Genomic DNA, 230686 nt, shown 5'->3' on the forward strand with positions numbered 1-230686 from the left:
CAAGTACGCCAAGATGAGCGGACATGCCGGTTTGCTGACAGAGCGTGCGCAAGACAGGGTGGCATACCTGGACGATGTCGCGCCCTTGGATGGCCTGTGCCCCCAGACTGACCAAACCGGCCCCGAGGCGATAACCTCCGCCTTCGCCTATCTCCTCAATCATGCGGTGCTCGAGCAATGTGTGGATCAGGCGAATGAGGGTTGTGCGGTTTATGCCCAGATCCCGCGATACGATGCTGAGATTACGGGCATGGTTTCCGTCGCCGATATAACGCATCAGCTTCAGCGCCCGCTCCACCGGCGGGACTGAGTAGGTGTTCTTGCTTGCCGAGACGTTCACGTGGACTCTTCCCATCTTTGTGCCCGCTTGCGCAAAACGGGTTCGGTGTAGCTGCATGTTTCCCGCAGTACGCGCATGCAACCACACAAACACACCTAACATGGCGGGTTACGGGCTGAAAACGGTTGACCGGTACGCATCGCGTGGTTACACTTTGAACAAATAGTTCAATATAGAACGCACTGCAACGAAAAAAGAGGTCACGTTGGGACTTTCCATAGGAATATGCGGTGGTGGCATCGGAGGTTTGTGTGCCGCAATTGCCTTGCGCAAGGCCGGTCATGACGTGTCTGTTTTTGAGAAGGCGGAAGCGTTCAACAGGGTCGGCGCCGATATCAATCTGACACCCAATGCGGTCTTTGCGCTCGACCAGCTCGGTGTCGGTACATATCTGCGTGAAAGCGCCGCCCGGCCGACATTTCGTATCAGCCGCGATGGTGAAACCGGCGAGGAGACGTCGCGTTTGCCCATGAGCTCCGCGGCGGAAGAAAAATACGGCGCACCGCAATTGACGATCCATCGCGCCGATCTTCTCGATGCGTTGCGTGAACGGCTTCCGGCGCAGCTGATTCATTTTGGCATGGCAGCCACTGGCGTGACGTCTGACGGCAGCGGGGCCACACTGGTGTTTGCGAATGGTCAGTCCAGGCGCTTCGACATTGTTGTCGGCGCGGACGGCATACATTCGGCGGTGCGTGAGGCGCTTTGGGGACCGGATCAGCCCAAATATACCGGGATCGTTTCTTATCGCGGTGTTTTCCCGAAGGAAAAGGCATCCGATCTGCCGGACGCCGACGCTTTCACCAAGTGGTGGGGCGAAATTCCGCAAAAGCAGATCGTGACATTCCCGTTGACGCAGGGCCGCGAGATTTTTGTTTTTGCGACATTGCCTAAGGATGACTGGTCTGAGGAAGGCTGGACGCTGCCCGGCAATGTCAATGATTTGCGCCAGGCCTATGAAAACTTCCATCCGGATGCCCGGGCGCTGCTTAATGCCGTCGAAGAAGTGACGCAATCTGCACTGCATGTGCGTGATCCGATGACACAATGGGCGAGGGGGCGTGCCACCTTGCTCGGCGATGCGGCGCATCCGATGGTGCCGTTTATGGCGCAGGGAGCGTGTATGGCGATTGAAGATGCCGTTGTGCTTGCCCGAGCGCTGGATGGTGCGGACAGTGACGGCGTTGCCGAGGCGCTGGAACTCTATGAGCGCGAGCGCAAGCCACGGACTGCTCGTGTTCAGGAAAGCTCGCTTGCCAATGACTGGCTCAAGAAGGGCAGCAATGCCGACTGGGTCTATGGCTATGATGCCTGGACCACGGAACTAACCCAACAACCATAAGAGGGAGAGACCATGAAACACCTTCTCGCTAGCGCGCTTGTGGCCGCTACTTTCTTCGCGGTTCCGGCCATGGCCGAAGCCGTCAAGATCAATGCTGTCACGCTTGCCCCACGGCAGGCTTACATCACCAACCCGTTCAAGATGTTTGTTGAAGAGGTCAACGACAAGTTCGCCGGTGAGGTCGAAATCACATGGCGCGGCGGCCCGGAGGTCATGCCGCCGTTCAAACAGGCCGAGGGCGTCCGCAACGGCGCGATGGACATGACCTATACCAGCCCCAGCTACTATCAGGGTCTGGTGCCAACGTCCGGAACGATGAACCTGTCATTCAAGAACTACGACGAAATCGCCGCCACGGACTATCATGAGCGCATGACCGAGCTCCATGCCGAAAAGGATTTGATCCTTCTTGGCGAGATTCCGGCATCGCAACTGAACTTCCTGATCTACATGGGAGGCGAGGTCAGTGGTCTCGATGATCTCAAAGGCAAACGTATCCGGGTCTTCCCGACCCTTTTGCCGCTGGTCAAGGCGCTGGGAGCAGAGCCCATCGTGTTGCCTATGGGCGAAATCTTCACGGCTATGGAGCGTGGCGCCATTGACGGCTTCATGCAGGGTCCGGTGGGCCAGGCACAGCAATTCGAAGGGCTGGTCAAAACCGTGATCTATCCCGGTGTCTACCGGGCGGGTTTTCCGGTTCTGGTCAACAAGGATACCTGGAATGAAATGTCGCCTGATCTGCAGCAACGGCTGACGACATTTCTGCGGGAAGACTTTGCGCCGCGCATGGATAACATCTGGGCCGAAACCATCGCTGAGAACCAGAAGGCCATGGACGACGCGGGTTTCAACCGCATGTCGCTGTCTGATGAAGAGGCCGCCCGTTATGAGCAGATCGCGATGGATGCGGCCTGGGCTGTGACTGCCGAGAACGCAGGTGCGGAAGCAGCGGCGGAGCTGCGCTCCATGCTGGACAAGTGACGCACCGATAGTTGAGGATTGGGCGGAGCCGGGGGTCAACCCGGCTCCGCCTTGTCATGAATTGGGGCGTATCAAGTGAGTGGAACCCTCGACATAATCAGACAGATTTTCAGCCGAATAAATCTCTTCTGTGCGGTCCTCGGCGCGGCGCTTCTGTTCTTCATTGCAGCAATCATATGCTTTGAGGTGGTCGGGCGTGCGCTCGGTGGCTCATCAAGACTTTGGGTCATAGAAACAAGCGAATACGCACTTTTGTTCATCACCTTTCTCGGAGCGCCGTATCTGTTGGAAAAGAACATGCATGTCGTGCTCGACCTGCTTTACAACAGCTTTACCGGCCGGCGGAAAATCTTTGTCCAGCTGTTCAACGCCGCGATCGGGTTCGTTGCCTGTGCCGTGCTGACCATTGTCGGCTTTCAGGTGGTTGTTGAACAGTTCGACGTGGGTGTACGCGAAGTCACGGTCATGCGGCCCTACAGCTGGTGGATTACCTCGGCACTGCCTATCGGAGCAGCGCTGATGACCGTACAGTTTCTCGATCAGATCATCCGCAGCTTTCAGGGCGAGGATCTCTGATCGTGGAATGGTACTATGTCATTGCGCTGATCCTTGGGCCGCTCTTTCTGCTGATGGCCGCGGGCTTGCCCGTGGCGTTCGCTTTCCTGGTCGTCAATCTTGTCGGGTCCTACATCCTGATGGGCGGCTTGGCCGGTATTGAGCAACTGGTCCTCAACACCGTCGACTCCGTATCGAGTTTCACCCTGATCCCGATCGCGCTGTTCATGATCATGGGCGAGGCGATGTTTCAGTCGCGCATCGCCATCGATCTGATGGATACGCTCGACAAATGGTTTGGCAAGATCAGGGGACGTCTGGCCCTGATGGCTGTCGGCGGCGGTGTCCTGTTTTCAACGCTGACAGGAAACTCCATGGGTGCGATTGCCCTTCTGGGCTCCTCCCTCACGCCGGAAATGGAAAAGCGCGGCTACAAAAAACCGATGTCGCTCGGACCGATCCTCGGCTCATCGGGTCTGGCCATCATGATACCGCCGTCTTCGCTGGCCGTTGTGCTGGGTGTCATCGCGGAATTGTCCATCGGCAAGGTGCTGATCGGCATTATCGTTCCGGGGTTGCTGATGGCGCTGCTTTATACTGTTTACATTCTTGGGCGGTGCCGGTTGCAGCCTGAACTGGCGCCCGCCTTCGATGTGCCGCCTGTGCCTTTTGCCGATAAAATCTCGTCCACCATTATCAACATTGTTCCTTTGGTCATCGTGGTCTTTTCGGTCGTTGGCGTGATCTTTCTCGGCATTGCAACGCCAAGCGAGGCGGCGGCGACCGGTGCATTCGCAACCCTGGCGCTGGCGGCAGTCAAGCGCCGCCTGACGCCGAAGGTGTTCGGCAAAACCATATTCTCGAGCGCAAACATCTCGGTGATGGTGCTTCTGATTGTTTCCGGGGCGGTGACCTTCTCGCAGCTTCTGGCCTTCACCGGCGCCACCTACGGCATGGTCGAGGCGGTTCTGGCGATCGACATGTCAAGCTCGGCGATCGTCTTTTTGATGATCATGCTCGTGGTGCTCATGGGCATGTTCATGGGGCCATTGCCGATCATGCTGATTACGCTGCCGATCTTCATTCCGGTGGTCATCCAGTTCGGCTTTGATCCTATCTGGTTCGGAGCGATGTATCTGGTCGCTATCGAGACCGGCGCGACCTCACCGCCATTCGGCGCGGCGCTGTTCGTCATGAAGGCCGTCGCGCCGCAGGGAACGACCATGGCGCATATATATCGTGCAGCCGTGCCCTTCATCATCTGCGATCTCCTGACTATTCTTATCCTCTTTTTCTTCCCGCAACTGGTGACCGTGCCGGTCGACCTCATGTTCAGATAGTGATGAACCAACGTCCCAATTTCATTGTCTTCATGACGGATCAGCAAAGGGCTGATCATCTCGCGTGCTACGGCAATCCCATCGTGCAAACGCCGAACATCGACAGCTTTGCGCAGCGCGGCACACGGTTTGAGAATTTCTACGTCGCCAATCCGATCTGTCAGCCAAACCGCGCAGCCCTTGCCACAGGGCAGCTGACCTCGGTGAATGGTTGCCGGCAGAACGGGATCCCGCTTTCGCTCGACAGCACAACCTATGCCGATGTGCTGCGCTCGGCCGGATACCGCACCGGTCTTGTCGGCAAGGCGCATTTCCAGAATGTGTCACCTGTTGCGGCAAAGCCGCCGGTGCTGCGAGGCGATGGGTCGGCTCCACCGGAACCGTTTCATCTTTCCCGAAGGAGGCAGCGCCGCGGGCCTGAATATGAGTGGGAAATACGCTCACTATGGGCAGAAACACCAGACCGGGAGGTGCCGCTTCCCTATTACGGATTTGACCATCTGCGCATGTGTATCGGCCATGGCGATCAGGTCGAGGGACACTATACGAAATGGCTGAAGGACCGGCTGGGCGAGGCGACCGATCCGCGCGGCCGCGCTAACGCCATTGATGACGGGTTGAAAGATGCGCCGCAAATCTGGCGCACATCCGTACCGGAGGAGCTTTATCCGACAAGCTATGTCGGTGAGGAAGCATGCGCTTTCCTAGAAGCTGAGGACGACCGGCCGTTCCTCCTCGTTGTATCTTTTCCGGACCCGCACCATCCTTTCACTCCGCCGGGGCGCTATTTCGATCTTTACGATCCCGCCGATATTGAGCTGCCCGAAAGCTTTGATCATCCGACCTGGGCGCGCAACGATCTGCCCGAGCACATCAAGCGGGTCTATGAAATCGGCGCGGAAAAGCCCGACGCCTATTGGCCCTTCCATTCGGATGCGGACAGCATCCGGCGCATGACCGCGCTGAACTATGGCGCGATCACCATGATTGACGACTGGATCGGCAAGATCACGGATGCTCTGGGAGCGACCGGCCGCTCGCAAGAGACCATTATCGTCTTCATGTCGGACCATGGCGACTACATGGGCGATCATGGAACAGTGCTCAAACATGGTTTGCACACAAACGGGCTGATCCGGGTGCCGCTGGTCTGGTATGACCCCACGAACCCGACAGCAGGCGTTTCCGCGGTACAGGGGAACGCCATCGACTTTGCCCCCACACTGCTGCAGCGGGCCGGTCTGCAATGCCCTGCGGGCATGCAGGGGCGTGACCTTCTGGCCGCAGATGCCGAAGACCTGCCGGTTCTGATCGAGGACTCCGGCCTTGCCTTTGCCAGCGCCGACGGGCGCACAGCCACCAGGACCCTGATCCACGATGGTTGGCGCATGAGCGTCTTTGAAGGATCGGACCTTGGCGAACTTTATGATCTGCAGGTGGACCCGCACGAAGTCAGGAACCTCTGGTCTGACCCGACGGCCGCGGAACACAAGGCGGCGATGCTGCATCTGATGATCGATCGCCAGATCGGGCTTCGCGACACATCCCTCATTCCAACGCACCAGGCCTAAGGCGAGCATTTATGAGTGAACGATCCCTCAATATTCTTATCGTTGGCGGCGGCATCGCCGGTTGCTCTGCTGCGATCGCATTGTCGCAGCGTGGTCATGCGGTCCGCATTGTGGAAAAACAGGATGCCTGGCGTTTTCAAAGTTCCGGTATTTTTGTCTACGCCAATGGATTGGTCAGTCTTGATGAGCTGGGTCTGCTCGACGAGATTTTGCAGGCAGGGTTTCCGGTGCCGGCTGGCCGCAACGCCTATTTCGACCATAAGGGCGTGCCGATCACAGACACATTTTACCCGTCCGCCGATAACGGCAGAATTCCCGCGATACTGGGGATCAAGAGGGCCGAGATGCATCGCGTCATGGCGCAAAGGGTCGACGCACTGGGTGTCACCGTAACGCTTGGAACCACGGTCGATGCCATCAGGGACGAGGGTGACAGTGTCAGGGCAGTGCTATCAGACGGCACTGAGGAGACAGCCGATCTTGTTATCGGTGCGGATGGCGTGCGTTCGGCCATGCGGGCGCTGATCGGGATCGGTCTTGAGCCGCGCTATACCGGTTTCGGCGTCTGGCGCTCCGTCCATCGCCGCCCGCAGGCACTCACCGACAAGATCATGATGATGGGGCCGGGGATCCGTTTTGGCATCATGCCGATCAGCGACGATATGCTCTATACATTCGGCACGCTGGCAGAGCCGAAGAGCCGGTTTTACGATCCTGCCGGCTGGCCCGAGCATATGCGCACCAAATTTGCTGATTTTTCCGGGCCTGCCAGCTTGTTTCTGGAAGAGCTGGGCCCGGATTCGCAGGTGCTCTACACCGCCGTCGAAGAGGTGGGCCTGGAATTACCATGGCATCGTGGCCGGGTGGTGCTGATTGGCGATGCGGCCCATGCCTCTACGCCGTTCATGGGACAGGGCGGGGCGATGGCGATGCAGGATGCGGTTGTGCTTGCCGAGGCGCTTGCACTTCACGAGACTCTGGATGGCGCCCTTGATGCATTCGGAAAAGCCCGGCTTCCCGTCTGTCAATTTGTGCAGGGCGTATCGCATGCCGTCGGTGAAGCCGGAGCCAAGGAGCTTGACGGTGATCTTGAGGCACGCAATGCAGACCTTCGCAAGACTGCGCAGGAGAAAGTCGACCAATTCTATGGCAGACTTGCAGAGCTCAACGCCGAGGCCGAGACCGCATTGCGGAAAGGTGCAGCCTCAGGCTGATGCGGTTTGCCGGTCCGTCAGTCTGACCCGCCCCGAAATCTCCGTCCCATGAAGTTCGAGCGGTCCGAGTTTGCCGCCAGCGGCCCAAAACCCGCCCAGCAGCTCTGCACCCGTCATATCTGAGATGCCGGCAATATGTGCGTCCTCCAGGGTCATGTGGGCCATGATCAAAGCGTTTCGCACGGAAAGGGAGTCAAGGTTCGACCCAGCGAGGGACAGCACCCCCTGAACAACACAATCATCCAGTACGGTTTTGTCGGCGGTCAGGCCATCGGCGCGAAAATCGGTTCGAAAATGTGCGCCGGTCAGATCGCATTGCCCCTGCACCTCGGCGTTACAGAGCCAGGCGAGGCCTCGAAACCGCGTTCTGCGTGCGCTGAGCCCGCCCTTGAGTTTTGCTCCGGAAAGATCAATGCCGCGGACTGTCAGACCGTCAAGGACAAGCGGCTCCTCGATGACCAATCCGGTTGCGTCGACATGTTCACCGTGTCTCCACGGGCGTTGGAAGTCCGCAAGAAGCCCCGCCACGCTGGTCATGTAAAGACAAAGCCCCGATTGACCGGCAGAACCTGACCGGTCAGGGTCAATGCGTCTTCGCTCAACAGGAATGCGACGGTGCCCGCTACGTCCTCGGGCGATTGTTCTCCGGGAACGGCCCGGCCCTGTCCATACAGCGCGTGCCGTTCCTTCGGAACATATTCGGTGCTTTCGGTGGTCAATATACCGGGTGCGATGGCCGTTACACCAATCCCGTCGGGGCCGAGCTCGCGCGCCAGCGCTCGAGTCATCGACATTACAGCGCCCTTGGAGGCAACATAGCTCATCAGGTTCGGAGCGCCCCAAAGCGCCGTGTCTGAAGCGACATTGACGATCCGGCCCGATCCGCACTGGCGAAGGGAAGGGGTGACGGCACGGGTCATCAGCCAGGTGCCGCGCACATTGACTTCCATGACGCGATCCCAGGTGTCGATGTCGACCTCGTCGAATGGAATGCCGCCAATGCCGGTGGCGATGGCGGCATTGTTGAACAGACCATGCAATGGTTCATCAATCGACGCCGCCAATGACCGGATGCTGTCCGGGTCGCGCAGATCGACCGGATGGAAGCCGGCCGCAATACTGTCGGCCACTGCCCGGCCTTCCTCTTCTAGGATATCGGCCAGCGTCAGACGGGCACCGGCATCGGCGAGGTGACGGGCGACAACTTCACCAAGGCCGCGTGCCGCGCCGGTGACAAGAATATGTCGTCCTGCCAGCGTCATTCCGCAGCCACGGTCCCCGATGCCGCATCCTCTGCTTCTATCTGCGCCCGGGCCGCCCGGTTCAACGCGCGTCGCAGATGGGCGACGCCGATATCGTGCTGATAGAGCCGTTCGCGGGTGCGGGCATCGTCCGGCATGCCTTCAAGCATGACACGATCCTGCTCAAGGACGTTCCAGTGGCGCTCTTCCAGGCGCGCGCGGTAGAGGAAGCGCCAGCTTTCGCGGGCAAAGCCTTCCACCTTGCGCATGCGCCAGAAAAACACCTTGCAGCGCCGCGGGCCCATTGGCGTGACATATCCAAGGATGCGCATATGGCCGCCAGCGCCTGCGGCCGGCGGGTAGGGTATGTCGAGATAGCAGAACATGCCGCCTTCTTTGACATCGAATTCGACCCAGTCGAAGTTCTCGCCGACCTGACCCACGCGGCTGACCTTGAAGCCGTCGTCGCGATTGTCGAGTTCCAGAATATCCTGCTTGGACCCGAATGCGAGCGTGAAGCTTTCGGCATGCAGGTAGCAGCCGTGCATCGGGTCGGCGAGATTGTCCAGGGCGTACCGGTAGTTCACATTCCAGATGGCGGTGCACAGAAAACCGGTCCATTCCGGATCGGACAGCTCCTTCGGCAAAGGCAATTCAGGAGGTTCGACATCCTCACTGGAGGACATGAACACAAAAACCGCATCTTCCGCTTCTTTGACGTGAAAGGATCGAAGCACCTTTTTGCCCTCAATCGGACAATCGGGCATGGCGGGCACACGCTGAACGGTGCCCGTGCCGTCGACAATGACGCCGTGATAGCGGCAGCCGACATAGCCGTCATGGATTTCGCCGTAACTCAGCGGGGCTCCGCGGTGGGGGCAGAAATCCTCGATACAGCGGATGGTTCCATCCTCGCCGCGCCAAAGGACCAGTTTCTCGCCCAGCACGACGACCCCGAAGGGCCGGTCAGAGCGCACTTCCACGGATTTGGCGATCGGGTACCACTGATCCCGTATTCCCTCATTGACCCTTTCCTCAATCCGGGCCTTCATTTCTGTCGATAAGGGCATTGATAATCCTCCCTAACTCCCGTTTGGGCTTGCAGCGCCAAAACTGTTTTCCCGATAAGATTCATCCAGATCGTTGTTCAGGGTCTGAAGCTCTGTTTCGAGATTTTCGGCGGTCCAGCTGCGGAAACCTGAATTCGGCGCGACGACACCACGCTGGGTCAGCGCTGCGGCGACGGTTGCCTGGTCGGTTTCGCCCTGTGCGTAAATGTCCATCAAGGCGTCAGCCAACACCTGTTCGGCTTCGCTCAAGGGCCGTCCAAGACTTTGATGCGCCAGTTCGGCCCGGCCGGGTTCGGCGCGGGCCGCCGCCATGATTTCCTTAAACGCGTCGTCGGAACCCGGTTGTTTCATCTCAGCCATGACCTGACCTCACGCTTTCTTATAGACCGCACCGTCTTCACCGCTGGTGCCGATTACCGTCCAGACGGTGGCTGCGCCCGCACCCGGGTTGCGCAGGTAGTGTTTGCGGCCCGCCGGGGTCTTGACCAGATCGCGCGGTCCCAACTCGACCGATACTTGCGATCCGTCTTCATCGATCCACACCACTTCAACACTGCCTTCCAGACACAGATAGGCATCTTCCACCGTCCGCGTGAACGGAGCAAGGCAGGTGCCGACCGGCAGTCCCCACATTTCCTTTCTGCAGCTGTCATGACGGATGGCGCCGGGCGCGTCACCGACATAAACCTTGCGGGTGAAACCGGCGTCCTCCCAGATTGTGGGAAGCTCGGAGTAGCGCACGACATATTCGCTCATGAGCTTCTGGATCGGATGTGTGCCATCGGCATCGAACGGCAAAGTGCGCCCGGGCTCGGCTCCAAAGGTCCGGGCCAGTTCCGGCGGATGATCCTTGGGGTGGTAGTGGTAGACCGGCGGAAGCGGTTTGCCCACATCGACCGAGATCGACATCATGACCGGTTCAACCCCGTCCACCCGGAAACCGTGCCCGATCTCACGGGCGTTCAGGATCATATCCTTCGGGCCGAGATTGACCTCCACGACGTCACCGTCGCGCTCCCAGCCGACGATAAGCGCGCCGGAAATGATCAGGAAGCTTTCTTCGATCTCGTGGCTGTGGCAGGCGGCATATCGGCCTGGCTCCTTGTAGATCAGGCTCAGTGTGAAATTGTCCGCCTTCAGCGTTGACGGATCGCCGACCTTGGGCGATCCGCCGGCTCCGATATAGCGCATCTGCGCACGGGCCAGCTCATCGAAGCCGGCATTTGACGGGAATGCGTTCCAGTCGAATGCTTTGTCTGTGAACCTGCCGACATGGGCATGCAGTTCGTCAGCGAGTTTCATGTCGGGATTTGAGACAATGTTCATCGCGTTTTCCTCCAAAATAAACTTGACCTAAAACTAGAAAAAAGTGTTTTGCGAGGAAGAGTGTGTTTTACTGGCAAAACGCTATGAGTGAAAAAGACCCCTATACCGTTCCCGGTCTTGTTCGTGGTCTTGCGCTTTTGCAGGCGTTTACCCCGCAAAAGCCCGAGCAGACCCTGTCGCAACTGGCCAGGGAACTTGGCGTGACCCGCTCGGCTGCGTTCCGCACGGTTCACACGCTGGTGCGCGAGGGGTTTTTGCTGGCCGTGCGTGACGGCCATCACTATCGGTTGGGTCCTGCCGTTTTGCGCTTGAGTTTCGGCTATCTGGCGAGCCGCGAACTGCTCGAGGTTGCGCAATCGCCGCTTGAAACGCTTAGAGACAAGCTCGACTGGTCCACCCATCTCGGGGTCCTTGACGGGCGGCATATCCTCTATCTGATCCGGTTTCCCGCCTCGGATGCCTTATCGGCACTGGTGCATGTGGGCAGCCGCCTGCCGGCGACAAGAACAGCGATGGGCCGGGTCCTGCTGACACAAAAATCCGAGATAGAGATGCGCAAGCTGCTTGCCGACCAGCCGGCGGCGGCGGTCAATGCCGCATTGAAAGCCTGGCAAGGTGATCTGGAAGAGCTTACCGTCGTGCATCGGGGGAGTTTCGAGAGCGGATTATGCAGCGTCGCCGCGCCGGTGTTTGACATGTCGGGGGCTGTCGTCGCAGCCATCAGCGCAACAAAGGTGACCGAGACCGTGCCCGAGACGATCGAACGCCGGGTCCTGCAAACTGCAGCGACAATCAGCATGGGTCTGGGATGGAAAAACCCGAATCCGGAGGCTTAATGACCGTCCGCGTGATCGTGTCTGCTTAGCGCACCCTGCTTCAAAGGTTCAGGGCGCTGCGCAGGCTCTCGCCTCTGATGAACCTGCCGGCTTCTTCCGCGGCAAGCCGCTGCAGATTATCCAGCGACCGGTCGGAGTAGAAGGCGGCGTGCGGGCTGCGCAGCAAGTTGGGCACATCGTTCAGCGGCGAGTTTTTTACAGGGGGTTCCTGCTCGAAAACGTCGAGTGCCGCGCCTGACAGCTTGCCTTCATGCAAGGCATTTGCCAGGGCGACTTCATCCACCAAACCGCCACGTGACGTGTTCACAATGATGGCTCCGTCCGGCATTGCCGAGATGGTGCGCTGATTGACGATGTGGTTGGTGGCTTCAACGAGCGGCGCATGGATCGACAACACATTCGAGCGTTCAAAAAGGGTGGTGATGTCGACGATCTCCACCCCCAGCCTGCCTGCCGCCTGTCGGTCGGCAAAAGGGTCGCTGGAAATCAGGGTTGAGCCGAAAGCCGAAAGCCGCTTTGCCGCCTCTTGTGCAATGCGGCCGAAGCCCAGGAGGCCGACCGTCAGGTCCTGCAGGTCCGGCAGGCGCGGCACAATCGATTTGGCGCCCCATCTGCCATCCTGCATGGCCCGATCGAACGTGGCCAGGCGTCTAGCGAGCGCCAGAATGAAGGCTGTGGCATGATCGGCCACAGCCGTTGCGCCATAGTCCGGCACATTACACACGGTGATATTACGCTGTGTTGCCGCTTCGATGTCGACATTGTCCACGCCGACGCCGTAGCGGATGATCAGGGTATCGCACGGCAAGGCTTCCAAGACCTCTTTGTTCATGGGCGCGAAATTGTTGAACACGATATAGGCATCCCTGATGGCTTCGCGGGTATCGACAATGTCCGTGCATTGGAAGTCCTGAAATTCGCAGGCGTGCTGTTCGGCCACCGCCCTTTCGTATTTCAATGCTCCGAAGGTGTGATCCGTGACGACGATCTTCATGCCCGGCCTCACGGACTGCTGTCTTTTGAGAGAAGACCGCGTCCGGCAAGGTTCTGCATAAGCGCCCCCGTGCCAAAGGTCCACGGCTCGCATTGCGTTGAAAGCCGCACCGTGTTGATGAGTTCTCCGAGCTCATTATTGGCGATGGAGACGCGATCTCCCAGTTCATGGGTGAATCCTTCGCCTGGTGTGTGCCTGTCCTGGGTGGGTGCGAACAAAGTGCCCATGAAAAGCATGAAGCCGTCCGGATACTGGTGGTGTGCTCCAAAGGTTTGCGATACCAGATCTTCAGGGTCGCGGCTGATCTTCGACATGGTGCTGGCGCCTTTGAGCACAAACCCGTCAGGCCCCTCGACGACCAGGTTCAGCTCGGCATTGCGCACATTGTCCATGTCATAGGTCTCGTCGAACAGGCGTATGAACGGGCCAAGTGCGCAGGATGCATTGTTGTCCTTTGCCTTGCCGAGCAGGAGGGCTGACCGGCCCTCAACGTCCCGCAGGTTCACGTCGTTTCCGAGCGTTGCCCCGCGTGCCTGACCGCGGCTGTTGACGGCGAGCACGATCTCGGGCTCCGGATTGTTCCATTTGGAAACAGGATGAAGGCCGATTTCGGCGCCCCAGCCAACGGCTGACATTGGCTGGCTCTTTGTAAAGACTTCCGCATCAGGGCCGATGCCGACCTCAAGATATTGCGACCACAGGCCCTCGGCGATGAGGGTTTCCTTGACTGCATCGGCCTTGGGTGAGCCGGCCTTCAGGTCCTCAAGGCTGGATCCGATGACGGCCTCGCATCTTTTGCGGATCGCGGCCGCTTTTGCAGGATCGCCGGCGGCACGCTCTTCGATCACACGCTCGATCATTGACTGTGCAAAGGTCACGCCGCAGGCTTTTATGGCCTGCAAGTCGTTTGGTGCGAGAAGTCTGAATTTGTCGCTGCTGGTTGAGGCGGAGCTGTCGAGGAGATCGTCCAGGCCACACAGCATGCGGGCATTTGCCAGTTTATCGCGAACAAAGCCGACAAGTTCGTCAATGTCCAGCAAGGCGCTCATCGTCGGAGTGGTGCTGCTGGTGATGTCAAACAGCGCATTGTCGTGGATTGCGACGAGGCAGGGCCCGTTTACGCTTTCATCCCAAATACGGCCGACAAATGTGCCATTCATGTCCATAACACCCACCAAAAATAACGAAAATAGTGAAACTACATATTTCTGACGAGAAATGGATGTCAACCCAAGACTCTGCGCATTTTTCTGCTTTCAACTTTAGATGGAAATTCTTGATTAGATAATAAAATCAAATATAACAATATCTTAGTTTCAAAATTTGGCGCAAAGGAAAGCCCTTGACAAAAAATAGCATTACTAGATTATGAAAACACAAGCTATTAGGGAGGAGAAAATGATTTGTAACGGAACACTCCGTGCATGCCTGGCCGCGACGACAATTGCCTTGTTCGGCACGGCAGGCGCCATGGCGGATGACGGCTTCTCATTGGCCGATATCCCCGAGATCAAGAATAAGGAACCGATTCACGTCGCGCTTGAAGCTGGAGGGGCGGCCGACCTCATCATTCCTTACCTGCAGAAATTTGCCGAGGCCACAGGGGTTCCGGTCACGTCCGAGTCCATGGTCTTTGCGACGATCTATTCAAAGGAGGTCGTGGAGCTTCAGGGCCGGACCGGCGCTTACGATGTTGTTGTGACCGAGACCTCGTGGACCAATGAATGGCGGGATTATCTCTTCCCGATTTATGAACTGGCAGAAAGCTATGATCCTGACGGCCGCGACGGCATCCGGAAGGTTCTGGACGGGATCGACCCCGGCCTTCTGCGCATGGCGTCGACACGCGACGGCACGTTGATGGGCATGCCTTATTACACCTATACGATGGTTTCGATCTATCGTGACGACCTGTTCAACGATCCGGGTGAAAAGGCCGCCTTCAAGGACAAATACGGCTATGATCTGGCGCCTGCCGAAACCTGGGAGCAGTTGCGCGACCAGGGAGAATTCTTCACCCGCGCCAAGGGCGAGATGCTGCGTGGCGAGCCGTTGGAAGATAATTTCTACGGGCTGTCTCTCATGGCCGGCCGCTTCCCGCATGTGCAGGACGAGTTGGCGGCAATGATCTGGAGTAAGGGCGCGAACTGGGCCTCGCCAGTACGTGACGACGATGGCAAGCTGATCGGTTTTACCATCGATGATGGCGACCGTGAGGCTTTGAAATGGGCTTTCGAGACCTATCAGGATTACATGCAATTCGCGCCTCCGGGGAGCGAAAACGCATTCTGGGATTTCGCCACCGCACAGTTCGTGGGCGGAAATACGGCCATCATTCCCTTGATGTATAACGGTTTGTGGAACTGGGCCTCGACGGTCAAGGACGAGGTGCCTGGCGCCATGGCAGCGGCTGCGCCCGTTGTCGGCAATCGTCCCTATACCGGTGCATTCCACTTTGCGCCAAGCAAGGACAGCGGCAATCCCGAGGCTGCCTATTGGCTGCTGAAGTATATCGGCTCCCATGCGACGCAAAAGGAAATGATCGAAGGCGGCTGGGCAGGAACCCATGCGAAGGTTCTTGGTGAACCGGACAAGACGGTCGAGACGAACTACTCAGCCTATGGCTGGATTCCTCCGACCCTTGCGCAGTGGGAAAAACAACTGCCCGACGTCAACGATTATCTGCACTTCAACAGTTCTGCCTTCGGCAAGATCTATGAGCAGATGACGATCATCGGTCATGAAAATGCGACCAAGGTGACGACGCCTGAAGAAAGTCTGAAGGCCTGGGAAGAATCTTTCGACAGGCTCCAGAAGAAATTCGGCGAACTTCCTGTACAATAAAACCTCCCAAGGTGCCGGGCGCTCTTTTGGGCGCCCGGTTGTTTTCTGCGGTATTTCCTAGGACTGAGTAATGGCTGAACAGGTCAAGACCCGGCTGTTTGACGACGACCGATATATGAGATGGATCCTGATCGGGCCGCTGCTGCTCTTCCTGGTCTGCTTCATGCTCTACCCGACCCTCTACAGCCTTTACATGTCGTTCACCGACTATGTGATGCGCGGCGCGCCCAACTTTATCGGCCTGGATAATTACCGCGCCGTGCTCGCCGACGATGTGTTCTGGGCGGCGCTCGGGCGCACCCTTTATGTGCTGGTGTTATCCATATCGGTCGAGCTGACGCTCGGCATGGCGCTTGCCCTGGTCCTGAACAGGGATTTCAAGGGGCAGGGGATCGTGCGCGGTCTGTGTTTCATCCCGCTGCTTGTCTCGCCGCTGTCCATGTCCTTGATGTGGAACTACATCCTGCACATCCAGTTCGGCGTCGTGAACACCGTGATCGGCTGGGCGGGCTTTGAACCGGTCGGTTTTCTGTCCACGCCGGGTCTGGCGCTTAATACGGTTGCGTTCATAACCATATGGCAGTGGCTTCCGTTTTCGACATTTGTCCTGCTGGCGGGCCTCAAGGGTCTGCCCAGGGACCAGTATGAAGCGGCTCAAATCGACGGCGCATCACCCTGGCGCATATTCTTCCGCCTGACGCTTCCGATGCTCAAGCCGCTGATCATCATCATTATCCTGCTGCGAACGATGTGGCTGATGCGGCTGTTCGATCCGCTCTACGGAACGACACGCGGCGGCCTTGAGACCGAGTTGCTGGATTGGATGATCTACCGCGTTTCGTTCGTCTTCTTCGATATCGGGCAGGGCGCTGCCTATGCGCTCTTTGCGCTTTACATCACGCTCATTGTCGGCGCGCTCATGTTCAAGCAGTTGATCAAAGCGATGGATGGGAAATGATGATGGGCCGCTTCTTATTCTGGCTCGCCGTCGGGCTCATGGTTTTCGTTTTCGTATTCCCGGTGCTGTGGATTTACGTCACGGCGCTTAAAGGGCCTGATGACATTTTTGCAGACAATCCCTTTGTCTTTGCGCCGACGCTGGAAAACTTCGATTATCTGATCAATGTGCGCCCATCCTACTGGGAGCTGATAAACTCAATGATCATGAGTGTCGCGAGCACGTTTTTTGTCATGGCCGTGTCGCTCCCGGCAGCCTACAGCTTTGCACGGTTCAATACCGGCAATGGCCACATTCTGTTCATCACGATTTCGACACGCATGTTTCCAGGTGTCGTCGCCGCAATCCCGTTCTTTCTCTTGTTTCGCGATCTCGGCCTGCTGGACACCCATCTGGGTCTGAGCCTGCTTTACGTATATTTCAATATGAGTTTTGCGACCTTCCTGCTTTACGGTTTCTTCCGCGAGATACCTGAGAGCCTGGAAAAAGCGGCCATGCTGGATGGTTACGATCGCCTTTCCATTCTGCGTTGGATCGTGTTCCCGCTGATCAAGCCCGGTATTGCCGTGACAACGATGTTCTGCCTCATCTGGTCTTGGAACGAGTTTCTGTTTGCGTTCCTGTTTACCCGGCGCATTGCCCGCACCATCTCTGTTGGTCAGTCGACCTTCTGGGGTTCTGTCGAGATTCAATGGGGTCCGATGGCAGCACTGATGTGCATTGCCGTTTTGCCGACGCTGCTGGCCGCGTGGATTATGCAGAAACACGTGATCCGGGGTCTGACATTCGGCGCGGTGAAGGGGTAATTGCGATGGATTTGATGGATCGCATATTTTGGGGAATGGTCGGCTTTATCGGCATTCATTTCGCCCTTCTCGCCGGGCTTGAGGATTATGTGAACTTCTATGCCGGGTCGGCATTCGCATTTGCCTTTCTTATCTGGTTCGTCTGGCGTGGCTACAGGCTCATTGCAGGCGGGGATGCGAAGTCATGAATGTGCTGACGGTTGAAAACCTCTCCAAGACCTATGGGATGACCCAGGCGCTCAACGATGTTTCATTTGAATGCAAGGAGGGCGAGTTCTTTACGCTTTTCGGACCCTCAGGTGCGGGAAAGACAACAATCCTCGAACTCATCGCCGGCATGAAAAGTGACTATCAGGGACGCATTTCGATCCGCGGCCGCCCCTTGGAAGGCATGGCCATGCAGAACCGCAATATCGCCATGGCGTTTGAGGACTACGCGCTCTATCCGCACATGACGGTTGAGGAGAACATCTCCTTTCCGCTTCGCTCGCCCCGGGCGCCGAAACGCTCTGTGGCCGAGATCAGGAAGAAGGTCCAGTGGACGGCGGACGAACTGGATATCGGGCACTTGCTTGAACGCAATCCGGTGCAGCTCTCCGGCGGACAAAAACAGCGTGTTGCGCTGGCCCGGGCGCTGGTGCGTGAAGCCGATGTTTATCTCCTGGACGAACCGATTGCGCATCTCGACGCCAAGCTGCGGACCGTGGCGCGCGCCAATCTGAAGGCGATGGCAAACAATCTCGGTGCGACCATCATCTATGTCACCCATGATTTTCGCGAGGCGCTCGGACTGTCGGACCGGCTGCTGATCCTCAACCAGGGCAAGGTTTTGCAGATCGATGAGCCGCGCAAGGTTTATGCGAAACCGGCGACGGATTTTGTCGGCAGGCTTCTGGGCGATCCAGTCATGAACATGGTGGACGGATTGCTTCGCAAATCGGAAAACGGGATGACGTTGCTTGCCGGAGGTGTAACGCTGAAGCTTAACGCCCATCTCAGCCAGGAGGCCGAGGACCGCCTTAAGGCGGGGTCGGATAAGGCACGGCTCGGCATTCGTCCAAGCGGTGTTCAGGTTCATCTCGAAGACCCGGGCAATGCGACAGCACTGCCCGTCTATACGATTGAACACAGCGCTGATCATCTGCTGGTCTATTTCGAGATCGCCGGCGTCTACTTTGGCGGGATCTGTCCTGCACACACGGATCTGTCGATGGGACAGCAGGTCTGGATCCGACTGGACGAGAACCGCGGCCATCTCTTTGACGCCACCTTCGATCTCGACACATCATCGGTTGCAGAGGATGCAGCATGAGTTCGCTTTCCCTCACTGATGTCTGGAAGATTTATGACGGCGATGTCGTTGCCGTGCGTGAGGCTTCGTTCGAGGCCCGCGATGGCGAGTTCCTGGCGCTGCTTGGGCCATCCGGTTGCGGCAAGAGTTCCACCATGCGCATGATTGCGGGGCTTGAGACGATATCGAAGGGTGAAATCCGCTTTGGCGACAAGGTGGTGAACAATCTCAAACCGGCGGAAAGAAATGTCGCCCTGGCATTCGAATCCTATGCGCTCTACTCTCCAATGACGGTTCGGGAGAACCTCGAATTCCCGCTGCGATCTCGCGGGTTTGCGGGCAGCGAAATCAACTCGCGCGTTGAAAAGGTTGTCCAGACCTTCCAGATCAGTGATCTTCTCGACCGCAAACCCTCCGGATTGTCGGGTGGGCAGGCACAACGCGTTTCCATTGCCCGTGCCTTGATCCGCGATCCGAATGTGATGCTGCTGGATGAGCCGCTGTCTCACCTCGATTATCGTCTGCGCACGGAACTTCGTGTCAAAATCCGTCGCATCCACGATGAGCTTGGTGCGACAACGGTCTATGTCACGCATGATCAGGAGGAGGCCGTTGCGCTGTCCGACCGGATCATTGTTATGAACCATGCGATCATTCAGCAGATCGGTGACGTGGAAGCACTCTGGACCACACCCGTCAACAGGTTCGTGGCCGGGTTTCTGGGCGACCCGGCCATGAACTTCATTGATGCACAATATACGGACGGCAAGATGGAGACGGCCGCCGGAAAGATCAGCGCGGTTGCGCCCGCAGATGCCGTTACCCGGACTGAATTCGTCTTCGGCTTCAGGCCGGAGGATACCGAGGTTCAGTCCGCCGGCGAGCATGAAGACGGGCTGCACGGCGAGGTCATGGTCAACGAATTCCATGGCGAGCGGTGTGTGCTCACGATCAAGACGACGAGTGGCCAGTTGAAGGCGATAGACGGGCGCGCCAGTCCCTGGCGACCGGGAGATCTTGTGCGGCTGGTTCCTGAAACCGGGAAGTCGCACCTGTTTTGTTCAAAAACCGGTGCCGCCCTGCAACACGGCAAAGAGGCAGCGGCATGACCCGGACAAAAATGCTGATCGATGGTGTTTGGGTTGTTGGCGAGGGCGACGCCATTGAGGTTCGTAACCCGGCACGCGGAAGCGTTGTGGGGACGGTGTCGCATGCCACGCCGGCTGAAGTTGATCTTGCGCTCAGGGCTGCACGGCTGGCGTTCGGCGATTGGTCCAAGAGGCCCCCGGTCGAACGGGCGCGCCTTCTTAAACGCGCCGCCCACATCATCCGGGAACGCAAATCCGATCTCGGGCGGCTGATGACCAGCGAGCAGGGCAAGCCGGTCAACGAGGCCGTGGGCGAGATCAGCAAGCTGGCCGATACGTTTGATTTTTATGCCGAGGAAGCAACCCGCGTTTTCGGCGAGATCATTCCCAATGACAGCAATGCTTATCAGAGCCTTGTCGTCCGCGAACCGATCGGTGTCGTAGCTGCGATTTCGCCATGGAACTATCCGGCGGAACTGATCGGGTGGAAGGTTGCCGCAGGCCTTACCGCCGGATGTACGCTGGTCGTCAAACCCCCTGAGCTGACGCCGCTCAGTCCGCTTGCGATCATGGAGTGCATGGTTGATGCCGGTCTGCCGGCCGGTACAATCAATATGGTCACCGGCAAAGGGTCGACCGTCGGTCAGCAGATGGTCGAGAGCGACATTCCCGACAAGATTGCCTTTACCGGCTCCAGCGCGGTAGGGCTGCATATCCAGCAGTCTCTCAAAAACATCAAGCGCCTGTCGCTGGAACTTGGCGGCAATTGTCCGATGATCGTGACGGCGCAGGCAAATCTCGATCAGGCCGTCAAAGGGGCCGCGCGGCGCTCGTTCCGCAATTGCGGACAGATCTGCATTGCCATCAACCGCATCTATGTGGAGCGGGCGGCGTATGAACCTTTCCTTGAAAAGCTCGCCGCCGCGGCGGATTCACTTGTTGTCGATGATGGGTTGGAAAATCCCGACGCCGATCTGGGGGCTTTGTGTTCGCAGGAGCCGCTGGACAAGACGAAGCAACATCTTGCGGATGCATTGGAGCGCGGTGCGCGGCTTGTTGCCGGCGGGAGAGCTCCGGATGCGCCGGGCCTTGAAAACGGCCTGTTCTTCCGGCCGACCGTGGTCGCGGACTGTTCTCACGACATGAAGGTCATGACCGAAGAGACCTTCGGCCCGCTCGTTGGCGTGACAGCCTTTGACAAACATGCGGAGGCGGTGCGGATGGCAAACGACACGCCCTATGGCCTGGCAAGCTATCTCTACACAAAGAACATGGACGAGATGCGCTATTACTCGCGCCATCTCGACTATGGAAATGTCGCCGTTAACAATGTTGACGCGGGTATTATCAGCGCGCCCTACGGAGGATGGAAACAGAGCGGTATCGGCGTCGAACACGCGCGAGAGGGTCTGCTGGAATACTTGAATTACAAGCATGTCCGGCTCTGCTTTGATGAGGACGCATTGCAATGACGGCGGCTTTCCTCGGGATCGATATAGGCACATCCAGTTGCAAGGCGCTCCTGCTTTCAGCGGACGGCACAGTGATAGGAACGCAGACATCACCCTATGGATTTGATCAGCCGCGCGAAGGCTGGGCCGAACAGGACCCGCACCTTTGGAGGGACGGGGCTGCCCGTGCCGTCAAGGCGCTGTTGTCCGAACACGATGTCGAATTGGCCTGCGTCGGTCTTTCCGGTCAGATGCATGGCATGACGGCGCTTGATGCCGGCGACGAGGTCATCCGCCCGGCGATCTTGTGGAATGATCAGCGCAATGCTGTCGAATGTGCGGAGATAACCGATCTGGCTGGCGGGTTGGATGGACTCATTTCCATGACTGGCAACCAGATGCTCCCCGGTTTCACCGGTGGCAAGATCAGATGGTTCTTGAAACATGAGCCGCAGGCTTTCGAGCGCACCCGGATCATCCTCAATCCGAAGGACTATATCCGGCTGCTGATGACCGGTGAACGGATGACCGAGGTCACGGATGCGTCAGGAACCGGCCTGTTTGATGTAGCCAACCGGCGATGGTCCGATGAGTTGTTCGATTGCATCGGGCTTGATCGTCAATTGCTTCCACCGGCATTGGAGTCGGCGGAGATTGCCGGGAAGGTGACATCTCAAGGTGCTCAGATTTTCGGAATTCCGGTCGGCACGCCGGTGATCGGCGGCGGCGGGGATGCCGTTATCCAGACACTGGGATCAGGTGTGGCCGCGCCCGGTCGCCTGCAAACCACTATCGGCACGGCCGGAATAGTTGCAGCCGCCTTGAATGCACCATTGGCAAATACGGGAGGCCGCGTTCAGATTTCCTGCAATGTTCTGCCTGACAAATGGCACTGCATGGGCGTTTCGCTCAATGCCGGAAGCGCGCTTGAATGGTGGCGTGGCCTGCACGGGTCGGACGATCGGTCGCCGCCCCATTTCGATGAGCTTTCAGAAGCCGCGCAGCAAGTCGATCTGGGTTCGGGCGGCATGCTCTTTTTGCCGTATCTCATGGGCGAGCGGTGTCCCTGGCCTGATCCGGATGCCCGCGGGGCGTTTGTCGGCGTGCGTTCCCATCATTCCCTTGCGCATATGCATCGGGCGGTTTTTGAAGGCATTGTCTTCTCGCTTCGGGATATGGCCGGGCTGATCGATCCGGAACGCGCTCCGGAAGGGTTGCTTATTCATACGTCAGGCGGCGGATCGTTGTCGCCGTTCTGGAACCAGATGCAGGCCGACATATTCGGGGCACCTGTGGTGACGACATCAAACTCGTCGCATGGCGGCGCTTTCGGCGCTGCCATTCTTGCCGGAATCGGAAAGGGCCACTGGCAGGGTGTCGATGATATCGAGACGATCTGCAAAGAGGTTAACCGCTGGTCTCCCATGGCGTCGGCCCATGTCCGCTACAATGAATACTTCGCTCACTACCAGACACTCCATGAAGCATTGCTGGCAGTGAGCTATGGCTTATCGGAATTGCAGGGTGTGGAGGCGATGTAATGGCCGAGGGCTCAAGCGCGAAGCGCAAGGCAATTGTGTTTGATCTGGATGGTACGTTGATCGACAGCGCACCGGATATTACAGCCGCCGTCAACCGCGTGATGGCGGATTTGAAGCAACCGCACCTGTCGGTCGATTATGTGGAGCGTTTTATCGGCGATGGCTCGCGCTCGATGCTTTCGAGGATCTTCAAGGATCACGGCATGCACCTGGCAGATGTGGAGCTGGGAAAGCGGCTTTCCGACTATATGGAGTATTATGCGCAGGCTCCGGCCGCCTGCACACGGTTCTTCGACCATGTGCACGAGGATATCCGGGCACTTCACTCAAAGGGAATCAAGCTGGGCGTGTGCACCAACAAGCCCCATCGGCTGACCGGTCTGGTTCTGGAACATCTCGGTATTTCCAGCTTCTTTACCAGTGCTTTGGGCGCTGATGCGGAAAGCGTGACAAAGCGAAAACCCGATCCGGCCCATTTGCTGGCGGTGATCGAAGGAATGAATGAAACGGCAGACAACACAGTCTATGTCGGGGATACCGAGGTGGACAGGGCAACTGCGCAGAATGCGGGTGTCCCGTTTTATCTCGTCAAATGGGGGGGCGGGCGGTTCCTCGATTCAAACGGGGATACAAAGATTGACCGCCTGGCAGATCTTCTACCCTTCACATCGCGTGATGACAGCAGGGTCGACGTGGCATGAGTTCAACCAGTCTTCTTCACCTCATCAGTTCCGAGATGAATGATATGGGCGGCGCGGAACGCCGGGTTGCTGAATTCGTTCGCAGCAAGCCGTCGGACGTCATCAATATGAACATGGCGGCGATTGCGGAGGCGAGCAAGGTCAGCGACCCGACAATCGTCCGGTTCTTCCGCCGGTTCGGGTTTGACGGATTTTATGAGTTCAAGATGCGGCTGGCTCAGGACCTGGTGCCGTCTGCGCCCTTCGCCTATGAGGCAATCCAGTCCGACGACACGGCGGCAGAGGTCGTTCGCAAAACCTGCCACAATTCCATCAATGCCGTTCAGCGTGCCTTGCAGGACTTCAATATCGAAGAGATAGAAAAAGCCACGCAGGCTCTTGCCGATGCGCGATGGATAGGCGTTGTGGCGACCGGCATGTCCGAAATTGCGGCGCTGGACGCTGAGCACAAATTCGGCCGCCTTGGCTTAAGGTGCGCTGCGGTTATCCGTACATCACGGCAACTGGCGCTTGCCCGCGATGCACGTAAGGGCGATACGTTGCTTATTTTCTCGCAATCGGGCGCCACACGGCGGCTTGTCGATGTTTCGCGCGAAGCTCATTCCAAAGGGGCTGTGACCATTGCGGTTACCGCGCCGGACAGTCCGCTGGCGACCGTTTCGACCCAGTGTATCGGCATCAAGCCCTATGAACGCATGGAAGCCATGACGCCGCTTGCCTCACGTCTCAATCATCAATTGCTCGTTAATATGCTGGTATCGACCATCTCGATCGCCAAGGGTTCGGAATTCCCCGATCAGCTGCCGGCGCTCGATTCATGGGTCACCGAAAAGCTCTGATAGGACACGCCACAAATGAGCCCGCAGGACAAAGCCAAAATCGCCGCCGGGAAGGCCGCAATCGACGAATTCGTCTTCGACGGCATGAAGATCGGTCTTGGATCGGGTACGACCTCGCATTTCTTCGTGCGCTCTCTGGGGGAGCGCGTTCGCGATGGCTTGTCGATTACTGCAACCACCACGTCGCGCAGCACCACCGCTGTTGCGGAAGAGGTGGGCATTGTGATCACCGATGTGAACGATATCGGTGAACTGGACCTGACCATTGACGGGCCTGACGAAATCGACCGCGATTTCAACATGATCAAGGGCGGTGGGGCCTGTCTGCTGTGGGAAAAGATTGTCGCGCATGCCTCAAGGAAAATGATCACCATCTGCGACGAGACAAAGATCGTCGATGTGCTCGGCGCATTTCCGCTGCCGGTCGAAGTCGTGCGGTTCGGATACCGGCAGACGATGCGCCTCATTGAAAAGGCGCTGGAAAACAACGGGATCGCCGGAGCGGATATCTATCGGCGCGAGACGAATGGCGATCCGGTCATTACCGACAGCGGTCATTACATAATCGATTGTAAATGTGGTCAGATCCATGACCCTGCGGCCGTTGAAACAGCATTGAACATGATTCCGGGTGTTGTCGAAAACGGCCTGTTTACCGGTGAATCGTCCGGGATGGTCGTGGGGCATTTCGACGGTAGCACGAAAATCATCCTGAAATAGGCTGACAGGCTCACCTCCGTCTTGGTCCCTGAATAATCCAAGCCCGACCGTGTTCGGGTAACGGGACTGTGAATACCGGTTCTCAAAAGCTTCTTGGCAACAAGCCTACCATGTAGTAGGTAGATTGTGTTTTATAGAGTCGAAGGGAGTTCGTTTCATGAAAATCTATGACGTAGAGGCCTTTCCGAATCCCGTACGTGTTCGCATTGCCCTGGCCGAGAAGGGGGCGACCGACAAGGTGGACTTTGTTCCTGTTGATCTCATGGGAGGCGAGCACCGCTCAGAGACCTCCCGCGCCAAAAACCCGGATGCGGCCGTTCCCTACATGGAGCTGGAAGACGGGACCTGCATCTCACAATGTACTGCGATTACCGAGTATATAGACGGCGCTTTTGACGGCCCGTCGCTTTGCGGGGAAAATCCAAAGGAACGCGCTGTCGTTCACATGATGAACCGCCGCGCGGAGGCCGGTCTGCTTGATGCCGTTGGCGCCTATTTTCATCACGCAACGCCGGGCCTTGGTCCCGATCTGGAAACCTACCAGAACAGGGAATGGGGTGAAAAGCAGCGTGAAAACGCGACAGCGATGATGGGTTACCTTGATAACGTCCTTGCAGACAATGACTATCTGGCCGGTACGCAGTTTTCCATGGCTGATATCACTGCCTTTGCCGGATTGGCGTTTGCGGATTTTGCCAAGGTTGAAATTCCCTCGGATCTGACAAATCTGATTGCATGGCGTGAAAGAGTTTCCGCCCGTCCAAGCATTGCCGCCTAACGCGTCTTAAAAGGACCAGATCATGGAACTGAACACAGATTTTGCAAAACGCGTCCTTGTCCATTCGGACGAGGAGCCGTGGCGTGCCTCACCGATGCCCGGTGTCGACCGCCGAATGCTGGACCGGATCGGCGGCGAGGTTGCCCGTGCGACGACAATCGTCCGTTATGCGCCCGAGAGCAACTTCTCTGCCCATACCCATACGGGCGGCGAGGAGTTCATCGTGCTGGATGGTGTCTTTCAGGACGAGCATGGCGACTTTCCTGCCGGCACCTATGTGCGCAATCCGCCGACAACACGTCATGCACCCGGTTCCGACAAGGGCTGCACGATCTTTGTGAAGCTCTGGCAGTTCGACATGGATGACCGCAACCAGTTCCGCAAGGATATGGCGGAGGAGCTCGGGCCTGACGAAAACGGACTGAGGATTGCGACGCTCCACCGGGACGATCGTGAGACCGTGACCTACATGGAGGCGCAGGCCGGTGCATCCATCGAGGTGTCGGACACCGGTGGCATCGAGGTGCTCATGATTGACGGCAGCATGACGGAAGCTGGAGACATGCTTCGCAAGGGATCGTGGCTGCGGCTGCCGGAAGGCCAGAGCCTTTCGGCGGTTGCCGGCCCTGAAGGCGCAAAGGTCTGGATGAAAACCGGGCATCTGCCCTATGCAAAGCCGCCGCAGGTGTAGGTCATGGGTGATCGCTCATTGGCACTTGTCGCAGGCGCCGGTCCGGGACTGGGGTCGGCACTTATGCGTCGTTTCGAGGTCGTCGGGTATCATTCCGTCGGTCTTGTGCGCTCGCCATCCGCTGAAGCGGGTATCCTGTCCTGTGACCTCAGTGACGGCGAGGCCGTGAAGGCGGTATTGCAGCCGGCTATCGAGCAATATGGCGCCCCGAAACTGGTGGTTCACAATCCCGCCCACCTCGTCATCAGTGCGCTGGCCGATACATCACAGGCCGATTTCGAGACCTGCTGGCGCGCCATGGCGCTCAGCGCCTTCAATCTGGCGCAGGCGGTGATGGAGCCGATGGCGCAGGCCGGTGAGGGAACCTTCATCGTTTCCGGCGCCACCGCGAGCCTTCGCGGCGGGTCCCGGTTCAGTGCGTTTGCTTCGGCCAAATTCGCGCTGCGTGGGCTGACCCAATCGCTGGCGCGGGAGTTCCAGCCAGCAGGCATCCATGTGGTTCACGTCATCCTTGATGGCATTATCGACACGCCGGCCAGCCGCGCGCTTCATTCGCTCGATCCTGCCAAAATGATGAAGACCGACGATATCGCTCAGGCCTATCTTGATCTGGCGAACCAGCCGCGATCGACCTGGAGCCACGAACTCGACCTGCGGCCGCAATCCGAAAGCTTCTGATGGATACGGACGTTGCCATAATCGGTGCGGGCCTTTCCGGCCTGGCTCTTGCGCGTCGGATGGAACAGGCCGGCACGGACTATGTTGTCATCGAGGCGCGTGAGCGGATCGGCGGGCGTATCAAAACGCTTGAGTACAAGGGTGCGAGGTTTGATCTTGGTCCTTCGTGGTTCTGGCCCGGCCAACCGCGCATGGCTGAGCTTGTCAGATCGCTCGGACTTGCTGTCTTCGACCAGTATGCTGAAGGCGATCTAACCTATGAGGATGAAGCCGGCCGCGTTCAACGCGGCGTGGGTTACGCCTCGATGGAGGGGTCCTACAGGCTCGAGGGCGGCATGAGCGCGCTGATCGCAGGGCTTGCGGCAGGCCTGGCCGATGAGCGCATCCTTACCGGCAATGCCGCCATGTCTTTGTCGCTGGCAAAGGGTGTGATGCTGGCGTCCGGCGGGACAATTCGGGCGGAGCGCTATGTTCTGGCGCTTCCACCACGTGTCGCTGCGGGCCTTGTCTTTGAGCCTCAACTGTCGGATGCGCAGATGAGCACCCTGCGCTCTGTTCCCACCTGGATGGCAGGGCAGGCGAAGTTCGTGGCTGTTTACGAGCGCCCCTTCTGGCGGCAGGACGGTTTATCGGGCGATGCCATGAGCCGTCAGGGGCCGCTTGTGGAAACCCACGATGCGTCATCGCCGCAGGCTGGGCCGGGCGCTCTTTTTGGCTTTGTCGGCGTGCCAGTGCAGATAAGACAATCCAGACAGGCCGATCTGAAAGCTGCCGCACTGCAGCAGCTTGTGCGCCTGTTTGGCAATGAGGCCGGCAATCCTCTGCAAACAGCCTTGCAGGACTGGGCGTTTGAAACGGAGACTGCGGCGGAGCTCGATCATCAGGCACTGTCTAGCCATCCCCAGTATGGGTTGTCACCGGAACTTGCCGGGCTTTGGGGCGGCCGATTGATGCTTTGCGTATCGGAAACCGCTGCTGAGTTCGGAGGATATCTTGAGGGCGCTCTTGCAGCAGCTGAAACAACTGCCATGCTGCTGGAAAAGGAAATACAATGACCAAAGCCGACACACGCACGGCGTTGATGGATGCCGCCGAGCAAGCCGTCAGGGCACGCGGCCATGATGGCTTCAGCTATGCCGATCTCAGTGAAGCCATCGGCATTCGAAAGGCCAGTATCCATTATCACTTTCCGGCGAAATCCGATCTGCTGACGGCAATCATGGAGCGCTATCGGGACCGTATGAGCGCGCATCTGGCGGACATCGACCGTGCCCATGACAGCGCGTCGGAACGACTTGCGGCCTATCTGGATGTTTACCGCGTGGCTCTGCAAAACTGCACCACGACTTGCCTGTGTGTTGCCTTCTGCGTTGGACAGGACGGTCTGTCGGATGAAACCAGAACCGAGATCGGCCGTTTCCGCGCGATGGTGACCGACTGGCTAGAGGCAACATTTCGCCTCGGTGCGGAAGACAAGAGTGTCCATAGCCCTTCCGTGCCGGATGAGGAGGCTGCAGCTCTCTATTCACTCGCCGAAGGTGCGCAGATCGCCGCTCGTTTCGAAGGCAAGATGGCGCGTTTTGATGCGGCGATCGCGCAATTCATGCGTCGCCTCGAAAAGGCTGGCTAGCTGTTTGTCGTTGGTTTCAACGCGACCAGAGGGCAACGGTTGTCAGGACGATTAAGGCCGGTAGCCCGCAAGCTAGAGCCCTGGCTCCCCACCTGGCTTGAGTAGACCGATACCGGATCACAAACGCCGACATAATTGAGACAACCACTGTCAGTGTGGCCAGAACGTAAAGTCCTTTGCCAAACGATGGATAAATGTAAAAAGAACCCCGATCATCGAAATACCCTATCTGATCGATGGTGTAAGCCAACAGTGAGAAATTCACCACGGCGACAAGTGTCGCTATCGTCGTTTGGGGGCCTGGGTCCTTGCGAAAACCTTTCCAGCCGAAAAGCGACGTTCGCCGGCCGGAAAACCGTTGGTCCGGATGTTCATCCATCGTAATATCCAGTGCTAAACAGTGCGTTCCGTTATCAGCTAGCACAACGACACCCCGGAGCCGAGGCCCAGATGCCGCTTTATCCGCAGACTGAGCCACTTCAATCCGGCCGGTTATCTCAGCAAGACGGTCATTCCGTCTATTGGGAAACCCTTGGCGATCCGTCGCGCCCTGCCATGCTGTTGCTTCATGGTGGCCCCGGCGGTGGCATTGCAGCGCGCATGCCACGCCTGTTCGACCCGTCGAAATGGCATATCGTGGCCATGGACCAGCGCGGCGGCGGGCGCTCCGAGCCTCATGCCGGCGATACGCTTGATGCGCTCAGGGACAACACCACAGATCATCTGATCAGCGATATTGAACGGCTGAGGATCGAGCTGGGGATTGCGGGCTGGTACGTTTACGGCTCATCCTGGGGTGCAACGCTGGCACAGGCCTATGCCCATGCGCAGCCGGAACGGACAATGGGCATGATCCTGGCGGCGGTCACGTCCACCAGCCGTTTCGAAATCGATTTCCTCTATGGCGGCGCTGGTGATTTTCTGCCCGAGGCCTTTGAGGATTTTCTCGCGGGAGCTCCGGAAGGGGTGCCGGGGATGGGCATGGCCGCCGCCTATGGGGATCGGCTGATGTCCGGTGAACGGCGCATCGAAGAGGAGGCGGCGCGGAACTGGTGCCAATGGGAAGAGGCCGTCCTGCAAGTCGATCCGCGCGCCGAACCCACCGGGCGCTTTGAGGAGCTGAGGTTCAGCCTTGGATTTGCCCGGGTCGTTACCCTTTACTTTCGAAACCTTGCCTGGCTTGAGCCGCCATTGTTGGAGCAGGCATCGGCTCTTGCCGACATTCCTGCAATCCTGATCAACAGCCGGGTCGATCTTTCAACCCCTCTGTCAACGGCCTGGCGTTTGCACAAGGCCATGCCGCGATCGAAACTGGTGGTTATTCCCGGTGCATTGCACGGAACACTCTATGGTCCGTTGTCCGAAGCGGTGATCGAGGCGGGAAACAGTTTTGCGGATGATATTTAGGAAAATGGTCTAACGGTATGGGAAAAAACCAATATCTTTCTTTCTCAATCAGCCTTTGAGATGCTGAGAGGAGAGCGCGGTCATGATGCCGCGCAGTTCGGCCAATCCGCGCATGCGGCCGACCAGAGGGTAACCTGGCATGGAATCCCGTTTCAGATCATCAAGCAGTTCCTGCCCGTGATCCGGGCGCATCGGTATCACCGCGTCGGCCTGTCCTTTGGCCCGCCGCCTTTCTTCCTCTGAAAGCAGTGCAGCGATCACGGCGACCATGTCCGTATCGCCATCGAGATGGGCGTCTTCGAAGAAACTATGTTTGTTGTCGAAGCTGACGCCGCTGCGGGTCGTGTTGCGCAGGTGAACGAAACGGACGCGGTGGCCCCATTTGCGAATAAAAGATACGAAATCGACATTCTCGGCAACGCCCATCGATCCGGTGCACAGTGTAATGCCGTTGGCCGGGGAATCCACGGCTTCCATGATGTGGGCATAGTCTTCGACCGTCGACATGATGCGGGGTAGGCCGAGGATAGGAAAGGGCGGATCATCCGGGTGACAGCACAAGCGAAGGCCGAGACGCTCCGCCGTCGGCACGACGGCTTCCAGAAACGCCACGAGGTTTTGCCTCAGAACATTGTGATCAATGTCCGCATAGACACCCAGAAGCGACCTGATTTCCTCAAGTGACCATTCGTCGTTGGCGCCGGGAAGCCCGGCCACGATATTGCGCTCAATGGTTGTCTTTTCCTGTGCGCTCATTTCCGAATGGCGCTTTTCGGCAAGATCGCGCACTTGGCTCGGGTAGTCGTCCGCCGCGCCTTGCCGGCCAAGCAGATAGATGTCGAAGGCCGCGAATTCGGCAAGGTCGAACCGCATGGCAGTGCCGCCATTGGCAAGCGGCCAGCGAAGATGTGTTCTGGTCCAGTCGAGAACCGGCATGAAGTTGTAGCAGATGGTCTTCAGCCCCGCGGCCGCAAGGTTTTCAAGGCTGACCCGGTAGTTGTCGATATGGTTTTCCCAGCCCGGGCCAGCTGTCTTGATCGTCTCTGAAACCGGCAGGCTTTCGACGACCTCCCACTCAAGGCCCGTCGGTCGCCCGTCAGCGGTCGTTGCAATTTCGCGCTGCCTTTTGGCTATTTCGTCCGAGGGCCAGACTGCTCCGGTTTCAACGTGATGAAGGGCTGACACCACGCCTTCGACGCCGATCTGCGCAAGCTGGTCAATCGAAATTGTGTCGGCGGGGCCGAACCAGCGCCATGTCTGCCGCATTACGCAAGTCCTGCCGCGAGACTGTCGCCCGTATCCGTGGAAAACAGATGCAGATGCTCCCGATTGATGGAAATGCCGATCCGCGTGTCGGGTTCGATGGGCGTCTGGCCGCTCAGGTGGATCGTCACCGGGTTTCCGTCGTCGCTGTTGCCGTAGACAAAGGATTCCCCGCCCAGCTGCTCGGTATCGCGCACGGAAACCACGAGGTCGGCCTTGTCTTCATCGACAACGGTGAGGTGGTTCGGCCGATAGCCCAAAGTGACCTTGTCATCGCCGTTCAAGTTAAACCTGTTGGCTTCGACGGAAAAGCTTGTGTCGGCGCCGTTGTGGAACTCCGCCTTTCCATCTCCGGACGCGGAAATCGTCCCTTCCATGAAGTTCATCTTGGGCGAGCCGATAAAGCCGGCGACAAAGATATTCGCCGGATGATTGTAGATATCGAGCGGCGCGCCGAACTGTTCCACCTCACCAAGGCGCAGGACGGCAATCTTGTCGGCCATGGTCATGGCCTCGACCTGATCATGGGTGACGTAGATCATCGTGTTGCCTAGGCGGCGATGCAGGGAAGCGATTTCCCCGCGCATATCGACACGCAGTTCGGCATCAAGGTTGGAGAGCGGCTCGTCGAAGAGAAAGATTGACGGCTCGCGCACCACGGCCCGACCGATCGCAACGCGCTGGCGTTGTCCGCCGGACAAATCCTTTGGCTTGCGATCGAGAAGCATGTCGATCTGCAGCATCTTGGCGACTTCCATGACCTTCTCGTCGATCTGTGCCCTTGGTGTGTTGACGTTCTCAAGACCGAAGGAAAGGTTCTGGCGTACCGACATATGCGGATAGAGCGCATAGGACTGGAACACCATGGCCAGGCCCCGGTCGGCTGCGGGGATATCGTTTACCACCTGGCCATCTATCGCGATCGTTCCGTCGGTTATCGCCTCGAGGCCCGAGACCATTCTCAGCAGCGTCGATTTTCCGCAGCCCGACGGGCCGACAAAAACACAGAAATCTCCCCGTTCGATGTTGAGATCGACACCTTTGATGACATCCACGGTTCCGTAGGATTTGCGGACGTTGTTCAATACGAGTTGACCCATCATTTGCCTCCCGTCGATGCAATTCCGGTTGCGATGTATTTCTGCAGGAAGACGAACACCAGAGCGATGGGCAGCAGCACCAATATCGTCATGGCGAGCAGGTTGCTCCATTCGGTCTTCAGTTCGCCCTGGAACGCGTTGAGCGCCAGTTGCAGGGTGAAGTTGTCGCTGCTGGACAGAACGATGAGCGGCCACAGGAAGTCGTTCCAGCGCCACATGATGGCAAGGATTGCAAGAACCGCGATTGCCGGCGCACTCAAGGGTACGATGATCCGCCAGTAGATTTTCCATTCGCTCGCCTTGTCCATGCGGGCGGCATCAAGGATTTCATCGGGGATCGTCAGCATGTACTGACGTAACAGGAAGACTCCCGTTGGCGTCGCGGCGCCGGGTATGATGACCCCCCACAAGCTGTCGCTCATGGCAAGTTCCTTGGTGATAAGGAAGAGCGGCACGAGCACAACAGTCTGTGGGACCATCAAAGTTCCAATGACAAGGGCAAGCACCACCATTCGCCCCCGGAACTGATATTTCGACAGCGCAAAGGCGGCCATGGAATTGACCAGCAGCATGATTGCCGTTGAGATAACCGTTATGAAGACGCTGTTGCTGAAGAAGCGCAGGAAATTGAACCGATCAAACAGCTCGCCGTAATTGTCCCAGGCCAGGGAGAACCGCTCGATCGCCTGCCGGTCATTGATGTCGACCTTGAGGCGTTCCTTGGGCGCATCCGGCCTGACCATCTGGGCGACCAGACCGACGCGGCGGATTTGTGCAAGGGTTTCCCCCGCATATTCGCCGCCGGTAATCCGGTAAAGGGGCAGAGGATCGTCATAACCGTCCACGGCGATCGTCTCCTGCGCCATCGGCAGGATCCGCGGCGGAAAGCGGGACAGTTCCTCCTCGGTCTTGAAGGAAGACAGTCCCAGCCAGATAACCGGAAGGAACATCAAGAGCACGCCAAGGAACAGGTAGCCGTAGGACAGCCAATCAGTCCAGTCGAGCTTGCCGACGCCCCGGGTGCGGGTAAGAAATGCAATTGCCCTAGCCATCGACGTTCTTCCTGTTAACCCAGAGTTGCACGAAGGTCAGCGCGACGAGGATGCCGGCAAGCATGATCGATGCCGCGGCCGCCGGTCCGAACAGTCTTGGCGCGCCGGCAAAGCCGGTCTCATAGATATACTGAATGATGAGGGTGGTTGCCGAACCTGGTCCGCCATTGGTGAAGGCATAGACTTCATCGAATGTCTGCACGCCCTTGATGAGGGCCAGAACGAGCACGACCAGCATGGTCGGCATCAAAAGCGGCAGGGTGATCTTTCGGAAGGTCCGCCAAGGGGTGGCCCGGTCCATTTTTGCTGCTTCATAGACATCGCGGGGAATGGCCTGCAGTCCGGCAAGAAGGATAAGTGTGTAAAAGCCCATATGCGCCCAGATGGATAGAAACACGCTCCAACCGAAAGCCCAGGAGGCATCAAGCAGCCAGTTGAAGCTGCTGAAACCCATGCCCTCCAGCCAGGCGTTGAGAACGCCCTCGCGCTGCAGTACCCATTTCCAGATCAGGGCAACGACAACCGGAGACAGAAGCACCGGGAAAAAGAACACGCTGCGGAAAAATCCCCGCGCCCTGATGTCACGGTTGAGAATGAGCGCCGTGATCAGAGAAAAGGCGACCATGAGGCCGACCTGCAGGACGACAAAGAGGACGGTGTTGTGAACGGCGCGCCAGAAAAGGTCGTCTTTGCAACTGACCGGATCGAGATAATTCGCGCAACTCAGCAGTTCATCGAAGTTGCTTGTTCCGACGAATGGACGGTCACGCAGCAGGATCGCATCGGAGCCTGTCATGGAATAAACGAGGTTCAGGATAACCGGCAGAAAGGCAAAGATGCCGAACAGCAGCAGGTTTGGCGCCAGGAACAGCCATGCGGGATTTTTCAAGCCCAGCTTAAGCTGCAGGAACCTCATGGGAATTTCGATGGGGCGCATCAAAGCGCCGACAACGTTCAACATCACACACCTCCGCGGCGGGCAACCGTTCTGACCGGTGGGCTGAAAGCCGCGCAGTCCCGGTCCGAACCTGTTGCATTGCATGCTGCCCGCCGGGCCAAGGCCCGGCGGGGGATGATCGAACTAGTTCGATTCGGCCAGGGCCTTGGCAAGGTCGTCCTTGGCCCGGGTCATGGCGTCGTCAACGGACAATTCGCCGACGATGGCCTGGGTTACGCGCTGCACGGTGATGTTGAACATGGCGCGGTTGTTCTTGTAACCCTGATAGGCGAAGGCGATAGGCGACACTTTGCCGACCTGGGCGCCCCAGGCGTTAAGTGCGGCTGCGGCCGGAGCCGATGCGCCCTCATAGTCGACGCCGGCGGCTGCAACACCCAGATGTGCCGGGATATTGCGGGTCTTGGCCGTCATTTCAGCGTAGTTGCCTTCCTGTGCCAGATAGTCGATGGCCTTGGCGACAAGTTCCGGATGCTCGGTCTGCGAGAAGCCGACAATACCGGCACCGCCCGGCATGCCGGAGCAACCGCCGTCACCGCAGGGCGAACCCACGACGACCCAGTCGAATCCATCGCCGATCTGGTCGTCCATCTTTGCAACCTGCCAGCTTCCCGAATAGTAGTAGACGAGCTGGCCGTTGATGAATTCCTTGGAGGCGTCCTGATAGCTGGAGCCGCCGGAACCGGCCCAAACGTCGCGGGCCATGGTGCCGTCATTGTTCCAGTCAACGAATTTCTGGACATAGGCGGTGAAAGCGTCATCCACGAGGAACGGCACACCATCGGGACCAAACAGTTTGGCACCATAGGAGATTGCCGGTCCGGCGATGCGGTGGCCGGAGCGGTCCATGGCCATGGGGAATTTGGTTTCCGTCTTCTTGGCAACCTCAAGTGATGCCTTGGCCCAATCATCCCAGCTTGCCTCAGGACTCGGGACATCTACGCCAGCCTGATCGAAGAGCGTCTTGTTGATGAATGCGCCGGTGATGGTGAGCTGCGAATGCAGGCCGTAAATCCCGTCATCGTCCGGACCCTTGCGGTACCAGTCCAGCGTGCCACCGAAGCTGTCTTCCCAATATTTCTTGTCGACGTAGGGTGTGAGATCCAGGTAAAACTCGCTCAGGCCGCCGAGGTCGGTGACCTTGGCCATGTCCGGCCCGGTTCCGGCTGAAAGCTGTACCGGCAGGCTTTCAAGGATTGCCTTGTAGGGCACTTCGTCGATCTTGACGGTGACGCCCGGGTTTTCCTTTTCGAAACGGTCGAAGATTTCCCGCGCCGTTTCGCATTCATTGCCGTCACTCGAGCACATATAGGTAATTTCCTGTGCCATTGCCGAGCCGGCTGACAGTGTCAGACCGAGTCCAGCGACCGCAAATGCGGTCCCGACGGTTTTTTTCAGTTGAGACATTTGGCTCCTCCCTTTCAATTTAAAGCCTTTCTGTTCCCGGCATCCAGCCGTCGTAAAGCGGATGCGCATTATCAAGCGGCAGATTGACGAACTCCCCCGTTCTGCCCGAATGGTAGATGGCCGTTACCAACTCCATTGATCTCCTTCCGTCCTCCAGCATAACCGCATCGTTGCCCCTCTTGTCCAGAAAATCCGCAACGGCCTCGAAGAAGCCGGCAAATCCGGGACGGGCGACCGGCTGTTTTGAAATGAACCGGTCGAGGGTATCCTGATCCGCATTTCCACGCGCTTTGAAGGTCCAGGCGCCTTCAGCCGGTGCATAGGGCTCCGTGCCGCTTTCGGCGGTAAGATGCTCGAAACAGAAGCGCAGCCGTGTCGTATCGTCTGCGGCGCCGAGAGTAATGGAACTCGTTGCCAGTGCGCCGTTTTCCATCTCCAGCGAGATAGCGGCGCAATCTTCCACCTCGATGTCGTTGACGCGGGTGGCCGTCATTGCAGCGAGCCGTTTGATCGGTCCAAGAACCCTGCAGAGCAGGTCATGATTGTGAATGGCGTGACCGAGAACCGCGCCGCCCTGTTCGCCCTTCCAGGTGCCGCGCCATGGGTTTGCATAGTAGTTGGCGTCGCGGTGCCAATGGGTCTCGATGCTTGCGGTGAGGGGCTTGCCGGCGAAACCGTCCTGCATCAGCGCTTTGAGGATCGCGGTTCCCTGTCCGTAACGGTACTGGAAAACCGGAAAGACAGTTTTGCCGGTTTCGTTTGATTTTTGCGCCAGCAGATCGGCCTCTTGCAAGGATCCCACCAGCGGCTTTTCGCACACCACCTCCTTGCCGGCTTCGAGTGCCGCAACACAGGTGCTGAAATGGAGATGCGGCGGCAGGCAGACATCAACAAGATCGATAGAAGGGTCGGCCAGTACGGCGCCCAGCTCCGTTTCGATTGTAATGTCCTGACGCCCTGCCAGAACGGATGCGGCGCGCTCCTTATCCAGATCGCAGAGCGTTGCCACCGAGAAGCGGTCCGGCAACTGGAGATAGCCCGCCAGGTGCTCCTTGCCTATGCCGGCGCCAATGATGGCCACGCGCCTTGTCATGGCGAGGTCTCCGCAATCTGCCGGTCGGCCAAAGCCTGGGCCTTGAGACCAAGCTCCATCACCTTGAAGCAATGGGCCTGCGGCATCGCCGTCTCTGTGCGTTCCTCAATGTCGCGGGCAAGATTGGCGAAATAGGGATATCCGGCATCCGACGCATCGATGTGTTCGCACCTGTCTCCGTTGACGAGAATGAGGTGATCCGTCGTCTCGCTGCGGGCGACATCGACGTATTTGCGCAGCTCGATATAGCCTTCGGTGCCGAGGATTGTCAGCCGTCCGTCGCCCCAGGTCGGAAGCCCGTCCGGCGTATACCAGTCGACGCGGATATAGCCGTGTGCCTTGCCGCTGCGCAGTGCGAGTTCACCGAAATCCTGCAGGCCCGGATCACCGGGATTAGCATAATTGCCGGCGCTTGCCATGGTGATTTGCGCATCGCTCGAGCCGGTAAAGAACAGGAACTGATCGATCTGGTGGGAGGCGATATCACAGATAATGCCGCCATAATGCTGTTTTTCGAAAAACCATGACGGGCGGGTGTGGCGGTTGAGACGGTGTGGTCCGAGACCGACCGTCTGGATGACGTCGCCGATCGCCCCGGCCTGCACGAGTTCTGCCGCTTTTGTCACGCAGGCAACTTCGAAGCGTTCGGAAAAATCGACCGACCAGATGCGTCCGGTCCGTTCCGTACAGGCTTTGATGTCCTCCAGCTGCTCCAGTGTGGTGCAGCCGGGCTTGTCGACCATGACGTCCTTGCCGTGCTCCATCGCCTCGATCGCAAGCGCCGCCCGATCGGACGGTATTGAGGCAATCAGGATAAGGTCGATGTCCGGATCTTCCAGAATTGTGCGGCGATCCGAAACGCGCGGCACACCGGGGAAGCGCTTGTCAAAGCCGTCCAGGGTGCCGGGATCGCCCTGCGTCCACCAGGCGACAAAATCCGCACCCACGGCCTGCATATGCGCCGACTGACCGTAGATATGACGGTGATCAAGGCCGATTGCTGCGAATTTCAGTTGTTTTGACATTTACTGCAAGAATTCCGGGTAGGGCACTGTTACAGCGCATTTTTTTGTCGATGATTCTATCAATGCATCAATCAGTGCATGGACGTTTAGAGCTGTCCGGCCGCTCACCAACGGCGCTTCTGTCCTGGCGAATGCGTCGGCGAAATTCCCGATGATGTCGCGGTGCCATTCATGGGTGAATGCCATCGGGTCGGCGCCGCCCCCGGTGGTCGCGGTAGCGCCAAATTCTTCTTCCCGGCCGTCGTGCCAGCGAAGGTTCAGTATGCCCGACTGCAGATGCGCAACGCCCTTTGAACCGTGAAGCGTGATGCTTTCCGCATCACCGGGAAAGCTCGCCGTTGACGCGATCAGTGAGCCGGATGCGCCGTTTTCCATGCGCATGGCCGCCGTCACATAGTCTTCGGCTTCCATCTTGTGGAGCAGGGTTGTATGAGCCATCGCCTGCACCTCGGCAACACGCCCGGCAAGGCTTAGCATCAAATCCAGCGAGTGGATCGCCTGTGAGATCAGGACACCGCCTCCATCGCGGTCATAGGTGCCGCGTCCGGGCTCGTCATAATAGGATTGTTCGCGCCACCAGGGCACGTTGACTTCCACGATGGCCAGTTCGCCAAGCTGATCGCCCGCAATCAGTTCGGCCAGACGGCGCGAGGCGGCCCGAACCCGGTGTTGGAAGACCACCCCAAGGCTGACACCTGCCTTTTCGCAGGTCTCGACGATCGTGCGGGCCGTGTCCAGGTTTCGCTCAACCGGCTTTTCCATGAGGATCGATTTTCCAGCCGCCGCCAGTTTCCGGACAATTTCAGTCCGTGCGTTGGGCGGGGTAAGCACAATCACCCAGTCGACATCCGCATCGCCCGCGAGAGCGTCGATATCGCTGTAGGTCTCTACACCGTATCCGCACAGGGCCGACGCATTGTGGGCAAATACCGCAGCCCTTTCTGCTTGCCGCGACAAAACACCCTTGAGACGGATTTTGTCTGACAGGTCGGCAACGGATTGCAGGTGCGCTTTTGCGACCATTCCGGTTCCGACAATTGCAACGGTCTGGGTTGAATTTACTGCCAAGCTCTCTTAACCTCGACCCATGTATACCTGTATACAGGTTAGACTAAACAGGATGAGGATGATCGTGCAAGGAAAAATTCGCCCCTGTGGAAGCGGGATGGCCGATGGCGCGAAGTGAAAGAGTTGCCGGACGTTTTTTTGATCAGCCGGATCAGCAACCGCTCGATCATGACCGGGCGGTTGGTGCGCAGATATTCGACCGCCTGAAACTGGCGATCCTGACCATGGACATCGCGCCGGGCTCGCTTATCTCCGAAGTTGAGATCGGCCGCAGATTTTCAGCGAGCCGCACGCCGGTACGCGAAGCGCTTATGCGCCTGCGTGAGGCGGGCCTTGTGGTGACCAGCGCGGGCAGGGGGAATTTCGCCACCAAGCTTTCAGAAGCGCGGCTGCGCGAAGCACAGTTTATCCGTCAGATCCTTGAGATCGGGATTGTCGAGGCTCTGTGCAGGACCGGGCTGTCTGAAGCGAGCAGAGCGGCCATCGAAAACAATCTCGAAGATCAGCGACGCAACCTGTCAACGGAAAACAAACACGAGTTTCAGCGCCTGGATGATGAATTTCACCAGGCGCTTGCTCGTGCAACCGGTGTGCCGCGCATAGCTGCGATTTTGGAACGCGAGAAGATGGTCCTGGACCGGCTTCGGGTTCTGTCGCTTGAGGACGAAAGCCATATCGAGATGCTTTACGGGCAGCATGCCGGCATCTTTGAAGCCATTGCCAGCCAGGACCGAAAACGGGCGGTTGCGGTCATGACCGATCATCTGACCTCCGTCCTGCAGACGCTTTCGACGCTCGCCATGCGGCACAGGGAATATTTCGAGTGAATAATCAGGACCGGGCCATTTGCGGTGATGCCGAAGCGATTTATGCCGAGATCAAGGATGCGCCGATTGTGTCGCCACACGGGCATTGCGATCCTGCCTGGTTCTGTAACGATGCGCCCTTTGACGATCCTTCGAGCCTGCTGATCAAGCCTGATCATTATGTTTTCCGCATGCTCTACAGTCAGGGCGTTGATCTTGCCGATCTCGGATTGGGAGATGCGGGTGCCGGTCGTGACCCGCGCGCCATTTTCAGGCTGTTTGCCTCCAACTGGCATTTGTTCCTCGGAACGGCCAGCAGGCGTTGGCTCGACTACTCTTTCAAGACGGTTTTCGGGATCGAAGAGGAGTTGTCGGCACAGACGGCCGATCGCTTCTATGACCGTCTGGAGGCTTGCCTTCAGTCCGAGGCGTTCCGGCCACGAGCCTTGTTTGAGAAATTCAACATCGAGGTGCTGGCGACAACCGATGGAGCCCTCGACAATCTTGAGCACCACGCGGCCATCCGCGCCAGCGATTGGAGCGGGCGCATCGTTCCGACATTCCGGCCAGACAGTGTTATCAATCCGGCGCATGTGCGTTTTTGCGAGGACGTGCGCGTGCTGGGGGAACTGACCGGCGAGGATACGGGCAGCTTTGACGGGTATCTGAGGGCGCTTCGGGCAAGGCGTGTTTTCTTCAAGGCCGCAGGCGCAACGGCCACGGATCACGACGTTTCAGACCTTTATAGCGAGTGGCTGGGTGAGGCGGAGCGTGACGCTCTTTTCAAACAGGCTGCCGCCGGTTCGCTCGGCGAGGCCGATGCCGTGCGCCTGCACGGGCACATGCTGATCGAGATGGCGCAGATGTCGGTTGAGGACGGTCTGGTCATGCAATTGCATGCCGGTTCCGTGCGCTCGACCAATCGGAAACTTCTTGAGGCCTACGGCCCCGACATGGGCGCCGATATTCCCAAATCCGTCGACTGGGTTCATGGTCTTGGCGCGCTTTTGAACCGTGTCGGCAACAGTCCTGACCTGACACTTATCCTCTTCACACTCGATGAAAGCACCTATTCACGCGAGTTGGCGCCCATGGTGGGGCATTGGCCGGCTCTAAGGCTTGGGCCGCCCTGGTGGTTTCACGACAGCGAAGCCGGAATCGCGCGGTATTTCGACCGCGTGGTTGAAAGCGCAGGATATTGGAACCTTGCCGGTTTCAATGACGATACGCGGGCTTTCACATCCATTCCCGCCCGGCATGATCTGTGGCGACGCGGTGTTGCCGTTCACCTCGGCGAGCAGATATCCCGCGGACGGATGACGCGGGCCGATGCCGGTTCGATTGCCCGGTTGCTCGCCTGCGATCTGGCGCGCGACACCTATCGTCTCGGGGCCGGATGAGATGCCGAAGATCCTGCATTTCGGCGTTGGCAACTTCCACAGGGCCCATCAGGCCTGGTACACCGCACAGGCAAATGCAATATCTGATGAGCAATGGTCGATCACCGGTGTTTCGTTGCGCAGCGCCGGAATTCGCGATCGCCTCGCATCGCAGAATTTTGAATATACGCTGGTCATCAAGGATGCGCAGAGTGTCGATTGCCGGACCATCGATGTCATCGATGACATTCTCGTCGCGGCCGAGAACGCGCAAGCGGTTGTTGAGGCCATTGCCGACCCGCAGACGGCTGTCGTTACCCTGACCGTGACTGAGAAAGGTTATCACCTCGATCCGTCAGATGGCGGGCTCAATCTTTCAGATCCGGCCATATCGGAGGACCTTGGCTCGGGTTCTCCAAAAACCATCTATGGCTTTCTTGCGGAGGGCCTGCGGCGCAGGCGGGAGAGGGGTGGCGCCGCGCTCAACATTGTGAGTTGCGATAACCTGCCTGATAACGGGTCGAAACTTCGCCGCGCCTTGTCCTCCTATTGCACAGCCGCGGAGATTGACCTCGCAGATTATCCGGAGCGCGGCCTGGCCTTCGCAAACACGATGGTCGACCGGATTGTGCCGGCGACAGATGACGCCTTGCGTGATGAGGTCTTTGCACGCACGGGCAGGCGCGATGCGCATCCCGTTTCCACGGAGGTCTTCACCGAATGGTACATTGAGGATGTTTTGCATGCGCCCTATCCGGACTGGGCGTCTGTCGGTGCGCGGCTGGTGAAGGATGTCGAGCCGTTCGAGCTCAGAAAACTTCGCCTATTGAATGGCTCCCACTCGCTTCTGGCCTATGCAGGGCTGCTTGCCGGGTATGTTTATGTACATGAGGCGGTCGGCGATCCGACAATCCGTAAACGGGTCGAACAACTCATGGCGGAAGCCACGCAAACGCTTCCCGGTGAAAGCCGCACAGATGCAACGGGTTATTGCAGGGCGCTGTTTGAACGGTTTGAGAACCCCAACCTTAACCACCGGCTTGAGCAGATCGCCATGGATGGTTCGCTCAAGCTCCCCATCCGTATTGTCCCGGTCATTCGCGAACTGGAGCAGCTTGGATGTTCGGCAGAGGCTGCGCATGGCGCGATGGTCACCTGGGCCGATTATGTTATTCGGACCGTCCGCCTGTCAGGGGAGCTGAATGATCCGAAGTCGTCCGAAATGACCGCGATCATCCGACAATCGAACGATGATGTGCTTTTGCACAACCGGTTGCTTCAACTTCTGTTATAGGCCCGATCAGCCGGATTGGGACCGTTTGAGTTCTGATGCCTGCCCGGTCACCGTTTCGGTCAGTTGCCAGCGACAGTAAAAGGTGGCGGCAACCGCGCCGACCAGTTGCGCGGCGACAAAGAGCGGCACGCCGCCGGGCTGTATTCCGGCAAATGTGTCGGATAGTCCGCGGGCGATGGTTACGGCAGGGTTTGCAAAGGATGTCGACGCGGTAAACCAGTAGGCGGCCGTGATGTAGAGCCCCACCGCCATTGGCACGGCACCGTCTTTGAACCGCAAGGTCATGAGGATGACGAAGACAAGGCCGAAGGTTGCGACAAACTCGGCAAACCATTGGTCAGGGCCCGTGCGCACAGTCTCGGAGAGCTGAAACAGGCTTTCGGCAAACATGAGGTGGGCCGCCCATACGCCAAGGATCCCACCGATGATCTGGCACGCAACGTAGGACAGCGCGTGTGCAGCGTCGATCTCGCGCCGGATCAGGAAGGCGAGGGTGACGGCGGGATTGAAATGGGCGCCCGAGACGGGGCCAAGCATGGTGATCAGCACAACCAGAATCGCGCCGGTGGGTATGGTGTTTCCAAGCAGCGCGATGGCGACATTTCCGTCGGCCAGCCGCTCGGCCATGATGCCGGAGCCGACAACCGTTGCCAAAAGAAAGCCGGTGCCGATCAGCTCGGCGCCGAGGCGTTGAGATATTGCGAAGTTCACGATGTTCCCCTGCCGATTTCGTCAAGCCTCTTCTGCAGCGTCAGCTTGTCGAGGCTGGTCAGCGGCAGGGAGGCGAAAATGGAAATTCTGTTGTTGAGCATCCGGTAGGCATTGGCGAATGCAAGGTGGATTTCTGCTTCCGATCCGGTTGCGGCGGCCGGATCTGGAACGCCCCAATGGGCTGAAAGGGGCTGACCCGGCCATACCGGGCACGCCTCGTTCGCCGCGTTGTCGCAAACGGTGAAAACGAAATCCAGCCGGGGTGCTTCGGGCGCCGTAAACTCCTCCCAGTTCTTGGACCGGGCAAAGGAGGTGTCGTAATTCATCTGCTTCAGAAGGTCGATCGTGTAAGGGTGGACTTCGCCCTTGGGCTGGGAGCCAGCGGAATAGGCCTTGAACCGCCCCCGGCCTTCGCGATTGGCGATCGCTTCGGCGATGATCGACCGGGCGGAGTTTCCGGTGCACAGAAACAGGACATTGAATGGCGTGTCACTCATGGCATTCTCCTCAACTTGCACAGGCGATTTCCTCGATCAGCGGTTGGCAGACTTCGGGGCGCCCGCCGCAGCAATCTTCCATCAGGAAGGCAAGCAGCCCGCGTACCGCGTCAAAGTCGGCGAAATATCGGATCGTTCGTCCGCTGCGTTCATTGCGAACCAACCCGGCGTTTAAAAGCACCGTGAGATTGGCCGACATCGTGTTGGGGCGCACGTCCAGCCGCTTGCTCATTTCCCCTGACAGCATTCCCTCGGCGCCCGCGACAATGAGCAACCGGAATACCTCCAGTCGCGTTTCCTGTGACAGGGCGGAAAAGGCGGAAAGTGTCTTTAATCTATCCATATTTCATGAATAATTGAAATGTTGAATAAAGGCAATATCCCGTTATCCGGCTTTTGCACGTCTGTCGCCTGTTGCCTTGTCTTCCTATTGTTAGGTATGAACTTGTAGTGACAAATATCGTTGGCGTTCCCCCGGCCTGCTCGGATGGACTGAACAGTCCGCATCTATCCAGGTGTTCCCGAGCGCCATGATCGCGAACAGCAAGAGAAAGAACCGGAAACTTCATGGCCAACAAGCTGAAAATCGGATTAATCCGCGCGTCCCTGCCAAGCTATTTTCCTGAAAAGCACAATGTGTGGGCAAGGGCGGAGAAGATGCTCGGTGACCTTTGCAACACCCATGAGGTCGAGTTTTTTGCTCCTAAGGACGTTCCGATCAACGGTCAGGATACGGTTCGCGTCCTGGAGCAATGCGCGGTCGAAGGCGTGGATTTTGTGCTGTTGCTGCATGGCGGGTTCACCATGGGCGATGTGGCGCGCACTGTCGCGGCTTCTGCGTTTCGCGCCGGATTCTGGTCGGTTCCCGAGCCGGTGCGCACGGGCGATGTGCAGCTAAACAATTTTGTGTCCCTGAACATGTCGCTCTCGATTGCCCGGCAGGTGCGCGATCTGAAGACCCGTCCGGTCACCTGGTACCATGGCGCCCCGGAAAGCCAGGCTCTGAAGGACCGGCTTTCAACGACGCTGCGCGCCCTCAAGGCGGCGAAAGCGCTTGTTGGCGCGCGTATCGGAATGGTGGGCGGATTGGCCATGACCTTTTACAATATGGAGGTCTCCACCAACGTTCTCAGGCAGAGGCTTGGCGTCGAGGTGGCCAATCATGACATGCATGAACTGACCGGCCGTATGAATGCGATCGATGACAGCCGGGTACTGGCTGAACTTGCAGCCCTGCGGGCGGCGGCAACTGTGGACGGTATCAGCGATTCGCAGATGGAGATTACGGCCCGGTGTACTCTGGCGCTTCGCGATATTGCCGCCGATGGCGGGTATGAGGCGCTGACGCTCAGCGATTGGCCGGCACTGCAGGAAGATCCCGGAATGCATCCGGGTGCGGCGTTTTCAATGCTGGAGGAAGTGGACGACATACCCGTCGTCTCGGAGGGCGATGTGCTCGGGGCGGTTACGCAACTTGTTGCGAAAGCGCTGTCGGGACGTGTCGGCTACCTTCTCGATATGACTGAGCCGGACCTCGATTCCGGACAGCTTCTGATGTGGCATGGCGGGGGCGGGCCGCTTTACCTGGCAGATGAGGCAGGAGCGCGATGGATCAACCATCCGATGATCGGTCGGGGGACGGAGCAAGGCCCGATCTATGGCGCAATCAGTGACCTGGTTTTTAAGGATGGGCCGGTCAGCGTTTTTCGTGTGGCGCGAGACGCTGGCGCGCTCTTTTCGATGAATGCGACGGTTTCGGGCCGCGACCCGTCAGGATTCACCGGATGTCGCGGTTGGCTTGAGGATTTCACCATCGACGGAACGGATGCATCTCTCGAGGATGTTGTGGCAACCGTGATGGCGCACGGGCTGGAGCACCACTTTGTACTGGTGCCGGGCGACATTCGGGCGCCATTGGCTGAATTCGGTGCCTGGCTCAGTATGGATACGCTGTCCTATCGCCCGATGCGCGACCATCTGGACATCAGAGACTTCAGCTGATTGCCGCCGCTCTACTTCCCGGCGGCCTTTTCCAGCTTGCGAAAAAGGTCGAGGAATATCTCGTCGCGCTGCACATCATGCGCCTCGCGCATCATATGGCGCGACGGATCGTGCCGCCAATGCAGGCTCTCATCCAGAATGGGTGAGGTGGTCAGATGGGTCGGAACCCATTGGGGATCGACCAGCCAGGCAATGTTGATGATATCCCAGATCACCCATGTGCGTTGTTCGGTATTGGTCAGTGCAAACATGCGGTGAAGCGGGTTATGGGTATAAAGGTGCCATAGATAATCGCCGATTGCTCCGCGTCCCTTGACGAACTTTTCCATTTCCGGATGAGAAATCTTGAGCTGGGCGCCGACGTGGTAGCCCGGCAGATAGATATGCGGGACACCGCAATCGAACAACAGCCGGGATGCGTGAAGGTCCTGAAAAAGGTTCAGCGACGGCCGGTTGCTGTGAGGTGCCGTGGAGGGGTAGGACGATGTCCAGATGACGATGACGCGCTCCATGATTTCCGGCGCGCGCAGCAACGCCGAGGCGATATTGGTCACGCAGCCCATGGCTGCGATATAAAGCGGATCGTCGCCTGATTTTGCCAGGTCGATGATGGTGTCCACCGCCTCTGACGGCACCGGTTCGTCGGCAGCGCTCATGTAGCGGTCCGCACCTCGAAACACTTTTCCAGCCGACGGTATCGCCAGCTTTTCGTAGACGGTCAGGATCTCCTGATAGCTCAGTTCCATGCCTTCGGCGGGACCGACGAACTCGACGTCTTCGGCGCGTCGACCCTGTGCGTGCAGCCGGTGTATCCAGCCCTGAAAACCCCCGACGAGATGTTCGCTTTTCTGGGTTCCTTCCTCGATCGCGCGTTCGGCGGCGATGAGTTCGGGCCTGTGATGCGCAAAAGAAAACGGCTCGGCAGTCACGGCTTCAACCGTCATTTTTTCCGGTGAGAGCAGGGCCCAGGCGATGGCGTACTGATCGTCTATTTCATTGGCGGCATCGGTATCGATCAACAACCGAACCGGTCGGTCGCCGCCCGGCAGGGCAAGCCGCTCGCGCATCAGATCTTCGGGCAGTTTTGAAAAGCGTGACATGATACGATCCTCAGACGTGCCGCGGCATGCGTGTTTGCGATGAAAGATTGAAGCTCACGGAGCCATTGCGGATGACTTCCTCGTGGAAGACCGTCCGGTCTGCATCGTCAAAAGCCGAACAGGCCTGTTTCAGAAGAGGGGTGCCTTCCGCGACGCCCAGGCTGGAGGCGATATCCGAGGTGGCGGCAATCGGGCTGATGTCCTCGCAGGCCGTCGACCATTCAAGATTGAAGCGGCCGCTCAGGATGCGCAGGATCGACTGTCCCGGTCCGGTTTCGGGAAAGTCTGCCGGCGTTGCATCCTTCATCAGATCGTAGGGGGCGTAGGTCAGAACCAGCATGCGCGGCTGGGCGTCAACAAGGCGCAGGCGGCTGATGCGCATCAGCGGTCTTGACACAAGATCCTGGGGCAGTTCGGCCGCGGCGGGATCGTCCTGCTGCAGCAACTCCATGCCAAGGAAACGGGATGTCGGCTCACGTCCGGCACGCAGCATGGCATCGGTGAAGGATGTCAGGCAGGTGTCCGACGCCGGCGAAAGCGTGACCACGCGATATCCGGAGCCCTGTCGGCTTTCGATATAGCCGTCATGAACGAGCATATCGAGGGCGCGCCTTATCGTGACCCGGCTGACCTCAAAATGCTCGGCCAGTTCACCTTCGGTCGGCATGCGGCCGCCGACCGGGTACAGTCCGGCCTTCAGCCTTTGCAGCATGACCCTGTAGGCCCGTTCGTATTTCGGTGCGGCTTCGGTGGTGGCTGTTGTGTCAATCATAGTGGGCTCCACAGCATGTGTCGTTGCGAAGTATCGTGTGTCGAATTCTTGTCTGTCATGGCGTGTTCTCCTGCGTTAAAGGACGCAGCACAAGTGCGGGCAAACCGTCTTTTGCGGCGGCGATCGTGCCGCGGTTCATTTCTTCCGGAAAACTTTCAAGCCTGACGACGGTGGAGGTGTCAGCGCCGTCGAAGGTGACCAGCGCAAAGCTGCCATCAGCCCCTTCGGTGCGCCTTTCCAGTGTTGCGGTGCCGGGAAGGGGGGTCCATGTTCCCTCGGCGCAACCGCAGGTGCAGGTTCTCAACGGGACAAAACTCACCTTGCCGCATGCAGCGCAGGTTCTTGCCAGTGCGGAGCCGGCTTCAAGCGCCTCGACCCATGGCTGGAGCCAGCCGGGGGCCAGATTGTAGTCGAGCTGAAGACGGTGTGGAATCATTTTGCATCCCCTTGCGCCAGAAGGGTGACAGCCGCCGTCGTGCAAATGCCGCCATGGGTATCGGCCAACGCATAGGCCGGAGGTGTTTCCGGTTGCAGCCCGCTTTCATTGCGACCTTCAAGAAAGAGGGCGCAATTGGCTGTCTGGCCAACGCCGATCGCGCCGACCGGAGCGCCGAGTCCCATCATGCCGCCGGAAAGATTGACGGGCAGGCTGCCGTCCGGGGCGAAACGACCATCCCGCAACTCTCGGCCAACGTCGTCGCTGATGCCCAGACCGTCAAGGGCCTGAAGCTGCGCACCGGCATAGGAATCATAGACCTCGGCAAGGCCGATATCCTGCGGCCTGATGCCGGACTGTTTGCAAGCGCGTTTCATTGAGACAGTCTTTGCTTCAAACCGTCCCTTTTGCGGCCGCGCACCGAGGTGAACGGCGTCGGTTGCCGCCCCGGTTCCGCAGATGCGCGGCGCGGTCCGGCGGCTCATCGGCGCCGCACCAGGACCGCACAGGATCAAAGCAGCGGCACCGTCGCTGAGCGGTGAACAATGAAGCCGGCGATAAGGAGAAGCAATCGCCGGGGACTGTTCGATTTCCTCTGTCGTGTGCGCGCGGCCAAGATGGGCCTTGTCGTTTTTCATGGCGTTTGCGCGGTTCTGGATTGTCACCGCGGCAAGATGCGTTGCGTCGAGCCCATTGTCGTCAGCAAAGATCTGCCAAGAAAGGGCATAGAGCGCGGTTGCGGTTACGCCCGTCATGCCATCGCTCCAGGCGTCGAAGGAATAGCCGTAGAGGTTGCGGATCGCATCGCCGGACAAGTGAGAGGCCGATGGATCGACGCCGACAATTGCAACGCGGGCAGCCTGGCCGGAAAGGATCGCGTGTACACCGGCGTGAACCGCCAGCTGACCTGACGCGCCGCCGCCTTCCACCCGCATCGTTGCCGCATGATCAAGACCGAAATCGGTCCCCAACACCGAGGCGGGATTGAGTTGAAGCGTGAAAAAATCGCTTTCCGAGGCAACAACCAGGAGATCGATGTCTGCGGTATCCATGCCGCTCATGTCAAGTGCGGCATCAAAGGCTTCGGCCGCCCAATCGCGAAAGGATGAGTTATCCTTGCGGCGGTTAAACGGGGTTTGCGCAGCTCCGGCGACAATCACCATACCGGCAATTCCAATCCCTTTATGTCCAATTTGTACATACACATTAGTTTCACTGTGGAAAGCCTGTCAACCGGCGAGCTCCGCAACGGGTTCCGGAGCCCATAGGGCTGATGAAAAAAACAAAGGCCTATTGCCGCTATTGCCGATTCGCTCTCGCCTGACGAATGGGATTTCAAGATTCAGAGCGATGTCCGGTATGTGCCGGAAACCGGGCGTTCTGAGTGGAGCAGATTGTAAAATACGCGCTTTCGGAGCTTATCTGTGCGCCTGTGTATCCTGCTGATCCCGGATGTTGTACCACCAAAAGGTTTCTCCGTACCTCCGCCGGCAGAAACCTTGGCACGGGCTTGACAAGCAAAGTGATGTTAATCAAGTTGTACATACGAATTTTTTTTGGAACTCCTGTAACGGTTCGGAAACGATCACCCCTATGGCCATACTGGATTACTCGTCGGACATATGGCGTGAAGCGCTTGGCATAGGCGAGGGTGAAGAGCCCGCGGCGCTGATCCTCGAAGGTACGTGGTGGCGTGAGACGGCGACTGAAAACCGCCTTGGCAAACTGACCGATGTTAAGGAGCTGGCGTTTCCGGAGATGTATTCGGGCCTCTATGGCGATGTGCCGGTTGTCTATTGCTGCGCCTATGGCGCGGCGCGGGCGGTCGAGCCGGCCCATGTGTTTGCCCAGATGGGCACGCCTCTTTTGATCCAGCTTGGAACCTGTGGAACGCTCGATGTCGATGCGTCGACGGGGCAGGTGATCCTGCCCGAAGTCTGCGCGGCGAGAGACGGTGTATCCCAGTATTATGGGGCCGCAGATACGGTTCGTACCGATCCAGCCTGGGTTGAGCGCGCCGAGCAGGTGCTGCACTCTTTCGACCGGCAAACCCAGCGCGCCTATCATCTGACATGGCCGAGCCTGTTCGCCCAATCGGACGAAATGTGCGATGGTTGGGCAGCGGAGGGCTTGCTTTCCATTGACATGGAAACCTCCGCGGTCGTTGCGGTTGCGGACCGTTTCGGTTCAGCGGCGGTTTCGATGCTCTCTGTCTGGGATGCATTGCCGCACGGGCGGACGTTTCTGGACCCGCTGGAGCCCGAAGACTTGAAAAGACTGAAAGATTCCAACGAGTTGATTTTCGATGCGGCGTTGTTACTTGCACAGGAGGTCCAGCAAAACCGATCCATCTAGGACATCAGGTCCCGGACTATCAACCAACTAACCTATTCAGTCAGTATGGGAGGAAACATGAGACATCTGGCAAAATGTGCATTGTTCGCATCCGCCGTCGCGTTCGCACCGCTTGCGCATGCGGATACAGCAGACGGTGAGTCGCTGATCGGCAAGCCGTGGGAGGAAGTCGTGGAGATGGCCCGCGGCGGAACCGTAAACTGGTTCCTGTGGGGCGGCTCCGACAATATCAACCGATACGTTTCGGAATATATCGGCGGTATTCTCAAGGATGAATATGACATCACGCTGAACCGGGTCGGTCTGTCCGATACGGTTGAAGCCGTGAATATCGTCCTCGGCGAAGTCGAATCCGGCGTCACGGACAAGGGCTCCGTCGACATGATCTGGATTAACGGCGAGAACTTCCGCACCATGAAACAGGGCGATCTTGCCTATTGCGGATATCCGGACACGCTGCCGAACAACAAGCTTGTCGACTGGAACAATCCTTCGATCGCCAACGACTTCGGCGTGCCGGTGGATGGCTGCGAGATTCCGTGGTCGAAAGCCCAGTTTGCATTCGCCTATGACACCGCGCGCACGGAAAATCCGCCGCGTTCGATCCCTGAACTGCTTGAGTGGATCAAGGCCAACCCGGGATCTTTCACCTATCCTGCGCCGCCCGATTTCAATGGATCGGTGTTTGTGCGGCACGTATTCTACCACGCGGCGGGCGGTGTCGATAATCTGCTCGGCGCGTTCGACCAGGCCAAATATGACGCGGCGGCTGCCGAAACATGGCGCATCCTCAACGAGATCGAGCCCTATCTGTGGCGCGAGGGAAAAACCTACCCCACGTCGATCAACGCTCTGGAGCAGCTTTTTGCGAACTCCGAAGTCGATCTCTACTTCAACTATGAGCCGGCAGGTGTCGGGATCAATATCGACAACGGTACATTCCCGCCCACGGCCAAGGGTTACGGCCTGACGGACGGAACGATCGGTAACACCAACTACACGATCATCCCGATCAATTCGCCCAACAAGGCAGCCGCGCTGGTGTTGCAGAACGTGCTGCTTTCCGGTGAAGCCCAGTATGAAAAGGCCAAGCCGGACGTGTGGGGAACTAGCCCCGCCATCGAGGTGTCGCGCACGAGTGACGAGGTGCAGAAACAGTTCGCCTCACTCAAGAAGCACCCGGCGGTTGTCCCGGCTTCGGAATTGTCCAAGGCCGCTTTGCCTGAGCTTCAGGCGGACTGGATCACTGCCATCGAAAAAGGCTGGATCGAGAACGTCGGCCAATAGGCCGTCCTCCCAGCGTCCGCGGCGTTTCATAGCGCCGCGGACGACCCATCTCAATTCTTTCCCGGAGGCTGCGGACCGGTATGTCGGATCGCGTGAAAATAGTGCTGCTCCTGGCACCGGCCATGATCATTATCGGCGTTCTGTTTTTCGGCGGTCTGGTGATTGGGCTGATGCGCAGCTTCAGCTATATGCCGATCATCGGTCTGACAGAGCCGAATTTCGACGCCTATATTTCCATCTTTACCAGCCGGGAGTTCTATCTCTCCTTTCTGCTGACCTTCTATATTGCCTTTGTCTCGACGTTCATCTCGTCGGTACTGGCAATCGGGGCCGCTCTGCTTTTGCGGCGACAGTTCATCGGTCGCGCCATCGTCAATTTCCTGTTTCAGTTGAACCTGACGGTGCCGCATCTGGTGGGTGCAATCGGCATTCTTTATCTCTTTTCGCAGTCGGGAAGTTTTGCCCGGCTTGCCGCTGAATGGGGTATGATCGCAAGACCCAGCGAGTTCCCGGCTCTCGTGTTCGATCCCTATGCGATCGGCATCATCCTGCAATATGTCTGGAAAGAGATCCCGTTCATCGGCGTCATCGTTCTGGCCAATATGCAGGCGCTTGGAGAAGACTATGAAAGCGTGGCGCGCTCCCTTGGCGCAAACCGCTGGCAGGCCTTCATCCATGTGCTTTTGCCGCTGATCTTCCCGGGCGTGCTTTCCGCCTCGGTGATCGTCTTTGCCTTTATCTTCGGCGCCTATGAGATTCCGGCGCTGCTCGGCGCCAATTATCCCGCCGCGTTGCCGGTGCTTGCCTATCGCAAATACACGGATGTGGACCTTGCAGCGCGGCCCGAGGCGATGGCGATGGCCATCGTTATCGCACTGCTCAGCGCGGTCATGATCTTTCTTTACGTCCGCTACGCGCGGCGCCGGGTCAGGAGCTGACAATGGTCGGACGCGAAAGCATTTCGATGAAAGGGTTCCGGTTTCTGACCGGAGCAGTGCTCATCACCTGGCTTATTCTGCCGCTCATCCCGCTGGCGATCTGGTCGTTTGCAAGAGGCTGGTTCTTTCCGAGCCTTTTGCCGAAACAGTGGTCGTTGCAGGCCTGGGAATACGCCTTTTCAGATACGGCGGGGGTTCTTGACAGCCTGTGGATCACCATTGGTATCGCGCTTGCGGCCACGGTGCTGTCGATCATCGTTGGCGTGCCGGCCGGACGTGCACTTGGTCTCTACCGGTTTCGCGGCAAAGAGATAGTCGAGTTGATTATTCTGGCGCCGACAATCGTTCCGGGGATCGCTGTAGCGCTCGGCCTTCACAGCGTTTTCATCGGGCTTGGGCTGAACAACACGGTGTCGGGCGTTATTCTCGTCCATCTCATTCCGACACTGCCCTACATGGTGTTGGTAATGGCGGGCATTTTCTCCAACTATGACCCGTCTTTCGAGGCGCAGGCGCGCAGTCTCGGGGCATCGGCCTTCAAGACCTTCTGGTATGTCACATTTCCGGCAATCCTGCCGGGCATCATCGTCGGCGGCCTGTTTGCGTTCCTCGTATCGTGGAGCCAGTACATCCTGACTCTGCTCATCGGTGGCGGACGGGTGGTGACGCTGCCCTTGCTTCTCTTCAATTTCGCAACCTCGGGGCGCAACGACATCACCGGGGCCATCGGCATGATCTACATCCTGCCCGGTATCATTATTTTGCTTTTGACCGCTCGGCATCTCTCCGGTCGCAGTGGCGCTGTCGGGGGATTTGGACGGATATGACGCATGTTTCCATCAAGGATCTGACCAAGGTCTATCCGGGAGCAACGGAGCCATCGCTGGACCAGCTGTCGCTGGAAATCGCCAGCGGCGAATTGACGGCACTGCTGGGGCCCTCGGGTTGCGGCAAGACGACGACGATGAAGATGATCGCGGGCCTGTTGGCGCCGACTTCGGGTGATGTCGCTTTTGATGGCCGGTCGATCCTCAATGACAAGCCGGAACATCGCGGCGTGGTCATGGTATTCCAGAACTATCTGCTGTTTCCCTATATGAGCGTTGCGGACAATGTCGGTTTCGGTCTCAAAATGCGCAAGGTCGACAAGGCGGAAATCAGCCGGCGCGTGGCCGAGATGCTCGACCTTGTCAAACTTCCCGATCTCGGCAGCCGCCGCCCGAGCGAACTGTCGGGCGGGCAGCAGCAGCGCGTTGCGCTTGCCCGGGCGCTGATCGTGCAGCCCAATGTCTTGCTGCTTGACGAGCCGCTTTCCAATCTTGATGCGCATCTGCGCTTCGAAATGCGCGACCTGATCCGCTCGCTGCAGCAGGAGATGGGTATCACAACGATCTTTGTCACCCATGATCAGGAAGAGGCGGTGGTGCTCGCCGACAAGGTGGCGCTGATCCTGAATGGCAGGCTGAAACAATATGACGATGCGGACGTGTTCTACAAACGCCCCATCGACGAGGCGACGGCACGGTTTTTTGGCGGGCAGAACTTCATCGAGGGCGATTCGGACGGTTCGACGTTCACCAGTTCGTTCGGTTCCGTGGCGCTGCCGGAAGGCGTTCACAAGGGCAAGGGAAAACTGACCTTCAGACCTGAAAATGTGCGTATCGGGACGGAGCTTGGGAGTGAAAACGTGTTTCACGGCACGCTGGAAGACAAGCTCTACATGGGCACGCAGACCCGCCTGAAAATGCGCATCGGCGACGAGCGGATCGACATCATCTCGAACCCGAACGAGGCCGAGGGCATGGAACCAGGACAGGACATTGCGGTGAGCCTGCCGCCGGCGAGCCTGTGGGTCCTGTCGTCATGAGGAGACAGTCATGAAATATAGCGTGCATGCGGGCCTCTGGATGGCGCAATGGACGGACGAGATCACCCCGATCCTGCGCATTGTCGCGGATCTGGGATATGACGGTGTTGAGGTGTCGCTTCTCGGCATGAGCGATGAGAAGGCCGAAGCCCTTGGTTCCGCCGTGCGCGATCACGGGCTGGAGATTACGTGCTCCGACGGTCTCGGGCCGGAAACGGATATAACGTCCGACGATGAAGCTGTTCGTGCGGCGGGCCTGAAGCATCTCGAATGGGCGATTACAACGACAGCAAAGGTTGGCGCGCGGGGATTGGCCGGTGTCGTCTATGCGCCCTGGGGCGTGTTCGATCCGGCAAACAAAGCCAAACGCGCAGCCCGTTCCGCCGAGGCATTCGCCGCGGTTCATCCGGTGCTGGAAGCACATGATGTGACGCTTGGTATCGAGGCGATCAACCGGTTCGAGACCGATCTGGTCAACACCGCTTCGGAAGCCGTGGAGATGGCAACGGCGTCCGGTTCGTCGCGCGTTGGCGTGCTGCTTGATACATTCCACCTCAATATCGAGGAAAAGGATGTCAGAGGTGCGATTGCCGATGCCCGCGACAAGCTTGTCCATTTCCACGTCTCGGACAATGACAGGGGCGTGCCCGGATCCGGCCATGTGCCGTGGAGCGACGTCAAAGCCGGCCTGAACGACGCCGGCTACGATGGCTGGATTGTTGCCGAAATGTTCGTCATCGCCGGAAACCCGGCAAGCGCCGATCTCAATATCTGGCGCAATATCGAACCGGAAGCGACCGATGCGGCTCGGCGCGCGCTGGCATTTATGAAAGAGACATTTTCATGAACGGCGATTTCCTCAAACGGGCCCAGAGCCGTTTCGAGAGCCTCGAGGGCTCATTGAACAGTCTGGACGCGGCAATCGGGGATGGAGATCACGGGTCGACGATCCTGAAGGGATTAAGGGCTGCGGCTGCTTCCCCCGAAGATGCGGCCAAGGCGTTTCGGGTGGCCGCGGGCGGCGCGTCCGGGGCGCTATTCGGGCAGATTATCGCAGCGCTGGATGCGTTCGACAAGGGCGACATGGAACTTGGTCCGGCGCTGGCCAGGGCAGCGGGTCGTGTCACCCAGCTGGGTCAGGCAAAGGCTGGCGACAAGACGATGCTGGATGCATTGATGCCGGCATCGCTGGCGGGCAATGAACCGGCAGCGGCGGCCCATGCAGCGCGGGCCGGAGCAGAGGCCACGCGCGACATGCCGGCAAAGCGTGGCAGGGCGAAATATGTCGAGGGCGCCGGTGTCGGTCATCTGGATCCGGGCGCCGTCTCCGTTGCCGAACTTCTGGAAGAATTTGCAAAGCCGAGCGGAGCGTGACGATGAAGAAGCTGTTCAATAGCAAGGAAAGCATGGTCGACGACATGATCGACGGCTTTGTCGCGGCCTTTCCGGGCGTCGTGGCGCGGGGCGATCACCCACGTGTGGTGCGAAAGGCGGGTCCGAAAACGGGCGACAAAAAGGTCTCGCTCCTGATCGGCAATGGCAGCGGCCATGAACCGATTGCCATGGGGTTTGTCGGTCCCGGTCTTCTTGATGCCAATGTGGTTGGCGATGTCTTCGCCGCGCCATCGGCCGACCTCATTCTTGAAGGCATCCGGGACGTCACCGGCGAAGCGGGGTCGGTGCTGTTGATCTCGCGCCATGAGGGTGATGTCATCAACGGCAATGCCGCTGTGATGATGGCCGAGGATGAGGGGCTGAACGTGCGGCCCTTGCTCATGTATGACGATATTTCGTCGGCGCCCAAGGGCGAAGAGGATGAACGGCGCGGCGCGCCGGGCACCATGTTTATCTACAAGATACTGGGCGCAGCCGCCGAGACGGGCATGAGCCTCGATGATCTTGTTGCGTTGGGTGAGGATGTGCGGTCGCGAACGCGGACGCTGGGTGCAGCGGTTCGCTCGGGTATCTCGCCGCTTACGGGCGACGTTATGTTTTCGCTGCCGGAGGACGAAATCTATATCGGCATTGGGGTCCACGGCGAGCCGGGCGTGGCGCGGCGCAAGACCGGCCCCGTCAAAGATCTTGTGGCCTTTATGATGGAGAAAATCCTTGAGGACCGGCCATTGGAAGCGGGGACCGAGACCGTTGTGATGATCAACGGTTCCGGCGGAACGACCCAGATGGAACTCCTGACCATCTATAGCGAGGTCGAGAAATATCTCTCGAAAGTCGGCATCCAACCGGTTTCTCCCATGATCGGCTCCTTTGTCACCACCCAGGAAACAGCCGGCTTCTCAATATCTGTCTTCACACCGACATCGGAGATGCTCTCGCTCTGGCGCGCGCCTCAGCACTCGCCTTATTTTCCGGTTATCGGGCTTGGGGAAGGGGGCTGATCATGCCGCAGCTTCCGGCAGCCATACACGGGGTGGCGGTTGACGCCGGCAGCGGGCTTGCGACCGCCATTCGCACCGCGCGCGAAGACCGGGCGCAACCGGACGACCTTTTGACTTTCAAGCGCAATGTGCTGAAAGCCCTTGGGCCAGATGCAACAACAGTGCTTGTTGACGCTCAGTGCGGGTCTGATCTGTTGCAGGATTACCCGGATGGCTGCGCACCCATGATCGCCTTCGAGGCCGATGTCTATCATATTTCGGACGATGACCGTATTACGGTCCTGCCGGACCATCTGTCTGTATCCGATTTTCCAGGAATGGGCGTCAAGCAACTGAAATTCTTTATGTATTATGCCCCTGACGATGCGGACGAACTGAATGCAAGGAAGCTGGACATTGTGGCAGGCATTGGTGATGCCTGCGCATCAAACGGCGTCCGCTACCTGGTTGAGCCGCTGGTATACCATCCGGCCATAGAGGCGGGATCGGTTGAATTTGCACGGCTAAAGCCAGACCTTGTAAGGCGGGCGACCAAGGCCTTTGCTGATCCCCGCCTGAAAGCCGATGTCCTGAAGGTTGAGGTGCCGGTGGACCTGCGATTTGTCGAGGGCTTTGGCGAACCGGCAATGTCGCGCGCCGAGGCGCTTGACGCTTTTCGCATGGCTGCGGAACCGGCCGGTGGGCGGGATCTTGTTTATCTCAGCGCCGGGGTCGCGTTTGAATTTTTCGAGGCCTCACTGCGGCTGGCCCGCGAAGCCGGTGTCGATTTTTCGGGGTTCATGTGCGGCCGGGCCATATGGTCGGACGCGGTCGGGGTCTTTGGCGCGCATGGCGAGGATGCGCTCAAGACCTGGTTGGAGGAAACGGGACGCGAAAGGCTGTTGCGCCTGATCGCGGCCCTCAACTAGAGGCATAAAACGATGCTGGACAACAAGGTTGCCATTATCACCGGCGGTTCAAGCGGCAATGGCCGCGCGATTGCCAAGAAGTTTGTCGAAAACGGTGCCCGGGTCATCGTCGCCGATCTCAGTGAAGAGGTGCGTGAAGGCGGCGAACCGACCGTTGCCATGATTGACCGTTTCAAGCCCGGCGCCGCGAAGTTCATGACATGCGACGTCAGCAAGACGGATGATCTGGAAGCCGTGGTTCAAGCCGCTGAGGATTGGGGCGGGCTGGACATTATGGTCAACAATGCCGGTATCCTCATCAAGCAGCCCATACTGGAGGCGACCGAGGACATCTTTGACAAGATGGTCGATGTGAACATCAAAGGCGTGTATTTCGGTTCGCAAGCTGCCGCGCGGGCCATGGCCAAACGCAAGTCCGGTGTCATCATCAATATGTGTTCGGTTGCCGGTATGCGCGGAACGGGCGGCTTCAGCCATTACAATATGACAAAGGGCGCCGTTCGGCTCCTGACCTATTCGCTGGCGGATGAGCTCGGCCCAATGGGAATTCGCGTCAACAATGTCAATCCGGGCATTATGCGCACGCAGATGAATGTCGAGGACGATCCGGTGATCGGCACCGATACCGGAGAAGGCTATCTGGATATTATTCCGGCGCGCCGGTGGGGTGAACCGGAGGAGGTGGCCGACACCTGCCTTTATCTGGCGTCCGATCTTTCGACCTATGTAACCGGCACGTCACTGATCGTTGATGGCGGGTTGTTGAGGATTTGATTGGCACCTGCTGGTGTCCCCTGCTTCAAGCGACCCAGACGCTTTTGGTCTGTGAATAAAGCGCGATTGCCTCGCGGCCCATCTCGCGCCCGTAACCCGATTGCTTCATGCCGCCGAAGGGTGATGCCGCGTCCGTTTCACCCCAGCAATTGACCCAGATCGTGCCGGCCTGAAGGCGTCCTGCCATCCGCCGCACACGGGTCACATCCTGCGACCATAGACCCGCTGCAAGGCCGTAATCCGTGTCGTTTGCGCGCTTCAGCACATCTTCTTCATCGTCGAATTTCAGCACCGAGATGACCGGCCCGAAAATCTCGTCCCGGGCAAGCTTCATATCGTCTGTGACATCGGCGACAATCGTCGGACGGATGAACCAGCCCTCGGACGTGTCGCGCTTGCCCCCTGTCAGTACGGCTGCCCCGTCCGAACGGCCGCCATCGACATAGCCGAGGATCATGTTCATCTGCCGTTCGCTGATGACGGGTCCAAGGTCATTGGGCGGGTCGTCAAACCCCGGACCAACCTGGAGACCGTCAGCAATCTCCGTCAGGCCCGAGACCACCTGATCATGTATGGAAGAATGGACATAAAGCCGGCAACCGGCCGTGCAGCTTTGACCATTGTTGCCGAAATTTGCCCAGAAAGCGCCGGGGATCGCCTTCTCAAGGTCGGCGTCTGCAAAGATGATGTTGGCCGCCTTGCCGCCCAGTTCCAGCGAAACCTTCTTCAGATTTCCCTTTGAGGCCACGACGATCTGCCTGCCGGTGCGGGTGCTGCCGGTAAAGCCGATCTTGGCGATACGCGTATGGGCGGCAAGCGCTGCACCGGCCTCTGCGCCCAACCCCGGCACGACATTGAGCACACCCTCGGGCAGTCCGGCTTCAAGAGCGAGGTCGGCGAGGTAAAGCGCTGAGAGCGGTGTTTCTTCCGACGGTTTCAGGATCACGGTGTTTCCCGCCGCGAGTGCCGGCGCAAGCTTCCATGCAGCCATGAGCAAGGGGTAGTTCCAGGGCGTGATCAGCCCGCACACGCCGACCGGTTCAATCAGGGTGTAGTTCAGCCGGTCCGGAATATTCACAGGAATCGTTGCGCCCTCGATCTTGTCGGGCCAGCCGGCAAAATAGCGTATATGCCGTGCCGACCACATCGCATCGACATCGCGCGCGACATTCACAGGCTTGCCATTGTCGAGCGCGTCGAGTTGCCCGAATATGTCGGCCCGTTCCTCGATCAGTTCGGCAAACCGCCACAGGACCTTGCTGCGGGCATCCGGTCCCATCGTTCGCCAGGGGCCGGTCTCGAATGCCCGTGACGCTGCCTCAACAGCCAGATCCACCTCAGTCTTGCCAGCCCGGGCGACTTCGGTGAGGACTTTGCCGTTCGAGGGGTTGATAACCTCGATGCTGCCATCCGTCTCCACCTGCCGCGACCCGATCCGCAACCCCTGCTTCGAGGTAATGAAAGAGGCAACATCCTTGTTTAGTGAAATGGTGCCCATGGTCCTACACTCCGGCCTTTTTCTGTTCCGCTTCGCGCAGAATACGGCGGTTGATCTTGCCTGATGAGGTCATCTCGAATTCGTTCACGAACTCGATTTCACGCGGCGCCTTGTAGGCAGCAAGACGGTCGCGCACGTGGTCTGTCAGCGCATCCTTCAATGCTTCCGTTTCCGCCTCTCCGGCCCGCAGCTTGATGAATGCCTTGACGATCGACCCCCGGTCGGCGTCCGGCTTGCCGACGACGGCTGTCTCGGCCACGCACGGGTGGGCGAGGAGGCAGTCTTCGATTTCCGCCGGCCCGATGCGGAAGCCGGAGGACTTGATCAGGTCATCGGACCGGCCCTTATACCAATAGTAGCCATCCGCATCCCTGACAGCGAGGTCATGGGTTCTCAAGAATTCACCGTGCCGCATCTCGGCTTCCTTGTCAGGATTGTTGAGATAACCGAGGAAGCGGGTCGGTGCATCGGCGGTTGTCACGATTTCACCGGGTTCGCCATCACCGACCTCGAGGCCGTCGCCATCAACGAGCCGTACGTCATGACCGGGATAGGCCCGGCCCATGGAGCCCGGCTTTCGCGGGAAGAGGGCGGCGCAGTTGCCTATCAGGTGATTGACTTCCGTCATGCCGTAAAATTCATTGCAGACGACACCCAGCCTTTGTTCCGCCCATTCAAGGGTTTCGGCCGCCAGCGCCTCGCCGCCCGTGCAGATGACGCGCAAGGAGAGATCATAATCCTCGCGCGGATTTTGCGTCTGGGCGAGCCGTTTGATGGCCGTTGGCGCCAGAAAGGTGTGTGTGACCTTGTGCTTTTCCATGAACCGGTAGGCCCAATCCGCCTTGAAACGGTCCAGGGACGTCGCGATCGTCCGTCCGGCCATCCAGGCGGGGAACAACATGTCCAGAAGGCCGCCCACCCAGGCCCAGTCGGATGGCGACCAGTAGACGGCGTCGTCATCTTCCATCGACAGATCGAAGAACAGATTGATGGATGGTGTGTAGGACGCCAGCACCCGATGACCGTGAAGGATACCCTTCGGCTTGCCGGTCGATCCGGATGTGTACATTAGAAGGGCGGGATCGTCGGCGCCCCGGTAGGTCGCCGTAAAGCCGTCAGACGATGTCCGAAATGCTTTGGCCAGATCGAGTTCGCCGGCTTGCGGTGTACGCAGGAGGACATGTTTGAGGTGCGGAAAGGTGGCGGGAGCGTCGCCACGCAGGCTGCTCCATGCCGCCTCGTCGGTCAGGATCACCGGGGCGCGGCAATCGTTCAGCGCGTGGCTCAGCGTGTCGGGTCCGTAGAGCTGGGACAGTGTGACGGCAACGGCTCCGAGTTTGCAGATCGCCATGTGGGCGACGGCCGTATCGGGATGCTGCCCGGTGTGCAGGGCAATCAGGTCACCGGCACCGTAGCCGAGGCCCGCGAGATACGCGGCGAGGCTGGATGCCGCCTGCTCGACTTCGGCAAAACTCATCGTTTCAATCACACCATCCGGGGTTTCAAAAACGACGGCTGTCCTGCCACGGCTACCAGGACCCAGATGCCTGCCGAGCGTCATATGATAGATATTCGCCGATTGCGGCCACGTGATCCGCAGGTCGCCGGATGACCGGTCAAGGTTCAGCCGCCGGAGCTCTTCTTCGGAAAGCTTGTCGGTGTAGTCCAAATGCTCCTCCCATGGCCTGGCCGGTCAATTTACGTGTTGTCGGTGTGGTGGAACCGGGGTCTGACGGCACGGCAAGCGTTCTTAACATATTTGTCTTTACAAGTTAACATTCAATCTGGTGCCAGGGGGCTTGTTTTAGCATCATACAGAGGCTTTATGCTTGTCCTGCACGCCGCATTCGGGTGCAGTGGATCCGAAGTGAAAAGCATGAGGGCTGAAGATATGATTTGCACACAGGGACCCATGGTGTGGGCCGGCGGTTCTGATGCGCATGCTGATCGGGAAGGGCAGGCCGGGTGAGTGCAAAAGGCCTGTCACGCGACGCCTTGAGCGTGCCGATTGCCTGCCTGCAGTGTTTTTGTGCCGGCTCTCTTTATGCCTGGAGCGCCATGATAACGGCCTTGCGCGAGTCATTTGGCGTAAGCGTCGAGCATGCGGGCTTTGTCTTTTCCATCGCGATTATTTCTTTCACCCTTGCCTTGCTGTTGTCCGCGCGGCTTCCCATTGACCTTTCCGGTCCAAGAGCGCGCTCGGTCTTTTGCCTTGTCGGCGCAGTGGCTCTCCTCGCATCGTCAATGGCAGGCAGCTTTCCCCTTTTTGCGATCTGCTTCGGTGTCGGTTTCGGGGCTGCCAGCGGCGCTATCTATCTTGCCTGTCTTGATGTTGCGGCACGATCGGATGCGCGCAGGGCCGACATGAACACTGCGTTGGTGGTTGCCGCGTTCGGTCTTGGCGGTGCGGTATTCGGTCCGGCCCTGAGGCTGCTGGTTGCGCAAGGATGGGGATTGCAGGCCCTCCTGCTTCCGGCGCTCTGTCTGGTTTTCGCTGCCTGTTTCGCCGTATTGGGAAAATCCGATAACAGGCGGATTACAAGAGAAAAAATCGATGCGGAGAAGGCAAGTCATCACAATGATCTGAATGTCGGTCTGTGGCTTCCGCTCCTTTGGTTCGGTTTTGCGTTTGCTTCGGCCGCCGGCTTGATGACCCTTGGCCTGGCCGGTGCGATCATAGAGGAGGGCGGAGGCTCCGTCTGGTTGTCCGGAGCAGGCATCGCAGCGATTGCGATTGCCAATACCACGGGACGATTATGCTCCGGTCTGTTTACCCGGATTGTCAGGCTGGATCGGCTGATTGTGCTGCCGCCGCTTTTGTCGTCGTTTGGGCTTTTCGTCTGCATCTGGGTTGCCGAACCGGCCGCCATTGTCGTCGGTCTTGTTGTTGTCGCCTTGGCATACGGCCTCGTTGCGTCGCTCTACCCGATCGTGACCCGGCAACTTCTCGGCAGTGACGGGTTTGCCCGCTATTTCTCGATTATTTTCACCGCCTGGGGTCTGGCGGGGCTTGCAAGTCCCTGGCTCGCTGGTGCCGTATTGGCGCGCAGCGGTGACTTTCGTGCCGCGCTTGGCGTCGGTGTGGCGGCTGCGGTGGTGTCTATGGCTTTGTCGATTGCGACCGCCGTCTTCTTGCGCCGGGCCGTGGTGCGCGGTGTTCGCTAACTGCAATCGAAGACCTGGCCGACATGCTTTTCCAGCGCACCGGCCGTGCAGGTCATCATACGATGAAACCAGCGATTTGTATTATCATATTGCTTGTTATGAATTCGGAATTTCCGGTTTCGCCGTCGCCTCTTGTGATGAAATTGTCAGGCTGAGTATTGCGGCGGCGGCGATGGTGGCCGCCGACAGAAGGAACACCGGTGGGCCGGCGATTGTGTAGAGCAGTCCGCCGGCAATCAGGCCTGCAATGCTGGCTGCCGCGCCGAGACTGCTTGCAAGGCCCTGGACGGCACCTTGCATGCTTTCACCGGATCGGCTGGACAGGACAGCCATGAATGTCGGCCACATAAGCCCGTTGCCGAGTGCGATGAGGATGGCCGCGGCGTAGATCGCGGTCCAGCTATTTGCGAGCAGAAATGCGAACCCGCAGGCCAGGAACAGGCTTCCGGCCACAATAAGTGTTTTTTCCGACAGCCTGGGCGAAAGCCAGGCCAGCACCGGGCCCTGGACGATGACCATGCACAGGCTGAGGACAGCAAAATAGGTTCCGGTATCGGTGACAGACCAGTTGAGACCGATGGCTGCATGGGTCGGAAAGGCAACATAGAAAGAGCTGAAGCCAAGCATGACAAGAAAATTGACCGTGAGCAGCGCCGGCATTTGTGGAATGCGCATAATGCTGGCGGTGGGTGTTTCATCGCAGCCTTCGAGCCGATACCCCTCCTTGGTTTCCTGACCGAACACCTTGCACGCGTTCGGCATGCCCGGTTTTTCGGCAAGGAGAGCCGGACGGCTTTCCTTCAGCCCGAAGGCAATCAGGAAAAGAGCGATGGTGGAAATGATCAGTGCGGCGATCACCGGCAGTATCTCGCCATAGATCGTTGCACCCAAAAGCCCCGCGAGCGCCGGTCCGAGGATAAATCCGGCATTTGTCGACATCGCCATACGGCCGAAATTTTCCGCCCGGTGACGATCGTCGGTCATGTCTGCGAGATATGCATTTGCAACCGATACGTTGCCGCCGGTCAGCCCGTCGGTTGCGCGAGCGAGGAACAGGAGAACAAGCGGCAGGGTGATCGTAAATTGGCCGAAGAGAACCGAATCGACCTCGATCAGCGCGCCTTCCGGCAGGAAAAAGGCGGTGAGAAAGACGAGCCAGGAGATGAGTGTGCCGAGTTGGCTGACCAGCAGAACCCGCCGGCGCCCGATCCGGTCGGACCACCGGCCCAGAACCGGCGCGCCGATCAGCTGGAAAGCCGAATAGGTGGATGCCAGGGCTCCGAAGACGAGAGCGTTGCCGCCCCAATCTGTCACAAGGAAAACAAGAAAGGGCAGGACGATGCTGAAGCCCAGCGTGCCGACGAAATTCACCGACAGGATCGGCAGAAGCGGCACGAGGCCGGGCCCCGGCCTTATGATGTCGGCGTTGGTCAAGATGAAGTCCCCCGGTTGGCTCATGATAATATCATCAGGCCAGCCGGTTCAAATCGCCCCTGTGCGGGAAACGGAACGGTCGGGAAAGATGGTGCGTTTATCTAGTGCTGTGCCGATCCGCCGGTGCGCTGACGCTGCTCATGGGCAGCCGACCCGATCGTCTCGGAGGCATTGCCCTTGAGTGCTGGGGCATCGATGCCGTCACCGCCGGCATCGGCGGCGCGCTGAACACGGTTCGCCGCGATCCGCAGAATGCTCATACCGTCGCGGATTTCCTGGTCGGCATAGGCGACGCCTATGCTGACATTGCCCCAGGGCGCTTCGGCCTGTTCGCCCCGCGACCTGACTGCTTGCAAGATACGCTCACAGGTGCGGATGGCCGTCTTTGGTTCCGTGTTGGGAAAGACAATTGCAAATGTGTCTTCGCCGGTCCTGCCGACGCTGTCATAGGCGCGGGTCTGATCGACCAGGAGTTTCGATAGTTCCTTTAAGAGCGCATCGCCGGCGGCATGCCCCTCCGCATCGTTGATACCCTCGAAACCGTCAAGACGGACCGATGCAACCGAAAGCGGTGACTGGAACCGACGATAGCGGTTGAACTCGCCATCGAGAATATTGAGCAGGTTGGCGGTGTTGTGCAGGCCGGTCAGGCTGTCGCGCAAAGCCTGCTCTTTGAGCCGGCGATGGGCGAACTCAAAATCCCTGATGCTGAGGATGTCATGAAGTCCTTCATCATCGACCACAGGTATATGCCGGATACCATTCTTGATCATTGTCTCGTAGATGTCATCCATCGGATCGTCCGAACGGCAGGTGACGACCGAACTGGTCATGACGTCGGAGACAGTCTTTTCAAAGAAAGCCTGTTCGAATTCGACCATGGAACGGACGAGGTCGCGCTCGGACATGATGCCGACGAGCCTGAACTCATTGTCGACCACCGGAAGCGCGCCGATATTGTTGGTCTGCAGCAGATGCGCGGCTTCCAGCAGGCTTTTGTTCGGACCAATGAGCTTGATCTCGTTCTGACCCTTGTGCATCAGCAATTGGCGGATTCGCATTTCTGTACCCCTGAGCGGATTCCGTTTCGCGCATAGATTGTCTGTTGCTATCATTAAGAAAGCGTTCAGCCGCGGACTGCGCCTTTCCGCAATGGTCAATAAAGAATTGCGGTTGTTGCCTGACTTGCTCCAACCCAGGGCCGCCAGTCGGGCTTCGCGACTGCTGTCTTAAGCGTGTGAGCCCAATTCCCCGGCGTTTTTCTGCCTGACGAATGCACGTTTCGAGACCAGCGAAGCGGTGATGACACCGATTGTCACCAGGGCAATGAGGATCGTCGACAGTGCGTTGATTTCCGGACTGACGCCGAGCCTGACAGCGCTGAAAATACGGATCGGCAATGTAGTGGAGGCGGGGCCGGATGTGAACGATGCAATGACCAGATCATCAAGCGACAAGGTAAAGGCAAGCAGCCAGCCGGAAATCACGGCCGGCGCGATGATGGGGAGTGTCACGCTGCGAAAGGCGTCGAACGGGGTGCAACCGAGATCGAGCGCGGCCTCTTCGATGGAGCGGTCAAAGCTGACAAGGCGTGACGAGACAACGACCGACACGTAACACATGGCGAATGTGGTATGCGCCAGCACAATGGTGAAGACGCCCCGGTCGAGGCCGATCGCGATGAAAAGGAGCAGCAGCGACAGGCCGGTGATCACTTCAGGCATGACCAGCGGTGCGTAGGTCATGCCTGAGAACAGGGTTCGGCCAAAGAACCTGCCGCCGCGCACCATCACATAAGCCGCCATCGTGCCGAGCACCGTTGCGGCGGTGGATGAAAACAGGGCGACCTTCAGCGTTACCCATGCAGCGTCGAGAAAAGACTGGTTCTGCAGAAGCTCAAAATACCATTTTGTCGAGAAGCCCGCCCAGACCGTGACCAGCCGTGAGGCGTTGAAACTGTAGACGATCAAGATGATCATCGGGATGTAAAGGAAGGCAAATCCGAGTGTCAGCGCAGTGACGTTAAACCAGCTCAGGCGTCTCATCGGCCGGCCTCATTCTGGCGTTGCTGGTTGCGCTGGAACAGGGCGATCGGAACGATCAGTACCACCAGCAGGACAACGGCGACCGCGGAGGCGACCGGCCAGTCGCGATTGGTAAAAAATTCTTCCCACAGCACCTTGCCCATCATCAGCGTGCCGGAGCCGCCGAGCAATGAGGGGATGACGAACTCGCCGAGGACCGGGATGAACACCAGGAAACAGCCGGCGACAACACCGGGCCGCGAAAGCGGCGCGGTGACCAGCCAGAATGCCTGGGTGCGCGAGCAGCCCAGATCTTCGGCTGCCTCAATGAGGGAATCGTCCAGCTTGTCGAGCGTTGCGAATATCGGCAGTACCATGAACGGCAGATAGGTGTAGACGATGCCGATATAGACGGCGACGGAGGTGTTCAGCAAAGTGAGCGGTTCATTGATGATGCCCAACGCCAGCAGCACCTGATTGAGGAGGCCTTCCTGGCTCAAAATACCCATCCAGGCATAGACGCGGATAAGGAAACTGGTCCAGAAGGGGAGGATGACGAGGACCATGAGAATGACCCGCCACGATTGGGGCGCCTTCGCCATCCCGTAGGCGATCGGAAACCCGACAGCCAGGGTCAGGAAGGTCGATACGAGCGCGATGGTCAGGCTCGACAGAAATGCCTTCCAGTAGAGATTGTCCTCGGTCAGAAAGATAAAGTTCTCAAAATCGAGCTGGCTGAGAAACTCCACAAAGCCGCTCCAGCCCGCCGACAGGTCCAGCGTCGGAACATAGGGCGGGATGGCGATCGCAAAGTCGGACAGCGATATCTTCAGAACGATCAGGAACGGGACAAGAAACAGCACCAGCAGCCACAGATACGGAATGGCGATGAGTATGATGCGGCGCAGGTTCACAGCCCTTCTCCTATCGCGTCAGCACAAGGCCGGCGGTCGGTGACCAGGACAGCCAGACGCTGTCCTCCCAGGTCAGGCCCTGTCCGGCGCGCCGTTCGCGGTTGGCCGTCTGAGCCTTGATGATGTGACCGCTGTCGAGGCGCACGTGATAGGTGGAGATATTGCCCAGATAGGCGATGTCGTGGATCTTTCCGGAAACCGCATTCGCGGTGTTTTCCGGCTGCTTTTTCGAGATAGCGGTCTTTTCCGGGCGGATTGCGAAGGTGCAGGACGTGCCGATCTCAAGAGCGCCGGCATGGTCGCATTCGATGTCCGGCTGCCCTTCGGCCCAGGCGATCTTTGTCCGCCCATCGCCACAGCTTGCGACCTTGCCCTCAATGAGGTTGATGTCTCCGATGAAGCCGGCGACGTAGACCGAGTTGGGCGTTTCGTAAATCCGGTCGGGTGTGTCGACTTGCGCAAGCCGGCCATTGTCCATGACCGCGACCCGCGTCGCCACGGTCATCGCCTCTTCCTGATCATGGGTGACGATCACAAAGGTCGTGCCGGTTTTTTCCTGAATGTCGACAAGTTCGAATTGCGTTTCCTGGCGCAGTTTCTTGTCGAGCGCACCGAGGGGCTCATCGAGCAGGAGGAGTTTTGGCGCCTTGGCGAGCGCCCGGGCAAGCGCCACGCGCTGCCTTTGTCCGCCCGATATCTGGTCTGGCTTGCGGCCTGCAAAACCCTTGAGCTGCACCAGGTTGAGCATGTCCTCCACCCGACCGGCTATTTCCGATTTCGGCATGGCGGACCGTTTGAGGCCGAAGGCAATATTGTCGGCGACCGTCAGATGCGGAAAGAGCGCATAGGACTGAAACATCATATTGACCGCCCGCCGGTTCGGCGGCACCGGCCCGATGTCCTGGCCATCCAGCATGATCCTGCCTTGCGTCGGCACCTCGAACCCGGCCAGCATGCGCAGCAGCGTTGTCTTGCCGCAGCCGGAAGGGCCGAGCAGCGCGAAGAACTCGCCTTGGAAAATGTCGAGGTCAAGGTTGTCGACAGCCGTGAAGTCGCCAAACCGTTTGGTGACGCCTTCGAAACGGATCAGCGGGCTTTTTTCGGCATCATCCCACGGTTTTGTTTCAGGCACGGCGTCCATTGCTTCCCCCGGAGGCGCTAGTGCTGCGGCGCTCAGGTGCCGGATTTTATCCTGGTCCACATGCGTGTGACGAAACGCTGGGTGCGCGGGTTCCAGGCAATTGTCGGATAGAGCGCCTTCATGGTCTCCGCATCGGGATAGATCGCCGTATCGTTGATGACATCTTCCTCCAGGAACTCCTGCGAGGCGAGATTGCCATTGGCGTAATAGACATAGTTGGACGCCGCCGCCATGTTTTGCGGATCCATCATAAAATTGAGGAAGGTGTGTGCGGCTTCCGGGTTGGGCGCATCGGTCGGGATCGCCATCTGATCGAACCACATGACCGCGCCTTCCTTCGGCGCGTTATAGGCGATGTTCACGCCGTTCTCCGCTTCCGCCGCGCGGTCGCGGGCCTGGAGGATGTCTCCCGAATAACCGAACGCCACGCAGATCTCGCCATTGGCCAGGGCGTTGATGTACTCGGAGCTGTGGAACTTCTGCACGTAGGGCCGAACCGCGCTGAGCACCGGTTCGGTCTTGGCGATGATGTCGGTGTCCTGAGTGTTGGGGTCTTCTCCCAGATAAGTCAGCGTGGCCGGTATGATTTCCGCCGACGCATCGAGGAACTGGACGCCGCAGACAGCCAGTTTTTCCATATATTTCGGGTTGAACACGAGTTCGAGCGAATCCACCGGCGCATCATCACCCAGCACCTCGGCGACCTTGTCGACATTTATGCCAATTCCTGTGGTGCCCCACATATAATTGACCGAATAGGCATTGTCCGGATCATAAGGTTCCGTGCGTTCCTTTATGGCATCCCAAAGGTGCTGTGCATTCGGCAATTTCGACTGGTCCAGCGGCTGGAACACGCCAGCCTTGATTTGCCGCTCGAGGAAACTTGCAGAAGGCACCACGACATCGTAGCCCGAGCTGCCGGCCAGCAATTTGGTTTCAAGCACATCGTTGGAATCGAAAACATCGTAAATCAGGTTGATGCCGGTTTCCTTCTCGAACTTTTCAAGAAGCGCCTCGTCGATGTAGTCCGACCAGTTGTACACACGGACCTCATCGGCCAGCGCCGCGGTCGCAGCGAGTGTCAAAGACAGTGCGATCAGGTATTTTGCTGGTTTCATTATCATTTCCTGCTTGCGTCTATCCTGGCATTGAAAATTTGTGACCGCCTCGCACGCCCCGTACGGCCGATCCCGGTTTGTCGGAAACAAGAATGCACATCCGGCCCGCTGGCGTCGAGAAAAAATGCATGATTTCCGGCTTTTGCGGCGAAAGAAAAAAAGCGTTTCAGGACTGGCGGGCTGGCGTTAAGATGCCGCTCATGGTCATGCATCCAAACAAGGACGACCGTATGGAAAACGGATCCGGCGCTGCCGGGCGGTTCGCCGACAAAATTGTACTCATTACCGGCGCAAACGACCGTGGCTTCGGTGGCGCCATTGCAGAAAAGCTCGGTGAGGAAGGCGCAACCCTGGTGCTGACGGACAGGGTTGAACCGAAACGACTGCTGGGCCGCCTTGAGCGCCGCAACGCTGCCGTCCGCTGGCATGCGGGCGATATTACCGAGCCGTCATTTGTTCAGCGTATGATCGATGAGACCGTGGCTGAATTCGAGCGGCTGGATGTTGTCGTCAACAGCGCCGGTGTCAGCGGGTTTGGTCTCTTTGAAGACCTGACCGACGAGCAGTGGGACATGACAATGAATGTCAATGTCATGGGCACTGTCCGCATCACCCGTGCGGCACTGCCGCATCTGGCATCACCCGGCGGGGTTATTGTCAATATTGCCTCCGTGCTGGCGGCCAATGCCTGTGCCGGCAATGCGGCTTATGGCGCCAGCAAGGCAGCGGTCGTTGCACTGACCAACTCGCTCGCACTTGAAGTCGCACCGCGTAAAATCAGAGCTGTCTGCATCGCGCCGGCACTGGCGCATACGCCAATGCTTCACGAATTTGCCAAGGATTTTACCAAAGAGGCCTGGGATCAGGTCAATGCCTGTCATCCGCTTGGCACCGGCTCGCGCCATGATATTGCCAATGCGGTCGCCTTCCTTGCATCCAGCGATGCGGGCTGGATTACCGGAAGCACGCTGCCGCTCGGTTGGACGCAGACGATCCCGTTGCCCATGGTCCCAACGGAGACGCCGAAACAATGAGCCTTGCCGAAGTGTCACCCGATGCGAGTGAAGAACAGTATCATCTGTGGCATCCGTTCACCCAGATGCAGAAAGTTCTCAATGCGCAGAACATTGTGGTCGAACGCGGCGAGGGGCCTTACCTGTTTGACCAGAATGACAAACGCTATCTCAATCTGACCTCCTGCCTGTGGAATGCGCCTTTGGGCCTTGGACGGTCGGAGATCATCGATGCGATCACCGAGCAGCTCAACGAGTTGAGCTTCGCCGCCCTGTTCCGCACGGCGCATCGGCCGGCGATCAAGCTTGCACAAAGACTCTCCGAGATCGCGCCCGGCAGGCTCAACCGCGTCTTCCTGACGTCTAACGGCTCGGAATCGGTTGAATCGGCCATCAAGATGGTTCGGCAGTATTTCCATCACACCGGGTCGAAGAAATACAAGGTGATCTCGCTGCTGAACGCCTATCACGGTGTATCTTACGGCGCTCTTGCCGCCTCGGGCTTTGCCGAGGATCAGCAGGGATTCGGGCCGATGCCGGAAGGCTTCCTGAAAATTCCCGCGCCCTTCAACCGCGACCGTCAGAGTGAGGAGGAGCGGGCGGCCTTTGAGGTCGCTTGTGCGAAGGAACTCGAACGGACCATCCTTGCCGAAGGCGCTGACAGCGTTGCCATGTTCCTTATCGAGCCTGTGCAGGGCATGGGTGGAGCGATCGCGCCCGGTCAGGCCTATTTCGATGTCATCAGCGAAACGTGCCGCCGCTATGATGTGAAGCTGGTGGTCGATGAGGTGACGACCGGTTTCGGCCGTACCGGGACCTTGTTCGCATCCGAACGCTTCAATCTGGATCCTGACGTCATGTGTCTTGGCAAGGCGATCAGCGGCGGGTATTTCCCGCTTGGCGCGGCTGTGGCCACGGATGAGATCTGGGATGTGTTCCTGTCTGATTCAGACGGGACGCGGTTTAATCACGGCTCCACCAATGCCGGCCATCCGGGCGCCTGTGCGGCCGGTCTTGCGGCCATCGACATTCTCACGCGTGACAATCTGATTGAGGCGGCGGCAGAGCGTGGCGCCACGTTTTTGTCCGATTTGCGGCAGCTGAAAGAGCTGCAGGTCGTGGATGATGTACGTGGCATCGGAATGTTGTTCGCCATCGATCTGGTGCGTGATGAAGCCGGGCGCGAACCGCTTGATGCGGCCGCAATGGATATGGTCGCCAAGGCCTGCTATGCGCGCGGACTTTGGATTCATTTCTCCGGTAACCGGATCTTGCTGTTACCGCCGTTCATCCTTGGGGATGAGCATTTTGCAGAGGCGTTCGCCGGGCTCAAACGCATTCTTTCCAGAGTGCCGGCCTGGATCTAGCGCTGTCCAGGATTAGCTCTGCGTTCCCTTGTACTGGGGCGCTGCGGCGTCGAATTCCTTGCGAAGATTGACGACCACGCGGCGGTTCTGCGACTTGCAGGCAAGCTCCGGGCAGTTGCGCACGAGACGTTCCTTGCCATAACCCTTTGCCCACATGCGCTGCGTGCTGACGCCTTTTGAGGCCAGGTAATCCATTACGGCCTTGGCGCGCTTGTCTGAAAGCTGGACATTGGCGCCGGAGGAACCGGGGTCGTCGGAAAAACCCTGAAGCTTGACCAGCCAGCCCTTGTGCTGGTTGAGCCAGGCTGCCTGCAGGTCAAGCGTTTCCTTGGCGACATCATCAAGGCTTGCTGAACCGCGGGCAAAATAGACCCGCCTTCCGGCGCTCATGATGAAGTTTTCCTCACTGCCGGTTCTGATATCGGCAAAGCCAACGGCAGCGTCGTCCGTTGCGCCGGCATTCGGATCGCCAAGCGCGGCGTTTGTGCCCGTGCAGCCTGATGCTGCGATACCGGCGAATAGCAGCGCTGCGGCTGCTGTGATCCGGAGAATACTCGTCATACTCTTTCCCCCATCTGGCGCTGTCCCCTGGCGCCAGTCCGTTATCCTGCCCTATCGGAGATATGTTCGAGAACCAGCACCGCCGTGCCGACCGGCGCGCGGCGGTATAGGTCGATGACGTCCTCGTTGAACATGCGGATACACCCGGATGAGACGTCAGAGCCGATTGACCACGGCTCTGCGGTGCCATGAAGCCTGTAGCCCGTGTCGCCGCCGCCTTTTCCGTGAAGGTAAAGCGCCCTCGCGCCCAGTGGATTGTTCGGGCCGCCTTCCATGGAGTCAGGCAGTTCTGGCTGCCGTTTTTTCATTTCCTCGGGTGGAACCCAGCGCGGCCAGCGAGCCTTGCGGGCGACGTTTGCGCGTCCGAACCACTGGAAGCCTTCGCGCCCGACACCGACGCCGTAGCGCATGGCGGTGTTGTTTTCCCAGATCCAGTAGAGGTAGTGATTGCGGGTATCGACGACGACCGTTCCTTCCGGCTCGTCGGAGAAATACTTCACCATCTGCCGATGCCAGCGCGGATCGATCGATGTGAAATTCGTGTTCGGATAGCGATGATCGCCGTCAGTGGTCGCGCCCTTGAAAAACTTCGATGACTGCGCCGCCGATCCGCTTGTCAGGATCGATGGCATGCTCAGACCCGCTGCTGCAACAGCGGCTCCTTTCAGCAGGCTACGCCTTTTCATTGTGTCCTCCCTGTGCCGGCTGGCCGGCTCCACGCATGACCGCGCCTTCATGCGCGCAAATGTCACATGAGCCCATTAAATGCGAAAAGGGCGGGGAGGGTCAACCTTCAAGCGCCGAAGCGGCTGTGAAGTCGCTTCGTCAAGTCACCAGGTGCGGCGTGGCCCGGTATCGATATGATAATGGCCGGAGCGGGCGTAGTAGCTGTAACCGCCGACTTCGCGTTGCGAGCGCAAAAAGGCCAGAACCGATGCGGAATCGCCGCGCACGGAAAAGTCCACAGCCTTGCAGTTCAGGTGATAGGAGTTCTTTGCGCCGCCCTTGCGCCAGTTCTCGAACCACCAGCGTTTGGTCGAGTGTACCGTCACGGTTCCATAGCGGCGCGAGACGCGATTGAGAACACGCTTGAGCTTGCGTGGAACACACCATTTGGTGTCGTTGTAGTTCACTGTTGCCGATTGCGAGCCCAGCCCGAAGAAGCTGGCACAGCCCGACAACGGCATTCCCGTCGCGGCGACAATGAGAACAGAGAAAACAAGCTTACGCATAACGCTATACCAACCCGTGCTGACGACATGCGTTATTATTGCGCCCGAACGATTAAAATTGTCATGAAAGATATGGTTAAGGTTTAACGTCCAAGGCCCTCGGCCGGTTAAGGAATTCGGCGAGAATGGGGCTGGTTCGGCTGGCGTTCTGGAGGCTTTCTTTTTCTTGCCGTCAAAAGCGCTCCGGGTTGCTGATCGGCATCATGTGATTGTCCCATCGGACGCCAGGGTTATCGACGTTGTTCGTACTTCCGGTCAAAAGCACACCGTCACCCGACGAGGCGAGATAGTCCTGGCCAAGCGGGCTGATGCCACAGATATCGGGCAGGTTACGACGGGAAAGTACGGCCCCGGTCTCAGCATTGAGCACAAACATGCAGTTGCCCCGCGGTGAGGTGATCGCCAAAGTCCCGGCGGCGGGGTTGGCGGCAATCGATCCGATATAGTTTCTGAGCGCGGAGATATGGTGGGGCTCCATCTCGAAGAGCCGGATCCCGTCGCCCGGCCTGCAATGGCCAGACAGTTGCGGTTGCTTGCGCGGCGAGCCTTCGAACTGGCAGGCGAAATAGATGCCACCCCTCCCGTCGTCTGCCAGATGGCGTATTGAAAGCTGATGCATGGTCGGCGGCAATTCGTGCCGTTCGCGAACCGTGCCGTCGCGCCGGTCGATGAAACAGAGCGACGGCTGCATGGTCGCCAAATTGAGTTTCGCGCGGCCAAAATCCGGATGGGTTTCGACGCCGCCATTGGCCACAGCAAGGGTTACGCCGTCGTCCAAAGCCAGTATGTCGTGCGGACCGATGCCACCGGACGGGAACTCACCGATCCGCCTGTAACCCGATGTCGCGTCGTAAACGCCAACCATGCCGACTGCATTATCGAAATCGTTCTCGCTGGCGTAGAGCAACCGCCCGTCCGCGGAGAAGGCTCCATGACCATAGAAGTGGCGGCCGGGGCGGCTTGTAATCATTTGCGGCTGCGTCGTCTTGTCGGCGGTAAAGGCAACCGCGAACGTGCCGGGCCGGCGGGCAAAGACGACAAATTGTCCGGTTGACCGGTTGCGGGTAATGTCGTGGCCACGACCGGGCAGGGGAATACGCGCAATCAGACTGCCTTCTTCGGTTAGGACGGCGGCGCCAAATCCTCCCATGTCGTCACGGTATGCGGACGCAAAAACTGCCGGTGCAGAAGCCAGTTTTTCGGCCGAGGCCGGCGTGAGAGTGGACGCAAAAATTGCGCCCGCTGCGGTTACAAAAGACCGCCGGTCGAGCAGTCCTTCCTTCACGGTCAGTCCCCGTCCAGGCTCGAGAAATTAGCGGTCAGACCAAGTGCTGCGGTCATGTCGTCCCCGAAATTCCCCATCATCGCGCGGACGGTCGTGCGTACGAAAACCAGTTTCGAGCGCTGTTCCGGATCAGACAGGAGATCGGCGGGGGGTCCGCTAAGACTGTCCAGGGCGGCAATTGGATGCCGGAAACCGAACCTCACGGAATCGTCGATCCATTTTGAGCTTTCAGGCAGGAGCTCGGCGAGCCCGGACACGTCGTAGAGCGCCCGGAAATCTTCCAGTCCTGTCTGTAGCATCGCAAGCGTGCCGTCAGAGCGGCGAAAGAGCGCGCGTTTTGGCCGATCCTTTTTCGCTGTGGAGCCGAGAAAGGAACCGAGCTCCATTGTGTCGTAGAATTCAAGACCATTGGAAAACAGGCTTACAAGGGCGCCAAGTGCCTCCTTTTCGTCCCGAAAGAAGGGGTTGTCCGCACCGGGACGCATCCATATTTCGGCGAACCCTTCCGGTCCCTGCCATTCCGTAACCAGCTCACCAGCGATCGCGCTGATGTTCGTGCCGGCGGCGTGAGCGAAACGGCAGCGAAATGTGTCGGCTTCGGATGCGAGTTCATCGGAACCATTGCCGTAAAGTGCAAACTCAAGCGCTGCCAGCCCCTGTACAGCAACACTCTTTTGCGCAAGGCCGGATGGCGTTGCGCTCTCCGGTTCCCGGTTTTGCAACAGCGCCTGAACCTGGCGCAGGCCGACCCCGCGCCGATCTGGCCAGAACAAAATACGCTCAAGCCTGTTGTCCTCAAGGATTGGTCCGATGCGCAGAATGTTGACGGCGGCCCAATCCGTTGTCGCATGGGTGAAGTTCTGCTGCGCTTCAGAAAGGCCGTCCGGAGAGGGCGCGGCACACAGCGCGCTTATGCTGTCTCTCAACGCGGCGGTTGATCCGGCGAAGGCCTCTAGCGCGGGGATGGCAAAATTCTCGACCGATGCCTTGATGGCGCTCACGTCGCGGGCACTTGCGTGCGAGGGTACCCAAATGACCGCAAGAATCAGCAATGCGGCGAGCACGGACATAGGGTTCAGCACGCCGCGCGGACTCGCTGCCTGCCTGATACCGCGCATCATGCCATCCGGTCCCAGTCTCCGTGGCGCATGTTGAGGCTGTAATCCCTGCCGTCCACGCCTTCAGGCGTCACCAGTTCGAAATGCGGCGAGCGGTCCATGAACTCATGCATATGGGTGACGACCTGATCCTTGTCGGCAAGAACAACCGCATAAACAGGCGGTTCAAAATTGCCGGGAACGCTGGTTTCGGGCGCCTTGAGATCGAGCGCCAATTGGTGATTGAGGCCGCGGATGCTGGAGAAGGCGATGCCGCGCCAATTGCCGAAAATCGGTCTATGTACATGGCCGAAGAAGATGTGGCGGATTTTCGTCACGTGGGGTTCGAGCACGTCAAAGAATGCTTCTGCATCCAGAAGATTGATAATATCCATGCCCTTGAGCCCGAGTTTCAGAGGGGGGTGGTGCATAAGGATAAGCACAGGCCCGTCTGCCGTCTCCAGCTGTTGTTTGAGCCAGCCGAGCCGTTTCGGGCAATATTCGCCGGCATCGGTCGGCGCCTCCTTCTTGGTGTCGAGAAACAGGCAACGTCCTGCCTCGGTTTCCATGACCGATTGAACAAATCCGTTTTCATCGGTTTCGACACCGGGAACCATCCTGATCATGGTCTCGCGGTGGTCGTGATTGCCCATCAGGACTTTCACCGGCATGTTGAGGCGTGCAATCGCATCCGTCAGCACACGATAGGTCGCCTCGTTGCCCCAATGCGCCTGATCGCCGGTGAAGACGACAAAATCCGCGTCATCATGCTCCCGGTTGATGCTGTCTATCGCCGCGTGCAGGCGGCTTTCCGGCGACACGCCATACAGGCGGCGGCCTCCGTCAATGAGATGGATATCCGTCAGTTGGATGAATTTCAGCACGTCGAACGATCCCTTGCGGCAGGTTCTCAGATGAGGTCTTTCCTAACTGTGTAGACGGTTTTTCGCGTCTTTTCGATGTCGAAGCTTCACAATCGGAATATATGGCGGATGTTTTAGCGTATTGCGCTCGCCGGCACGACTTCGCGGCCGGGTTCTTCCGGCTCATGATCGGCCATTTGTGCTGGAAAGCCCGGTGCGCGGACGCTTTGACCGGTGGCCTCCTCGAGGCGCCTGATGATGTTCGGTGACAACTCCCGCGGGCCGTACCGCTCTTCTCCATCCCTGAAAATGTCGATCAGCACCGGGTTGAGTTCCAGCGGCACACCGCAGCGCTCTGCGACCTGTTGAAAGAGCCCAATATCCTTTGAGACGAGATCCATGGTGAAATTGATGTCCCGAGAACCGTTGAGAATGACCTGACTTTCCGTCTCGTGTACAAAGGAATTGCCCGACGAGATGCGGATCGCTTCATAGGTCGTGTTGAGGTCCATACCGGCAGCTTTCGCCGTGACCAGCGCCTCGCACAGTGACAACAGGTTGGCGGTGGCGAGGTAATTGGTCACCACCTTCAGAACCGAGGCGGAGCCCAGCGGTCCGGTGTGAAGGATCCGCCGGCCCGTGGCCCTGAGTACCGGAAGCATCTGCTCGAAGGTCGAGCGATCGCAGCCGGCAAAAATCGAGATATTGCCTGTCGCGGCGCGGTGGCACCCGCCGGACACCGGACAATCGACCGGCAGGCCGCCGGCTGCCGAAACCAGGGCGCCGAGGCGGCGGACTTCCGCCTCATCAGTGGTTGACATTTCCGCCCAGACTTTCCCCGGCGCCATAGCATGAAGGATACCGTCATCGGTTTCCATAACGGCCGCCGATGCGGCGGGGCTCGGCAGGCAGGTGATGATGATGTCGCAGGTGCTGGTGATTTCGGCAGGGGAGTCGGCCCACTGGGCACCACCGTTCAAAAAGGGTTCGGCAAGATTGCGATCAAGGTCCCGAACCGTCAGATCGAAACCGTTTCGCAGGAGGCTTCCGGCCAGTTTGCCGCCGACATTGCCAAGACCGATGAAGCCGATTTTCATAGATGCCTCCCATAATTTGCCTTCTATCTGAGCGGTTCGGTTTCCATGGTGAGATGGAGTTCCGTTCCTTCGTAGGGATTCGCCCGTGCGACGTCCTCGTTCAGTTTGACACCCAGGCCGGGTGCATCGGGCACGAGAACGCAGCCATCCTCCCAGCGGATCGGATTGACAAGGAGATCGGCGTGAAAACCGTCCCACTTCTGGATGCTTTCAAGGATCAGGAAATTCGGAATGCAGGCCGAGAGCTGGATATTGGCCGCGCCGACGACCGGGCCGCAATAAAGATGCGGGGCAATCTGGGCGTAACGGGTTTCCGCCATGGCGGCGATTTTCTTGGCTTCCAGCAGGCCGCCGACGCGGCCGAGATTCATTTGCAGGATCGAAGCGGCGCCGGTATCGAGCACGCGTGCGAACTCGTATTTGGTGCAGAGACGTTCGCCGGTCGAAATCGGGATCGATGTCGAACGTGCAACCTCCGCCATGCGTTCGGGCATTTCGGGGGTGACCGGCTCCTCGAACCAGAGCGGATCGTAGGGCTCCAGCCGGCGCGCCATACGTTTGGCGCCCGACACGGTGAACTGACCGTGCGTTCCGAAGAGCAGGTCGGCCCGGTTGCCGACTGCTTCCCGGATGCGTTTGCAGAAGAGTTCGGAACGCTCCAGATCCTCAAGGCTCGGCTGATGGCCGCCATAGATGGTATAGGGGCCGGCCGGGTCGAATTTGACGGCGGTAAATCCCTCATTGGCGCAGGCGAGGGCCGCTTCTGCGGCCAGATCGGGATCGTTGTAAACGTTCGGTGTATTCGGGTCCGGATAGACGTGTTCGTCGCCGGGCGGGTAGAGATAGGTATATGTGCGGAGCCGCTCGTGAACACGCCCGCCCAACAGCTGATGCGCCGGCTGATCTGCCGCTTTACCGATAATGTCCCAGCAGGCCATTTCCAATCCGCTCAATACGCCCATCACGGTCACATCGGGTCGCAAGGTGAAGCCGCCGCCATAGGCCATGCGCCACAACCGCTCGATGTGGTGTGGATCGGCGCTGTCGAAAACGTGGGCGAACAGGTTTTCGGCCATTTGCGCGACGAGATGCGGGCTGAAGGTGGCGTTGTAAATTTCGCCAAGGCCGACAATGCCACATGCGGTCTTGAGCTGGACGAAGATGAAATAGCGGCCACCGCGCGAGGGGGGTGGATTGGCGACAACAAAGGTCTCGATCGATTGCAGTTTCATATTGCATCAAACCTCAAGGGCTGCCGGCTTCGCTTGCCATATAATCGGCTTTGTCGAGCCAGGCCGGATTGATCTCGGCACCCCAGCCGGGCGTGTCGGTGACCAGGACATGGCCATTTTCAACGGTGAACGGCTCGTTGACAAAGAGATTCTGCTGCCAGGGATAATAGTCTGATCCTTCAATGGAAAATTCCAGATAGGGCCCGGCGTTGGGGATCGACCTCAGAAGGTGCATGGTGAAGAGCGTGACCATGGAGAGATTGGCCGAATGGGGCGTGCAGACGAGGCCCGCTGCCTTGGCCATTTCGGCAACGCGCAAAGCGCGTGCGAGCCCGCCGATATAGCAGATATCCGGCTGGACGACGTCGACGGCGCGCATGGCGATCATACGGCGCCAGACAGCAAGATCGCAATCCTGCTCGCCGCCTGTGACGTCAAGATCGAGCGCGTCGGTGACCTTCTTCGTTTCATCGAGGTCCCAATAGGGGCATGGCTCTTCGAAATGACAGATGCCGTTATCCTCAAGCATGCGACCGATCTCGATGGCGTTTTTCGCCGAATATCCGCTGTTTGCGTCAACGAGGAGAGTTGCCGTGTCGCCAAGGCTTTTGCGCACGGCAGGTACGATGGCCTCAGTGCGTCCGGGCCACTCGTCTAGATCGTGCCCGCATTCGCTGGCCACCCGGAACTTGAAGGCGTCGAAACCATGCTGATCGCGAAGCCGGGTCAGGCGCGTGGCTTCTTCCTCGGGTCCAATGTCACGCCGCATGCTGGAGGCATAGGTGCGTAGCGGGCCCGGACTGCCGCCAATCAGCTCGCAGACGGGTTTTTCCGCGAGCCTTCCGCGCAGGTCCCAAAGCGCGGTGTCGAGACCGGCGAGGGCCCGGCGCAGATAGGAGCCGGGAAATTTGTGCTCCTTTTCAACAATCAGATCAGCGAGCGCATCGATATCGTCTATCCCGGCTCCGAGCGCCCAGGGGGCGATCTGGCGATGAAAGACCAGTGCGGTGATATCGGCATTGTAGGTGGAGACCTGGCCCCAGCCGAATGATCCGTCCTCGGCGGTGACACGAACGAAACCCACAAAGCTGTTGGAGAAGGTTTCAAGCTTGACGATCTTCATGGTGTCAGCCCGCCGCCTTCAAATCTTCCAGGATCATGTCGGCGCCTTTCTGGGCGAGCATGATGGTCGGTGCATTCGTATTCCCGGATGTCAGGTTCGGAAAGGCCGATGCGTCAACGACGCGAAGGCCCTCGACCTCATGCACCCGAAGACGGGCATCCAGCACGGAGTTGCTCTTATTTGTGCCCATCCGGCAGGTGCTGGTCGGGTGATAGACCGTTGCCGCCCGTTGTTTGAAATCGTTGAGCGCCTCTTCGTCGCTGAGATTTCTAAGGTCCGGCTGGCGTGGTGATTTGATCAGCTTTACCATGGTTGGCGTCTCGATCAGCCGCTGCAACAGCCGTGCGCCGCGCATAATGGCGGCGCAATCCTCATTGGTCGTCAGCGAATTGGGTCTGATGCGCGGCGCGTCATCGGGATCGGACGAAGCGATGTCGATGCGGCCACGACTGGTTGGGCGGCAGGGCTGGTAGGACAACAAAAAACCCGGTTCCGGATCGATCTGCGGTGCTGCGCCCGACCCTGTCGAATAGGTGGCCGGATTGCAGTAGATCTGCATATCGGGTTGCGGTGCATCCGGGGTCGAGCGGATGAAGCCGCCGCACTGGTTGATACCGAGGCTGAGAAGACCACGGCGGGTAAGGGCATATTGCAGGGCTGCCAATATTCTGCTGCGCCAGGGCTGCAACTGATTGTTCAGCGTCGGGACGGTTGCCTCGTAGTAATAGTTGACGGCGAGATGGTCCTGCAGCCCGCCGCCGACCTCAGGAAGGTGCCTGCGAACTGCTATGCCATAGCTTTGCAACACGTCCGCCGGCCCGATGCCGGAAAGTTGCAGGAGCTTGGGCGAGTTGACCGCACCGGCGCTGACAAGGACCTCGCGTCTCGCAAGAGCCTGTCGCTTTTTGCCGCACAGGCGATAGGCAACACCGCTTACGCGCTGCCCATCAAAAATAAGATGGTCGACATGGGCGTTGGACACCAGCTTGATGTTTCCACGCCTCAGAGCCGGCCGTAGAAAGGCGTCAGCGGCAGAACAGCGCCAACCGGCGCGTGTTGTGTTGTGAAAGATGGTCAGGCCTTCCGGGGCTGTGCCATTGAGATCGTCCGTCGTCGGCCAGCCGGCTTCCTTTGCCGCCGTCAGAAACCGCCCGGTGACCGGGTGCGCCTGATCGGTTTCGTCCGTGACCCAGAGCGGTCCGTTACCGTGCGTGTCAAAACCATTGCCGCGTCGCCGCGCCTTCGTCTCGCTGCGTTCGAACACCGGTCTGACACTTTGCCAGTCCCAATCGTCTGCGCCGGCTTCGGCCCAGTCGTCAAAATCATGCGGCAGTCCGCGGCAGTAGACCATGGCATTGATCGAACTGGAGCCGCCGATCACCTTGCCTCTCGGCCAATAGCCGGAACGGCCGCCAAGCTCCGGGTCGGGCTCGCCGGAGTAACACCAATTCACCTTCGGGTCCTTGAAAGTGAAGCCATAGCCGATCGGGACGCGAATGCGCAGCTTCCGATCCGACCCGCCTGCCTCGATCACCAGGACTTTGAATCGGCTATCGCGGCTGAGGCGTTCGGCCAGGACACAGCCCGCGGAGCCGGCACCTACTATGATAAAATCGAATTCGTTGCCGCTCATATTACTCTTGCCTTGATTTTCCGGCAGTGTTGATGGTGATATGACCTTAATCAAACGAAGCATTATCGGCCAAAGGCCCAAGATTTTTTGTTGATTGTGGAAGGTGTCCCATGGGCTATCAGCTTCCCCCCGTCGCCTGGCTCCGGGCTTTTGAAGCCGCTGCACGGCATTCGAGCTTTGCCGCCGCCGCCAATGAACTCAATCTGACCTCTGCAGCGATCAGTCATCAGATCCGCTCGCTGGAAAAACGCCTGGGATTCGGCTTGTTCGAACGCTTGCCGCGCGGGGTGCGCCTGACCGATATGGGTGCGGCCTATGTGCCGGCTGTGCGCAGGGCTTTTGAGGATTTGTCGCTGGCGACGATGGGCATATTCGGTTCGCTTGGCGAGAAGACGCTGCGGATACGGGTGCCCATCTCCTATGCAACACTGGTCCTCGTGCCAAGGCTGCATGAGTTCCGGGCCGCCTATCCCGGCATTGAACTGCAGCTTTGCACCACCATTTGGGGCGATGGCCTCAACAGCGAATCGGTTGATATCGATATCCGCTATGGCGACGGCAATTGGGGGGATCAGCGCATCAATGCCGGCCGGTTCGAGAAAATCAGCGATGAGCGGTCGATCGTCGTGTGCAGTCCCGATCATGCAACGCAGCTTGGAGCCGGTGCGACCTTGTCGGATGTGTGCGAGGGCGCGATCATCAAGATCATGGGCTGCGAAGGCATGTGGAGCGATCTGAAGAAACAGCACGGTGTCGAGGTTGACGAGCCGTCCACGGCGGTGAAATCCGATACATCGCTGGTGGCGCTGGAATATGCGGCAACCGGACTTGGGGCCGTTCTGGTGCTTGATGCGTTTGCCCGGCCCTACTTTGCGTCCGGACGCCTTGTTCAGCCGGTTGAGGCATCGCTCGGCGGCAATCAGGCCCATTATGTCCTGTGCCCGCCTGACAGCGAGCACGCGCCGGAAGTGCTTCTTTTTACCGAATGGCTGCTCGACAGCCTGCGCTGAAAGCGGACGTGGACAATATTCGCTTGCCTCTTGTTTTCCTTTGCCACTCTTGCGGGTCGCCGGTAGAATGGTCAAGGATGAACAATGTCGCCGGGCCATTGGCGCGGCTGAATTCCCGACATTGCGGAGGAAGCTATGCCGAATATTCTGCGGCGCGAAGACGTGGCGTTCTGGCTTTATGATTTTCTGGATCTCGAGGCGCTTAGCCAGCTGCCGCATTTCGCCGATGCCGACCGCAGCGTCTATGATGCCATTCTCGACAGCGTCGAGAAGATTGCCGAAGAACGCTATCAGCCGCATGCGCAAAAGCTCGATGCCAACGAGCCGGAGTTCCGTGACGGTTCGGTGCACATTATCCCCGAGGTTAAAGAAGCGCTGGATGCCTTCTGCGAGGCCGGGCTGATGGGGGCGAGTTTCGATGCGGATGATGGCGGCCTGCAACTGCCCTATCTGCTGCAGACGGCGATTTCGGCCTGGTTCTCGGCGGCAAATTGGGGCACCAGCGGCTATACAGGTCTGACGGTCGCGGCCGGAAATCTGCTTGCTGAACATGGGAGCGAAGAGCAGAAGAACCGTTTCCTGCGCCCCATGATCGAGGGCCGCTATTTCGGCACCATGGCGCTCTCCGAACCACATGCCGGATCGTCCGTCGGCGATATCCGTACCCGCGCCGAGCCGCAGGAGGACGGGACTTACCGTCTGTTTGGCAACAAGATGTGGATTTCCGGCGCCGACCACGAGATGTCGGACAATATCGTCAATCTTGTGCTGGCGAAAATCCCTGGCGGGCCGGCCGGCGTCAAGGGCATTTCGCTCTTTATCGTGCCACGCTATCTCATAAATGATGACGGCTCGCGCGGCGCGCGCAACGATGTGCGCCTTGCCGGTCTCAACCACAAGATGGGCTGCCGCGGTACGGTCAACTGCGTTCTCAATTTCGGCGATAAGGACGGGGCTGTCGGTTATCTCGTCGGCGAGCGGCATCACGGTCTTCAATATATGTTCTCGATGATGAACGAGATGCGGATCGGCGTGGGCCTGAGCGCCGCGGCGCTGGCTGAAACCGGCTATCTGCATGCGCTTGACTATGCCCGCGACCGGACCCAGGGGCGCAAACTGACCGACCGGGACCCGTCGACGCCCATGGTGCCGATCATCGAACATGCGGACGTAAAACGCATGCTCCTCCAGCAGAAGGCCTATGCGGAGGGGGCGTTGGGGCTTTGCTTTTATGCCGCGCGGCTCGCTGATGAGCTGCGGGCAGGGGATCAGGCCATGCAGGAGAAGGCCGGCCTGCTCCTGGATATCCTGACGCCCATCGTCAAATCCTGGCCCTCCGAGTTCGGGCTGCGGGCCAACGAGATTGCCATCCAGGTGTTCGGCGGCGCCGGCTATACGCGCGACTATCCGGTCGAGCGCTTCTATCGGGATAACCGGCTCAACCACATCCATGAGGGAACGCGCGGCATTCAGGGTCTCGATCTTCTCGGACGCAAGGTGCCGATGCGGGGCGGCGCGTCTTTCAAGACGCTTGTTGGGGAGATCAAGGGGACGGTGAAGGAAGCCTCCGGTATGGCGGATTTTGCCGATCTCGCCGAGGCATTGGAGCGTGCCGTCGATCTTGCCGCTGCGACGACCGCGACCATGGCCGGCAAGGCCGAACAGCTCGGGCAGGAAGCCTATCTGGCCAATGCCACCATTTATCTTGACATGCTCGGCCACGTGGTCGTCGCCTGGGTCTGGCTACGCCAGGCGCTGGCCGCCGATGGCGCCCGGGCGGACGGGGCGGATGCGCTTTGCGACGGCAAGATTGCGGCCTGCCGCTATTTCTTCCGCTACGAGCTGCCCACCATGGAGAGCCAATGCGCCCTGTTGGCGCGCCTCGACAAAACCTGCCTGGAAACACCGGCGGAGGTTTTCTGATCCGCTTGCATTTTGCCGGACTTGCTCTAAGCCTTCGGAGAGTCGCCAGCACGAGGCCGCGGGAGAAGAAAGCTTTTGGAGAGGACCGGCAGGCTCAGTCGTTTTTACTGGGACATCGTCTATCGCGACGATGCCAGCGCGTCGTTTTGCTGGGCGTGCGGCCTGTTCGCCGTCTTTCTGCTCTTTCCGGGTGGAGGCAGCGGAGGCTCGATCGTCGGCATCGGCATATGGCTCTTTGCACTTTTGAACTGGGCATTTGACCGGCGCGGCAGACACTTCGATGAGATTGAGCGACCGATCATTGCGGCCTTCTCGGCCTATTGTCTGGTCATGGTGGTGTTCGCGGTTAGCCATCATGTCGTCCATGGCAGCAAGGGTGGCTTCGGCGCGGTTTACGGCAATCTCCTCTTCATTTTTTTCGCGCCGGTGATGCCGGTTTTGCGCCAAGCGGTGAGGCCCTACTGGCTTGAGACGTTTTTTGCCGCCAATGCCTGTGGGGCAATCCTCGCGGTCCTGATCATGGTCATTGGCGGGCCGTTTTCGCAGGAGCTGTTGCGTGGTGCGCTAAGCGGAAACCCGCTGATCCTGGCGCTTGGCGCCGTGGTGTCGGGGCTTTTATGCGTGCATGGCCTGCTCTTCTTCAAAGGCAGGATGCGTTTGCTGCTTGCCATCGGTGCTCTGGCCGCGCTCTACGCGCTCGTGAGTTCGGGAAGCAGGGGGCCGCTTCTTGCCTACTGCATCACGCTCGCAGCCTACGCGCTTGTCATGGGGTATCGCTATTTTGGCCTTCGCTTCATGGCGGTGCGGGCGGGTATTGCCGCCCTGATCGTTGCGCTTCTGGCCGTCGGCGTCATCAAAGCGGATCCGGAACTGACGAACCGGATCGAGCTGGCAATCGAGCGGATTTCAAACCCTGATGGGGAAGCCGTTGGCGAACAGTCCATATCTGTGCGCCTTGCGCTTTACCGCGCCGGGCTCTCGGCCTTTGGCGAGCGGCCCCTGACCGGCTACGGAAGGCAGAACGTCATGCAAACAGCGGCTTTGCACGATCCGCAGCAGGGCGCCCGTTTTTCCTTTTCCCATCTGCACAATGGTTATCTGACAGACCTTGTCGCCTCGGGCATTCTCGGGCTCGTCACGCTGCTCGCCGTCTTTCTCGTGCCGCTCTACGTTCTGCGCAAGGCGCCGCCGGTTGTCTTCGGGGCGCTTTTTTGCACCGTGCTTTCCTACATGCTCTACGGTATGAGCAATCTCTTGTTCTATCACGATGTCTCGACGCTTTATTATCTCTCGCTGATCACCGCTTTTTGTGTTCTGGCGCGACTGCCGGAGCGGGGCGGGGAGGTCTATTGAGGGCGGGGTGATACCTTTGTTTTTTTTCGCTCACGGCCGTTCCGCCGCTACGCGGCTGGCCTGCGCGGGCACGCCGCATAAGCGGCGACGGCCGGTCGGCCTTGCGAAGCGCTCAGCGCTTCGAACTCCTTTCTCTTGCAAGGTAATTCCAGGGGAACAGAAGACGGTTCGCAGCACCGCAAGCGCGACTGTGCGCCGGGCCTTATGGCCCGCCCCGTCCGGAGCCAGCGCCGAAGACGCGTGCGGCGTGAGGACAAAACCAATCAAAGACGCAGCGGCGATGCGGCCGTGAGCGCTGAAAAATTTTCACTATCGCCCGAAAACAGCCGCAACCGTCTTCATGCAAATCCTCAAATCCAGCGCCATCGACTGACTGTCGATATATTCCCGGTCCACAGCGGCCAGTTCCTGCGGCCGGGACATGTCGATACCGCGGATCTGCGCGAGGCCCGTGACGCCGGGCCGCACGCTGAAGACATCAAGACGCCGCCGCGCCGCGATCAGCTCATCCTGGCTGGGCAGGCAGGGGCGGGGGCCGACAAGGCTCATATGCCCGGCGAGAATATTGAAGGCCTGCGGCAGTTCATCCAGCTTCGTGCGCCGCAAAAACCCGCCAAACCGCGTATAGGCATCTACCGTGATCTCATGTGTCCCGCGATGCGGCGTGCCCTTGCGCATCGTCCGCAGCTTCCAGATTGTGAAGGGTTTTTCGTTACGCCCGAGCCGCCGCTGCCCGAAAAGCGGGTTGCCGGGGGTTTCGAGACGGATAAGAGCGGCAAGGAGCAGGATGAGTGGCCACAGGAGGACGATGATGGCCAGGGAGACGACGATGTCAGCGGGGCGTTTCATTGAGGACTTGCCGGTAGAGTTCGAAATAACGCCGGCCCATTGTTTCTGCGCGGAGGTGTTCCTCATATCGCTTTCTCGCAGCTGCGCCAAACGACGCCTGCAGATCGCCGTCTGATGCCAATACATTCATCTTTTCGGCAAGTGCGTCCGGGTCATCTGGGGGGATAACAAAGCCGGTTTCACCGTCACTGTTCACGTAGCTTGTACCTGTTCCAATATCACAACTGATCATCGGTTTTCCGAACATTGCCGCCTCGACCAGCGAGAGCCCGAAAGCTTCGGAACGCTTGTTTGACGGAAAAGCGAAACCGCTGCAAAGCCTTAGAAGAGCAACCTTGTCTTCTTCCTTGATGGAGCCGACCAGGTGAACATGATCGAGGCCTTGCTGTTTCATTTGGGCCTTAAGCTTGGTTTTCTCAGGCCCGGAACCTGCAATTACAATGCGTGAGTGTGTTTTGGCGGCGGCGCGCAGGAGCGTTTCGAGACCTTTGTAATGGCGTAATACGCCGGTGAACAGGAAGAAATCACTTCCGAAACGCGTCTTCCAATGCTGTAGTCTCTCGGCCGAAACATCGGGGTAGGCGGCTTCATCAAGCCCGAGCGGGATAATGGTTGTCTTGTCCTGACAAGCTCTTAATACCTTGCTTGATACAAGGTAATTCGGTGACGTTGCGACGATTGCATCGACGCGCGAAAGCAGACGATCGCGCAAGGGCCTGTAAGCGGTCTCCAAAACGGGATTTGCGAGCGCATCCGAATGGTAAGTCAGCACAATTGGTTTTCGAACCCGAGAGGCCAACACAATTGCATCCATGAACGGCCACGGGAAATGCAGGTGGACGATGTCAGCCTCCGCCGCCAGACGCCGGAACGGCCCGAGGCAGCTGAACGAAAAATCCGTGGAGGCAAAAGAACCAGTTCGTCGGACCTTATGCAGTGTTTGCGTGCCGCGCAGTGCCGGGCCCTCGGGATTCCCGGGGGTCAGTGACAAGACGTGGTGTTCTGCTCCAAGGTGAACCGAGTGCTCTGCAATCGCATCAATACTGCGCTCCACGCCGCCGAACGTATCGGGCCAATAGGTTTTGAAGAAGTGGAGGATGCGCATAATACTCTCAAAGCTTGTATTGTCGTATCCTTACTTGAGGCAACGGCCAACACGCAATGAGCATCTGGCAGTGTTGTGGACTTGTTCGATTAGCTTGAGTTTGCTTGACGATGGCGGTCGATCACGTCCTGAAACAAGGACAACATTTCATCGGCGGTTTTAGACCAGGAAAAGCGTGCTGCGTTTTCACGGGCGTGGCTACTCAATTCGGCATGAAGCGCATCATCATTCCAAAGACGCTGCCAGCCGCGTGCTATGTCGTGAGGATCGTGTGGATCAACCAGCAGGCCGGCCTTTCCAGCCACCTCGGGCATGGAGGACACATTGCTGGTTAGTGCCGGGACGCCATAAGAGCCGGCCTCAATTATTGGCAGTCCAAAGCCCTCATATAGGGAAGGCATAGCGAGAAAGCGCGCGTCTTTGTAAAGCCGTGCAAGTTCAGCGTCGCTGACATAGCCGAGAGCCTGGACACAATCGGCGAGGTTGTACCGGTCTATGAGGTCACCGAGCTCTGCATGCCTCCACCCTTTGCCGCCCGCGATGAGAAGTCTTCCCGCAAGGTGACCGGCGGCTCTTGATATGGCGATCGCCTTGAGCAGGCTCTGAAGGTTCTTTCTTGGTTCGATCGTGCCGACGAATAGGGCATAGTCGCCATCACGTTGATACTCACCGCCTTTGTTTGTCTTGATATCAGTCGTGACCGACACACCCGGGTAGATGACGTGCACTTTTTCCGTGAATTGCGGGTATCGCTCAAGAATGTCGTCACGGGTTGACTTTGAGACGGCAACAATGACGTCGGCTCGTCTCATAGCGTGCGGAGCAAGAATGCGGTCCGCAAGCCAACCTAAGCGGCGCATCGTTTGCGGATGCTTGGCCCAGACCAGATCGTGGATTGTGACGACACAGGGGATTGATCGATTGAGACCAATCGGCACTCGGTGGGCTGGGCCCCAAAAAATGTCGGGGCCGGTTTTGTTAACACTGCGGGGCAGACTCGTACCAGACCATAAAACGCGGTTAATTCCACCACCTTTGTCCCAGTATCTGTTCTCCGCTTCATGGATTTCTTTCGGAATAATTTTTGGCTTTTGAGGCCAATAGAGCGTAATCTTTGTATCTCTTTGAGCGGCCGTATGACAAGTTTCTAAGATGGTGCGTCCTATTCCGTTTCGGTAGGAAAGCAGGTTGCGGGCATCTACTGATAGGCGTGTCAAAGTCGACATTTTATTGAGGTGACTTCTTATAAATAGCCCAAGGACTCGTTTTAAAAATACCGTGTTGGAAGATCACCATTTTGCATTCCAGCATGGACGAGTGTTGTCACGATAATGCGATCTAGATGCAGATGTAATTCAGCTTGGTAGCTCCAAACCTGCTGCGTCAACACAATTGTATTCGTATGTGGAAAACCGATCAGTTTGCGCAAGTTTTGAGAGTTGTGGCATCCTGTCACGATTGCTATTTTGGTTTTCCGCGAGGTCGACAATTTGTAGCGCTGAATATTGGATTTCAATTTTCGATGTTTAATCTCGATAGTGTTTCGAAATCAGAACTGGCTATGACCGAACTAATAGCCGATGTAGAGGGTTGGTGCACCCCTCACAAGGCTTGCTTGCTCAATCAAATCGCAATCCAGCCAGATATACACAAAAGTATAGAAATTGGCATCTATGCGGGAAAGTCCTTTTTTCCGGTTTGTGCGGCGTATAAAGAAAAGGGCTATGGTAAGCACTATGGGATCGAGGCTTGGAGCAATGAAGTAGCAATAGAAACAGTCACAACCGCTGTAAATGATGAATGGTGGAGCAAAGTAGACATAGTCTTGATGAAGGAAAAATTTCTCAAGAAGTTGTTGGAAGAGAATTTATTTAATTATGCGGCTATTGTTGAAAGTGACTCTAATTCTGCTTACGGGCTATTCGCGTCGGCTCGATACGAAAAGACAATAGATTTACTTCATATTGACGGTGCGCATTCTGTTCAGCAAAGCCTAAATGATGTCGTGAAATGGAGTAGTCTAGTCAAGCCAGGTGGGTATATATTTCTTGACGATATTGACTGGCCATCAGTGAAACTGGCGCGCACTTTTCTGCAGCAAATAGGAGAAGAGGTTTATAGTATATCGGACCCAGCTAGATCGGATCATTTTTCAGTCTTCAAGCTTGACATTTGACAATCAAAGCCCTGCTTTTCTTGCGCCAATTTGATATTGGTTACCTTTTGCGTGCTTCATCAACGCAGATGTTTGCCAGTTGGTTTCCATTAAATTTTAATAAAACCCCTCTGTTTACTGGCGGCGGGTGACAAAATCTTCGGGTTTTATTCGATCTTCTCCTTCAATCTCAATATGCTAATGCGTTCTAGTATTTCTTATTACTATCATAAGTCAATTTTTCCGATGAATTGTTTTCGATAATACTGTTGTGTTTGCCTCAGTGATCAGTTGACGAGACACATTCGGCGATTTTTCCTAATTCTAGAGAAATTCTCTTATCCGTTATTCTATTTAGCAATTCTGTATTATGCGATGCACATACGAAGGCTTCGTTCCTTTCCACAAAACTCTGAAGTCTGGCCTCCGCCTTTTCATAAAACCCCTCATCCGCGACACCAATCCACTCATCGAGCAGTAGGATGTCTGACGGCTCGACCGTGTTAATCGCAAATTGAAGGCGACTAAGCATTCCTGGTGAATAAGTTGCGACGGGCATGTCAAAAAAATCTCCTAGCTCTGAGAAATGGTGCACATTAGATATAAATTCGTTCTGAGAAAGGGTCTTTATACCGAGCAGTCCGAATTGCATTTCGGCGTTGCGACGGCCCGAAAGTGCGCTTGAAAGACCTGCGCCGACATCTAATAGCACCCGTGTGTCGCAAAACAGATCAAGGGTGCCTGATGCTAGCGGAATCAAACCGCTAAGTAGGCGCAACAAAGTTGTTTTGCCGCTACCGTTTGAACCAACAATGCCAATCCTGTCGCCTCGTCGAATTTCCAATGACACTTCCTTGAGTGCACGCAGCTTCAAAGTTCCCATAGGTGTCACAAAAATGCGCGGATCTTCAAGTTTTTGTCCTCGACTCCGATAACCACGCAGTGGGATCTCGACAGTAGCTTTTTTAAGGCGAACGATCACCTCGCCGTAGTTTTGTTTACCGCCCTTCATTTTGAGCACTCTGTTGGTTCCGTATATCTGCCCAGTGCATTGTACTAGGATACCCACCCATAAACCATGGATATTCTCTGGCGGCGATGGACTACTTTCAAGGAGAGAAAACCACATGCCACCAGTCCAATAGCGACCAATAGCGATAACACGGGAAGCTCTCCGTTGATCACTGGTACCCTAACAATTTGTAGTAGGTGGTATATTGGATTAAATTCCGCGATCCATCTATGATCTGAAAGTCTGTCTGCGGTGTAGAATATTGGTGTAATAAGAAAAATTAGAAGCAGAATCTGTGGTAAGAAACCCCTCAGAATCCTCAATTTGTCGAAGATGAATGCGGCGGTTGGTGCCCATATCAACACTATAACAAAATTAAATAAAACGCCAATTAACATCGCTGTGAAGTTAGCCGTTAAAAGAATAGCATAGTTTACTGCCAGAATAGCCACTAGTGCAGCAGCTAGTCGAGATACCAAGCCAACTGCATAATCGAAAGTGTCAACTAGGTAGATAAGCAAGCTGGACAGAGCCGGGAAGCCTATGTAACGAGTTGCCCGTTCACTCGCATTTGCCATTCTTGAAATGCTCGCCGCCAACGTTTGCCAAATGGCAAATGAGATACTGAAATAAGGGATGAATGTTGGAATGGGTTCGTTGAACACGGTTGCCATCACCAAGCCAAGCACTGCTATGTGCAGAAGTGTAGAAATAAACGGTCCGCTGATACCTAGCCCTGTTCCTCGACGCATTTCTGCGATCTCAGCCTGATGAAGCATTGCGGCTAGTTTTCTTTGGCGAAATGCTAGAGCTATATCGACGTAGAGGCTGCGTTCAATCCAAGGAACTTGACGTAAATGAGTGTCCACGCCGATAGTTTCATGTCGTTGGCGCGATGCCATTTAAGCTTGCTCCTTTTATTTCATGAAGTTCAGCGGCTAACCCTCAAAGCTTCTGCAGTAAACAGTGCAGTTTGCTTCTACGTTGAAGTTGTTTTGGGTCTCTGGTTTGGGCTTGTCCGCTATATGATGAACACACTGAGCAAGCTCCAAAAGAAAGCCGACGTTAGAAACTGAAAGATTGGGCAAATATCCTCCGCTTGGGCTGCTTGGATGTTAAGGTCTGAAATGCCCATTTCAGTTCTCAACCAACCCTTTGCATATCTCTGCATAAAGTCTTGATCGCGATTCAATATTGTATTTCCGGGCATAATTACTTCGTGCCTTTACGCGATGTTCCTGCGCACCATCTTCTCTCAGCAGGATTTGAGATAGTTCAAAATGGTTTCCGATTTCAAAATAGCTGATCCCTCCTTGTGCGTATTTTCCCAACTCACGAAAAGCATGGTTTCGGGAACAGTAGATTGGTTTTTCAAGGTCGAGGGCAACGGCGGCTGGTCCCGATGAAGTTTGGCCGACCTCAGCATAAGGAAGAATTATTGAGTCACAGGCTTGCATCAGACAGTTAAACTCCTCATTCGCAGGAGTTCCACAGAAACTTACCCGGTTGGCAATTTGCTCGATTCTTTTGCTGGTTTCCCGGGTGTTGTGAGATTCGATGTTTGTCGTAATGAGGTTTAGCAACTTACTGATGTATGGCTGGTCGGTACTATTTTCAACAATGCCTTCTGGGTGCAATCCCCCAACAATTAAAAGATGAAAATCCTCCGGCAACAGGTCGAGAGCTCTAATTGCTGTTTCTACTCCTTTGTATGGCGAGAGAAACCCGAAAGATCCGATGACCCTCTTTCCCTTAATTCCGTATTGCTTCTCTATAGTGCGGCGAATTGTCGAATTTCTGTACCGCCTTTTCATATTATCACTTAAAAAAGAAAGTGGCATATGGTGAATTGACCTACTTGGTATTCCAAAAAGCTCAAACTTCTTGGCTTCACGTTGCGTTTGTACGATGTGTGCAAACCTGTTTGGGTTTGATAAAATCATTTTAAACAACTTTGAAAAAAAGTAGTTTCTGTATCGTGACTTGATTAAATCCTTAAGCGCTCTTGGGCTCGTGAAAAACAGCTTAGCGTTTTTCTCCGCCGGCGGCACCGTGTGATACGTTATAATTACTTTCTTTGCGTGATTGAGGATGGCGGATATGTTTCGCCATATTTTGATTTGATCTGATCCGTATAGGCCTGGTTCAAGTTGCAGATTTACAACATCCGCTTCTTTGACTTTCTCTACGATTTCGAAAACTGCTCGCTTCGAGAGCTTTTTTGCGTAGTGCCCGGCAGATTTAAGGACGTCGACTGGAACTGGCGAGATATCAACTTCGCATAGGCCAAGTGTCTTTAATGGCTCCTCTAGATGTTCTACGTATTGTGCAATTCCACAAGGACGCTGATAACTTGAAACAATCAACAGTCTGGGTTTCGAGTTGGATTGCGCGGTTCCGATGGTGCCAGGTTTCTTGGTTTCGGTTTCAATTGCGCTGTTACTGTTCAACATTGCATAGTTCCACTGGGCTCTATTGTTGCATTTTTCGAGCAAAAAAGTTGATCCAAAGGGATAAGATGCCAATTTCGGAGCTTTGGTGACGGTGACGTTTTTAGCCCGACATTACAGCTTTGCAAAGCCTCAAACTCGTGTTTGTAGCTTCAGTTCCTTACCCAATTCATTGGTCTGATTTTTGACACCTTTCCCTCGCCTCCACCCGGAAATTTGGCGTTTCCGAAATCTGATAGGAGCCGTCTACATCGACGAGTTCTTCTTCCCTATTATGTCATGAGCCATTTTATGCTTTGAGCGAAGCCGAGAGATGAAGGCATTTATTACGATAAGATAACGTCAATCACGAGTTTAGCGTTTCTGGTGATGGTGCGGATGTTTTCGATGCGGTTGACCTAATTGGAACCGAGTTTTTGGTTGAAGCCAAGCCGTACGCTGTCTTTTTCGCGGATGAGGGAGCGGAGGCGCTGAATGTGTAACTTTTTTTCGAGTGTGTCGCATCGATTTATCGCGGCGTCGTTGGATGTTTGAAATCGTCGAAAGGTCTGCTTTGTCGATTATCGTGCCTTTGAAATGATGGCGCAGATTGCTAGGAACGGCAGTGCCATCGGAATCGGCGCGAGATAACTTCAGGATACAGCCATTGAGCAAAGTCGCACTTATCACAGGCATCACCGGGCAGGATGGGGCCTATCTGGCGGAGTTCCTTTTGAACAAGGGTTACACCGTTCACGGCATCAAGCGGCGGTCGTCGCTTTTTAATACGGACCGGATCGATCATCTTTATCAGGACCCGCATGTCGAGAACCAGCGGCTGATCCTGCATTATGGGGATCTGACGGATTCGTCGAGCCTGGTGCAGACGGTTCAGACCGTTCAGCCGGACGAAATTTACAATCTGGCGGCGCAGTCGCATGTGGCCGTGTCGTTTCAGGAGCCGGAATATACGGCGAATTCCGATGCGCTGGGCGCGCTGCGGCTTTTGGAAGCGATCCGAATTCTGGGGCTTGAGAAGAAGACGCGGTTTTATCAGGCCTCGACATCAGAGCTTTACGGACTTGTGCAGGAAATGCCGCAGTCGGAGACGACGCCGTTTTATCCGCGTTCGCCCTATGCGGTGGCGAAGCTTTATGCCTACTGGATTACGGTGAACTACCGTGAGGCCTATGGAATTTATGCCTGCAACGGCATCCTGTTCAATCATGAAAGCCCGCTGCGCGGCGAGACCTTTGTCACGCGCAAGATTACGCGGGCGATCGCGCGCATCAAGCTCGGCCTGCAGGATTGTCTTTACCTTGGGAACCTCGATGCCAAGCGGGACTGGGGGCATGCGCGCGACTATGTCGAAATGCAGTGGCTGATGCTGCAGCAGGAGGCGCCGGAAGATTTTGTCATTGCAACCGGCGTTCAGTACAGCGTGCGCGATTTTGTTAACGCTGCGGCGGCTGAGGCGGGTCTGACGATCCGCTGGGAGGGGACCGGTGTCGACGAGAAGGGCTATGACGACCAGGGCAGGTGCATCGTTTCCGTCGACCCGCGTTACTTCCGGCCAGCCGAGGTGGAAACACTGCTTGGAGACGCGACGAAGGCTAAGGAAAAGCTTGGCTGGTCACCGGCTACCTCATTTGAGGCGCTGGTCGCGGAAATGGTGCGCGAAGACATACAGGCGGCCGAGCGGGACGAGCTTGTCAAACGGCACGGCTTTTCCGTTTACGATCATCACGAGTAGGTCTGATGGATAAAGATGCCAGGATATTTGTGGCCGGCCATCGGGGCATGGTCGGATCCGCGATTGTCCGCCGACTGGAAGCGGGCGGTTACTGCGATTTGCTGCTGCGCACGCGCAGCGAGCTCGATCTGACGGATCAGAGCCAGGTGTTCGATTTCCTCCAATCGGAGAAGCCGGACTTCATTTTCCTGGCAGCCGCGAAGGTCGGCGGCATTCACGCCAACAACACGGCGCGCGGAGAATTCATTTACGAAAACCTAGCCATCGAGGCGAATGTCATCGAGGGCGCGAAACGCGCCGAGGTGGACAGGCTGCTGTTTCTGGGGTCGAGTTGCATCTACCCACGGGACTGTCCGCAACCGATCAAGGAGGATTATCTCCTGACCGGCCCGCTGGAGGCGACCAACGAACCCTATGCCATTGCCAAAATCGCCGGGATCAAGCTGTGTGAGAACTACAATGCGCAATTCGGAACGCATTATGCCAGCGTGATGCCGACCAACCTTTACGGCCCCAACGACAATTACAACCTGGAAACCAGCCATGTTCTGCCGGCCTTGATCCGCAAGGCGCATGAGGCGAAGGCGAGGGGTGATGGGGAACTGGTCGTCTGGGGCTCGGGCCGGCCGATGCGGGAGTTCCTTTATGTTGACGACATGGCCGATGCCTGCGTGTTCGCGATGGAGGCTGGGATCACACAAGGTCTCTATAATGTCGGCACCGGAAAGGATGTGACGATCCGGGAGCTTGCTGAGACCGTCATGGAGGTCGTCGGCTTTGAAGGCGACATTGTCTTCGATGCATCAAAGCCGGACGGCACGCCGCGCAAGCTGCTTGATGTCAGCCGCCTGCAGTCGCTTGGCTGGTCCGCATCGACGCCTCTCAAGGACGGTATTGCCCGCTCCTATGCCGATTTCAAACAAAGCATCTCGGTTTAGGCTCCCGGTCAGTTGCGCCCGTAGATATCCTCGTAGCGAACGATGTCATCCTCACCGAGATAGGAGCCCGTTTGAACCTCGATCAGCGTCATTGGTTCAGTCCCGCGGTTTTCCATGCGGTGGATGGCTCCGCATTCGATATAGGTGGATTCATTTGGATTGAGCACGATGTTCTCATCGCCATTGACCACATGGGCAACACCTTGCACCACCGTCCAATGTTCGGAGCGGTGCTTGTGTGACTGGAGGCTAAGGCAGCCGCCCGGCTTGACCTCGATCCGCTTGACCTTGTAGCCGGCGCCTTCGTCCAGAATAGTGTAGGATCCCCAAGGACGATAACCGGTCGGAAAGCCGGCATGGGCCGGGTGGTCCTCACCCCTCAACTCTTCATAGAGCTTTTTGACGTCTTCCGAGCGATCCTTGGAGACGACAAGAGTCGCATCGCGCGTGTCAATGACTGCCAGATCGCGAACGCCGACTAGGCCGATCAACCGGCCCTCGCTGCTGACAAAGCAGTTTTCCGATTCCAGAATCCTGCCATCGCCAATCACCGTGTTGTTTTGATCATTGGACGGGAACTGCTCGGACAGTGAGGCCCATGTACCCACATCGCTCCATCCGATGTCGGCGGCAACGACCGACAGGTTGGGCGTCTTTTCCATAATCGCATAGTCGATGGATGTTTTGGGCGCTTCAGCAAACGCATCCGCATCCAGGATCGTCTCGAGAAAACCTGCAGTGGTTTCGTCTTTCCGCCCCTTGTCCACCGCAGTGGCGCTCGCCTTCAAGATATCGGGGCAGTGGGTGGTCATGGCGTCCAGCATTGTGTCCGCCCTGAAGCAGAACATGCCGGAGTTCCAGAGATAGCGGCCATCCTTGAGGTATTCGACTGCAGTCCCGCGGTCGGGCTTTTCTACAAAACGGACGACCCGTTCGCCGTCGGCTTCGATATATCCATAGCCCGTCTCCGGCGCATTTGGCTTGATTCCGAATGTGACAATTCGGCCCTTTTGGGCGATCCCGGCGGCCCGGCCAACGGCTTTGCTGAAGGATACTTCGTCCGCGATCGTATGATCCGCCGCCAGGAAGAGGAGAATGACATCGGGTCCGAATTGCTTTGCGGCATAGTGCGTTGCTGCCGCCGCAGCCGCTGCCGTATCCCGGCCGAAGGGTTCAAGAACCAGGTGTTTCTGTATGCCACCCTGACCTTGCGCGTCGAATTCAGCGACTGTTTTAAACGAGGAGTCCAACGCTGTTATGGTGACGATATCTTTTACGCCATCCAGCGCCGCAGCCCGGGCAAACGTGTTTTGAAGCAAGGACCTGCCGTTCTCCACGGGGAGAAAGGGTTTTGGATGTGATTGGCGTGAAGCTGGCCACAGGCGGGACCCGACGCCGCCGCTCATAATCACTGGTACGATCATCATGTCTCTAAAACTCGTCGCTTAACACTTCGAAGCCGGCTTTATGTCACCAGACTTAAAGTGGTGCGGTGCCTAAAGGCTCTTTTGACGGAAAGCTCTTCGTTCTTCAAGGCTGAGAACATCCGCCGAAGTCTGAAGTGCGGCAGCCGGTTCAAGAATTTCCGGATCGTAACCCTCGACGGCCTGCTTTAACGTCATACGAAGCCGGTCCGGGCTGTCGCCCGCCAGATCCTCTTGCAAAGCCTCCAGCAATTGCCCGATACCAATTTCGGAAGGATCGCGTTTTTCGTCTGCGCGCATGATTTTTGGATGATGGGTGCCGACGACACTGTCGGTTATCAAGAGTTCTTCAAAGAGTTTTTCTCCCGGCCTCAGACCGATAATGTCAATGGCAATGTCGCCATCCGGGTCTTCGGCATCCTGAACCGTGCGGCCGCTGAGCTGGACCATCAGTCTGGCGAGATCCTTGATGCGGACCGGCTCGCCCCATATCCAGAACAAAAACCTCGCCCCCCACGGCCATCGTTCCGGCCTGTACCACAAGCTGAGCGGCTTCCTGAATGGTCATGAAATATCGTGTAACGTTCTCATGTGTGACGGTGACCGGGCCGCCGGAGGCTATCTGCTCCCTGAACAGATTGATGACTGAGCCGGATGAACCGAGGACATTGCCGAAACGAACAATTGAGAACACCGTCGTGTCGGCGGTTGTCTGCAGGTTCTGAACAACCTGTTCGGCGAGACGTTTGGAGGCGCCCATGACGTTGGAAGGTCTGACCGCCTTGTCGGTGGATACGAGAATAAACCGTTCGACGCCGGCTGCAACAGCCTCCTGTGCAACGGTGAGCGTACCGAAGATGTTGTTGGAAATGCCTTGCGAGGGATTGGCTTCGACGATCGGCACATGTTTGTAAGCTGCCGCATGGTACACAATATCTATATGGTGGCGCGTCAACAGCGTGCGTACGCGCTGGCGGTCCCGTACGTCGCCAAGTGTATAGATGATTTCCAGATCGGTGTTGGCGGGCGTGTGCCGTCGAAGCCGCTTTTCGACATTATAAAGCGACAATTCACTGATCTCCAGAAGCACCAACTTCTTCGGATTTGCCTTGAGGATCTGACGACAAAGTTCTGAGCCGATTGAGCCGCCCGCTCCGGTCACAAGGATACTCTTGCCTTTGATTGCCTCGTCGAACAATTGCGGCATCGGACTGATGGCGGTACGGCCGAGAAGATCCTCGATACGGATCTTTTTAAGCTCGTCCAGTTCGGCGCGCCCGCGCAGTATGTCACTCAGGGAAGGTATTGTCTGAAGCTCAAGTTTGTAGGGTGCCAGGCGTGCCACAACTGCGCGGCGCTGAGATGGTGAAGCGTTCGCGATGGCGAAGAGGACGCGCTTGACGTTGTAGCGCTCTTGCAATTGCCCGATCTTCTCCACGCCGTGGACACGGCAGCCGCGAATAACGGTCCCCTTCAATGTCGGATCGTCATCGATAAAGGCCACCACGCGTTGATGATTGCCGCTTTGCATGGCGGCTGCAAGCTGGGTTCCGGCAGAACCGGCGCCATAGATCAGCACGTTCTCCCGCACATTGAGACTGCTGTTAACGCGCTGATAATAGGCCCTCGCAAGAACCCGGATCACGCCAATGGATATGAAGACAAGGATGCCGAAGATCGGTGGCACGGATCGGGGTATGTTGATGCCGCTGTCCATATATGACGCCGCGGCGACAAAAAATGTCATGGCGGTGGCGCCGGCGGCAACGATCCCGATCGTGCGGCTTTCCATCGCCCGGATGAGGATATCGTAAAGTCCAAGAAAATAGTTTATGGCAATGCCGACGACGGGCAGGGCGAAAAGCAGCCATGTCAGATTGCTGTAGCCGGGTATATCCAGCCGGCCATACAGAAACAGCATGGCTGCAAACAGGCTGGAAACGATCGCAGTGGCGTCAACAAGCATGAACAGGGCACGCTTTTGATGCCGCCCCATTTCCAGAACCGACTGATTGAACGACTGCAACAGCCGCTTCATTCGAGTTTTCGCCGGCGTGTGATGTTGCCGATCGCTGTCACTCATGTCCCGCCTAAACGGCCGAGGCCGTCCCCAAAAAACGCAGCGGCAGATAATTGCCTGACACTTTTCGCCCAAACCGGCTCAGTACGCAGGCCGGCCATTCCCCTCATGGAAAACAAATTAATCAGCAATTTGTCTTCGCGCTTGAAAGTTGTACACGTTTAATATCAACGCGCAAAACTTACGGCGAATCATTCGGCCTGACAATCCTCCGAAAAACCCTTGAAGCCATCTTGCCGGAGGGATTGAGTGGGGCAACTGCACTGGTCAATTCAGGAATAGTTTCGTGAAAACATCGTTTTAATAGAGGCGGACCATGGCCCTGAAATCACACCCGGCCGTTTTCGACTGAAATTCGTGCGTCGATGATCTGAATTATCCGGCAGGTTGTTGCAAAAAGATCATAGTTTCGCGCGGTTGTTCTCCTGTGCCGGGCGGATCAGGATTCGGGCGCCCAGCGTGCTGCCGATGAAACCGAACACAAGCCATCCCCAGCCATGCAGGCTGCCGGAAATGACACCGCCCAGATAGGCTCCGATATTGCAGCCGTAGGCAAGGCGGGCGCCATATCCCATCATCAGGCCACCTGTTATGGCGATCAGCAGGTCTTTCAGAGGAATGCGGAGTGTTGGCGCGAAATTGCCCGCCAGACAGGCTGCGGCGAAGGCGCCGATCATGATGCCGAAGTTCATCAGGGATGTGCTGTCGGCGAAAACAGACTGATTGAGCCATGCCATGCGCGGTGACCAATAGGACCAGTCCGCGAAATCCGCACCGCCGGCCTGTGCCAGCTTGGCGCCCCAAAGGGTAAAGGCTGAGGTGATGCCCCAGGGCCTTGAGAGCACAAGCAGTGTGGCGATGCCAACAAAAGCAAGCGCGATACAGCCCCATGATTTGGGCCATGGTCCGTGCAGCAAATTGATGTGTCGTGGTCCTCTTTCAAGACTGCCGTAATGCTTCAGTTCCCGTTGCCGGCTGTAAAGATAGAGGCTGCCAAGCAAGGCAGCGGTGACAAAGAATGCGCCCAACGGGCCATAGGTCTGAACGACGGATATGGCGGGGAACGAGGGCAGGGACCACCAGTATGGCAGGTGCGCGGTCGCAATCACCGATCCGGCTATAAATCCGGCCAGTGTTGCAACCATTCGTGTATTGCCGCCGCCGGCTGTAAACAGCGTTCCGGATGCGCAACCGCCGCCAAACTGCATGCCCACTCCGAACATGAATGCGCCGAGGGCCGCAGCAACGCCAAACGGCGCCACCGATCCGGAAATCGGTTGTCGGAACATCCCCTCGGATCCGATCAGGGGGAACGCAACGGCCGATGTCAGCAGGACCAGCAATATCTGTGCGCGCAAACCTGCTCCGCGCTTTTCGAAGACGAACTGCCGCCACGCACCCGTAAAACCAAAAGAGGCGTGGTAGAGCGCAACGCCGGCGAACAAGCCGATTGCCGCGGCAAGAAGCAGACGGGTAGAGCCGGCATAATAGGCAAGCAGCAGGAGCGAGACGGCAGCGGCCGCGGACAGGACGATGCCGGTCGGCTGGTAGGGAGACTGTTGTGCCGCGACGGGGCTGCTCATATCGATCAAAGGCGCCAAAGAGGGTGAAGAACTGGATGGCAGCGCTACCATTTTCCGTGCGTTCGATCCAAATCAATCGGGAACACATCTTCGGTATCTCTTTTTTGGTGTATATGAGCAGCTTGCAGGCGGGAGACCGACGTTTTCGTTTTGACTTTCGAATGATTTCGTATATTTTCGGAATATATCCTTCATTCCAGACTGTCAGGGTTCGTCATGGACGAAAATGACTTCTACGACATTGTCGTCATCGGCGGTGGCATTAACGGTTGCGGCATCGCGCGTGACGCTGTCGGCCGAGGTTTTTCTGTCTTGCTGGCGGAAAAGGAAGACCTTGCAAGCGGCACATCCTCCGCTTCCACCAAACTGGTCCATGGCGGCTTGCGCTATCTTGAACACTATGAGTTCAGGCTGGTGCGCGAGGCCCTGATGGAGCGGGAAGTGCTGTGGAAAATGGCGCCGCACATTATTTGGCCCATGCGCTTTGTTCTTCCTCACCATGAGGGTCTGCGGCCCGCCTGGCTCCTGCGGCTTGGACTTTTTCTCTACGATCATCTTGGCGGTCGTAAACTGCTTCCGGCAACCAAGGTGCTCGACATGAAAACCGACCCGGCGGCAAAACCGCTGAAGCCGATGTTTTCCAAGGCCTTTGAGTATTCCGATTGCTGGGTCAATGATGCGCGCCTCGTCGCGCTCAATGCGCGCGATGCGGCCGACCGGGGAGCAGAGATAAAGACCCGTACGGAGGTGACGAGTGCCCGCCGTATCGGTGATGCGTGGACGATTGTTCTTCGTGACGGATTGTCGGGTAACACACACGAGGTGAGGGCAGGCCTGTTAATCAATGCGGCCGGTCCCTGGGTCGACAAAACCCTGCAGCAGACGGTCGGCGAAAACAATGCAAGGAACGTCCGGCTGGTGCAGGGCAGCCATATCGTTATCCGCCGCAAATTCGAGGACCCGAGGGCGTTTTTCTTTCAGAACAAGGACGAGCGGATCATCTTTGCTATTCCCTACGAGGATGAGTTCACGCTGATCGGAACAACCGACCATGATTTTGAAGGTGATCCTGGTAAAGCCGCGATCACCGAGGCGGAGATCACTTATCTCTGTGAAGCCGCATCGGAATATTTTACTGAGCCCGTCCGCAGGGATGACGTGGTGTGGACCTATAGCGGTGTGCGTCCACTCTATGATGACGGTGCGAGCGCAGCGCAGGAGGCGACTCGGGACTATGTTCTGGTTGAGGACGGTGGTGAAAACGAGCCGCGTCTCATCAATATCTTCGGTGGGAAAATCACCACATACCGGCGTTTGTCCGAGGCTGTTCTGGAGAAAATCGAACGCATACTCGGCAGGCGCGGCCAGTCCTGGACAGCCGATGCGCCGCTGCCTGGCGGTGATTTTGACGTGGCGGGTTTTGACGGTCAGGTTCAAGCGCTGAAGGACAGTCACCCATTTCTCGAGATTGGGCATGTGCGCCGGCTGGTGCGTCGTTACGGCACGATTGCAGGACAGATTGTTGGCAATGCGCGTTCATATAATGATCTCGGCAAGCATTTTGGTGCTGACCTTTATGCCGCGGAAGTCGATTATCTGGTTGCGAACGAATGGGCGGTGAGTGGTGAGGATGTCGCCTGGCGCAGGACAAAAAGCGGCTTGAAAATGACAGAGGAACAGTTGAGCGAACTCAGTGCCTATCTGGACGCTTCCAAACCGCACCATTTGAAGGCAGGTTAGGGGCCTCGGGCAAGCTGGGGATAACCCAGCCCCTTCAGGAGGAAACAAATGGCAGACAATATCCTGGCGATCGATCAGGGAACGACTTCAAGCCGCGCGATCGTGTTCAGCGCGGATCTCGCTATCGCAGGCGTGGCGCAGAGGGAGTTTACGCAACATTTTCCCAAGTCCGGCTGGGTTGAGCATGATCCGGAGGAGATCTGGCAAAGTGTTGAATGGTCTGTCGAACAGGCGCTTGCCGATGCAGGTGCGACGGTTCAGGACATAGCCGCCATAGGTATCTCCAATCAGCGTGAGACCGTGGTTGTCTGGGACCGGGAGAGCGGCAAGCCGGTCTTCAATGCCATTGTGTGGCAGGACCGGCGCACCGCGGATATGTGCGAACGCCTGAAGGGCGACGGGCTGGAGCCTGTTTTCTCTGAAAAGACGGGTTTGCTGCTGGACCCATATTTTTCAGGTACCAAGTTGAGCTGGCTGCTGGACAATGTCGAGGGCGTTCGAGAGCGGGCAGAGCGTGGCGAGCTTTGTTTCGGCACTGTTGACAGTTTTCTTATCTGGCGCCTGACAGGCGGCGCCCGTCACGTGACCGATGCGACCAATGCTTCGCGAACGCTGATGTACAATATTGCCGAAAACCGTTGGGATGAGGAACTGCTCGCGCATCTTCGTATCCCGGCCTCGATGCTTCCGGATGTGTGCGATAGCGCTGATGAATTCGGCACCGTTGCGGTCGGTCCGCTTGCCGGCCTGCCGATCCTCGGTGTTGCCGGGGATCAGCAGGCAGCAACGATCGGCAACGCCTGTTTTGAGCCCGGCATGATGAAGGTTACCTATGGAACCGGGTGCTTTTCGCTGCTCAATACCGGCAACGAGCTTGTAAAATCCAAAAATCGGCTGCTCTCCACCATCGCCTATCGGCTGGACGGGGAGACGACCTATGCCGTCGAGGGCTCCATCTTTGTCGCGGGCGCGGGGGTTCAGTGGCTCCGGGACGGTCTTGGTATCATTGAAACCGCTCCGGACAGCGGTGAACTTGCCGCTAAGGCTGACCCTGAGCAGGCCGTCTATCTTGTGCCAGCTTTTGTGGGCCTCGGTGCACCCTATTGGGATGCGGAAGCCCGTGGCGCAATGTTCGGCCTGACACGCAGCACGGGGCCGGCGGAGATTGCCAAGGCGACGCTCGATTCGGTCTGTTTCCAGACACATGATCTTTTGACTGCCAAACGCGGCGACTGGCAGGGCGGTGGTGAAGAAACGGGGCTTCGTGTCGATGGCGGGATGGTCGCATCTGACTGGACCATGCAGCGCCTTGCCGACATTCTGAACGCTCGCGTCGACCGTCCCGTTATCCTGGAGACCACGGCGCTCGGTGCTGCATGGCTTGCCGGCCATCGCGCCGGTGTGTGGCCGGACAGGGAGGAGTTTTCCAGGCGCTGGGCGCTGGATCGCCAGTTCACGCCGGCCATCGACGACGCTCAACGTGATGTCGAGCTTGACGGCTGGAAGGATGCCATAAGGCGAACGCTCACGTCCCCTTCTTGATCAACGGGACTTTCCGCCGGACCCTTTTGGTCATGTAAAGCGGCTTTCCTGCCCGATGCCCCGTGCTCAAATTTTGATTCAGTTTTAAGCTCTAATCCATTGATTGGGTGCAACTATCGTGTGTATCGACCGCTTGGTGCGATTGCTATTTTTAGTCAGACTAAAAATTTCTTGACTCGATGCTCTGCGCGAGTCATCGTTTTAGTAATACTAAAAAGGAGGCAGGATTGAGCGGTCGGGAGGCAGCCAAATCTACGGATAAAAGTGAGCATGGAGCTCTTGCGGCCCGGCTTCGTGAACGTCGCCGCGAACTCGGCATGACACTCAAGGCCGTCGCCGATGCGGCAGGTCTTTCCGTTGGTTTCATATCCCAGATCGAACGCGGAATTGCAGTTCCGTCGCTGTCGTCGCTTGTTTCCGTGTCGCGCGTCCTCGGTGTCGAGGTCGCGGACTTTCTGACCGGGCAGCCAAAGCCGCAGGAATATGAAGCGCCCACGCGTCAGGCCGACAGGTTGGCCTTTGCCGTCAGTGAGAGCGCCGTCACCTATGAGCGCATCTCTTCGTCCTTCCCCGGTCATGTCCTGCGTAGTGTGATCATCCATGAGCCACCGGGCCATCGCGGTGAACCTATCGCTCATGAAGGCGAGGAGCTCATGTTTGTGCTGGCCGGAGCCGTGACGATTGAAGTCGATGGGGAACGCACAATACTGGGAACGGGCGATTCCATGCATTTTCCGTCAACACGGGTTCACTCGACCTGGAACCATTCCGACACACCGGCGACGATCCTTTGGGCGGGGACGATGGATGTGTTCGGCGAAGACCCCGTTACACCCTTCCACAAGGACAAGAAACAGAAGGCGGATTGACCGCCCGCATCAACTACAATCCAACCGCGCAGGGAGAACACAAATGAACTATCTTGCAAAATCAGCAGCAGCGGCGCTCTTGAGCGTCAGCACGCTTGCTCTGGTACCCTCAGTGCCGGCGCTGGCGGAAACAGTGCTGCGTCTCGACGAGGTCGCCGTCGGCGAACTCGATCCGGCAAAGGCGTCCGACTACGCCGACTCAATCCTCATGTTCAACGTCTACGACACGCTGGTGCTTCCGGCGCAGGGCGCGCCCGGTCTGGTGCCGCATCTGGCTGAAAGCTGGTCGGCCGACGGCAACAATCACACATTCAAGCTGCGAAAGGATGTCAAATTCCAGAGCGGCAATCCACTGACGGCGGATGATGTGGTCTTTTCGCTTGAGCGGATGCAGGCGCTTGGTGCTGGCCTTTCCTATCTGTTTGCCAATGTGGAGAAGGCGGAGGTAGTCGACGACAATACGGTGACCTTCGTTCTGAAGGAGCCCTATGCGCCCTTCGTTGCATCCATGCTGCGTCTTCCGATTGTCGACAAGAAGCTTGTCATGGAAAATCTCGGGGACGGCGAAGGCGAGATGAAGGACTGGGGTCAGGCTTTCCTTTCGGCGAATGGCGCAGGAACCGGCGCCTATAAGGTTACCGCCCATAATCCGCAGCAGGAAACGGTCATGGCGAAAAATGCCGACTATTTCCTCGGCGTCCCGGGTGTTGCGCCCGACACGGTGCGGGTTCGTTACGGGCTTGAACCTGCGACCGTCCGTACGTTGATTGCGCAAGGCGAGCACGACATCTCATCGCAATGGCTGCCGCCGGAAGTTCTGAAGGCTTTGGCACAGGACGGCGCGCAATTGCTGACCGAGTCCGGTACCGGTGGGTTCTACGTCAAAATGAACACCACCAAGGCACCGTTTGACGATCCGGAATGCCGCTTGGCGGTTGCCAATGCCTTCGACTATGGCGCGGCCATCAAGATGATCGCCGTGACGGATGACGTGTCGCAGGGCAGCCCGGCAACCGGCGCGATCCCGGTCGGGATGCTGGGTTCCAATCCGCCTTCCGACGCGCTTGCGAAGGACATGGACGCAGCAAAACGCCACTGGGATTCCTGCCGTTATGCGCCAGGCGATCATACGATCGAGATTTCCTGGATTGCCGAGGTGCCGCTTGAGGAGCGTTTCGCACTGTTGATGCAGGCGAATTTCGCCGAGCTCGGCGTCAAATCTGAAATCAAGAAACTGCCCTGGGCGCTGTTTGCCGAGCAAGTTTCAAAGCCTGAAAACACGCCGCATATCTCGCAGCTCTTCGTCAATGCCGTTACCGGCGATCCTGATACGCTGCTTTACGGTATGTATGATTCCAAGGCAGCCGGCACCTGGCAGTCACCGGAGTATCTCAACGATACCGAGGTGGATGAGTTGCTTGAGAAGGGCAGGACCAACTCCGATCCGGCAGCCCGGGCCGAGGCCTATCATGAGCTCAACAAGAGGCTAATGGCGATCGCACCGACGATCTACGGCTACGACCGGCAATCGGTCTTTGCAGCAAGCGACCGGGTCAAAGTGCCCGCGCTGTCCGATCCGTCAAAGGCCTTCGGGCTTGACGGCATGGGCTTCAGCTTCCGGCTGATGGAAATGCAAGACAAGAACTAGCCCTGCGCCTCGGGCCGGTTGCTTCGGCGCCGGCCCGTTTTTTAACGCGAGCCTCCGGCTCGAAGAAGGCTGCATCATCGCATGTCACCCCTGGTTCGCCTCCTTTTGAAGCGGCTGTCGATCTCGGTCATCGTTCTGATCGGTGTATCGATGCTGATCTTCACCATCGCCCGCGTGATTCCGGGCGATCCGGCCCGTATTGCGCTCGGGCCGAACGCGACGACCGAACAGGTGGAGCAGCTTCGCGACAAATTGCATCTGAACGAGCCGATCTACGTTCAATACGGCTATTTCGTTCGTGATTTTGCACGCGGCGACCTCGGTGTTTCGCTTTACACGAACCGCCCGGTCATGACCGATATTGCTCAGTTCCTGCCGGCGACGCTCGAACTCGTGATCGTCGCCGGCATTTTCATGATCGGCCTCGGTATTCCGCTCGGCATTGCCTCGGCGCGTTATCGCGGCAAGACGGCCGACAATATTATCCGTGTCATATCGTTGCTCGGCGTTTCGGCCCCCAGCTTTGTGTGGGCCGTTATTCTAATGCTGCTCTTTGCATTCTTCCTGCCGCTCTTTCCCATCGCCGGGCAGATTTCCGACACGCTTACCGTACCGCCGAGGATCACCGGCTTTCTCCTGGTGGACAGCCTGATCACTGGTCACTTTGCAGCCTTCTTCAGCGCGCTCCATCACATCATCCTGCCGGCCTTTGCGCTTGCACTTTCCGGGATCGGTCAGGCCGCCAGGCTGACGCGCTCCAATATGGTCGAGACCTATGACAAGCCTTATATCGAAATGGCACGGTCCTATGGGTTTCCAGCGCGGCGGATTGCCAACCGTTACGCCTTCCGGCCCTCGCTGATCCCGTCTTTGACAATCATTGGTCTCGATTTTGCCGCCATGTTGGGCAACGCCTTTCTGGTGGAGGCGGTCTATGGCTGGCCGGGCCTGTCGCGCTATGGCGTTCAGGTGATCCTGCGCAAGGATCTCAATGCCATTGTCGGAACCGTGCTGGTCATCTCCGCGACCTTCCTGATCGTCAATATCATTGTGGATCTGCTGATCGCCTATATCAATCCGCGCATCCGGCTGGCGGAAAGGAGCGGCTCATGAGGCGTACGCTCTATATTCTCTTATCCAATCCGCTCTCCGCGATCGGCCTGTTTCTTGTCACCACGGTTGTCTTTGCCGCCGTCTTTGCCGATTTTATCGCGCCGTTCCCCTCCCATCGCGGCGCCGTGGTGGATTTTTCAAACTTCAACCAGCCGCCGCACTGGCCGAATATTTTCGGCACCGATCTCGTAGGCCGCGATGTTTTCTCGCGCATTCTTTATGCCTACCGCATTTCACTGATGCTGGGCGTGGTGGTTCTGGCGATTGCTGTGCCGATCGGTGTCACGGTCGGGCTTGCCGCCGGCTATCTCGGCGGCTGGGCGGAGTTTGTCCTTATGCGGCTGACGGATGTTTTCCTGTCGATCCCGCCCCTGGTGCTCGCCATGTCAGTGATGGGGCTTCTGGAGCCGACACTGACAAACGGCATGCTAGCGGTCACAACCATGTGGTGGCCCTGGTATGCGCGGCTTGTCTACAACGTCACCCGCTCCGAGGCACAGGAAGGCTACGTGCTTGCCGCGGAGATCATCGGCGCGTCCCGCTTGCACATCATGTTCCGGGAAATCCTGCCCAATTGCGTGCCGTCCATCGTCACCAAAATGACGCTGGATCTCGGTTTCGTCATTCTTATCGCATCCTCGCTGTCGTTTCTTGGTCTTGGCGTGCAAGCCCCGACGCCTGATCTCGGATCCATGGTCGCCGAGGGCGGTAATTATCTGCCGGATTCCTGGTGGCTGACAGTGTTTCCATCGCTCGCCATTCTCATTGCCGTTTTCGGCTTCAATCTCTTGGGCGATGCGTTGCGGCAAGTTCTGGGGAGCGATCAATGAGTGATGCACTGCTCGACATTCGTGATCTTCGGCTTGCGTTCAAGGGATATTCGGGTCTGACCGAAGTGCTGCATGGCATTTCACTCAAGGTGGGCGCGGGTGAAAAGGTTGCCCTGGTCGGCGAATCCGGCTCAGGCAAGTCCGTGACCGCGCGGATCATACTGGGCCTGCTGCAGGAACTGCGCTCGGCCAAGGTTTCTGGGTCTGTCTTTTTTGACGGGCAGGACCTGGAGAAACAGCCACTGAAGGTGCGCCAGGGTTTGCGCGGTACCAGCATGTCGATGATCTTTCAGGATCCGACCTCTTCTCTTAATCCGGTTTATCCGATCGACGTTCAGTTCATCGAGGTGCTGAGGCGCGGATCAACGGGCATCGCGGAAGCCGACGCGCGTTTGCGGGCCGTGTCGCTGCTGACAGATGTTTCCATACCGGAGCCCGAACGGGTGCTTGCATCCTATCCGTTCCAGCTTTCCGGCGGCATGAACCAGCGGGTGATGATCGCCATGGCGCTTGCCAATGAGCCGTCGCTTCTGATTGCCGATGAGCCGGGGACGGCGCTGGATGTCACCGTGCAGGCCCAGACCCTTCATCTGATGCGCGATCTTGTCGAGCGGCGCGGAACGTCGGTGCTTTTCATCTCGCACAATCTGGGTGTGGTGCGCGAGTTCGCGGACCGGGTCTATGTGATCTACAAGGGCCGGCTCGTCGAACATGGTGAGACCTACGAGCTGTTTCATAATCCCCGTCACCCCTACACAAAGGCACTGATGGCCGCCGTTCCGCGCATCACAGGTGGCGGTATTCCGGAAATCGACGAAGCTATGGACGGGTTTCATGATGCGATGATCGATCATGAGGCGGGGGTTTCGCGATGAGCTTGACCACGTCCACTCACGACACCGTGCTGGAGGCGAAGGGTGTCTCCAAGGTCTTCATGACCTCAACGCATGAGGTAAAGGCACTTGATTCGGTGTCTTTGACTGTGATGCGTGGTGAGTGCCTGGCGATCGTCGGTGAGAGCGGTTCGGGCAAGACCACATTCGCCAACATGCTGCTTGGCATCTATCCGCCAAGTGCCGGGGAGCTGCTGTTGGACGGCGCACCCCTGCCGACACGGCGTACCTTGCCGCTGCGGCGCGCCATTCAGCTTGTCCAGCAAAACCCGCTGTCATCGCTCAATCCGCGCCGCACCGTCGGTGCCTCGCTGCGGCTGGCGCTCGACGTTCACGATATCGGTGACCGGCCGGGCCGGGCGGGGCGGGTTGGTGCCCTTCTTGAAGAGGTGGGGCTGCCTTCCGAATTCGCGCAGCGATATCCCTCGGCGCTTTCCGGCGGCCAGCGCCAGCGTGTGGCCATTGCACGTGCGCTGGCATGCGGGCCGGAAATCCTGGTTCTGGACGAGCCGACTTCGGCGCTTGATGTGCTGGTTCAGGCGCGCGTCCTCAAGCTACTTGATGAACTGCGGCGTCAGCGAACCCTGACCTACGTTTTCATCACGCACGACCTTGGCGTGGTGCGCAATATTGCTGACCGGGTCGCCGTGTTCGAGCGCGGCAAACTGGTAGAGCAGGCCGAGACCGAAGAAATCTTCGAGCGGCCCCAAAACGCCTATACACGAAGCCTGATCGGGGCGATCCCGGTTATCACCGACGAAGAATTGGATCTTCGCCGGAAAGTCATGGAGGAAAACGGTGTCGGCTGAAGACATGATTATCGAGTTTACGGAGGCGGCTGGCAACGCGACAGATGTTTCGGAGGTCCAAAAGGCACTTGAGGAGCTGACGCAGGCGCGCATCGGCGTGAAGCTGTTCACGCTGATGACGTTCGACCGCGAATCCCGCCTTGCGCGGCGCAGCTACACCAATATGCCCGATGCCTATCCCAGTTCCGGAACCAAGCCGGTGGGCAGCGATCACTGGACTTCGCATGTCCTGGATGGGCGTAACTCATTCGTCGCAAACGATATTGAAAGCATTGCGGCGGTTTTCGACGATCATGAACTGATCCAATCGCTTGGATGCGAGTCGGTTCTCAACGTGCCGATCGTGGTCGGTGGGGAAGTCCTCGGAACGATCAATTGCCTGCATGAGGCAGGCTTTTATACGCCGGACAAGGTCGCTGCGGCAGAGATTCTAAAACTGCCGGGAAGCGTTTGTTTTCTCATGGAAAAATTGAGCAAGGGAGGCCAGTGATGGCGAACTCCACAATTCGTGTCGCAACCGATGTCGGGGGTACGTTCACCGATCTGGTCTGTTTTGAAACCGATGAGAACGGCGCCTCCAGCATCCGTACTGCAAAGTCGGATACGACGCCGCCGGATTTTGAGAAGGGCGTCCTGAACGTTCTTGAAAAGGGCGGTGTCGATCCCGGAACGGTCGACTTTCTGGCGCATGGCACCACCGTTGTCATCAACGCTTTGACGGAGCGCAAGGGCGTCAAGGTCGGGCTCATCACCACAACAGGTTTTCGCGACATTCTTGAGATTGCCCGCGGTAACCGTCCCGACTTCTTCAATCTGCATTATAAAAAACCGCCACCCTTTGTGCCCCGTTATCTGCGTCGGGAGCTTCCGGGACGCATGAGCTACCGGGGCGAGGAGCTGCAACCGCTTGAGATGTCGGGCCTGCCTGCAATCCTCGACGGGTTCCGGGAAGAGGGTGTCGAGGCGGTCGCCATCTGTTTCCTTCATTCTTATGCCAACCCCAAGCACGAACAGGCCGTTCTCGCTGAAGTGGGCAGGCTCTGGCCGGACGTCTCGGTTGTTTCATCGCACCAGATTACCCGCGAATGGCGCGAATATGAGCGCACGAATACAGCGGTCCTGTCTGCCTATGTCCAGCCCATTGCGGAGCGTTATCTTTCAAGGCTGAGCGAAGGGCTGGCGAGCCGCGATTTCAAGGGCAGTCCCTATATCATGCAGTCCAATTGCGGTGTGGATTCCCTGGAGTCGGTGTCACGCATCCCCATCACAATGGTTGAATCGGGACCGGCATCCGGCTTCTGGGGCGCAGCGGAACTCGGCAAGCTCATCGATGAGCCCAACATCCTTGCGCTCGATATTGGCGGCACGACGGCCAAATGCTCGCTGATCGAGAATGGCCAGGTCCGCATCATGACGGATTACTGGATCGAGAAGGACCGCACCTCGGCGGGATACCCGATCATGGTGCCCGTGGTTGACCTCGTGGAGATCGGCAATGGCGGCGGCTCCATCGCCTGGGTCGACGATTTCAAGAAGCTGCATGTGGGCCCCCAATCGGCCGGCGCTCTGCCGGGGCCTGCCGCCTATGGCAAGGGCGGCACCGACGCGACCACCACGGACGCCAATCTTTATCTCGGGCGCATCAACAAGGACTATTTCTGCGGCGGCGAGATCGATGCGGACATGAATGCTGCCAATTCCGCGATTGAAACGGTCGCCGGCAAGCTTGGTGTGAACGCAAAAGAGGCGGCGCGTGGCATTGTGCGGATCGCCAACAACAACATGGTCAACGCGCTCAAGCTGGTGTCGCTGAACCGGGGTTTCGACCCGCGCGATTTCACACTTGTGGCCTTTGGCGGTGGCGGCGCCATGCATGCCGTGGCGCTGGCCGCCGAACTTGGCGTGAAGAAAGTGGTCGTCCCGGCAGGTGCGTCGGTGTTCTCGGCCTGGGGCATGATGATGTCTGATCTCAGGCGGGACTATTTTGTCACGCGTCTGGTCGATCTTTCCGAAGGCGGAGCAAGGGAGATCGAAGCGCTCTTTGCCGAGACGGAGGAGCAGGCGCGGGCGCAGTTCGCGCAGGAGGGCATTGACGGTGCGCGTGTATCATTCCTGCGTTTCGGCAAGTTCCGCTATCAGAATCAGGAGCACACGACCGAGGTGCTTGTGCCGGAAGGCGAGATTACCGGTGAGCGCCTTGCCGAGATCGAGGCGCTTTTCCACGAGACCTATGAGCGCGAATACACCTACCGTCTGGACGCTCCGGTCGAGATGGTCGGCATCCATCTGGTTGCCTCGGCCGAAGTCGGCAAGCTGACGATGAAAGAGCAGCCAATGGGCGATGCGGATGCGAGCCCTGCGATCAAGGGCAGGCGGAGCGTGGACTACGCGCTCGACGGTGAGCATGAGAGCATGATCTTTGACGGGCTGGCTCTCAAGCCCGGCATGGCATTCGACGGACCGGCTATTGTTGAGGACCCCGGGACCACGGTGGTCATCCACCCCGGCAGCAGCGCCCGGATCGATGCCTATGGCAATATTCATATCGAACTCGGCGCATAGGGAGGCGGTTATGAGCAGCAACGATCCGATCACGCTGGAAATCATCCAGAACTCGCTCCAGGCGACCGCCGATGAGATGTTCGCCGCCATGCGCAAGACGGCGATGAGTTCGATCATCTATGAGGTGCTCGATATGGGTACCGGCATTATGGACGCCAAGGGACAACTGGCGTCATCGGGCGCGGGCATTCCAGCCTTTATCGGTGTGCTCGACAAGGCGGTGCAGGTGATCATCGAGAAATTCGACAAGCCGGGCGATATTCAGCCCGGGGACGTCTTTACGACGAACGATCCCTATTATGGCGGCGTTACCCATCTGAACGATATCGTCGTCGCAATGCCGGTCTTTGCCGACGGGCGCATCATCGCCTGGACCGCCAATATCGCGCACAACTCCGATGTCGGCGGCATGGCGCCGGGGTCGCTTTCGGGCGAGGCGACGGAAATTTTCCAGGAAGGTCTCCGGCTGCCGGCGGTCAAGATCATCTCAAAGGGCGAGCCGATCCGACCGGTGATGGACATCATCAAGGTCAATTCCCGCATGCCCGACGTTCTGGAGGGCGATGTCTGGGCGGCTATTGCTTCGGTGAGAGTCGGGGACAAGCGGCTTGTAGAGCTGGCGGAAAAATACGGAACCGAGACCTTTGAACGGGCGATGTCGTCTTTCATGGACTTTGGCGAGGAGGTCTCGCGCAAGGCGCTTGCCGATCTGCCGCAAGGCACGTTTGAACTCTCCGAAGAGCAGGATGACGGGCGGATTTTCAATGTGAAGATCACCATCGGAGCGAACGAGTTCACCGTTGACCTGACGGATAATCCGGACCAGTCTGACAATCCGGTCAACACCAGCCGCGACGGAGTCATGGTCTGTGCGCAGATGATCTTCAAATCGCTGACCGATCCCTATTCACCGGCCAATGGCGGCTCGTTCCGCCCGATCAATCTACTGACCCGCGAAGGCTCGGTCTTTCACGCAAAGGAGCCGGCGCCGATCGGTTTCTATTACGAAATCGAGCTTCGGGTTTACGATCTGATGTGGCGCTGCCTTGCGCCGCATATGCCGGAACGTCTGGCCGCAGGCCATTTTGCCTCCGTCTGCGGTACATTTATCGGCGGTATCCATCCCGATACCGGGCGGCAGTATACGATCATCGAACCGCAGCTCGGCGGCTGGGGCGCGAGCCGTGATGGCGATGGAAACAGCGCTGTTTTCTGCGGTTTTCATGGCGAGACCTACAATTGTCCGGCGGAGATTAACGAGGCGCGCAACGGGCTTTATGTCGACCGTCTGGAGCTCAACATGGAACCCGGCGGAGAGGGTCGCTTCACAGGTGGGCGTGGCATTGTCATGGACTACCGCGTGCGGGCCGACAACGGCTTTCTGACAGCCGGTTATACGCGCTCGAAGTTCCCTGCCTGGTCCATCGATGGCGGGCGGGAAGGGTCTCCCAACTATGTGGAATTCCGGCCCAAGGAGGGAGAAACCGAGCGCTATGCATTTGTTTCCGGTCTTGCCACCAAAAAGGACGATGTCATTCGCGTGGTGACCGGAAACGGCGCCGGGCTGGGCGATCCGAAGGAACGCGATCCCGATGCGGTGCGCCGCGATGTGAAAAACGAACTCATCAGCCCTGAGCGGGCCGAAGAGATTTATGGCGTGAAAAGCTGACATGACCGGGAGGCAGCCGCACCACATTCATATGCGGCTGTGGTGATGGCGGACCTGAATTTTAAAGAGGATATGATGACCAATACGATTGCAGACAAGATCAATGCGTTGCGCAGCCGCATGGCGGAGGAGAGTGTCGATCTGATTGCCATTGGCCCGGGCGCGCACATGAAATGGCTGCTCGGATTTTACCCGCATCCGGATGAGCGTCCGTGCCTGTTGTTCGTTAGCCGAACGGCTGAGACCTTTTTGATGCCGGCGATGAATGCCGAGGGGACCCGGCAGGAGACCGATATCGGCTTTCATACCTGGGACGATGCGGACGGCCCCGACGCGGCCTTGAAAGCCGCGCTCAGCGAGATTGGGGCAGAGGGTGCGCGCAACGTTGTTGTCGATGAGGCCATGCGTGCCGATTTTGCCTTGCTTGTGCTGGATGCCTTACCCGGAGCCGTCCACAGTTTCACCGGCGCAACTTTGGGCGCGCTCAGAATGCGCAAGGGTGACGATGAATATCGCGAACTGAAAAAGAACGCGCTTTTGGCCGACGAAGCCATGAAAGCGGCCTTTGCTGCCGCGCGTCCCGGCATGAGTGAAATTGAACTCGCGGATGTTATTTCGCAGAGCTTTATCGCCAATGGCGCGCGCCCCTTATTCCGCATTGTCGGGACAGGCGGGAATGGTGCGTTTCCGCATCACCACACCGGAGAAACGGTCATTCAGGCCGGCGATGTGATTGTCATCGATATCGGGGCGCAGGCCGGCAACTATCCGTCCGACATCACCCGTTCCGTTGTCGTGGGCGATGCGCCGGACGACTATGACAAAGTGCACGCGATCGTCGACAGTGCGGTCAAAGCGGCCATGGGTGCGGCGAAACCCGGTGTCAAAGCCCGGGATGTCGATGCGGCGGCGCGCAAGGTCATTGCCGATGCAGGCTACGGGGAATATTTCGTACACCGCACTGGTCACGGCATGGGCATTGAAGTGCATGAGCCGCCTTACATCACATCGACATCGGATACTGTCCTTGAAGAGGGCATGGTGTTTTCCATCGAGCCAGGCATCTATCTACCGGGTCGGTTCGGCATCCGGCTGGAGGACATCGTGATCCTTCGTGCCGATGGCCCCGAAATCCTCTCAGAATTGCCGCGCGATGCGCACAAAGTGAGCGTATAGGCGATGGCTCCGGCACCGGGGGAAGACCCGTTCACCACGGCCGTTATCCAGGCGAGCCTCGTTGCAGCGGCCGATGAGATGTTCGCCGTGCTGCGCAAGACGGCGATGAGCCCGATCATTTACGAGGTTTTGGATGTCGGCACGGGCATAACGGATGGCGAAGGCAATCTTGTCAGTTCCGGAGCAGGAATTCCGACCTTTGTCGGCGTGCTGGACAAGGCCGTGCGGCGCATTCTGGAACTGCACGGCATGGAGGCGATACGGCCGGGTGATCTGTTCATCACCAACGATCCCTACTATGGCGGCGTGACGCACCTTAACGACGTTGTGCTGGCGCTGCCGGTCTTTGCCGAGGGCAGACTCATCGCCTGGTGCGCCACGATTGCCCATTGGAACGATATTGGCGGACGGGTGGCCGGGTCAATGTCGACCGAGGCAACGGAGATATTCCAGGAAGGTTTGAGGTTGCCAGCGGTCCGGCTTTTCGAGGCCGGCGAAAAAGTCGGGTCGGTCTTCGATATCATTGCTGCCAATTCTCGGTTGCCGGATTTTGCGAATGGCGATTTGTGGGCGCAGGTCGCCGCTTGCCGCATCGCCGAGCGGCGCATTGCCCAACTGACGCAAGCGCATGGCATCGAGGCCTTTGACGCCGCGCTCGTTTCGCTGTTCGAAGGGGGGGAAAAGAGAGGTCTTGCCGGGCTTCGAGACCTGCCGCAGGGGACCTACGAGATCCAAGAGGAGCAGGATGACGGTGCGCTGTGGCGCGCCGCGATCACCATCGCAAGCGACCGGTTCACCGTTGATTTGCGCGGCAATCCGTCGATGCGTGATGCGCCCTATAACACCAGCCGGGACGGGGCTGTGATCTCGGCGCAGATGATCTTCAAGGCGCTGACCGATCCGTCGCTCTTTGCCAATGCCGGTTCCTTCCGGCCTCTGCAAGTCATAACGGAGCCGGGCACTGTCTTCCATGCAACCGGAAACACGCCACACGGCTATTATTTTGAAACCCGCATTCGTCTTTACGACATGCTGTGGCAATGTCTGGCGCGTGCCATGCCGGAGCGCTTGCCGGCGGGGCACTTTGCTTCCATCTGCGGCACGGTTTTGGCCGGCGAACATCCCGATACCGGTCGCAGATACACAATGGTCGAGCCGCAAATGGGCGGTTGGGGCGCGACCTCCAGCCGCGACGGGCTCGACGCGATGTATTCATGCAGTCATGGTGAGACTTACAATTGTCCGGTCGAAGTCGCCGAGGCGCGCTACGGTCTGGGTGTCGACTACAAGAGGCTCAGCGACGGCGATGAAGGGCAGGGCCGCTTCATTGGCGGAAAAGGGCTCTCTGTCTGTTACAGCCTGCGCGGCGAGGCGCTGCTTTCGGCCGGCTACAGCAGAAACAGAATTCCAGTCTGGGGGCTGGCGGGCGGCCAAACGGGTGGAACCAACGGCTTTGCCATAATGCGTGGTGACAGAACGCGCGAGCCGCGGGCGTTTGCCAGCGGCGTTGAGCTGAAATCGGGCGACAGGATTGAGATCGACACCGCCAATGGCGGAGGTTGGGGTGAGCGCTGAAAACCGATCCACAGCGCTTCAGGGAATTGAAATATGCGCGTCACACTGTGCGGATAAACCTGAGTGTCAATTCAAGTTTAATCCACACAGGTGCTTACCCATGAAAAGACTGATCCTTACATCCATTGCCGCTATGGCGCTGGCTGGCCAGGCCCTGGCTGCCGATGTCTCCGGCAAGCTGGTGCTCTACACATCGCAGCCGAACAAGGATGCGCAGGCAACCGTCGATGCCTTCAAGGCAAAATATCCCGATGTCGAGGTCGAGTGGATCCGGGACGGGACAACCAAGGTGATGGCCAAGCTGCGTGCGGAGTTCGAGGCCGGCGCGCCGCAGCCCGACGTGTTGCTGATTGCTGACATGGTGACGATGGAGGGCCTGAAAGCCGAAGGTCGGTTGATGGCCTATGAGGGCGCCGATATCACCGCCTACGATCCGGCGATCATGGACAAGGATAAAACCTATTTCTCAACCAAGCTGATCACCTCCGGCATTATGTACAACACCAATGCCCCGATGAAACCGACATCTTACAGCGATCTTCTGAAACCGGATGCAAAGGACAAACTGGCCATGCCGTCGCCGCTGACCTCGGGTGCGGCAACGATCCACATGGCAGCGCTGACAGGCAATCCGGAGCTGGGCTGGGATTATTATGAAGGTCTCGCTGAACAGGGCGCCAACCCCAAGGGGGGCAATGGCGGAACCTACAAGGCCATTGCCGGCGGTGAGAAGCTCTATGGCTTCGTCGTCGATTTCCTGCCGATCCGAAACAAGCTTGAGGGCGCGCCGGTCGAGTTTGTCTTTCCGGCCGAAGGCGTTTCCGCCGTGACCGAGCCCGTCGCCATCCTATCGACGGCGAAGAACCCCGATGCTGCCAAGGCTTTTGTCGATTTCCTGATTTCGGAAGACGGTCAGAAGCTCGCCGCCGGCCAGGGTTATCTTGCCGCACACCCCGCGATCGATCCTCCCAAGGGATTTCCGCCGCGCGATCAGATCAAGCTCATGCCTTTCGATCCTGCCGCGGCGCTTGCGGACGACAAGGAAAACAAGATGAAGTTTACGGAAATTTTTGGCGGCTGATATTTGCGCAAAGTCCTGACTGTGAGCGGCGAGGGGGCAACCCTCGCCGTTCTTTTGCTGATTTCCCTGTTTCTTTTCGGGTTGCCCTTGCTCCTGCTGCTTGAGACGGGTCTTTCCGACGGGCAGGGCTGGTCGATCGCTCCTCTCTTGGGTGCGATGGAGAGTCGATCCGTCCTGCGGGCGCTTTGGCATTCATTGGAAAGCAGTTTTCTCTCCGCGCTCTTTGCACTTGGTCTCGGTACCGTTATGGCGGTGATTATCGGTCTTACCGATGTACGGGCGAAGGCGGTCCTGGTCTTTCTAGTTCTTTTGCCGATGATGATACCGCCGCATGTGACGGCGATCGCGTGGATACAGGCGCTTGGTCCTTCCAGTCCCATATTGCAGTGGCTGTCCATCGCGCCGCCGCTGGGCAGCACCCACCCGCTCTATTCGCGCGGGGGTGTCGTCTTCCTTCTGGGCATCCAGCATGCCCCGCTGGTGTTTCTTCTCGTCAGGGCCGGCCTGCGCGGATTGCCCAAGGACCTTTTCGATTCCGCGCGGGTAAGCGGGGCGAGGCCGCAGCTGGTCATCCGACGCATTCTGGTACCGCTCCTCGTGCCGTCTCTGATCGCCGGATTTGCACTGGCATTTGTTTCGGCGCTCGGGAATTTCGGCATTACGGCGCTGCTGGGAATTCCTGCGCGTTATACCACCCTGCCGGTGCTGATCTGGCGCAGGCTTGCGAGTTTCGGACCGGATGTTCTCACCGATGTTGCGGTTCTCGCCGTTATCATCGCCTTTGTTGCGATTGTGGTGGTTATGGCCCAGATCGCCTGGCAGAACCGGGCGAAAATCGGCCTTATCAGCCAGTCGCAGCAGCCCCTGCGCATCGTGCTGGGCCGCTGGCGACCCGTTGCCGAGGCTCTGATTCTTCTGATCATCGCCGCAACCCTTGTCCTGCCGATTGCCTCGCTGCTTGCAACCTCCCTGGTTCGCACATACGGGCTGCCTCTTGCCGCCGAGACGTTCACTCTGGCAAATTATCTGGAAGTTCTGGTCCGCCAGTCGGTGACGCTCAGGGCCTTTGCCAATTCCACGCTGATTGCAGGTTCGGCGGCGATCATGCTCGGCTTTTTTGCGGCCTTTGTGGGATATTACCTGAACCAGAGGGGCGCACGCCGTATTATGGCGGGCGGCATTGCGGGCATGGGAGACATCGCCTATGCCATCCCGGGCCTGGTGATATCGGTCGGTTTTATCCTGGCCTTTATCAAACCTCTGCCGCTTGTGAATGTCTCCCTTTACGGGACCTGGGGGATCATTTTTCTTGCCTATCTTTGCGCCTTCTTCTCGATTGCGCTAAAGCCAGTCGGCGCGGCCTACGGGCAGCTCGACCGGTCGCTTGATGATGCGGCGCGTGTTGCCGGAGCCCGTTTCTTCCTGAGGATCAAGCGTATCTTTCTGCCTTTGGTGATGCCGTCCGCTGCCTCCGGCGCCATTCTGGTATTTCTGACGGCCTACAATGAGGTCACCGTATCGGCGCTCCTCTGGTCGACGGGCAATGAGACCATCGGAACGACCATTTTCAACTATGAGGATGGCGGCTACACGACGCTCGCGGCCGCCATGTCGAGCATAACCGTCCTTGCAACCGTCCTTTTGATGCTGGCGCTTAACCTTTTCTCGGGCCGGATGCCGGCCGGTGTCATTCCCTGGCGCGATGAATGACCGGGTGCGCCGCGTGAGGCTTCAGAGGTTGTCGGGAAGGAGCCAGGCTGAATTGACCGTCACCGGAAGCGTCTCGCCAATCTCCAACCTCTTTTGCACCGTGACGGGCAGGGTATCTTCCAGGCCTTCAATGGCGACCCGCGCATCCCAGCTTCCGCCGCGATAGGCGACCGTCGTCACCCTTGCATCCCGGCCGTCGTCGCCGATCGCGATATCGGATGGGCGGATGACAGCCCTGTGCATGTTTCGGCTGCCTCGCGCCGAAGCGCCGGTATCGACCGGCTTGCCGCCGATCATCACATGACCATCCGGATCGGTGGTCGCAGCAACAATGCCGCTTCGTCCGACAAAACGCGCCACTTTCTCGGTGGCGGGACGGTTGTAGATCTCCTCCGGTGTGCCGACCTGCAGGAACCGGCCATCGTCCATAACGGCAATATGGCTCGCAAGCGCCATGCCTTCGCGCTGATCGTGGGTGATAAAAAGCGTCGTTGCTCCGGCCATACGATGAAATGTTGCCAGTTCCTCCTCCATCGCATTCCTGAGATGGGGATCAAGATTGGCCAGGGGTTCATCCATCAGGATGATGCGGGACTGCCCGGCAAGGCATCGTGCGAGTGCGACACGCTGGCGCTGTCCACCCGAAAGTTCCGATGGTTTGCGGCCCTCAAGGCCTTCAAGTGAAACGGCTTTAATCTGCGCATCGGCAATGCTGGCGGCGGTCTTGGCATTGCCGCCCGAGGCGGTGACCGGGAAAGACACGTTTTGCCGGACATTCATATGCGGCCACAGTGCATAGGACTGAAAGACCATACCGATCTTCCTGTCTTCCGGCGAGATATGCGTCTGCGGTCCCGATACAGTTTTGCCGTCGATAAGGATTTCCCCGTCGTCGAGCGTCTCAAGACCCGCAATAAGGCGCAAAAGCGTGCTCTTGCCGCATCCGGATGGTCCGAGGATGACAAAGAACTCACCGTCCGGAATCTCTGCTGAGACTTTGTTTACCGCGGCATGATCCGCGAAGGTCTTCAGGGCCGATCTTATGACGACGGACAATTGTTTTCCGCTCCCATGTTCTATCCTGCAAAAGGTTGCTACCGGACAATTCCATCCGAATACAACAATCGATCTTCATGATTGTGACAGTATGTTCTGGTCGCAGGTCAATCACATGGCAAGACCGTCATTTGGCTGCTATAAGCGAGCTGACGGGCTTTTCAGGAGGTGTACGGTGGAAATCAGGCAGATCAACGATGAGTATTCGGTTGCAGGTCAGATAACAGTCGAAGACCTTGAGACAATTGCGGCCATGGGTTTCAAGTCGATCGTTTGTCACCGGCCCGACAACGAAACGGAAGGTCAGCCTTCCTATGGGGAACTGGCCGCCGCCGCGGCGGCGCGCGGCATTGAAATGCGCCACATTCCAGTCGGACGCGAAGGGATCAGTTTTGAACTGGTTCAGGCCTTTGTCGATGCGCTCGATGAAATGGATCGCCCGATGCTGGGCTATTGCCGCTCGGGCGCGCGTTCGACGGCGATTTATCAACAGACCCTGCACATCAGGGCTTAACGCCCTTCAAGCTTCCTCAGTTCTGCGCGGACTTCGTCATTGTGTTCGCCGAGACGCGGGGAGGGGCGTGCATTGCCGGGCGGCGTTTCAGACATCTTGATCGGAGAGGCAACGCCGGGGATTTTTGTACCACGTCCGTCATCAAGCTCGACACGCATGTTGCGGGCCTTGATTTGCGGGTCGTCAAACATCTCGCCAATGGAATTGATCGGGCCGGCGGGCACGGCATTGTCCTTACACTGGTCCAGCAGGCTCGAACGTTCGAATTTCTGTGTCGCTCCGCAGAGGCGTTCGCGTAGATGCGATCGGTTCGCCACCCTGTCCCGGTTGGTGGCAAATCTTGGATCGGCCGCGATGTCGTCGGCACCGAGGATCTTGCACAGGCGCTGAAACTGGCCGTCATTGCCGATCGCAAGGATCAGATAGCCATCGCTTGTCGGGACGACCTCATAGGGCGAGATATTGGGGTGGAAGTTGCCGAGCCGCGTCGGGCTTTGTCCGGTCGCCAGAAAATTCATGTTCTGATTGGACAGGATCGCCGCCTGGCTATCAAGCAGCGCCATGTCGATATGCTGGCCCTTGCCGGTTCTCATGGCGTGGATGAGGGCGGCCTGGATCGCCGATACGGCGTAAAGGCCGGTCACGATGTCGGCAATCGCCACGCCGGCTTTCATTGGCTGGCCGTCGGGTTCGCCGGTGATGGACATGAAGCCGGACATGCCCTGAATAATGAAGTCGTAACCGGCATGGGAAGCATAGGGTCCGCTGTGTCCGAAGCCGGTGATGGAGCAATAGACGAGCTTTGGATTGATGGCGCACGCGCTCTCATAGTCCAGGCCGTATTTCTCAAGACCCCCGGTCTTGAAGTTCTCGATCAGAATGTCGGCTTGGGCAACGAGCTGGCGTACGAATTCCTGATCTTCCGGGTCGCGCAGATCTGCCGTGACCGACCGCTTGCCGCGGTTCGTCGAGTGGAAATAGGCTGCGCCAAGGTTTTCTCCGTCCGCTCCGGTCAGGAAGGGCGGCCCCCAGTGTCTTGTGTCGTCGCCGCCCTTCGGGTTTTCCACCTTGACCACATCCGCACCCAGATCGGCGAGAATCTGCCCCGCCCAGGGCCCGGCCAGAACCCTGGCCAGTTCAACAACTCGGATGCCCTCAAGCGACGCATTAGACATTATGGGCTCTTGCCTCCCGGCGTTTTGCGGCTGCTTCCAGAAGAATCCGTTTCTGATAGCGGCTCTGTACGATTTCCACGGCGACCAGGGTCACCAGGACGAAGTAGAAGGTGGATTTTGCCATTGGCTCAATGGCATGACCGAAGAAGGCCAGATGACCTATATGGCCTCCATCCGACATCAGCATGACGCCAACCAGCAACAGGACAAAAAGTCCCAGTACCTCATACATCCGGTTTTTCTGCAGAAAGCTCGCAACTTTATCCGCCATCAGCACCATCAGGGCGCCGGAGACGACAATGGCGGCGGTCATGACGATGAAGTTTTCTGTCAATGCAACCGCTGAAAGCACTGTATCGAATGAGAAAACCAGGTTCATCGCGACGATCCATATCAGTGCGGTTCTCACCGATCGCCTTGGCGCGGCATCTTTTTGATGTTCGAGGTCGTCCACCCCGATCATGTGGTAGATTTCCTTCATGGCCGTGTAGATGAGGAAGATGCCGCCAGCCAGCACAATCAGTGAATGGCCGCTCACTGCTCCCGAAAACCACGGATGATTGACCGTGAAGAGCGGAGCTTGAAGCATCGCGATGAGTTGCAGGACAGCGAACAAGAGGACGATGCGCAACACGATGGCGAGGGTGATGCCCACACGCCGCACCCATGATTGTTGCGCCGGGTCGACCTGTTTCGCCTCGATCGAAATGTAGAGAAGATTGTCAAATCCAAGCACGGTTTCGAGTGCGGTCAGCACCAGAAATGTGGTCAGATTGTCGAGTGTGAAGAGAGTTTCCAGCATGGGCCATCCCCGTTTTGCCTTTATGCTTTGGCCCGTGGTAGCAAACCGTCATCGCCAACGCTATGACAATTTGCCGCAGCGCAAGCTATGTCCGGGAAAAGGCTCTTTTCAGCTTGTCGCCTTGGCGCTGCGTTGCAATGCCGACAGCGCCCAGGCGGCGAAATCCTCCATGGCTCCGCGGGCGCCGGGCGGGGCCGATTCGTTCAGCGTCTCGTGTCGCAGGCCTTCATAGATGCGTCCCGTCACGTCCTTCTTCCCATGGCTGCACAGTTTCCTGGCGAACCACGTTACCGCTCCCCCCTTTGCAGTGGCCGGGTCCTGGCCGCCTCCCACCAGATGGACCGGCATTGTGTTCGGCAGGGCGGCCAGAGCACGCGGATTGCTGCCGCGAAACGCCATGGCAAAAATGTCCTGCCAAAGGCTGACCGTCGCATCCCATCCGCAAAGCGGGTCTTCGATATAGGCCGAGACAGCTGCCGGATCGTGCGAGAGCCAGTCGAATGGCGTTTCAGCTTTCCTGATCGCCTTGCCCCAGGCCTGGAATGTCAGCCTGGGCAGCATGCCGCTTGGAACGTCGGATCCTTTCAGCATCCTTTCGGCAGCAAGAAGGGCCTGGGCAATGCGGCCTTCAAAGCCCATCTTGAAGTTGGAATTCCAGACAGCGAGCGCTGCCTGCCTGTCAGGATGGGAGAGCGCGAAGTTCATGGCGATGAGGCCGCCCATGGAGTGTCCGAAGGTGATCAGCGGCGCATCCGCATACTGTTTTTGCGCGTGCAGATTAACGGCAAGCGTATCGGCGACGGTTTTCTCCCAACCGCGTCCCGCCGCTGCTGTGGCAAAGCGGCCCAGCGGCGCATCGTCTGCCCTTGTGTGTCCGTGTCCGCGGTGATCGTGTGCAAAAACGGCAAAGCCGATCTGTGACAGGTACTGCGCAAAGGGCAGGTAGCGTGCCGCATGCTCGGCCAGGCCGTGGTTGATCTGCACGACGGCGCGCAGTCTGTCCTTCGGGTGCATGTGAAAGAGGTTTAGGTTTGCCCCGGTCGGTGATGCAAGGGTGGTCTGTTCGTCAAAACCGCTCATGACGCGAGCTTGCACGCGCCGGAGAAAAAGCGCAATGCCACGTCAGGCGTCGAGAGCTTCCTCTATCGCGGCAATCTGACCGCCGAGATCAAAAGGGAAAGAGGACAGGACTTCGATATCCTCGTCTTCGGAGAACCCTTCCGGGTCCTTTTCGCGAAGCCGGGCAATTTCGATGTCGCGCTCGCGCAGGCTCCATTCGATCTGGGGCCGGAAAAGTTTCAGCGCCGCGACCAGCCATCTGCTGGTCAGCGCATATTCCTCATTGTCGAGATCGAAGAAATCCAGAAGCCTGATGACTTCTTCGGCCGGATATTGCCATTCCATCGCAACCCAGCGGTTGACGGTGAAAATGCGCATCGGCGTACCGGACTGGTCGAAGGAGATGGCCACCAGATGGCAGAGCCCGCCAAGCTCGAAATCGGGCTCGGGCGGCAAGGCGATGGGCTCTATACCGTCCTGTACATGTTCGGTGTAGACAAACAGGTGGAAGTGGCCGTGCTCGGCCCAAGGGCGTGCCTCCGGATCCTCCGAATGGGCGTGATAAAACCACAGGGCGCCCTTTTCCCGGTCATGCACATCGCCGGGTGGATAGTGCTGCCACTGGGTGAATGCATCCGGCGCCGTTGAGCTCAGCACGTCGATCAGGATATGTTTTTCCTCTTGCGCCGCCTGCTCGAGCACGCCGATCATGTCATCCGCCGCCTTCTGCATGGCCTCAAGGTCGGACCGGGGCAGGCTTTTGAAGTCAATTTTCGGATCGTCGCGTACCGGGCTGTTCATTACGTCGGCCAAGGGAAATCATCTTTCGAAAAGTCTTATCAGGAAATATGCCAGGGGAACACAAGGTTCCGGCAGACGTTTGCCGGGAACCTGACGGCTCCCGGCAAACGGGAAACGCGTCAGTTGGTCTTTTTTGCTCCGCAGGCGCCACATGCGCCGCAGGCACCACATGCGCCGCAAGCCTTTTTCTTGGCGCCACAGGCACCACAGGCACCGCAAGCAGCACAGGCGCTGACCTTGGTCGATCCGCAAGCACCGCAGCCTGCAACGGCCGGCGTAGTCGCAGCAACCGCAGCAGCCAGGCCGCCACTGACGACCATCATTGCGAGAGCTTTTTTGGATTTGCTGTTCATAGAATTCTCCTCTGGAATTTCGCCGAAACTGTTTCGGCCCGCCCCAACCTAGCCGAAGGAATTGTAAACTGGTGTCACGATGAGATTGCGGAAAATCACGCTTTTGCGAGGCCGGCGTGAGGGGTGGGCAGATTGGGGACAAATAGTCACCAAGTCTTACGGTTCGGCATTTTGCGTGACTGATTGTGGTGGATTGGCGGGTATGCTCAGCACGGCGCCGTCCCGGGCCGAGCCTGCCGCTTGCTCCCTATAGGTCGCATATTTGCGTTGCCCTTGGGGCACGGTTTGCATAAAAGCGGGGCAATCCCGATTTCATCCGTATTTATGAGGAAGTTTGCGCGCGATGGCACGCCAGTTCATTTATCACATGGCCGGCCTGAATAAGGCCTATGGCTCCAAGAAAGTCCTGGAGAATATTCACCTGTCCTTCTACCCCGATGCCAAGATCGGGATTCTCGGACCGAACGGTGCCGGCAAATCCACGGTTCTGCGCATCATGGCAGGCCTTGATACCGAGTTCAGCGGTGAAGCCTGGGTGGCTGAAGGTGCAACTGTCGGCTATCTGCCGCAGGAGCCTGAGCTCGATGAGACAAAAACCGTGGCGGAAAACGTCATGGAAGGCGTGGCGGAGCAAAAGGCCATTGTCGACCGCTACAACGAGCTGATGATGAACTATTCCGACGAGACTGCGGAAGAGGGCGCCAAGCTTCAGGACATTATCGATGCGCAGAACCTTTGGGATCTCGACAGCCAGGTCGAGATGGCCATGGATGCGTTGCGCTGTCCGCCCGGCGACAGCCCGGTCGCCAACCTGTCGGGTGGTGAAAAACGCCGTGTGGCTCTGTGCCAGCTGCTGCTTTCCCAACCGGATCTGCTGCTGCTTGACGAGCCGACCAACCACCTTGATGCCGAGACGATCGCATGGCTGGAAAAACACCTGCGGGAATATCCGGGCGCCGTCCTGATGATCACGCACGATCGCTACTTCCTCGACAATGTGACAGGCTGGATCCTGGAGCTCGACCGGGGCAGGGGCATTCCGTACGAGGGCAACTATTCGGCCTATCTTGAAAAGAAGGCCAAACGCATGGCCCAGGAGGGCCGCGAAGAGGCCAACAGGCAAAAGGCGATGTCACGCGAGCAGGCCTGGATCGCGTCCAGTCCGAAAGCGCGCCAGGCAAAATCCAAGGCGCGTATCAGGGCCTATGACGAACTGGTCCAGTCGGCTGGAGACCGGAGGCCGGGCGATGCGCAGATTCTTATCCCCGTCGGTGAGCGCCTCGGGCAGGTGGTCATCGAGGCCGAGCACCTTTCGAAAGGTTATGGCGACAAACTGCTGATCGATGATCTGGAATTCAAGCTGCCGCCCGGCGGCATAGTCGGCGTTATCGGACCGAACGGCGCCGGCAAGACGACCTTGTTCCGGATGATCACCGGCCAGGAGACACCGGATAACGGATCAATCACTGTCGGAGATACCGTTGATTTGAGCTATGTCGATCAAAGCCGGGATGCGCTCGACCCGGACAAGACGGTCTGGGAGGAAATCTCGGGCGGCAATGACATCATCAAGCTTGGACCGCATGAGGTGAATTCGCGAGCCTATTGCTCGAACTTCAATTTCCGCGGCGGCGATCAGCAGCAAAAGGTCGGTACGCTCTCGGGCGGTCAGCGCAACCGTGTGCATCTCGCCAAGATGCTGAAATCGGGCGGTAACGTGGTTCTGCTCGACGAACCGACGAACGATCTCGACACAGAAACGCTCGCGGCGCTTGAAGATGCGCTTGAGAGTTTTGCCGGCTGTGCCGTTATCATAAGCCACGACCGCATGTTCCTCGATCGGTTGGCGACGCATATACTGGCGTTTGAGGGCGACAGCCACGTGGAATGGTTCGAAGGCAATTTCGAGGACTATGAGCAAGACAAGATCCGCCGGCTGGGTCCTGAAAGCGTCAATCCGAAGCGGGTCACCTACAAGCGGCTGACGCGCTGAGGCCGTACTAGCCCCGGAGGGCAAGGAAGATGACAACGATCCTGATAACCGGTGTGGGCAGAGGCATTGGCCATCAGTTGGCGCGCCAATCGCTTGACAAGGGTTGGACTGTCATCGGTTCGGTTCGTGAGGCCTCTCACGCTGATCGGCTGAACGATCTTGCTGCGGACCGGTTCCGGCCTCTGGTGTTCGATGTGCGCGACGGCGCGGCGGTCGAGGCGGCCGCAAGCGGTGTCGATACGCCGATCGACATTCTGATCAACTGCTCCGGCATCATCGGGCCGGAGAGGCAATCCGTTCTCGATATGGATTTTGACGGATTTGCCGACACGCTGGCCGTCAACACGGTGGGGCCGCTGCGCATCATTCATGCCTTCCTGCCGCATATTCGCAGAAGCGAGCACGGACGTATCGTTACCCTGTCGAGTTATATGGGCTCGATGTCGCATACGAAATCGGACCGGATCGCCTACCGTGCATCCAAGGCGGCGGTGAATAAGGTGATGCAGGGGCTGTCAGGCGAGCTGCGTGCCGAGGGGATTGCCGTGGCAACCGCGCATCCGGGCTGGGTGCGCACTGATATGGGTGGAAACCTCGCCGATATCAGTGTCGAGGAGAGCGCCGGCGGTGTCCTTGAACTGTGCGAACAGCTCAATTTGTCCAATAGCGGACATTTCTGGAACTGGGACGGCGAGCATCTTTCCTGGTGATGCGGTGGCGGGTTTGATTGCGATCGCCCGGACGTTCTACCCATAGTTCGCATGCGACATTTTAAGTTGTTGTTGCGCCGCATGGTGAAATCATATAAAGATATGTTTATGTGATTTCGCAATCGGTGAGGACGTCATCCTGCCATGAGCGGGAAGCCGAGGAAGCGATGCTGGATAACAACAGGCTCAGTCTGGACAAAACCGTTGATGTGCTGAAGGCCGCCGGCGAACCGACCCGGCTTAGGGTGCTGGCGCTGTTGTTCGGCGGAGAACTGACGGTCACGGACCTGACCGAAATCCTCGGACAATCACAGCCGCGCATTTCCCGCCATCTGAAACTTCTGGCCGAAGCCGGCCTTGTCGAGCGGTTTCAGGAAGGGGCCTGGGCCTATTTTCGCCTGACCGGAGACGGTCTTGCGCACGCCTTGACCCGGAACATTGTCGACTCGGTTTCGCCTTCCGATGCGCTGCTGGCGCGCGACGCGGAAAGGCTGTTGGCGGTCAAGCGCGCGCGCGCCGAACGTGCGCAGGCCTATTTCAGCCGCAATGCGGCCGGGTGGGATCAGTTGCGCTCGCTGCATATCTCCGACGAGCAGGTGGAAAAGGCGCTGGTTGAAATGGTCGGCGAGCAGCCGTTCGATTCAATGCTGGACCTTGGAACCGGGACCGGGCGTATTCTCCAGCTCTTTTCTGCGCTTTACCGGCGCGGCGTCGGAGTCGACGCCAGCCGCGACATGCTGGCGATCGCCCGCACCAATATCGACGAGGCAGGGATCGGCCATGCTTCGGTGCGTCAGGCCGATATTCTCAATCTCCCGCTGCCGCGTGGGTCGTTCGATCTGATATCGATTCACCAGGTCCTGCATTTTCTGCAGCATCCCGAAGAAGCGATTTCCGAGGCAGCGCGGATGCTCAGCCCCGGCGGACGGATGATCATTGTCGATTTTGCGCCCCATGATTTTGAGTATCTTCGCGATGAGCATGCGCATATGCGGCTGGGCTTTTCGGCCGATACCGTTTCCGGCTGGCTGCGCGATGCGGGTCTGACAGTTGAAAACGTTGTTGCTTTGACGCCGCAAGACAAGGCTGAGAAGGGGCTGACAGTGTCGATCTGGCTTGCCAGAGACCCGCGGCTTGTTATCGCCAATGAACAAACATCCCAAGAAGGAGTCGCCTGATTATGTCCGTACTGCGCCGTTCCGGCCCAACGCTTCTGGGTGACGACATGAACGTCTCCTTCGAGTTTTTCCCACCGCGAAGCGGCGATATGGAAAGCCAGTTGTGGGAAAGCGTCATGCGTCTCGCACCCTTCGGGCCGGATTTTGTTTCTGTGACCTATGGCGCGGGCGGCACGACCCGCCAACCGACCCTTGCGACGGTGAAACGGCTTCTTGCCGAGACGGATCTGGCGCCGGCAGCGCACCTGACCTGCGTCAACGCCAGCAAGGACGATGTTGATGCGGTTGCCCGGGAGTTCTGGGAAGCCGGTGTCCGGCATTTTGTTGCCTTAAGGGGTGATTCTCCTGACGGCATCGGATCGGCTTATCGTCCGCACAAGGACGGCTACCGCAATGCGGCAGAACTGGTTGCGGGCCTGAAAGCCTTCGCGGATTTTGAGATCACAGTCTCGGCCTATCCGGAAAAACATCCGGAGAGCCCGGATTTCATGACCGATATCGATATGCTCAAACGCAAGGTCGACAATGGCGCAACGCGGGCCATTACCCAGTTCTTTTTCGACAATGACAGTTATGAGCGCTATGTGGAGCGGGTCCGCAGGGCCGGTATCTATGTGCCCATCGTGCCCGGCATCCTTCCGGTTCACAATTTCTCGCAGGTTGCGAAGTTTGCGGATCTGTGCGGCGCCTCCATACCCGACTGGCTTGCGACCCGCTTTGAGGGTCTTGAGCAGGACCCCCAGACCCGCTCGCTCGTTGCCGCCGCCGTTGCGGCAGATCAGGTTATGGATCTTGTCGAGCGCGGTGTGCAGGACTTTCATTTCTACACGATGAACCGTGCACAGCTTGTTTATGCGATCTGTCACCTGCTGGGACTGCGTGCCCCAAAGGGCAATGGCACCGTCACAACTGCGACTGCTGCTTAACAATAATCTTCATTTCGTTCATTATTATTGAACAATATGTTGCAGGTTTCGGCGCTTTCTGAGCGCCGGAGCGCACCTATCTTCCGGTCAATGCCTGGCCCTTGCGGCCCTAATTGAAAATCGGAGACAGGTGACAATGACACGTATCCTTGCAATTCATTCATCGGCACGCCGGGACGAATCCGTCAGCCGTAGGCTTACGGAAGAGCTGGTGGCGCGGCTTGTAGAGAAGGCTGACAATTCCACCGTTACGATCCGCGATGTTGCTGAGGGGCTGTCCTTTCCGAGCGAGGCTTGGGTGACGGACCGGACGATACCGCAGGAGCAGCGCACGGCGGAGCAGAACACGGCGCTGGAACAGACGGACAGGCTTGTTGAGGAGTTGCGCGCTGCCGATATTATCGTGGTTGGTGCGCCAACATATAATTTTGGAATTCCGGCGGCCCTGAAGGCCTGGATCGATCACGTGGCGCAACCCGGCCGGACATTCAGATATACCGAAGACGGCCCTGTCGGCCTTTTATCGGGCAAGAGGGTTTATGTCGTCAATGCATCCGGCGGCGTTCCGGTTGGCAGTCCTGCGGACTTCGTCACGCCCTATCTGAAACATGTTTTTGCATTTCTCGGAGTTACGGATGTGGAGTTCGTTGCTGCGGACCAACTGATGGTGACCGGCGACGACAGCATGCGCCAGGCCCGCGATGCGATCGAAAAAGCGGCGGCTTGAATCTTCGCAAAAACAAACGGGGGTGGCGATTGCCACCCCCGCTGTCTGTTTCCGGCTGGCCGGTCCTGCCGGCTGCCAAGCGTCGGTGCCTAGAGGAATAACATCAACGCGACAAATAGAAATGCTGCACCGATCACCAGGACATTGAGCGAACGCACCAATCCCATAGCTGACCTCCCTGCGGTTAACCCTGTTAGGCTAGGACGGAGTCGAGGGTTTTGGAAAGCAAATTTGTTGCTGCGCTGCCGAAAACGGCAAAGGGTTTTCCAACAAAACCGATTCTAAGCGCATGAAATTCATTGACTAAGCGTGGTGCCAAAAAAATGTGAGTCATGAGCCAGATCTGCCTTGTTTTTTGCAGTTGCGAAGAGATTTTCGTGGCCACTTTGTGGCAACTGGTCGTAATCCTGACAGCGTAAACGGTTGTTGCGTGGGCAGTCTTTTCTTTTGGAACCTACCTTATCTACCTGAATTTATTTCCTTTTCATAATTCGAAAAAAGCGGCCATCGATTGTCAGCAGGCCGATTCCGATCAGTATGAGGCCGGCCATCGCCTCCAAGCTCAAGGTTTCATTGAGAAAAAGAGCACCAAGCACAATCGCGCTCGGTGGGACGATGAGAGTGACGAGGGACGCGTTCGTCGCGCCGGCTGTGGAAATAATCCGAAAATAGAGGATGTAGGCAAATGAGGTCGAGACGACGGCCAGTGCGACAACGGCAAGAATGATAGGAAATGGCGGCAGATCAATCGTCCAGGGACGATCGAAGAAGACTACGACCGGCAGCATTATCAATGAAGACGCGGTTAACTGCCCGGTAGCGGTCACGGTCGGGCGCAGATCCGAAAACCGCTTTCCGAATGTCGCCGCCAACCCGTAGGACACCGCTGCGCCAACCACAAAAAGCTGTGCCCAGACCGGTGCGCCCAGACCGGTCAGAGCCGACGGGCCGATGAGAACAGCGGTCCCGGCCAGGCCGAGAAGACAGCCTGCCACCTTTGCAGCGGTCATCTTCTCATCGCTTGTCAGGACGTTGGCGATGAGAATTGTCCACAAAGGCGTTGTGGCGTTGAGAATGGAGGCAAGACCGGCGCCGATCGCCGTTTGACCGAAGAAGAGGAGGCTGAACGGGATGACATTGTTCGTTAATCCCAGCAGCAGGAAGTCCCGCCACCTTGAAAAAATGGCGCTCAGGCCACCATTTCGGGCAATCAGATAAATATGCAGGGCAATGGCCGCCAGAAAGACCCGTAAAAACACGAGCGTCAAAGGCGGGATGTACTCCACCGCGACACGTGTGAAGAAAAACGATGCGCCCCAGATTGCTCCAAGCATAAAGAGCAAGAGCCATGTTGTCGCCGAGATGGTGTTGTTATTGCTTTGCATGATGGATGCCGCGCTGTTCATCTGACCGGTCATAGGGGTGGAAGGTTCGCTCGGCTATCCGAAACTTGCGGACAAACTGTAGCAGTGCTTTGCCAGCTCTCATCTTGTATACTTTTGTTCGGACCGATGATGAGAAAAATTCGCCAGGAGCGAGCCAATGGATCTTCCCAAGCCGCCCAAACTTGTACGATTTGTCGTGAAAAACAGCCTGGTGGGCATGGTCATCGGCTGGTTGGTGGCAAGCGCCGTCGTTTATTTTGATTTCAACGGCTTTGGCAGCCTGGTGATGGAATCGCGCCACGTGGTGGTCGCGCTTTTCATCATGTTCTTTTCCTTTGGCATTACCTTCGGTTTTGCCTATCTGACAACCGCCGTTCTTCTTCTTCCCACCGACAAGGACGATTTCGACAGGGTTTGAGGCCGCGTGTGTGCCTTGCCGCTGTCCCGGCGTCATGCCAGTATCGACCGGTGGATTCGTGAAAAACGAATGTGTGACGGTGCCGAGCGCGCCCCGTCCGCCATCTCGGGAGAACGTTTCTGGAAGGCACGATCCAAACCGCTGTCGCTGATACTGCCGCTCACGGAGCGGCGTTAGGCGATATCGCGTTTGTGGCGGCGGTTGCCGCGCTCATGGGCCTTGGGCTTTTGTGGCTCAGACAACCGCCCCTCGTTGGATTCATTCTCGCCGGTGTGGCGCTCGGCCCCACGGGTTTTGGTGTCATTCCCAATTCCGAAAGTGTCAATCTGCTGGCGGAGATGGGTGTGCTCATACTGCTCTTTTTCATCGGCATGGAGCTGTCTCTGAAAGCCTTTGTGGTATCGCTCAGACAGTCCGTTCTGGTCGCCGGCGGACAGATCGTCGCCGCGCTCATCGTTGCCATTCTGATCGGGTTTGCGTTGGGTCTGGATTTTGCCGAATCTCTCATTCTCGGCTTTATCATCGCGATGTCCAGCACCGTCGTTGCTATGAAGATGCTTGACGATATGGGCGTGCTGCGAGGGCGGGAAGGGCGCATTGCGGTCGGTGTGCTTATTGCACAGGATATTGCCGTGGTGCCGATGCTGATCTTCGTCAGCAGTTTCGGTTCCGGCGATATCAACTATGTGTCGGTCACATTCAAGGTGATTGTTGCCGTCGCGTTTCTGGGTGGGCTTTTGTGGTGGCTCGGCAAGCGGGGAAAGCTGCGGGTGCCCTTCACCGAGCAGATCGAGAACAAGGTGGAAATCCTCGCGCTTGGTTCCCTGGCCATCTGCTTTTCCGCTGCAACCATCTCAGGCATTGCCGGCCTTTCCCCGGTCTATGGGGCGTTTATCGCCGGAATTCTTATCGGCAATTCAACGCTGCGGACTCGTGTCATACCGGTGATCGAGCCGATCCAGAGTGTCCTCCTGATTGTGTTTTTCCTGTCCATCGGCCTGTTGATGGATCTGAGCTTCATCTGGAACAATCTGCTTTTGGTGATTGCCGCATCGCTGGCGGTGATTGCTGCAAAATCGGTTCTCAATATCGCGCTTTTGAGGCTTACCGGCTCGGATGAACAGACAGCACTTGTCGCCGGCCTTTCGATGGCGCAGATCGGGGAATTCTCCTTCGTGCTTGCCGCTGCCGGTCTTGCCGCCTCGGCGCTTGGGGGCGATGCCTATCGGCTGGCGATCGCGGTCACGGCCATATCATTGCTGATATCGCCGGTCTGGGCCAATCTCATGCGCCGGGTGGAACGCGTTGCCAGTGCCGGGCTGACCTCATACCGGCAGGCCTTGATGGAGGCCTATGCCAATGAGATCGGCGAGGTGCAGCGCGGCCGGCAGGCCGTTGACCGCGCAGTCTTCCATGTGCGCTTGCGTTATCGCGCGGCCCGTCTTGCACTTTATCACAGGCGTGCGGAAAAGGCCGCCGAGGGGAGTGGGGCAAGCGAGGACAAAGGTGACAAGGCCGCCGAAGCCGACCCAAAGGCTCAACCTCAGCAGCCGGTCAAGGCCGAATAGGCGCTATCTCAGGCGTTGCAGGAGCTGCGGTGTCGGCCATGCATCGGCCGGCATGCCGAGGCGCATCTGTTCGGCCTGTACGGCTGCGCGCGTGCCTGCCCCAAGGATACCGTCGATCTTGCCGACATCGTAACCCTTGCCGTTGAGGATCGTTTGAAGCTGTTTCATCTGCGCATCCGAAAGGCCCTGATCGGGGTTGCCGGGATCATAGCGCCCGGCGCCGGCTAGACGCGTTCCGAAATAAGCTGCAGTCGTTGTGTAGATAAACGATTTGTTCCATTCCAGGTAAACGGAGAAGTTCGGATAGGCGAGGAAGGCCGGACCCTTGCGGCCTTGGGGCAGAAGCAAGGCGGCAGACAGTTCACCGGAGGGCAGGGTGCCCTGACGCGCATTGACGCCCATTGCTTCCCATTCCTTCACCGGCAGCGCCTTTCCAAGGCCCGTGCCCTGCCAGGCCATGTCTGATGGCACGGTGACTTCCTGCAGCCAGGGCTGGTTTGCCTGCCAACCAAGATGGCGGATAAAGTTTGCGGCGGTGAGTATCGCGTCCGGCGCGCTCTTTTTCAGGCGCACATGGCCGTCTCCATCGGCATCGACTCCAAAACGGATGATATCCAGCGGCAGCATCTGCACCTGTCCGATTTCACCGGCCCAGGCGCCGGTCGTGCGCGCCGGATCGAGGTCATTGTGCTGAACCATTTCGATGGCGGCGATGAGCTGCGGGCGGAACAGTTCCGGACGCCTGCAATCATGGGACAAGGTCACCAGCGCGTTGACGGTGTTAAAGTCGCCCTGTACGGCGCCGAAATCGGTCTCCAGGCCCCAGAAGGCCGTGATCACCGCTCCGGGCACGCCGTATTCGAATTCGGCGCGGGCAAACACATCGGCATATTTTGCAAGGTTCTTTTTGCCGTTTTGCATGCGGTTGGCGCTGATGAGCCGTTTGGTGAATTCGGTGAAGGTCATCTTGAAGACGCCCTGGGCCCGGTCGCGCCGCAGCACCTTGTTGTCAATTGCGGCGTTGGCAAGGGTCCGGTCCGCGGCCGCTGTCGAAAGCCCCTTCGCAATGGCCTCCTGTTTTACACCGGCAAGAAACTCGCTGAGGCTGCCCCCGCACGCCGCGGCAAAAGATGGTGTCGATATGGCGAGAGCCGCAATACCGACAAGCGTGGCGGCAATGCGGTTGATCGGTTTTGTCATGGATGGGTCCCCAGTGTAGCTGTGCTTCATTTTTGACAGTTCAGAATTTCGGGCATTTGTGGCCGGAACAAGATGTTGCATCATGGGCTGCGGGCGCTCTGCAGCCATTTGGCCCACTGATCCTTGTTGCCGACAAAGACATTGATATCCGTGTCACCGTCGATCCCCGGCACGCGGCCGGTGCCGGTATATTGCCAGAAATGCCATGTCCTGCGGTGATAGACATTGTCGGGATGATCGGCGACCGAGCGAAGCCAGAACTGATACTCAGCGAAGTGCCCTTCAAGGTTCTGGCGGTGGAAGTCGACGGTTGTATAGATCAGGGGCCGTTTTCCATAGTGTTTCTCGACGGCATCGAGGAACACCTTCATTTCCCGGCGCACTGTTGTGGGTTCTGGCCGCAGCTTGCAGGTCTTGGAATGATGGTTCCACTCGACATCCAGCACCGGAGGCAGGGCTGACCGGTCGCGCGGCGTGTTGGCTATGAACCATTGCGCCTGTTCGATCGCGGGACGGCAAAAGTAGAAAAAATGATAAGCGCCGCGGGGAATGCCGGCGCGCTTTGCATCATGCCAGTAAGTGTCGAACCGTTCGTCGCGGTGGTCGCCGCCCTCCGTCGACTTGATGAATGCAAAGGCGATATCGGCGCGGCGCAGCTTGTTCCAGTTGATATCGCCCTGCCATTTCGACACGTCGATGCCATGGATCTGATGCTTGGCAGGATGCCTGTCGCCGAAATATTGCGGGTCACTATCGCCGTAGCGCGATGGCGAGACCTCAGGCTCCAGGCCGAGGTCGTAACTCATGCAGGATGACAGAGTCAGCAGCAACGGGATCAGCGCAAAGCCGAAACGGGGCATATGGAACCGGTCCGAATCACATGTCGATCATTACAGAGACTTGTAATGGACAATCCCGTTCGGGTCACGCCATTTGGACAGCGGCGTGTTGCGCAAAGCCGCGATAGAGGCTGTTTCCGGTCACGCGCGCGCCATGAGCATCTGCTTTTTCGGAGATCGCATTCATCATATTTTCGCGGGGGCTGACGTGGAATTTCCGCAGCCAGGCATTCAGACCGGCCTTGAACCAGGCGGGCATTGCGTTCTGGTCGCCGAAATCCACGACATGCAGGGAGCCGCCCGGTGACAGGTGCGCCAGGGCCTGATCGATGGTGGCCTCCCAGCCCGGTATCATTGACAGCGCATAGGAAATGAAAATTCGGTCAAACCGGTCATGGCCGAACAGTTCGCCACCATCGAAAGAGGTGGCGTCCGCAAGGGCGAGCCTGGCGTCGATACCCCTTTTTCGCGCTGTTTCGAGCATCTCGGAGGAGATGTCGAGGCCAAAGAATTCCGCCTGCGGATAGTGCCTGGCTGCAAATGCGATGTTTCGTCCGGTTCCGCAGCCCAGCTCCAGGATGCGTGCGCCGTGCGGCGCGCCCATTTCACGGATCATTCCGTCTCGTCCGAGCAGGAAGTATTTCCGCGTCAGGTCGTATATGTGTTTTTGATGGCGATAGACGCCATCCATGCGGGCAGCGTGCGTGGAGGACTTCATTGGGTGCGTTTGATATAGAGATGGAAACCACCATAGATCGCCGACCGGTCCCGACGGCAACAGGCGATGGACTCCTGATCCCTATACTCCCACTGTTCAAGCAGCGCCTGCGGTATCTTGCCGTCGACAATGGAGTCCTTTCCGGCGGTCCGGAAGATGATGCGGGCACCGGAGGCCGCCGTTCGTGTCATCTCGCTCCAAAGCTCCGTCAGCTGATCAGGCCGCATCCAGTCCTGCGCATCAAGCAGCACGAATCTGTCGACGGACTTTTCGGGTTTGCGCCGGAGGAACTGCGTATAGCTGCAATGATGGATGTCGACATTCCTGACGCCGTCGCGGATTGTCGAATAGTGGTCTGCCTCCAGGTAGGCCGGCAGGCTGGTATCCGCAGAGGTGTCGTAGCGGCGCGAGAATGCCTGCTGCGCGAAGTAGTTTTCGCGTAGTGGAAAATGGCAGGCAAGTTTTTCCACCCGTTCCTTCAGCACGGATGCCATCGTACCGTCACTGCCGGAGGCGAGCAATTCATCATATTGAGCGGGCGGAATGCCAAGGCCGAAAAGTGAAGCCTTGCGGCTCGACGCCCAGCGGACGAGGGGGCTGTCGAAGATGGGCGCAAGGCGCTCGTCGAAGAAGCGGCGCTGTTCGCGCAGGCACCGGCTTTGCATGATTTCGGCGGGATTGACGCCATGCAGGCGCGACACGAGATGGCCCGCCGTGATGCACCAGCCAAGCAGGCCGGTACGATAGAAATTGCCGTTGAAGACGGCGATGCGTCGCGAACCGCGCCAGGTGCGCTGTTCCCAATAGGCCCGAGACTTGCCGTCCAAATGCGGGGCAATGAACCGGTCATAGGCTGCGCTGTTGTGTTTCTGATCCGGTTTTCCGAAGAAGCGCAACACATCGCCATGGCTCGGCAGATGCTCAAGCGCCGTCAGTTTCATACGGTTGAGCGCCACGTGGGAGGCGTTGAGATCAACCGCGTCGATCTGCGCCGGTGAGCGCGTGAGATAGGCGAGAATATTGCAGCCGCCGGATGCGATCGTGACAATGCGGTGGCCCTTGTCCAGGGCCATGGCGTCCATATCGACATCCGGGTCTTCCCAGATCTGAGGGTAGACAAGGCCCGTGAAGAAGAGCGCAAACACACGCTCGGACAATCCCCGGCGGGACAGGAGCCTGTTCTGGTAGACCGCATTTGCAAGGTTCCTCGTGGTGCTTGCTGTCAAGCCGGCATTTTCGATCGCATCAGACATGAATCACCCGTCCGTCATTATTCAAAACGCGGGTAAGCCTGCGCCGTGACAGGTTCATGACGGGGCGATGACCGTTTGATGAACGGCAGGCCGGATCAGGCCTTGCCGTAACCGCCTGCGGTGGGTGTCGTCAGGATAACCGCTTCTCCTGTTTCCAGAACAGTCTGGTCGCAGGCTTTCAGTTCATCGTGCGTGCCGTCGAGGCGGCGGATGACCGTCTGGCCGACCTCGCCGTCACCGCCGCCATCGGCGCCCTGCGGCGGGCGGTTGCGGTGCGATGATAAAATGGCGCATTCCATCTGCTCGAGGAAGCGTATGGTGCGCCGCGTCCCGTCGCCGGCACTGAAGCGTCCTGTGCCTCCGGAATCCTCGCGAATGTGGAAATCCTCAAGCAGCACGGGAAAACGCATTTCCAGGATTTCCGGGTCGGTCAGGCGGGAGTTGGTCATGTGAACATGCACACCCGATGTGCCGTTGAAACCCCGCCCGTCATTCATCCGTCCGGCAGGAGATCCGGAACAGATGGTCTCGTAATACTGATACTGGTCGTTGCCGAAGGTCAGATTGTTCATCGTGCCCTGACTGTTGGCGAGCGCTCCAAGAGCGCCGAAAATGGCGTTGGTGACATGCTGCGATGTTTCCACATTGCCGGCGACCACCGCTGCCGGATAGGACGGTTTGAGCATGCAGCCTTCCGGCACCACGATGTTGATCGGGCGCAGGCATCCGGCGTTCATCGGGATCGCGCCCTCGACCATAACGCGGAAACAGTAAAGCACCGCCGCACGGGTCACCGGCTCCGGCGCATTGAAGTTGTTTTTCATCACCGGAGAGGTGCCGGTGAAATCCACCGTTGCCGTGCGCTCCTTGCGATCGACGGTGATTGCCACCTTTATCGTCTGCCCCGTGTCGGTCTGGTATTCATAGGCGCTTTCAGACAGCGCATCGATGACACGACGGACGCTCTCGGCGGCATTGTCCTGAACATGGCCCATATAGGCCTCGACAACATTAAGGCCGAAATTCTCGACCATCTTGCGCAGTTCGCCGACGCCCTTTTCGTTGGCGGCGATCTGCGCTTTCAGATCCGCAACGTTCTGATGCACGTTGCGAACGGGGTAGGGGTGGTCGGTCAGAACCTTGATCAGTTCGTCTTCACAGAAGCGGCCCTGGTCGACGACGAGGACGTTGTCGATCAAAACGCCTTCCTCATCCACCGTTGTCGCCAGCGGGGTCATCGAACCGGGTGCGGTTCCGCCGACATCGGCATGGTGACCGCGCGAGGCGACATAAAACAGGATCGTTTTATCGTCATCGTCGAAGACCGGAGTGACGACCGTGATATCGGGCAGATGGGTGCCGCCATTGTAGGGTGCATTGAGCGCAAAGACATCGCCCGGGCGGATCTTGCCCTCGTTGAGCTTGATGATGGTTTCGACGGACCGGTCCATCGAGCCCAGATGCACCGGCATGTGGGGCGCGTTGGCAACGAGTGCTCCGCTACGGTCGAACACCGCGCAGGAAAAGTCGAGCCGTTCCTTGATGTTGACCGAATAGGCCGTGTTCTGCAGCGTGATGCCCATCTGTTCGGCGATCGACATGAAGAGATTGTTGAACACCTCGAGCATCACCGGGTCAGCATTTTGCGTGCCGATGGCGTCCTGCCGCGCCATTTTTTCGTGACGGCGCAGAACAATGTGGTTCTTGGCGTTGATCTCGGCCTGCCATCCGGGTTCGATCACGATCGTCTGGTTGGCTTCGATGATCAGGGCCGGACCTTTGAGGGCGTTGCCAGGGCTCAGATCGCCGCGCATGTGGATCGAGGCCTGATGCCACTCTCCGCCCGAGAACATGGCGCGCGTTCCTGCGGCCTTTGACGCGGCATCGCTCAAGGGGTGATCCTTTTCCGTCGCGGCGTTGTTGCGGTTGTCATTGGCCTCGACCGCGACGGCCTCGACGATAATCGGCTTGTTGTCATAGATGAAACCGAACTGCGCTTTGTGTGCCGCTTCGAATGCCTTGCGCGCCTTGTCCTGCGATCGGTCCTCGAAGGCCACGGTCAGCGGCGTGTCGGTTCCGTCATAACGCAAATGGAGAAGAGGGCGCCAGGAAACGGCCGTTTCCGGAACGCCTTGCGCCTTGAGTTCCGCTGTTGCTTCCTGTGACAAATTTTCGATGATCCGAACGATTTCGTCCTGGGTTTCTCCGGCCAAGGGTTTGACCAGCGCCTGCTGACGGGACGCGAAGAGGCCGGCAAGGCCGATCCCGTAGGCTGACAGCAGACCGGAGAAGGGGTGGATCAAGATGGCTTCCATGCCCAGCGCATCGGCAACAAGGCATGCATGCTGACCGCCGGCTCCGCCGAAACAGTTGAGCAGATAGCGGGTGACGTCGTAGCCGCGTTGCACGGAGATTTTTTTGATGGCGTTGGCCATGTTTTCAACGGCGATGGTTATGAAGCCTTCCGCGACCTCCTCGGGCGAGCGGCCATCGCCGATCTCATTGGCCATCGCCTCGAATTTCTCCCGTACCGTATCGGTATCGAGCGGCTGATCCTGGCCGGGGCCGAAGATGGGCGGGAAGAATTCGGGTTGCAGCTTGCCAATCATGACATTGGCGTCGGTGACGGCGAGCGGCCCGCCGCGGCGATAGCAGGCAGGGCCGGGGTCGGCGCCAGCTGATTCCGGGCCGGCACGGAAACGGCCGGCTTCATAGTCAAGGATCGAACCGCCGCCGGCGGCAACGGTGTGAATGCGCATCATGGGCGCGCGAATGCGAACGCCAGCCACCTCGGTATCAAAGGCGCGTTCATAGTCGCCGTCGAAATGCGCGACATCGGTCGACGTTCCGCCCATATCAAAGCCGATCACCTTGTCGAAACCGGCAAGGCCGGCCGTTTCCACCATGCCGACAACACCGCCGGCGGGGCCGGAGAGGATTGCATCCTTGCCCTGAAAGAGATCGGCAGCCGTCAGACCGCCCGACGACATCATGAATTTCAGCGATGGGCCGTTATCCGATCCGGCTTCACTGTCCGCGCCGAGGTCGGAGGCGACCTGCTGGACGTAACGGCGCAGGATCGGCGACAAGTAGGCATCGACCACGGTCGTGTCGCCGCGGCCCACGAGCTTGGCAAGCGGCGAAACGCGATGGCTGACCGAGATCTGGCCGAAGCCAACCTCCTCAGCGATGTCGGCAACAGTTGCCTCGTGTTCGGGGTAGTTCCAGGAATGCATGAAGACGATCGCGACGGCATCGATGCCGTCGTCACGCGCGGCTTGCAATTGCTGCCTTATCTCCTGTGCCCGGGGTTGCGCTTCAACCGTGCCGTCGGCCCTGACCCTCTCATCGACCTCGACGACCCGTTCATAGAGCTGTTCGGGCAGAATGATTTCCTTGGCAAAGATGTCGGGGCGGGCCTGATAGGCAATCCGCAGCGCATCGCGAAAGCCGCTTGTGATGACAAGGAGGGTCCTGTCGCCCTGGCGTTCAAGCAGGGCGTTGGTGGCAACGGTGGTGCCCATCTTCACCTCGCCGATGCGACCGCCCGGCACGGGCTCGCCCGGTTTGACACCCAGCAGATCGCGAATGCCCTGAACGGCTGCATCGCGGTAGGCTTCCGGATTTTCCGACAGCAGCTTCTTCTGGATAAGCGTCCCGTCCGGCGCGCTGCCGATCACATCGGTAAACGTGCCGCCGCGATCAATCCAGAAATCCCACTTGCCTGCCATACCGTCTTCCTTTCATTTTCAGCAACAGATGCACAGGGCAGGGGCGGCTGTCCATAGGGAATGTCAGTCAAGCAAATGGCAAAGTGCGATGGAGAAGCTGCACAACAAAATTTTTAAATTGCTTGATCGCCGAATGCGCAGAAGGTATGTCGCTTTTTTGGTTGTATATGACGAAATATATTCTACTTATGAGTGTATAAAGGATTTATCCGATATGTATCAGCAGGCATTTCGTCTTTGCCTCAGGCTGAAAGGTTACTTCGGTCTTGCTGTGGCAGTTGCACTCATCCTTGAGTTCATCAATGACGCGTTTTCGGTCGCTAACGGGACAATCGTTGGGTCTGTCTTGAACTGGGGCTATCTGGCCTACATAAGCCACGCGGCGCTCTTGTTGCCTGACCATCGAGATAAGGCCAAAGATGGTGTGCGTATGGTTGGCTTCTCAATTCGCCTATTCGGCCTAGGTGTGTTGATGGCCCTGCCCGCCATTATTTTGGGTGTATTCGTATTCCTTTTCAGCAACGATCTAGACAACGTAGATGCCCGTCTGTTTGTTTCGATTACGATACCTGCACTCCTGTCGGCGATACTTTTTGTTCTCGTGTTAGCTTCTATCGGGACCGTGCTTCCGGCATATGTTGTGCAATCCGGCAAGGGGGTTTCCGCTGCGTTTCGACGCGGAATGCGGACTTTTTGGAATACGGCCGCCTACTTGCTCGCCGGTCCGCTCATATTCACCTCGATAGCCTTTATCATCCCCTTTGCAGCGGTCTTGCTTTTTCCTGAGCTCCTTGAAGCGGACCACGACGCGCCGCAAAACATGTGGGGCAGTATACAGTCGAGTGTCACAATATTTCTCGTCAGACTGGTTGCTAATGCCGCATACGCGTTTGCTGTGGTTATGACCGCCTGGGTGCTTTCCTGCGCTTTTCTAGATGCGCTGAAATCTGAAGGCAGGGATGCGCCATTGCGTAGGGGCAATTCACCGCTGTAGACCGCTTGCCGCTGACGCGCCTTGCATGACATAGATGGCTTCATGCTTGAGGTGCTTTCAAATCGCGCCTATGCGCGCTTGTTCAGTGCGCAGGTTGTTGCACTGCTCGGGACGGGGCTGCTGACGGTCGCGCTTGGGCTGGCAGCCTATGAGATCGCCGGCGCGCAGGCGAGCGTCGTGCTCGGTGTGGCGCTGACCATCAAGATGGTCGCCTATGTCGGGTTTTCCCCGATTGCCAGCGCGCTGATTTCGGAATTGAACCGCAAAAAGGTGCTGGTCTATTCCGATCTCATTCGGGCGGTTGCAGCGCTGTTTTTACCGTTCATCGATGCGGCCTGGCAGATTTATGTCCTGGTCTTCGTGCTGCAGGCCGCCTCGGCGACCTTCACGCCGGCCTTTCAGGCGACCATTCCGGATATCCTGACCAAAGAGGCCGACTATACGAAGGCGCTGTCCCTGTCGCGCCTTGCCTATGATCTTGAGAACATTGTAAGCCCCGTGGTCGCCGGGCTCCTTTTGACCGTGATCGGCTTTCACTGGTTGTTCGCGGGTACGGCCATCGGTTTTTTGGTGTCGTCCTATCTGGTGCTTGTCGCCACCGTTCCAGCCGTCTCCGATCTGAAACATCGCGGTTTCTTCGACCGGCTGACGAGGGGAAGCCGCATCTATCTGGCGACACCCCGGTTGCGCGGGCTTCTTCTCCTCAATCTTGCGGCGGCCTCGGTCGGGGCAATGGTGATCGTCAACACCGTTGTTGTTGTGCGTTCCCTTTATGGTGGGTCGGAGCCGGAGGTGGCGTTGGCCCTTGCGATGTTCGGGTGTGGTTCAATGGTGTCGGCTCTTGCGCTTCCAAGATTGCTTGATCACCTTGCCGATCGGACCGTAATGGCAACGGGTGCGGTCCTTGTCGCAACGCTGCTGACTGGTGTCGGCGCGGTTTTGTTCTCCGGTATCAGTCTGCCTTGGCTCGTTTTGCTCTCAATCTGGTTTCTGACCGGCCTTTTTTATTCTTCGATCCTCACCCCTTCCGGGCGGCTTTTGCGTCGCTCCGCACATTCTGAAGACCGGCCGGCTCTTTTCGCAGCCCAGTTTGCGCTCTCACATGCCTGCTGGCTTTTAACTTACCCGCTCTCAGGTTTTTTGTTTGCATCCGCCGGCATGGGCTGGACGATGATTGTGCTGGGTTCAACAGCCGGAATTGCTGCGCTCGCAGGCCTGTTGTTGTGGCCGCGTGACGACGCCGATGTCATTGAACACAGCCACGACGAAATGCCCGAGGACCATCCGCATCTGCGCAATACCGGCCGTCGAACCGGCGCGCACAGCCACGCCCATGCCTTCGTCATTGACGACGAACATCGGGTCTGGCCGACCCATGGTTAGGGCTGCTTGTCCTGCGAACCGATTGCTGTTTCATAAAGGTGCCAGGTCGCATGGCCGAGAATGGGCAGAATAACGATCAGCCCGATGAAGGCCGGCAGCATGGCGAGAATGGCAAGCGCGACCACGACGATGCCCCAGGCGATCATTGGACCGGGACTTTTAAGGACTGTCTTGAAACTGGTGATCATGGCCGAGACGAAGTCGAGTTCGCGATCGAGCAGGAGCGGCATGGATATGACGGTTGCTGAAAACAGGAACAGTGAAAGAATGGCTCCGGAAATCGTACCTACCCCGACAAAGAGCATGCCTTCATGGGTCGTGGTGATGATCTCAAGAAAGCGGGGAATGGAGGAAAAGCTCTGGAACCCGAGGAAAAGGGCCAGCAACAGCCTGACCTGATAGATCCACAACCAGAATATGAACAGGACCACGAAGGCCATCCAGCTCAGTTGCCGTTCCCGTTGTCGGAAAATAACCAGCAGGATTTCCTTCCAGACCAGCGGCTGTCCCGCCGCCAGACGGCGGCTGACCTCATAGAGGCCGACCGCAACAAACGGTCCGATCAGTGGAAAGCCGATTGCCACCGGAATAATCATCCAGGGCATTTCCAGATATGTTAGTGAGGCAAGAATAAACCAGCCGCCGATCGCGAATATTCCACCGAAGAACAAACCGAACAACGGTGCTTTGAGAAAGTCACTGACACCGGCTTTCAGGGCGTTGCCGATATCGGCAAACGACACGGACCTCACGTCCGGCATTTTTGGCGGCTCGTAGGTGATGGTCTGTTCGCTTTTTTCCACTGTCGTCCTCCCAATCATGTCGATTATACAGCATTTTCTGCGTGTTTTCTCACAGATTCGACTCTGGAACGGTGCAAATAAGGTCTCAAACGGCACATGTCCGCGTTTGACGGGGCCGCATCGGCTCCCGGCAAGTGAAGGCTGTGCTTCAATTTTCTGCATATGGCGTCTAGTTTGGGGCCGCGGTGTGCTTGATAAAACGGAAGGTCCGTAAAGCATGCCGCACCCGGGACAACCGGCGCAAAAGAAAGAAATTTCGCGTGGGGCGCCAGGCGGCCCGAGTAGAGCGATAAGAGGTAGTTTTGGAACACATTATTGAGACCGCCACATCTCCTTCGGCGATTTCCGGTCATTTGTCCTACGGTCTCCTGGTCCTTTCGATGCTGATGAACTCCATCGTTTGGCTGCGGATCATAGCGTTGGTGTCCGGGGTTGCCGGCATCATCTATAGCGGCTTTGTCCTGCACGATCCTATCGGGGCGGGCTGGGAGACGCTTTTTGTCACCGCTAATCTGACCCAGCTCTGCCTGCTCGCGTGGCGCAGCCGCAAGGTCCGTTTTTCGGATGAGGAGTTTTTGTTCTGCCAAAATGCGCTGGTGCTCGTACCACCGTTTCTGGCGCGTCAGTTCATCAATATCGGGACGTGGAAAACGATTCCGGCAGGTACGATACTGACGCAGCAGGACGAGACGGTTGAACAACTGACCTATGTTGCCGAAGGGCATGTCGACGTTGCGGTCAATGGAAAGCTGGTCGCCAATTGCGGCACGGGCGATTTTATCGGTGAACTTGGGATATTGTCGGGGCGCACGGCGACGGCGACCACAACGGCGACGACGGATCTCAGGGCGCTGGTTTTTGAGCGCGACAGCCTGATGCGGCATCTGAGCCGCCAGCCAGACATCAAACTGGCGCTTCAGGCCGGCTTCAAGATCAATCTTCGGCAGAAGCTGGCGGCGGCGAACGAACGGACGCTCGCGGAAACCAGGTGATGAGAACCACCCTTTCTAGTTGCTGCTCGGAGGCGCCAGGCGTGGCGTCCCATCTCGCAATGCACAAACAAATGGCGTAAACATCCCTCATGTCCATATTCGACCGACTCAGCCAGTTTGTCAGTATTGCCACTTCGGGAGCGATTTCCGGGGTGATCGAGGCTGTGCGAACGGTTTTCGAAGGCGATTTGCAGACGCGAAGGCGCGTTGCCTTTTCTGTTGCGATGATTGCCCTTTCGGCCAAGATGGCCAAGGCCGACGGAATTGTAACACCGGACGAAGTGGTGGCCTTTCAGGAGATATTCGAAATCCCCGACAAGGAGGCGCGCAATGTCGCACGGCTCTACAATCTGGCGAAACAGGACGTTGCGGGCTTTGACTCCTATGCAACCAAGATGGCCGACCTTTGCCATGCAGACGGCACGGACGAGCGCATTCTTGAAGATATTCTCGATGGTCTTTTTCACATTGCCAAGGCGGATGGCGTTCTGCACGAAAAGGAGCAGAACTTCCTTGCGCGCGTGGCCGAGATTTTTGATGTCAGTGAAGCGAGCTTCGAGCAGATCACGGCCCGTCATACCTATGAGACGACCCACGATCCCTATGCTGTTCTTGGCCTGACGCGCGACACGCCGTTTGAAGATATCAAGAAGCATTACCGCAAGCTGGTTTCGGATGCGCATCCGGACCGGCTGATCGCTCGCGGTGTGCCGGAAGAGTTTCTGGCGATTGCCAACAGCCGCATGGCTGCGCTCAATCTTGCCTTTGCAGCGATTGAAAAAGAGCAGCAGGCGGCATGACGCTGGAACGGCCTGAGTTTGAAGACGCGACGCTGAAAACCTCTGCGAATTTCAATGAGCGGTGCGGCGGGCCGCCGGATATGCTGCTGTTGCACTATACCGGTATGGACGATGCGCACGAAGCGTTGGACTGGCTTTGCTCGCCACAATCCGAAGTGTCGGCGCATTACTTCGTGTTCGAAAATGGCGACGTCGTGCAGATGGTGTCGGAGGAAAAACGTGCCTGGCATGCCGGTGTCAGCCATTGGAAGGGCGAGGAAGACAACAATTCACGCTCCATTGGCATCGAGATCGCCAATCCGGGCCATCAGGGCGCCTATCCTGATTTTCCCGAGGAACAGATTGCGGCGGTTATTCGATTGTGTCGAAAGTGCGTCGACAGGTGGGCGATCGCCCCGGAGCGGGTGCTTGCCCACAGCGATATTGCACCGCAGCGCAAGCAGGATCCGGGTGAAAAATTCCCGTGGCGATCACTTTTTGAAACCGGCATAGGACATTGGGTTGAGCCATCGGTTGCGACCGGCGGCCGTTTCTTCCAGATGGGCGACGCCGGCCAGCCGATAGAAGCGCTTCAGGCCATGTTGGCAATGTATGGTTATGGTATTGAAATAAATAGTATATTTGATGAAAGAACGGAAGCTGTGGTGCGTGCTTTCCAGCGCCATTTCCGGCCTTCCCGGGTTGATGGCGTGGCCGATCCATCGACCATAGAAACACTCCACAAACTGCTTGTCGCACTGCCGGCTCAGCCGCCGAAGTCTTGAATATTGCACTGCAGCAATCTCTATTCTTACAGTCCGTAACCTAACGTTACAGGCCTGCCACCATTCACAAAATATTGCGACTACGACTGTTGCCGGATTTTAGGCCGCCATTTGTATCGCGTTGGCGGCTCTTTCTATTGGAGTAAGTCAATGAAAAATACCGGAACCTTCCTTGGCGCGATCCTGTGCGCCGGCCTGGTTTCATTCTCAGGTGCGGTTTTTGCTGAAGAAGACAAAGAAGCGACACGGGTTGATTTCAGCGCCATCACGGCGTCGATCTTCAAACGCCCGGAGCCCGAGATCAACAGCCACCCCAAATATTCACGGCTCATCAACAACTATGCCCGCAAGCACGGCATTCCTTCGGACCTTGCCCATGCGGTTGTCCGGGTCGAGAGCAATTTCAATTCCAAGGCCCGCGGGCGGGCTGGTGAAATCGGTCTCATGCAGATCAAGTTGGCAACGGCGCGGCTGATGGGCTATCGCGGCTCCCGCAAGGGGCTGTATGAGCCGGAAACCAATATCAAATACGGCATGAAATATCTCGGTAAAGCCCATGAACTCAGCGGCGGCGATACCTGCGGGACCATCCTGCGATACAATGCCGGGCATGGCGCGAAGCGGATGAATCCGATCTCATCGCGCTACTGCAAGAAAGTAAAAAAACTCATCAGCTAGGCTGATCTGCCGACAACCTCAAAACCACACTTGGAACACTCTTGCCGTGTTGCTACATCCTGTTGCAGCTCGAAGAGGGGAGTATGGTTTTGAGGAAGCGTCATCTGTTCTGGATCGTGCCGCTGGCACTCATCGTTGTGGCAGGGGGCGCGCTTCATTTCGCCGTCCCGGGCATCCTGGAAAGCGGGCGGAATGTGGTTGAGGAGGGTGCGCCATCCTCTGCCTCCGATGCCGCGCAGTCCCTGCACAAAGACCTTACTGTAGCTGACCTGCATGCAGATTCGCTTTTGTGGAAGCGTGATCTGCTGGAACGGTCGGATCGTGGACACGTGGATGTTCCGCGTCTGATCGAGGGCAATGTTGCCCTTCAGGTTTTCACCACGGTGACGAAATCGCCACAGGGACAGAATTACGAAGAAAACAGCAGCGATGCGAGTGACAACATTACTTTGCTGGCGCTCGTCCAGATGTGGCCGCCGCGCACATGGCAGAACCTGACCGAGCGGGCGCTCTATCAGGCGGAGAAGCTGCATGGATTTGCAGCCCGCGCGCCCGACCAACTGGTGATCATCAAGAATGCAGGGGACCTGCGTTCACTGTTGTCCAGGCGCGCAGCAGGTCAAAAGGTGGTGGGAGGGTTGCTCGGAACCGAAGGGTCCCATGCGCTTTCGAAGAACCTCGACAATATTGGCCGGCTCTATGACGCAGGCTTCCGCATGATGAGTCTGCAGCACTTTTTCGACAATGCCCTGGGCGGTTCGCTTCACGGTTCCGGCAAGAAGGGCCTGACGGAATTCGGCCGCAGTCGGTCCGGGCAATGGAAGAGGCGGGGATTATGATCGATGTCTCCCACTCATCCGAAAATGTCGTGCGCGAAACCCTTGAGATCGCCACCCGGCCTCTGATTGTCAGCCACACAGGTATTCGTGGCCATTGTGATACGCATCGCAATATTTCCGATGAGCTTATGGTCGAGATCGCGAGAAGAGGCGGCCTGATCGGCATCGGCTACTGGGATGCGGCGATTTGTGATTACTCGCCGGAAGGGATTGCAAATGCTCTCGAAGCAGCCGTCGCGCTGGTCGGCCCCGACCATGTTGCGTTGGGTTCGGATTTCGACGGGGCCGTTGCGACCAAGATCGATGCATCCCAGATGGTTTTGATCACCGATGCTTTGCTGAAGCTCGGCATGGACGACAACACGATCCGCAAGGTCATGGGGCAGAACCAGATCGATTTTTTTCTCAGGCACCTGCCGTCGACCTAGTTTTTGCGCCGATTGGTGTCAGCATTGCAGCTGGCGAGGCGGAAAGCGCCGGTCCGGTCCGGCTTGATTGAGGCAAGGCTCGTGGCCGCCAAGGTCGGCAAGATGGGTCTCCTTCCATCTCCAATCCTGTTCGACCGGTTCGCTGTCGAACTGATATTCCTGGCCCTTTTCAAGAATGGACTACCCCACCGAAGACTTGATCAAGAGCAGGATCGCTCCGGTTGATGCTATGGATAGCATCAGAATTCGTCCCATCGCCTGGGTCATGTATTGGCGGGCCCATCTTCCAATGGCGAAGCCTATCAACAACCCTGGCAAGAGCATCAGCCCGTCCATCGCCAGTCTGAAATTGAAGGCTCCGGCATAGGCCAACGCAACCAACGACGTGATGTAGGTGAATGTGAAGACAAGGGCCATTGTTGGCCGGGTCTTCTCTAGCGGCTCGTTCTGATACATGATGACGAGCGGCGCGCCCGGAATGCCTGATGTCGATCCCATCGCCCCTGCGGCCACTCCGCATATGGACAGGTTTCGTGTTGTCAAAGGCTGTGCCTTGGCAAAAAGGGAAATCGCGACCGCCAGCAAAACCAAACTCGCAAACAGGATGGCAAGTGAGTCACCTGGAACCCCGGTTAGGATCGCCGCACCGATAAGTGTCCCGATCAATATTGTTGGGCACAGCGTCACGATCTCGCGTCGGACGATGTGAGATCGACCATCTCCGAGCATAAAGAGCGATAAAAACAGGTTCACGAACAACATGGGTCCCGGGACAAACTCCAAGCTCACCAGCGCCAGCAAGGGGGCTGCAATCATGGCAAACCCCATGCCCGTGGAGGTTTGGACCAGAGACGCGATAACCACAGCACAGTTTGCAATCACATAGGGCAAAAGTGAGTGGCTCAGTTCCATCGTGTACCTCTAAAATGCTTCTTTATCCTTCGTACGTATCGCTCAATTTCCAATCAAACCAGAATCTCAACGCAGTGGATTAGAGATTCTAAGCCATTGGTAGTACCGACTTCCATGGAGGTTGAGTGAGTTACGGACGGCCCTTACCTAATGGTCTACGTGCATTTGGGGCGTCCGCGCGTTACCTCAGTTTCAAGATCGCAGCGCGCGAGCTTTACAGCCGCCAGGGCGGAAAGCGCCGGTCCGGTCCTGCATGAAAGAGGCAGAGCCTGTGACCGTCGGGGTCGGTGAGATAGGCTTCCCTCCATCTCCAATCCTGATCGACCGGTTCACTGTCGAACAGATATCCGAGGCCCTTCAATTCCTGATATCTACGATCCAGATCATCGACCTCGAAATAGATGACTGTCCGGCCCGGGGCCGGGTGATCGGAGACATGAAGTGAAAATGTGCTTGAGCCGGACGGAAGTTCGAAACGCGCATATTCATCTCGCTGCGAAACAATCAATCTCAGTCCGAGCCCTGAATAGAATGCGACGCTTTGCTGATAGTCGCTGACTTCGATCGTCACCTGGTTAAGGTCCATAACCGGTCTCCATGCTTGCCAATCACGCTGCGACATGGAGCCTACAGCCTCAAGTGTGGTTGAGGTAAAGGGCTATCCGGTGCAGTGCGGCTGTTGCCTTCGAGCGGTTTGGAGCTGATTGTTTTTGTTGGTTTTGCCACCCAACTTGGTTATCAGAGGGTGCCAGTCGGCCAGGCAGCCGCACCCGGCAATGCCGAAAGGCAGCCGGGTGAGGAAAGTCCGGGCTCCACGGAAACACGGTGCCGGATAACATCCGGCGGGGGCAACCCCAGGGAAAGTGCCACAGAAAGCAAACCGCCCCGCCTGCTTTCCGGTCCAAAATGGTTCACGGACCGGAAAGCCGGCGGGGTAAGGGTGAAAGGGTGGGGTAAGAGCCCACCGCGTTTTTGGCAACAGGAACGGCACGGTAAACCCCACCGGGAGCAAGACCGAATAGGGATGACGCGGAGCGCAAGCTCCAGCCTGTTTCCGGGCGGATCATCCGGGTTGGTTGCTTGAGGCGCTTTGCAAATTGCGCCCCAGAGGAATGGCTGTCGCTGCCAGCGCTCCGGCGATGCGCAGTACAGAACCCGGCTTACAGGCCGGCTGGCGCTGAATTTTCACGAATCAGTCTCTTTAAAACCCGTTGCCGGCTAAATTTTATGCCGCGTCGCAGCGGCCAATCTTAGCGATTTATTAACCATATGAAGGCTTTGCTGGCTGCGGCAAAACCAGCTTTGATAGGGTCTGTCCCATTGACGCCCAAATCGTCCCATGCTATCCCAAATATGCAGTGTGAGGGGTATTCAGGCGTTACCCGAGAGCGGGTCCGGTCAGCGCGTCGCTTCGCGGCGCCGGCGTACTCGCGCAGCTTGCAGTCGGTAAACTCCGGAGGCGGCATGTTATGGTCTTCAGGCCTGGAAACGGCGGTTTTGCGTAATGAACCGGTTCCTGTCGAATGCGACGAACAAGATCGACGCGAAGGGAAGGGTGTCCGTGCCTGCTCCGTTTCGCAACGTTCTGACGCGTCTCGACATACAGGAACTCTACGCCATTCAGGACTTTGTCTATCCCGCTATCACAGTGGGCGGGCCCGATCTGCTCGACCGCTACGAGCGGCAGATCGACGGAGGCGATCCGTTCTCCGTCGACTCGAACGACATGTCGCTGCTCATACACGGTGGTGGCGTCTTCATGAAACTGGACGGCGAGGGTCGTCTGATGGTGAGCGACTTTATTCGCGACTATACGGGCATAACCGATCAAGTGACCTTTGTGGGTCGCAACGATCATTTCCAGCTTTGGGATCCTGTCTGCTACGAGGAAAAAAGACAGGAAGCCCTGGGCCGGCGCATGGGCGGGGGACGCCCTGGCGCCGATCAAGGAGAGACGGGATGACAACGCACTCTGGCGGCATTGAAGATGGCGCCGGTGGCGGACCAGTGCGTCATATCCCGGTTCTTCTGAACGAGGTCCTGTCCGCGCTGATGCCGGGGCGCGGACAGGTCGTTCTCGACGGAACCTTTGGCGCGGGCGGCTACAGCCGCGCCATCCTGGAGCGCGGTGCCGATGTCATCGCGCTTGATCGTGATCCGCAGGCAATTGCCGACGGGCACGCGCTTGCGGAGGCGTTTCCCGGTCGTTTGAAGCTGATCCGGTCCCGGTTCAGCGATCTTTCAGCGCATGCGCCGCAAGGCGGGCTCGATGGCATTGTTCTGGATGTCGGCGTTTCTTCCATGCAGATCGACAAAGCCGATCGCGGGTTCTCCTTCCAGAAGGACGGGCCTCTCGATATGCGGATGTCGTCCACCGGGCCGACGGCGTCCGACGTGGTCAACCGGTTCAAGGTGTCCGACCTGACACGTATTTTTGGGTTTCTGGGCGAAGAAAAAATGGCCGGGCGGATCGCCAGGGCCATTGAAGCGCAGCGTGCGACAAAACCGTTTGCGACAACACGTGATCTGGCCGGGCTAATCGAGATGATCAAGCCGCGCCGGGCTCGCGACAAGATACATCCGGCGACCCAGGTGTTTCAGGCGCTGCGGATTTATATCAATGAGGAGCTGCTAGAGCTCGCCGGCGCCTTGTTTGCCGCCGAGCGGACCCTCAAGCCAGGAGGGCGGCTGGTGGTCGTCAGCTTTCATTCGCTGGAAGACCGGATCGTCAAGCGTTTCTTCCAGGACCGGTTCGGCAAGCGTGGCGGCTCTTCGCGGCATTTGCCGGAAGCGCGCCAGGATCCGCCCAGCTTTGAGCCGATCGGCAAGGTTGTTGCAGCCAGCCAGGCAGAGGCGGTCGAAAACCCGCGTGCGCGTTCTGCCAAACTGCGGGCCGGCAAACGAACCACAGGTGCATCGCTGCCAGCCGATATGACGCTTTTCGGGTTGCCGGATTTGCCCGTCATAGCTGCTAGAGGGGGTTGAACGCGGTGCTCAAAACCATTGATTTCATTATTATCGGTTTGATGGCGGCCGCGGCGGTAATGACCTTCCATGTCAAATACAAGGCCGAGGAACAGGTCGCCGAAATCAAACGACTTGAGGCCGAAATTCGGCTTGAGCAGGACACGATTGACCTTCTGAAGGCCGACTGGAGCCTGCTAGTCCAGCCAGGTCGCCTGCAGGGGCTGGTGGAGGCGCACAAGGACGAACTGGGTCTGGAGATCACCGAACCTCATCAGATTGTCCGCCCTGAGGAACTTCCGGCGCGTGTCCGGGATCTTCCCGAGCCCATTGAAGAAATGATGGCCGATGTACCTGATTCCGAAACCGTGACGGGATCGGTTGGCCAATGAGACGTCTGTTCAAGCGCAAAGCGTTGGCGGCAAGGCCGTCATTTTCCGGCGATCTGTCGGGCAGGCGGGCGAGCCATGCCGAAGGTGCGCGCAGGTCTTCGGGCAGTCAGACCCGCAACCGCATCACCCTGGTGATGATCGGCGTGTGCATGGTTTTTGCGATTATTGCCGGCCGGCTCGTTCAATACGGGTTTCGCGACATGGAAACGGTTGCAAGCATCGCGCGGGGCAATGAACTTCTCGCCTCGCGGCCTGATCTGCTTGACCGCAACGGTCAGGTGCTTGCAACGGATATTCGTACTGTTTCGCTCTACGCGCAGCCGCACAAGATCACCGACCCCGACGAAGTCATCGAAAGGCTTGCGACGGTTCTTCCTGATGTGGACGCCCGCTCCGTCTATCGCAAGCTGACGTCGAAGTCGCAGTTTCAGTGGCTTCGCCGGCAACTCACACCCAAGCAGCAAAGCGATATTCTGGCGCTTGGCATTCCGGGCGTTGGTTTCAGGCCGGAGAAGCGACGCTTTTATCCGGGCGGGCCGACGGCCTCGCATATCGTCGGACATGTCAATATCGACAACAAGGGCATCGCCGGCATGGAAAAGTTTGTCGATGGCGAAGGACTTGCCGACCTTGCCGCTGCCGGGATGACGATCGAAAGGCAGCTTGAACCGGTACGGCTTGCCGTTGACCTGCGGGTCCAGCATATCGTGCGCGATGAGCTGGCTACCGCCATGGAACGCTACCAGGCCATCGCAGCAGGGGCCGTTGTTCTCAATGCCAAGACCGGCGAAGTCCTGGCCATGTCCTCGCTGCCCGACTACGATCCAAACCTGCCGGCCCAGGCGCTGGAAAAGGACCGGCTGAACCGGATGTCGGCGGGCACGTTTGAGATGGGGTCGACCTTCAAGGCCTTCACAACCGCGATGGCGCTCGATTCCGGCCTTGTTTCCATGGAGGACGAGTTCGACGCGCGCCGGCCGATCCGTATCGCCGGCCATACGATCAGCGACTTTCATGGCAAACACCGTATCCTCAGTGTTCCGGAAATTTTTATCTACTCCTCCAATATCGGTACGGCGAAAATGGCCGATGTGGTCGGCATTGACGGGCAGCGCGAATTCTTGACGCGCATCGGGCTGCTGACGCGGATGCAGACTGAACTGCCGGAAGTCTCGCGGCCCACCCAGCCGCAAGTCTGGAAGAAGATCAACTCTATTACGATCTCGTTTGGACACGGGGTTGCGACAACACCCCTGCAAACGGCGGTCGCGGCAGCGGCGATGCTGAATGGCGGCAATCTCATTGCGCCGACTTTCCTGCCGCGTACCGAAACGGAAGCCGAGCAGGTCGCTATCCGGGTGATCCAGCCCGAAACCAGCGCCGCGATGCGTTATCTGATGCGCCTTAATGTTGAGAAGGGATCCGGGCGCCGGGCCGAAGTGCCGGGCTTCCGCGTCGGTGGAAAGACGGGTACGGCTGAAAAAGTGGTCAATGGCCGATACTCGTCCGACGTGCGGTTCAATGCGTTCCTGTCGGCCTTTCCCATCGAGGATCCGCAATATGTCGTCCTGGTGATCATTGACGAGCCGAAACCGGCTGAAGGTCAGCACTCGGCGACTGCCGGTCTGAACGCTGCACCGACCGTCAAGGCCATTATACGCCGCAGTGCTGCGTTGCTCGGGGTTCGTCCGGCATTTGGTCAAGGCGACGCCGCCTTGCTCGTGTCATATTGAGTCTGACATAAGCTCATGCTCTATGAGGACGAGAAAGGCCCGCCCGCGCTGCAATTCAAAGGAATGATGGCAACGAACAATGAAGCTGAACATACTGGCCGCAGACCTTGCCACCATACCCGACGATCTTGCTGAACTGGATATTTCGGATGTCACCGCCGATAGCCGCAATATTCAGCCCGGCGATCTCTTTGTTGCCATTGCCGGTGAGTTGCGCGACGGGGCGGCCTTTGTCAGCGATGCTGCGGGGAAAGGTGCTGTTGCAGCAGTTGTCTCGGCTCAGAGCGAATTGCCCGATCCCGGTATTCCGGTAATCCGGGTCGCCGATCCGCGTTATTTTCTTGCCAAGGCGGCGGCCCGTCTCCACAGCGATCAGCCCGAGACGATGGTTGCCGTGACCGGAACAGCCGGCAAAACCTCCGTTGCGTCCTTTACCCGGCAGATCTGGGAACGCACTGGCCGGCCCGCGGCCATGATCGGGACAACGGGTGTGGAGACCGCCTCCCGCAAACAATATGGCCAGCTGACGACACCCGATCCGGTCGTCCTTCATCGGACCCTTAGCCAACTGGCGGGCGAGGGGATTACGCACGGTGCGATGGAAGCCTCCAGTCATGGGCTGGATCAGCACCGGCTTGACGGCGTGCGGCTTGCCGCCGGAGCCTTTACCAATCTTGGGCGCGACCATCTCGACTACCACGACAGCATGGAGGACTATTTCTCCGCCAAGATGAGGCTGTTCGAGGCGCTGTTGCGGCCTGGTTCGCCGGCGGTGATTTATTCCGACGACGCCTGGTCCGACCGGGTGATAGAGAGGGCAAAGGCCAGAGGCCTTGATGTGCGCACTGTCGGGCGTAGCGGTGATTTCCTTGCTCTTAAACGAGTCGAACATCAGCGCCACCAGCAGGTTGCGGAAATCCACCACGATGGTGCGATCTATCAGGTTGACGTTCCGCTCGCCGGAGATTTTCAACTCGCCAATGCGCTGGTTGCCGCAGGGCTGGCGATTGTCACCGGCGTTCCGGCGGGCGAAGCCATTGCAGCGGTCGAACACCTGTGCGGTGCGCCAGGGCGGCTGGAACTTGTCGGTTCCGCGCCGAACGGCGCGCCTGCCTATGTGGACTACGCGCACAAGCCGGAGGCGCTGGAGCAGGTTCTGCAATCGGTGAGGCCGTTTACGACCGGCCGTGTTGTTGTCGTCTTCGGCTGCGGGGGCGATCGGGACAAAGGCAAGCGCCCTCTCATGGGCGAAATCGCGACCCGGCTGGCGGATGTGGTGATTGTCACGGACGACAATCCGCGCAGCGAGGAACCGGCTGTCATCCGCGCGGAAATACTGGCCCAGGCCCCCGGCGCGTTGGAAATCGGCGATCGGCGGCAGGCGATTGCTGATGCGATTTCCCTGCTGAAGGAAGGCGATACGCTGGTCGTTGCAGGTAAGGGGCATGAGGAAGGTCAGATTGTCGGCGATACAGTATTGCCGTTCTCCGATCATGAGGCGATTGAGAGTGCGCTCACGTCGATTGCGCCACGCCGGTGGCTTTGGCTGACCCGCGATATGATCGATGCGATGAACGGCAGGCCGGTGGGTGATCTGCCGGAGGGCATTGACGGGATTTCCATCGATAGCCGCTCGGTGGCACCGGGCGATGCCTTCTTTGCCATCAAGGGCGACCGGTTCGACGGCCATGATTTTGCCAGCGGTGCGGTTGCAAACGGCGCTTCGCTGCTGGTTGTCTCCGAGTCGAAACTGCCGGCGCTTGGCCGTGTCAACGCACCGATGATTGTCGTTGACGACGTGCTTGAAGCCATGAGCCGGTTGGGCATAGCGGCCCGTGCAAGGACGAAGGCCAGGATCATCGCAGTGACGGGATCGGTCGGTAAAACCTCGACCAAGGAAATGCTGCGCCAGGTCTTGAGCGGGCAGGGCAAGGTGCACGCATCCGTCGCCTCCTTCAACAATCACTGGGGCGTGCCGCTGACGCTGGCACGCATGCCGGAGGACACGGCATTTGGTGTCTTTGAAATTGGAATGAACCATCCGGACGAGATACGCCCGCTCGTCAAGCTGGTCCGCCCGCATATAGCCATTGTCACAGCGATTGCGGCCGCCCATCTCGGTCACTTCAAGAACCTCTCGGAAATAGCTGCGGCAAAAGCGGAAATCTTCGAAGGCGTCGTCTCCGGCGGGCACGTTCTGCTGAACCGTGACAGCGAGAAATTCGCGCAGCTTAAAAAGACCGCCACCGGTTGCGGGATCAGTAATATCCATGTCTTTGGCGAACATCGCCAGGCCAATATCCGGCTGAAGCAATGGCAAGCGACGGAGAGCGGCTCGTCGGCCGAAATCGATGTGCTGGGCGAGTCGCTGACCCTCAATGTGGGATTGCCTGGTCGGCATATGGCACAAAACGCGCTGGCCGTTGCCGGAGCGGCAAAGCTTGCCGGAGCGAATTTGCGGTCGGTGGTTGAGGCAATGGCCAGGCTGGAAGCGGCAGACGGACGTGGAACGCAGCTTGCACTTAGGGTGAATGGAGGGTCCTTTACGCTGATCGACGAGAGCTACAATGCAAATCCCGCATCGATGCGTGCCGGTATCGCATTGCTCCGCGATGCGCCCGTCGGCGAGGGTGGACGGCGCATTGCCGTATTGGGTGACATGCTCGAACTCGGCTCGTTTGCCAAAAAATTGCACGCCGAACTGAAAGAGCCGCTTGAGGCCGCCAGCATCGACATCGTGCTGCTTGGCGGTGATGAGATGAAGGCGCTTGACGACGTGTTGGACGAACCGCCTGTGCACGAACACCGCGACAATGCGGATGAGCTTGAGCCCGTCCTTTTCAAGACCATCAAGGCCGGTGACGCGGTGATGATCAAGTCGTCCAAAGGCATAGGTTTTTCAAGGCTGGTCAAGGCCTTGGTTGACAAGTATCCGGCGGTATCCGACAGCGTGTCGGAACGGAACACGCGAGAGGGGGTGTCCGCCTAATGTTGATCTGGCTCGTCGAACTATCCGATCATCTGCAAATCTTCAATCTATTCAGATACATCACCTTTCGTACAGGCGCGGCGGCACTAACGTCCGCCTTCATCGTTTTCATGTTCGGGCCGCGAATCATTGCGTCGCTTTCCATTCGTCAGGGGCGCGGACAGCCGATCCGGGCTGACGGGCCGCAGACCCATTTCAAGAAAGCCGGAACGCCGACAATGGGCGGACTGATGATCCTGACGGGCATCATTGTCAGTTCACTCTTATGGGCGGATCTGTCGAACACATATGTGGTGACGACCCTGCTCGTTACGCTGGGTTTCGGTGCGATCGGCTTCTACGATGACTATCTCAAGGTCACCCAGCAGTCCCATCGCGGGGTCTCCGGCAAGACACGTCTTCTTGCCGAGTTCCTGCTGGCCGGGCTTGCCGTCTATGCGATCATGCTCGCATCCATGGCGGCGGTCGGAACAGCCGGTCCAAGCTTCGGCTCGTCGCTGGCGTTTCCGTTCTTCAAGGATTTCGTTATCGATCTCGGCTGGTTCTATATCGCGTTCGGCGCCTTTGTGATTGTCGGTGCGGGCAATGCGGTCAACCTGACGGACGGGCTGGACGGACTTGCCATCGTTCCGATCATGATCGCCGCCGCATCGTTCGGCGTGATCGCCTATCTTTCCGGCAACGCGGTCTTTGCCAATTATCTGCAGATCAATTTTGTACCTGGAACCGGCGAACTGTCGGTCGTACTCGGCGCGGTGATCGGCGCCGGCCTCGGGTTCCTGTGGTTCAATGCGCCTCCGGCTGCGATCTTCATGGGCGACACGGGATCGCTGGCGCTTGGCGGTTTAGTGGGCGCCGTGGCGGTCGCCACGAAACACGAGCTGGTCATGATCATCATTGGCGGCCTGTTTGTAGCAGAAGCCCTGTCGGTCATCATTCAGGTGGCGTCCTTCAAGCTGACCGGTAAGCGGGTGTTCCTGATGGCGCCGATCCATCACCATTTCGAGCGGCTGGGATGGACGGAAAGCCAAGTGGTCATACGGTTCTGGATTATTGCTGTCGGTCTTGCCATGCTCGGGCTGGCCACACTCAAGCTGCGGTGAGCCAATGATTGCGGCGACGGCTTTTTCGGGGAAAAACGTTGCCCTCTTCGGGTTGGGTGGATCGGGCATTGCGACCGCCCATGCGCTGATTGCAGGCGATGCGAGTGTGATTGCCTGGGACGACAATCCCGACAGGGTCGAAGACGCCTCGCGGGCAGGCATCCCGGTGGTGGACCTCAGGACGATCAGCTGGAGCGAACAGGCCGCGCTGGTGCTTGCACCCGGTGTGCCGTTAACCCATCCAAAACCGCATTGGAGCGTTGATCTTGCACGTGGAGCCGGCGCGGAAGTCATTGGCGATATCGAGCTTTTTGTCCGCCAAAGACGCCTTGAAGCGCCGGATTGTCCCTTCATCGCCATTACCGGAACGAACGGGAAATCGACCACCACGGCGCTGATTGCCCACATCCTCGGCGAAGCCGGGCGCGACACGCAGCTTGGCGGTAACATCGGTACGGCCATCATGACGCTTGATCCACCCAAGAACGGGCGCTTCTTCGTGGTCGAGTGTTCGTCCTACCAGATTGACCTTTCGCCCTCGATCAACCCGACCGCCGGTATCTTGCTCAACCTGTCGCCCGATCATCTCGACCGGCACGGGACCATGCAGCACTATGCCGAAGTCAAGGAAAGGCTGGTTGCCGGAAGCGATCTTGCGATCATCGGAACCGATGATCATTGGTGCATGCTGATTGCCGACCGGCTGGAAAGGGCTTCGACCCCCGTTTTCAGAATATCCAAACGCGATGCGCTGGCCGACGGCTATTATGCCGCAGGTGCGAAACTCATGCGCGCGTCCGGGGGGACAGCTCATCAGGTCGCCGATCTTTCGTCCATATCCACGCTGCGGGGCGCGCACAATGCGCAAAACGCAGCGGCGGCCATCGCGGCCTGTATCGCGGTCGGCCTTACCGAAAGCGAGATATTGGCAGGGCTCGGCAGTTTTGGCGGGCTTGAACATCGTATGCAGCCTGTTGCCCGGCGTGCGCGGGTGCTATTCGTCAATGATTCAAAGGCCACCAATGCCGATGCATCGGCGCCCGCCCTATCGAGTTTTGACCGGATATACTGGATTGCCGGCGGGCTTGAGAAGGAAGGCGGGATCCATTCACTCAGCGGCCTCTATCCTCACATTGCCAAAGCCTATCTGATTGGCGAGGCGGCGCCGGCTTTTGCCGCGACGCTGGGCGATGATGTCGACTACGAGATTGCCGGAACGCTGGAGCGTGCCGTGGCGCGCGCCGCCGAAGATGCGGCTGAGGATGCTGCTGAAGAGGCCGTAGTGCTGTTGTCACCGGCTTGCGCAAGCTTCGATCAGTACAAGAACTTTGAAATCCGCGGGAACGCTTTTGTCGATTGCGTCGCGACGCTGCCGGATATCACCATGCTCGTGAATCCAAAGGAGAGCTGAAGATGGTTAGCCGAGCCGAACGAGGACCGATCTCCGACTGGTTCTGGACTATAGACAGATTTCTGCTGGCGGTCTTTGTCGCGCTGATCGGCCTTGGCTTCATCCTGTCCTTTGCCGCAAGCCCGGGCGTTGCCGAACGTCTCAACATCGACAGCCTGCACTTCGTCAAACGGCATGCTCTTTTTATCTTTCCCGCGCTTGCGGTGATGATCGGGCTGTCGTTTTTGTCGCCGCGCCAGGTCCGGCGGGCGGCGTTGCTGCTGCTCTTGTTTTCGATTGCGATGATGGTCTTTACCCAGTTTTACGGATTTGAAGCCAAAGGCTCGCGCCGCTGGTTCTCAATCGCCGGCTTCTCCGTACAGCCTTCGGAGTTCCTCAAACCGGCCTTTATCATCATCTGCGCGTGGCTGTTTTCCGAGCATTCGCGCCAGCCGGATATTCCTGGCAACCTCTTTGCCATCATTCTTTTCGGTATTGTTGTGGCCCTGCTTATTGCGCAGCCGGATCTCGGCCAGACCATTCTCGTGACGATAGCCTGGGGCACGCTGTTCTTCATGGCCGGCATGCCCTGGTTCTGGATTATCCTTCTGGCCTGTGCAGCGGTCGCGCTGTTTGTCTCGGCCTATTTTGTCTTTCCCCATGTCGCGGGACGGATTGACCGGTTCTGGACAGGCGAGGGCGACACCCATCAGGTGGACACGGCCCGTGAAGCCATCATGCTTGGTGGCTGGTTCGGACAGGGGCCGGGTGAGGGCACCATGAAGGGCATTCTTCCCGATAGCCATACCGATTTCATCTTTTCGGTGGCCGCCGAGGAATTCGGTATCCTGTTCTGCCTCGTACTTGTTGCGATTTTCCTTGTCATTGTCCTGCGCGGTCTCAGCCATGCCAACCGTGAGGGCGATGAGTTCACCCGGCTGGCGATCGCCGGCCTGACGCTTCTGATCGGTTTTCAATCCATGATCCATATCGGCGTCAATCTGGAACTGCTGCCTGCAAAGGGCATGACCCTGCCTTTGATCTCCTATGGCGGCTCGTCCATGCTGGCGATTTCGATAACCGCTGGTTTCCTGCTGGCGCTGACGCGACGCAATCCGGAAAAACGGGCAACCGGCCGGCAGACCGGTTATCACGATATGAAACTGACCGCGGAGCATGTCTAGCTCATGGCTGCAAGCGTCCTATTGTGCGCCGGTGGGACCGGCGGTCACCTGTTCCCCGCCGAGGCGTTGGGACACGAGCTGCGCGGCCGCGGTTTTTCCGTTCATCTTGCGACGGACGAGCGGGCGGAACGCTTTTCGGGCACGTTCCCGGCCGATGAGATCCACATCATTCCCTCGGCAACCATTACGTCCAAGAACCCCATTGCATTAGCAAAAACCGGTCTGAAGCTCTTTCGCGGTCTGCGTCAGTCCGGCCGCTTGCTGTCGCGGCTAAGGCCCGCCACCGTTGTCGGGTTCGGTGGTTACCCGACCCTGCCGCCGCTCATGGCGGCGAGCAGGGGCGGCATACCGAGTGTCATCCATGAGCAGAACGCGGTGATGGGCAGGGCCAACAAGTTCCTGGCCTCGCGCGTCGATGTCATAGCGGGCGGTTTCCTGCCGGAAGGCGAGGGACCGTTTGGCGACAAGATTGTCACGACCGGAAACCCGGTCAGGCCGGATGTTCAGAAAGCGGCTGAAACTGAATACCGGTCGCCGAAAGGCGATGAGACCTTTCATCTGCTGGTTTTCGGAGGCAGCCAGGGTGCGCGCTTTTTCTCGGAGATACTGCCGGAGGCTCTTGTTCGCGTGCCCGAGCAATTGAGGAGCCGGTTACGGATTACGCAGCAGGCTCGACCGGAGGACCGGGGCACCGTCGAGCGGTTTTACGAAGACAATGTGGTGGACGCGGACGTCTCGCCTTTTTTCGAGGATATGGCCGAGCGTATCGCACGCGCGCATCTGGTTATCAGCCGGTCGGGCGCATCGACTGTTTCCGAGCTTTCGGTTATCGGGCGGCCTTCCATTCTGGTGCCGTTTCCCTACGCGCTGGATCACGATCAGGCGGCAAATGCGGCGGCGCTGCAGGATAAGGGCGGGGCACAGCTCATCCGCCAGTCCGAGCTCTCGGCGGAGAAACTGGCGTCGCTGCTGACGGCGTTCATGGAGCAGCCGCATCTCCTGGAGGAGATGGCGAAACGGGCAAAATCAGCCGGCAAGCCGGATGCCGCGAGCTTGCTTGGCGATCTTGTAGCAGATATTGCCAGTGGCAAGTCCCCATTGGAAAAGCGGAGTGCGCAGCAATGAAAATGCCGCAGAACATTGGTCTCGTTCATTTCGTCGGTATTGGCGGGATAGGCATGAGCGGCATTGCTGAAATGTTGCACAATCTGGGACACCGCGTTCAAGGGTCTGACATATCGGACAACGCCAATGTTCAAAGGCTGAGAGGCAAAGGGATTGCCGTGTCGGTCGGCCATGCGGCCGACAATCTGGGCGATGCGGAAGTGCTGGTGGTGTCCACGGCTATCCGCAAGGACAATCCGGAACTTGCCGCCGCGCGCGAGCGGGGACTTCCGATCGTGCGGCGCGCCGAAATGCTGGCCGAACTGATGCGGTTTCGTAATGCGGTGGCAATCGGCGGGACACACGGCAAGACAACCACCACATCGATGGTCGCCGCGCTGCTTGATGCCGGCGGGCTTGATCCGACGGTCATCAATGGCGGGATCATCAATGCCTATGGCACCAATGCCCATATGGGCAGCGGCGAATGGATGGTTGTCGAGGCTGATGAATCCGACGGTACCTTCCTGAAGCTGCCGGCGGATATCGCCGTCGTCACCAATATCGATCCCGAGCATCTCGATCATTACGGTACGTTCGACGCTGTCCGTGAAGCCTTTGCCCAGTTCGTCGAGAACGTGCCGTTCTACGGTTTCGGCGTTATGTGTGTGGACCATCCGGAGGTTCAGGCCCTTGTCGGGCGCATCGACGACCGGCGGGTAGTGACCTATGGGCAAAACCCGCAGGCCGATGTCCGCTACTCAAATCACCGCATGGACGGTGCGACCTCTATATTCGACATTTCAATCCGGCACAGGAAAACCGGCGAGATTTCCAAGGTCAGCGATCTGCGTCTGCCGATGCCGGGCGGCTACAACGTCTCCAATGCGACGGCTGCTATCGCGGTTGCCCATGAGCTGGGTCTGGGACCGGAGGCCATTGCCAAGGGCCTTGCTGCTTTTGGTGGTGTTAAACGGCGTTTTACCCATGTGGGAAGCTGGAACGGGGCGGATATCTTCGATGATTATGCCCACCACCCGGTTGAGATCCGATCGGTTCTTTCTGCGGCGCGCGATGCCTGTTCGGGCCGGGTGATCGCCGTTGCCCAACCGCACCGCTATACACGGCTTGAAAGCCTGTTCGACGAATTTGCAGCCTGTTTCAACGATGCGGACATCGTTATAGTCGCGCCGGTGTTTTCCGCCGGGGAAGATCCGATCGACGGTGTCAGTTCGGAAGAGCTGGTGCATCGCATCAGGGCCGGGGGGCATCGCGATGCCCGAACGCTTGCCGGTCCGGAGGAGCTTGCCGGTTTGATTGCGGATGTCGCGCAGAATGACGATTTTGTCGTGTGCCTGGGAGCAGGCAGTATCACGGCCTGGGCCGGGGCGCTTTCCGATCAGCTCGAAGCGCTTGATGGACATCCGGCATGAGCGATCAGCTTAACCTGATGGAAAACATGCCGGAGGTCTTTCAAGGCTTGAGAGGCAAGGTCACGCCCAATGCGCCTTTGGCCAATGTCACCTGGCTTCGCGTTGGCGGACCGGCGGAAGTCATGTTCCAGCCGGCTGACGCCGATGACCTGCAGGACTTTTTGAAAAAACTGCCGGAAGAGGTGCCGTTGCTGGTGGTCGGTGTCGGCTCCAATCTGCTTGTCAGGGATGGCGGTGTGCCCGGCGTCGTAGTCAGGCTGTCGGCAAAAGGGTTTGGCGAAATCAACCAGATCTCCGATACGCGCATCGAGGCCGGAGCGGCCTGCCTTGACAAGCGGCTGGCCGCGGCCGCGCATCTTGCCGGCATCGGCGGCTTTCACTTCTATCACGGTATCCCGGGCGGGCTGGGCGGTGCTTTGCGGATGAATGCCGGGGCAAACGGCGCTGAGACCCGTGAGCGTGTCGTCGAGGTTCACGCGATCGACCGCCGCGGCGAAAAACATGTGCTGTCCAATGACGAGATGGGCTATGCCTATCGCCACAGCGGTGCGCCGGCCGATCTGATCTTCACCCATGCGGTGCTGGAAGGCTATCCGGAGGCAAGTGACGCGATCAAGACCGCCATGGACGAGGTTCAACACCACCGCGAGACGGTGCAGCCGATCCGTGAGAAGACCGGAGGGTCGACCTTCAAGAATCCGCCGGGTACGTCGGCATGGAAGGAGATCGACGCTGCCGGATGCCGAGGCATGATGGTCGGGGCAGCGCAGATGTCGCCGATGCACTGCAACTTCATGATCAATACCGGCAATGCGACGGCCTATGATCTGGAAACGCTCGGCGAAACGGTCCGGGCGCGCGTGCTTGAACATTCCGGCATCCGGCTGGAATGGGAGATCAAGCGCGTCGGCACGTTCCGCGAAGGGCAGATGGTCCAGAAATTCCTCGGACGAATGCTCTAATGCGTTGACGACTGCGAAAGCGTATTGAGCACAAGGACACCGGCCAGGATCAGAGCGATGCCGATAACCGCAGGAAGATCAAGCGACTGTCGGAACACCACATAGCCGATGATGGAGATGATAAGGATCCCCGCGCCTGACCAAACAGCATAGGCAACGCCGACCGGGATGGTGCGCAAAGCCAGCGACAGAAAGTAGAATGCAACGGCAAACCCCATGGCCGTGATCACAGACGGCCCAAGGCGCGTGAAGCCATCCGAGGCCTTGAGCGCCGATGTGCCGATCACCTCTCCAACAATTGCTATTGAAAGAAAAATCCAGTTCATCCGCGCCCGTCTCCGTGATGATTGATAGTGTCAGAAGCCACCATTTGTTCACAAGCAGTGGCCATTATGGCAGGCAGTCTAGCAGCAATTGGTATGTCCGGATATTCCGCTAATGGCCATTTTTCGTGGACCGTTCGCCGATTATGGTTTGCATTGGTTTTTCTGCCGCCGAGCTGGCGGCACACAGGAGACTTAAGATGAACGAAGCGGTTCGAGAGCTGGTGAAGCCAAGCGTCTGTCCACTGGATTGCCCGGATACCTGTTCCTTGTCGGTTTCGGTCCAAGGCGACCGGATCACTGCCATTCGCGGTTCAAAGGTCAACCCGTTTACCGACGGTGTCATCTGCAACAAAGTTGCCCGGTCCTATCCCGAATTCGTCCACGGAGCCGGACGTTTGATGCACCCCATGAAACGCGTCGGGCCGCGCGGAAAGGGGCAATTTGAACCGGTGTCATGGGATGCCGCGCTTGATCTTGTTCACGAGGGCTTCAGCCGTGCCATTGCACAATACGGTCCCCAGTCGGTCATGCCGTTCAACTATGCCGGGCCGCATGGTGAACTGGCCGGCGGGTCGATGGACCGGCGTTTCTTCCACAAGCTCGGCGCGACCTTGTTGAACCGTGGCCCGCTTTGCGGCGCAGTTCGCGGCACGGCCTACACCAGCCTCTACGGTTCGTCACCTGGCATGCCGCCCGAGCAGGCCCGCCAGTCTGATCTTGTTGTCATCTGGGGAAACAATGTCACGGTCTCCAACCTTCACCTCATGCGGGTTTTGAAGGATGCGGGCAAACGGGGCGTGCGTGTCGTCGTGATCGATCCGAAGCGTACGAAGATTGCCGAACGGGCCGATCTCTTCATACAGATCAGGCCGGGTAGCGACGTGGTTTTTGCCATGGCTGCGGCGGCGGAGCTGGAGCGGAGAGGGGCCCTTGACCGCGCGTTTATTGAAGAATGGACCGTCGGGTTTGACGCCTTTATGGACGAGGCGCGGCGATATGGCGTTAAACAGGTTGAGGACATCTGCGGCCTATCGGCGGATACCCTTATGGAGTTTGTCGAGCTCTATGCCGGCGCTGAAAATGTCGCCGCGTCCTTTGGCAACGGAATTGAGCGCGGCCGCAGCGGCGGGTCCGGATTGCGTGCGGGAATGGCGCTGCAGGCGCTGACTGGCAACCACGGCCGTCCCGGCGCCGGCGTCATTGCAAAGCCAGGGCTCAGTGCTCCGAAAACCACCGAGAGGCTTCAGCGGCCCGATCTGGTGCCGGACGGAACCCGTACCTTCAACATCGTGGACGTCGCGCACAAGCTTCTGGACAAGACACTTGATCCGCCGGTGATGGCGACGATGATCTACAACCACAACCCGGTCTGTACGCACCCGGATCAGAAGACCCTGATCAAGGCGTTGCGGCGGGAGGACCTTTTCATCGCGGGCTGCGATGTGGTGATGACTGACAGTCTGGCGTTTGCAGACGTCATATTGCCGGCTGCAAGCCACTTTGAATTCGATGACGTTTATGGCGCCTATGGGCAGAATTACGTTCAGCGCGCGGCACCGGTCATTCCCTGTGTTGGCGAAAGTCTGCCGAATACGGAGATATTCCGCCGGCTTGCGGCGCGGTTCGGGTTTGACGATCCGATTTTCAAAGATGACGATGCGGCCCTGATGGATGCGGCGTTCGACGGTTCGGACGAGCGGTTCCAGGGTTTTTCGCCCGGCGGTGTTCCGCTTGAGCGGGCACTTGTCATGACGGCAAAAGGCGGATCAGAACCGGTCATGTGCAAGAACGTGTTTCCAGCGACACCGTCCGGCAGGATCGAGCTTTATTCTGAGGATCTGGAAGAGCGCTTCGGTTATGGTGTGCCGCGCTTTGAACCTGTTAAGCGTGATCGTCCGTTGATCCTCATTTCACCGTCGTCGGACAAAAGGACAAATGCGACTTTTGGGGGCTGTGCGGAGTCAGACGGGATGGAGGTTGTTGAAATCCATCCGGACAATGCAGCGGAACGCGGATTGACATCGGGTGACCAGGCCACCGTTTCCAACGAACGTGGAAAGGTCACGCTCAAGGTGGTCGTCAGCGACGCGGTCCTGCCTGGCGTCCTCTACAGCCCCAAGGGCACATGGTTGAAGACGAGCGCGACTGGAAACACGGTCAATGCGTTGATCCCGTCGCATATCAGGACCGATATCGAGGACGGGGCCTGCTACAATGAAACCTTTGTCGATATCGAACGGTCGGCATAGGAGAAACACATTGCTGACCACAGACATGATCGAGCTGATCCGAAACTACCCGGCCGGTATGGTGGCGACCGTCAACGAAGATCGAACGCCCTCGGTTTCACCCAAGGCGACCTTCGTCATCATTGACGACAGGACAATTGCTTTCGGTAACCTCAGATCACCCGGTACGCTTGCCAATATTCGCAGGCATCCGGCGGTTGAAGTGTGCTTTCTCGACGTCCTGGCGCGCAAGGCATTGCGTGTCACCGGCACCGGTTCGATCATTTCCAAGTCGAAGGCCAGCACGGCCATGATTGCCGCTTTTGACGACGCATGGGGCGATTATCTGCCATTGATGTCCGCCTTCGTCTCCATCGCGATCAGCGAGGCCGAGCCGATTCTCTCGCCGGCCTATGATGTCGGGCACAGCGAGGCCGATCTTAGGGCCGCCAATCTGAAGAAGCTCAACCAACTCCAGGCCGGTCAGCCGTAGCGCCCGGGTGAGGATACGGCGACCGGAGCATCGCAGCCGGTGGCGATTCTGACTTGTGACAGGTGCGGGGATACATCGCTTGGTGTGCTCAGCGTGTGGCCGGTTTGCAGCCGTCGCATCAGCAGCTTGTATTGGGTGCTGTGTTCATGCGAGAATTGAGCTGTAAAAACACGCCAATAGTCTTCGAAATGAACAAACCAATAACGACCGGATCCGGCTCTTCGGTGTCGGTCCCAATAGATCGATCAAGCGCCATGCCGATCTTTCAGCAGGTGTATGAAGGTTTGCGCGCCCGCATTGCCGAGGGAGCTTTTGAGGCGAGCGGTCATTTGCCGCCGACCCGGGCTCTCGCCGTGGAACTGGGCGTTTCCCGTTCGACCATCGTCACTGCCTACGATCAGCTTGTTGCGGAAGGCTATATCGAAGGCCGTCAGGGTGCGGGCTTTGCGGTCTGTCAGATGGGAGAAGTCGAATTTGCCCGCCGGGAAGAACCGCGCAAGGCGGCCTCTGCCGAGCAAAAGCGCCGCGGACCGCGTCCGTTTGATCCAGGCGCGCCGGATATGAGGCACTTTCCCTATCGGCAATGGGCGCGGTGCGTTGCCCGTGTCGCCCGCAATGAAGCCGAAGCACTGGTAATGCCGGATGATGTTTTCGGCGACAGGCGTTTGCGTGAAGCGGTGTGTGAGCATGTTCTGCAATGGCGGGGCGTGAAGGCGGCTCCCGAACAGGTGCTGATCACGGCGGGGTCGGGTGATGCGCTCGAAATCTGCATCCGGACTATTGCAAGTCGCGGCGACTGGATCGGGCTAGAAAACCCCGGCTATCCCCAAATCCGCAATTTTGTCGTCAGTCTGGGCATGCAGTCGCTGTGGTTGGAGGTCGATCAGGAAGGGGCCGAACTGCCGCCGCTGGATGGTCCCCGCAAGCCAAACCTCGTCGTTTTGACGCCATCGCAGCAATATCCGCTTGGCGGCGCGATGACACAGGCGCGCAGGCTTGCCTTTCTCAACTGGTCACAGCAAGCTGCGGCGTGGATCATTGAGGATGATTACGACAGCGAGTTTCGCTATGCCGGCCGCCCGATCCCGGCGCTTGCCGGGTTCGACAGGGAAGCGCGCACGATATATGCCGGCAGCTTTTCCAAGATATTTTCCAACAATTTACGCATTGGGTATCTTGTAATACCTGAGCTTTTGATCGACCGTTTCACCACCACGTTGCACCGTTTCGGCGGCAAGGCGTCGATCATGCCTCAGCGTGCGTTGGCGGTGTTTTTCGAGGATGGCGAATTCTATCGTCATTTGCGGCGCGTCAGGCGCGTTTATTCTGAGCGCCGACGTGTCCTCATTGATCTGCTGTCAATGCGCCTGGGGCCGTCGCTGGTTATTGAAGACCATCAGGCGGGCATGCAATTTATTGTCGGATTGCCGCCGTATTTCGATGACGTCGCGTTGTCAAGGGATGCGAGAGACAAGGGGCTTTCGGTTGCCCCGTTGTCAGAGTTTTACGCCGGGCCTGAAGCCCGCAAGGGATTGGTCCTGGGTTTTTGTGCGTTTACACCAAAGGAGCTTGAGGCCGGTGTCGACAAGCTCGTGCCTCTGATTGAATTCCATTGCGGCGACCCCGGGAAGATTGCCGGTTAACGATCCGCGCTCCAACCTGGCTGGTGATGTCTTGTGGATATATGGACACGTTGCAAAACGTGATTTTGCAGCCGATGTGCCGGACAGACGGTCTTTGCGGGTTTGCAAGTCTTTTGTTCCCGCGTTGTCCTTACAATTTTCATTAACGGCTCGCCGTTCATTTTGATCCCTGTCGTCTCAATCTGCCCCCAATTCATGTCTGCAATTAACGGATTGCTGAATTGCGTACGCATTTCGCGTTTGAGTGACACGAGTTTAAGGGCGAACATTCATGGAAATCAGTTATGCAACACACACGGCCTGGTCCAATCCGGGCTCGTTCCGTCACCGGCTTGACGAATTGCCTTCAACGCCACGCGATCTTGCCGATGTTTTCGAAAACTTCATGATTCATAACGACGTCGCGCGCCTTTTGTCCGAGGCCAACGCGCGTTACGCTGATTCCGATCACGCCTTGAGAACGGTTGAACGATTGCTTGGCGCCGCATTTGCCCGTGATCGCCGTACATTGCTGGCGCGGCGAGACATACCGGCCTATCTGAACGTGACCTCAAGGGATTTTGCCTTGATTGCGACGAGTGTTCTGCGCTCAAACGGGATCGAGGCCCGGGTGCGAGTAGGGTTTGCGGATTATTTCCGCGTGGATCACTGGGAGGAGCACTGGCTTTGTGAATATCGCCTCGGCGAGCAATGGCGGCTGCTGGACGCTCAGTTGGGCTGGCTTGCGCGACAGGCGCTTGGTATCGGTTTTGCCGTACACGATGTGCCGCGCGATCGATTTCTGACCGCCAGCCAGCTTTGGCTTGCCATCCGGTCGGGCAATATTAAGGCGGCCAATTGCGGACGATATCACCACCGTACACGTGGAGCATGGTTGCCGGCCGTCAATCTTTTCAAGGACGTTGCGGCCCTTTGCGGCGTCGAGGCCTTGCCAACCGACTATTGGGGTCCAGCCGTTGAGTTCAGCCGCAACAGGGCCGTGTCGGTAAAGGCCTATGAGGAGCTGGACATGCTTGCCGGCGCATTCGACGACGCGCCGCAATCACCATGGGAGGCGCGGGCGCGCGTTGCCCGGTACCCCTGGGCAAACCCTTTTGAAGCCCGCGTGGCGAGTGAAGACCGCGCTGCGGGGCGAAGTTGGGCCGTCAAACTTCCGTCTCTGGGCCGCTTCGTGGCGCCTCAGATGGGATCAGCGATCGCAAACAACTGATCCGGACCGTTTTCCGCGTTCTGCAACCTGTGAACAGGCAACGTGATAATTGTACAGTGCCGAAAGCTTACACGCGATTTCTCGTCTGGAATAATATGATTTATTACCGCGGTCGCGGTTGTGCAGACAGCCGACCCCACGGGGATTCCTGCCCGGAATCTTGATGTCGTGTTCGAAGCCAATACAAGGGGAGGCTATCTGTGGCGCGGAGGTGACGCGGTCAATTCCTCGGCCGGTGCACCCGACGAAATCGAGGGTATTCCGTTCCCCGGGGGTGGGGTGATGTTTGCGGTGCCGTTCTCGACAGTTGGCATGTATAGTTGGATTTCGATGGCGAGAGCGTCTTTGACAATGACAGTGTCGGCGGCGTTTCCGCAGATGACACCTATTCCGGCAGCTATACGGGCGGTGGTCATTTTGCATTCACCCGCGACTATTTTCTGATGGGTGCTTTCGCCGGCGCGGGTCAGACATTTTTTCATGAAACGTCGACGGATCACGACGTCACCCAACGGTTGGCCGGTGGTCAGACGCGTTTTCTGAATGAACGCGGCTCTCTTGGATTGCAGATCGGTCATTTTGATACCCGTGCCGACAGCGGCAACATGGAGACGCTGATCGACGCGATGTTTGTGTGGTCCATCGGGCAGGTTTTCTTCAACAACGGTGCGACGATGCGGGAGGGAGTGTCGCGCGTGGCCTTCCGACGTTGCGTCGCTGGCTGGGTTCGGTTCCGGCCGTCGACTGACGCTCCAGCCAATTTCGATCAAAAATGCGCCTTTTGCAGCAAAACCTATTGCGAAGGGCGCAACTCTCTGATTCTACTGGCCTTAGAGTTTCCGTATTTGAGTCGATTTCATCCCGTACACGTCGTGCGATGGAAACGCGACTCAATTCAAGTGCGAGACGGTAACTGAGGCCGGGGGAACGAGATGAGCAAGAAACACGTAGCCGTGCTGATGGGCGGGTTCTCGTCGGAGCGGCCCGTCAGCCTGTCCTCTGGCAATGCCTGTGCCGATGCGTTGGAGCAAGTGGGCTACACCGTCACACGGGTGGATGTCGGTCGTGATGTTGCCGCTGTCCTTCAGCAGTTGAGGCCGGATGTCGCCTTCAATGCGCTTCATGGCCCTTACGGTGAAGATGGCACAATTCAGGGCATCCTGGAATATCTGGAGATTCCCTACACGCATTCAGGCGTTATGGCCTCGGCGCTTGCCATGCACAAGCAGCAGGCAAAGCGCATTGCCGCTTCGGTTGGCATCCCGGTTGCCGACGAGCGGGTCATGCACCGTCTGGAGATCGAGCTCATTCACCCGATGCAGCCGCCCTATGTGGTCAAGCCGGTCTCCGAGGGCTCCAGTTTCGGTGTGGTCATTGTGGCAGAGGATCACCCGCATCCGCCGCAAAGCCTTGGATCAGATGATTGGCCCTACGGCGATCAGGTCATGGTCGAGCGATTCGTCCATGGGCGCGAATTGACCTGCGCCGTCATGGGTGATGAGGCGCTGGGCGTCACCGAAATCTTCCCTGTCGGGCACAGCTTCTACGATTATGAATCAAAATATGTAAAAGGCGGTTCAAAACACGAGTATCCGGCAAGAATTTTACCAAATATTTACCAAAGGATACAGAAACTGTCTCTGATGGCGCACCAAGCTCTCGGGTGTCGCGGCGTAAGCCGTTCCGATTTCAGATTTGACGACCGTTTTTCGGAAGACGGTGAGTTGATCTGGTTGGAGGTGAATACGCAGCCCGGCATGACTCCGACATCCTTGGTGCCCGAACTCGCGGAACTCGCCGGGTACAGTTTTGGCGAACTGCTGACCTGGATGGTGGAGGACGCTTCTTGTATGCGTTGAAAAACAGGTGGGTTAAGAGACGGCAAGGAGCCGCAGACCGCTTTGAGGGCGGCGCGGCCGATTCTTCCGTTGTCCTGCCGCGCATACTTAGGCGGCCCATGCGCCTGTTTAACGGCCTGATTGACGGCCATATCGTTATCCCGCCGCATACCGGAACCATGGCCGCTGCCGCGCTGTTTGCCATGACCGGCCTTTATGGCGTTGTTGAGGGCGGGCACCTTCGCGCCCTCACCGAGAGCACAACGTCTGCGGCGGGATTTGCCATTGACGGCATCAACGTGTCCGGAAATGTCGAGACGTCGCCGATCGATGTCATTCAAAAGCTGGGGCTCGACGGCCATACCTCATTGATCACGCTTGACGTTGCGTCGGCGCGAAAAGCCATCATGGAGTTGCCGTGGGTCCTGGATGCGGAAGTCCGCAAGGACTATCCGGACGTGATTGAAATCAAGCTTGCCGAGCGGCGCGCCTTTGCCATTTGGCAGCACGGCGCGGAACTCTCGATTATCGATCGGCATGGCAACGTGATCGGCCCCCTGACGAGTGAACGCTTCACCCGGCTGCCGCTCTATGTTGGCCTCGGGGCAGAGACAAATGCCGAAGCGTTCGACCTCCTGCTTGACAACTGGCCGGAACTGAAACCGCGTATTCTTGCTCATATCAGGGTTGCGGACCGGCGCTGGGATATCCGTCTCGACAATGGTGTGACCGTACAGTTGCCGGAGGAGGGCGCACAATTTGCCCTCTCCAAGTTGCGTCGTATGGATATTCAGCAGGATCTGCTTGAGCGTGATATCCGGTCGGTGGATTTGCGCCTGGACGATCGGGTGACGATCGGTCTGACAGAGGATGCGATGTCGCGCCGCCAGAATGCCCTGGAAGCGCGCGAACGGATGCTGAAAAAGGGGCGCAATTCATGAGCGTCTTCCGTTCAGCCTCTTTTTCCGTTCCCTATCTCAGGGCACTTCCGGCCAAGCGATCCAGTGTGGTTACCGTTCTCGACATCGGCTCGACCAAGGTTGTGTGCCTGATCGGCAGACTGGAGCCACGCGAAGAATCGCGTCTGTTGCCTGGACGCACACACGATGTTGAGATCATCGGTGTCGGGCATCATAAATCGCGCGGTGTGAAAGCCGGTGTCATTGCTGATCTGGATGCCGTTGAAAGTTCGGTGCGCATGGCTGTTCACACGGCTGAAAAACGTGCGGGACTGCACGTTGAATCACTGATTATCAACGTCTCGGCCGGCAGGCTTCACAGCGATCACTATTCCGCTGAAATCGATCTTGGCGGTCATGAGGTCGAGCGCTCGGACCTTCGCAAGGTTTTGGCAACGGCAGCGGCGCAGATCGAGCAGACGGACCGGGCCATTCTTCATTCCCTGCCGACTGGCTACAGCCTGGACGGCGAACGCGCAATCCGCGACCCGCAGGGCATGTATGGTGATCGCCTCGGCGCTGACATGCATGTGTTGACGGCCGAGCAGGCGCCTCTGCGCAATTTGGAGCTGTGTGTGAACCGGGCTCACCTTACGGTTGAGGCAATGGTTGCAACGCCTTATGCAAGCGGACTTTCTGCTCTCGTTGACGATGAAGCGGAGATTGGCTGTGCATGTATTGATATGGGCGGCGGAACGACAACGATCTCGGTTTTCGCCGATGGCCGCATGGTCCATGCCGACGCGATTGCGCTTGGCGGTCATCACGTGACCATGGATCTGGCCCGTGGACTTTCCACACGCCTGGAAGATGCCGAGCGGCTGAAAGTCGTCCACGGGTCGGCCTTGCCGATGACCGGAGATGAAAACGATACGGTATCCGTGCCGGCTATCGGCGACGGAGAATCAGAATTGCCGGCGCAAATGCCGAAGGCGCTCATCGGGCGGATCGTCCGGGCGCGGGTCGAGGAAACACTGGAAATGATCCGGGACCGCATCCAACGGTCCGGTTATGCGCCTCTGGTCGGACGGCGCATCGTACTGACGGGCGGCGCGAGCCAGTTGACCGGCATCGCGGATGCCGCGCGGCGGATTCTCGCCCGTAATGTGCGCATTGGCCGACCCCTTGGGGTTGCCGGCTTGCCGGCGGCTGCGAAGGGACCGGCCTTCTCGACCGCCGTGGGCCTGATGATTTATCCGCAGGTCGCCGATTTGGAGAGCCGTGGCGCCGAGCGGGCGGGTATCTACCGGGCAATTGGCGGGGGTGGACGCTTTGCCCGGGTGGGACAGTGGCTGAAAGAGAGCTTTTGAAGTGTAGTCGGCCGACGCGGCAGGCGGCCGAAGGTTAAGAAGGGAACGAGGTACCATGACTATCAATTTGCAGAAGCCGGATATCACCGAGCTTAAACCGCGGATCACCGTTTTCGGTGTCGGCGGCGGCGGCGGCAATGCTGTCAACAACATGATCAATGCCGGACTTCAGGGGGTAGACTTCGTGGTCGCCAATACCGACGCCCAGGCACTGACCATGACCAAGGCGGACCGGGTCATTCAGATGGGTGTCGCGGTTACCGAAGGGCTTGGCGCCGGATCGCAGCCCGAAGTTGGCTGTGCCGCGGCGCGCGAGTGCATCGATGAGATCAATGATCACCTCAACGGAACGCATATGTGTTTCGTAACCGCCGGCATGGGTGGCGGAACCGGAACCGGAGCGGCGCCAGTTGTCGCCGAAGCGGCCCGCGAGCGGGGCATCCTGACCGTCGGCGTGGTGACCAAGCCGTTCCATTTCGAAGGCCAGCGCCGCATGCGCATTGCCGAAGAGGGCATCCTGGAACTTCAAAATGCGGTCGATACGCTGATCGTCATTCCGAACCAGAACCTTTTCCGCATCGCTAATGACAAAACGACATTCGCCGATGCCTTCGGCATGGCGGACCAGGTGCTTTATTCGGGTGTTGCCTGCATTACCGACCTGATGGTCAAGGAGGGTCTCATCAATCTGGATTTTGCCGATGTGCGCTCGGTCATGCGCGAAATGGGCAAGGCCATGATGGGGACCGGCGAAGCCTCCGGCGAGGCCAGGGCAATGGCTGCCGCCGAAGCGGCCATCTCCAACCCGCTGCTTGACGAGACGTCGATGAAGGGCGCGGAAGGCCTGCTGATCTCGATCACCGGCGGTCGCGACATGACGCTCTTCGAGGTTGATGAAGCGGCAACCCGGATCCGTGAAGAGGTCGACACAGATGCCAACATCATCCTAGGCGCGACGTTCGATGAAGACCTTGAGGGTCTGATCCGCGTCTCGGTCGTGGCGACAGGCATCGATCGTGAGGCGGGCGATGAAGAATCGGCTCCGACCCAGATCACGGCACCGGTGAAACCGGCTGTTGCCCAACCGGCGCAGCGGCCCGCCGCACCGGCCGCGCCAGTTGCGCCGCCGGCGGACCAGGTTGAGGCGACGATCCAGCTTGCCGAAGCCGAACTGGAAAAGGAACTCGCCATTGCTGTTCCGGCGGAGCCGGCAGCAGAGCGTGAGGAATTCCATCCGCAAAGCAAGCTGTTTGCTCAGTCCGATGCGCCGAAACCGATTGTCCAAAGCCGAGCCACACCGCAGGTGGCTCCTCAGGCAGCGCCTCAGCCCGTCGCTCAGGCTCCGGCTCAACCGGCTCCGGTCGTTCAGGCCGCCGCTGCGCCGGCGCAGCCTCACGAACCTGCTCCGAAGATGCCCCGAATCGAGGATTTTCCGCCGGTCGTGCAGGCTGAAGTCGATCAGCAGCAGCGCCCGGCTGCCAGTCAGGATGAACGCGGGCCAATGGGGCTGTTGAAGCGTATTTCAAACAGTCTTGGCCGTCGTGAAGATGAAGAAGCCGCGGACCCACGGGCAGCTGCTCCGGCAGCTCCGAGCCAACGTCGTCAATTGTCGGCGGAGGCGAGCATGTATGCTCCGCGCAAGGGCGCCCTGGACGATCAGGGGCGCGCCCAGCCATCAACACAGGCCCAGTCGGAAGACGATCAATTGGAGATTCCGGCCTTCCTGCGCCGGCAGGCCATGTAAGCGGCGAGAGCCCGCGACTCACTCCACTCAGATAACCGGGGCGATTCCATGTGATTTGCCCCGGTTTTTATCATATGGTCGAAATATACCCCTTTGCTAACGCTTCATTAACGATTGTAAATTCTTCTAAGTCATTAAAGATATTTCATAATTTGGCCGTTACAAACCGTAAAAAACCGTGATTTGGTTTGTCTCTGGACGGCACGTATCTTTCAGTCGTGGGGATTTAGTCGGGACAATAAGATTTTCCGAAAAAGATGAGATAAAACGCGGTCTTAACGGCAGCGTTAAGGGGCTCAAGCGTTCGGATAATCTTGGCTGAAGATATCAGGCTTGAATGTATGAGTATTAACTATTTTGGCTATCAGACAACGGTGCTGAACGAAGCTACGCTCTCGGGGGTTGGAGTGCATAGCGGGTCCAAGGTTTCCGTGACATTCAAGCCGGCAGAGGCCGATACCGGCATTGTTTTCAAGCGCACGCTCGAGAATGGCGAGACGCATCATATCAGAGCCGTCGCGTCCCAGGTTGCAGCAACCGATCTTTGTACGGTTCTGGGTGATGCGGGCGGAGCGAGTGTCGCCACGGTCGAACATCTCATGGCCGCTTTCTATGCCATGGAAATCGACAACATCATCGTGGACATCGATGGTGCGGAAGTGCCTATTATGGATGGCAGTTCCATTGTCTTTATCGAGGCGCTGGATCGCGCCGGCGTTGACATCTTGAGCACCAAGCGGCGCTACCTTCGCGTTGTTAAGCCGGTTCGTATCGAAGCCGGCGCCTCCTGGGCCGAGTTTGTTCCCTATGAGGGGACACGTTTTGAAATCGATATCGATTTCGATTGCAAGCTTATCGGCCGGCAGTCCTGGAAAGGCGACATCACCGCCGACACGTTCCGTAAAGAGCTTGCCAGAGCGCGCACTTTCGGGTTCATGCGCGATGTCGAGTTCCTTTGGGCATCCGGCCACGCGCTGGGCTCTTCGCTGGAAAACTCCGTGGTCATCGGCGACGATGATTCGGTCATCAATATTGAAGGCCTGCGGTTTGAAAACGAGTTCGTGCGCCACAAGACACTTGATGCCGTCGGCGACCTGGCACTGGCGGGTGCGAAGTTCATTGGCTGCTACCGGTCCTATCGTGGCGGTCACAAGCTGAACTCGCTGGCACTGAAGGCGTTGCTGAGCGATGCAAGTGCTTATGAGGTTGTCGAGACCTCGCAGCCGCGCGAGAAGCCGCGTGGCGGGGAACTTGTCGCTGTCAGCGGGCCGATGTTCGCTCCCTGGACCTGAGCAGTTCCACGCGTTCACCCAATTGTTATGTGCGAATGCCGCAAGGCCTGGAAAGGTCCGGCATGCTGCCATAAAATTGTACCAAAACATGGCCATGACATTGCGGTCATCATGCATTTGGCGTTATGACAGCTTGCGCGGTGACGGAGGCGGCCGGAAACCGGCTTGACGGACGTGTTGATCAGTGGCTTCGGCCCGATGCTCAACAGGATCTGCCGCAGGCGATACTGTCGTTGTGAATTTGGGGTGATAGCCAGAATGCTGAAACGGGGACTTTTTCCACTCGGACGGGGATCGCGCAGCCTGCTTGCCGCAGCCATGATCGGCAGCCTTGTGACGCTTACAGCCTGCCAGGGCAACAAGGATATCGATATTACGGCGCTTGATATCGAAACGGAGCCCGCGGACGTTCTGTACAATCAGGCACTGGCGAATATCAAAGCCGGAAAGATGAAAGAGGCCTCGCGGAAATTCGACGCGATCGATAAACAGCATCCTTATTCCGAGTACGCGCGCAGGGCGATGGTGATGAATTCCTTCGCCAATTACCGCATGGGTCGCTATTCGGAGTCGATCAATTCGGCGCGACGCTATATCAGCCTCTATCCCAATTCAGAGGATACGGCTTATGCCTATTACCTGATTGGCCTGTCTTACTACCGGCAAATCCCGCAGGTAACACGCGATCAGGGTACCGCACGCAAGGCGATTGCCGCCTTCTCGGAGATCATTCAGCGCTATCCGGAATCCGAATATGTGGCCGATTCGGAGGTGAAGCTCAGATTTGCCCGCGATCAACTTGCCGGCAAGGAAATGCAGATCGGGCGCTACTATCAGGAGCGCAAGGAGTATGCAGCGGCCGTCAACCGGTTCCGTACCGTTGTCGAATCCTATCCGAACACGCGACAGGTGGAAGAAGCACTGGCCCGGCTGACGGAGGTCTATTTCGCCATGGGTCTTACCCAGGATGCGCAGGCAGCTGCCGCGGTGCTGGGGCATAACTACCCTGACAGCCAGTGGTATGCCGATTCTTACAAGCTCCTGCAGACCGAGGGTCTTGAACCCAGGGAAAACAGGGGATCCTGGATAACACGCGCCGGGTCCAGGCTGATCGGCGGCTCGCAGAGCTAATTCAGAGAAACCCATGCTCTCGCACCTTTCGATCCGGGATATCGTTCTGATCGAACGACTTGATCTCGGCTTCGAGAAGGGACTGTCGGTTCTGACGGGCGAGACCGGAGCGGGCAAATCCATCCTGCTAGACAGTCTTTCGCTGGCGCTCGGCGCGCGCGGAGACGGAGGACTGGTGCGTCAGGGCGCGCAGCGCGGTCAGGTCACGGCCGTATTCGACGTTGCCGCAGACCATCCGGTTCGCGCGCTTCTTCGTGACAACGGCCTTGACGACGATGGCGACCTGATTTTCCGGCGCGCCCAGAGTGCCGACGGGCGCACCAAGGTTTTCATCAACGACCAGCCGGCCAGTGTTGCGCTGATGCGTGAGGCAGGCCGTATGCTTGTCGAAATCCACGGCCAGCACGACGACCGCGCCCTTGTCGAGCCGGATGCCCATCGCAGACTGCTTGATGCGTTTGCGAGTCTGCAGGCGGTTGCCGCGGATGTTTCCTCAAAATACACCTTATGGCGCGCGTGTGTGCGGGACGCTGACGACCACCGCAAGAGGGTCGAAGAGGCAGCGCGCGAGGCTGATTATCTGCGCGATTCAGTTGATGAACTGGAAACGCTGTCGCCCGTTGATGGCGAGGAAGACGAACTGGCTGAAAAGCGTGCGCTCATGATGAAGGCGGAGAAGATTGCCGCCGACATCAACGAGACGAATGACATACTGTCCGGACAGGGATCGCCGGTGCCGGTCATCAGTTCACTGTTACGCCGGCTGGAGCGAAAGTCGGCAGAGGCGCCGGGACTGCTGGAAGAGATTATCGCCAATTTGGACGCAGCGGTGCACCAGCTGTCGGATGCCCAGACTGCAACAGAGGCGGCGATCCGGGCGGCGGAATTTGACCCCCGGGAACTTGAAGCCTGTGAGGAAAGGCTGTTTGCGCTTCGCGCCGCATCGCGCAAGTACAGTGTTCCGGTTTCGGAACTGCCGGCGCTGGCGGAACGCATGGTCACGGCGCTGGCCGATCTTGATGCGGGCGAAGAGCGTATGACGCAGCTTGATGCCCGGACTGGGGAGACCCGCAAATCCTATGACGCTGCGGCGCTCGCTCTTTCAAAACAACGTCACGAAGCGGCTGACAGTCTTGCCAAAGCGGTGATGGACGAATTGCCGGCTCTGAAACTTGAACGCGCGGAGTTCCTTGTTCAGATACAGAGCGATGCTGACCAGGGTGGACCGGACGGTATCGATCAGGTGGCGTTTCACGTCCGCACCAATCCGGGAACCCGGCCCGGGCCGATACTCAAGGTTGCTTCAGGCGGGGAACTGTCGCGGTTTCTTCTTGCGCTGAAGGTCGCACTGGCTGATCGCGGATCGGCACCGACGCTCGTATTTGACGAAATCGACACCGGCGTCGGTGGTGCCGTTGCTGATGCGATCGGTAAAAGGCTCAAGCGGCTCTCAGGCAATGTCCAGGTCTTGTCGGTCACCCACGCACCGCAGGTTGCCGCAAGGGCGAGCACGCACATGTTGATTGCCAAGGGAACGGCCGATGGCGATGCGGTCACCACGCGCGTCAGCATGATGGATAGCAGCTCGCGCCAGGAGGAAATTGCGCGCATGCTGGCCGGCGCGTCCGTGACGGACGAGGCGCGTGCGGCTGCCGGAAGGCTGCTCTCCGAAAAGTCCTGACACGATCGGCAGTGCTACAAACGCCGCAAAGCCCGAAATCCATCTCTTGTCCCGGTGATGAAACAGACTACAACGCAACTTAAGAAAAACTGACGGGTAGGGACTCATGGGCGCCGAAACGATCGCTGTTGACGCACTGAGTGCGGAGCAGGCCGAGCAGGAACTGTCACGGCTGGCGGAAGAAATCGCTCTTCACAACCGGCACTATCATACCGACGATGCTCCGGTGATTTCCGATGCGCAGTATGATGCGCTCAAGCAGCGCAATGCGGCCATCGAGGCGCGGTTTCCGGATTTGAAACGAGCGGATTCGCCTACGGATGCCGTTGGCGGCGCTGTCCTTGAAAAGTTCGAGAAGGTAACGCACCGCGTTGCGATGCTGTCGCTGGACAATGCGTTCTCGGATGAGGATGTACGCGACTTTGTCGGACGGGTCCGGCGGTTCCTCAAGCTTGATGCCGAGGCGCCTCTGGCCTTTACCGCAGAGCCGAAGATCGACGGGTTGTCTTTGGCACTGCGTTATGAAGGTGGGCGGCTGGTGACGGCTGCAACCCGCGGTGACGGTGCCGTCGGCGAGAATGTTACCGAAAATGCCCGCACGATCGCTGATATCCCCCAGCAATTGAGCGGTGCTGCACCGGATGTCATAGAGGTGCGCGGCGAGGTCTACATGACCAAGTCTGATTTTGCAGAGCTCAACCGGCGGCAGGAAGAGGAAGGCAAACAAACCTACGTTAATCCGCGCAACACGGCGGCGGGTTCCTTGCGCCAGCTTGATACGTCGATCACCGCCAGCAGGCCGCTGAAGTTTTTTGCCTATGCCTGGGGCGATACAAGCGGTTTGCCGGCCGATACACAGCTTGGTGTGGTGGACGCCATGCATGGTTGGGGGTTTTCAATCAATCCGCTTATGAAACGCTTCGACACGGTGGAGGGCCTCCTGGAGCACTACCGCTTGATCGAGGCCGAGCGGGCGGGTCTTGCCTATGATATCGACGGGGTTGTCTACAAGGTCGACGATCTCTCGCTCCAGCAGCGCCTCGGCTTTGTCTCCCGCAGTCCGCGATGGGCGATTGCGCATAAGTTTCCGGCCGAAAAGGCTACGACCATTCTTCAGGATATTGAAATACAGGTCGGGCGTACGGGGGCGCTGAGCCCGGTGGCCCGCCTGGAGCCGGTCACGGTCGGCGGCGTTGTTGTGTCCAATGCGACGCTCCACAATGAAGACTATATCGCCGGTATAGGCAGCGACGGCCAGCCGATCCGCGAGGGCAGGGATCTGCGCATCGGTGACACCGTGACGATCTACCGGGCTGGCGACGTTATTCCCAAGGTTATGGACGTGGACCTGTCACGCCGACCCGCCGATAGCGAGCCATACGTATTTCCCGAGACCTGTCCGGTCTGCGATAGTCCGGCGACCCGGGAAATCAACGAGAAAACCGGGCGCGTGGATTCGGTCCGGCGGTGTACAGGTGGCCTTATCTGCCCGGCGCAAGCAGTTGAAAAAATGAAGCATTTTGTCTCCCGAAATGCCTTTGACATTGACGGTTTCGGGGACAAGCAAGCCGAGGCATTCTACCATGCCGGTCTTGTGAAAAACCCCGCTGAGATTTTCACGCTGCGCGAGCGCGACGAGGCATCGGAGCTGCAGAAACTTAAAAACCGCGAGGGTTGGGGCGAGCAGAGCGCCAACAATCTTTTTGATGCGATTGAGGCGCGGCGGACGGTTGATCTGCACCGGTTTATCTATGCGCTCGGGATACGCCATGTCGGGGAAGGCAATGCAAAGATCCTGGCGCGGGTCTACCATTCGGCGCGTAATTTCGTGGATTGCATGGAGACCGCGCATGACCATGAAAGCGAGGCCTGGACAGACCTTGTCAATATTGACGGGATCGGCCCGACGGTTGCTCAGGCGCTCGCGGAGTTCTTCGAAGAGCCGCACAATGCCGCGATTGTTGAAGAGTTGCTGACCCAGGTCACTCCAAATGATGCCGAGCAGGTCGCCGCCGACACGCAGTTCTCGGGTAAGACCATCGTCTTTACCGGTTCTCTGGAGCGCATGTCGCGCGATGAGGCCAAGGCGATGGCCGAGCGCCTTGGAGCCAAAACAGCCGGTTCCGTGTCCAAAAAGACCGATCTGGTGGTGGCCGGTCCGGGGGCGGGATCGAAATTGCGCAAAGCCGGTGAACTGGGGATCGAAGTCATTGATGAGGATGAGTGGTTCAATCGCATTGCTGATTGATCAAATATCCTGAAAGATCAATCAATTGATTTTGCGTGACAGGCGACAGTCGCTGACCTAACCACTTTAACACTGATTTGAATTGGCCTTTGCCGAGGGCGGCGAGGGGCCGCGCTTCAGTTTGACGGGATTTGCGATTGCCATGATGTTCGACCGGGATTTTCGGCAGGGGATGCGCGATTCTTTGCCGATTGTCGTGGGTGCGGCGCCGTTCGGGCTTTTGTTCGGTGCGCTTGCCGTTGAAAACGGCCTTGATGTTTATCAGGCAGTGTTGATGAGCGCGGTGCTCAATGCCGGTGCGAGCCAGATGGTCGGGATCGACCTCTTTGGCAATAACGTCGCGCCCTGGATCATCGTGCTTTCGATTTTTGCGGTTAATTTTCGACACGTTCTCTATTCGGCGTCCATCGGTCCGAAAATGACCGGCTTTTCGCCGCTGCAAAAGGCGATCGCCTTCTTTTTCCTGGTGGATCCTCAGTTCGCGGAGGCCGAAAAGCGGTATGAACGCGGCCAGAGAGTGAGTTTTAACTGGTACATGGGCGCGGTCCTGTCGCTTTACAGCACCTGGATCCTGGAGACTGCCATTGGTGCCTATTTTGGAAGGCTGATCAAGGATCCACATGCCTACGGTGTTGATTTCATGCTGCCGATATATTTCCTCGTTCTGGTCATGAGCTTTCGGCGGCGCAGGAACTGGATGCCAGTCGTGCTTGCGAGCGGTGTTGCGTCGGTTGTTGCCTATCATCTCGTGGGGTCGCCGTGGCATGTGAGTATTGGCGCGATCGCAGGTGTTGTTCTGGCGGCAATCATGGCCGGCGGCGGCACAAAACCCGAAACCGTCAATGCGGATGCGGAAGGGGGCCAACTTACCCGATAGGATCTCCGAAAGTGTATGACCGATTGATCAGAGATCCTGAACCAAGCATCAATTGAATTTGCGTGACAGGTGGCAGTCGCTGACCTAATCACCATAACTCTGACTTGAATTGGCTTTTGCTGAAGCTGGCGGCATAGGCCCGTGCTTCGGATTAACGGGGTTTGCAGTTGCCATGATGTTCGACCGGGATTTTCGGCAGGGGATGCGCGACTCGTTACCGATCGTTGTCGGTGCGGCGCCGTTCGGGCTCCTGTTCGGTGCCCTTGCCGTTGAAAACGGTTTTGAGGTCTATCAAGCGGTCTTGATGAGCGCGATGCTCTATGCCGGTGCGAGCCAGATGGTCGGCATTGATCTCTTCGGCACCAATGTTGCGCCCTGGATCATCGTGCTTTCCATTTTTGCCGTCAATTTTCGTCACGTTCTCTATTCAGCGTCCATCGGTCCTAAAATGGCCGGGTTTTCACCGCTGCAAAAGGCGATTGCCTTCTTCTTTATGATCGATCCGCAATTTGCGGAGGCAGAGCAAAGACATGAACGCGGCCAAAGGCTGAGTTTCCGCTGGTATATGGGAGCGGCCCTTCCGGTTTACGTTGCCTGGACCGCGGAAGCAGCGATCGGGGCCTATTTCGGAAAGCTGATCAAGGATCCTTATGCGTACGGCATCGATTTCATGCTGCCGATGTATTTCCTCGTTCTGGTCATGAGTTTTCGGCGACGCAAGAACTGGATGCCTGTCGTGCTGGCGAGCGGTGTTGCGTCCGTTATTGCCCATCATCTCGTGGGATCGCCGTGGCATGTGAGCATCGGCGCGATTGCCGGCATTGTACTGGCGGCAATCATGGCCGGCGGCGACAAGAAACCCGAAACCATCGAGCCCGATGCGGAAGGGGTGCAGCATGTTCGATAATATGTCCGATATCACGTGGATCATCATTGCCGGCGCGCTTGCGACCTACGCCACGCGCGTGGGCGGACATCTCGTTTTGTCGCGTTTCCGGCATATTCCGCCCCGGGTCAGTGCCGCGCTTGATGCTGTTCCTGCTGCCGTTCTTGCGACACTGGTCGCGCCCGCTGCCGTCTCCAACGGCCTTGCCGAGGCCATCACGCTGATCATCGTTGCGATTGCCTCGCTTCGCTTCAACCTGATCATGGTGTTGCTGATTGGCGCTGCCGCGATCATCTCGCTTCGCGCAGCAGGTCTTGGCTGATTACGCGGCGATTGACGACGTCATCCTTGCAAGCCAATCCTTTTCATCGGCATCCTGCAGCAGCGGTGTGAGAGTTTCGCGCACGTTCCGGTGATAGGCGTTGAGCCAATCAAGTTCATCCGGCGACAAGAGTTCGGGCACGATCAGACGGCGGTCAATCGGGCACAGTGTGAGTGTTTCGAAGCCTGATATCGATGTGTCTCCGCCCTCGACCGGTTGCGGTTCAGTCACGTAGATGAGGTTTTCAATGCGGATGCCGAATGCGCCTTCGCGGTAGTAACCGGGCTCGTTGGACAGGATCATGCCGGGTTTTAACTCCTGAATCCCACGCTTCGATATGCCCTGTGGTCCCTCATGGACAGAAAGATAGGAGCCGACCCCGTGTCCGGTGCCGTGTGCATAATCGGCACCAGCCTTCCAAAGGGCGCTTCGCGCGATCACGTCAAGATCGACACCGCGTGTGCCTTCGGGAAAACGCATCAGGGTCAATGCAATCATGCCTTTCAGCACGAGCGTGAAGAAGCGTTTCTCCTCGTCCGTAACTGTGCCGATCGGTACCGTGCGGGTGATATCCGTTGTGCCGTCCTGATACTGACCGCCGGAATCCACGAGGTAGAGTTCTCCGGCTTCGAGTGTACGGCATGTGCCGGTCGTCACCCGGTAGTGAATGATTGCGCCGTTCGGGCCTGCGCCTGAGATGGTTTCAAATGAGATGTCCCTCAAGGGCATTTGAAGGCGTGCTCCGGTTTGGCGGCGGGCGGCTTCCAGCGCCTTGACGGCTGCGATTTCATCGACGCTTCCGGGCTGCTGCCGGTCCAGCCAGCAAAGGAACGACACCATTGCCGCGCCGTCACGCTTGTGCGCGTTCTGGCTGCCCTTGAGTTCGATGGCGTTCTTTTCGGCACGCGGGAGCCGGGCAGGATCGGGCTTTTCGACAAAGCGCCCGCTGTTTTCCGTCAGCAGATCGACAAGGCGGCAAGGGGTCAGCGCCGGGTCCAGCATGACCGAAACGTCAGATCGTCCGAGGTCGCGGATGGCGGTTTCCAGGGCATCAGGCGCTTCGATACGGCAGAGCGGTGCAAGGTGTTCGATCGCCATCTGTTCCAATTGTTCCGGATCGGCGAAGAGCCGGTTTTGATCCTGCCTTATGATTGCGAAGGCCAGCGGGTGAGGCGTGTGCGGCACATCGTTCCCGCGGATATTGAATATCCAGGCGACAGAGGATGGATCCGTCACAAGGCAGCAATCCGCACCGGCCTGATTGATCACTGAATATATTGCCTCTAGCTTATCCTTTGCGCTCCTGCCGGCAAACTCTTCCGGCTGAACCGTGATTGCGCCACGCGGCTTGGCGGGCCGGTCGGTCCAGATGCTGTCGACCGGATTGGCTTCGAGTCTTACAATGCGCGCATTTGAAGCGGCTGCGGCTTTCTCCAGGGCGCGAATGTCAAGGATCGTATGAAGCCAGGGATCAATGCCGATGCGCAAGCCGTTTGCAGCCTCGTCTTCAAGCCATTTGCGGGGAGGGGTGCGGATGAGGTCCTGCGGGGTGAAGACAGATGTGTCGACCTGTTGACTGACCTGGGTCTTGTAGCGCCCGTCCACGAAAACATGGGCTTCATCACGCAGGATCAATGCGATCCCGGCGGATCCGGTAAAGCCTGTCAGCCAGGCAAGCCGGGCATCGCTTTCCGGTACATATTCTCCTTGAAAGCGGTCGGAGCGGGGAACGAAAAAGCCGTCAATCCCAAGCTCATCAAAGCTGGTCCGCAGAAGCTCCACCCGTTCCTTTCCCTTGTCTGCAGAAGCCTTGTCTTCGAAATTCTGGAACATGAAATCTCCCAAGAAACAGCGTGATCTGAAAGCGGCTCAGCTTATGCGCCCCATGCAGGTCTACCATGCGGAAATCAGTCTAACCGGCCGGTTGAGCCGAGCGTATATATAGCCTCAACACCAGACTGGAAAACAGATCGAAAGGAACATTGTCATGCCCAAGTCTTTTTTCCGCAGTGCATTTAACCGCATCGCGGCTGCCCGCGAAGTCGAAGCCCGCCGTTATGTTGGCGGCGCTCTTTTGTCGCTGGACGATGAAACGCTGAACTCGCTTGGTTTTACCCGCGAGGAGCTGCGCCGGAACGCCAAGTCGCCATTCCCCTTCTGATCGGGAGCCGCTTGGCATAGTTCATACCCAATACGGCGCCCTTGAGGCGCCGTTTTGCATTTATGGGCTATCTTGACAGGTGAAGTGTCACCCAGCCGTCGCGCCACAGCGTTTGTCGGTGATAGAGCGCCTGCGCCTTGTAGGCCGCGAGCACCCTCATGCGCTGTTCGGCAAGAATCCCCGACAAGATGACATCGCCACCCTGGGCTAGATTACGGCTCAAACCCGGGGCAAGCGCCATGAGCGGTCGCGCCAGGATATTGGCGACGATGAGGTCAAATGGTCCTGACCGGGCAAATATATCGGCATGAAAACCTGCGGCTGTTTTGAGTTCGATGCGCCCGGCACACTGATTTTTCCTGGCATTTTCCGCCGCGACGGTGACGGCAACGGGATCGATATCTGTCGCCAGAATGGATGAGGCGGTGATTTTGGCTGCAGCAATGGCCAACACACCGCTGCCCGTGCCAAGATCGAGAATTCGCCTGTACGATCTTCGTTTTGCCAGTACATCGATCATCTCCAGGCAGCCTTCGGTCGTGCCGTGATGACCGGTGCCGAATGCGCGGCCGGCATCGATCTCAATCGCCAATTCACCGGTCTTGAGATTATGCCTGTCATGCGATCCGTGGACCACGAAACGTCCGGCGCGAACCGGCTGGAGACCTTCCAGCGAGTGGGCGACCCAATCGATATCCGGCAGCTCCTCGATCTCGAGCCTGGGAGGGGAAAATAGCGGCTCCAGACAGGCTGAAACAGAGCCGGCAAGGTGATCGCGCTGGTCTGCCTCGGCGTAAAGCGAAACTTCCCAGATATCCGTGTCCTCATCGATCTCCATAGTCGAGATCGGATAGCCATCATCCTCGAAGCGGTTGCTCAGAAGGTCGAGCGCTTTGGCGCACTCTCTTTGTCCGGCGGTGACGAACAGGCGTATCTGGTTCACGTATCAGCCTTCCCCGATATTGCGTGGAAGACAGCTTTAGTGCGTATCGTGTTTAAATGGAACCTGCAGAGGACCGGTGTCCGGGGATCAGCCCTTGATCAGGTTTTGCAGTTTTTTCACGGCTGTATCCGGATTCTCGCCATAGGCGATCGTTCCCTTGAAACGGCCGCCATTGTTGAGAAGGAAAACGGACGCCGTGTGGTCCATGACGTAATCGCCGTCAGGGTCGGACGTGTCAGTCGGCACCTTCTTGAAATAGATGTTGTAACCCTTTGCCATCTGACGGATGTCCTTCGGATCGCCGGTTATGCCGACGATACGGTCCGTCACATTCGATATGTACTGTCCAAGGATTTCGTGATCGTCCCGCTCTGGGTCCACCGTCACGAAATAGGCATTGACCAACTCGCCATTCGGATCGACTTGGCGCAGCCAGCCATCCAATTCAAACAGGGTCGTCGGGCACACATCCGGACAATGGGTGAAGCCAAAGAACACCGCTGTCGGCTTTTCCTGGAAAGCCGCTTCGGTTATCTGCGCACCGCTTTGGTCCACCAGATTAAAGGCAACCCCATAGGGTTTTTCAGCCGTTGCCGAACCTGATTTAGACCATTCGAATGCCAGCCATGCGAAGGCAAGGCCGAGAACAGCAATCAAAGCGATCAGGACATTTCTGACAACAACCATTTTGAATCTCCGCGAATGGTCACTCGATAACCGTGCGTCTGACAACCCTATAGTTATGGCTGGGATGCCGCCGAGTCACCGGGCCAATTTGACACATGTCAATTTGGGGCCGCCGGACATGTTTCAAAGGCACCAGGTCAGGCCCGCCGCTGTATAGGTTAGGAAAATTTCGGCGCTGTGATTGAACCATCCGGCAAAGGCCGCCCCCGTTGCAAGGACGGCAGCAAAAAAAGCCAGGGTGGCAATGACAAGCCGGGTCGGATTCGAGAACATGACCCTGATTATAGGGCTTAAGTGCTGCTTATCCAATCGGATTTGCGAGAACGGGTTTATTGCCCGTCCGCCATACCTTCACGTCTGGGGTCGGCGCCGCCCACAAGGCCATCTTCTTCGATGACAATGGCATGGAGGCCGGAGTTGAGATCGCGAATGTTGACCTTGTAGCCGAGCGCTTCCAGCGGGCCGGCAAGGTTCTCGGCCTCCGTTCCCTTCTCGATATCATAGGTCCCGAACCGGTTGACCAGGTGCGGCATGTTGATGGCCGATTGGACATCAAGGCCCCAGTCAATATGAGCAATGATCGCTTTCGCCACATAGCCGATGATACGACTTCCACCGGGTGATCCGATGGCCATATAGGGTTCGCCGTCTTTCATCACGATCGTCGGCGACATGGATGAACGCGGCCGCTTGCCCGGCTCCACGCGATTTGCAATGGGATAGCCGTTCCTGTGGGTACGGAACGAGAAATCGGTCAGCTCATTGTTGAGCAGGAAACCATTGGTCATCAACCGCGAGCCAAAGCCGTTCTCGATCGTGGTGGTCATCGAAATGACGCTGCCGTCGGCGTCGACAATCGAGAAATGACTTGTCGAGGGCAGTTCTATGCTTTCATCGTCGGCGAGATGCATTGCATGATCCCACGCCGGCATGCCGGGCTTGACCTCGTCCGTCAGGACCGTTCCCGGCTCCATAAGGCGGGCGCGTTCGTCGAGATAGGCTCGGTCGAGCAACCCTTCTGTCGGCATGGGGACAAAATCACTGTCGGCCATGTAGCGGCCGCGATCGGCGAAGGCGAGCCGGGATGCGTCGCCGATCAGCCGCCAGGTTTCGGCTCTGGCCGGGTCCATTGCCGCCATATCGAACGGCTCCAGCATGCCGAGGATCTGTCCGACGGTCAGAGCGCCGGAGGAGGGCGGTCCCATGCCGCATATCTCAAAGCTTCGATATTCGATGCAGACCGGCGGGCGCTCCTTGATGTCGTAATTTGCGAGGTCTTCGAGTGACAGGACGCCGGGATTATCCGGGTTGCCGGTTCGGACCGTCTCAACGATGGCGTTTGCAATGCCGCCTGTATAAAAAGCATCAGCCCCGTCTTTTGCGATGAGCTTCAGTGTTGCGGCATAGGCGGGGTTGGTCAAAAGATGGCCGACCGGATGCGATTGGTCGTCTGGCCCCAGAAAATGGGCCCGCGTTTCCTCATGAAGACCGAGGCGCTCAGCGTCGGCGCTGACCTGTTTGAAAAGGCGCTCCGAGAGCTCGAAACCGGTCTCAGCCAGATCAATTGCGGGCTTTACCAGCGTACTCCAGTCGAGTTTGCCATGTATCTTGTGGGTCTCGTAGAGCAGCTTCAACGTTCCGGGCGTGCCGACGGAACGACCACCGACGACGGCGTCAAAGAATTTTAGCGGTTCGCCGTTTTCGTCCAGAAATAGTGTGGGTGTCGCGGCCTTTGGCGCGGTCTCCCGACCGTCATAGGTGGTCAGGCGCCTGGTCTTGCTGTCGTAGTAGACGAGGAATGCACCGCCGCCTATGCCGGAGGATTGCGGTTCGACCAGGCCGAGGACCAGTTGCACCGCGACCATAGCATCAATGGCGTTGCCGCCGGCTGCAAGGACATCGCGTCCGGCTTTGACCGCATGGGGATTGGCGGCCGCGACCATGAAGCGTCTGGTTTTGACTGCTTCGCGGTCTGAAATGCCGGTGGCGATTTCGGGTGCGACACTATCGGCGGCATCCTGTGCCAAAGCCCACCCGCAAAGGGCAACCATGCCAGCCGCAATCGTTACTCTCAGGGCTGCTCTTTTCATCTTTGAAACCTCGCCGTTTTGCTGATCTTCAAACTCGTAACTATGGAATGGGCGGTGGCAGGCGTCCAGTCTCGGAATACAATCGGCATGGCAATTGTGATCAAGGGCTCGCAAACCCACGGGTCCAATCCCTATATGCGGCTGAAGGAAATGACCAGGAGGCAGAATTGCGGTTCATCAAACGTGCGGTCGCGGCGGGCGGCATTTTGACATTTGCATTTGCGGGTTTGGCTCAGGCCGAACAGGTTGGCGAGATCGGAGTCGACTGGCTCGGCAATGATATCGTCATAGAAGCGGTGCAGGATCCCGGCGTCTCGGGTGTAACGTGTCATGTGGCTTATTTTGAGCGCGGAGTTATCGACCGGCTGCAAAAGGGCAATTGGTTTGAAGATCCGTCAAATTCCTCCATTGCATGCCGCCAGACCGGGCCGGTGGTGATCGGCGACATAGAGCTTGATGAAGGCGGCGAAGAAATCTTCAAGCAGCGCCGTTCGATCGTCTGGAAAAAACTGGTGATCAAGCGCGTTTATGACAAAGTGAACGACACGCTGATCTACCTGTCGCATTCGCGGCAGGTGCAGGACGGATCAGCAAAGATGTCGCTCTCGACCGTGCCTCTCTACGGGCAGGACGTGACCTGGACCAACGGCAAGCCTGAAAAGCCGTAAGGGTTCTCAGGCCCTTAGTTTTTCCCGACCGACGGCAAAGGCGCTGTCAATAAAATCGGACAGTGCGCCATCGGTATCGTCCAGGGTGAGAACTTCGCTTGCCGTTGCGACGGCGCCGACAAAACCATCCGTATGCCAGTGGCCCGGCGTGGGCAGGGGCGGCAGGCTGTCCGCGCTCAGATGCGGCCATGGATTAACGTAAAAATACGGCTCGCTGTAACTTGAATCGCCGGGTGACATACCGACGCCGACGCCGCGCGCGGCACCGTTGCCATTCGTTTCGAACGCGACATAGGTGGCAATGTCGAAATGATGCGGCCAGCAATAGATCGGGCCGGGTCCGGGCGATATGGAGTCGTTTTTGGAAGCAAATGTCAGCAATTGCCGGCTTGCCAGATCGTACCAGCGGCCGAGCGCCAAAAGAGCCGGCTCAAGCCCGGCGCTTTTGAACCTGTCGATATCGGCGACGTCCCTTGGCAGTTTGAACGGGTGTTTTACAGCCGATGCCGGATAAAGGCCGTGCTCGATCAGTCCTTCATCAAGCCAGGCCAGGCAGTCCGCTTCCGAGACATCGTCCAGCTCGAGTATGGCAATGGCCTCACCGCCTCGAACCAGGCGCATGGTGAGCGGGGAAAGCGTAATCTGTATGAAAATCAGACCATCGTGACTGTCCATCGGGTCAGTCTCAAAGGCGCCGCTTGCCGCGTTCCATCGCAAGGCGGTGTGGCTGTAGTCCGGTCTGGGCGCGAGATTGGCCAGGGCCGCCAGGGCCGCGATCTGGGTGGCGTTGTGGGCCATGCTTCTTGCACCGGCAATGTCTTCCGGTGGTGTGGTCGCGAGAAGTTCTGACGTTGAGAACATTGTCATCCTCCTTAATTCGGGGCGCGGGCTCCTTCCATACGCAATAATGCCTTCTGTGCGCCGGGTCCCATCCATAACGCACGAGGTCGCTCCGGCTTTATATAGGGCACGGTTGGGTCGTTTTTATGTCGCTGTTGGTCGTGGCCCTTCCGAACGCAATCAGGGCATTAGTGGTCGACCGGGTAGGGGCCTTCGTCGAATATCTGTGAATGATAGCCCTTCAGGCCCAATGTCTGTGCCATGGGGCCGAGAACCGGCTCACCGGCTTTCAGGCGCTCAAACAGGTGACGATAATCATATCGAGGCTGCCATCCGAGTTCGGACCGGGCCTTTTCGTTTACATAGACCCGGTCGATATCGGCAAACATGCTCCATCCACGTTGCTCATATTGGGCCGCGAGATCGGGCAGCCTGCGCCGGAAGACTGCATTGGGGTCTGTTCGCAGGTCCGCCAGATCTTCCTTGCGAAACGGCGTAGTCGTACTGACGATGTAGGTACCGAAACCGGCTTGCGGCGGCTTTTCCAGCGCGAGCAAATGCGCCTCCACCGCGTCTTCAATATCGACGCGCCGAAACAGGAACTCATTGGCTTTTGCATTTTCGTCTTCAAACCCGTTACGGATTTCCGAACGGTCGTCGGCCTCCGGAAAGAAGCGGGATGTCCGCAGGACGGCGACCGGCAGGTCGTGTTTTGTCGCGATGAGCCGGCACAGGTTCTCTGCCGCCAGCTTGGTGATGCCATAGATGTTTTTCGGCACCGGCACGACATCTTCGGTGATCCATGCGGCCGGTTCACCCGCAGCAGGCGACATGGCCATGCCGAAAACGCTGGTGGTGCTGGTAAAGACAAAGCGACGCGTGGCAGATGCGGCGGCTTCTTCCAGAAGGTTCAGCGTCCCAGTTATATTCGTGTCGATGAAATCCTGCCTGCCATGGGTTGCAACATGCGGTTTATGCAGCGTTGCGGCATGAATGACCGCATCCACATCCTGCATAGCCGAGCTCACAAAGGATCTGTCGGCGATCGAGCCCACCAGCGTTGTGAAGGGCGATGCCTTGATATCGAGGCCGGTCACTTTGTGGCCACGTGTCTGCAGCGTGCGCACCAGCGCTTCGCCGAGATGTCCGGCGCTTCCTGTAACAAGTATCGTCATGGTTTTGTTCTACCACGCGCAAGCGCAAACCAAATGGTTGATCCGGGCAATCCCACAAAAAAGCAAAAGCGCCGCACAAAGGCGGCGCTCCTTTTCAATCCGGTCGGGTTGATCACATCTTGATACGATATTTGGCGAACCCTTCGTTCCCTTCGCCGGCATCCTCGATCGTGACGTCGCGGACATCGTTCATGAAGGCCTTGGCCTTGGGGCCTGTTTCAAAGATGGCCGTGGCCCCTTCAACCGGGCTGAACGACCAGTTGCTGTCGGCGGATGGGTTGATCGTGCCCTGATCGACGATGTAGCGGACAATGACATCGCGGTTGGTGTCGGGACCGACAAAGATGACCACATCATCATCAATGCCCGGGAAGTTGCCGCCGCCACCGGCGCGGTAATTGTTGGTAGCAACAACAAATTTCTGATCAGGATCAATGGGTTCGCCATTATATTTCAAGTCGGTGATACGGTTGGCATTTGTGTCGAGCAATTCGCCTTTCGGGTCGTATTTCGATGGCTGGGTCAGATCGATGCGATAGGTGACGCCGTCGATGACATCGAAATTATAGGACGGGAATTCATTATTGATGAGTGCCTGATCTTCCTTGCCAGGTTCGATCCGGTTGAAGATGCCGGCGGAGCGCTCCAGCCAGTCCTTCACTTGAGCACCGGTGATCGCCACGGCGCGCACTGTGTTCGGATAGAGGTACAGGTCGGAAACGTTCTTGATGGCCACATCGCCGGGTGCGACGTCGGTGTAGTAATCCGGACCGCCGCGGCCACCGGCCTTGAACGGGGCAGCGGCCGAAAGGATCGGCAGGCCTTCCCATTCGGTGCCCTTCATCATCTGGTCGATATACCAGGTCTGGGCCTGGCTGACGATCTGCACGGACGGATCGTCGGCGACCAGCGCAAAATAGGAGTGGAGTGGTGCGGAGGTCTTGCCGACCGCGCGGCGGACATAGGCGAGGGTTTCGTCATGTTCTTTCTTCACTGAATCCAGAACGTCCTGCTGGTCCTCGACCACCGGAATGACCTTGCGGCCGTCGCGTTCGTAGATGGACGGGGCCGAGGTTGTGAAACCGGCGATTTTCCACTCATTGCCGTCGCGTTCGAGCATCAGGTCAATGATGCCGAGATGTGAGCCCCAGAAACCGCCCATGGCGGCGGGTTTGCCGAAGAGGGTTCCCTTTTCGGCATCGATGCCGGGCATGCCGGCATATTTCGGGCCGGGGAAGACAAGGTGATGGTGACCGGTGAAGACGGCATCGATGCCGTCTACATCCGCAAGGTGGAGCGAGGCGTTTTCCATGCCGTCGCTGCGGTCGTTTGCATCAATGCCCGAGTGCGAGAGGGCAACGATAATATCGGCGCCGGCTTCCTTCATTTCAGGCACCCAAGCCTTTGCCGTGTCGACGATGTCACGGGCGTTGGCCTTGCCCTCCAGGTGGCGGCGGTCCCAATTCATGATCTGCGGCGGCACAAAACCGATCAGGCCGACGCGGATCGGGTGTTCCTGACCGTTGCCGTCCTTGATCATGCGGTCGATGATGACATAGGGCTTGAGGAAGAGTTTGTCGTCGCGTGGCGTTCCAGCGAGCGCTCCCTTGACGACATTTGCCGAGACGACCGGGAAATCGGCTCCGTTCAGTGTCTTCATCAGGAAATCGAGGCCGTAGTTGAATTCGTGGTTGCCAAGGGTCGAGGCATCGAATTCGAGCGTGTTCATGGCCTGGATGATCGGATGCATGTCGCCGTCCTTCATGCCGCGCTCATAGGCAATGTAGTCGCCCATCGGATTGCCCTGAAGGAAATCGCCATTGTCGACCAGCAACGAATTGGTCGCTTCGTCGCGGAATTTGCGGATGAGCGTGGCGGTGCGTGACAGGCCGACGGAATCGGACGGGCGATCACCATAATAATCGTAGGGGAAGACATGGACGTGCAAGTCAGTCGTCTCCATCAGGCGCAGATGCGCCTGGTTGCCGGAGGCAAAGGCCGAAAACGGGTGCAAAAGCGCCAGCGAACCAGCTGCAGCGGTTCCTGCCAGGAATTGGCGGCGGCTGAGGTTTTCCAGAGTTTTGATTGTCATGTGAAGCTCCCTGCATCGTCCGGCTGTCCGCCATTTCGGGGCGTTTGTACCGGATCGGCCTTGTCGTTTGAATTTTCAAGAGGATCAGTCTAATCCCGGCGGGACTATGCGTCCATAATCACTGCAAATTTGTGACAATGCAGGGTGTTGTCGGCGCTGAATTCATGAAGAGCTCTGGCGGCCCGGCGATCACTTTGTTTTTTCGACATAATTGTCGAGGACGCGCTTCTGGCCGGCCTTGTCGAAATCGATGGTCAGCTTGTTTCCGTCAATCGATGCGACATTGCCGTTACCGAATTTGAGGTGGAAAACCCGGTCGCCAATGCTGAAATCCGACGGCTCGTCGGCGACGGAACGGGCGACAAGTTCGCCCTCTATCGTGCGGTTTTTGACCGAGGTGCGACCGGCTCCATAGCCTGAATCGGTTTCGCCATAGCCGATGCGCTCGACCGCGTGGCCGGAGCGCGATCCCCAGTTCTGCCGTGTCGCCTCGTTGCGGTTGATTTGGGCGCGGCGCCAGCCTGGCGTCTGGTAACTGCCGGAAAAGGGCTCCGCCTCGTCAAACCGCGATGCCCCGTAGCCGCCGCCCACACCCGTTGCGCCATAACCGCCGTAGGATGTCTCGCTCTCGGCGACATCGGCGTGTTCGGAGGGAAGCTCATCCAGAAAGCGCGAGGGGATGGTCGATTGCCAAAGCCCGTGGATACGGCGGTTGGAGACGAACCAGATATGACAGTTCATCTTGGCGCGCGTGAGGCCGACATAGGCGAGGCGGCGCTCTTCTTCGAGGCCTGAGCGTCCGCCCTCGTCAAGCGCGCGCTGATGGGGAAACAGGCCTTCTTCCCATCCCGGCAGGAAGACGGTTTCGAACTCCAAGCCCTTGGCCGAATGCAGCGTCATGATGGAGACGGCGTCAAGATCCTCGTTCTGTTCGGCGTCCATGACGAGGCTGACATGTTCGAGGAAGCCGCGCATGGATTCAAAATCCTCCATGGAGCGGATCAGTTCCTTCAGGTTGTCCAGCCTTCCGGGTGCATCGGCGGAGCGGTCGTTCTGCCACATGGCCGTATAACCGCTTTCCTCCAGTATTTGTTCTGCAAGCTCCGTGTGCGGCGTGTTGTCCAGCAGGGAGGACCAGCGATGGAAGTTTTCCACGACGTCCGTCAGGGATTTGCGCGGGCGCGGCTTCATCTCCTCGGTCATGACGAGGTCGGATGCGGCCTTTAAAAGCGGGATATCGCGCGCTCTCGCATAATCGTGCAATTGCCGGATGGCAGCCTCGCCAAGGCCGCGTTTCGGTGTGTTGACAATGCGCTCGAAGGCAAGATCGTCCGCCGGCTGGCACACGACGCGGAAATAGGCCATGGCGTCGCGGATTTCGAGCCGTTCGTAAAAGCGCGGACCGCCGATGACGCGGTAATTGAGGCCGAGCGTGACGAACCGATCCTCGAATTCGCGCATCTGGAAGGAGGCGCGCACGAGGATCGCCATATCGTTGAGCCTGTGGTCGCGCCTTTGAAGCTGCTCGATTTCCTCGCCGACGGCGCGGGCTTCCTCCTCCGAATCCCAGGCCGCATGCACCATGACCTTGTCATGATCGTCGTCGGCGAGATCGGTGAAGAGGGTTTTGCCGAGGCGGCCTTCATTGTGGGAAATCAGATGCGCGGCCGCGCCCAGAATATGGGCCGTGGAGCGGTAATTGCGTTCAAGCCGGATGACCACGGCACCCGGAAAATCCTTTTCAAAGCGCAGGATATTATCCACTTCCGCGCCGCGCCATCCGTAGATCGACTGATCGTCATCGCCGACGCAACACACATTGTGCGATCCCTGCGCGATGAGGCGCAGCCACAGATATTGCGCCGTATTGGTGTCCTGATATTCGTCGACAAGGACGTAGCGGAACTTGCCGTGATATTCCTTCAGCACATCCGGATGATTTTTGAAGATGCGGATCGGGTGGCACAGAAGATCGCCGAAATCGCAGGCATTCAGCGTCTTCAGACGGTTCTGATAGGCCTCGTAAAGCTCGCGCCCCTTGCCGTTGGCAAAGGCGCGGGCATCGCCCTCGGGAATATCCGCCGGGCCAAATCCTTTGTTCTTCCAGCCGTCGATCATCATGGCGAACTGCCGGGCCGGCCAGCGTTTGTCGTCCAGCCCCTCGGCCTGGATCAACTGCTTTAAAAGCCGAATCTGATCGTCCGTGTCGAGGATGGTGAAATCGGACCGGAGGCCGACAAGCTCGGCGTGACGGCGCAGGAGCCGGACGCCGATGGAGTGAAAGGTTCCGAGCCAGGGCATGCCCTCGACGGCCCCGCCGACCAGAACGCCGATGCGTTCCTTCATCTCGCGCGCGGCCTTGTTGGTGAAGGTGACGGCGAGGATCTGGCTGGGATAGGCTTTGCCGGTGGCCAGGATATGGGCGATGCGGGTTGTCAGAACCCGCGTCTTGCCGGTGCCCGCGCCGGCAAGCACCAGAACCGGCCCGTCAATCGTCTCGACGGCGCGGGTCTGTTCCGGATTAAGACCTTCCAGATAGGGCGCAGAAACCGAGGTTTTGTTGCGCGCCGCCATGGCACGCGCCGCAAGACCGCCGCTCGCAGGGGAGGGCGCACTGCTGTCTTCGCCAAAAAAAGGTATGTCTTCGTCCGGGCCGGCCATTCTTCCCAATGTAGTGATTCGGGTCGGAAAGACCAGCAACCAATGTGTTTGCACCGCGATTTTGTTCTCGAATCGTTCGAGGGCAAATCCGAAAACCGATAAAAGGTCGGCAAGCCGGTGTGAGCACAGAGGCTTCTCTCGCACCAATGCGCCCTATGCAGGCGACCGGCGGCATTCCGGTCACCGGTTTTTAAGCTGCTGCGTCTATAACCAGGAGCAGGCGCGGTCCGGACGCTGCTTGTGCACCTGGCGAACGGTGAAGGAGCGAAGAGCGCTCACCGGACGCCCATGTTGCGCCTCGAAACAGCCCGACCGAACCGGTATTCATGGTTCTGATGCGCTCCGGCTCTTGCCGATGGATCTCGGGAACATATTCGGTTCCAGGCCCGCGGTAGGTGCAAAGAAGACGGGCAGGCACGTTATCGAGATGAAATTTTGGGCACATTGCCCCGTCTGAAACGTCTAACCGGATTTGCACATAGTCGGTTTTCATCACGTCACCGTAGATCAGAGCCAATGCTCCGACGTCGCCGGCGAGCATTTTTTGCTCGGGTCCCGGTGGTGTTTTTGCAATTTTGCATGCTGTTCGCACGGCCTCCTCTGCAAGTTCGACAGGAACAGTGACCCGCAGGTTCGGCAGTTGTTCGACCGCAAGGGCGTCTATCCATGTCTGGAAAGACGTATGGGGATTTCTTTGCCAGATCGCGGCGCCCACGCCCGGCGCGGTTATGTCGGCAAGAATCTCGGCCTGCCGACCGATGACGACATCCTGCGCCGTCTGCTGGCGGGCGACCGGCCGGTTCGAAATTGTATGGCCGTGGTTATGTCCAGAGAGCAATTGGCTCATGCCGCCTGTTGTCTCCGTTGCCATTTCGGGAACGGGTCGGGGAGGTCCGCGAATGCCGTCAGATCATCTCCGGTGTTGTCCTGCATGAGGCAGTCGTCCAATCCGCTCTTGATCGCCGGCCAGTCGATGCCGGAGCCGATAAACACGATCTCCTGGCGTCGATCCCCGAACGGTTCTACCCACAGATTCTTGAGATAGGATCGTAGTTGCTCATTGTCTGGAAGACGGCTGCTTGGCACCGAAGCCCACCATGTGCCAATCGGGCTGACGCTCGACAGGGCGCCGGCCAGGGAAAACTCCGCCACCCAGTCCGGCCTTGTCGCAAGCCAGAAATGTCCCTTGGCGCGAATAACTCCAGGCAGCGGCCCGTTCAAAAAAGCGTGGATTTTCTGCGGATCAAACGGGCGGCGCGCCCGGTAGACATATGAGGCAACGCCATATTCCTCAGTTTCCGGAACATGATCCGCGAAACCGTAGAGTTCCTTGGCCCAGTGTGGATGCTCCTGGGCTTTTTCAAAGTCGAACAGCCCGGTGTTCAGGATATCCCCTGCCGCAATATTTGAATAATCGGTTTCCATGATTTTTGCGTCGGCATTCAAGCTTCGGATGATCTTGCGGGCGGCATCCACCTGTCCCGGTTCGGCGGCACTGACCTTGTTGAGCACAACGATGTCTGCAAATTCAATCTGGTCGGTCAGGAGATGGACAAGCGTGCGTTCATCCTCCTCTCCCATTGTCTCGCCGCGGTCACTGAGGAAATCGTGGCTCGAGTAGTCTTTCAGAAGATTAACCGCGTCCACCACCGTCACCATCGTGTCCAGACGCGAGACATCCGACAGGCTGTTTCCGTCCTGGTCTGTGAAATCGAAGGTGGTTGCCACGGGAAGGGGTTCGGAAATTCCGGTTGATTCAATGAGAAGATAGTCAAACTTCCGCTCCTCAGCGAGGCGGCGGACTTCCAGCAGCAAATCGTCGCGAAGGGTGCAGCATATGCACCCGTTCGACATTTCGACCAGGGTTTCGTCAGTCTTGCTCAAATCCGCACCGCCGGCCCGGATCAGGTCCGCGTCGATGTTGACTTCGGACATGTCGTTCACGATCACTGCCACCCGCAGCCCTTCGCGGTTGTTCAGAACCTGATTGAGTAGGGTGGTTTTACCGGCTCCAAGAAATCCGGACAGGACGGTTACAGGCAGTCGTGTATCGGTCAAAGCTCGATCTCCATAGAAATGTAACGTTATTACGTTACGTCTATAGCGCGCCCCGTGTTTTGATGGCAAGGCTTTTGGTTTCATGTCCTGCTGCTGCTTTGGTCACGATGTGCGAGGCCGGCTTCGTTCCGCACCGGTTTGATCGACGTTCAACGTCCGCCGATCCTTGGGACCAGGACGGATTGTCGTGAATTTTTTCCTGTTGACATTGCCGGCGGGCTCTATCGCGCCCGGCGGCTCTAGAACTTCATCTTCAGGCCGCCGCCGAGACGATGACTGTCTCCACCGTCGAAGAATGTGCCCTCATAGAAGAACTGGGCGGTCGTTGATGGGTTGAAATCCAGGTCGAAACCGGCGGCGGCGACAAACCCGCTGTCAGCCTCGATTGCGCCGGCACTGGAAAAGCTGCTGCCGGCGGCGGCCAACGCAGTGGATCCGACAACGAGGTTGTCATCGCCAAATCCCCATTCCCAGTGGAGGCCGCCCCGCGGTCGGAACATCGTGCCGCCGTCAAGCTGCGTGACAGCGCTTAACTCGAAACCGGTGCGCAGGTAGCCGCGGCCGAAATCAGCAGCGCTATAGGCCTGGTTGAGAATGCCTGCGCCGGTCTCCGTGAAGTTGTTGCGATGGCTATAAACATAGCCGAGCGCTGCCGCAGGTGCGACGCGCAGACCGTAGGCCTGACCAAAGCCAAGCCGTGGCGCGATGTCGTAGGCACCTGCGAGTGAAGCGGCGAGCAGATGGCCGCCGGCGTTGCCGGTGGCAATGGCGATCCCGCCGCCTGCCGGAACAGCACGGGTGAAGTCATAATCCTGCAGGCCGTAGGACAATTGCGCCAAAAGCCGCATTGGGCCCTGCTCAATGCGCCCGTAAGCGCCGATATGGACCGTGTCGACATCTGACGAACCAGCACCGGAGGTGACATTGGAGCGTGTGTAGCCGATGGCGCCGCCGAGCAGCCAGTCGAACCCGGTTGCCGTGCCTTCAAAGTGGATGCCGCCGGCTACCCCATAGCTGTCGGCCTGATAACCGGGGGCGACGGCGGTCGTGTCCGCTTCGTCGAACCCGCCTAGTCCCGAAAGCCAGGCGGTGCGTGTCGGACGTGCAGCAAAACCGGCCGGTTGCGTATTGGCTCCATAGAAGCCTTTGGCGAGGCCCGAGCCGGGGGTCGCTGGCTTGGGCGCGTAGGTGTTGAGCATGGTACCGTCATCGACGACAACGCTTTGCCCCGTGCCGTTGCCGGTCATGCGGTCCAGAAGCACGCTGCCGAAGAGCCGCCCCGTTCCGATTTGCGCCTGCTGCGCATTGGGCACAATGGATTTGTCCGACAGGTTGCCGCCGCCCATTGCGGCAACGAGACTGAGCACCACTTCCTGGCCACCGTCGCCGCCATCAACGGTCTGCGGCATCACGTCGAGATCCGGCAGATTGTCGTTGATTGTCGCAAATGTGCCCGATACGGCGTCTGCGCTGTCGATGATCGTGTAGGTCTGGCCCTCGGCAAAGGCGTTGAGCATGCCAAGGCCGGTCACCGCCAGTGTGCCGCCCAGCGTCGTTGTTCCGTCGACATTGACCAGATCGGTCTGGTCTGGCGCCTCGATCTCGATAGCCAACGTTCCGTCAGCGGCCAGAACCAGATCGCCGCCAACGTTGAAGGTACCGATGGAGTTGCCCGGCGCGAAGGTGCCGCTATTGGTGAAATTGCCTGATGTGCCCATGCCCTGGACAAGGCCGCCCGCCAGATTGGTGATGTTGCCGACCATTTGATCCGTGCGGAATGTCGCGCCTGATGCGACGATGACATCGATATTGGGCTGATCCGTGCCGATGATGCCGAGCCCTTCATCAACCTCGTAGTCGAGCATGCCGGCGAACGGCACGCCACCTACGGTCAAGGTGCCCGTACCGGTCTTGGTGATGGCCTCGAAATTTGTGAAGTTGGGTATATTGACCGTCGGATCGAACATGTCGTCGGCACCGGCGCCGGCATTGACGACAACACGGTCGCGGTCATCGCCGCCATCCACAAATGCATCTTCGGTAAAGCCCTGATAGAGGAACCGGTCCTCGCCGGCACCCAACAGCGTGATGCCGTTGATGACCGCCGTCTGGCGGAAGATTGCCGTGTCATTGCCGTTGCCCAAATCGATGGCCGTGCCGTTGCCACCGGTCAACGTTCCCGCAATGTCGACCGTTGTGGCGTTTTCCAGGTCAATGTCCCGCGTTGTGTTGTCACCGGTGATTGGATCGACTTCGCTGATCGTGGCACGTGCGTCATCGAAGATGCCGGTGCCTTGAGCAGAAGACACTCTGCCTCCGTTTTCGATAACGATTGAATTCACAGAAGTCTGGAAACCTGGGGGGAGGAAAAAGTCGATTGCCGGTCCGACGATGATGCCCGCGCCGTTTGCCCCGGCTGCCTTCACATCGCCGCCAGCCTTCACCGTGATCTGACCTATCCGTGCAAGGACAGCAATGCCGTGAGAACTCGTGCCCTTGGCGTCGACCAGACCGTTTTCGACGGTCACTTTTCCGGTACCCGTCACGGCGACGCCGATCCCGGCCGATGGAGCGCTTTGGCCGGATTGGCTCAATGCGCCGTCGATCCCTTCGCCGTCGGTAAAGATGTCACCGGAAGAGATGATCTCGACATTGCTACCGACGAGGTCGCGTTCGTCGAACACGTCGTCGCCATTGTCAACGAAGTTTGAGAAACCGAAATCGGTGGCACCGATACCGATTGCCGCACCCCGTCTTGTCGGACCGTTGCCGCCCGTTGCCCGGATCGTTCCGATGTTGACCACCGGTTGACCGGTAATCACGCCCGATACGAAGGTATTTATACCGATTGCTGACCCGCCGACGCCGGTCCCGTCGCCCGTCAGTTCGGCGTCGCCACCGGTCGCGATAATCTTGGCAGCGTTCGAGAAGGAACCGATTCCGCTGTAGGTGACGCCCGTCGCGCCACCACCTCGAACTTCGATTGTCGACCCTGCTGAAGCGGTCCCTGTCGCAGCACCGCCCACTGCATTCACGTCACCTGTTTGTATGAAGCTGAACGGCCCATCGCCTTGATGACTGACGCCAAGCGCCTGCGCGCCGCCGCCATTCAGGACGGCCTCCATTCCCGAACCGTTCAGGTTCAGCGTCGCGATGCCTCCCGTCGCGTTAAATACGCTGTCTTCGGTCTTCGCAAATGCCGTGCCATTTGGCCCGCTTCGGGCGCCCATACTGAACCCGTGGGCACGGCCGCCATTGATGATCGCATTCATATTGGAACCCGTCATGGTGGCCATGACGTTGCCGCCTTTTGTGGTCACTGACCCGCCAATATCGTAGTCCAATTCGTCAGCGCTAAACAAACCGCCTCTCGCGTCGCTCCCGCCAAACCGGTTGATCCGTACGGTTTCATCCGGCGTGAATATGCTGCGGCTGTCGAGATCGTTGATCGTCGACGTGCCCGTGCCGACAATCTCGGCCTCGACATCCCCTCCGACTACATCGATATCGCCAGTGATGGTGGCACTCAGCTTCCGGGTGTCCGTATTACCTGAAAAGAACGGCGTAGACTCGAACGCAGACGCGCTGTTTCCTTGAACGTCGACCGCAACCAGACCGTCGGGGCTGTCGGCGCCATCGACGGCCTTGGCGACGAAGGTCGATTTCATATTGGTGACCCGGAGACCGCCATTCAGCGTGAAATCGCGCTCGCTCGGCTTGGTGATGAAGATGCCGACCTGGCCGGGTATCTCGGTGCGGACAATCGCCTTGTTCTGAGCGCCGCCGGTGCCCGTCGTGTTGGCGATGGACTGGGCGACCACTTCGCCGCCCGTCAGGCTCACATCGCCATTGATCGTAACGTTGGTTTCCTGTGCAAATGACACTTGATCGTCATTGCCAAACGGGTTGTTGCGAATGAAGAGGGCTCGGCCGCCGCTATGCTTGGCGATGACGGAGGCAATGGCGTCCGTGACCTCGCTCGAGGCGTCGATACCACCGCCGGAAACCGCGATGTTACCGTTTTGCGTGATGTCGATATTGCCGTTGGCTTCGATCTGATAGCCCATGTGCTGACTATCTAAATTCGTTCCTGTGCCGGCATCTGAAAATCGGGTGGAGAACACCCGCTGGTTCGTGCCCGGATTGGCGTTGCGGTTGACGTTGAGTTTGCGCTGACCGCCGTCCAGTATGACATTGCCAGTGTTGGTGAAGTTGATGTCGCCGCTGGCATCACGCAGACGAATCGCGCCGAACTGTCCCATCACGAAGTCGCGTTCGCCACCTGGAGCAAAGGTGTTTGATCGCCGGCTCACTGTTGCCGTCACTGTCGGGCGGGTGACGTCTATCTCGCCGATCCTGTCTATATCGATGCCTGTCCCGGTGATCAGAGAGAACGTCCCGAAATTATTGAGATCGAAATCACTGATGTTGGTCGCGTCGCGCATGGTCGCGCCGGTGATGTCACCGAAGATCGTTCCGGAAACAGCGCCGTCGGTGCGCCCCTCGAAACCCGAACGGCGCGTTCTCGAAAACGTCGTGTCGAGCATGATGTTGAACGGTGTCAGACCGGCGTCGAACACGATGTCCCGGTCCGTTGCACTCTCAAACCGGAGCCCGAACCCGCCGACGGTCGGGCCATCGACGGTGACGAGGCCGAAATCACTCGTGACTGCCCGGCCATCGGGGATCGAGCCCGAGCATGTCACCGAACCTGGCGCCAGCATACACTGCGCCTGCGCGACTGCCGGAAACAACGCCGTGCTCGCAAGCAGGGCTCCGATGATGAGACGTGCGCGTGAGCCTGGCGCAATCGCGCTCACAGATATCGGCAATGACCGCCTGCCGCCATGGCGTAATACTTGGTTCTGCCCGGGTGTGAGTACAAAAACGCTCGCAGGCCTCAGGAACCGTCGCTTGGACCCGCGCCGGGTTGCAGTCAACTTTTCTTGCATCGTGCGGGTTCGCAGCAGTGTTTCAGTTTCTTTGGCCATACCTGTCCCCCGACAGCTGAAAAATACACTTAAAGGTTGTATATTGGTTATGAAGCTGTCCAAGGTCAGAGTTAAAAGTCTGCTTGAAATGTGTCTACTGTCGAAACCTACAGTCGGTTGCGGTTTTTACCGCTTGGTCCTGTATTTTTTTCATCAACAAAGGGCAGGTTGGATCAAAGGCAATGCCGTTGGTCGCGTTCATCAGATCAACCCCAGCCGAATCGCCTTGGCCACGGTTTCGACGCGCGTCCGACATCCAAGCTTGGTGCGGGCGCTCGCAACATGGTACAAAATGGTGCGTTCGGCGATATTGAGCGTGTCGGCGGCCTGCGCATGGTTCTTGCCATCGGCAAGGCAGGTCAGCACTTCACACTCTCGGTGTGACAGCGGCGAGACCTCCTCTGAAGGCTTTGGCAAAATGCGGTCGGTCACTGGCTGTCGTCCCCATCCAGACGTGCCCGGCGCCGCCCCACACCGGATCGGCGTGGCCGGATTTCGGCATTAAACCGTCACCTTGAACCACAGCCTATCATTGTAAATTTTCTGAACTGACCGGTTAAATGTCAATATGGAAAATTTATTTTCATTTTGAAAATTTTCTGCTAATGACAACCTTGCTGTTTCGCCCTTTGCGTGCGGCTTTATTATTGATTTTAAAAGAAAAATAGTGACTGAAGGCGTGTGTTTTATACCCATGATTGCGCTCATGCCTACGTGACCGCAGCAAAGTGGCTGTCAAAATGAAAAATTTCCTGAAAGTGCAGTTTCTTTGCGGACGCAAACGGCGCTAAAAAAACCGAAACGGACAGAGGCAATGGTCAAGAAAATATCGGAAATTCGGCGCCTGGAAATCGTCAAAGCGCTCTATGGCGCGATCGAGGCACGCGGGATCAATCTGCCGAGTTATGACAGGATCGCCGAGGAGGGCGGCATGTCGCGGCAGCTTGTGCGGCATTACTTTGAAAATGCCGACGACATGGTCATTGCACTGTGCGATATGCTGGCCGACACCTATCGCGACTGTCTGATGCGGGGCATCGTCTCGGCCGACGACAGCAAGCGCCTGAGCGTGTTTCTCGATTTCTATTTCGATCTCCTGTCGGAGAAGGGCTTGCCCAAGCCTGCGGACGATACGGTCTACGACGCGCTCTTTGCGCTTGCGGGAACCAACGCTGCCGTCCGTGAGAACCTGAAAAACCAGTACACGCTTCTCCAGATGACACTCGCCCATGAAATCCAGATCAGCTATCCGGATCTCAGCCCCAATGAGTGCCGGGAACTGGGCTATCTCATCGTGATCACCATGTACGGCCATTGGAAAATGGTCGCGACCCTGGGCTTCAGCCGCGACAACAACACGGTTGCCCGGCAAGCGCTCGACCGGCTGATCGAGTCATATGTTGCTGCGCATGAGGGGGGGTGAGGTAAGGGGTGTCGGATTGAGTTTTGGTTGCTATTTCAGACGAACCCTCGACCTGCTGTCCGGCCAGCCGACGCTACCCATTTTTTAGCCTGCCCTGGCTGAAGGCGATGCTCGGATCGGACGAGTGTTCGACATTATCTCCGAGGATTTCCACCCAGGCATGTTTTCGATGTTCGTAGACCGAAAAGCGCGGGGGAGGAAAACTTGTATCCGCAAACGCACCCACCGGGATCGCAATGACGCCTGGCCAGCCCTCAATGACGTAAGCAAGGGTCGAACCGCAGTCGGGGCAGAACTGGTAGGTCGCCTTGTGACCGCTGTCGGCGATCCGTTCCCAGACCTTGAAATTTCCGGAAATGACAACGTCAGCCTCGTTCCAGCGGGCTTGCGTTGCAAACGCACTACCGGAGCGTTTTTGACATTCCAGGCAGTGGCACACCGACACGCGCACCGGCTCACCTTCACAAGCCGCCCTGAGCTGTCCACATCTGCATGTCGCCGTCCGCTTCATCCGGCCGAAGATATCGAAACAGATTGGATTTAGAAAGGTCCGGCGGGGGCGCTCGAAGGCCATTGCGGATTCTTCGAGATATGTTCGCCGCGTCCGGTAATGCCCGTGATGCAAACCGCACTCGCCTCAAGAGGTCCGTTAAGTTCGGTTTGAAAACGGGAAGCCTCGGCGCAATCTGAGCTCGCCGCCGCTGAGTGTCATGCCGACGAACTGGTTGCCCGCTGCGCCTTTGCCGCATTGGGCACCTATGTCGGTCAAGATGCAGTTGTCGTGAAAGCAAACTAGGCCGTTTCGCTCATCAACGCCATTGCCGCAACGGCGCAACCAACGCCGGCGACCTGCCTTATCCCCAGTCCGTCGCCAAACCACAAGACACCGATCAGCACGGCAGCGATCAGGCTGAGCATGGAATAGAAAACGGTGCCCTGGCCGAGGCCGACGTGACGCATGGTGAAGTACCAGCAGACGGCCGTCAGTCCGTAGAGGATGATCCCCACCATCGTTGCAAAGGACACGAACCGGGCCTTGTCCGCTGCGGATTTGATGACGACGTCACCGGCCAGGTCTATGAGGGCGGTGGCCAGGGCGAACATGAGTCCAAGCAAAAGCGGCATGGCGTTCTTTCCGGTGTTTCAGGGACAGCTGGAATCTTGTGCTGTTTCTGCGGTCGACGGTCAAGGCTGGAGCGACCCCTGGCGTGGATGGTGTCGATGTCCGATTGCAGAAAGCTTGCCGCGTAGGTAGCCCCGTATCAATCCGAAGGCGGCACGCCTGTCGATTCACGCACGACAAGACTGACATCTATCTCAATGGCCCTCGGAGCTTCCAACCTCTCAAGTCGGGCGAGCAATGTGTCGGCGGCACGACACCACATCTCCTCCGTCGGGATCTGAATCGTCGAGAGCGACGGCTTGAGGTGCTTGGAAAGGACCAGATCGTCAAAACCGATGACCGAGACCTGCCGTGGAATGTCTATGCCGCTGTTGTTTGCTTCAAGGATCGCACCGAAACCCAGGACATCATTGCCGCAGATGATTGCCGTTGGAGGCTCGGGGTGGCTCATGAGATGTCGGAACGCTGCGCCGCCTTCGTCGATTTCATAGCGTCTCTCGAGGATTCGTCTGGGCGGCATTTCAATGCCATGCTTTGACAGTTCCTTGCGAACGCCTTCGATCCGTTGCGCTGCCCTGTCATTGTCTTTGGCAATGCCGGCGATCATGCCGAATTCACGATGGCCGAGGTCAACAAGATATTTGGTGGCCAGGGCCGCTGCCTTGCTGTTGTCGAAGCCAACACAAAAACTGCCATCGGTGTCGTAAGTTCCGGTGTTCACAAAAGGTGTATGTTCCCTTTTCAGCATCTGAACGCATTCCGGCAGATGCGTGTTGCCCATCATGATTATCCCGGCCACCTGTTGGACGAGAAAATTCTGGCAGAGTTCATATTCCAGCTCGGGCTCATAGTTGCTGGAGCCCAGAAGCAGAAAGTAGCCTTTCGTATGCAGGTAAGATTGCAGGGCTTGAATGCCGGTTGCAAAAATCGAGTTGTCAATCGTTGGTATGATGGCGCCGATGACCCGGCTGTTTCTGCTGGAAAGAGCACGCGCTGCGCCATTGGGAATGTAACCGAGCTTCTTGATGGCTTCCTGCACGGCAGTGCGTGTTTTCTGTTTGGTGCGGTTCGGGGCGTTCAGCACCCGGGAAACACTTGCTGTCGAAACACCCGCCTCCCTTGCAACATCAAAGATGCTTGTGGCGTTTCTGTCATTCTTCGGTTGTAAAGGTTTTCTCAATTGCTGCCTCAAGACGAAGATTATGTGTATTGAAGATAGAATATCAAATCACTGAATTCAAACTAAATGGCTTAGTGGCCGGGTTTATAGGTCGCGCGCAGGATTGACTCTGATATGTCTCAAATTGTAAAGGTTTACAAAATGGGAGGGCTGTTAACGTATGGATCGACTGCTCCGTTATCTGAGAGTCTTCAATAAGGGGATCGCGGGTACAGCGCTTGTAGCGAGCGGAACACTGGTCGCCATCATCACCATTGTGGTCGCGGCGGGCGTGTTTTGGAGGTACGTTCTCAATGACTCTTTGTCCTGGACGGAAGAACTGGCGCGCTATCTGTTGATCTGGCTTGCCGCCGTCGGATCGATCGTTGCCATGCACCGCCGGCAACACATCGCCATCGATATTCTGCCTGACATGGTAACCGGCCTGGGAGGCAGAGCCATTCGCCTCCTGATCGCATTGGTCATCATTCTGACCTGCGCGGTGATGACCTATTTCGGATGGATCCTTGCCTGGAACGCCTGGGGGCAGACGGCATCCAGCTTCTACCTGCCGCTCTTTTATACGACGGCTGCAATTCCCGTTGCGACTACGGGATTTCTGCTGATGGCAATTGAGCAGGCGCTTGATGTGATATGCGGTGAAGAACTGCATAGTGGTGAGGCCGTATGACGCCGGCCTTTGGACTTGTCCTCCTGCTTTTGATCGCCCTTGGTGTGCCTGTTGTGTTCGCCCTGCTGGCCGGGCCGATCTTCGGCTTTTTCTTCGATGGCAAGGAGATATTTCTACAAACACTGCCACGCCGGCTTTATGCCGGGATGGACTCGTTTCCTCTGCTTGCCATCCCGCTGTTCATTCTCGCCGGAAATCTGATGAACACCGGCGGCATCACTGTTCGGCTGGTTGAATTTGCCAAGGTGCTCGTCGGGCACCTGCGCGGCGGGCTTGCACAGGTCAATATTGTATCCAGTGTCCTCTTTGCGGGCTTGAGTGGTTCTGCCGTGGCCGACACGTCGGCGCTCGGCTCCATGCTTGTGCCGGCCATGGAACGCGACGGTTATACCAAGAAGTTCGCCGTCGCCGTGACCGCCGCCTCATCAATCATAGGCCCAATCATCCCGCCGAGCATCATAATGATCGTGTACGCCTATGTGATGAATGTGTCGGTTGCCGCGCTTTTCGCAGCCGGTATCGTGCCCGGCCTGATTATGGCCGTCGGGCTTATGGCGGTCACATCCTTTCTGGGAAAGAGACGCGGCTTTCCCAAGAATGAGCGTCGGGCGACCGTCAAGGAGACCGGAATTGCCTTCCGCAATGCTTTCGTTCCCTTGATGACGCCCGTCATTATTCTTGGTGGGATTGTCAGCGGTGTATTTACGCCCACTGAAGCTGCCGGATCGGCGGTCGTCTACGCGCTTTTTGTCGGTTTCTTCTACACACGCTCTCTCAAACTTTCGGACTTGCCGCGTATTTTGACATCAACCGGCGTCACGTCAGCCAGTATCCTCATCGTGGTCGGTGCGGCGGCAGCGTTTGGCTATGCAATGACACTTTCGCAGTTGCCGGCCCGGGTTGCTGAATTTCTGCCGCAGATCACAACGAACCTGATCCTTATCCTGTTCCTTGTGAATCTGTTGTTGCTGGCCACCGGAATGTTCCTAGATTCCGGCCCGGCCATTATCATTCTGGCACCTCTGCTCGGACCCGCGCTCATCGATCTTGGGGTAGATCCACTGCATCTGGCGGCCATCATGTCGATCAACCTGTCGATCGGCCTGGCGACACCGCCACTCGGACTTGTGCTGTTTGTCGGGTCAAGCATTTCGGATGTGCCGGTGGCGACCATCGCACGCGAGATGACCCCCTACTACATGGTCCATTTCGCAGCAATCCTGGCGGTAACTTTCATTCCCGCTCTTTCTTTAACCGTCCCACGGCTCTTGGGACTGATCTAGCCCACCCGGCTAGCCAATATTCAGACCGCCTATTGTCGCGTGAGAGCCGAACGCGAGTGAAACACGAAAGACTTGTAAGGGAGGAAAACCATGAAACTCTTTAGAACCATAATGGCCTGCGGTGTTGCGGTAGCGCTTTCAAGCGGGATTGCAGCGGCGCAGGAGTTCACACTGAAATATGGTCATGTTGGCCCCGCGACTGAAAACTCCGATGATCATGTGCCCGGCGTCTGGCTCAAAAGCTATCTCGAGAGCCGTTCCAATGGCCGCATAAAGGTCGAAATCTTCCCGGCTGCCCAGCTCGGCAATTTCAAGGACATGATCGAGGCCGTTCAACAGGGAACCCTGGAACTCACACATACCTCGCTTGGCGGGATTGCACCATTTGTGCCGGAGCTTCAGGTGCTGGATATCCCCTATATGCTTACCGACGATCGCGTCGCCGAAAAGGTGCTGATGGAGGGACCGTTCGTCGATGCGATGCGCGATGCGGTTTTGGCGAAAACCGGGAACGTTCGTCTGATCACCGGTTCGAACACCGGTCGTTGGCGGTCGTTTTATACAACCGACGCGCCGATCAAGAATGCATCAGACCTTGAAGGGGTAAAAATCCGGACCATCAACTCGCCGCTTCAGGTTGAGTTTGTGAAGTTCCTCGGCGGCAATCCGACGCCGGTTGCCTGGGGTGAACTCTACGGTGCTCTTGGCTCCGGGGTCGTGGATGGCACCAAAAACGCAGCCCTCGATGTCGTATCCAACAAACTCAATGAGCATCTGAACTATGCCGTGCTTGACGAGCATGCCTATCTGGCGGGTTTTTACTGGATGAGCCAGGACTTCCTGGAGCAGCTTCCGGAAGACCTGCGCGCCCTGGTTATCGACGGGGTGATCCAGATGGCTGAGGTTCAGACAAACTTCAACAAGCAGCAGGACGGTATTGCCCAGGCACAGTTCATTGATGCAGGAGGCACGGTTTATGTTCCCACCGCGGAAGACAAAGCGACCTTTGAAGCCGGAAAGGAGCATATGATCAAATGGTATACGGACCAGTACGGGACGGAGTGGCTTGACAAGCTGAACGCGGCAATTGCGGATGCAAATGCCGAGATCTCCGCACAGCACTCCATCAACTAGTTCATCTTGTGGTGGGGCGCACAATTGGTGCGCCCCCGGAATGCTCGTGTTGGGGATCCCATGTTTTTTCAGTCACTTGTAGATAGAACTGTCATTGTCACTGGAGCTGCAGGAGGTATTGGCTCGCCGCTGCTGCAACTGTGTCAAAAAGCTGGCGCAGATATTCTTGCGCTTGATCGGGACGAGAGGAAACTTCGCCAGGCTGCGGAGCAGTTGGATGACACAACGCGCGTGGTTTACAAACAATCTGACCTTGCAGGCTTTAAGGAATGTAGCGAGGTTCTGGGGCTTTGTCCGAGCAATCCGGTGGCGCTTGTCCATCTGGCCGGTGTGTTTGAGCCGGACAGTGATGATCATGGCGACTATACGGTCTGGGACCGGGCAATCGACAATAATCTCAAAAATGCCCGCGACATGTGTCTCGCCTTCGCGGATTCTACCTCCAAGGCGGACCTGAGCCGCATTGTTCTGACCAGCTCCCTGGCCGCCAACCGCGGGGCATTCGATCATTATTCATACACGGCGGCCAAGGCTGCCTTGATTGGCTTGACAAGAGCCTTTTCAAAACGCTTTGCGCCTCATACCGTTGTCAACTGTGTTGCTCCGGGAATCATCATGACCGGCATGCCTGATCGGGTGCTGGCAAATCGGCGCGAACGTGTCCTGTCAGAAATTCCGCTGCAGCGCTTTGGAGAACCTGAAGAAGTCGCCAATGTCATCATGTTCCTCATCAGCGATGCGGCCTCATATGTTTCCGGTCAGGTTATCAATATCGACGGCGGAACGATCAACGGATAGAATTTCCTGAACGTGAAGACATGCGAACCGTCAGCTCGTGCAGTCCCGCTAGAGGGCCGGTCGGAGGACGTCAGACAGCCCTCAACACCGCTTTAACGGCCCGTTGGACAGCGGAAAGTCCCAGCGCAGGGTAAGATCATCGCCAGTCAGAATCACTCCGAGGAAGTAGCCGCGCGTGGAGTCTTCGCCGCATTGGGCGTGTGCGCCTGTGAAGACGCCGTTTTCGCGTGGCTCAACAGGACCCCAATCGAGGCGGCACCAGAATTTCCCGTGTCTCAGCCATTGCGAACTGATCACAAAGGGTTCGGAAAGGACTGTGCCGCCGGGTTTGATCGGCGTGCGTGCGCATTGCTTTTCGGTGCCCCAGGTCCCGTAGATGGCCGTTCGGTCGCGTGCGGCGACAGGTGCGGCGCAAAGAGCGGCGAGGGCGATCAGAAGGGGCAGGCGCATGCCAATTGGATAGCAAGAGTAGAGCACGCCACCCAAATCACTTCGCCTTGATCACGAAACGCTCTGGAACAGGCATGGTCACGCGACATTGACACGGTTTTGATTGGCGGTCCGTCGGGCCGGGGCCTTATTGTCTTTGCCGAAAGCACGGGCAGGGGCTTTGCAACACGCTTGCCCGTGAATTGAACGGGTATGCGAAAGGCTCCTGATATGACGATGGCAGTAACCCCGCAGATCCGCCTGCTTATCTCTCTGGCCTTGGTGGCTGTCCTTTCCCTGTTCGGGGTAAAGGATTTGCAGGCCCAGGATCCAAAACCGCTGCCGGATTACGTGATAAAGACCTACGGCGAACGTCCCGCCGTGCCGGAAGGGCCGCTTTCTGAGGAACTGAAGGCTGCGGTCAAGGTGGCGTTTGTGGATGCCATCGAGCAATCGAGCTGGGGCAGGGATCAGGTGGTGGCCCTGAGCGACATCGCCGCTTCGAAAGATCCACGGCTTGGCTGGATTGTCAGCGATCTGATGCGATTTGCTTCCTCGCCGCAATTGAATGCGGCACTTACCGCCGCTGCGTCCGACCTTCTGGGCAAGGATTTACGGGTGCAGAACTCGTGGGGTGCGTTGACCGATCACCTCATTGCGTGGGACATCCCGGCGCCGCCCGGCTATCTGGACGTCAAGCGGGCGATCTTCACCGGGATCATTCCCGGCTGGGACCGGATATTCATCGAGGGCGATATCGACTGGCGAATGGTTTCCTGGGGCGGCGTGCTGATCGACAACCGCGCGCACGATAAGACCGATGAGCGCTGTAACTGCATCCCTGCCGCGGACAATCCCGAAGTCATCAGTGCGCATGAAGCGACCTGGCTGAAGGATAATGATGTCGTCTTCGGCATCACCATCAACGGCGAATCGCGCGCTTATCCGCGGCGCATCATGGAAGTGCGCGAGATGGTCAACGATACGCTCGGCGGGCGGGACCTGGGCATTCCCTATTGCACGCTGTGCGGGGCTGCGCAGGCCTATTTTACCGACCGGATGCCGGAGGGTATCGAGCGTCCGATCCTGCGCACGTCGGGTCTCCTCATCCGCTCCAACAAGGTGATGTACGACCTCAACACCTATTCGGTATTCGACACGTTCCTCGGCCATGCGGTCACCGGGCCGCTTGCCGACAAGAAGCTGAAGCTGGAGCAGGCGACGGTCGTGACGACCGACTGGGGGCGCTGGAAGAACGCGCACCCCGACACGACGGTGCTGAAAGAGCGCTACGCGCTCGGTCGTGATCCCGATTTCCGCAATACGAGGGATGCAGATGGGCCGATCTTCCCGGTTGGCAATGTCGATCCCCGCTTGCCGGTTCATGAGGATGTCATCGGGGCGATCACCGCGTCGGGCAAGCCGGTGGCCTTCCAGCGCAGCAAGGCCTTCGTCGCGCTTCAAAACGGTGAAGAAATCGCCTACGAGAATGTCCGTCTCGAACTCGACGGGGGCGGCATTCGCGCGGTTGATGCCAATGGCTCCGACCTTGGAAGTCATCAGGCCTTCTGGTTTGCATGGTCGCAGTTTCACCCCGGCACGGCGCTGTGGCCGCAATAGTGCGTTGACAACGGCTGCGCGGGACCCTGGGTCCGGCATGCGAACAAAGCGCTTTCGTCGCCAGTGAAACCGGCGTTATCCGTCTCGTCCGGGTTCGTTCGGATCGCTGGAGAACAGCGCGATCTTGTTGCCTTGAGGGTCGCGAAGGTAGCCGACATAAAAATGAGGTCCATACGCGTCGCGGAAGCCCGGCTGCCCCTCGTTTAGACCGCCTGCGGCAAGCGCGGCCGAGTGAAGGTCCCGAACCTGGCTTTGGCTGCGGGCCTCAAATGCGATCATTGTGCCGTTGCCAGCCGAGGCCGGACGTCCATCGAAAGTTGGCTTGACGTAGAATTCAGGCGGAGCGACAGACTGGCCCGGTTGTTCCGGCAGCGCGTAGCTCAGGCCCTCGGGGCCCTCCTCAAGTTCGTAATCAAGGGCCGGCAGGAAAGCGGAGTAAAACCGCTTTGCACGTGCGATATCATCGGCACCGACGGTGACGTAGGCTATCATGCTGCGTGTTCCTCTTTAGGAGTTTTGGTGATCGCAACAGTTTTACTGCATTGTGTTAGGCCAACATGCAATTTCGTTCAATAACCGCTGCCCGAAACGCTTGAGGATCGACGATAGAGGTATATCGCGACAAGTGTCCGGTTTCGTCTGCCGCTGCGCAGGGCAGCGGATGACCGCCTGGTGACATTTCACGACAACTGCGATCCGGGAGCCGGGCGGAACTGCCGCTCTTCGGCGAGATGAGCCAGTTCGGGGACGGTGCGTTTTACGTCGATCCGATGCACCTCTGCCGTCACGACATTGTTCTCGACAAACGGGTCTTCCTGTACCCGTTGTGACAGCCCTTCCTGATCTTCGCCGTGGGCAAGCACAAATCCTCCACCGGTATCCAGAGAACCTACGCACTGAAAAATCCCGTCGGTGAATCCCTTCTTGATCCATGCATTATGCCCCTCCATGAAAAGAGGGGCGTTTGATCTGTTGTCTGCGAATTTCAGGAGTATGGCGTACATGTGTTCTGCCGCTTCCGTTTGTATGGTTTCATGATGGTTCTGCGCGATCGCCGAGGCGTCATCCAGGAGTTCGGCCCGACAATGGCAACAATACTCTTATTTGAAAAGTAGGCATCTTCTTGATACTAAGCATTGAAATGATACTAATGAGTAAGAATATGGGCCATAATGACATTGACGACATCTGCCCGGCTCCGATCATCTTCACAATGATTGGCGGCAAATGGAAACTGGCGATCCTGAAAACCCTGATTTTCAAGGGCACCAGGCGTTTTGGCGATCTGCGCCGAGAAGTCGATGGCGTTACACAGACGATGCTGACCAAGCAGCTCCGCGCACTTGAGGCCGACGGTTTGGTGCATCGCAAGGTTTTTGCCGAAGTACCGCCTCGCGTGGAGTATAGTGCGACCGAAGACGGGCTTTCACTCAGGCCCGTATTTGAGGCGATGCATCTGTGGTGGCTGGAACGCGGGCTTTAGCCCGGACCGGTTTGCCCATGTTAGTCTTACTGGACTGCGCTTTCCAACCGGCAAATAAGATCAGTAGCAATCATTATCCCGACTCCCGGCAATGGGCGCGATCATACCGTCTTCATCCGACAGCCTTTGAATCCGCCAAAAGCTTCGGCAGATAAAGCCCTCGACAAAACCGGCGCTTTTCAACAATGGCGTCGTCTGGCTGATGGGTGGACTTGCTGCTTCCTGATTTCATAACCAGTGGATGCGGGACCGGCGTGTCATTGTCACCGTTTTTGGTTTGGGTTTCCGTCCTTGCCGGTGTACTCAGAATGGCCTTCCCTGAGGCGCTACAGCTGGGCGCAGCATCGGCACATTCCTTGTCATTGGCCGAAAGCGGCGGCGTCGATAAGGTAGCAGTTTACTTCGTGGTGAATATGTGCCTGAAACAACTAAATAAAATTCTGCTCATATGTTGCGAGGCGCAAATGCGCGACAACCGGAAAGCCCGCACTTTCGTTTCCTGTACAGCTGCTACGCTGCTCCTTGCACTGCCAGCCCATGGCGGCGATATCCGCGCGAATGAGGTCGAAAAGACCTATGCGATATCAGGGAAGACCGGCTTTGCGCTCTATGAATCGATTGGCGAACGTGGCCCGCGTATCGGCGCTGGAGCATCAAGTGCCATCGCCGTCACCAATTTCGACCTGAAATGGGGCCGTGATTACAGGCGCGAGGGCAATGATTGCGTACTGGCCGCCGCGCGGTCGTTCCTGACCATCACTTACACGCTGCCGAAACCGGCGGAAAAACTTCCACCGGACGTTGCCGCCCGCTGGCGCGTCTTCATCGCCGGCATCCGCACCCACGAAGCTGTCCACGGCAAATACATCGTTGATATGGCGCAGGACATTTACGACACGACCGTCGGCTTCCGGCAGGCAAACGACCCGAACTGCAAGACGATCCGCCAAGCCATACAGGTCCCACTCAAGGCCGCCTTTGACCGCTACAAGGCTCGCAACCGTGCCTTCGAACAGTCGGAGATGGCAGCCGGCGGCAACATCAGGCAGCTGATTCTCGAACTGGTCAACGGGCGTTAGATAAGTGGGTTGGTGGAGGCGGTGTTCCGGGTTAAACGCGGCCTTCTGTCGGGAGCGCGGTGATCCATGGCAGTCTTCTCTTCGTATTTTTGACTGACAGAATCGTGCCACCATGAGCGCCGACGGTGATACCGGAAACAATGAAACGATACGGTTGGATAGCCCTTGTGGTCTTGATGAGCGCTCCAACCTTCGCGCAGGCAAGGACGCTCACGGCTGAACAAATACAGGTCGAAATGCTTGACAAAACTATTGTTACCCGAAGGTTTGGAATGCGGGTGACCATGCGTTACAGACCGAATGGTGTCGTGTCCGCGCGCGCGCTTCTTGGGTCCGTCAACGGCACGTGGGAGGCGCGGGGAAACAGGATATGTTCATCGTTTCCAAGCGGGCCGGCCAAGGGTACGAGTTGCGTGAGTTTTCGCCGGCTCGGAGCTAACCAGTATATAAGCTCTGAAGGCGTCAGGTTCCGCGTGGTAGACTGAGTCAGGCACTGCCGCTAATTGTGAAAGCCTGAAAAAGGAGCGCACGCTTGCCGGAAGCGACATATGGATGCGCCGCATCGGGCGGGCAGGTGACGAGCTGATGCCCGGGATCATGATACGCGTCGTATTTCTCGTCCTGGTTATCGGCGGCGGATTGCTGATCGGTTCCGTGACCGCGCCCGGCGAGTGGTATGCGGCATTGAACAAACCCCCGTTCAATCCGCCGAACTGGTTGTTCGGGCCGGTTTGGACGGCCCTATACGTTCTGATTGCAATGGCGGGTTGGCGGACATGGGAAGCCGGCAGGTCCTCGACAAACATGAAACTCTGGTGGCTTCAGATGATTTTGAACTTCCTGTGGTCGCCGGTGTTCTTCGTGTTGCATGTGCCGTGGTTGGCGCTTGCCGTCATCCTGGCCACCTTGGCAGTTATCGTGATCTATATCCTGCGAAGCTGGATTTCGGACCGGATATCTGCACTTGCGTTTGTTCCCTATGCGGTATGGGTGGCCTTTGCATCGGTCCTGAACCTTTCGATTGCAATCCTGAACTGAGCACATCGCACAGCTCCACAGGTGAAGAATACGGAAGGGCGGCTCAAAGCGGTTGCCGGATGCCGCGAAATCAAGCATCAGCCTGACACTGATTGCGCACGGACTATTTTGTGTCCTGTGGTCGGATCAGATGACAATCCTAGCCCGCGGTTTCTGTCATTCCTTTCTCATCAGGTTGAAGGGAGTGTTCTCAATGGACCAACTGCATGCGAAAGTTGCCTCAGATTTGCATCGTGTGCTTCCGGAAACAGAAAGTGCCTTCTACACGAGACACAGCTGTGCGTGGTGGCAGACCTTGAAACGCGTTGCGCAAACGGCTTGCGGAGTCCCCGGCATAAGACGTTTCGAGATAAAGACCGAGGATCGGGAAACAGCTTAATGAACCATCAAGAGGTGTTGTCTGAGCAAGAGGCGGCCATCATGCGGGTCATTGCGCGCGAGACAGACACGTTTGTCAGCCGGGATTTTGAAGGATGGGCGTCATGCTGGGTACAGGATGAAAGAACACGACTGGTCAGTGTTTCGACATCGTTCGGCGTGACGGTCCTTGAGGGCTGGGAGCCGTTAAGTTGTTACATGCTGGATGTTTTCGAGACCGGATCGAGTTGTGAGATCACCGAGTTCGTGCGAAAGAATCCGAGCATCACGATCAGCGGTGATTTCGCCTTTGTCGTTTTTGATGGCCACTCGTCACATGTCGATGAGCGAAACGAGCAAACCTTTGAGACCAGAGCTCTGGAACGCAAGGATGGGGAATGGCGTATCCTTTATGCTTCGTTCGTCTTGCGTGGATTGCACAGGGATGAGGCAAACCGGATAGCCGTCGATGCGCAAGGCAACATCTTGTTTGCCTCCGATAGCGCGCTTGAGTCGCTGGACGCTCACCCGGGCCTTCAGATTTCAAACGGTCGCCTGCGCGGCAAACGAACGGCGTGGGACAAGGTGCTACAGGCAGGGCTGAAGTGTTCAGCCGAAGTCCATGGCTATTGTCAGCATTACAGATTTGCATCGAAGCACGGCAAGACCTTCCGTCTTCCCATCGTCCTGGGGGAGACGGATGAAGGACAAATCGCGGTTTGCGTGCTCTTTGTCAGGGATGGCGTTACCTTCGTCGAGCTTCAAAACGAAAATGATTTCGACGAACAACTGACCGTTGCGAAAGCGATTTACGGACTTTCCGATGGACAATTGTCGCTGGCCCGACAGGTTGTAAATGGCGACAGTCTGACATGCGCCGCAACAAGCCTTGGTATCAGCATCAATACCGCAAGGACGCATCTGTCTCGTATATACGGGAAGACCGGGGTCAACTCGCAGACTGCTCTCGTGCGGACGTTGCTGAGCGTGGGATAATCGAATGGTTTCCTGCTGGGTCGGGAGCGCAGAACGCTAGCAGACGCAAAGAACAGATTTGCGGTTGTACAGAACAATCAGAGAAAAAACTGAACGGCGGGCCTTGCAAATCATGGAAAACGTTTATCTTACCGGTACAGATGCCGCGCTAACGTCCGGCTAGTCCAGTCAAACCAGGTGCGTGTTCGTGAATCGAGGCATTGCTCCAGAATCGATTGTGATGTTGGGCGCTGCCTGCGACCGATGATGAAACGCTGCCAGGGACTTGAACGACCCGATGGATTCATTGACACAATTCACCCTTGGGGCGGCGATTTCCGCACTGTGCCTTGGTCGTAAACTCGGTCCCCGCAAGGCGGCGCTTCTTGGCGGTGTCCTCGGCACCATTCCGGACCTTGATGTATTGCTGCCCACGGATAACCCGGTGGACGCTTTTGTCTTCCATCGCGGATGGACCCATTCCGTGTTCGTCCACGCGGTTGCGGCGCCGGTGGTCGGTGAAATCCTTGTTCGGGGCATTGATGCGTTAAGAGAGTGCAGGGCGAGGGTCTGGGCAACTGTTTTCCTTTGCTTTTCAACCCACGCCATCATCGATGCGATGACCGTCTATGGAACCCGTCTTTTTTGGCCGTTCTATCCTGATCCGGTCGGTGTCGGATCCATCTTCATCATTGACCCTTTGTACACGATCCCGCTGCTTATCGCCGTCGTGTGGGCCCTTTCTGTGAAAAACTGGTCATCGCGCTTAAAAGGCGGGCTTGTCGCGGCGCTTGTATTCAGCACAACCTATATGGGGCTCAGCGTGATTTTGCAGGCAAATGCCGAACGCCGGGCAAAAGCCATTTTCGCCGCCGCCGGGATTGAAGCGCGCAATATCTTCGCGATCGCGGGCCCGTTCAACACTGTCGTCTGGAAGGTCATCGGGCAGGAAGACGACCGCTATCACAATCTCTATCTGTCGCTGTTTGATGATGATGATCAGGCAAGATTGTATACGCACCCGACACGCCCTGATCTGACCGCCTGCCTGAATGGCAATGATGCTTTCGAAAAGCTGAAATGGTTCAGTCGTGGTTATTTCCGAACGGCCTTGCAGGATGGAAAAATCGTTGTCTCGGACCTGCGGATGGGCCTTACGCCAGGTTATGTCTTCAGATTTGCAATTGCCGAATATAGCGGCGGTATGGTGCGTCAGACGCCGCCGGAGCCCGTTCAGAGCCAAATGACGACACTGAATGACGATCTGAACTGGCTTGCCCAACGGCTTGTCGGTCAACCCTCGGTTCGAACTGCGGAAACAACCGGCGATGAACAGGAAAAGACAAATACGCCTGCATCGTGTTGACGATGCGTGGAACCTGTTCCGGAGCCAGATGGAGACGACCCACCGATGCCGCCGGTCACAACGAATGTGGACCGGTGCTTCATCGGTCATGGTTAAGTCACCTATTTCTCGAGCCGTGAAATCCGCCTGTCGGTCCAGTTGAGACGGCCGTCGATAATAGGTCTGATGACCGGTGCGAGCTCCGGTTCGCGGGCCAGCAGCGTATCGAGTTCGGTGATCTGGTTCATGGCGATGAGGCGCAGCACGTCGTCGCGCACCGTGCCGTCCTCGCGGCGCGGCAAGGCCGTGACCGCCTGTGCAAGATCAATCCCGGCATCCGCGTCACGGGTCTTGATCGCTGCGTTGAGTGCAGACAGATCGATGTTGTCAAGGCTGGTCTCGATGAACGCGTAGATCCCGACGCCCTTGCGGGGAAGGGGATAAAGGGCAAGCGCTGCCGCCTTTGCTGTCGGATCGGCGTTGATTGCTTCAAGAATTGCCGGGCCTTCCCGGTCGATCCGGTCGCCGGTCCCTTCACCGTCCGACCAGGAAAATATGCCACGGGTGATGAGATTGTAGATCTTCTTGCCGGTCGCCATCCAGATTCTGGACGGCAGGGATTTGCGCGCCAGGATTCGCCTTTCCGTTGGTGTCATAAGGTGCGGGGCAAAGGACCGCTTCTGTTTGAGGCAATGGCGCAAATCCTCATAGGCCATGATGCGATAAAGCCGGCCTTTTCGGCGGTGGCATGAAGCAAGCTGAAAATCGATAACGGCGGCGTTGCCATCGGCCAGCATCAGCCAGTTCTGGGGCTTTGCCAGGTCATTATGCGTAATGCCGCGCCGGCGCATATCACGCAGCAGGCGGCGCGCATCTCGGTACCATTGGGGTGAGTGCGGCCTTGCCAGATGCAACGGCGTGCCGTCGGTCCAGGAACGGAACAGCCCGTCGGCGTCCACCTCGATGATATCGGGTGTGCCGGTAATGCCCGAGATGGCACGCAATGCCCGGATTTCCCGTCGCGCCAGGAACCAGGCCAGCGGTCTCGACCACAAGGGGGAGGCCGTGACGATGCGCCTGGCAACGCGCACGTCCGGGCGGTCGGCAAAATGCCCGGCGCGTGTTTCTGAGAACACGTCCCGTTTAAAAACCGTATCTGAAATAAACTCGGCCATTTTTCCCGATCCCGCCCTTGAAGGCGAAACAGGGTTTAGAGTGTCTGTCGGTCAAATGGAAGCATCTGATGGCGGAAAATCAGTGCGGCAAACAATGCTCTAGCGGTGTTCCTCTTCGGAGGCGTCGATCAGCCGTTTGTTGAAATAAGCCAGTGCCTGGACCTGATCGGCCCAGCCGATGATGGTGGTTCCGCTGACCTCGTCAACAACCGGCAGGCGCGCGTGACCGCCGGAATCGAAGGTTCGCAGCGCCGTGTCGAGCGTATCGGTCGGCCGCAAGCTTGGAACGCCGCGCTCGGTGTCGAAGGTTTGTTCGGGCTCATCGGCGGCGAGCGCAGTCATGAAATCCATGACACGCACATTGCTGCCTACGGCGCGGTGCGGACCGGCCTGAACGAAAATGCCCCGCATTTCCAGTTGCCACTGGAAATAGGAGTGGCCATGGATCGCCTGGTTGATGCCGTGGGCGATTGCCACGGTCAGGAGCAAGGCGATCGACAGCTCATAGCCGCCGGTCAACTCGAAGACGATCAGAGTCGTCGAAATCGGCGCGCCCAGCACCGCACCGGCGACGGCACCCATGCCGAGTATCGAATAGAGCGCCGGGCTTGAGGCGAGGTCCGGAAAGACATTTGCCGCGATAATTCCGTAAGCGCCACCGGTCATCGCGCCGAGATAGAGCGCGGGCGAGAACACGCCGCCGCCAAAGCGGGACGCGAGGGTGATGGCCGTGGCAAGCGTCTTGGCGACAATGAGGATCAGCATCAGGTACAGCGGTAATCGTCCCCACAGGGCAAGATCGGTCGCCTCGTAACCAACCCCGAGGATGTGCGGCAGGAAGACGCCCATACCGCCGATCGCGATACCGCCGAGGACCGGCCGCAGCCAAAGCGGCATGGTTATCTTGCGGGCGACAAAATCGGCGGAAAACAGGGAAAACTGAAAGGCAATCGCTACAATTGCCGCAACAAGGCCGAGCAGGGCGAAACCGGGAAACTCCCAGTAGGACGCAACGTGGTATTGCGGCACGACAAAAGCAGCGGATTCGCCGAACCATCCGCGTGAAATGATGGCCGCGCCGCTAGATGCGATGACGATGGGCACAAAGGAGCGCAGCGCAAAATGTCCAAGGATGACTTCATGCGCAAAGAGCACGCCGGCAACCGGCGCATTAAAGCTTGCCGAGATTGCCGCCGCGACCCCGGCGCCCAGTAGTGTGCGTTTTGACCATTCGGGCAGATCGGTACGCCGTGCAACGTGATTTGCAAGGGTCGCGCCCAGATGAATGACCGGGCCTTCACGTCCGGCACTGGCGCCCGACCCTAATGAAATCACCGTGATGATTGCAGAGTTGAGACCATCGCGCAGGCCGAGTTTCCTGCCGGTCAGGGCGCGGGCCTCAATGACGTCTGCTACCGACAATGTGCGGCGTTGCGGCATCAGCACCTGCAGTAAAATGCCGACAACGAGCCCGCCGGCGACTGGCGCAAGGAAGATCAGATACCACGGTGTGCTGCGCGTCGCCGATATGACCCGTTCGCTTCTGTCTTGCAGCCAAAGAAGCTGCACGGCGCCGATCATTTCGCGGAACAGGATCGCCGCGATCGTCACGCCGACACCTATGACAAGAGACATCAGCCACAGCCGCGGCTGCCGTTCTCCGGTGAAATTGCGGATGTTGGGCGCCACCCATTGGCGTATCTGTGTGGGCAGGTTGCGGATGAAATCGGGCAGCATGGGGACGGGCTTATGTCTTTGCTATCTTGATGCTACGCCCGACCCGCTCCGGCCGGTCGAGGACACGATGGGCCTCATACATCGCCCTTACCTTTTCGAGCATGGGTTCGGGCATCGGCGCGACCTTCGGCCCGGCTGCGTCGATGTGCAGATAGAGGGCTTCACAGGTCGCCGCGACCCAACCATCGGCATGTCTCAACTCGCTGTAGGCGTGCATGCGCTTTTCATCGAAATCAAGGAGATGAAACGTGGCGGCTGTGCTGTGCCCGAGGTGTAGTTCGCGCAGGTAACACACATGGATCTCCGCGACGTAGAAGCTCAGGCCCCTTTCCTTTACATAATCGGGGGTCAGGCCAATGGTCTCGAAGGCGTGGTCTGCGCAGCGGTCAAACAGGACATTGTAGTAGGCCATATTCAGATGGCCGTTGTAGTCGATCCATCCTTTTTCGATCTGTTCTGCAGGCGCGATGAACGGCGCTGGCAGGTTCATCCCCGATCTCCCTGATTTTGGTCCCTAATTCGACAACATGACTCTTTCATTCTGTGGCCACAAGAGGCATCCTGCGCCCAAAGGATGAAAGAGATCTGAACGGCTGAGGAGATCACCGTCTATGGTATTGAAGGATGCGACCGCGGGCCCGCGTAACGAGAAGGGTATCGCCGCGGTCATCGGCGTGTTGAAACAACGCTTCGGCGAGCGGTTGAATACCGGACACTCGACGCGTGAGCAACATTCGCACACAACAACATACATACCCGAGCAATTGCCTGATGCGGTCGTTTTTGCCGAAAACGGCGCCGAAGTGCAGGAGATTGTCCGTTTATGTGCTGACCACGAGGTGCCGATCATTCCGTTTGGCACGGGTAGTTCGCTAGAGGGCCAGGTCAATGCACCGCTTGGCGGGATCAGCATCGACACGGCCAGTATGAATCGTATCTTGGAGGTCAATGCCGAGGACCTGGATTGCGTGGTCGAACCGGGTGTGACGCGTGAGGATTTGAACGTGCATCTGCGTGATACGGGACTGTTTTTTCCGATCGATCCAGGTGCCAATGCGTCGATCGGCGGCATGGCGGCAACCCGTGCATCCGGCACCAACGCCGTTCGCTATGGAACCATGAAGGACAATGTCCTGTCGCTGACGGCGGTGACAGCTGACGGTCGTCATATCACAACCGGTTCGCGGGCGCGTAAATCGTCCGCCGGATATGATCTGACACGGCTTTTTGTCGGATCGGAGGGAACGCTCGGCGTCATCACGTCGGTGACCCTGCGTCTTTTTGGAATCCCCCAGTCGATTATCTCTGGCGTCTGTCCGTTCCCGACCGTCAGTGACGCCGTCAATGCGGTGATCATGACCATCCAAATGGGTATCCCGGTTGCTCGCATCGAATTGCTGGACGCCTTGTCCATCAAGGCAACCAACGCCTATTCGGGGCTAAGCAACCCCGAGATGCCGGCGCTTTTCCTGGAGTTTCACGGCACAGAACAATCGGCGAAGGAGCAGGCGAAGATGTTCGGCGAGATCGCGGCCGAATTCGGCAGTGGCGAGTTTATATGGGCGGGCGAACAAGAAGAGCGCAGCAAATTGTGGAAAGCGCGTCACAATCTCTATTTCGCCACACTGCAGTTGCGTCCCGGCGCCAAGGCGATTGCGACCGATGTCTGCGTTCCGATCTCACGCCTCAGCGATTGCATTGGCGCCGCACAGGAAGATGCCGCCGAATGCGGCTTTGCAGCGCCCATCGTCGGTCATGTCGGCGATGGCAATTTTCACGTCACATTGCTTGTCGATGAAGATAGTTCCGCAGAGATCGGCGCAGCTGAGGCCTTTGTGTCCCGCCTGAATGAACGCGCGGTTGTGATGGGCGGCACGTGCTCGGGCGAACACGGCATCGGGCAGGGTAAGAAATCGGCCCTTGTCGACGAAATGGGTGATGCTCTTGTTACGATGCGCCAGATCAAGGCGGGGCTCGATCCGGCCAATATTATGAACCCTGGGAAGATTTTTTAGCGAAGGGCCGCCGCATAGCGTTTGCCGATGCCGTTAAATTGTCATGACGGGACTGGATAAGCCGTATATTATGCTCCGCAAAACGGCCAACGGCTCCGGACAGCGGGGGATAATTGCGGTCGTGGAGTTGCTGGTATGCCTTGCGTAGAAAGAAGGTTCTGAACCCTGGTTCGCATATTCGTATTCTTCGGTGGACTATTGGTTTTGGCGCTGTTTGCGGCGCTGATCGGGCCTTACTTCGTCGACTGGTCAAGCTATCGCCAGGAGTTCGAAAGAGAGGCCGGTCGCATTCTTGGCCAGAAGGTTCAGGTTCTTGGCGATGCGGATGCGCGTTTACTGCCGTTCCCTTCCGTCAGTTTCGATAATGTCGTTGTCGGAGAGGGGGATGACGGACAGCCGATGATGACGGTTGACCGGTTCTCCATGGATGCGGAGCTGGCACCTTTCCTCAGCGGTGAAATCCGCATTTTTGATATGCGCATCGAAAGTCCTCAGGCGACCGTCCGGCTCTCGCCAACCGGTGAGCTTGACTGGGCGCTGCGTAGCCATAAGACCCTGCCTGGAAATTCCCTGACGCTGGAAAGCATAACGGTGACCGGAGGCAGCGCGCTTGTTATCGACGAACAAAACGGCCGCGAGCATCGTCTTGAAGATGTCGATATGCGCATGTCGGCAAAATCGATTGCCGGCCCCTGGAATATGGATGGCTCGGCCGTTGTCGACGGTTATGGCGCCGACTTCACCCTGACGACCGGGGCTTTTGTGGATGAAAACCGGATCCGGCTGAAGGCCCGCGTCATGCCGGCGGCACTGCCGGTTTCCGTCGATCTGGAAGGGGATCTGCGGATTGAAGAGCTCAAGCCGCAATATAAAGGCAGCTTCCAGGTTCGCGCGCTGGACCCTTCAAAGATAAAGGATGAGAACGGTGCGACCGTAAAGAGCGGCCGCCGGCCCATCTATGCACGTGCGACCGGCGTTTTCGAACTGAACAATGAACGCTTGAGGATCGAGGATTACCGCCTGGAGACCGGGCCGGCAAACGATCCCTACATTATCTCCGGCGAGGCCACATTCGACACCGGCCGCAATCCGGAGTTTCTTCTGGTTGCCGACGGTCAGCAGCTCAATCTGGCGCGGATGACCGGCGACCAGGATCAGGAAGAGGTCAACGCGGTCTCCTTCGGCGACAGGCTCTCCTCCCTGCGCAGATTGCTGTCGCTTGCGCCTGTGCCGCAAATGCCGGGCAAGGTTTCTGTTGCGCTTCCGGCGATCCTTGCCGGCGACACGACGGTTCGCGACGTGATGGTCGACGCAACGCCGGATGGCGAAGCGTGGAGGATCAACCGGATGGAAGCAAAACTGCCCGGGCGGACGCAATTCCTTGCATCCGGCCGTCTGGGTGTCGGAGCTGCCTTCGGCTTCTCTGGCGAGGTGATTGTCGCCTCAAACCAGCCATCGGGATTTGCCTCCTGGCTGACGGACAGTGTCGATCCGGCAATTCGTCGGCTGGAGGCGGCAGGCCTGTCGGCAAGGGTGGATCTGTCGACGCAATTGCAACGCTTCGATCAGCTTGAGATTGCCGTGGGACCGGCGATCCTGAAAGGCCGGCTTGAAAGGGTGGTACCGATACAGGGCCGACCCTCCATGTCGTTGGTTCTCGACGGTGACGA

205 protein-coding genes, 1 other RNA gene and 3 pseudogenes (2 of these 209 running past the window's edge) are annotated in these 230686 nt (G+C 58.0%); 121 read left to right on the forward strand and 88 right to left on the reverse strand.

Features of this window, described 5'->3' with window-relative positions:
• Positions 1–340 carry the start of an IclR family transcriptional regulator gene (locus tag OQ273_RS03135; RefSeq protein WP_267989018.1) on the reverse strand. Its footprint begins 470 nt before the window's first position, so 340 of the gene's 810 nt are visible here — the first part of the coding sequence; its start codon is at positions 338–340; its stop codon lies off the left edge, out of view.
• Positions 341–545: 205 nt separating this feature from the next.
• Here OQ273_RS03135 and OQ273_RS03140 point away from each other — a divergent pair, with 205 nt between their 5' ends.
• The 6 genes from OQ273_RS03140 to OQ273_RS03165 all read left to right on the forward strand — a co-directional run bounded on the left by OQ273_RS03140 (position 546) and on the right by OQ273_RS03165 (position 7343).
• Complete coding sequence (locus OQ273_RS03140; RefSeq protein ID WP_267989019.1) at positions 546–1682, forward strand: FAD-dependent monooxygenase; 1137 nt, start codon at positions 546–548, stop codon at positions 1680–1682.
• 12 nt (positions 1683–1694) lie between these two features.
• On the forward strand, positions 1695–2663 hold the full coding sequence (dctP, locus tag OQ273_RS03145; protein ID WP_267989020.1) for a TRAP transporter substrate-binding protein DctP: 969 nt from the start codon (positions 1695–1697) through the stop codon (positions 2661–2663).
• 75 nt (positions 2664–2738) lie between these two features.
• Positions 2739–3239: a TRAP transporter small permease subunit gene (locus tag OQ273_RS03150; RefSeq protein WP_267989021.1), complete on the forward strand. Its 501-nt coding sequence runs from the start codon at positions 2739–2741 to the stop codon at positions 3237–3239.
• A 2-nt stretch (positions 3240–3241) separates the two neighbouring features.
• Positions 3242–4558 carry a TRAP transporter large permease gene (locus OQ273_RS03155; protein ID WP_267989022.1) on the forward strand — a complete coding sequence of 439 codons (1317 nt, stop codon included), beginning with the start codon at positions 3242–3244 and terminating at the stop codon, positions 4556–4558.
• A 2-nt stretch (positions 4559–4560) separates the two neighbouring features.
• A complete protein-coding gene (locus OQ273_RS03160) occupies positions 4561–6129 on the forward strand; it encodes a sulfatase family protein (RefSeq protein WP_267989023.1) in 1569 nt (522 codons plus the stop codon).
• 11 nt (positions 6130–6140) lie between these two features.
• Entirely contained in the window at positions 6141–7343 is a 1203-nt protein-coding gene (locus tag OQ273_RS03165; RefSeq protein WP_267989024.1) for an FAD-dependent oxidoreductase, read from the forward strand.
• Here OQ273_RS03165 and OQ273_RS03170 read toward each other — a convergent pair.
• The 5 genes from OQ273_RS03170 to OQ273_RS03190 are packed head-to-tail and all read right to left on the reverse strand — an operon-like array spanning position 7335 to position 10980.
• A complete protein-coding gene (locus tag OQ273_RS03170; protein WP_267989025.1) occupies positions 7335–7880 on the reverse strand; it encodes a hypothetical protein in 546 nt (181 codons plus the stop codon). The two genes, OQ273_RS03165 and OQ273_RS03170, sit on opposite strands and share 9 nt — an antisense overlap.
• Positions 7877–8605, reverse strand: coding sequence for an SDR family oxidoreductase (locus tag OQ273_RS03175; protein WP_267989026.1), 729 nt, complete (start codon positions 8603–8605; stop codon positions 7877–7879). Before OQ273_RS03175 ends, OQ273_RS03170 begins: the two co-directional genes overlap by 4 nt.
• Positions 8602–9654, reverse strand: a complete 1053-nt coding sequence (locus OQ273_RS03180; protein ID WP_267989027.1) for an aromatic ring-hydroxylating oxygenase subunit alpha — start codon at positions 9652–9654, stop codon at positions 8602–8604. The genes OQ273_RS03175 and OQ273_RS03180 overlap by 4 nt, the downstream gene beginning before the upstream one ends.
• A gap of 12 nt (positions 9655–9666) precedes the next feature.
• Positions 9667–10014 carry a recombinase-like helix-turn-helix domain-containing protein gene (locus OQ273_RS03185; protein WP_267989028.1) on the reverse strand — a complete coding sequence of 116 codons (348 nt, stop codon included), beginning with the start codon at positions 10012–10014 and terminating at the stop codon, positions 9667–9669.
• Between the two features lie 9 nt (positions 10015–10023).
• Positions 10024–10980, reverse strand: a complete 957-nt coding sequence (locus tag OQ273_RS03190) for a cupin domain-containing protein (protein ID WP_267989029.1) — start codon at positions 10978–10980, stop codon at positions 10024–10026.
• An 83-nt stretch (positions 10981–11063) separates the two neighbouring features.
• On the opposite strand from OQ273_RS03190, the gene OQ273_RS03195 reads away from it, so the two are divergent.
• A complete protein-coding gene (locus OQ273_RS03195; protein WP_267989030.1) occupies positions 11064–11816 on the forward strand; it encodes an IclR family transcriptional regulator in 753 nt (250 codons plus the stop codon).
• A 40-nt stretch (positions 11817–11856) separates the two neighbouring features.
• Here the strand turns inward: OQ273_RS03195 and OQ273_RS03200 are convergent, their stop codons facing one another.
• Together OQ273_RS03200 and OQ273_RS03205 are read right to left on the reverse strand one after the other, a co-directional pair.
• Positions 11857–12810 carry a C-terminal binding protein gene (locus OQ273_RS03200; RefSeq protein ID WP_267989031.1) on the reverse strand — a complete coding sequence of 318 codons (954 nt, stop codon included), beginning with the start codon at positions 12808–12810 and terminating at the stop codon, positions 11857–11859.
• An 8-nt stretch (positions 12811–12818) separates the two neighbouring features.
• On the reverse strand, positions 12819–13970 hold the full coding sequence (locus OQ273_RS03205) for a fumarylacetoacetate hydrolase family protein (RefSeq protein WP_425493329.1): 1152 nt from the start codon (positions 13968–13970) through the stop codon (positions 12819–12821).
• Positions 13971–14208: 238 nt separating this feature from the next.
• Here OQ273_RS03205 and OQ273_RS03210 point away from each other — a divergent pair, with 238 nt between their 5' ends.
• From OQ273_RS03210 to OQ273_RS03290, 17 genes are all read left to right on the forward strand, one after another.
• Entirely contained in the window at positions 14209–15654 is a 1446-nt protein-coding gene (locus OQ273_RS03210; protein ID WP_267989033.1) for an ABC transporter substrate-binding protein, read from the forward strand.
• Between the two features lie 70 nt (positions 15655–15724).
• The gene (locus tag OQ273_RS03215; RefSeq protein WP_267989034.1) at positions 15725–16612 is read left to right on the forward strand and encodes a carbohydrate ABC transporter permease; all 888 of its coding nucleotides are present in this window, start codon (positions 15725–15727) and stop codon (positions 16610–16612) included.
• Positions 16613–16614: 2 nt separating this feature from the next.
• Positions 16615–17418 carry a carbohydrate ABC transporter permease gene (locus OQ273_RS03220; protein WP_267989035.1) on the forward strand — a complete coding sequence of 268 codons (804 nt, stop codon included), beginning with the start codon at positions 16615–16617 and terminating at the stop codon, positions 17416–17418.
• 5 nt (positions 17419–17423) lie between these two features.
• Positions 17424–17606: a hypothetical protein gene (locus OQ273_RS03225; protein ID WP_267989036.1), complete on the forward strand. Its 183-nt coding sequence runs from the start codon at positions 17424–17426 to the stop codon at positions 17604–17606.
• Positions 17603–18730, forward strand: a complete 1128-nt coding sequence (locus OQ273_RS03230; protein WP_267989037.1) for an ABC transporter ATP-binding protein — start codon at positions 17603–17605, stop codon at positions 18728–18730. The genes OQ273_RS03225 and OQ273_RS03230 overlap by 4 nt, the downstream gene beginning before the upstream one ends.
• Positions 18727–19818, forward strand: a complete 1092-nt coding sequence (locus tag OQ273_RS03235; RefSeq protein ID WP_267989038.1) for an ABC transporter ATP-binding protein — start codon at positions 18727–18729, stop codon at positions 19816–19818. Before OQ273_RS03230 ends, OQ273_RS03235 begins: the two co-directional genes overlap by 4 nt.
• Entirely contained in the window at positions 19815–21269 is a 1455-nt protein-coding gene (locus tag OQ273_RS03240; protein ID WP_267989039.1) for an aldehyde dehydrogenase family protein, read from the forward strand. Before OQ273_RS03235 ends, OQ273_RS03240 begins: the two co-directional genes overlap by 4 nt.
• A complete protein-coding gene (gene xylB, locus OQ273_RS03245) occupies positions 21266–22789 on the forward strand; it encodes a xylulokinase (protein ID WP_267989040.1) in 1524 nt (507 codons plus the stop codon). The genes OQ273_RS03240 and xylB overlap by 4 nt, the downstream gene beginning before the upstream one ends.
• Positions 22789–23490 carry an HAD-IA family hydrolase gene (locus OQ273_RS03250; protein ID WP_267989041.1) on the forward strand — a complete coding sequence of 234 codons (702 nt, stop codon included), beginning with the start codon at positions 22789–22791 and terminating at the stop codon, positions 23488–23490. Before xylB ends, OQ273_RS03250 begins: the two co-directional genes overlap by 1 nt.
• The gene (locus tag OQ273_RS03255) at positions 23487–24329 is read left to right on the forward strand and encodes a MurR/RpiR family transcriptional regulator (RefSeq protein ID WP_267989042.1); all 843 of its coding nucleotides are present in this window, start codon (positions 23487–23489) and stop codon (positions 24327–24329) included. Before OQ273_RS03250 ends, OQ273_RS03255 begins: the two co-directional genes overlap by 4 nt.
• 15 nt (positions 24330–24344) lie before the next feature.
• Positions 24345–25049, forward strand: coding sequence for a ribose-5-phosphate isomerase RpiA (rpiA, locus tag OQ273_RS03260; protein ID WP_267989043.1), 705 nt, complete (start codon positions 24345–24347; stop codon positions 25047–25049).
• Positions 25050–25206: 157 nt separating this feature from the next.
• Positions 25207–25827: a glutathione S-transferase family protein gene (locus OQ273_RS03265; RefSeq protein ID WP_267989044.1), complete on the forward strand. Its 621-nt coding sequence runs from the start codon at positions 25207–25209 to the stop codon at positions 25825–25827.
• Positions 25828–25849: 22 nt separating this feature from the next.
• Complete coding sequence (locus OQ273_RS03270; RefSeq protein ID WP_267989045.1) at positions 25850–26518, forward strand: cupin domain-containing protein; 669 nt, start codon at positions 25850–25852, stop codon at positions 26516–26518.
• A gap of 3 nt (positions 26519–26521) precedes the next feature.
• Entirely contained in the window at positions 26522–27196 is a 675-nt protein-coding gene (locus OQ273_RS03275; RefSeq protein ID WP_267989046.1) for an SDR family NAD(P)-dependent oxidoreductase, read from the forward strand.
• Positions 27196–28251: a flavin monoamine oxidase family protein gene (locus OQ273_RS03280; RefSeq protein ID WP_267989047.1), complete on the forward strand. Its 1056-nt coding sequence runs from the start codon at positions 27196–27198 to the stop codon at positions 28249–28251. Before OQ273_RS03275 ends, OQ273_RS03280 begins: the two co-directional genes overlap by 1 nt.
• Entirely contained in the window at positions 28248–28826 is a 579-nt protein-coding gene (locus OQ273_RS03285) for a TetR/AcrR family transcriptional regulator (protein WP_267989048.1), read from the forward strand. Before OQ273_RS03280 ends, OQ273_RS03285 begins: the two co-directional genes overlap by 4 nt.
• Positions 28827–29276: 450 nt before the next feature.
• A complete protein-coding gene (locus OQ273_RS03290) occupies positions 29277–30233 on the forward strand; it encodes an alpha/beta fold hydrolase (protein ID WP_267989049.1) in 957 nt (318 codons plus the stop codon).
• Positions 30234–30281: 48 nt separating this feature from the next.
• Here OQ273_RS03290 and uxuA read toward each other — a convergent pair whose 3' ends face one another.
• The 8 genes from uxuA to OQ273_RS03330 form a co-directional block, all read right to left on the reverse strand.
• The gene (gene uxuA / locus OQ273_RS03295) at positions 30282–31499 is read right to left on the reverse strand and encodes a mannonate dehydratase (RefSeq protein WP_267989050.1); all 1218 of its coding nucleotides are present in this window, start codon (positions 31497–31499) and stop codon (positions 30282–30284) included.
• Positions 31499–32596, reverse strand: a complete 1098-nt coding sequence (locus OQ273_RS03300) for an ABC transporter ATP-binding protein (protein WP_267989051.1) — start codon at positions 32594–32596, stop codon at positions 31499–31501. The genes uxuA and OQ273_RS03300 overlap by 1 nt, the downstream gene beginning before the upstream one ends.
• Positions 32596–33648, reverse strand: a complete 1053-nt coding sequence (locus tag OQ273_RS03305) for a carbohydrate ABC transporter permease (RefSeq protein ID WP_267989052.1) — start codon at positions 33646–33648, stop codon at positions 32596–32598. Before OQ273_RS03305 ends, OQ273_RS03300 begins: the two co-directional genes overlap by 1 nt.
• Positions 33641–34609 carry a carbohydrate ABC transporter permease gene (locus OQ273_RS03310; protein WP_267989053.1) on the reverse strand — a complete coding sequence of 323 codons (969 nt, stop codon included), beginning with the start codon at positions 34607–34609 and terminating at the stop codon, positions 33641–33643. The genes OQ273_RS03305 and OQ273_RS03310 overlap by 8 nt, the downstream gene beginning before the upstream one ends.
• 120 nt (positions 34610–34729) lie before the next feature.
• Entirely contained in the window at positions 34730–36010 is a 1281-nt protein-coding gene (locus OQ273_RS03315; protein ID WP_267989054.1) for an ABC transporter substrate-binding protein, read from the reverse strand.
• Between the two features lie 19 nt (positions 36011–36029).
• On the reverse strand, positions 36030–37103 hold the full coding sequence (locus OQ273_RS03320; RefSeq protein ID WP_267989055.1) for a Gfo/Idh/MocA family protein: 1074 nt from the start codon (positions 37101–37103) through the stop codon (positions 36030–36032).
• A complete protein-coding gene (locus tag OQ273_RS03325; RefSeq protein WP_267989056.1) occupies positions 37100–38128 on the reverse strand; it encodes a Gfo/Idh/MocA family protein in 1029 nt (342 codons plus the stop codon). The genes OQ273_RS03320 and OQ273_RS03325 overlap by 4 nt, the downstream gene beginning before the upstream one ends.
• Positions 38129–39196: a Gfo/Idh/MocA family protein gene (locus tag OQ273_RS03330; protein WP_267989057.1), complete on the reverse strand. Its 1068-nt coding sequence runs from the start codon at positions 39194–39196 to the stop codon at positions 38129–38131.
• A gap of 104 nt (positions 39197–39300) precedes the next feature.
• Here OQ273_RS03330 and OQ273_RS03335 point away from each other — a divergent pair, with 104 nt between their 5' ends.
• Genes OQ273_RS03335 through OQ273_RS03345 form a run of 3 tightly spaced genes read left to right on the forward strand, consistent with a single transcriptional unit; the run spans position 39301 to position 42675 of the window.
• Positions 39301–40023 carry a GntR family transcriptional regulator gene (locus OQ273_RS03335; protein WP_267989058.1) on the forward strand — a complete coding sequence of 241 codons (723 nt, stop codon included), beginning with the start codon at positions 39301–39303 and terminating at the stop codon, positions 40021–40023.
• A complete protein-coding gene (gene uxaC / locus OQ273_RS03340) occupies positions 40020–41402 on the forward strand; it encodes a glucuronate isomerase (protein WP_267989059.1) in 1383 nt (460 codons plus the stop codon). The genes OQ273_RS03335 and uxaC overlap by 4 nt, the downstream gene beginning before the upstream one ends.
• Before the next feature lies 1 nt (position 41403).
• Entirely contained in the window at positions 41404–42675 is a 1272-nt protein-coding gene (locus tag OQ273_RS03345; protein WP_267989060.1) for a mannitol dehydrogenase family protein, read from the forward strand.
• A gap of 6 nt (positions 42676–42681) precedes the next feature.
• Here the strand turns inward: OQ273_RS03345 and OQ273_RS03350 are convergent, their stop codons facing one another.
• Genes OQ273_RS03350 through OQ273_RS03360 form a run of 3 tightly spaced genes read right to left on the reverse strand, consistent with a single transcriptional unit; the run spans position 42682 to position 44226 of the window.
• Positions 42682–43386, reverse strand: a complete 705-nt coding sequence (locus tag OQ273_RS03350) for an MIP/aquaporin family protein (RefSeq protein ID WP_267989061.1) — start codon at positions 43384–43386, stop codon at positions 42682–42684.
• Positions 43383–43883, reverse strand: coding sequence for an arsenate reductase ArsC (locus OQ273_RS03355; RefSeq protein ID WP_267989062.1), 501 nt, complete (start codon positions 43881–43883; stop codon positions 43383–43385). Before OQ273_RS03355 ends, OQ273_RS03350 begins: the two co-directional genes overlap by 4 nt.
• Before the next feature lie 10 nt (positions 43884–43893).
• Positions 43894–44226, reverse strand: coding sequence for an ArsR/SmtB family transcription factor (locus OQ273_RS03360; protein ID WP_267989063.1), 333 nt, complete (start codon positions 44224–44226; stop codon positions 43894–43896).
• Positions 44227–44450: 224 nt separating this feature from the next.
• On the opposite strand from OQ273_RS03360, the gene OQ273_RS03365 reads away from it, so the two are divergent.
• Positions 44451–45884 carry an L-fucose/L-arabinose isomerase family protein gene (locus tag OQ273_RS03365; RefSeq protein ID WP_267989064.1) on the forward strand — a complete coding sequence of 478 codons (1434 nt, stop codon included), beginning with the start codon at positions 44451–44453 and terminating at the stop codon, positions 45882–45884.
• An 11-nt stretch (positions 45885–45895) separates the two neighbouring features.
• On the opposite strand, the gene OQ273_RS03370 is transcribed toward OQ273_RS03365, so the two are convergent.
• The 4 genes from OQ273_RS03370 to OQ273_RS03385 are packed head-to-tail and all read right to left on the reverse strand — an operon-like array spanning position 45896 to position 49355.
• On the reverse strand, positions 45896–46984 hold the full coding sequence (locus tag OQ273_RS03370) for a nucleoside hydrolase (RefSeq protein ID WP_267989065.1): 1089 nt from the start codon (positions 46982–46984) through the stop codon (positions 45896–45898).
• Between the two features lie 10 nt (positions 46985–46994).
• A complete protein-coding gene (locus OQ273_RS03375) occupies positions 46995–47756 on the reverse strand; it encodes a GntR family transcriptional regulator (RefSeq protein ID WP_267989066.1) in 762 nt (253 codons plus the stop codon).
• A gap of 55 nt (positions 47757–47811) precedes the next feature.
• Complete coding sequence (locus OQ273_RS03380) at positions 47812–48192, reverse strand: hypothetical protein (RefSeq protein WP_267989067.1); 381 nt, start codon at positions 48190–48192, stop codon at positions 47812–47814.
• Positions 48189–49355 (reverse strand): thiolase family protein, encoded by a 1167-nt coding sequence (locus tag OQ273_RS03385; RefSeq protein WP_267989068.1) that lies wholly within the window; start codon positions 49353–49355, stop codon positions 48189–48191. The genes OQ273_RS03380 and OQ273_RS03385 overlap by 4 nt, the downstream gene beginning before the upstream one ends.
• Before the next feature lie 430 nt (positions 49356–49785).
• Here OQ273_RS03385 and OQ273_RS03390 point away from each other — a divergent pair, with 430 nt between their 5' ends.
• From OQ273_RS03390 to OQ273_RS03435, 10 genes are all read left to right on the forward strand, one after another.
• Positions 49786–50547: a phosphorylase family protein gene (locus tag OQ273_RS03390; RefSeq protein ID WP_267989069.1), complete on the forward strand. Its 762-nt coding sequence runs from the start codon at positions 49786–49788 to the stop codon at positions 50545–50547.
• Between the two features lie 57 nt (positions 50548–50604).
• On the forward strand, positions 50605–51834 hold the full coding sequence (locus OQ273_RS03395; RefSeq protein WP_267989070.1) for an ABC transporter substrate-binding protein: 1230 nt from the start codon (positions 50605–50607) through the stop codon (positions 51832–51834).
• Between the two features lie 80 nt (positions 51835–51914).
• Positions 51915–52772 carry an ABC transporter permease gene (locus tag OQ273_RS03400; RefSeq protein ID WP_267989071.1) on the forward strand — a complete coding sequence of 286 codons (858 nt, stop codon included), beginning with the start codon at positions 51915–51917 and terminating at the stop codon, positions 52770–52772.
• A 2-nt stretch (positions 52773–52774) separates the two neighbouring features.
• Positions 52775–53599, forward strand: a complete 825-nt coding sequence (locus OQ273_RS03405) for an ABC transporter permease (protein WP_267989072.1) — start codon at positions 52775–52777, stop codon at positions 53597–53599.
• Positions 53596–54639, forward strand: a complete 1044-nt coding sequence (locus tag OQ273_RS03410; protein ID WP_267989073.1) for an ABC transporter ATP-binding protein — start codon at positions 53596–53598, stop codon at positions 54637–54639. Before OQ273_RS03405 ends, OQ273_RS03410 begins: the two co-directional genes overlap by 4 nt.
• A 10-nt stretch (positions 54640–54649) precedes the next feature.
• The gene (locus OQ273_RS03415) at positions 54650–55486 is read left to right on the forward strand and encodes a sugar phosphate isomerase/epimerase family protein (RefSeq protein WP_267989074.1); all 837 of its coding nucleotides are present in this window, start codon (positions 54650–54652) and stop codon (positions 55484–55486) included.
• Positions 55483–56013, forward strand: coding sequence for a DAK2 domain-containing protein (locus OQ273_RS03420; protein ID WP_267989075.1), 531 nt, complete (start codon positions 55483–55485; stop codon positions 56011–56013). The genes OQ273_RS03415 and OQ273_RS03420 overlap by 4 nt, the downstream gene beginning before the upstream one ends.
• Before the next feature lie 2 nt (positions 56014–56015).
• On the forward strand, positions 56016–57035 hold the full coding sequence (locus OQ273_RS03425) for a dihydroxyacetone kinase subunit DhaK (RefSeq protein WP_267989076.1): 1020 nt from the start codon (positions 56016–56018) through the stop codon (positions 57033–57035).
• A 2-nt stretch (positions 57036–57037) separates the two neighbouring features.
• Positions 57038–57943: a tagatose 1,6-diphosphate aldolase gene (locus OQ273_RS03430; RefSeq protein WP_267989077.1), complete on the forward strand. Its 906-nt coding sequence runs from the start codon at positions 57038–57040 to the stop codon at positions 57941–57943.
• Positions 57944–57955: 12 nt separating this feature from the next.
• Positions 57956–58717 carry an SDR family oxidoreductase gene (locus tag OQ273_RS03435; RefSeq protein ID WP_267989078.1) on the forward strand — a complete coding sequence of 254 codons (762 nt, stop codon included), beginning with the start codon at positions 57956–57958 and terminating at the stop codon, positions 58715–58717.
• Between the two features lie 25 nt (positions 58718–58742).
• On the opposite strand, the gene OQ273_RS03440 is transcribed toward OQ273_RS03435, so the two are convergent.
• Together OQ273_RS03440 and OQ273_RS03445 are read right to left on the reverse strand one after the other, a co-directional pair.
• A complete protein-coding gene (locus OQ273_RS03440; protein WP_267989079.1) occupies positions 58743–60215 on the reverse strand; it encodes an aldehyde dehydrogenase family protein in 1473 nt (490 codons plus the stop codon).
• A 4-nt stretch (positions 60216–60219) separates the two neighbouring features.
• Positions 60220–61884 carry an acetate--CoA ligase gene (locus tag OQ273_RS03445; RefSeq protein ID WP_267989080.1) on the reverse strand — a complete coding sequence of 555 codons (1665 nt, stop codon included), beginning with the start codon at positions 61882–61884 and terminating at the stop codon, positions 60220–60222.
• Positions 61885–62180: 296 nt separating this feature from the next.
• Between OQ273_RS03445 and OQ273_RS03450 the strand changes: the two genes are divergently transcribed.
• Positions 62181–63380 (forward strand): MFS transporter, encoded by a 1200-nt coding sequence (locus OQ273_RS03450; protein WP_267989081.1) that lies wholly within the window; start codon positions 62181–62183, stop codon positions 63378–63380.
• A 96-nt stretch (positions 63381–63476) separates the two neighbouring features.
• Here the strand turns inward: OQ273_RS03450 and OQ273_RS03455 are convergent, their stop codons facing one another.
• The 6 genes from OQ273_RS03455 to OQ273_RS03480 form a co-directional block, all read right to left on the reverse strand.
• Positions 63477–64838: an MFS transporter gene (locus OQ273_RS03455; RefSeq protein ID WP_267989082.1), complete on the reverse strand. Its 1362-nt coding sequence runs from the start codon at positions 64836–64838 to the stop codon at positions 63477–63479.
• Positions 64839–64915: 77 nt separating this feature from the next.
• On the reverse strand, positions 64916–65875 hold the full coding sequence (locus OQ273_RS03460; protein ID WP_267989083.1) for a GGDEF domain-containing protein: 960 nt from the start codon (positions 65873–65875) through the stop codon (positions 64916–64918).
• Positions 65876–66043: 168 nt separating this feature from the next.
• Positions 66044–66859: an ABC transporter permease gene (locus OQ273_RS03465; RefSeq protein ID WP_267989084.1), complete on the reverse strand. Its 816-nt coding sequence runs from the start codon at positions 66857–66859 to the stop codon at positions 66044–66046.
• On the reverse strand, positions 66856–67746 hold the full coding sequence (locus OQ273_RS03470) for an ABC transporter permease subunit (protein WP_267993015.1): 891 nt from the start codon (positions 67744–67746) through the stop codon (positions 66856–66858). The genes OQ273_RS03465 and OQ273_RS03470 overlap by 4 nt, the downstream gene beginning before the upstream one ends.
• 16 nt (positions 67747–67762) lie before the next feature.
• Positions 67763–68893, reverse strand: coding sequence for an ABC transporter ATP-binding protein (locus tag OQ273_RS03475; protein ID WP_267989085.1), 1131 nt, complete (start codon positions 68891–68893; stop codon positions 67763–67765).
• 32 nt (positions 68894–68925) lie between these two features.
• Positions 68926–70011 (reverse strand): polyamine ABC transporter substrate-binding protein, encoded by a 1086-nt coding sequence (locus OQ273_RS03480; protein WP_425493331.1) that lies wholly within the window; start codon positions 70009–70011, stop codon positions 68926–68928.
• Between the two features lie 92 nt (positions 70012–70103).
• Here OQ273_RS03480 and OQ273_RS03485 point away from each other — a divergent pair, with 92 nt between their 5' ends.
• Positions 70104–71045, forward strand: coding sequence for an SDR family NAD(P)-dependent oxidoreductase (locus OQ273_RS03485; RefSeq protein ID WP_267989087.1), 942 nt, complete (start codon positions 70104–70106; stop codon positions 71043–71045).
• Entirely contained in the window at positions 71042–72391 is a 1350-nt protein-coding gene (locus OQ273_RS03490) for an aminotransferase family protein (protein WP_267989088.1), read from the forward strand. Before OQ273_RS03485 ends, OQ273_RS03490 begins: the two co-directional genes overlap by 4 nt.
• A 12-nt stretch (positions 72392–72403) precedes the next feature.
• Here the strand turns inward: OQ273_RS03490 and OQ273_RS03495 are convergent, their stop codons facing one another.
• From OQ273_RS03495 to OQ273_RS03540, 10 genes are all read right to left on the reverse strand, one after another.
• Positions 72404–72952, reverse strand: a complete 549-nt coding sequence (locus tag OQ273_RS03495) for an OmpA family protein (protein ID WP_267989089.1) — start codon at positions 72950–72952, stop codon at positions 72404–72406.
• A gap of 41 nt (positions 72953–72993) precedes the next feature.
• Positions 72994–73638 carry a L,D-transpeptidase family protein gene (locus OQ273_RS03500; RefSeq protein WP_271292085.1) on the reverse strand — a complete coding sequence of 215 codons (645 nt, stop codon included), beginning with the start codon at positions 73636–73638 and terminating at the stop codon, positions 72994–72996.
• 144 nt (positions 73639–73782) lie between these two features.
• On the reverse strand, positions 73783–74184 hold the full coding sequence (locus tag OQ273_RS03505; protein ID WP_267989090.1) for a YcbK family protein: 402 nt from the start codon (positions 74182–74184) through the stop codon (positions 73783–73785).
• 172 nt (positions 74185–74356) lie between these two features.
• Complete coding sequence (locus OQ273_RS03510) at positions 74357–75469, reverse strand: DUF1513 domain-containing protein (protein ID WP_267989091.1); 1113 nt, start codon at positions 75467–75469, stop codon at positions 74357–74359.
• A gap of 2 nt (positions 75470–75471) precedes the next feature.
• The gene (locus OQ273_RS03515) at positions 75472–76587 is read right to left on the reverse strand and encodes an imelysin family protein (protein ID WP_271292086.1); all 1116 of its coding nucleotides are present in this window, start codon (positions 76585–76587) and stop codon (positions 75472–75474) included.
• Complete coding sequence (locus OQ273_RS03520) at positions 76587–77450, reverse strand: phosphodiesterase (RefSeq protein ID WP_267989093.1); 864 nt, start codon at positions 77448–77450, stop codon at positions 76587–76589. The genes OQ273_RS03515 and OQ273_RS03520 overlap by 1 nt, the downstream gene beginning before the upstream one ends.
• 113 nt (positions 77451–77563) lie before the next feature.
• Positions 77564–78526 (reverse strand): NAD(P)-dependent oxidoreductase, encoded by a 963-nt coding sequence (locus OQ273_RS03525; RefSeq protein WP_267989094.1) that lies wholly within the window; start codon positions 78524–78526, stop codon positions 77564–77566.
• Between the two features lie 23 nt (positions 78527–78549).
• Entirely contained in the window at positions 78550–79758 is a 1209-nt protein-coding gene (locus OQ273_RS03530) for a mandelate racemase/muconate lactonizing enzyme family protein (protein WP_267989095.1), read from the reverse strand.
• A 13-nt stretch (positions 79759–79771) separates the two neighbouring features.
• Positions 79772–80881 (reverse strand): mandelate racemase/muconate lactonizing enzyme family protein, encoded by a 1110-nt coding sequence (locus OQ273_RS03535; protein ID WP_267989096.1) that lies wholly within the window; start codon positions 80879–80881, stop codon positions 79772–79774.
• Between the two features lie 4 nt (positions 80882–80885).
• Positions 80886–82514, reverse strand: coding sequence for a GMC family oxidoreductase (locus OQ273_RS03540; protein WP_267989097.1), 1629 nt, complete (start codon positions 82512–82514; stop codon positions 80886–80888).
• A gap of 110 nt (positions 82515–82624) precedes the next feature.
• On the opposite strand from OQ273_RS03540, the gene OQ273_RS03545 reads away from it, so the two are divergent.
• From OQ273_RS03545 to OQ273_RS03555, 3 genes are all read left to right on the forward strand, one after another.
• Entirely contained in the window at positions 82625–83524 is a 900-nt protein-coding gene (locus OQ273_RS03545; protein ID WP_267989098.1) for a LysR substrate-binding domain-containing protein, read from the forward strand.
• A gap of 135 nt (positions 83525–83659) precedes the next feature.
• Entirely contained in the window at positions 83660–85447 is a 1788-nt protein-coding gene (locus OQ273_RS03550) for an acyl-CoA dehydrogenase family protein (RefSeq protein WP_267989099.1), read from the forward strand.
• A gap of 75 nt (positions 85448–85522) precedes the next feature.
• Positions 85523–86800 (forward strand): O-antigen ligase family protein, encoded by a 1278-nt coding sequence (locus tag OQ273_RS03555; protein ID WP_267989100.1) that lies wholly within the window; start codon positions 85523–85525, stop codon positions 86798–86800.
• A gap of 309 nt (positions 86801–87109) precedes the next feature.
• Here the strand turns inward: OQ273_RS03555 and OQ273_RS03560 are convergent, their stop codons facing one another.
• The 3 genes from OQ273_RS03560 to OQ273_RS03570 form a co-directional block, all read right to left on the reverse strand.
• Positions 87110–87649, reverse strand: a complete 540-nt coding sequence (locus tag OQ273_RS03560) for a sugar transferase (RefSeq protein ID WP_267989101.1) — start codon at positions 87647–87649, stop codon at positions 87110–87112.
• Positions 87633–88754, reverse strand: a complete 1122-nt coding sequence (locus OQ273_RS03565) for a glycosyltransferase (protein ID WP_267989102.1) — start codon at positions 88752–88754, stop codon at positions 87633–87635. Before OQ273_RS03565 ends, OQ273_RS03560 begins: the two co-directional genes overlap by 17 nt.
• Before the next feature lie 89 nt (positions 88755–88843).
• Positions 88844–89980, reverse strand: a complete 1137-nt coding sequence (locus OQ273_RS03570) for a glycosyltransferase family 4 protein (RefSeq protein ID WP_267989103.1) — start codon at positions 89978–89980, stop codon at positions 88844–88846.
• Positions 89981–90276: 296 nt separating this feature from the next.
• Between OQ273_RS03570 and OQ273_RS03575 the strand changes: the two genes are divergently transcribed.
• Complete coding sequence (locus OQ273_RS03575) at positions 90277–90930, forward strand: class I SAM-dependent methyltransferase (RefSeq protein ID WP_267989104.1); 654 nt, start codon at positions 90277–90279, stop codon at positions 90928–90930.
• A gap of 259 nt (positions 90931–91189) precedes the next feature.
• On the opposite strand, the gene OQ273_RS03580 is transcribed toward OQ273_RS03575, so the two are convergent.
• The 3 genes from OQ273_RS03580 to OQ273_RS03590 all read right to left on the reverse strand — a co-directional run bounded on the left by OQ273_RS03580 (position 91190) and on the right by OQ273_RS03590 (position 94374).
• Positions 91190–91921, reverse strand: coding sequence for an ATP-binding cassette domain-containing protein (locus tag OQ273_RS03580; RefSeq protein WP_267989105.1), 732 nt, complete (start codon positions 91919–91921; stop codon positions 91190–91192).
• 44 nt (positions 91922–91965) lie between these two features.
• Positions 91966–92823 (reverse strand): ABC transporter permease, encoded by an 858-nt coding sequence (locus tag OQ273_RS03585; protein WP_267989106.1) that lies wholly within the window; start codon positions 92821–92823, stop codon positions 91966–91968.
• 234 nt (positions 92824–93057) lie between these two features.
• The gene (locus OQ273_RS03590; protein WP_267989107.1) at positions 93058–94374 is read right to left on the reverse strand and encodes a glycosyltransferase family protein; all 1317 of its coding nucleotides are present in this window, start codon (positions 94372–94374) and stop codon (positions 93058–93060) included.
• Between the two features lie 643 nt (positions 94375–95017).
• Between OQ273_RS03590 and gmd the strand changes: the two genes are divergently transcribed.
• Positions 95018–96103: a GDP-mannose 4,6-dehydratase gene (gene gmd / locus OQ273_RS03595; RefSeq protein WP_267989108.1), complete on the forward strand. Its 1086-nt coding sequence runs from the start codon at positions 95018–95020 to the stop codon at positions 96101–96103.
• Between the two features lie 5 nt (positions 96104–96108).
• Complete coding sequence (locus OQ273_RS03600) at positions 96109–97041, forward strand: GDP-L-fucose synthase family protein (protein ID WP_267989109.1); 933 nt, start codon at positions 96109–96111, stop codon at positions 97039–97041.
• Between the two features lie 8 nt (positions 97042–97049).
• Here OQ273_RS03600 and OQ273_RS03605 read toward each other — a convergent pair whose 3' ends face one another.
• The 4 genes from OQ273_RS03605 to OQ273_RS03620 form a co-directional block, all read right to left on the reverse strand.
• Complete coding sequence (locus OQ273_RS03605) at positions 97050–98468, reverse strand: mannose-1-phosphate guanylyltransferase/mannose-6-phosphate isomerase (RefSeq protein WP_267989110.1); 1419 nt, start codon at positions 98466–98468, stop codon at positions 97050–97052.
• A gap of 69 nt (positions 98469–98537) precedes the next feature.
• Positions 98538–98915: a polysaccharide biosynthesis protein gene (locus OQ273_RS03610; RefSeq protein ID WP_267989111.1), complete on the reverse strand. Its 378-nt coding sequence runs from the start codon at positions 98913–98915 to the stop codon at positions 98538–98540.
• Complete coding sequence (locus OQ273_RS03615) at positions 98851–100503, reverse strand: nucleoside-diphosphate sugar epimerase/dehydratase (RefSeq protein ID WP_267989112.1); 1653 nt, start codon at positions 100501–100503, stop codon at positions 98851–98853. Before OQ273_RS03615 ends, OQ273_RS03610 begins: the two co-directional genes overlap by 65 nt.
• A gap of 443 nt (positions 100504–100946) precedes the next feature.
• Positions 100947–102128: a YeeE/YedE family protein gene (locus tag OQ273_RS03620; RefSeq protein WP_267989113.1), complete on the reverse strand. Its 1182-nt coding sequence runs from the start codon at positions 102126–102128 to the stop codon at positions 100947–100949.
• Between the two features lie 216 nt (positions 102129–102344).
• Between OQ273_RS03620 and glpD the strand changes: the two genes are divergently transcribed.
• The 15 genes from glpD (at position 102345) to OQ273_RS03695 (ending at position 121345) form a co-directional block, all read left to right on the forward strand.
• The gene (glpD, locus tag OQ273_RS03625) at positions 102345–103868 is read left to right on the forward strand and encodes a glycerol-3-phosphate dehydrogenase (protein WP_267989114.1); all 1524 of its coding nucleotides are present in this window, start codon (positions 102345–102347) and stop codon (positions 103866–103868) included.
• 48 nt (positions 103869–103916) lie between these two features.
• Entirely contained in the window at positions 103917–105410 is a 1494-nt protein-coding gene (glpK, locus tag OQ273_RS03630; RefSeq protein ID WP_267989115.1) for a glycerol kinase GlpK, read from the forward strand.
• Positions 105411–105637: 227 nt separating this feature from the next.
• The gene (locus OQ273_RS03635; protein WP_267989116.1) at positions 105638–106279 is read left to right on the forward strand and encodes a helix-turn-helix domain-containing protein; all 642 of its coding nucleotides are present in this window, start codon (positions 105638–105640) and stop codon (positions 106277–106279) included.
• Between the two features lie 43 nt (positions 106280–106322).
• A complete protein-coding gene (locus tag OQ273_RS03640) occupies positions 106323–107927 on the forward strand; it encodes an ABC transporter substrate-binding protein (RefSeq protein ID WP_267989117.1) in 1605 nt (534 codons plus the stop codon).
• 81 nt (positions 107928–108008) lie between these two features.
• Positions 108009–109040: an ABC transporter permease gene (locus OQ273_RS03645; RefSeq protein ID WP_267989118.1), complete on the forward strand. Its 1032-nt coding sequence runs from the start codon at positions 108009–108011 to the stop codon at positions 109038–109040.
• A complete protein-coding gene (locus tag OQ273_RS03650; protein ID WP_267989119.1) occupies positions 109037–109870 on the forward strand; it encodes an ABC transporter permease in 834 nt (277 codons plus the stop codon). Before OQ273_RS03645 ends, OQ273_RS03650 begins: the two co-directional genes overlap by 4 nt.
• Entirely contained in the window at positions 109867–110745 is an 879-nt protein-coding gene (locus OQ273_RS03655; RefSeq protein ID WP_267989120.1) for an ABC transporter ATP-binding protein, read from the forward strand. Before OQ273_RS03650 ends, OQ273_RS03655 begins: the two co-directional genes overlap by 4 nt.
• Positions 110742–111572 carry an ABC transporter ATP-binding protein gene (locus OQ273_RS03660; RefSeq protein WP_267989121.1) on the forward strand — a complete coding sequence of 277 codons (831 nt, stop codon included), beginning with the start codon at positions 110742–110744 and terminating at the stop codon, positions 111570–111572. Before OQ273_RS03655 ends, OQ273_RS03660 begins: the two co-directional genes overlap by 4 nt.
• Positions 111562–112062, forward strand: a complete 501-nt coding sequence (locus tag OQ273_RS03665; RefSeq protein ID WP_267989122.1) for a GAF domain-containing protein — start codon at positions 111562–111564, stop codon at positions 112060–112062. Before OQ273_RS03660 ends, OQ273_RS03665 begins: the two co-directional genes overlap by 11 nt.
• Positions 112062–114134, forward strand: coding sequence for a hydantoinase/oxoprolinase family protein (locus tag OQ273_RS03670; RefSeq protein ID WP_267989123.1), 2073 nt, complete (start codon positions 112062–112064; stop codon positions 114132–114134). Before OQ273_RS03665 ends, OQ273_RS03670 begins: the two co-directional genes overlap by 1 nt.
• A gap of 10 nt (positions 114135–114144) precedes the next feature.
• A complete protein-coding gene (locus OQ273_RS03675) occupies positions 114145–115803 on the forward strand; it encodes a hydantoinase B/oxoprolinase family protein (RefSeq protein WP_267989124.1) in 1659 nt (552 codons plus the stop codon).
• Positions 115804–115878: 75 nt separating this feature from the next.
• On the forward strand, positions 115879–116979 hold the full coding sequence (locus tag OQ273_RS03680) for a M24 family metallopeptidase (protein ID WP_271292087.1): 1101 nt from the start codon (positions 115879–115881) through the stop codon (positions 116977–116979).
• 3 nt (positions 116980–116982) lie between these two features.
• Positions 116983–118554 carry a hydantoinase B/oxoprolinase family protein gene (locus OQ273_RS03685; RefSeq protein WP_267989126.1) on the forward strand — a complete coding sequence of 524 codons (1572 nt, stop codon included), beginning with the start codon at positions 116983–116985 and terminating at the stop codon, positions 118552–118554.
• A gap of 100 nt (positions 118555–118654) precedes the next feature.
• Positions 118655–119635 carry an ABC transporter substrate-binding protein gene (locus OQ273_RS03690; protein ID WP_267989127.1) on the forward strand — a complete coding sequence of 327 codons (981 nt, stop codon included), beginning with the start codon at positions 118655–118657 and terminating at the stop codon, positions 119633–119635.
• A 3-nt stretch (positions 119636–119638) separates the two neighbouring features.
• On the forward strand, positions 119639–121345 hold the full coding sequence (locus tag OQ273_RS03695; protein WP_267989128.1) for an ABC transporter permease: 1707 nt from the start codon (positions 119639–119641) through the stop codon (positions 121343–121345).
• A gap of 21 nt (positions 121346–121366) precedes the next feature.
• Here the strand turns inward: OQ273_RS03695 and OQ273_RS03700 are convergent, their stop codons facing one another.
• Positions 121367–122401 (reverse strand): ABC transporter ATP-binding protein, encoded by a 1035-nt coding sequence (locus tag OQ273_RS03700; RefSeq protein ID WP_267989129.1) that lies wholly within the window; start codon positions 122399–122401, stop codon positions 121367–121369.
• Between the two features lie 175 nt (positions 122402–122576).
• Here OQ273_RS03700 and OQ273_RS03705 point away from each other — a divergent pair, with 175 nt between their 5' ends.
• Positions 122577–122915 (forward strand): protein tyrosine phosphatase family protein, encoded by a 339-nt coding sequence (locus OQ273_RS03705; protein WP_267989130.1) that lies wholly within the window; start codon positions 122577–122579, stop codon positions 122913–122915.
• On the opposite strand, the gene OQ273_RS03710 is transcribed toward OQ273_RS03705, so the two are convergent.
• From OQ273_RS03710 to OQ273_RS03730, 5 genes are all read right to left on the reverse strand, one after another.
• Entirely contained in the window at positions 122912–124090 is a 1179-nt protein-coding gene (locus OQ273_RS03710) for a CaiB/BaiF CoA transferase family protein (protein WP_267989131.1), read from the reverse strand. The genes OQ273_RS03705 and OQ273_RS03710 overlap by 4 nt on opposite strands.
• On the reverse strand, positions 124083–124892 hold the full coding sequence (locus OQ273_RS03715) for a TerC family protein (protein WP_267989132.1): 810 nt from the start codon (positions 124890–124892) through the stop codon (positions 124083–124085). The genes OQ273_RS03710 and OQ273_RS03715 overlap by 8 nt, the downstream gene beginning before the upstream one ends.
• A gap of 108 nt (positions 124893–125000) precedes the next feature.
• Complete coding sequence (locus OQ273_RS03720) at positions 125001–125972, reverse strand: alpha/beta fold hydrolase (RefSeq protein WP_267989133.1); 972 nt, start codon at positions 125970–125972, stop codon at positions 125001–125003.
• A gap of 42 nt (positions 125973–126014) precedes the next feature.
• Entirely contained in the window at positions 126015–126752 is a 738-nt protein-coding gene (locus OQ273_RS03725; RefSeq protein WP_267989134.1) for a DUF6969 family protein, read from the reverse strand.
• A gap of 119 nt (positions 126753–126871) precedes the next feature.
• Positions 126872–127105 carry a hypothetical protein gene (locus tag OQ273_RS03730; protein WP_267989135.1) on the reverse strand — a complete coding sequence of 78 codons (234 nt, stop codon included), beginning with the start codon at positions 127103–127105 and terminating at the stop codon, positions 126872–126874.
• A 343-nt stretch (positions 127106–127448) separates the two neighbouring features.
• On the opposite strand from OQ273_RS03730, the gene ettA reads away from it, so the two are divergent.
• From ettA to OQ273_RS03755, 5 genes are all read left to right on the forward strand, one after another.
• Positions 127449–129098 carry an energy-dependent translational throttle protein EttA gene (gene ettA / locus OQ273_RS03735; protein WP_267989136.1) on the forward strand — a complete coding sequence of 550 codons (1650 nt, stop codon included), beginning with the start codon at positions 127449–127451 and terminating at the stop codon, positions 129096–129098.
• Positions 129099–129127: 29 nt separating this feature from the next.
• Positions 129128–129808 (forward strand): SDR family oxidoreductase, encoded by a 681-nt coding sequence (locus tag OQ273_RS03740; RefSeq protein ID WP_267989137.1) that lies wholly within the window; start codon positions 129128–129130, stop codon positions 129806–129808.
• A 167-nt stretch (positions 129809–129975) separates the two neighbouring features.
• The gene (locus tag OQ273_RS03745) at positions 129976–130986 is read left to right on the forward strand and encodes an ArsR/SmtB family transcription factor (protein WP_267989138.1); all 1011 of its coding nucleotides are present in this window, start codon (positions 129976–129978) and stop codon (positions 130984–130986) included.
• A 2-nt stretch (positions 130987–130988) separates the two neighbouring features.
• Entirely contained in the window at positions 130989–131912 is a 924-nt protein-coding gene (metF, locus tag OQ273_RS03750) for a methylenetetrahydrofolate reductase [NAD(P)H] (RefSeq protein WP_267989139.1), read from the forward strand.
• A gap of 136 nt (positions 131913–132048) precedes the next feature.
• A complete protein-coding gene (locus tag OQ273_RS03755; RefSeq protein WP_267989140.1) occupies positions 132049–132639 on the forward strand; it encodes an FMN-dependent NADH-azoreductase in 591 nt (196 codons plus the stop codon).
• A gap of 473 nt (positions 132640–133112) precedes the next feature.
• Here the strand turns inward: OQ273_RS03755 and OQ273_RS03760 are convergent, their stop codons facing one another.
• On the reverse strand, positions 133113–134024 hold the full coding sequence (locus OQ273_RS03760; protein WP_267989141.1) for a DMT family transporter: 912 nt from the start codon (positions 134022–134024) through the stop codon (positions 133113–133115).
• Between the two features lie 157 nt (positions 134025–134181).
• Here OQ273_RS03760 and OQ273_RS03765 point away from each other — a divergent pair, with 157 nt between their 5' ends.
• A complete protein-coding gene (locus OQ273_RS03765) occupies positions 134182–134442 on the forward strand; it encodes a hypothetical protein (protein WP_267989142.1) in 261 nt (86 codons plus the stop codon).
• Positions 134443–134633: 191 nt separating this feature from the next.
• Complete coding sequence (locus OQ273_RS03770) at positions 134634–136010, forward strand: cation:proton antiporter (RefSeq protein ID WP_267989143.1); 1377 nt, start codon at positions 134634–134636, stop codon at positions 136008–136010.
• Between the two features lie 3 nt (positions 136011–136013).
• Here OQ273_RS03770 and OQ273_RS03775 read toward each other — a convergent pair whose 3' ends face one another.
• The 5 genes from OQ273_RS03775 to OQ273_RS03795 form a co-directional block, all read right to left on the reverse strand.
• Positions 136014–137210, reverse strand: coding sequence for a lytic murein transglycosylase (locus OQ273_RS03775; protein ID WP_267989144.1), 1197 nt, complete (start codon positions 137208–137210; stop codon positions 136014–136016).
• 80 nt (positions 137211–137290) lie between these two features.
• A complete protein-coding gene (locus OQ273_RS03780; protein WP_267989145.1) occupies positions 137291–138070 on the reverse strand; it encodes a glycoside hydrolase family 25 protein in 780 nt (259 codons plus the stop codon).
• Between the two features lie 64 nt (positions 138071–138134).
• On the reverse strand, positions 138135–138767 hold the full coding sequence (locus tag OQ273_RS03785; protein ID WP_267989146.1) for a class I SAM-dependent methyltransferase: 633 nt from the start codon (positions 138765–138767) through the stop codon (positions 138135–138137).
• Entirely contained in the window at positions 138764–140020 is a 1257-nt protein-coding gene (locus tag OQ273_RS03790) for a BtaA family protein (protein WP_267989147.1), read from the reverse strand. The genes OQ273_RS03785 and OQ273_RS03790 overlap by 4 nt, the downstream gene beginning before the upstream one ends.
• A gap of 95 nt (positions 140021–140115) precedes the next feature.
• The gene (locus OQ273_RS03795) at positions 140116–143751 is read right to left on the reverse strand and encodes a hydantoinase B/oxoprolinase family protein (RefSeq protein WP_267989148.1); all 3636 of its coding nucleotides are present in this window, start codon (positions 143749–143751) and stop codon (positions 140116–140118) included.
• An 88-nt stretch (positions 143752–143839) separates the two neighbouring features.
• On the opposite strand from OQ273_RS03795, the gene OQ273_RS03800 reads away from it, so the two are divergent.
• Positions 143840–144745 carry a hypothetical protein gene (locus OQ273_RS03800; protein ID WP_267989149.1) on the forward strand — a complete coding sequence of 302 codons (906 nt, stop codon included), beginning with the start codon at positions 143840–143842 and terminating at the stop codon, positions 144743–144745.
• Between the two features lie 42 nt (positions 144746–144787).
• Positions 144788–146128 (forward strand): MFS transporter, encoded by a 1341-nt coding sequence (locus OQ273_RS03805; RefSeq protein WP_267993017.1) that lies wholly within the window; start codon positions 144788–144790, stop codon positions 146126–146128.
• Here the strand turns inward: OQ273_RS03805 and OQ273_RS03810 are convergent.
• Positions 146125–146931, reverse strand: a complete 807-nt coding sequence (locus OQ273_RS03810) for a DUF2189 domain-containing protein (RefSeq protein WP_267989150.1) — start codon at positions 146929–146931, stop codon at positions 146125–146127. The genes OQ273_RS03805 and OQ273_RS03810 overlap by 4 nt on opposite strands.
• A 302-nt stretch (positions 146932–147233) precedes the next feature.
• On the opposite strand from OQ273_RS03810, the gene OQ273_RS03815 reads away from it, so the two are divergent.
• From OQ273_RS03815 to OQ273_RS03835, 5 genes and pseudogenes are all read left to right on the forward strand, one after another.
• The gene (locus tag OQ273_RS03815) at positions 147234–147923 is read left to right on the forward strand and encodes a cyclic nucleotide-binding domain-containing protein (protein ID WP_267989151.1); all 690 of its coding nucleotides are present in this window, start codon (positions 147234–147236) and stop codon (positions 147921–147923) included.
• Between the two features lie 89 nt (positions 147924–148012).
• Positions 148013–148723 (forward strand): DnaJ family molecular chaperone, encoded by a 711-nt coding sequence (locus tag OQ273_RS03820; RefSeq protein WP_267989152.1) that lies wholly within the window; start codon positions 148013–148015, stop codon positions 148721–148723.
• Positions 148720–149487, forward strand: coding sequence for an N-acetylmuramoyl-L-alanine amidase (locus tag OQ273_RS03825; RefSeq protein ID WP_267989153.1), 768 nt, complete (start codon positions 148720–148722; stop codon positions 149485–149487). The genes OQ273_RS03820 and OQ273_RS03825 overlap by 4 nt, the downstream gene beginning before the upstream one ends.
• A gap of 150 nt (positions 149488–149637) precedes the next feature.
• On the forward strand, positions 149638–150165 hold the full coding sequence (locus OQ273_RS03830) for a lytic transglycosylase domain-containing protein (RefSeq protein ID WP_267989154.1): 528 nt from the start codon (positions 149638–149640) through the stop codon (positions 150163–150165).
• Between the two features lie 83 nt (positions 150166–150248).
• Positions 150249–151432, forward strand: a pseudogene (locus OQ273_RS03835) (dipeptidase).
• A 180-nt stretch (positions 151433–151612) separates the two neighbouring features.
• Here the strand turns inward: OQ273_RS03835 and OQ273_RS03840 are convergent.
• Both OQ273_RS03840 and OQ273_RS03845 read right to left on the reverse strand, forming a co-directional pair.
• Entirely contained in the window at positions 151613–152344 is a 732-nt protein-coding gene (locus tag OQ273_RS03840; protein ID WP_267989155.1) for a sulfite exporter TauE/SafE family protein, read from the reverse strand.
• A gap of 214 nt (positions 152345–152558) precedes the next feature.
• Complete coding sequence (locus OQ273_RS03845) at positions 152559–152930, reverse strand: VOC family protein (RefSeq protein WP_267989156.1); 372 nt, start codon at positions 152928–152930, stop codon at positions 152559–152561.
• Positions 152931–153092: 162 nt separating this feature from the next.
• On the opposite strand from OQ273_RS03845, the gene rnpB reads away from it, so the two are divergent.
• From rnpB to murB, 13 genes and pseudogenes are all read left to right on the forward strand, one after another.
• An RNA gene (gene rnpB / locus OQ273_RS03850) (RNase P RNA component class A) lies at positions 153093–153523 on the forward strand.
• 325 nt (positions 153524–153848) lie between these two features.
• Positions 153849–154307, forward strand: coding sequence for a division/cell wall cluster transcriptional repressor MraZ (gene mraZ / locus OQ273_RS03855; RefSeq protein WP_267989157.1), 459 nt, complete (start codon positions 153849–153851; stop codon positions 154305–154307).
• Complete coding sequence (rsmH, locus tag OQ273_RS03860) at positions 154304–155329, forward strand: 16S rRNA (cytosine(1402)-N(4))-methyltransferase RsmH (RefSeq protein ID WP_267989158.1); 1026 nt, start codon at positions 154304–154306, stop codon at positions 155327–155329. Before mraZ ends, rsmH begins: the two co-directional genes overlap by 4 nt.
• Before the next feature lie 5 nt (positions 155330–155334).
• The gene (gene ftsL, locus OQ273_RS03865) at positions 155335–155700 is read left to right on the forward strand and encodes a cell division protein FtsL (RefSeq protein WP_267989159.1); all 366 of its coding nucleotides are present in this window, start codon (positions 155335–155337) and stop codon (positions 155698–155700) included.
• Positions 155697–157433, forward strand: coding sequence for a peptidoglycan D,D-transpeptidase FtsI family protein (locus OQ273_RS03870; protein WP_267989160.1), 1737 nt, complete (start codon positions 155697–155699; stop codon positions 157431–157433). Before ftsL ends, OQ273_RS03870 begins: the two co-directional genes overlap by 4 nt.
• A gap of 79 nt (positions 157434–157512) precedes the next feature.
• Positions 157513–158958 (forward strand): annotated as a pseudogene (locus OQ273_RS03875) (UDP-N-acetylmuramoyl-L-alanyl-D-glutamate--2,6-diaminopimelate ligase); the annotation flags it as partial.
• 21 nt (positions 158959–158979) lie between these two features.
• Positions 158980–160422 (forward strand): annotated as a pseudogene (locus OQ273_RS03880) (UDP-N-acetylmuramoylalanyl-D-glutamyl-2,6-diaminopimelate--D-alanyl-D-alanine ligase); the annotation flags it as partial.
• Entirely contained in the window at positions 160422–161525 is a 1104-nt protein-coding gene (mraY, locus tag OQ273_RS03885; RefSeq protein ID WP_267989161.1) for a phospho-N-acetylmuramoyl-pentapeptide-transferase, read from the forward strand. The pseudogene OQ273_RS03880 and the gene mraY, both read left to right, overlap by 1 nt.
• 4 nt (positions 161526–161529) lie before the next feature.
• The gene (murD, locus tag OQ273_RS03890; RefSeq protein ID WP_267989162.1) at positions 161530–162936 is read left to right on the forward strand and encodes a UDP-N-acetylmuramoyl-L-alanine--D-glutamate ligase; all 1407 of its coding nucleotides are present in this window, start codon (positions 161530–161532) and stop codon (positions 162934–162936) included.
• A 2-nt stretch (positions 162937–162938) separates the two neighbouring features.
• Positions 162939–164099 (forward strand): putative lipid II flippase FtsW, encoded by a 1161-nt coding sequence (gene ftsW, locus OQ273_RS03895; protein WP_267989163.1) that lies wholly within the window; start codon positions 162939–162941, stop codon positions 164097–164099.
• A 3-nt stretch (positions 164100–164102) separates the two neighbouring features.
• Positions 164103–165224, forward strand: coding sequence for an undecaprenyldiphospho-muramoylpentapeptide beta-N-acetylglucosaminyltransferase (gene murG, locus OQ273_RS03900; protein WP_267989164.1), 1122 nt, complete (start codon positions 164103–164105; stop codon positions 165222–165224).
• Positions 165221–166636, forward strand: a complete 1416-nt coding sequence (gene murC, locus OQ273_RS03905; RefSeq protein ID WP_267989165.1) for a UDP-N-acetylmuramate--L-alanine ligase — start codon at positions 165221–165223, stop codon at positions 166634–166636. The genes murG and murC overlap by 4 nt, the downstream gene beginning before the upstream one ends.
• Positions 166633–167598, forward strand: coding sequence for a UDP-N-acetylmuramate dehydrogenase (gene murB / locus OQ273_RS03910; RefSeq protein ID WP_267989166.1), 966 nt, complete (start codon positions 166633–166635; stop codon positions 167596–167598). Before murC ends, murB begins: the two co-directional genes overlap by 4 nt.
• Here the strand turns inward: murB and OQ273_RS03915 are convergent.
• Positions 167595–167924: a DMT family transporter gene (locus OQ273_RS03915; RefSeq protein WP_267989167.1), complete on the reverse strand. Its 330-nt coding sequence runs from the start codon at positions 167922–167924 to the stop codon at positions 167595–167597. The genes murB and OQ273_RS03915 overlap by 4 nt on opposite strands.
• Positions 167925–168121: 197 nt before the next feature.
• Here OQ273_RS03915 and OQ273_RS03920 point away from each other — a divergent pair, with 197 nt between their 5' ends.
• The 16 genes from OQ273_RS03920 (at position 168122) to OQ273_RS03995 (ending at position 187786) form a co-directional block, all read left to right on the forward strand.
• Positions 168122–170173 (forward strand): molybdopterin-containing oxidoreductase family protein, encoded by a 2052-nt coding sequence (locus OQ273_RS03920; RefSeq protein WP_267989168.1) that lies wholly within the window; start codon positions 168122–168124, stop codon positions 170171–170173.
• 10 nt (positions 170174–170183) lie between these two features.
• A complete protein-coding gene (locus tag OQ273_RS03925; protein WP_267989169.1) occupies positions 170184–170645 on the forward strand; it encodes a pyridoxamine 5'-phosphate oxidase family protein in 462 nt (153 codons plus the stop codon).
• A 254-nt stretch (positions 170646–170899) separates the two neighbouring features.
• The gene (gene pdxR / locus OQ273_RS03930) at positions 170900–172288 is read left to right on the forward strand and encodes a MocR-like pyridoxine biosynthesis transcription factor PdxR (protein ID WP_267989170.1); all 1389 of its coding nucleotides are present in this window, start codon (positions 170900–170902) and stop codon (positions 172286–172288) included.
• Positions 172289–172559: 271 nt separating this feature from the next.
• The gene (locus OQ273_RS03935; protein ID WP_267989171.1) at positions 172560–173498 is read left to right on the forward strand and encodes a transglutaminase-like domain-containing protein; all 939 of its coding nucleotides are present in this window, start codon (positions 172560–172562) and stop codon (positions 173496–173498) included.
• Positions 173499–173818: 320 nt separating this feature from the next.
• Positions 173819–174415 (forward strand): hypothetical protein, encoded by a 597-nt coding sequence (locus OQ273_RS03940; protein WP_267989172.1) that lies wholly within the window; start codon positions 173819–173821, stop codon positions 174413–174415.
• 15 nt (positions 174416–174430) lie between these two features.
• Complete coding sequence (locus tag OQ273_RS03945) at positions 174431–175357, forward strand: D-alanine--D-alanine ligase (RefSeq protein WP_267989173.1); 927 nt, start codon at positions 174431–174433, stop codon at positions 175355–175357.
• A 98-nt stretch (positions 175358–175455) separates the two neighbouring features.
• The gene (locus tag OQ273_RS03950; protein WP_267989174.1) at positions 175456–176277 is read left to right on the forward strand and encodes a cell division protein FtsQ/DivIB; all 822 of its coding nucleotides are present in this window, start codon (positions 175456–175458) and stop codon (positions 176275–176277) included.
• Complete coding sequence (ftsA, locus tag OQ273_RS03955) at positions 176274–177605, forward strand: cell division protein FtsA (protein WP_267989175.1); 1332 nt, start codon at positions 176274–176276, stop codon at positions 177603–177605. The genes OQ273_RS03950 and ftsA overlap by 4 nt, the downstream gene beginning before the upstream one ends.
• Positions 177606–177660: 55 nt before the next feature.
• On the forward strand, positions 177661–179349 hold the full coding sequence (gene ftsZ, locus OQ273_RS03960; protein WP_267989176.1) for a cell division protein FtsZ: 1689 nt from the start codon (positions 177661–177663) through the stop codon (positions 179347–179349).
• Positions 179350–179690: 341 nt separating this feature from the next.
• Entirely contained in the window at positions 179691–180641 is a 951-nt protein-coding gene (gene lpxC / locus OQ273_RS03965) for a UDP-3-O-acyl-N-acetylglucosamine deacetylase (RefSeq protein WP_267989177.1), read from the forward strand.
• Between the two features lie 258 nt (positions 180642–180899).
• Positions 180900–181772, forward strand: coding sequence for an outer membrane protein assembly factor BamD (locus OQ273_RS03970; RefSeq protein WP_267989178.1), 873 nt, complete (start codon positions 180900–180902; stop codon positions 181770–181772).
• A gap of 13 nt (positions 181773–181785) precedes the next feature.
• On the forward strand, positions 181786–183453 hold the full coding sequence (gene recN / locus OQ273_RS03975) for a DNA repair protein RecN (RefSeq protein WP_267989179.1): 1668 nt from the start codon (positions 181786–181788) through the stop codon (positions 183451–183453).
• A 106-nt stretch (positions 183454–183559) separates the two neighbouring features.
• Positions 183560–185701, forward strand: a complete 2142-nt coding sequence (gene ligA / locus OQ273_RS03980; protein ID WP_267989180.1) for an NAD-dependent DNA ligase LigA — start codon at positions 183560–183562, stop codon at positions 185699–185701.
• 142 nt (positions 185702–185843) lie between these two features.
• Positions 185844–186578: an AzlC family ABC transporter permease gene (locus OQ273_RS03985; protein WP_267993019.1), complete on the forward strand. Its 735-nt coding sequence runs from the start codon at positions 185844–185846 to the stop codon at positions 186576–186578.
• A gap of 202 nt (positions 186579–186780) precedes the next feature.
• On the forward strand, positions 186781–187485 hold the full coding sequence (locus OQ273_RS03990) for an AzlC family ABC transporter permease (RefSeq protein WP_267989181.1): 705 nt from the start codon (positions 186781–186783) through the stop codon (positions 187483–187485).
• A gap of 1 nt (position 187486) precedes the next feature.
• Complete coding sequence (locus OQ273_RS03995) at positions 187487–187786, forward strand: AzlD family protein (protein ID WP_267993020.1); 300 nt, start codon at positions 187487–187489, stop codon at positions 187784–187786.
• Here the strand turns inward: OQ273_RS03995 and OQ273_RS04000 are convergent, their stop codons facing one another.
• Positions 187787–189619 carry an aminopeptidase P family protein gene (locus OQ273_RS04000; protein WP_267989182.1) on the reverse strand — a complete coding sequence of 611 codons (1833 nt, stop codon included), beginning with the start codon at positions 189617–189619 and terminating at the stop codon, positions 187787–187789. It lies immediately after the preceding gene.
• 154 nt (positions 189620–189773) lie between these two features.
• Between OQ273_RS04000 and OQ273_RS04005 the strand changes: the two genes are divergently transcribed.
• A complete protein-coding gene (locus OQ273_RS04005; RefSeq protein ID WP_267989183.1) occupies positions 189774–189947 on the forward strand; it encodes a hypothetical protein in 174 nt (57 codons plus the stop codon).
• A gap of 67 nt (positions 189948–190014) precedes the next feature.
• On the opposite strand, the gene OQ273_RS04010 is transcribed toward OQ273_RS04005, so the two are convergent.
• From OQ273_RS04010 to ggt, 3 genes are all read right to left on the reverse strand, one after another.
• Positions 190015–190890 carry a 50S ribosomal protein L11 methyltransferase gene (locus OQ273_RS04010; protein WP_267989184.1) on the reverse strand — a complete coding sequence of 292 codons (876 nt, stop codon included), beginning with the start codon at positions 190888–190890 and terminating at the stop codon, positions 190015–190017.
• 87 nt (positions 190891–190977) lie between these two features.
• Positions 190978–191577 (reverse strand): SCO family protein, encoded by a 600-nt coding sequence (locus OQ273_RS04015; RefSeq protein WP_267989185.1) that lies wholly within the window; start codon positions 191575–191577, stop codon positions 190978–190980.
• A 329-nt stretch (positions 191578–191906) separates the two neighbouring features.
• On the reverse strand, positions 191907–193667 hold the full coding sequence (gene ggt / locus OQ273_RS04020) for a gamma-glutamyltransferase (RefSeq protein WP_267989186.1): 1761 nt from the start codon (positions 193665–193667) through the stop codon (positions 191907–191909).
• Between the two features lie 167 nt (positions 193668–193834).
• Here ggt and OQ273_RS04025 point away from each other — a divergent pair, with 167 nt between their 5' ends.
• Positions 193835–194335, forward strand: a complete 501-nt coding sequence (locus tag OQ273_RS04025; protein ID WP_276562301.1) for a CreA family protein — start codon at positions 193835–193837, stop codon at positions 194333–194335.
• 6 nt (positions 194336–194341) lie between these two features.
• Here the strand turns inward: OQ273_RS04025 and OQ273_RS04030 are convergent, their stop codons facing one another.
• The 8 genes from OQ273_RS04030 to OQ273_RS04065 form a co-directional block, all read right to left on the reverse strand.
• Positions 194342–195196, reverse strand: a complete 855-nt coding sequence (locus OQ273_RS04030) for a hypothetical protein (protein ID WP_267989187.1) — start codon at positions 195194–195196, stop codon at positions 194342–194344.
• Positions 195197–195363: 167 nt separating this feature from the next.
• A complete protein-coding gene (locus OQ273_RS04035) occupies positions 195364–196350 on the reverse strand; it encodes an NAD-dependent epimerase/dehydratase family protein (protein WP_267989188.1) in 987 nt (328 codons plus the stop codon).
• 112 nt (positions 196351–196462) lie between these two features.
• Positions 196463–198442 (reverse strand): bifunctional 2',3'-cyclic-nucleotide 2'-phosphodiesterase/3'-nucleotidase, encoded by a 1980-nt coding sequence (locus tag OQ273_RS04040; RefSeq protein WP_267989189.1) that lies wholly within the window; start codon positions 198440–198442, stop codon positions 196463–196465.
• A 189-nt stretch (positions 198443–198631) separates the two neighbouring features.
• Positions 198632–201103: an ATP-dependent helicase gene (locus OQ273_RS04045; protein WP_267989190.1), complete on the reverse strand. Its 2472-nt coding sequence runs from the start codon at positions 201101–201103 to the stop codon at positions 198632–198634.
• Between the two features lie 190 nt (positions 201104–201293).
• Entirely contained in the window at positions 201294–201950 is a 657-nt protein-coding gene (locus OQ273_RS04050) for a DUF1826 domain-containing protein (protein WP_267989191.1), read from the reverse strand.
• On the reverse strand, positions 201947–203161 hold the full coding sequence (locus OQ273_RS04055) for a GTP-binding protein (protein WP_267989192.1): 1215 nt from the start codon (positions 203159–203161) through the stop codon (positions 201947–201949). The genes OQ273_RS04050 and OQ273_RS04055 overlap by 4 nt, the downstream gene beginning before the upstream one ends.
• Positions 203162–203400: 239 nt before the next feature.
• Positions 203401–207993, reverse strand: coding sequence for an autotransporter outer membrane beta-barrel domain-containing protein (locus tag OQ273_RS04060; protein WP_267989193.1), 4593 nt, complete (start codon positions 207991–207993; stop codon positions 203401–203403).
• Positions 207994–208353: 360 nt separating this feature from the next.
• On the reverse strand, positions 208354–208584 hold the full coding sequence (locus tag OQ273_RS04065; protein ID WP_267989194.1) for a response regulator transcription factor: 231 nt from the start codon (positions 208582–208584) through the stop codon (positions 208354–208356).
• A 382-nt stretch (positions 208585–208966) separates the two neighbouring features.
• On the opposite strand from OQ273_RS04065, the gene OQ273_RS04070 reads away from it, so the two are divergent.
• Positions 208967–209575, forward strand: a complete 609-nt coding sequence (locus tag OQ273_RS04070) for a TetR/AcrR family transcriptional regulator (protein WP_267989195.1) — start codon at positions 208967–208969, stop codon at positions 209573–209575.
• Between the two features lie 73 nt (positions 209576–209648).
• On the opposite strand, the gene OQ273_RS04075 is transcribed toward OQ273_RS04070, so the two are convergent.
• From OQ273_RS04075 to OQ273_RS04085, 3 genes are all read right to left on the reverse strand, one after another.
• The gene (locus OQ273_RS04075) at positions 209649–210086 is read right to left on the reverse strand and encodes a GFA family protein (RefSeq protein WP_276562382.1); all 438 of its coding nucleotides are present in this window, start codon (positions 210084–210086) and stop codon (positions 209649–209651) included.
• Between the two features lie 281 nt (positions 210087–210367).
• Positions 210368–210700: a DMT family transporter gene (locus tag OQ273_RS04080; RefSeq protein ID WP_267989197.1), complete on the reverse strand. Its 333-nt coding sequence runs from the start codon at positions 210698–210700 to the stop codon at positions 210368–210370.
• A gap of 137 nt (positions 210701–210837) precedes the next feature.
• A complete protein-coding gene (locus OQ273_RS04085) occupies positions 210838–211878 on the reverse strand; it encodes a LacI family DNA-binding transcriptional regulator (RefSeq protein WP_267989198.1) in 1041 nt (346 codons plus the stop codon).
• A 160-nt stretch (positions 211879–212038) separates the two neighbouring features.
• On the opposite strand from OQ273_RS04085, the gene OQ273_RS04090 reads away from it, so the two are divergent.
• The 4 genes from OQ273_RS04090 (at position 212039) to OQ273_RS04105 (ending at position 215763) form a co-directional block, all read left to right on the forward strand.
• Positions 212039–212548: a TRAP transporter small permease gene (locus OQ273_RS04090; RefSeq protein ID WP_267989199.1), complete on the forward strand. Its 510-nt coding sequence runs from the start codon at positions 212039–212041 to the stop codon at positions 212546–212548.
• Complete coding sequence (locus tag OQ273_RS04095; RefSeq protein WP_267989200.1) at positions 212545–213831, forward strand: TRAP transporter large permease; 1287 nt, start codon at positions 212545–212547, stop codon at positions 213829–213831. The genes OQ273_RS04090 and OQ273_RS04095 overlap by 4 nt, the downstream gene beginning before the upstream one ends.
• A 90-nt stretch (positions 213832–213921) precedes the next feature.
• Positions 213922–214965 carry a TRAP transporter substrate-binding protein DctP gene (dctP, locus tag OQ273_RS04100; protein ID WP_267989201.1) on the forward strand — a complete coding sequence of 348 codons (1044 nt, stop codon included), beginning with the start codon at positions 213922–213924 and terminating at the stop codon, positions 214963–214965.
• Positions 214966–215025: 60 nt separating this feature from the next.
• Positions 215026–215763: an SDR family NAD(P)-dependent oxidoreductase gene (locus OQ273_RS04105; RefSeq protein ID WP_267989202.1), complete on the forward strand. Its 738-nt coding sequence runs from the start codon at positions 215026–215028 to the stop codon at positions 215761–215763.
• 81 nt (positions 215764–215844) lie between these two features.
• Here the strand turns inward: OQ273_RS04105 and OQ273_RS04110 are convergent, their stop codons facing one another.
• Complete coding sequence (locus tag OQ273_RS04110; protein ID WP_267989203.1) at positions 215845–216213, reverse strand: hypothetical protein; 369 nt, start codon at positions 216211–216213, stop codon at positions 215845–215847.
• A gap of 210 nt (positions 216214–216423) precedes the next feature.
• Between OQ273_RS04110 and OQ273_RS04115 the strand changes: the two genes are divergently transcribed.
• Positions 216424–217812: a DUF3179 domain-containing (seleno)protein gene (locus tag OQ273_RS04115; RefSeq protein WP_267989204.1), complete on the forward strand. Its 1389-nt coding sequence runs from the start codon at positions 216424–216426 to the stop codon at positions 217810–217812.
• A 75-nt stretch (positions 217813–217887) separates the two neighbouring features.
• Here OQ273_RS04115 and OQ273_RS04120 read toward each other — a convergent pair whose 3' ends face one another.
• Entirely contained in the window at positions 217888–218304 is a 417-nt protein-coding gene (locus OQ273_RS04120) for a VOC family protein (RefSeq protein WP_267989205.1), read from the reverse strand.
• Positions 218305–218492: 188 nt separating this feature from the next.
• Positions 218493–218816: a YciI family protein gene (locus tag OQ273_RS04125; RefSeq protein WP_267989206.1), complete on the reverse strand. Its 324-nt coding sequence runs from the start codon at positions 218814–218816 to the stop codon at positions 218493–218495.
• Positions 218817–218962: 146 nt separating this feature from the next.
• On the opposite strand from OQ273_RS04125, the gene OQ273_RS04130 reads away from it, so the two are divergent.
• From OQ273_RS04130 to OQ273_RS04150, 5 genes are all read left to right on the forward strand, one after another.
• Entirely contained in the window at positions 218963–219295 is a 333-nt protein-coding gene (locus OQ273_RS04130; protein WP_271292088.1) for a winged helix-turn-helix transcriptional regulator, read from the forward strand.
• A gap of 464 nt (positions 219296–219759) precedes the next feature.
• Complete coding sequence (locus tag OQ273_RS04135) at positions 219760–220374, forward strand: DUF922 domain-containing protein (protein WP_267989207.1); 615 nt, start codon at positions 219760–219762, stop codon at positions 220372–220374.
• A 552-nt stretch (positions 220375–220926) separates the two neighbouring features.
• Positions 220927–221412, forward strand: a complete 486-nt coding sequence (locus OQ273_RS04140; RefSeq protein WP_267989208.1) for a TspO/MBR family protein — start codon at positions 220927–220929, stop codon at positions 221410–221412.
• A 378-nt stretch (positions 221413–221790) separates the two neighbouring features.
• On the forward strand, positions 221791–222765 hold the full coding sequence (locus OQ273_RS04145; protein ID WP_267989209.1) for a DUF4440 domain-containing protein: 975 nt from the start codon (positions 221791–221793) through the stop codon (positions 222763–222765).
• 277 nt (positions 222766–223042) lie between these two features.
• Complete coding sequence (locus OQ273_RS04150) at positions 223043–224110, forward strand: metal-dependent hydrolase (RefSeq protein WP_267989210.1); 1068 nt, start codon at positions 223043–223045, stop codon at positions 224108–224110.
• Positions 224111–224211: 101 nt separating this feature from the next.
• Here the strand turns inward: OQ273_RS04150 and OQ273_RS04155 are convergent, their stop codons facing one another.
• From OQ273_RS04155 to OQ273_RS04165, 3 genes are all read right to left on the reverse strand, one after another.
• On the reverse strand, positions 224212–225264 hold the full coding sequence (locus tag OQ273_RS04155) for a serine/threonine protein kinase (protein WP_267989211.1): 1053 nt from the start codon (positions 225262–225264) through the stop codon (positions 224212–224214).
• Positions 225265–225363: 99 nt separating this feature from the next.
• Positions 225364–227001 carry a chloride channel protein gene (locus OQ273_RS04160; RefSeq protein WP_267989212.1) on the reverse strand — a complete coding sequence of 546 codons (1638 nt, stop codon included), beginning with the start codon at positions 226999–227001 and terminating at the stop codon, positions 225364–225366.
• Positions 227002–227011: 10 nt separating this feature from the next.
• Positions 227012–227491: a thioesterase family protein gene (locus OQ273_RS04165; RefSeq protein ID WP_267989213.1), complete on the reverse strand. Its 480-nt coding sequence runs from the start codon at positions 227489–227491 to the stop codon at positions 227012–227014.
• 121 nt (positions 227492–227612) lie between these two features.
• Between OQ273_RS04165 and OQ273_RS04170 the strand changes: the two genes are divergently transcribed.
• Both OQ273_RS04170 and OQ273_RS04175 read left to right on the forward strand, forming a co-directional pair.
• Positions 227613–229016, forward strand: a complete 1404-nt coding sequence (locus OQ273_RS04170; protein ID WP_267989214.1) for an FAD-binding oxidoreductase — start codon at positions 227613–227615, stop codon at positions 229014–229016.
• 174 nt (positions 229017–229190) lie between these two features.
• A protein-coding gene (locus tag OQ273_RS04175; protein WP_267993023.1) for an AsmA family protein crosses the window boundary here: on the forward strand, positions 229191–230686 show its beginning. Its footprint extends 2392 nt past the window's final position; the window shows 1496 of its 3888 coding nt (coding positions 1–1496); the start codon lies at positions 229191–229193; the stop codon falls past the right edge of the window.

This window comes from Hoeflea prorocentri (assembly GCF_027944115.1).
Lineage (GTDB): Bacteria > Pseudomonadota > Alphaproteobacteria > Rhizobiales > Rhizobiaceae > Hoeflea_A > Hoeflea_A prorocentri.

What these genes read in the sequence shown, in the direction of transcription:
- dctP (WP_267989020.1), top strand. Translation starts at nt 1,695, where the DNA reads ATGAAACACCTTCTCGCTAGCGCGCTTGTGGCCGCTACTTTCTTCGCG.
- OQ273_RS03160 (WP_267989023.1), top strand. Translation starts at nt 4,561, where the DNA reads ATGAACCAACGTCCCAATTTCATTGTCTTCATGACGGATCAGCAAAGG.
- OQ273_RS03165 (WP_267989024.1), top strand. Translation starts at nt 6,141, where the DNA reads ATGAGTGAACGATCCCTCAATATTCTTATCGTTGGCGGCGGCATCGCC.
- OQ273_RS03170 (WP_267989025.1), bottom strand. Translation starts at nt 7,880, where the DNA reads ATGACCAGCGTGGCGGGGCTTCTTGCGGACTTCCAACGCCCGTGGAGA.
- OQ273_RS03175 (WP_267989026.1), bottom strand. Translation starts at nt 8,605, where the DNA reads ATGACGCTGGCAGGACGACATATTCTTGTCACCGGCGCGGCACGCGGC.
- OQ273_RS03180 (WP_267989027.1), bottom strand. Translation starts at nt 9,654, where the DNA reads ATGCCCTTATCGACAGAAATGAAGGCCCGGATTGAGGAAAGGGTCAAT.
- OQ273_RS03185 (WP_267989028.1), bottom strand. Translation starts at nt 10,014, where the DNA reads ATGGCTGAGATGAAACAACCGGGTTCCGACGACGCGTTTAAGGAAATC.
- OQ273_RS03190 (WP_267989029.1), bottom strand. Translation starts at nt 10,980, where the DNA reads ATGAACATTGTCTCAAATCCCGACATGAAACTCGCTGACGAACTGCAT.
- OQ273_RS03195 (WP_267989030.1), top strand. Translation starts at nt 11,064, where the DNA reads ATGAGTGAAAAAGACCCCTATACCGTTCCCGGTCTTGTTCGTGGTCTT.
- OQ273_RS03200 (WP_267989031.1), bottom strand. Translation starts at nt 12,810, where the DNA reads ATGAAGATCGTCGTCACGGATCACACCTTCGGAGCATTGAAATACGAA.
- OQ273_RS03205 (WP_425493329.1), bottom strand. Translation starts at nt 13,970, where the DNA reads ATGAATGGCACATTTGTCGGCCGTATTTGGGATGAAAGCGTAAACGGG.
- OQ273_RS03210 (WP_267989033.1), top strand. Translation starts at nt 14,209, where the DNA reads ATGATTTGTAACGGAACACTCCGTGCATGCCTGGCCGCGACGACAATT.
- OQ273_RS03215 (WP_267989034.1), top strand. Translation starts at nt 15,725, where the DNA reads ATGGCTGAACAGGTCAAGACCCGGCTGTTTGACGACGACCGATATATG.
- OQ273_RS03220 (WP_267989035.1), top strand. Translation starts at nt 16,615, where the DNA reads ATGGGCCGCTTCTTATTCTGGCTCGCCGTCGGGCTCATGGTTTTCGTT.
- OQ273_RS03225 (WP_267989036.1), top strand. Translation starts at nt 17,424, where the DNA reads ATGGATTTGATGGATCGCATATTTTGGGGAATGGTCGGCTTTATCGGC.
- OQ273_RS03230 (WP_267989037.1), top strand. Translation starts at nt 17,603, where the DNA reads ATGAATGTGCTGACGGTTGAAAACCTCTCCAAGACCTATGGGATGACC.
- OQ273_RS03235 (WP_267989038.1), top strand. Translation starts at nt 18,727, where the DNA reads ATGAGTTCGCTTTCCCTCACTGATGTCTGGAAGATTTATGACGGCGAT.
- OQ273_RS03240 (WP_267989039.1), top strand. Translation starts at nt 19,815, where the DNA reads ATGACCCGGACAAAAATGCTGATCGATGGTGTTTGGGTTGTTGGCGAG.
- xylB (WP_267989040.1), top strand. Translation starts at nt 21,266, where the DNA reads ATGACGGCGGCTTTCCTCGGGATCGATATAGGCACATCCAGTTGCAAG.
- OQ273_RS03250 (WP_267989041.1), top strand. Translation starts at nt 22,789, where the DNA reads ATGGCCGAGGGCTCAAGCGCGAAGCGCAAGGCAATTGTGTTTGATCTG.
- OQ273_RS03255 (WP_267989042.1), top strand. Translation starts at nt 23,487, where the DNA reads ATGAGTTCAACCAGTCTTCTTCACCTCATCAGTTCCGAGATGAATGAT.
- rpiA (WP_267989043.1), top strand. Translation starts at nt 24,345, where the DNA reads ATGAGCCCGCAGGACAAAGCCAAAATCGCCGCCGGGAAGGCCGCAATC.
- OQ273_RS03265 (WP_267989044.1), top strand. Translation starts at nt 25,207, where the DNA reads ATGAAAATCTATGACGTAGAGGCCTTTCCGAATCCCGTACGTGTTCGC.
- OQ273_RS03270 (WP_267989045.1), top strand. Translation starts at nt 25,850, where the DNA reads ATGGAACTGAACACAGATTTTGCAAAACGCGTCCTTGTCCATTCGGAC.
- OQ273_RS03275 (WP_267989046.1), top strand. Translation starts at nt 26,522, where the DNA reads ATGGGTGATCGCTCATTGGCACTTGTCGCAGGCGCCGGTCCGGGACTG.
- OQ273_RS03280 (WP_267989047.1), top strand. Translation starts at nt 27,196, where the DNA reads ATGGATACGGACGTTGCCATAATCGGTGCGGGCCTTTCCGGCCTGGCT.
- OQ273_RS03285 (WP_267989048.1), top strand. Translation starts at nt 28,248, where the DNA reads ATGACCAAAGCCGACACACGCACGGCGTTGATGGATGCCGCCGAGCAA.
- OQ273_RS03290 (WP_267989049.1), top strand. Translation starts at nt 29,277, where the DNA reads ATGCCGCTTTATCCGCAGACTGAGCCACTTCAATCCGGCCGGTTATCT.
- uxuA (WP_267989050.1), bottom strand. Translation starts at nt 31,499, where the DNA reads ATGCGGCAGACATGGCGCTGGTTCGGCCCCGCCGACACAATTTCGATT.
- OQ273_RS03300 (WP_267989051.1), bottom strand. Translation starts at nt 32,596, where the DNA reads ATGGGTCAACTCGTATTGAACAACGTCCGCAAATCCTACGGAACCGTG.
- OQ273_RS03305 (WP_267989052.1), bottom strand. Translation starts at nt 33,648, where the DNA reads ATGGCTAGGGCAATTGCATTTCTTACCCGCACCCGGGGCGTCGGCAAG.
- OQ273_RS03310 (WP_267989053.1), bottom strand. Translation starts at nt 34,609, where the DNA reads ATGTTGAACGTTGTCGGCGCTTTGATGCGCCCCATCGAAATTCCCATG.
- OQ273_RS03315 (WP_267989054.1), bottom strand. Translation starts at nt 36,010, where the DNA reads ATGTCTCAACTGAAAAAAACCGTCGGGACCGCATTTGCGGTCGCTGGA.
- OQ273_RS03320 (WP_267989055.1), bottom strand. Translation starts at nt 37,103, where the DNA reads ATGACAAGGCGCGTGGCCATCATTGGCGCCGGCATAGGCAAGGAGCAC.
- OQ273_RS03325 (WP_267989056.1), bottom strand. Translation starts at nt 38,128, where the DNA reads ATGTCAAAACAACTGAAATTCGCAGCAATCGGCCTTGATCACCGTCAT.
- OQ273_RS03335 (WP_267989058.1), top strand. Translation starts at nt 39,301, where the DNA reads ATGGCGCGAAGTGAAAGAGTTGCCGGACGTTTTTTTGATCAGCCGGAT.
- OQ273_RS03345 (WP_267989060.1), top strand. Translation starts at nt 41,404, where the DNA reads ATGCCGAAGATCCTGCATTTCGGCGTTGGCAACTTCCACAGGGCCCAT.
- OQ273_RS03355 (WP_267989062.1), bottom strand. Translation starts at nt 43,883, where the DNA reads ATGAGTGACACGCCATTCAATGTCCTGTTTCTGTGCACCGGAAACTCC.
- OQ273_RS03360 (WP_267989063.1), bottom strand. Translation starts at nt 44,226, where the DNA reads ATGGATAGATTAAAGACACTTTCCGCCTTTTCCGCCCTGTCACAGGAA.
- OQ273_RS03365 (WP_267989064.1), top strand. Translation starts at nt 44,451, where the DNA reads ATGGCCAACAAGCTGAAAATCGGATTAATCCGCGCGTCCCTGCCAAGC.
- OQ273_RS03370 (WP_267989065.1), bottom strand. Translation starts at nt 46,984, where the DNA reads ATGTCACGCTTTTCAAAACTGCCCGAAGATCTGATGCGCGAGCGGCTT.
- OQ273_RS03375 (WP_267989066.1), bottom strand. Translation starts at nt 47,756, where the DNA reads ATGATTGACACAACAGCCACCACCGAAGCCGCACCGAAATACGAACGG.
- OQ273_RS03380 (WP_267989067.1), bottom strand. Translation starts at nt 48,192, where the DNA reads ATGATTCCACACCGTCTTCAGCTCGACTACAATCTGGCCCCCGGCTGG.
- OQ273_RS03385 (WP_267989068.1), bottom strand. Translation starts at nt 49,355, where the DNA reads ATGGTGATTGTCGCCGGAGCTGCGCAAACCCCGTTTAACCGCCGCAAG.
- OQ273_RS03390 (WP_267989069.1), top strand. Translation starts at nt 49,786, where the DNA reads ATGGCCATACTGGATTACTCGTCGGACATATGGCGTGAAGCGCTTGGC.
- OQ273_RS03395 (WP_267989070.1), top strand. Translation starts at nt 50,605, where the DNA reads ATGAGACATCTGGCAAAATGTGCATTGTTCGCATCCGCCGTCGCGTTC.
- OQ273_RS03400 (WP_267989071.1), top strand. Translation starts at nt 51,915, where the DNA reads ATGTCGGATCGCGTGAAAATAGTGCTGCTCCTGGCACCGGCCATGATC.
- OQ273_RS03405 (WP_267989072.1), top strand. Translation starts at nt 52,775, where the DNA reads ATGGTCGGACGCGAAAGCATTTCGATGAAAGGGTTCCGGTTTCTGACC.
- OQ273_RS03410 (WP_267989073.1), top strand. Translation starts at nt 53,596, where the DNA reads ATGACGCATGTTTCCATCAAGGATCTGACCAAGGTCTATCCGGGAGCA.
- OQ273_RS03415 (WP_267989074.1), top strand. Translation starts at nt 54,650, where the DNA reads ATGAAATATAGCGTGCATGCGGGCCTCTGGATGGCGCAATGGACGGAC.
- OQ273_RS03420 (WP_267989075.1), top strand. Translation starts at nt 55,483, where the DNA reads ATGAACGGCGATTTCCTCAAACGGGCCCAGAGCCGTTTCGAGAGCCTC.
- OQ273_RS03425 (WP_267989076.1), top strand. Translation starts at nt 56,016, where the DNA reads ATGAAGAAGCTGTTCAATAGCAAGGAAAGCATGGTCGACGACATGATC.
- OQ273_RS03430 (WP_267989077.1), top strand. Translation starts at nt 57,038, where the DNA reads ATGCCGCAGCTTCCGGCAGCCATACACGGGGTGGCGGTTGACGCCGGC.
- OQ273_RS03435 (WP_267989078.1), top strand. Translation starts at nt 57,956, where the DNA reads ATGCTGGACAACAAGGTTGCCATTATCACCGGCGGTTCAAGCGGCAAT.
- OQ273_RS03440 (WP_267989079.1), bottom strand. Translation starts at nt 60,215, where the DNA reads ATGGGCACCATTTCACTAAACAAGGATGTTGCCTCTTTCATTACCTCG.
- OQ273_RS03455 (WP_267989082.1), bottom strand. Translation starts at nt 64,838, where the DNA reads ATGAGCCAACCGGGGGACTTCATCTTGACCAACGCCGACATCATAAGG.
- OQ273_RS03460 (WP_267989083.1), bottom strand. Translation starts at nt 65,875, where the DNA reads ATGCGAATCCGCCAATTGCTGATGCACAAGGGTCAGAACGAGATCAAG.
- OQ273_RS03465 (WP_267989084.1), bottom strand. Translation starts at nt 66,859, where the DNA reads ATGAGACGCCTGAGCTGGTTTAACGTCACTGCGCTGACACTCGGATTT.
- OQ273_RS03475 (WP_267989085.1), bottom strand. Translation starts at nt 68,893, where the DNA reads ATGGACGCCGTGCCTGAAACAAAACCGTGGGATGATGCCGAAAAAAGC.
- OQ273_RS03480 (WP_425493331.1), bottom strand. Translation starts at nt 70,011, where the DNA reads ATGAAACCAGCAAAATACCTGATCGCACTGTCTTTGACACTCGCTGCG.
- OQ273_RS03485 (WP_267989087.1), top strand. Translation starts at nt 70,104, where the DNA reads ATGCACATCCGGCCCGCTGGCGTCGAGAAAAAATGCATGATTTCCGGC.
- OQ273_RS03490 (WP_267989088.1), top strand. Translation starts at nt 71,042, where the DNA reads ATGAGCCTTGCCGAAGTGTCACCCGATGCGAGTGAAGAACAGTATCAT.
- OQ273_RS03495 (WP_267989089.1), bottom strand. Translation starts at nt 72,952, where the DNA reads ATGACGAGTATTCTCCGGATCACAGCAGCCGCAGCGCTGCTATTCGCC.
- OQ273_RS03500 (WP_271292085.1), bottom strand. Translation starts at nt 73,638, where the DNA reads ATGAAAAGGCGTAGCCTGCTGAAAGGAGCCGCTGTTGCAGCAGCGGGT.
- OQ273_RS03505 (WP_267989090.1), bottom strand. Translation starts at nt 74,184, where the DNA reads ATGCGTAAGCTTGTTTTCTCTGTTCTCATTGTCGCCGCGACGGGAATG.
- OQ273_RS03515 (WP_271292086.1), bottom strand. Translation starts at nt 76,587, where the DNA reads ATGCGCGGTATCAGGCAGGCAGCGAGTCCGCGCGGCGTGCTGAACCCT.
- OQ273_RS03525 (WP_267989094.1), bottom strand. Translation starts at nt 78,526, where the DNA reads ATGAAAATCGGCTTCATCGGTCTTGGCAATGTCGGCGGCAAACTGGCC.
- OQ273_RS03530 (WP_267989095.1), bottom strand. Translation starts at nt 79,758, where the DNA reads ATGAAACTGCAATCGATCGAGACCTTTGTTGTCGCCAATCCACCCCCC.
- OQ273_RS03535 (WP_267989096.1), bottom strand. Translation starts at nt 80,881, where the DNA reads ATGAAGATCGTCAAGCTTGAAACCTTCTCCAACAGCTTTGTGGGTTTC.
- OQ273_RS03540 (WP_267989097.1), bottom strand. Translation starts at nt 82,514, where the DNA reads ATGAGCGGCAACGAATTCGATTTTATCATAGTAGGTGCCGGCTCCGCG.
- OQ273_RS03545 (WP_267989098.1), top strand. Translation starts at nt 82,625, where the DNA reads ATGGGCTATCAGCTTCCCCCCGTCGCCTGGCTCCGGGCTTTTGAAGCC.
- OQ273_RS03550 (WP_267989099.1), top strand. Translation starts at nt 83,660, where the DNA reads ATGCCGAATATTCTGCGGCGCGAAGACGTGGCGTTCTGGCTTTATGAT.
- OQ273_RS03560 (WP_267989101.1), bottom strand. Translation starts at nt 87,649, where the DNA reads ATGAAACGCCCCGCTGACATCGTCGTCTCCCTGGCCATCATCGTCCTC.
- OQ273_RS03565 (WP_267989102.1), bottom strand. Translation starts at nt 88,754, where the DNA reads ATGCGCATCCTCCACTTCTTCAAAACCTATTGGCCCGATACGTTCGGC.
- OQ273_RS03570 (WP_267989103.1), bottom strand. Translation starts at nt 89,980, where the DNA reads ATGTCGACTTTGACACGCCTATCAGTAGATGCCCGCAACCTGCTTTCC.
- OQ273_RS03575 (WP_267989104.1), top strand. Translation starts at nt 90,277, where the DNA reads ATGTTTAATCTCGATAGTGTTTCGAAATCAGAACTGGCTATGACCGAA.
- OQ273_RS03580 (WP_267989105.1), bottom strand. Translation starts at nt 91,921, where the DNA reads ATGAAGGGCGGTAAACAAAACTACGGCGAGGTGATCGTTCGCCTTAAA.
- OQ273_RS03585 (WP_267989106.1), bottom strand. Translation starts at nt 92,823, where the DNA reads ATGGCATCGCGCCAACGACATGAAACTATCGGCGTGGACACTCATTTA.
- OQ273_RS03590 (WP_267989107.1), bottom strand. Translation starts at nt 94,374, where the DNA reads ATGTTGAACAGTAACAGCGCAATTGAAACCGAAACCAAGAAACCTGGC.
- OQ273_RS03600 (WP_267989109.1), top strand. Translation starts at nt 96,109, where the DNA reads ATGGATAAAGATGCCAGGATATTTGTGGCCGGCCATCGGGGCATGGTC.
- OQ273_RS03605 (WP_267989110.1), bottom strand. Translation starts at nt 98,468, where the DNA reads ATGATGATCGTACCAGTGATTATGAGCGGCGGCGTCGGGTCCCGCCTG.
- OQ273_RS03610 (WP_267989111.1), bottom strand. Translation starts at nt 98,915, where the DNA reads ATGGTCCAGCTCAGCGGCCGCACGGTTCAGGATGCCGAAGACCCGGAT.
- OQ273_RS03615 (WP_267989112.1), bottom strand. Translation starts at nt 100,503, where the DNA reads ATGAAGCGGCTGTTGCAGTCGTTCAATCAGTCGGTTCTGGAAATGGGG.
- OQ273_RS03620 (WP_267989113.1), bottom strand. Translation starts at nt 102,128, where the DNA reads ATGAGCAGCCCCGTCGCGGCACAACAGTCTCCCTACCAGCCGACCGGC.
- glpD (WP_267989114.1), top strand. Translation starts at nt 102,345, where the DNA reads ATGGACGAAAATGACTTCTACGACATTGTCGTCATCGGCGGTGGCATT.
- glpK (WP_267989115.1), top strand. Translation starts at nt 103,917, where the DNA reads ATGGCAGACAATATCCTGGCGATCGATCAGGGAACGACTTCAAGCCGC.
- OQ273_RS03640 (WP_267989117.1), top strand. Translation starts at nt 106,323, where the DNA reads ATGAACTATCTTGCAAAATCAGCAGCAGCGGCGCTCTTGAGCGTCAGC.
- OQ273_RS03645 (WP_267989118.1), top strand. Translation starts at nt 108,009, where the DNA reads ATGTCACCCCTGGTTCGCCTCCTTTTGAAGCGGCTGTCGATCTCGGTC.
- OQ273_RS03650 (WP_267989119.1), top strand. Translation starts at nt 109,037, where the DNA reads ATGAGGCGTACGCTCTATATTCTCTTATCCAATCCGCTCTCCGCGATC.
- OQ273_RS03655 (WP_267989120.1), top strand. Translation starts at nt 109,867, where the DNA reads ATGAGTGATGCACTGCTCGACATTCGTGATCTTCGGCTTGCGTTCAAG.
- OQ273_RS03660 (WP_267989121.1), top strand. Translation starts at nt 110,742, where the DNA reads ATGAGCTTGACCACGTCCACTCACGACACCGTGCTGGAGGCGAAGGGT.
- OQ273_RS03670 (WP_267989123.1), top strand. Translation starts at nt 112,062, where the DNA reads ATGGCGAACTCCACAATTCGTGTCGCAACCGATGTCGGGGGTACGTTC.
- OQ273_RS03675 (WP_267989124.1), top strand. Translation starts at nt 114,145, where the DNA reads ATGAGCAGCAACGATCCGATCACGCTGGAAATCATCCAGAACTCGCTC.
- OQ273_RS03680 (WP_271292087.1), top strand. Translation starts at nt 115,879, where the DNA reads ATGACCAATACGATTGCAGACAAGATCAATGCGTTGCGCAGCCGCATG.
- OQ273_RS03685 (WP_267989126.1), top strand. Translation starts at nt 116,983, where the DNA reads ATGGCTCCGGCACCGGGGGAAGACCCGTTCACCACGGCCGTTATCCAG.
- OQ273_RS03690 (WP_267989127.1), top strand. Translation starts at nt 118,655, where the DNA reads ATGAAAAGACTGATCCTTACATCCATTGCCGCTATGGCGCTGGCTGGC.
- OQ273_RS03710 (WP_267989131.1), bottom strand. Translation starts at nt 124,090, where the DNA reads ATGTCTAATGCGTCGCTTGAGGGCATCCGAGTTGTTGAACTGGCCAGG.
- OQ273_RS03715 (WP_267989132.1), bottom strand. Translation starts at nt 124,892, where the DNA reads ATGCTGGAAACTCTCTTCACACTCGACAATCTGACCACATTTCTGGTG.
- OQ273_RS03720 (WP_267989133.1), bottom strand. Translation starts at nt 125,972, where the DNA reads ATGAGCGGTTTTGACGAACAGACCACCCTTGCATCACCGACCGGGGCA.
- OQ273_RS03725 (WP_267989134.1), bottom strand. Translation starts at nt 126,752, where the DNA reads ATGAACAGCCCGGTACGCGACGATCCGAAAATTGACTTCAAAAGCCTG.
- OQ273_RS03730 (WP_267989135.1), bottom strand. Translation starts at nt 127,105, where the DNA reads ATGAACAGCAAATCCAAAAAAGCTCTCGCAATGATGGTCGTCAGTGGC.
- ettA (WP_267989136.1), top strand. Translation starts at nt 127,449, where the DNA reads ATGGCACGCCAGTTCATTTATCACATGGCCGGCCTGAATAAGGCCTAT.
- OQ273_RS03740 (WP_267989137.1), top strand. Translation starts at nt 129,128, where the DNA reads ATGACAACGATCCTGATAACCGGTGTGGGCAGAGGCATTGGCCATCAG.
- OQ273_RS03745 (WP_267989138.1), top strand. Translation starts at nt 129,976, where the DNA reads ATGCTGGATAACAACAGGCTCAGTCTGGACAAAACCGTTGATGTGCTG.
- metF (WP_267989139.1), top strand. Translation starts at nt 130,989, where the DNA reads ATGTCCGTACTGCGCCGTTCCGGCCCAACGCTTCTGGGTGACGACATG.
- OQ273_RS03755 (WP_267989140.1), top strand. Translation starts at nt 132,049, where the DNA reads ATGACACGTATCCTTGCAATTCATTCATCGGCACGCCGGGACGAATCC.
- OQ273_RS03760 (WP_267989141.1), bottom strand. Translation starts at nt 134,024, where the DNA reads ATGCAAAGCAATAACAACACCATCTCGGCGACAACATGGCTCTTGCTC.
- OQ273_RS03765 (WP_267989142.1), top strand. Translation starts at nt 134,182, where the DNA reads ATGGATCTTCCCAAGCCGCCCAAACTTGTACGATTTGTCGTGAAAAAC.
- OQ273_RS03775 (WP_267989144.1), bottom strand. Translation starts at nt 137,210, where the DNA reads ATGACAAAACCGATCAACCGCATTGCCGCCACGCTTGTCGGTATTGCG.
- OQ273_RS03780 (WP_267989145.1), bottom strand. Translation starts at nt 138,070, where the DNA reads ATGCCCCGTTTCGGCTTTGCGCTGATCCCGTTGCTGCTGACTCTGTCA.
- OQ273_RS03785 (WP_267989146.1), bottom strand. Translation starts at nt 138,767, where the DNA reads ATGAAGTCCTCCACGCACGCTGCCCGCATGGATGGCGTCTATCGCCAT.
- OQ273_RS03790 (WP_267989147.1), bottom strand. Translation starts at nt 140,020, where the DNA reads ATGTCTGATGCGATCGAAAATGCCGGCTTGACAGCAAGCACCACGAGG.
- OQ273_RS03795 (WP_267989148.1), bottom strand. Translation starts at nt 143,751, where the DNA reads ATGGCAGGCAAGTGGGATTTCTGGATTGATCGCGGCGGCACGTTTACC.
- OQ273_RS03800 (WP_267989149.1), top strand. Translation starts at nt 143,840, where the DNA reads ATGGAGAAGCTGCACAACAAAATTTTTAAATTGCTTGATCGCCGAATG.
- OQ273_RS03805 (WP_267993017.1), top strand. Translation starts at nt 144,788, where the DNA reads ATGCTTGAGGTGCTTTCAAATCGCGCCTATGCGCGCTTGTTCAGTGCG.
- OQ273_RS03820 (WP_267989152.1), top strand. Translation starts at nt 148,013, where the DNA reads ATGTCCATATTCGACCGACTCAGCCAGTTTGTCAGTATTGCCACTTCG.
- OQ273_RS03825 (WP_267989153.1), top strand. Translation starts at nt 148,720, where the DNA reads ATGACGCTGGAACGGCCTGAGTTTGAAGACGCGACGCTGAAAACCTCT.
- OQ273_RS03830 (WP_267989154.1), top strand. Translation starts at nt 149,638, where the DNA reads ATGAAAAATACCGGAACCTTCCTTGGCGCGATCCTGTGCGCCGGCCTG.
- OQ273_RS03840 (WP_267989155.1), bottom strand. Translation starts at nt 152,344, where the DNA reads ATGGAACTGAGCCACTCACTTTTGCCCTATGTGATTGCAAACTGTGCT.
- OQ273_RS03845 (WP_267989156.1), bottom strand. Translation starts at nt 152,930, where the DNA reads ATGGACCTTAACCAGGTGACGATCGAAGTCAGCGACTATCAGCAAAGC.
- mraZ (WP_267989157.1), top strand. Translation starts at nt 153,849, where the DNA reads ATGAACCGGTTCCTGTCGAATGCGACGAACAAGATCGACGCGAAGGGA.
- rsmH (WP_267989158.1), top strand. Translation starts at nt 154,304, where the DNA reads ATGACAACGCACTCTGGCGGCATTGAAGATGGCGCCGGTGGCGGACCA.
- OQ273_RS03870 (WP_267989160.1), top strand. Translation starts at nt 155,697, where the DNA reads ATGAGACGTCTGTTCAAGCGCAAAGCGTTGGCGGCAAGGCCGTCATTT.
- mraY (WP_267989161.1), top strand. Translation starts at nt 160,422, where the DNA reads ATGTTGATCTGGCTCGTCGAACTATCCGATCATCTGCAAATCTTCAAT.
- murD (WP_267989162.1), top strand. Translation starts at nt 161,530, where the DNA reads ATGATTGCGGCGACGGCTTTTTCGGGGAAAAACGTTGCCCTCTTCGGG.
- ftsW (WP_267989163.1), top strand. Translation starts at nt 162,939, where the DNA reads ATGGTTAGCCGAGCCGAACGAGGACCGATCTCCGACTGGTTCTGGACT.
- murG (WP_267989164.1), top strand. Translation starts at nt 164,103, where the DNA reads ATGGCTGCAAGCGTCCTATTGTGCGCCGGTGGGACCGGCGGTCACCTG.
- murC (WP_267989165.1), top strand. Translation starts at nt 165,221, where the DNA reads ATGAAAATGCCGCAGAACATTGGTCTCGTTCATTTCGTCGGTATTGGC.
- murB (WP_267989166.1), top strand. Translation starts at nt 166,633, where the DNA reads ATGAGCGATCAGCTTAACCTGATGGAAAACATGCCGGAGGTCTTTCAA.
- OQ273_RS03915 (WP_267989167.1), bottom strand. Translation starts at nt 167,924, where the DNA reads ATGAACTGGATTTTTCTTTCAATAGCAATTGTTGGAGAGGTGATCGGC.
- OQ273_RS03920 (WP_267989168.1), top strand. Translation starts at nt 168,122, where the DNA reads ATGAACGAAGCGGTTCGAGAGCTGGTGAAGCCAAGCGTCTGTCCACTG.
- pdxR (WP_267989170.1), top strand. Translation starts at nt 170,900, where the DNA reads ATGCCGATCTTTCAGCAGGTGTATGAAGGTTTGCGCGCCCGCATTGCC.
- OQ273_RS03935 (WP_267989171.1), top strand. Translation starts at nt 172,560, where the DNA reads ATGGAAATCAGTTATGCAACACACACGGCCTGGTCCAATCCGGGCTCG.
- OQ273_RS03945 (WP_267989173.1), top strand. Translation starts at nt 174,431, where the DNA reads ATGAGCAAGAAACACGTAGCCGTGCTGATGGGCGGGTTCTCGTCGGAG.
- OQ273_RS03950 (WP_267989174.1), top strand. Translation starts at nt 175,456, where the DNA reads ATGCGCCTGTTTAACGGCCTGATTGACGGCCATATCGTTATCCCGCCG.
- ftsA (WP_267989175.1), top strand. Translation starts at nt 176,274, where the DNA reads ATGAGCGTCTTCCGTTCAGCCTCTTTTTCCGTTCCCTATCTCAGGGCA.
- ftsZ (WP_267989176.1), top strand. Translation starts at nt 177,661, where the DNA reads ATGACTATCAATTTGCAGAAGCCGGATATCACCGAGCTTAAACCGCGG.
- lpxC (WP_267989177.1), top strand. Translation starts at nt 179,691, where the DNA reads ATGAGTATTAACTATTTTGGCTATCAGACAACGGTGCTGAACGAAGCT.
- OQ273_RS03970 (WP_267989178.1), top strand. Translation starts at nt 180,900, where the DNA reads ATGCTGAAACGGGGACTTTTTCCACTCGGACGGGGATCGCGCAGCCTG.
- recN (WP_267989179.1), top strand. Translation starts at nt 181,786, where the DNA reads ATGCTCTCGCACCTTTCGATCCGGGATATCGTTCTGATCGAACGACTT.
- ligA (WP_267989180.1), top strand. Translation starts at nt 183,560, where the DNA reads ATGGGCGCCGAAACGATCGCTGTTGACGCACTGAGTGCGGAGCAGGCC.
- OQ273_RS03985 (WP_267993019.1), top strand. Translation starts at nt 185,844, where the DNA reads ATGATGTTCGACCGGGATTTTCGGCAGGGGATGCGCGATTCTTTGCCG.
- OQ273_RS03990 (WP_267989181.1), top strand. Translation starts at nt 186,781, where the DNA reads ATGCGCGACTCGTTACCGATCGTTGTCGGTGCGGCGCCGTTCGGGCTC.
- OQ273_RS03995 (WP_267993020.1), top strand. Translation starts at nt 187,487, where the DNA reads ATGTCCGATATCACGTGGATCATCATTGCCGGCGCGCTTGCGACCTAC.
- OQ273_RS04000 (WP_267989182.1), bottom strand. Translation starts at nt 189,619, where the DNA reads ATGTTCCAGAATTTCGAAGACAAGGCTTCTGCAGACAAGGGAAAGGAA.
- OQ273_RS04005 (WP_267989183.1), top strand. Translation starts at nt 189,774, where the DNA reads ATGCCCAAGTCTTTTTTCCGCAGTGCATTTAACCGCATCGCGGCTGCC.
- OQ273_RS04015 (WP_267989185.1), bottom strand. Translation starts at nt 191,577, where the DNA reads ATGGTTGTTGTCAGAAATGTCCTGATCGCTTTGATTGCTGTTCTCGGC.
- ggt (WP_267989186.1), bottom strand. Translation starts at nt 193,667, where the DNA reads ATGAAAAGAGCAGCCCTGAGAGTAACGATTGCGGCTGGCATGGTTGCC.
- OQ273_RS04030 (WP_267989187.1), bottom strand. Translation starts at nt 195,196, where the DNA reads ATGTTCTCAACGTCAGAACTTCTCGCGACCACACCACCGGAAGACATT.
- OQ273_RS04035 (WP_267989188.1), bottom strand. Translation starts at nt 196,350, where the DNA reads ATGACGATACTTGTTACAGGAAGCGCCGGACATCTCGGCGAAGCGCTG.
- OQ273_RS04040 (WP_267989189.1), bottom strand. Translation starts at nt 198,442, where the DNA reads ATGACAATCAAAACTCTGGAAAACCTCAGCCGCCGCCAATTCCTGGCA.
- OQ273_RS04045 (WP_267989190.1), bottom strand. Translation starts at nt 201,103, where the DNA reads ATGGCCGGCCCGGACGAAGACATACCTTTTTTTGGCGAAGACAGCAGT.
- OQ273_RS04050 (WP_267989191.1), bottom strand. Translation starts at nt 201,950, where the DNA reads ATGAGCCAATTGCTCTCTGGACATAACCACGGCCATACAATTTCGAAC.
- OQ273_RS04070 (WP_267989195.1), top strand. Translation starts at nt 208,967, where the DNA reads ATGGTCAAGAAAATATCGGAAATTCGGCGCCTGGAAATCGTCAAAGCG.
- OQ273_RS04075 (WP_276562382.1), bottom strand. Translation starts at nt 210,086, where the DNA reads ATGAAGCGGACGGCGACATGCAGATGTGGACAGCTCAGGGCGGCTTGT.
- OQ273_RS04080 (WP_267989197.1), bottom strand. Translation starts at nt 210,700, where the DNA reads ATGCCGCTTTTGCTTGGACTCATGTTCGCCCTGGCCACCGCCCTCATA.
- OQ273_RS04090 (WP_267989199.1), top strand. Translation starts at nt 212,039, where the DNA reads ATGGATCGACTGCTCCGTTATCTGAGAGTCTTCAATAAGGGGATCGCG.
- OQ273_RS04095 (WP_267989200.1), top strand. Translation starts at nt 212,545, where the DNA reads ATGACGCCGGCCTTTGGACTTGTCCTCCTGCTTTTGATCGCCCTTGGT.
- dctP (WP_267989201.1), top strand. Translation starts at nt 213,922, where the DNA reads ATGAAACTCTTTAGAACCATAATGGCCTGCGGTGTTGCGGTAGCGCTT.
- OQ273_RS04105 (WP_267989202.1), top strand. Translation starts at nt 215,026, where the DNA reads ATGTTTTTTCAGTCACTTGTAGATAGAACTGTCATTGTCACTGGAGCT.
- OQ273_RS04110 (WP_267989203.1), bottom strand. Translation starts at nt 216,213, where the DNA reads ATGCGCCTGCCCCTTCTGATCGCCCTCGCCGCTCTTTGCGCCGCACCT.
- OQ273_RS04115 (WP_267989204.1), top strand. Translation starts at nt 216,424, where the DNA reads ATGACGATGGCAGTAACCCCGCAGATCCGCCTGCTTATCTCTCTGGCC.
- OQ273_RS04120 (WP_267989205.1), bottom strand. Translation starts at nt 218,304, where the DNA reads ATGATAGCCTACGTCACCGTCGGTGCCGATGATATCGCACGTGCAAAG.
- OQ273_RS04125 (WP_267989206.1), bottom strand. Translation starts at nt 218,816, where the DNA reads ATGTACGCCATACTCCTGAAATTCGCAGACAACAGATCAAACGCCCCT.
- OQ273_RS04130 (WP_271292088.1), top strand. Translation starts at nt 218,963, where the DNA reads ATGAGTAAGAATATGGGCCATAATGACATTGACGACATCTGCCCGGCT.
- OQ273_RS04135 (WP_267989207.1), top strand. Translation starts at nt 219,760, where the DNA reads ATGCGCGACAACCGGAAAGCCCGCACTTTCGTTTCCTGTACAGCTGCT.
- OQ273_RS04140 (WP_267989208.1), top strand. Translation starts at nt 220,927, where the DNA reads ATGCGCCGCATCGGGCGGGCAGGTGACGAGCTGATGCCCGGGATCATG.
- OQ273_RS04145 (WP_267989209.1), top strand. Translation starts at nt 221,791, where the DNA reads ATGAACCATCAAGAGGTGTTGTCTGAGCAAGAGGCGGCCATCATGCGG.
- OQ273_RS04150 (WP_267989210.1), top strand. Translation starts at nt 223,043, where the DNA reads ATGGATTCATTGACACAATTCACCCTTGGGGCGGCGATTTCCGCACTG.
- OQ273_RS04155 (WP_267989211.1), bottom strand. Translation starts at nt 225,264, where the DNA reads ATGGCCGAGTTTATTTCAGATACGGTTTTTAAACGGGACGTGTTCTCA.
- OQ273_RS04160 (WP_267989212.1), bottom strand. Translation starts at nt 227,001, where the DNA reads ATGCTGCCCGATTTCATCCGCAACCTGCCCACACAGATACGCCAATGG.
- OQ273_RS04165 (WP_267989213.1), bottom strand. Translation starts at nt 227,491, where the DNA reads ATGAACCTGCCAGCGCCGTTCATCGCGCCTGCAGAACAGATCGAAAAA.
- OQ273_RS04170 (WP_267989214.1), top strand. Translation starts at nt 227,613, where the DNA reads ATGGTATTGAAGGATGCGACCGCGGGCCCGCGTAACGAGAAGGGTATC.